Annotated in this window: 223 protein-coding genes, 2 tRNA genes and 3 pseudogenes (1 of these 228 only partly in view); 126 read left to right on the top strand and 102 right to left on the bottom strand. The window is 69.9% G+C overall.

Translation table 11 applies throughout. The features are described 5' to 3' along the window. On the bottom strand, positions 1-879 hold the 5' portion of the coding sequence (locus tag KOI35_RS05855; protein ID WP_215785011.1) for a magnesium transporter MgtE N-terminal domain-containing protein. The gene continues 405 nt to the left of window position 1, outside the view; the window shows 879 of its 1,284 coding nt (coding positions 1-879); the start codon lies at positions 877-879; its stop codon lies beyond the left edge, outside the window. Between the two features lie 27 nt (positions 880-906). Here KOI35_RS05855 and KOI35_RS05850 point away from each other — a divergent pair, with 27 nt between their 5' ends. Continuing rightward, entirely contained in the window at positions 907-1,779 is an 873-nt protein-coding gene (locus KOI35_RS05850; protein ID WP_215785010.1) for a PhzF family phenazine biosynthesis protein, read from the top strand. On the opposite strand, the gene KOI35_RS05845 is transcribed toward KOI35_RS05850, so the two are convergent. Together KOI35_RS05845 and KOI35_RS05840 are read right to left on the bottom strand one after the other, a co-directional pair. After that, positions 1,780-2,283 (bottom strand): hypothetical protein, encoded by a 504-nt coding sequence (locus tag KOI35_RS05845; RefSeq protein WP_215785009.1) that lies wholly within the window; start codon positions 2,281-2,283, stop codon positions 1,780-1,782. Positions 2,284-2,291: 8 nt separating this feature from the next. Further along, positions 2,292-3,005, bottom strand: a complete 714-nt coding sequence (locus KOI35_RS05840; protein WP_215785008.1) for an HAD family hydrolase — start codon at positions 3,003-3,005, stop codon at positions 2,292-2,294. 166 nt (positions 3,006-3,171) lie between these two features. On the opposite strand from KOI35_RS05840, the gene KOI35_RS05835 reads away from it, so the two are divergent. The 3 genes from KOI35_RS05835 (at position 3,172) to KOI35_RS05825 (ending at position 6,068) form a co-directional block, all read left to right on the top strand. Beyond that, positions 3,172-4,029 (top strand): DMT family transporter, encoded by an 858-nt coding sequence (locus tag KOI35_RS05835; protein WP_246612618.1) that lies wholly within the window; start codon positions 3,172-3,174, stop codon positions 4,027-4,029. A 93-nt stretch (positions 4,030-4,122) separates the two neighbouring features. Further along, positions 4,123-4,773: a hypothetical protein gene (locus tag KOI35_RS05830; RefSeq protein WP_215785006.1), complete on the top strand. Its 651-nt coding sequence runs from the start codon at positions 4,123-4,125 to the stop codon at positions 4,771-4,773. Between the two features lie 503 nt (positions 4,774-5,276). Next, positions 5,277-6,068, top strand: coding sequence for an SDR family NAD(P)-dependent oxidoreductase (locus tag KOI35_RS05825; protein WP_215785005.1), 792 nt, complete (start codon positions 5,277-5,279; stop codon positions 6,066-6,068). 746 nt (positions 6,069-6,814) lie between these two features. On the opposite strand, the gene KOI35_RS48260 is transcribed toward KOI35_RS05825, so the two are convergent. The 4 genes from KOI35_RS48260 to trxA all read right to left on the bottom strand — a co-directional run bounded on the left by KOI35_RS48260 (position 6,815) and on the right by trxA (position 10,582). Further along, on the bottom strand, positions 6,815-7,351 hold the full coding sequence (locus KOI35_RS48260; protein WP_215785004.1) for a DUF4190 domain-containing protein: 537 nt from the start codon (positions 7,349-7,351) through the stop codon (positions 6,815-6,817). Positions 7,352-7,482: 131 nt separating this feature from the next. After that, a complete protein-coding gene (locus KOI35_RS05815; protein WP_215785003.1) occupies positions 7,483-7,890 on the bottom strand; it encodes a CoA-binding protein in 408 nt (135 codons plus the stop codon). Between the two features lie 179 nt (positions 7,891-8,069). After that, entirely contained in the window at positions 8,070-10,067 is a 1,998-nt protein-coding gene (locus KOI35_RS05810; RefSeq protein WP_215785002.1) for an intein-containing Rv2578c family radical SAM protein, read from the bottom strand. 152 nt (positions 10,068-10,219) lie between these two features. After that, positions 10,220-10,582 carry a thioredoxin gene (trxA, locus tag KOI35_RS05805; RefSeq protein ID WP_215785001.1) on the bottom strand — a complete coding sequence of 121 codons (363 nt, stop codon included), beginning with the start codon at positions 10,580-10,582 and terminating at the stop codon, positions 10,220-10,222. Positions 10,583-11,028: 446 nt separating this feature from the next. Between trxA and KOI35_RS05800 the strand changes: the two genes are divergently transcribed. Continuing rightward, positions 11,029-11,661: a TrmH family RNA methyltransferase gene (locus KOI35_RS05800; RefSeq protein WP_215785000.1), complete on the top strand. Its 633-nt coding sequence runs from the start codon at positions 11,029-11,031 to the stop codon at positions 11,659-11,661. 70 nt (positions 11,662-11,731) lie between these two features. After that, positions 11,732-12,406: a DUF6758 family protein gene (locus KOI35_RS05795; RefSeq protein ID WP_308120803.1), complete on the top strand. Its 675-nt coding sequence runs from the start codon at positions 11,732-11,734 to the stop codon at positions 12,404-12,406. Here the strand turns inward: KOI35_RS05795 and KOI35_RS05790 are convergent. After that, the gene (locus KOI35_RS05790; protein WP_215785570.1) at positions 12,403-12,681 is read right to left on the bottom strand and encodes a hypothetical protein; all 279 of its coding nucleotides are present in this window, start codon (positions 12,679-12,681) and stop codon (positions 12,403-12,405) included. The genes KOI35_RS05795 and KOI35_RS05790 overlap by 4 nt on opposite strands. Positions 12,682-12,706: 25 nt before the next feature. Between KOI35_RS05790 and KOI35_RS05785 the strand changes: the two genes are divergently transcribed. The 4 genes from KOI35_RS05785 (at position 12,707) to KOI35_RS05770 (ending at position 16,063) form a co-directional block, all read left to right on the top strand. Then, positions 12,707-13,594: a PH domain-containing protein gene (locus KOI35_RS05785; RefSeq protein ID WP_215784999.1), complete on the top strand. Its 888-nt coding sequence runs from the start codon at positions 12,707-12,709 to the stop codon at positions 13,592-13,594. 23 nt (positions 13,595-13,617) lie between these two features. Further along, complete coding sequence (locus tag KOI35_RS05780) at positions 13,618-14,472, top strand: PHP domain-containing protein (RefSeq protein ID WP_215784998.1); 855 nt, start codon at positions 13,618-13,620, stop codon at positions 14,470-14,472. 51 nt (positions 14,473-14,523) lie between these two features. Further along, complete coding sequence (locus KOI35_RS05775; RefSeq protein ID WP_215784997.1) at positions 14,524-15,144, top strand: MarC family protein; 621 nt, start codon at positions 14,524-14,526, stop codon at positions 15,142-15,144. Positions 15,145-15,238: 94 nt separating this feature from the next. Then, complete coding sequence (locus KOI35_RS05770; protein ID WP_215785505.1) at positions 15,239-16,063, top strand: RecB family exonuclease; 825 nt, start codon at positions 15,239-15,241, stop codon at positions 16,061-16,063. Positions 16,064-16,223: 160 nt separating this feature from the next. Here the strand turns inward: KOI35_RS05770 and KOI35_RS05765 are convergent, their stop codons facing one another. Beyond that, positions 16,224-17,081, bottom strand: coding sequence for an oxygenase MpaB family protein (locus KOI35_RS05765; protein ID WP_215784996.1), 858 nt, complete (start codon positions 17,079-17,081; stop codon positions 16,224-16,226). A gap of 74 nt (positions 17,082-17,155) precedes the next feature. Beyond that, positions 17,156-17,587: a Fur family transcriptional regulator gene (locus KOI35_RS05760; protein WP_215784995.1), complete on the bottom strand. Its 432-nt coding sequence runs from the start codon at positions 17,585-17,587 to the stop codon at positions 17,156-17,158. Between the two features lie 148 nt (positions 17,588-17,735). Here KOI35_RS05760 and KOI35_RS05755 point away from each other — a divergent pair, with 148 nt between their 5' ends. Continuing rightward, complete coding sequence (locus KOI35_RS05755) at positions 17,736-18,212, top strand: DUF2231 domain-containing protein (RefSeq protein ID WP_215784994.1); 477 nt, start codon at positions 17,736-17,738, stop codon at positions 18,210-18,212. A gap of 73 nt (positions 18,213-18,285) precedes the next feature. On the opposite strand, the gene KOI35_RS05750 is transcribed toward KOI35_RS05755, so the two are convergent. After that, a complete protein-coding gene (locus KOI35_RS05750; RefSeq protein WP_246612617.1) occupies positions 18,286-18,612 on the bottom strand; it encodes a translation initiation factor 2 in 327 nt (108 codons plus the stop codon). A 64-nt stretch (positions 18,613-18,676) separates the two neighbouring features. On the opposite strand from KOI35_RS05750, the gene KOI35_RS05745 reads away from it, so the two are divergent. Next, positions 18,677-18,853, top strand: coding sequence for a hypothetical protein (locus tag KOI35_RS05745; protein WP_215784992.1), 177 nt, complete (start codon positions 18,677-18,679; stop codon positions 18,851-18,853). Positions 18,854-18,967: 114 nt separating this feature from the next. On the opposite strand, the gene KOI35_RS05740 is transcribed toward KOI35_RS05745, so the two are convergent. The 3 genes from KOI35_RS05740 to KOI35_RS05730 all read right to left on the bottom strand — a co-directional run bounded on the left by KOI35_RS05740 (position 18,968) and on the right by KOI35_RS05730 (position 20,928). Continuing rightward, a complete protein-coding gene (locus KOI35_RS05740; RefSeq protein ID WP_308120801.1) occupies positions 18,968-19,495 on the bottom strand; it encodes a hypothetical protein in 528 nt (175 codons plus the stop codon). Positions 19,496-19,851: 356 nt separating this feature from the next. Continuing rightward, a complete protein-coding gene (locus KOI35_RS05735; protein ID WP_215784991.1) occupies positions 19,852-20,223 on the bottom strand; it encodes an FmdB family zinc ribbon protein in 372 nt (123 codons plus the stop codon). 99 nt (positions 20,224-20,322) lie between these two features. After that, complete coding sequence (locus tag KOI35_RS05730; RefSeq protein ID WP_215784990.1) at positions 20,323-20,928, bottom strand: 5-formyltetrahydrofolate cyclo-ligase; 606 nt, start codon at positions 20,926-20,928, stop codon at positions 20,323-20,325. A 117-nt stretch (positions 20,929-21,045) separates the two neighbouring features. Between KOI35_RS05730 and KOI35_RS05725 the strand changes: the two genes are divergently transcribed. The 8 genes from KOI35_RS05725 (at position 21,046) to KOI35_RS05690 (ending at position 28,052) form a co-directional block, all read left to right on the top strand. Then, the gene (locus tag KOI35_RS05725) at positions 21,046-23,022 is read left to right on the top strand and encodes a diguanylate cyclase (protein ID WP_215784989.1); all 1,977 of its coding nucleotides are present in this window, start codon (positions 21,046-21,048) and stop codon (positions 23,020-23,022) included. Between the two features lie 49 nt (positions 23,023-23,071). Continuing rightward, the gene (locus KOI35_RS05720) at positions 23,072-23,986 is read left to right on the top strand and encodes a UTP--glucose-1-phosphate uridylyltransferase (RefSeq protein WP_215784988.1); all 915 of its coding nucleotides are present in this window, start codon (positions 23,072-23,074) and stop codon (positions 23,984-23,986) included. Beyond that, a complete protein-coding gene (locus KOI35_RS05715; protein ID WP_215784987.1) occupies positions 23,983-25,293 on the top strand; it encodes a molybdopterin molybdotransferase MoeA in 1,311 nt (436 codons plus the stop codon). Before KOI35_RS05720 ends, KOI35_RS05715 begins: the two co-directional genes overlap by 4 nt. Continuing rightward, positions 25,294-25,926, top strand: a complete 633-nt coding sequence (locus KOI35_RS05710) for a GNAT family N-acetyltransferase (RefSeq protein ID WP_215784986.1) — start codon at positions 25,294-25,296, stop codon at positions 25,924-25,926. Positions 25,927-26,083: 157 nt separating this feature from the next. Continuing rightward, positions 26,084-26,818, top strand: a complete 735-nt coding sequence (sepX, locus tag KOI35_RS05705) for a divisome protein SepX/GlpR (protein ID WP_215784985.1) — start codon at positions 26,084-26,086, stop codon at positions 26,816-26,818. A gap of 77 nt (positions 26,819-26,895) precedes the next feature. After that, positions 26,896-26,969: transfer RNA gene (locus tag KOI35_RS05700), tRNA-Ala, on the top strand. A 409-nt stretch (positions 26,970-27,378) separates the two neighbouring features. Then, positions 27,379-27,666: an ArsR/SmtB family transcription factor gene (locus KOI35_RS05695; RefSeq protein WP_215784984.1), complete on the top strand. Its 288-nt coding sequence runs from the start codon at positions 27,379-27,381 to the stop codon at positions 27,664-27,666. Then, entirely contained in the window at positions 27,663-28,052 is a 390-nt protein-coding gene (locus tag KOI35_RS05690; RefSeq protein WP_215784983.1) for a VOC family protein, read from the top strand. Before KOI35_RS05695 ends, KOI35_RS05690 begins: the two co-directional genes overlap by 4 nt. Here the strand turns inward: KOI35_RS05690 and KOI35_RS05685 are convergent. Both KOI35_RS05685 and KOI35_RS05680 read right to left on the bottom strand, forming a co-directional pair. Then, a complete protein-coding gene (locus KOI35_RS05685) occupies positions 28,039-28,608 on the bottom strand; it encodes a DUF642 domain-containing protein (RefSeq protein ID WP_215784982.1) in 570 nt (189 codons plus the stop codon). The genes KOI35_RS05690 and KOI35_RS05685 overlap by 14 nt on opposite strands. A 112-nt stretch (positions 28,609-28,720) precedes the next feature. Next, on the bottom strand, positions 28,721-31,339 hold the full coding sequence (locus tag KOI35_RS05680; RefSeq protein WP_215784981.1) for a hypothetical protein: 2,619 nt from the start codon (positions 31,337-31,339) through the stop codon (positions 28,721-28,723). Between the two features lie 197 nt (positions 31,340-31,536). Here KOI35_RS05680 and KOI35_RS05675 point away from each other — a divergent pair, with 197 nt between their 5' ends. Next, the gene (locus KOI35_RS05675; protein ID WP_215784980.1) at positions 31,537-32,781 is read left to right on the top strand and encodes a GAF domain-containing sensor histidine kinase; all 1,245 of its coding nucleotides are present in this window, start codon (positions 31,537-31,539) and stop codon (positions 32,779-32,781) included. Between the two features lie 57 nt (positions 32,782-32,838). Here the strand turns inward: KOI35_RS05675 and KOI35_RS05670 are convergent, their stop codons facing one another. The 3 genes from KOI35_RS05670 to KOI35_RS05660 all read right to left on the bottom strand — a co-directional run bounded on the left by KOI35_RS05670 (position 32,839) and on the right by KOI35_RS05660 (position 38,255). Continuing rightward, a complete protein-coding gene (locus KOI35_RS05670) occupies positions 32,839-35,232 on the bottom strand; it encodes a bifunctional polysaccharide deacetylase/glycosyltransferase family 2 protein (RefSeq protein WP_215785503.1) in 2,394 nt (797 codons plus the stop codon). Between the two features lie 50 nt (positions 35,233-35,282). Further along, a complete protein-coding gene (locus KOI35_RS05665) occupies positions 35,283-36,206 on the bottom strand; it encodes a hypothetical protein (RefSeq protein ID WP_215784979.1) in 924 nt (307 codons plus the stop codon). Between the two features lie 480 nt (positions 36,207-36,686). Beyond that, complete coding sequence (locus tag KOI35_RS05660) at positions 36,687-38,255, bottom strand: dolichyl-phosphate-mannose--protein mannosyltransferase (protein ID WP_215784978.1); 1,569 nt, start codon at positions 38,253-38,255, stop codon at positions 36,687-36,689. 67 nt (positions 38,256-38,322) lie between these two features. Between KOI35_RS05660 and rsmI the strand changes: the two genes are divergently transcribed. Further along, complete coding sequence (gene rsmI / locus KOI35_RS05655) at positions 38,323-39,213, top strand: 16S rRNA (cytidine(1402)-2'-O)-methyltransferase (protein ID WP_215784977.1); 891 nt, start codon at positions 38,323-38,325, stop codon at positions 39,211-39,213. Here the strand turns inward: rsmI and KOI35_RS05650 are convergent. Next, entirely contained in the window at positions 39,158-40,492 is a 1,335-nt protein-coding gene (locus KOI35_RS05650) for a hypothetical protein (RefSeq protein WP_215784976.1), read from the bottom strand. The genes rsmI and KOI35_RS05650 overlap by 56 nt on opposite strands. 132 nt (positions 40,493-40,624) lie before the next feature. On the opposite strand from KOI35_RS05650, the gene metG reads away from it, so the two are divergent. Both metG and KOI35_RS05640 read left to right on the top strand, forming a co-directional pair. Continuing rightward, on the top strand, positions 40,625-42,421 hold the full coding sequence (gene metG / locus KOI35_RS05645) for a methionine--tRNA ligase (RefSeq protein ID WP_215784975.1): 1,797 nt from the start codon (positions 40,625-40,627) through the stop codon (positions 42,419-42,421). 207 nt (positions 42,422-42,628) lie between these two features. Next, complete coding sequence (locus KOI35_RS05640; RefSeq protein WP_215784974.1) at positions 42,629-43,873, top strand: PKD domain-containing protein; 1,245 nt, start codon at positions 42,629-42,631, stop codon at positions 43,871-43,873. Positions 43,874-43,939: 66 nt separating this feature from the next. Here KOI35_RS05640 and KOI35_RS05635 read toward each other — a convergent pair whose 3' ends face one another. Then, positions 43,940-44,974 (bottom strand): hypothetical protein, encoded by a 1,035-nt coding sequence (locus KOI35_RS05635; RefSeq protein WP_215784973.1) that lies wholly within the window; start codon positions 44,972-44,974, stop codon positions 43,940-43,942. 88 nt (positions 44,975-45,062) lie between these two features. On the opposite strand from KOI35_RS05635, the gene KOI35_RS05630 reads away from it, so the two are divergent. From KOI35_RS05630 to KOI35_RS05605, 6 genes are all read left to right on the top strand, one after another. Beyond that, positions 45,063-45,962, top strand: coding sequence for a TatD family hydrolase (locus tag KOI35_RS05630; RefSeq protein WP_215784972.1), 900 nt, complete (start codon positions 45,063-45,065; stop codon positions 45,960-45,962). A 30-nt stretch (positions 45,963-45,992) separates the two neighbouring features. Then, positions 45,993-46,880 carry a 16S rRNA (adenine(1518)-N(6)/adenine(1519)-N(6))-dimethyltransferase RsmA gene (gene rsmA / locus KOI35_RS05625; RefSeq protein ID WP_215784971.1) on the top strand — a complete coding sequence of 296 codons (888 nt, stop codon included), beginning with the start codon at positions 45,993-45,995 and terminating at the stop codon, positions 46,878-46,880. Continuing rightward, positions 46,877-47,452 carry a Uma2 family endonuclease gene (locus tag KOI35_RS05620; RefSeq protein ID WP_215784970.1) on the top strand — a complete coding sequence of 192 codons (576 nt, stop codon included), beginning with the start codon at positions 46,877-46,879 and terminating at the stop codon, positions 47,450-47,452. The genes rsmA and KOI35_RS05620 overlap by 4 nt, the downstream gene beginning before the upstream one ends. After that, positions 47,449-48,396 (top strand): 4-(cytidine 5'-diphospho)-2-C-methyl-D-erythritol kinase, encoded by a 948-nt coding sequence (locus KOI35_RS05615; RefSeq protein WP_215784969.1) that lies wholly within the window; start codon positions 47,449-47,451, stop codon positions 48,394-48,396. Before KOI35_RS05620 ends, KOI35_RS05615 begins: the two co-directional genes overlap by 4 nt. Positions 48,397-48,403: 7 nt before the next feature. Continuing rightward, entirely contained in the window at positions 48,404-50,200 is a 1,797-nt protein-coding gene (locus KOI35_RS05610; protein ID WP_215784968.1) for an ABC-F family ATP-binding cassette domain-containing protein, read from the top strand. A gap of 79 nt (positions 50,201-50,279) precedes the next feature. Further along, a complete protein-coding gene (locus KOI35_RS05605; RefSeq protein WP_215784967.1) occupies positions 50,280-50,741 on the top strand; it encodes a DUF4383 domain-containing protein in 462 nt (153 codons plus the stop codon). A 26-nt stretch (positions 50,742-50,767) separates the two neighbouring features. Here KOI35_RS05605 and KOI35_RS05600 read toward each other — a convergent pair whose 3' ends face one another. Further along, positions 50,768-51,436 carry a TetR family transcriptional regulator gene (locus KOI35_RS05600; RefSeq protein ID WP_215784966.1) on the bottom strand — a complete coding sequence of 223 codons (669 nt, stop codon included), beginning with the start codon at positions 51,434-51,436 and terminating at the stop codon, positions 50,768-50,770. Positions 51,437-51,562: 126 nt separating this feature from the next. Between KOI35_RS05600 and KOI35_RS05595 the strand changes: the two genes are divergently transcribed. The 10 genes from KOI35_RS05595 (at position 51,563) to cysN (ending at position 62,090) form a co-directional block, all read left to right on the top strand. After that, on the top strand, positions 51,563-52,435 hold the full coding sequence (locus KOI35_RS05595) for a helix-turn-helix domain-containing protein (protein ID WP_215784965.1): 873 nt from the start codon (positions 51,563-51,565) through the stop codon (positions 52,433-52,435). Positions 52,436-52,483: 48 nt separating this feature from the next. Further along, positions 52,484-52,555 (top strand) — tRNA-Gln (locus tag KOI35_RS05590). Positions 52,556-52,622: 67 nt separating this feature from the next. Then, positions 52,623-54,068 carry a bifunctional UDP-N-acetylglucosamine diphosphorylase/glucosamine-1-phosphate N-acetyltransferase GlmU gene (glmU, locus tag KOI35_RS05585; RefSeq protein WP_215784964.1) on the top strand — a complete coding sequence of 482 codons (1,446 nt, stop codon included), beginning with the start codon at positions 52,623-52,625 and terminating at the stop codon, positions 54,066-54,068. A gap of 213 nt (positions 54,069-54,281) precedes the next feature. Then, a complete protein-coding gene (locus tag KOI35_RS05580) occupies positions 54,282-55,262 on the top strand; it encodes a ribose-phosphate diphosphokinase (protein WP_215784963.1) in 981 nt (326 codons plus the stop codon). Between the two features lie 326 nt (positions 55,263-55,588). Next, on the top strand, positions 55,589-56,218 hold the full coding sequence (locus KOI35_RS05575) for a 50S ribosomal protein L25/general stress protein Ctc (RefSeq protein ID WP_215784962.1): 630 nt from the start codon (positions 55,589-55,591) through the stop codon (positions 56,216-56,218). Between the two features lie 86 nt (positions 56,219-56,304). After that, positions 56,305-56,892 carry an aminoacyl-tRNA hydrolase gene (gene pth / locus KOI35_RS05570; protein ID WP_215784961.1) on the top strand — a complete coding sequence of 196 codons (588 nt, stop codon included), beginning with the start codon at positions 56,305-56,307 and terminating at the stop codon, positions 56,890-56,892. A 140-nt stretch (positions 56,893-57,032) separates the two neighbouring features. Next, a complete protein-coding gene (locus tag KOI35_RS05565; protein WP_215784960.1) occupies positions 57,033-58,913 on the top strand; it encodes a sugar transferase in 1,881 nt (626 codons plus the stop codon). A gap of 19 nt (positions 58,914-58,932) precedes the next feature. Further along, entirely contained in the window at positions 58,933-59,823 is an 891-nt protein-coding gene (locus KOI35_RS05560; protein WP_215784959.1) for a 3'(2'),5'-bisphosphate nucleotidase CysQ, read from the top strand. Between the two features lie 57 nt (positions 59,824-59,880). Further along, positions 59,881-60,792: a sulfate adenylyltransferase subunit CysD gene (gene cysD, locus KOI35_RS05555; RefSeq protein ID WP_215784958.1), complete on the top strand. Its 912-nt coding sequence runs from the start codon at positions 59,881-59,883 to the stop codon at positions 60,790-60,792. Beyond that, on the top strand, positions 60,792-62,090 hold the full coding sequence (gene cysN / locus KOI35_RS05550; RefSeq protein ID WP_215784957.1) for a sulfate adenylyltransferase subunit CysN: 1,299 nt from the start codon (positions 60,792-60,794) through the stop codon (positions 62,088-62,090). Before cysD ends, cysN begins: the two co-directional genes overlap by 1 nt. Here the strand turns inward: cysN and KOI35_RS05545 are convergent. After that, positions 62,074-62,946: an ATP-binding protein gene (locus KOI35_RS05545; RefSeq protein ID WP_215784956.1), complete on the bottom strand. Its 873-nt coding sequence runs from the start codon at positions 62,944-62,946 to the stop codon at positions 62,074-62,076. The two genes, cysN and KOI35_RS05545, sit on opposite strands and share 17 nt — an antisense overlap. A gap of 96 nt (positions 62,947-63,042) precedes the next feature. On the opposite strand from KOI35_RS05545, the gene KOI35_RS05540 reads away from it, so the two are divergent. After that, positions 63,043-64,068 carry a LacI family DNA-binding transcriptional regulator gene (locus KOI35_RS05540; protein WP_215784955.1) on the top strand — a complete coding sequence of 342 codons (1,026 nt, stop codon included), beginning with the start codon at positions 63,043-63,045 and terminating at the stop codon, positions 64,066-64,068. Here KOI35_RS05540 and KOI35_RS05535 read toward each other — a convergent pair. Further along, positions 64,052-65,197, bottom strand: a complete 1,146-nt coding sequence (locus tag KOI35_RS05535; RefSeq protein ID WP_215784954.1) for a PAS domain-containing protein — start codon at positions 65,195-65,197, stop codon at positions 64,052-64,054. The genes KOI35_RS05540 and KOI35_RS05535 overlap by 17 nt on opposite strands. 146 nt (positions 65,198-65,343) lie before the next feature. Here KOI35_RS05535 and arfA point away from each other — a divergent pair, with 146 nt between their 5' ends. The 6 genes from arfA to KOI35_RS05505 all read left to right on the top strand — a co-directional run bounded on the left by arfA (position 65,344) and on the right by KOI35_RS05505 (position 72,666). Continuing rightward, positions 65,344-66,786 carry an arabinosylfuranosidase ArfA gene (arfA, locus tag KOI35_RS05530; RefSeq protein ID WP_215784953.1) on the top strand — a complete coding sequence of 481 codons (1,443 nt, stop codon included), beginning with the start codon at positions 65,344-65,346 and terminating at the stop codon, positions 66,784-66,786. Then, complete coding sequence (locus KOI35_RS05525; RefSeq protein ID WP_308120799.1) at positions 66,786-68,102, top strand: ABC transporter substrate-binding protein; 1,317 nt, start codon at positions 66,786-66,788, stop codon at positions 68,100-68,102. Before arfA ends, KOI35_RS05525 begins: the two co-directional genes overlap by 1 nt. Beyond that, positions 68,092-69,000 carry a carbohydrate ABC transporter permease gene (locus KOI35_RS05520; protein ID WP_215784952.1) on the top strand — a complete coding sequence of 303 codons (909 nt, stop codon included), beginning with the start codon at positions 68,092-68,094 and terminating at the stop codon, positions 68,998-69,000. The genes KOI35_RS05525 and KOI35_RS05520 overlap by 11 nt, the downstream gene beginning before the upstream one ends. Beyond that, positions 68,997-69,821: a carbohydrate ABC transporter permease gene (locus KOI35_RS05515; RefSeq protein WP_215784951.1), complete on the top strand. Its 825-nt coding sequence runs from the start codon at positions 68,997-68,999 to the stop codon at positions 69,819-69,821. The genes KOI35_RS05520 and KOI35_RS05515 overlap by 4 nt, the downstream gene beginning before the upstream one ends. After that, positions 69,818-71,530: a glycoside hydrolase family 43 protein gene (locus KOI35_RS05510; RefSeq protein ID WP_246612613.1), complete on the top strand. Its 1,713-nt coding sequence runs from the start codon at positions 69,818-69,820 to the stop codon at positions 71,528-71,530. Before KOI35_RS05515 ends, KOI35_RS05510 begins: the two co-directional genes overlap by 4 nt. 224 nt (positions 71,531-71,754) lie before the next feature. After that, entirely contained in the window at positions 71,755-72,666 is a 912-nt protein-coding gene (locus KOI35_RS05505) for a glycoside hydrolase family 43 protein (protein ID WP_246612612.1), read from the top strand. Positions 72,667-72,692: 26 nt separating this feature from the next. Here KOI35_RS05505 and galK read toward each other — a convergent pair whose 3' ends face one another. Both galK and galE read right to left on the bottom strand, forming a co-directional pair. Further along, positions 72,693-73,826: a galactokinase gene (galK, locus tag KOI35_RS05500; RefSeq protein ID WP_215784949.1), complete on the bottom strand. Its 1,134-nt coding sequence runs from the start codon at positions 73,824-73,826 to the stop codon at positions 72,693-72,695. Continuing rightward, on the bottom strand, positions 73,823-74,797 hold the full coding sequence (galE, locus tag KOI35_RS05495) for a UDP-glucose 4-epimerase GalE (RefSeq protein WP_215784948.1): 975 nt from the start codon (positions 74,795-74,797) through the stop codon (positions 73,823-73,825). Before galE ends, galK begins: the two co-directional genes overlap by 4 nt. 131 nt (positions 74,798-74,928) lie before the next feature. Between galE and trpS the strand changes: the two genes are divergently transcribed. From trpS to KOI35_RS05440, 11 genes are all read left to right on the top strand, one after another. Next, positions 74,929-75,951 carry a tryptophan--tRNA ligase gene (trpS, locus tag KOI35_RS05490; RefSeq protein ID WP_215784947.1) on the top strand — a complete coding sequence of 341 codons (1,023 nt, stop codon included), beginning with the start codon at positions 74,929-74,931 and terminating at the stop codon, positions 75,949-75,951. A gap of 7 nt (positions 75,952-75,958) precedes the next feature. After that, on the top strand, positions 75,959-76,507 hold the full coding sequence (locus tag KOI35_RS05485) for a 2'-5' RNA ligase family protein (protein WP_215784946.1): 549 nt from the start codon (positions 75,959-75,961) through the stop codon (positions 76,505-76,507). A 35-nt stretch (positions 76,508-76,542) separates the two neighbouring features. After that, positions 76,543-77,454 carry a YihY/virulence factor BrkB family protein gene (locus KOI35_RS05480; RefSeq protein WP_215784945.1) on the top strand — a complete coding sequence of 304 codons (912 nt, stop codon included), beginning with the start codon at positions 76,543-76,545 and terminating at the stop codon, positions 77,452-77,454. A 7-nt stretch (positions 77,455-77,461) separates the two neighbouring features. Continuing rightward, positions 77,462-77,848: a hypothetical protein gene (locus KOI35_RS05475; RefSeq protein ID WP_215784944.1), complete on the top strand. Its 387-nt coding sequence runs from the start codon at positions 77,462-77,464 to the stop codon at positions 77,846-77,848. A gap of 232 nt (positions 77,849-78,080) precedes the next feature. Then, the gene (locus KOI35_RS05470) at positions 78,081-79,178 is read left to right on the top strand and encodes a BMP family lipoprotein (protein WP_215784943.1); all 1,098 of its coding nucleotides are present in this window, start codon (positions 78,081-78,083) and stop codon (positions 79,176-79,178) included. Between the two features lie 142 nt (positions 79,179-79,320). Continuing rightward, positions 79,321-80,805, top strand: coding sequence for an ABC transporter ATP-binding protein (locus KOI35_RS05465; protein WP_308120798.1), 1,485 nt, complete (start codon positions 79,321-79,323; stop codon positions 80,803-80,805). Next, entirely contained in the window at positions 80,802-82,073 is a 1,272-nt protein-coding gene (locus KOI35_RS05460; RefSeq protein ID WP_215784942.1) for an ABC transporter permease, read from the top strand. The genes KOI35_RS05465 and KOI35_RS05460 overlap by 4 nt, the downstream gene beginning before the upstream one ends. Before the next feature lie 5 nt (positions 82,074-82,078). Continuing rightward, positions 82,079-83,347, top strand: coding sequence for an ABC transporter permease (locus tag KOI35_RS05455; RefSeq protein ID WP_215784941.1), 1,269 nt, complete (start codon positions 82,079-82,081; stop codon positions 83,345-83,347). 5 nt (positions 83,348-83,352) lie between these two features. Continuing rightward, positions 83,353-84,066, top strand: a complete 714-nt coding sequence (locus KOI35_RS05450; protein WP_215784940.1) for a cytidine deaminase — start codon at positions 83,353-83,355, stop codon at positions 84,064-84,066. After that, positions 84,059-85,336, top strand: a complete 1,278-nt coding sequence (locus tag KOI35_RS05445) for a thymidine phosphorylase (protein ID WP_215784939.1) — start codon at positions 84,059-84,061, stop codon at positions 85,334-85,336. Before KOI35_RS05450 ends, KOI35_RS05445 begins: the two co-directional genes overlap by 8 nt. A 6-nt stretch (positions 85,337-85,342) precedes the next feature. After that, on the top strand, positions 85,343-86,023 hold the full coding sequence (locus tag KOI35_RS05440; protein ID WP_215784938.1) for a DUF4272 domain-containing protein: 681 nt from the start codon (positions 85,343-85,345) through the stop codon (positions 86,021-86,023). A 103-nt stretch (positions 86,024-86,126) separates the two neighbouring features. Here the strand turns inward: KOI35_RS05440 and KOI35_RS05435 are convergent, their stop codons facing one another. After that, positions 86,127-86,945: a putative RNA methyltransferase gene (locus KOI35_RS05435; protein ID WP_215784937.1), complete on the bottom strand. Its 819-nt coding sequence runs from the start codon at positions 86,943-86,945 to the stop codon at positions 86,127-86,129. Positions 86,946-86,971: 26 nt separating this feature from the next. On the opposite strand from KOI35_RS05435, the gene KOI35_RS05430 reads away from it, so the two are divergent. From KOI35_RS05430 to KOI35_RS05405, 6 genes and pseudogenes are all read left to right on the top strand, one after another. Next, entirely contained in the window at positions 86,972-88,057 is a 1,086-nt protein-coding gene (locus tag KOI35_RS05430; RefSeq protein WP_215784936.1) for an adenosine deaminase, read from the top strand. A 433-nt stretch (positions 88,058-88,490) separates the two neighbouring features. Continuing rightward, complete coding sequence (locus KOI35_RS05425; protein ID WP_215784935.1) at positions 88,491-92,096, top strand: sensor histidine kinase; 3,606 nt, start codon at positions 88,491-88,493, stop codon at positions 92,094-92,096. Further along, positions 92,093-92,498 (top strand): annotated as a pseudogene (locus KOI35_RS05420) (roadblock/LC7 domain-containing protein). The gene KOI35_RS05425 and the pseudogene KOI35_RS05420 overlap by 4 nt, the downstream one beginning before the upstream one ends. Positions 92,499-92,589: 91 nt before the next feature. Beyond that, complete coding sequence (locus tag KOI35_RS05415) at positions 92,590-92,967, top strand: DUF742 domain-containing protein (RefSeq protein WP_215785499.1); 378 nt, start codon at positions 92,590-92,592, stop codon at positions 92,965-92,967. Between the two features lies 1 nt (position 92,968). Then, positions 92,969-93,556 carry a GTP-binding protein gene (locus KOI35_RS05410; protein WP_133874399.1) on the top strand — a complete coding sequence of 196 codons (588 nt, stop codon included), beginning with the start codon at positions 92,969-92,971 and terminating at the stop codon, positions 93,554-93,556. A 94-nt stretch (positions 93,557-93,650) separates the two neighbouring features. Next, a complete protein-coding gene (locus tag KOI35_RS05405) occupies positions 93,651-94,595 on the top strand; it encodes a phosphotransferase family protein (RefSeq protein WP_215784933.1) in 945 nt (314 codons plus the stop codon). On the opposite strand, the gene KOI35_RS05400 is transcribed toward KOI35_RS05405, so the two are convergent. Beyond that, positions 94,584-95,042 carry a DUF2000 domain-containing protein gene (locus tag KOI35_RS05400; protein WP_215784932.1) on the bottom strand — a complete coding sequence of 153 codons (459 nt, stop codon included), beginning with the start codon at positions 95,040-95,042 and terminating at the stop codon, positions 94,584-94,586. The genes KOI35_RS05405 and KOI35_RS05400 overlap by 12 nt on opposite strands. A gap of 102 nt (positions 95,043-95,144) precedes the next feature. On the opposite strand from KOI35_RS05400, the gene KOI35_RS05395 reads away from it, so the two are divergent. Further along, a complete protein-coding gene (locus tag KOI35_RS05395; protein WP_246612609.1) occupies positions 95,145-95,609 on the top strand; it encodes an Lrp/AsnC family transcriptional regulator in 465 nt (154 codons plus the stop codon). Positions 95,610-95,616: 7 nt separating this feature from the next. Then, positions 95,617-96,276, top strand: a complete 660-nt coding sequence (locus tag KOI35_RS05390) for a 4a-hydroxytetrahydrobiopterin dehydratase (protein WP_215784931.1) — start codon at positions 95,617-95,619, stop codon at positions 96,274-96,276. Here the strand turns inward: KOI35_RS05390 and KOI35_RS05385 are convergent. The 6 genes from KOI35_RS05385 to deoC all read right to left on the bottom strand — a co-directional run bounded on the left by KOI35_RS05385 (position 96,259) and on the right by deoC (position 103,931). Further along, positions 96,259-97,245 (bottom strand): glycosyltransferase, encoded by a 987-nt coding sequence (locus KOI35_RS05385; RefSeq protein WP_215784930.1) that lies wholly within the window; start codon positions 97,243-97,245, stop codon positions 96,259-96,261. The two genes, KOI35_RS05390 and KOI35_RS05385, sit on opposite strands and share 18 nt — an antisense overlap. Before the next feature lie 107 nt (positions 97,246-97,352). Continuing rightward, entirely contained in the window at positions 97,353-99,641 is a 2,289-nt protein-coding gene (locus KOI35_RS05380; RefSeq protein WP_308120797.1) for a transposase, read from the bottom strand. A 64-nt stretch (positions 99,642-99,705) separates the two neighbouring features. Continuing rightward, positions 99,706-100,614, bottom strand: coding sequence for a SatS C-terminal domain-containing protein (locus KOI35_RS05375; RefSeq protein ID WP_215784929.1), 909 nt, complete (start codon positions 100,612-100,614; stop codon positions 99,706-99,708). A gap of 119 nt (positions 100,615-100,733) precedes the next feature. After that, positions 100,734-101,558, bottom strand: a complete 825-nt coding sequence (locus tag KOI35_RS05370; protein ID WP_215784928.1) for an aldehyde dehydrogenase family protein — start codon at positions 101,556-101,558, stop codon at positions 100,734-100,736. After that, positions 101,551-102,975, bottom strand: coding sequence for an aldehyde dehydrogenase family protein (locus tag KOI35_RS05365; protein WP_215784927.1), 1,425 nt, complete (start codon positions 102,973-102,975; stop codon positions 101,551-101,553). Before KOI35_RS05365 ends, KOI35_RS05370 begins: the two co-directional genes overlap by 8 nt. Before the next feature lie 5 nt (positions 102,976-102,980). Continuing rightward, positions 102,981-103,931 carry a deoxyribose-phosphate aldolase gene (gene deoC, locus KOI35_RS05360; protein WP_215784926.1) on the bottom strand — a complete coding sequence of 317 codons (951 nt, stop codon included), beginning with the start codon at positions 103,929-103,931 and terminating at the stop codon, positions 102,981-102,983. Positions 103,932-103,990: 59 nt separating this feature from the next. Between deoC and upp the strand changes: the two genes are divergently transcribed. Then, a complete protein-coding gene (upp, locus tag KOI35_RS05355; protein ID WP_215784925.1) occupies positions 103,991-104,623 on the top strand; it encodes a uracil phosphoribosyltransferase in 633 nt (210 codons plus the stop codon). Here the strand turns inward: upp and KOI35_RS05350 are convergent. Next, a complete protein-coding gene (locus KOI35_RS05350; RefSeq protein WP_308120795.1) occupies positions 104,620-105,105 on the bottom strand; it encodes an NUDIX hydrolase in 486 nt (161 codons plus the stop codon). The genes upp and KOI35_RS05350 overlap by 4 nt on opposite strands. An 88-nt stretch (positions 105,106-105,193) precedes the next feature. Here KOI35_RS05350 and KOI35_RS05345 point away from each other — a divergent pair, with 88 nt between their 5' ends. After that, complete coding sequence (locus KOI35_RS05345; protein ID WP_215784923.1) at positions 105,194-105,877, top strand: GOLPH3/VPS74 family protein; 684 nt, start codon at positions 105,194-105,196, stop codon at positions 105,875-105,877. On the opposite strand, the gene KOI35_RS05340 is transcribed toward KOI35_RS05345, so the two are convergent. Together KOI35_RS05340 and KOI35_RS05335 are read right to left on the bottom strand one after the other, a co-directional pair. Next, positions 105,878-107,518 carry a phospho-sugar mutase gene (locus KOI35_RS05340; RefSeq protein ID WP_215784922.1) on the bottom strand — a complete coding sequence of 547 codons (1,641 nt, stop codon included), beginning with the start codon at positions 107,516-107,518 and terminating at the stop codon, positions 105,878-105,880. Between the two features lie 27 nt (positions 107,519-107,545). Continuing rightward, entirely contained in the window at positions 107,546-109,447 is a 1,902-nt protein-coding gene (locus KOI35_RS05335) for a serine/threonine-protein kinase (protein WP_215784921.1), read from the bottom strand. Between the two features lie 206 nt (positions 109,448-109,653). On the opposite strand from KOI35_RS05335, the gene KOI35_RS05330 reads away from it, so the two are divergent. Together KOI35_RS05330 and KOI35_RS05325 are read left to right on the top strand one after the other, a co-directional pair. Next, positions 109,654-111,219: an acyl-CoA mutase large subunit family protein gene (locus KOI35_RS05330; protein ID WP_215784920.1), complete on the top strand. Its 1,566-nt coding sequence runs from the start codon at positions 109,654-109,656 to the stop codon at positions 111,217-111,219. Positions 111,220-111,406: 187 nt separating this feature from the next. Then, positions 111,407-112,663, top strand: coding sequence for an amidohydrolase (locus KOI35_RS05325; protein ID WP_215784919.1), 1,257 nt, complete (start codon positions 111,407-111,409; stop codon positions 112,661-112,663). A gap of 152 nt (positions 112,664-112,815) precedes the next feature. Here the strand turns inward: KOI35_RS05325 and KOI35_RS05320 are convergent, their stop codons facing one another. Further along, positions 112,816-113,802, bottom strand: a complete 987-nt coding sequence (locus KOI35_RS05320; RefSeq protein WP_215784918.1) for a DUF4349 domain-containing protein — start codon at positions 113,800-113,802, stop codon at positions 112,816-112,818. A 107-nt stretch (positions 113,803-113,909) separates the two neighbouring features. Here KOI35_RS05320 and KOI35_RS05315 point away from each other — a divergent pair, with 107 nt between their 5' ends. The 4 genes from KOI35_RS05315 (at position 113,910) to KOI35_RS48785 (ending at position 117,248) form a co-directional block, all read left to right on the top strand. Then, positions 113,910-114,545: an MBL fold metallo-hydrolase gene (locus tag KOI35_RS05315; protein ID WP_215784917.1), complete on the top strand. Its 636-nt coding sequence runs from the start codon at positions 113,910-113,912 to the stop codon at positions 114,543-114,545. 1 nt (position 114,546) lies between these two features. Next, complete coding sequence (locus tag KOI35_RS05310; RefSeq protein ID WP_215784916.1) at positions 114,547-115,461, top strand: hypothetical protein; 915 nt, start codon at positions 114,547-114,549, stop codon at positions 115,459-115,461. Positions 115,462-115,528: 67 nt separating this feature from the next. Further along, the gene (locus KOI35_RS05305; RefSeq protein WP_215784915.1) at positions 115,529-116,266 is read left to right on the top strand and encodes an SCO6745 family protein; all 738 of its coding nucleotides are present in this window, start codon (positions 115,529-115,531) and stop codon (positions 116,264-116,266) included. Between the two features lie 40 nt (positions 116,267-116,306). After that, the gene (locus tag KOI35_RS48785; RefSeq protein WP_215784914.1) at positions 116,307-117,248 is read left to right on the top strand and encodes a GNAT family N-acetyltransferase; all 942 of its coding nucleotides are present in this window, start codon (positions 116,307-116,309) and stop codon (positions 117,246-117,248) included. Here KOI35_RS48785 and KOI35_RS05295 read toward each other — a convergent pair. Further along, entirely contained in the window at positions 117,245-117,706 is a 462-nt protein-coding gene (locus KOI35_RS05295) for a gamma-glutamylcyclotransferase family protein (RefSeq protein WP_215784913.1), read from the bottom strand. The genes KOI35_RS48785 and KOI35_RS05295 overlap by 4 nt on opposite strands. A gap of 89 nt (positions 117,707-117,795) precedes the next feature. On the opposite strand from KOI35_RS05295, the gene KOI35_RS05290 reads away from it, so the two are divergent. After that, a complete protein-coding gene (locus KOI35_RS05290) occupies positions 117,796-119,196 on the top strand; it encodes an NAD(P)H-quinone dehydrogenase (RefSeq protein ID WP_215784912.1) in 1,401 nt (466 codons plus the stop codon). Here the strand turns inward: KOI35_RS05290 and KOI35_RS05285 are convergent. Next, positions 119,126-119,869, bottom strand: coding sequence for a DedA family protein (locus KOI35_RS05285; RefSeq protein ID WP_215784911.1), 744 nt, complete (start codon positions 119,867-119,869; stop codon positions 119,126-119,128). The two genes, KOI35_RS05290 and KOI35_RS05285, sit on opposite strands and share 71 nt — an antisense overlap. Positions 119,870-120,242: 373 nt before the next feature. On the opposite strand from KOI35_RS05285, the gene KOI35_RS05280 reads away from it, so the two are divergent. From KOI35_RS05280 to KOI35_RS05265, 4 genes are read left to right on the top strand one after another with little or no spacing between them, the layout of a single operon-like run. Beyond that, entirely contained in the window at positions 120,243-121,820 is a 1,578-nt protein-coding gene (locus tag KOI35_RS05280) for a circularly permuted type 2 ATP-grasp protein (RefSeq protein WP_215784910.1), read from the top strand. After that, positions 121,814-122,752 (top strand): alpha-E domain-containing protein, encoded by a 939-nt coding sequence (locus tag KOI35_RS05275; RefSeq protein WP_215784909.1) that lies wholly within the window; start codon positions 121,814-121,816, stop codon positions 122,750-122,752. The genes KOI35_RS05280 and KOI35_RS05275 overlap by 7 nt, the downstream gene beginning before the upstream one ends. 2 nt (positions 122,753-122,754) lie before the next feature. Next, positions 122,755-123,600: a transglutaminase family protein gene (locus tag KOI35_RS05270; RefSeq protein WP_215784908.1), complete on the top strand. Its 846-nt coding sequence runs from the start codon at positions 122,755-122,757 to the stop codon at positions 123,598-123,600. Positions 123,601-123,604: 4 nt separating this feature from the next. Next, the gene (locus KOI35_RS05265; RefSeq protein WP_215784907.1) at positions 123,605-124,147 is read left to right on the top strand and encodes a GNAT family N-acetyltransferase; all 543 of its coding nucleotides are present in this window, start codon (positions 123,605-123,607) and stop codon (positions 124,145-124,147) included. A gap of 108 nt (positions 124,148-124,255) precedes the next feature. Here the strand turns inward: KOI35_RS05265 and KOI35_RS05260 are convergent, their stop codons facing one another. Continuing rightward, positions 124,256-124,795 carry a TetR/AcrR family transcriptional regulator gene (locus KOI35_RS05260; protein WP_215784906.1) on the bottom strand — a complete coding sequence of 180 codons (540 nt, stop codon included), beginning with the start codon at positions 124,793-124,795 and terminating at the stop codon, positions 124,256-124,258. Between the two features lie 76 nt (positions 124,796-124,871). Between KOI35_RS05260 and KOI35_RS05255 the strand changes: the two genes are divergently transcribed. Continuing rightward, on the top strand, positions 124,872-125,300 hold the full coding sequence (locus tag KOI35_RS05255) for a DoxX family protein (protein WP_215785496.1): 429 nt from the start codon (positions 124,872-124,874) through the stop codon (positions 125,298-125,300). Between the two features lie 111 nt (positions 125,301-125,411). Here the strand turns inward: KOI35_RS05255 and KOI35_RS05250 are convergent, their stop codons facing one another. Then, positions 125,412-127,157 (bottom strand): acetyl/propionyl/methylcrotonyl-CoA carboxylase subunit alpha, encoded by a 1,746-nt coding sequence (locus KOI35_RS05250; protein WP_215784905.1) that lies wholly within the window; start codon positions 127,155-127,157, stop codon positions 125,412-125,414. Positions 127,158-127,179: 22 nt separating this feature from the next. On the opposite strand from KOI35_RS05250, the gene KOI35_RS05245 reads away from it, so the two are divergent. Genes KOI35_RS05245 through KOI35_RS05235 form a run of 3 tightly spaced genes read left to right on the top strand, consistent with a single transcriptional unit; the run spans position 127,180 to position 129,483 of the window. After that, positions 127,180-127,737: a PadR family transcriptional regulator gene (locus KOI35_RS05245; protein ID WP_308120794.1), complete on the top strand. Its 558-nt coding sequence runs from the start codon at positions 127,180-127,182 to the stop codon at positions 127,735-127,737. A 42-nt stretch (positions 127,738-127,779) separates the two neighbouring features. Continuing rightward, positions 127,780-128,724, top strand: a complete 945-nt coding sequence (locus KOI35_RS05240; RefSeq protein ID WP_215784904.1) for an ATP-binding cassette domain-containing protein — start codon at positions 127,780-127,782, stop codon at positions 128,722-128,724. Between the two features lie 3 nt (positions 128,725-128,727). Further along, positions 128,728-129,483 carry an ABC transporter permease gene (locus KOI35_RS05235; RefSeq protein ID WP_215784903.1) on the top strand — a complete coding sequence of 252 codons (756 nt, stop codon included), beginning with the start codon at positions 128,728-128,730 and terminating at the stop codon, positions 129,481-129,483. A gap of 1 nt (position 129,484) precedes the next feature. Here the strand turns inward: KOI35_RS05235 and KOI35_RS05230 are convergent, their stop codons facing one another. The 5 genes from KOI35_RS05230 to KOI35_RS05210 all read right to left on the bottom strand — a co-directional run bounded on the left by KOI35_RS05230 (position 129,485) and on the right by KOI35_RS05210 (position 133,507). After that, entirely contained in the window at positions 129,485-130,102 is a 618-nt protein-coding gene (locus tag KOI35_RS05230; protein WP_215784902.1) for a Maf family protein, read from the bottom strand. A gap of 104 nt (positions 130,103-130,206) precedes the next feature. After that, positions 130,207-131,367, bottom strand: a complete 1,161-nt coding sequence (locus KOI35_RS49225; RefSeq protein WP_369076846.1) for a S8 family serine peptidase — start codon at positions 131,365-131,367, stop codon at positions 130,207-130,209. A gap of 1 nt (position 131,368) precedes the next feature. After that, complete coding sequence (locus tag KOI35_RS05220; RefSeq protein ID WP_215784900.1) at positions 131,369-132,754, bottom strand: hypothetical protein; 1,386 nt, start codon at positions 132,752-132,754, stop codon at positions 131,369-131,371. Next, on the bottom strand, positions 132,754-133,200 hold the full coding sequence (locus tag KOI35_RS05215) for a hypothetical protein (protein WP_215784899.1): 447 nt from the start codon (positions 133,198-133,200) through the stop codon (positions 132,754-132,756). The genes KOI35_RS05220 and KOI35_RS05215 overlap by 1 nt, the downstream gene beginning before the upstream one ends. Positions 133,201-133,309: 109 nt before the next feature. After that, positions 133,310-133,507, bottom strand: a complete 198-nt coding sequence (locus KOI35_RS05210; protein WP_215784898.1) for an acyl-CoA carboxylase epsilon subunit — start codon at positions 133,505-133,507, stop codon at positions 133,310-133,312. Between the two features lie 101 nt (positions 133,508-133,608). Between KOI35_RS05210 and KOI35_RS05205 the strand changes: the two are divergent. The 5 genes and pseudogenes from KOI35_RS05205 to KOI35_RS05190 all read left to right on the top strand — a co-directional run. Next, positions 133,609-134,817: pseudogene (locus KOI35_RS05205) on the top strand (serine/threonine-protein kinase); the annotation flags it as partial. A gap of 1,626 nt (positions 134,818-136,443) precedes the next feature. Continuing rightward, complete coding sequence (locus tag KOI35_RS49405; RefSeq protein WP_498371304.1) at positions 136,444-137,217, top strand: serine/threonine kinase C-terminal domain-containing protein; 774 nt, start codon at positions 136,444-136,446, stop codon at positions 137,215-137,217. A 63-nt stretch (positions 137,218-137,280) separates the two neighbouring features. Continuing rightward, entirely contained in the window at positions 137,281-137,484 is a 204-nt protein-coding gene (locus KOI35_RS05200; protein ID WP_215784897.1) for a hypothetical protein, read from the top strand. A 41-nt stretch (positions 137,485-137,525) separates the two neighbouring features. Then, positions 137,526-138,257, top strand: a complete 732-nt coding sequence (locus KOI35_RS05195; protein WP_308120862.1) for a M50 family metallopeptidase — start codon at positions 137,526-137,528, stop codon at positions 138,255-138,257. A 91-nt stretch (positions 138,258-138,348) separates the two neighbouring features. Then, positions 138,349-138,999 (top strand): M50 family metallopeptidase, encoded by a 651-nt coding sequence (locus KOI35_RS05190; RefSeq protein WP_215784895.1) that lies wholly within the window; start codon positions 138,349-138,351, stop codon positions 138,997-138,999. A 188-nt stretch (positions 139,000-139,187) separates the two neighbouring features. Here the strand turns inward: KOI35_RS05190 and KOI35_RS05185 are convergent, their stop codons facing one another. After that, positions 139,188-140,777 (bottom strand): acyl-CoA carboxylase subunit beta, encoded by a 1,590-nt coding sequence (locus KOI35_RS05185; protein ID WP_215784894.1) that lies wholly within the window; start codon positions 140,775-140,777, stop codon positions 139,188-139,190. Positions 140,778-140,940: 163 nt separating this feature from the next. Here KOI35_RS05185 and KOI35_RS05180 point away from each other — a divergent pair, with 163 nt between their 5' ends. Beyond that, a complete protein-coding gene (locus KOI35_RS05180; RefSeq protein WP_215784893.1) occupies positions 140,941-143,922 on the top strand; it encodes a hypothetical protein in 2,982 nt (993 codons plus the stop codon). A 314-nt stretch (positions 143,923-144,236) separates the two neighbouring features. Here KOI35_RS05180 and KOI35_RS05175 read toward each other — a convergent pair whose 3' ends face one another. After that, on the bottom strand, positions 144,237-144,968 hold the full coding sequence (locus tag KOI35_RS05175) for a dienelactone hydrolase family protein (RefSeq protein ID WP_215784892.1): 732 nt from the start codon (positions 144,966-144,968) through the stop codon (positions 144,237-144,239). Between the two features lie 152 nt (positions 144,969-145,120). On the opposite strand from KOI35_RS05175, the gene KOI35_RS05170 reads away from it, so the two are divergent. Together KOI35_RS05170 and KOI35_RS05165 are read left to right on the top strand one after the other, a co-directional pair. Beyond that, on the top strand, positions 145,121-145,972 hold the full coding sequence (locus tag KOI35_RS05170) for a biotin--[acetyl-CoA-carboxylase] ligase (RefSeq protein WP_215784891.1): 852 nt from the start codon (positions 145,121-145,123) through the stop codon (positions 145,970-145,972). Between the two features lie 4 nt (positions 145,973-145,976). Then, on the top strand, positions 145,977-146,621 hold the full coding sequence (locus KOI35_RS05165; protein WP_215784890.1) for a PH domain-containing protein: 645 nt from the start codon (positions 145,977-145,979) through the stop codon (positions 146,619-146,621). Here KOI35_RS05165 and KOI35_RS05160 read toward each other — a convergent pair. The 4 genes from KOI35_RS05160 to KOI35_RS05145 all read right to left on the bottom strand — a co-directional run bounded on the left by KOI35_RS05160 (position 146,614) and on the right by KOI35_RS05145 (position 149,240). Then, complete coding sequence (locus KOI35_RS05160) at positions 146,614-147,267, bottom strand: double zinc ribbon domain-containing protein (protein ID WP_215784889.1); 654 nt, start codon at positions 147,265-147,267, stop codon at positions 146,614-146,616. The genes KOI35_RS05165 and KOI35_RS05160 overlap by 8 nt on opposite strands. 92 nt (positions 147,268-147,359) lie before the next feature. Next, the gene (locus KOI35_RS05155; protein ID WP_215784888.1) at positions 147,360-147,881 is read right to left on the bottom strand and encodes a GtrA family protein; all 522 of its coding nucleotides are present in this window, start codon (positions 147,879-147,881) and stop codon (positions 147,360-147,362) included. A 26-nt stretch (positions 147,882-147,907) separates the two neighbouring features. Next, the gene (locus tag KOI35_RS05150) at positions 147,908-148,507 is read right to left on the bottom strand and encodes a GtrA family protein (RefSeq protein WP_215784887.1); all 600 of its coding nucleotides are present in this window, start codon (positions 148,505-148,507) and stop codon (positions 147,908-147,910) included. Then, positions 148,488-149,240: a sigma-70 family RNA polymerase sigma factor gene (locus KOI35_RS05145; protein ID WP_215784886.1), complete on the bottom strand. Its 753-nt coding sequence runs from the start codon at positions 149,238-149,240 to the stop codon at positions 148,488-148,490. The genes KOI35_RS05150 and KOI35_RS05145 overlap by 20 nt, the downstream gene beginning before the upstream one ends. A 248-nt stretch (positions 149,241-149,488) precedes the next feature. On the opposite strand from KOI35_RS05145, the gene KOI35_RS05140 reads away from it, so the two are divergent. After that, positions 149,489-151,318 (top strand): phosphoenolpyruvate carboxykinase (GTP), encoded by a 1,830-nt coding sequence (locus KOI35_RS05140; RefSeq protein WP_215784885.1) that lies wholly within the window; start codon positions 149,489-149,491, stop codon positions 151,316-151,318. Between the two features lie 80 nt (positions 151,319-151,398). On the opposite strand, the gene KOI35_RS05135 is transcribed toward KOI35_RS05140, so the two are convergent. Beyond that, complete coding sequence (locus tag KOI35_RS05135) at positions 151,399-152,985, bottom strand: hypothetical protein (RefSeq protein WP_215784884.1); 1,587 nt, start codon at positions 152,983-152,985, stop codon at positions 151,399-151,401. 95 nt (positions 152,986-153,080) lie between these two features. Here KOI35_RS05135 and KOI35_RS05130 point away from each other — a divergent pair, with 95 nt between their 5' ends. Both KOI35_RS05130 and KOI35_RS05125 read left to right on the top strand, forming a co-directional pair. Next, positions 153,081-154,187 (top strand): geranylgeranyl reductase family protein, encoded by a 1,107-nt coding sequence (locus tag KOI35_RS05130; RefSeq protein WP_215785494.1) that lies wholly within the window; start codon positions 153,081-153,083, stop codon positions 154,185-154,187. A 32-nt stretch (positions 154,188-154,219) separates the two neighbouring features. Continuing rightward, on the top strand, positions 154,220-155,002 hold the full coding sequence (locus KOI35_RS05125; protein WP_215784883.1) for an isoprenyl transferase: 783 nt from the start codon (positions 154,220-154,222) through the stop codon (positions 155,000-155,002). On the opposite strand, the gene otsB is transcribed toward KOI35_RS05125, so the two are convergent. Beyond that, complete coding sequence (gene otsB, locus KOI35_RS05120) at positions 154,999-155,805, bottom strand: trehalose-phosphatase (protein WP_215784882.1); 807 nt, start codon at positions 155,803-155,805, stop codon at positions 154,999-155,001. The genes KOI35_RS05125 and otsB overlap by 4 nt on opposite strands. A 269-nt stretch (positions 155,806-156,074) precedes the next feature. On the opposite strand from otsB, the gene phoH2 reads away from it, so the two are divergent. From phoH2 to KOI35_RS05105, 3 genes are all read left to right on the top strand, one after another. Beyond that, the gene (gene phoH2, locus KOI35_RS05115) at positions 156,075-157,487 is read left to right on the top strand and encodes an RNA 5'-3' helicase PhoH2 (RefSeq protein ID WP_215784881.1); all 1,413 of its coding nucleotides are present in this window, start codon (positions 156,075-156,077) and stop codon (positions 157,485-157,487) included. Between the two features lie 301 nt (positions 157,488-157,788). Next, complete coding sequence (locus KOI35_RS05110; RefSeq protein WP_215784880.1) at positions 157,789-158,526, top strand: aggregation-promoting factor C-terminal-like domain-containing protein; 738 nt, start codon at positions 157,789-157,791, stop codon at positions 158,524-158,526. A gap of 63 nt (positions 158,527-158,589) precedes the next feature. Beyond that, positions 158,590-159,372, top strand: a complete 783-nt coding sequence (locus KOI35_RS05105) for a serine protease (protein ID WP_215784879.1) — start codon at positions 158,590-158,592, stop codon at positions 159,370-159,372. Here the strand turns inward: KOI35_RS05105 and KOI35_RS05100 are convergent. Next, complete coding sequence (locus KOI35_RS05100; protein WP_215784878.1) at positions 159,369-160,022, bottom strand: rhomboid family intramembrane serine protease; 654 nt, start codon at positions 160,020-160,022, stop codon at positions 159,369-159,371. The two genes, KOI35_RS05105 and KOI35_RS05100, sit on opposite strands and share 4 nt — an antisense overlap. 62 nt (positions 160,023-160,084) lie before the next feature. After that, positions 160,085-161,128 (bottom strand): class II fructose-bisphosphatase, encoded by a 1,044-nt coding sequence (glpX, locus tag KOI35_RS05095; protein WP_215784877.1) that lies wholly within the window; start codon positions 161,126-161,128, stop codon positions 160,085-160,087. A gap of 100 nt (positions 161,129-161,228) precedes the next feature. On the opposite strand from glpX, the gene KOI35_RS05090 reads away from it, so the two are divergent. Continuing rightward, positions 161,229-161,783 carry a DUF4245 domain-containing protein gene (locus KOI35_RS05090; protein WP_308120790.1) on the top strand — a complete coding sequence of 185 codons (555 nt, stop codon included), beginning with the start codon at positions 161,229-161,231 and terminating at the stop codon, positions 161,781-161,783. A gap of 13 nt (positions 161,784-161,796) precedes the next feature. On the opposite strand, the gene KOI35_RS05085 is transcribed toward KOI35_RS05090, so the two are convergent. Genes KOI35_RS05085 through KOI35_RS05070 form a run of 4 tightly spaced genes read right to left on the bottom strand, consistent with a single transcriptional unit; the run spans position 161,797 to position 164,403 of the window. Then, a complete protein-coding gene (locus KOI35_RS05085) occupies positions 161,797-162,000 on the bottom strand; it encodes an exodeoxyribonuclease VII small subunit (protein WP_215784876.1) in 204 nt (67 codons plus the stop codon). After that, on the bottom strand, positions 161,997-163,235 hold the full coding sequence (xseA, locus tag KOI35_RS05080; protein ID WP_215784875.1) for an exodeoxyribonuclease VII large subunit: 1,239 nt from the start codon (positions 163,233-163,235) through the stop codon (positions 161,997-161,999). Before xseA ends, KOI35_RS05085 begins: the two co-directional genes overlap by 4 nt. Before the next feature lie 9 nt (positions 163,236-163,244). Beyond that, a complete protein-coding gene (locus KOI35_RS05075) occupies positions 163,245-163,829 on the bottom strand; it encodes a hypothetical protein (RefSeq protein WP_215784874.1) in 585 nt (194 codons plus the stop codon). Between the two features lie 46 nt (positions 163,830-163,875). Next, positions 163,876-164,403: a hypothetical protein gene (locus KOI35_RS05070; RefSeq protein WP_215784873.1), complete on the bottom strand. Its 528-nt coding sequence runs from the start codon at positions 164,401-164,403 to the stop codon at positions 163,876-163,878. A 52-nt stretch (positions 164,404-164,455) separates the two neighbouring features. Here KOI35_RS05070 and KOI35_RS05065 point away from each other — a divergent pair, with 52 nt between their 5' ends. Continuing rightward, positions 164,456-165,469: a 4-hydroxy-3-methylbut-2-enyl diphosphate reductase gene (locus tag KOI35_RS05065; RefSeq protein ID WP_215785492.1), complete on the top strand. Its 1,014-nt coding sequence runs from the start codon at positions 164,456-164,458 to the stop codon at positions 165,467-165,469. A gap of 149 nt (positions 165,470-165,618) precedes the next feature. On the opposite strand, the gene KOI35_RS05060 is transcribed toward KOI35_RS05065, so the two are convergent. Then, positions 165,619-166,776, bottom strand: coding sequence for a DNA recombination protein RmuC (locus KOI35_RS05060; protein WP_215784872.1), 1,158 nt, complete (start codon positions 166,774-166,776; stop codon positions 165,619-165,621). Positions 166,777-166,830: 54 nt separating this feature from the next. Here KOI35_RS05060 and KOI35_RS05055 point away from each other — a divergent pair, with 54 nt between their 5' ends. Beyond that, positions 166,831-167,595, top strand: a complete 765-nt coding sequence (locus KOI35_RS05055) for a hypothetical protein (RefSeq protein ID WP_215784871.1) — start codon at positions 166,831-166,833, stop codon at positions 167,593-167,595. A 304-nt stretch (positions 167,596-167,899) separates the two neighbouring features. Here KOI35_RS05055 and KOI35_RS05050 read toward each other — a convergent pair whose 3' ends face one another. The 4 genes from KOI35_RS05050 to KOI35_RS05035 form a co-directional block, all read right to left on the bottom strand. Next, positions 167,900-168,460 carry a hypothetical protein gene (locus KOI35_RS05050; protein WP_215784870.1) on the bottom strand — a complete coding sequence of 187 codons (561 nt, stop codon included), beginning with the start codon at positions 168,458-168,460 and terminating at the stop codon, positions 167,900-167,902. Between the two features lie 146 nt (positions 168,461-168,606). Next, on the bottom strand, positions 168,607-171,144 hold the full coding sequence (valS, locus tag KOI35_RS05045) for a valine--tRNA ligase (protein WP_215784869.1): 2,538 nt from the start codon (positions 171,142-171,144) through the stop codon (positions 168,607-168,609). 39 nt (positions 171,145-171,183) lie between these two features. After that, on the bottom strand, positions 171,184-171,684 hold the full coding sequence (locus KOI35_RS05040; RefSeq protein ID WP_215784868.1) for a methylated-DNA--[protein]-cysteine S-methyltransferase: 501 nt from the start codon (positions 171,682-171,684) through the stop codon (positions 171,184-171,186). A gap of 74 nt (positions 171,685-171,758) precedes the next feature. Further along, positions 171,759-173,177 carry a DNA-3-methyladenine glycosylase 2 family protein gene (locus tag KOI35_RS05035; RefSeq protein ID WP_215784867.1) on the bottom strand — a complete coding sequence of 473 codons (1,419 nt, stop codon included), beginning with the start codon at positions 173,175-173,177 and terminating at the stop codon, positions 171,759-171,761. Positions 173,178-173,285: 108 nt separating this feature from the next. Here KOI35_RS05035 and KOI35_RS05030 point away from each other — a divergent pair, with 108 nt between their 5' ends. Beyond that, on the top strand, positions 173,286-174,104 hold the full coding sequence (locus KOI35_RS05030) for an alpha/beta fold hydrolase (protein ID WP_215784866.1): 819 nt from the start codon (positions 173,286-173,288) through the stop codon (positions 174,102-174,104). A gap of 22 nt (positions 174,105-174,126) precedes the next feature. Continuing rightward, on the top strand, positions 174,127-175,212 hold the full coding sequence (ychF, locus tag KOI35_RS05025; protein WP_215784865.1) for a redox-regulated ATPase YchF: 1,086 nt from the start codon (positions 174,127-174,129) through the stop codon (positions 175,210-175,212). Between the two features lie 20 nt (positions 175,213-175,232). On the opposite strand, the gene KOI35_RS05020 is transcribed toward ychF, so the two are convergent. From KOI35_RS05020 to KOI35_RS05010, 3 genes are all read right to left on the bottom strand, one after another. Continuing rightward, positions 175,233-175,601, bottom strand: a complete 369-nt coding sequence (locus tag KOI35_RS05020; RefSeq protein ID WP_215784864.1) for a tyrosine-type recombinase/integrase — start codon at positions 175,599-175,601, stop codon at positions 175,233-175,235. A 123-nt stretch (positions 175,602-175,724) separates the two neighbouring features. After that, positions 175,725-176,363, bottom strand: a complete 639-nt coding sequence (locus tag KOI35_RS05015) for a site-specific integrase (protein ID WP_215784863.1) — start codon at positions 176,361-176,363, stop codon at positions 175,725-175,727. Beyond that, positions 176,350-176,538, bottom strand: coding sequence for a hypothetical protein (locus KOI35_RS05010; protein ID WP_215784862.1), 189 nt, complete (start codon positions 176,536-176,538; stop codon positions 176,350-176,352). Before KOI35_RS05010 ends, KOI35_RS05015 begins: the two co-directional genes overlap by 14 nt. A gap of 4 nt (positions 176,539-176,542) precedes the next feature. Here KOI35_RS05010 and KOI35_RS05005 point away from each other — a divergent pair, with 4 nt between their 5' ends. The 5 genes from KOI35_RS05005 to KOI35_RS04985 all read left to right on the top strand — a co-directional run bounded on the left by KOI35_RS05005 (position 176,543) and on the right by KOI35_RS04985 (position 179,947). Further along, positions 176,543-177,097, top strand: coding sequence for a hypothetical protein (locus KOI35_RS05005; RefSeq protein ID WP_215784861.1), 555 nt, complete (start codon positions 176,543-176,545; stop codon positions 177,095-177,097). 88 nt (positions 177,098-177,185) lie between these two features. After that, complete coding sequence (locus KOI35_RS05000; RefSeq protein ID WP_215784860.1) at positions 177,186-178,409, top strand: helix-turn-helix domain-containing protein; 1,224 nt, start codon at positions 177,186-177,188, stop codon at positions 178,407-178,409. 241 nt (positions 178,410-178,650) lie between these two features. Next, positions 178,651-178,866: a hypothetical protein gene (locus KOI35_RS04995; protein WP_215784859.1), complete on the top strand. Its 216-nt coding sequence runs from the start codon at positions 178,651-178,653 to the stop codon at positions 178,864-178,866. A 10-nt stretch (positions 178,867-178,876) separates the two neighbouring features. Beyond that, positions 178,877-179,101, top strand: coding sequence for a helix-turn-helix transcriptional regulator (locus tag KOI35_RS04990; RefSeq protein WP_215784858.1), 225 nt, complete (start codon positions 178,877-178,879; stop codon positions 179,099-179,101). Between the two features lie 267 nt (positions 179,102-179,368). Further along, the gene (locus KOI35_RS04985) at positions 179,369-179,947 is read left to right on the top strand and encodes a hypothetical protein (RefSeq protein WP_215784857.1); all 579 of its coding nucleotides are present in this window, start codon (positions 179,369-179,371) and stop codon (positions 179,945-179,947) included. Positions 179,948-180,076: 129 nt separating this feature from the next. Here KOI35_RS04985 and KOI35_RS04980 read toward each other — a convergent pair whose 3' ends face one another. After that, positions 180,077-180,610, bottom strand: a complete 534-nt coding sequence (locus KOI35_RS04980; RefSeq protein WP_215784856.1) for a hypothetical protein — start codon at positions 180,608-180,610, stop codon at positions 180,077-180,079. Between the two features lie 50 nt (positions 180,611-180,660). Beyond that, complete coding sequence (locus KOI35_RS04975) at positions 180,661-181,128, bottom strand: hypothetical protein (RefSeq protein WP_215784855.1); 468 nt, start codon at positions 181,126-181,128, stop codon at positions 180,661-180,663. A 361-nt stretch (positions 181,129-181,489) separates the two neighbouring features. Here KOI35_RS04975 and KOI35_RS04970 point away from each other — a divergent pair, with 361 nt between their 5' ends. The 3 genes from KOI35_RS04970 to KOI35_RS04960 are packed head-to-tail and all read left to right on the top strand — an operon-like array spanning position 181,490 to position 182,570. Further along, entirely contained in the window at positions 181,490-181,729 is a 240-nt protein-coding gene (locus KOI35_RS04970; RefSeq protein ID WP_215784854.1) for a hypothetical protein, read from the top strand. After that, the gene (locus tag KOI35_RS04965; RefSeq protein WP_215784853.1) at positions 181,726-182,121 is read left to right on the top strand and encodes a PIN domain-containing protein; all 396 of its coding nucleotides are present in this window, start codon (positions 181,726-181,728) and stop codon (positions 182,119-182,121) included. Before KOI35_RS04970 ends, KOI35_RS04965 begins: the two co-directional genes overlap by 4 nt. Next, positions 182,118-182,570: a nucleoside 2-deoxyribosyltransferase domain-containing protein gene (locus KOI35_RS04960; protein ID WP_215784852.1), complete on the top strand. Its 453-nt coding sequence runs from the start codon at positions 182,118-182,120 to the stop codon at positions 182,568-182,570. Before KOI35_RS04965 ends, KOI35_RS04960 begins: the two co-directional genes overlap by 4 nt. Here KOI35_RS04960 and KOI35_RS04955 read toward each other — a convergent pair. Genes KOI35_RS04955 through KOI35_RS04940 form a run of 4 tightly spaced genes read right to left on the bottom strand, consistent with a single transcriptional unit; the run spans position 182,567 to position 186,271 of the window. Next, entirely contained in the window at positions 182,567-183,154 is a 588-nt protein-coding gene (locus tag KOI35_RS04955) for a Uma2 family endonuclease (RefSeq protein ID WP_215784851.1), read from the bottom strand. The two genes, KOI35_RS04960 and KOI35_RS04955, sit on opposite strands and share 4 nt — an antisense overlap. A gap of 5 nt (positions 183,155-183,159) precedes the next feature. After that, on the bottom strand, positions 183,160-184,251 hold the full coding sequence (locus KOI35_RS04950) for an alcohol dehydrogenase catalytic domain-containing protein (RefSeq protein ID WP_215784850.1): 1,092 nt from the start codon (positions 184,249-184,251) through the stop codon (positions 183,160-183,162). Continuing rightward, positions 184,248-185,645, bottom strand: coding sequence for an aldehyde dehydrogenase family protein (locus KOI35_RS04945; RefSeq protein WP_215784849.1), 1,398 nt, complete (start codon positions 185,643-185,645; stop codon positions 184,248-184,250). The genes KOI35_RS04950 and KOI35_RS04945 overlap by 4 nt, the downstream gene beginning before the upstream one ends. Next, on the bottom strand, positions 185,645-186,271 hold the full coding sequence (locus tag KOI35_RS04940; protein ID WP_215784848.1) for a TetR/AcrR family transcriptional regulator C-terminal domain-containing protein: 627 nt from the start codon (positions 186,269-186,271) through the stop codon (positions 185,645-185,647). Before KOI35_RS04940 ends, KOI35_RS04945 begins: the two co-directional genes overlap by 1 nt. Before the next feature lie 117 nt (positions 186,272-186,388). Here KOI35_RS04940 and KOI35_RS04935 point away from each other — a divergent pair, with 117 nt between their 5' ends. Next, positions 186,389-187,561 carry an acyl-CoA dehydrogenase family protein gene (locus KOI35_RS04935; RefSeq protein ID WP_215784847.1) on the top strand — a complete coding sequence of 391 codons (1,173 nt, stop codon included), beginning with the start codon at positions 186,389-186,391 and terminating at the stop codon, positions 187,559-187,561. Beyond that, a complete protein-coding gene (locus tag KOI35_RS04930; RefSeq protein ID WP_215784846.1) occupies positions 187,558-189,090 on the top strand; it encodes a long-chain-fatty-acid--CoA ligase in 1,533 nt (510 codons plus the stop codon). Before KOI35_RS04935 ends, KOI35_RS04930 begins: the two co-directional genes overlap by 4 nt. On the opposite strand, the gene KOI35_RS04925 is transcribed toward KOI35_RS04930, so the two are convergent. After that, positions 189,070-189,492, bottom strand: coding sequence for a (deoxy)nucleoside triphosphate pyrophosphohydrolase (locus KOI35_RS04925; RefSeq protein WP_215784845.1), 423 nt, complete (start codon positions 189,490-189,492; stop codon positions 189,070-189,072). The genes KOI35_RS04930 and KOI35_RS04925 overlap by 21 nt on opposite strands. A gap of 182 nt (positions 189,493-189,674) precedes the next feature. Between KOI35_RS04925 and KOI35_RS04920 the strand changes: the two genes are divergently transcribed. After that, positions 189,675-189,992, top strand: coding sequence for a 4a-hydroxytetrahydrobiopterin dehydratase (locus tag KOI35_RS04920; RefSeq protein WP_215784844.1), 318 nt, complete (start codon positions 189,675-189,677; stop codon positions 189,990-189,992). A 16-nt stretch (positions 189,993-190,008) separates the two neighbouring features. Beyond that, entirely contained in the window at positions 190,009-190,371 is a 363-nt protein-coding gene (locus KOI35_RS04915; protein WP_215784843.1) for a PH domain-containing protein, read from the top strand. Here KOI35_RS04915 and KOI35_RS04910 read toward each other — a convergent pair. The 5 genes from KOI35_RS04910 to KOI35_RS04890 form a co-directional block, all read right to left on the bottom strand. Beyond that, positions 190,366-191,094, bottom strand: a complete 729-nt coding sequence (locus KOI35_RS04910) for a Type 1 glutamine amidotransferase-like domain-containing protein (protein WP_215784842.1) — start codon at positions 191,092-191,094, stop codon at positions 190,366-190,368. The two genes, KOI35_RS04915 and KOI35_RS04910, sit on opposite strands and share 6 nt — an antisense overlap. Beyond that, positions 191,091-191,924 carry a nucleotidyltransferase domain-containing protein gene (locus KOI35_RS04905; protein ID WP_215784841.1) on the bottom strand — a complete coding sequence of 278 codons (834 nt, stop codon included), beginning with the start codon at positions 191,922-191,924 and terminating at the stop codon, positions 191,091-191,093. Before KOI35_RS04905 ends, KOI35_RS04910 begins: the two co-directional genes overlap by 4 nt. Next, positions 191,921-192,076 carry a hypothetical protein gene (locus KOI35_RS04900; RefSeq protein WP_215784840.1) on the bottom strand — a complete coding sequence of 52 codons (156 nt, stop codon included), beginning with the start codon at positions 192,074-192,076 and terminating at the stop codon, positions 191,921-191,923. The genes KOI35_RS04905 and KOI35_RS04900 overlap by 4 nt, the downstream gene beginning before the upstream one ends. A gap of 19 nt (positions 192,077-192,095) precedes the next feature. Then, positions 192,096-192,962 (bottom strand): G5 domain-containing protein, encoded by an 867-nt coding sequence (locus KOI35_RS04895; protein ID WP_215784839.1) that lies wholly within the window; start codon positions 192,960-192,962, stop codon positions 192,096-192,098. Between the two features lie 148 nt (positions 192,963-193,110). Then, positions 193,111-193,674, bottom strand: coding sequence for an NADPH-dependent FMN reductase (locus KOI35_RS04890; protein WP_215784838.1), 564 nt, complete (start codon positions 193,672-193,674; stop codon positions 193,111-193,113). A 142-nt stretch (positions 193,675-193,816) separates the two neighbouring features. Here KOI35_RS04890 and KOI35_RS04885 point away from each other — a divergent pair, with 142 nt between their 5' ends. The 3 genes and pseudogenes from KOI35_RS04885 to KOI35_RS04875 all read left to right on the top strand — a co-directional run bounded on the left by KOI35_RS04885 (position 193,817) and on the right by KOI35_RS04875 (position 195,335). Then, positions 193,817-194,305 (top strand): MarR family winged helix-turn-helix transcriptional regulator, encoded by a 489-nt coding sequence (locus KOI35_RS04885; protein ID WP_215784837.1) that lies wholly within the window; start codon positions 193,817-193,819, stop codon positions 194,303-194,305. 15 nt (positions 194,306-194,320) lie between these two features. Beyond that, positions 194,321-194,539, top strand: a pseudogene (locus KOI35_RS04880) (GNAT family N-acetyltransferase); the annotation flags it as partial. Positions 194,540-194,792: 253 nt separating this feature from the next. Then, a complete protein-coding gene (locus KOI35_RS04875; RefSeq protein ID WP_215784836.1) occupies positions 194,793-195,335 on the top strand; it encodes a DUF6886 family protein in 543 nt (180 codons plus the stop codon). Here KOI35_RS04875 and KOI35_RS04870 read toward each other — a convergent pair. From KOI35_RS04870 to KOI35_RS04815, 12 genes are all read right to left on the bottom strand, one after another. After that, on the bottom strand, positions 195,310-195,897 hold the full coding sequence (locus tag KOI35_RS04870; RefSeq protein ID WP_215784835.1) for a TetR/AcrR family transcriptional regulator: 588 nt from the start codon (positions 195,895-195,897) through the stop codon (positions 195,310-195,312). The genes KOI35_RS04875 and KOI35_RS04870 overlap by 26 nt on opposite strands. Beyond that, positions 195,894-197,096 carry an acyl-CoA dehydrogenase family protein gene (locus KOI35_RS04865; protein WP_215784834.1) on the bottom strand — a complete coding sequence of 401 codons (1,203 nt, stop codon included), beginning with the start codon at positions 197,094-197,096 and terminating at the stop codon, positions 195,894-195,896. The genes KOI35_RS04870 and KOI35_RS04865 overlap by 4 nt, the downstream gene beginning before the upstream one ends. After that, complete coding sequence (locus KOI35_RS04860) at positions 197,096-198,088, bottom strand: phosphotransferase family protein (RefSeq protein WP_215784833.1); 993 nt, start codon at positions 198,086-198,088, stop codon at positions 197,096-197,098. Before KOI35_RS04860 ends, KOI35_RS04865 begins: the two co-directional genes overlap by 1 nt. Further along, a complete protein-coding gene (locus tag KOI35_RS04855; RefSeq protein WP_215784832.1) occupies positions 198,085-198,864 on the bottom strand; it encodes an SDR family NAD(P)-dependent oxidoreductase in 780 nt (259 codons plus the stop codon). Before KOI35_RS04855 ends, KOI35_RS04860 begins: the two co-directional genes overlap by 4 nt. Beyond that, entirely contained in the window at positions 198,861-199,604 is a 744-nt protein-coding gene (locus KOI35_RS04850; protein ID WP_215784831.1) for an SDR family oxidoreductase, read from the bottom strand. The genes KOI35_RS04855 and KOI35_RS04850 overlap by 4 nt, the downstream gene beginning before the upstream one ends. Positions 199,605-199,649: 45 nt before the next feature. Beyond that, positions 199,650-200,915 (bottom strand): ABC transporter substrate-binding protein, encoded by a 1,266-nt coding sequence (locus KOI35_RS04845; protein WP_215785491.1) that lies wholly within the window; start codon positions 200,913-200,915, stop codon positions 199,650-199,652. Positions 200,916-201,405: 490 nt separating this feature from the next. Beyond that, positions 201,406-202,428, bottom strand: coding sequence for a branched-chain amino acid ABC transporter permease (locus tag KOI35_RS04840; protein ID WP_215784830.1), 1,023 nt, complete (start codon positions 202,426-202,428; stop codon positions 201,406-201,408). A 355-nt stretch (positions 202,429-202,783) separates the two neighbouring features. Further along, on the bottom strand, positions 202,784-203,662 hold the full coding sequence (locus tag KOI35_RS04835; RefSeq protein ID WP_215784829.1) for a branched-chain amino acid ABC transporter permease: 879 nt from the start codon (positions 203,660-203,662) through the stop codon (positions 202,784-202,786). A gap of 1 nt (position 203,663) precedes the next feature. Then, entirely contained in the window at positions 203,664-204,368 is a 705-nt protein-coding gene (locus tag KOI35_RS04830; RefSeq protein ID WP_215784828.1) for an ABC transporter ATP-binding protein, read from the bottom strand. Continuing rightward, positions 204,365-205,066, bottom strand: coding sequence for an ABC transporter ATP-binding protein (locus KOI35_RS04825; protein ID WP_215784827.1), 702 nt, complete (start codon positions 205,064-205,066; stop codon positions 204,365-204,367). The genes KOI35_RS04830 and KOI35_RS04825 overlap by 4 nt, the downstream gene beginning before the upstream one ends. A gap of 674 nt (positions 205,067-205,740) precedes the next feature. After that, entirely contained in the window at positions 205,741-206,361 is a 621-nt protein-coding gene (locus tag KOI35_RS04820) for an alpha-ketoglutarate-dependent dioxygenase AlkB (protein WP_215784826.1), read from the bottom strand. A 28-nt stretch (positions 206,362-206,389) separates the two neighbouring features. Beyond that, positions 206,390-207,439 (bottom strand): aldo/keto reductase, encoded by a 1,050-nt coding sequence (locus tag KOI35_RS04815; RefSeq protein WP_215784825.1) that lies wholly within the window; start codon positions 207,437-207,439, stop codon positions 206,390-206,392. Between the two features lie 76 nt (positions 207,440-207,515). Here KOI35_RS04815 and KOI35_RS04810 point away from each other — a divergent pair, with 76 nt between their 5' ends. Beyond that, on the top strand, positions 207,516-208,046 hold the full coding sequence (locus tag KOI35_RS04810; RefSeq protein ID WP_215784824.1) for a TetR/AcrR family transcriptional regulator: 531 nt from the start codon (positions 207,516-207,518) through the stop codon (positions 208,044-208,046). On the opposite strand, the gene KOI35_RS04805 is transcribed toward KOI35_RS04810, so the two are convergent. Next, positions 208,043-209,653 (bottom strand): MFS transporter, encoded by a 1,611-nt coding sequence (locus KOI35_RS04805; protein ID WP_215784823.1) that lies wholly within the window; start codon positions 209,651-209,653, stop codon positions 208,043-208,045. The two genes, KOI35_RS04810 and KOI35_RS04805, sit on opposite strands and share 4 nt — an antisense overlap. 86 nt (positions 209,654-209,739) lie before the next feature. Between KOI35_RS04805 and KOI35_RS04800 the strand changes: the two genes are divergently transcribed. Further along, a complete protein-coding gene (locus KOI35_RS04800) occupies positions 209,740-210,477 on the top strand; it encodes a TetR/AcrR family transcriptional regulator C-terminal domain-containing protein (RefSeq protein WP_215784822.1) in 738 nt (245 codons plus the stop codon). A 3-nt stretch (positions 210,478-210,480) separates the two neighbouring features. On the opposite strand, the gene KOI35_RS04795 is transcribed toward KOI35_RS04800, so the two are convergent. From KOI35_RS04795 to KOI35_RS04765, 7 genes are all read right to left on the bottom strand, one after another. Then, a complete protein-coding gene (locus KOI35_RS04795) occupies positions 210,481-211,443 on the bottom strand; it encodes a succinate dehydrogenase/fumarate reductase iron-sulfur subunit (RefSeq protein ID WP_215784821.1) in 963 nt (320 codons plus the stop codon). Continuing rightward, the gene (locus KOI35_RS04790; RefSeq protein WP_215784820.1) at positions 211,443-213,365 is read right to left on the bottom strand and encodes a fumarate reductase/succinate dehydrogenase flavoprotein subunit; all 1,923 of its coding nucleotides are present in this window, start codon (positions 213,363-213,365) and stop codon (positions 211,443-211,445) included. The genes KOI35_RS04795 and KOI35_RS04790 overlap by 1 nt, the downstream gene beginning before the upstream one ends. Before the next feature lie 14 nt (positions 213,366-213,379). Further along, a complete protein-coding gene (sdhC, locus tag KOI35_RS04785; protein WP_215784819.1) occupies positions 213,380-214,204 on the bottom strand; it encodes a succinate dehydrogenase subunit SdhC in 825 nt (274 codons plus the stop codon). A gap of 250 nt (positions 214,205-214,454) precedes the next feature. Continuing rightward, positions 214,455-215,372, bottom strand: coding sequence for a hypothetical protein (locus tag KOI35_RS04780; RefSeq protein WP_215784818.1), 918 nt, complete (start codon positions 215,370-215,372; stop codon positions 214,455-214,457). Positions 215,373-215,525: 153 nt separating this feature from the next. Continuing rightward, positions 215,526-216,989, bottom strand: a complete 1,464-nt coding sequence (locus tag KOI35_RS04775; protein ID WP_215784817.1) for a TldD/PmbA family protein — start codon at positions 216,987-216,989, stop codon at positions 215,526-215,528. Then, complete coding sequence (locus KOI35_RS04770; RefSeq protein ID WP_215784816.1) at positions 216,986-218,422, bottom strand: TldD/PmbA family protein; 1,437 nt, start codon at positions 218,420-218,422, stop codon at positions 216,986-216,988. Before KOI35_RS04770 ends, KOI35_RS04775 begins: the two co-directional genes overlap by 4 nt. Positions 218,423-218,593: 171 nt before the next feature. Then, on the bottom strand, positions 218,594-220,399 hold the full coding sequence (locus tag KOI35_RS04765; protein WP_438870588.1) for a prolyl oligopeptidase family serine peptidase: 1,806 nt from the start codon (positions 220,397-220,399) through the stop codon (positions 218,594-218,596). 81 nt (positions 220,400-220,480) lie between these two features. Here KOI35_RS04765 and mshB point away from each other — a divergent pair, with 81 nt between their 5' ends. From mshB to KOI35_RS04745, 4 genes are read left to right on the top strand one after another with little or no spacing between them, the layout of a single operon-like run. Then, entirely contained in the window at positions 220,481-221,383 is a 903-nt protein-coding gene (gene mshB, locus KOI35_RS04760) for an N-acetyl-1-D-myo-inositol-2-amino-2-deoxy-alpha-D-glucopyranoside deacetylase (protein WP_215784814.1), read from the top strand. Beyond that, positions 221,380-221,973, top strand: a complete 594-nt coding sequence (locus KOI35_RS04755) for a hypothetical protein (protein ID WP_246612602.1) — start codon at positions 221,380-221,382, stop codon at positions 221,971-221,973. The genes mshB and KOI35_RS04755 overlap by 4 nt, the downstream gene beginning before the upstream one ends. A gap of 20 nt (positions 221,974-221,993) precedes the next feature. Further along, positions 221,994-223,886 carry a VanW family protein gene (locus tag KOI35_RS48780; protein WP_215784813.1) on the top strand — a complete coding sequence of 631 codons (1,893 nt, stop codon included), beginning with the start codon at positions 221,994-221,996 and terminating at the stop codon, positions 223,884-223,886. A gap of 31 nt (positions 223,887-223,917) precedes the next feature. Next, positions 223,918-224,388, top strand: coding sequence for a hypothetical protein (locus tag KOI35_RS04745; protein WP_215784812.1), 471 nt, complete (start codon positions 223,918-223,920; stop codon positions 224,386-224,388). On the opposite strand, the gene KOI35_RS04740 is transcribed toward KOI35_RS04745, so the two are convergent. Beyond that, positions 224,385-225,341 carry a GNAT family N-acetyltransferase gene (locus tag KOI35_RS04740; protein ID WP_215784811.1) on the bottom strand — a complete coding sequence of 319 codons (957 nt, stop codon included), beginning with the start codon at positions 225,339-225,341 and terminating at the stop codon, positions 224,385-224,387. The two genes, KOI35_RS04745 and KOI35_RS04740, sit on opposite strands and share 4 nt — an antisense overlap. Before the next feature lie 82 nt (positions 225,342-225,423). On the opposite strand from KOI35_RS04740, the gene fdxA reads away from it, so the two are divergent. The 3 genes from fdxA to KOI35_RS04725 all read left to right on the top strand — a co-directional run bounded on the left by fdxA (position 225,424) and on the right by KOI35_RS04725 (position 227,641). Beyond that, positions 225,424-225,744 carry a ferredoxin gene (gene fdxA, locus KOI35_RS04735; RefSeq protein WP_215784810.1) on the top strand — a complete coding sequence of 107 codons (321 nt, stop codon included), beginning with the start codon at positions 225,424-225,426 and terminating at the stop codon, positions 225,742-225,744. Beyond that, on the top strand, positions 225,741-226,829 hold the full coding sequence (gene dapC, locus KOI35_RS04730) for a succinyldiaminopimelate transaminase (RefSeq protein ID WP_215784809.1): 1,089 nt from the start codon (positions 225,741-225,743) through the stop codon (positions 226,827-226,829). The genes fdxA and dapC overlap by 4 nt, the downstream gene beginning before the upstream one ends. A gap of 362 nt (positions 226,830-227,191) precedes the next feature. Continuing rightward, complete coding sequence (locus KOI35_RS04725; RefSeq protein WP_215784808.1) at positions 227,192-227,641, top strand: hypothetical protein; 450 nt, start codon at positions 227,192-227,194, stop codon at positions 227,639-227,641. Positions 227,642-227,916: the final 275 nt, after the last annotated feature.

The raw sequence follows: 227,916 nt of genomic DNA, 5'->3' as shown, positions 1-227,916 counted from the left end.
CACCGGTTCCGAGGTCATCACGCTGCCCGCCGTGCCCGGACGGTAGTTGAGCAGCTGACGGACCGGGTCGGCCTCCTCGGGCTCCATCAGGTCGAGCAGCACCGCCTGCTCGGCCTGGGGCAGCTCGCCGAGCAGGTCGGCCGCGTCGTCCGGGTCCATCCGCTCGAGCACGTCGGCGGCGCGCTCGCGATCGAGGCGTACGAGAATCTCGACCTGATCGTGCTCGGGCAGCTCCTCGAGCACGTCGGCCAGCGTGCGGTCGCTCAGCGCTGCCGCCACCTCGTTACGGCGGGCGTCGGGCAGGTCCTGCAGGGCGTTCGCCATGTCGGCCGGCTTCATCTGCTCGAGCAGGGCCAGCAGGTTCGACGTGCCCTGGGTGTCGGTCGGGCCGATCAGCCCGCGGACCCGGTCGTACTCGGCCTGATAGATGTGCCCGCGACGGGCCAGCCGGCCGGTGTGCTCGCGGACGGCGACCCGGGTCACCAGGTATTCGTTGTTGCGGTTGAGCTCCATGCCGATGTCGACCACGGCGCCGGTCGTGCCCGGGCCGTCGCCGTCGTCCGGCAGGATCGTCACCCGTCGGTCGAGCAGGTCTTCGACCAGCAGCAGCTCGTTGGGCCGCTTCTCGAACCGGCGCAGGTTGAGCGAGCCGCTGGCCAGCACGACCCCCTCGGCGTCCATCGACGTCACCCGCCCGATCGGCAGGAAGATGCGCCGGCGCAGCGCCATCTCGGCCACCAGCCCGACCACCTGAGGCGGCCGGTTCGTGGTGCGCAGGCGCACGACCGCGTCGCGGACCCGGCCGACCCGGTCGGCGTTGGGATCGAAGACAGGCAGGCCGGCCAGCCGAGCCAGATAAACCCTCGTCCCCATGGTCACGACTCCACACTAGGTTAGGGTCCGGACATGTCAGGAGTGGCGTACGAGATCGTCGACGTCTTCACAGATCGCCCGTTCGCCGGCAACCCGCTCGCGGTGGTCTACGGCGCCGAAGATCTCGCGACCGACCAGATGCATACCCTCGCTCGTGAATTCAACCTGGCCGAGACCGTTTTCGTGCTCCCGCCGACCGATTCGTCGGCGACCTATCGGGCCCGGATCTTCACGCCCGAGGGCGAGATCCCGTTCGCCGGTCATCCCAGTGTGGGCGCCGCGGTCACCTCGATGCGCCGAGACCTGTTTCCTCCTTCCGAGGTGGTGCAGGAATGCGGCGCGGGGCTGCTGCCGATCACCGTGCGCGCCTCGGGCTCGGCCACCCTGACCAGCGGAACCCCGCAGCTGGGCCCACCACTGGATCCGGCGCCGCTGCTAGGCGTGGTCGGGCTCACTCAGGACGACTTCGCCGGCCTGCCTCCGCGCTTGGCCGGCGGTGGTCTCGACTGGATCTTTCTTCCCGTACGCCGTGACGCGCTCGCCCGCATCGAAGTCGACACGGCCGCGGCGCGACGGGCGGGCGTCACCGACCTGAGCGTGTTCTCCTGGTCGCCCGAGACGTCCGAGGCCCACGCCCGGGTATTCATCCCCGGGACGGCGGTGCCCGAAGATCCCGCCACCGGTTCGGCCGCGCTGGGCCTGGGCCTGTGGCTGGTGGCTGCGGGGTTGCTCCCACCCGACGGCACGTCGTCCTACCGGGTCCACCAGGGCATCGAGATGAAGCGCCCGTCCCTGCTCGACTGCACAGTCACCGCCGTGGACGGGGTAGCCACCCTCGCCACCGTGACCGGTCACGTGGTCCCGATAGCCCGAGGCGAGATCACCGTCCCGCCGTTCATCGGCTGACTAGCGCCGCTTGACGCGGTGCAGGCGGAACGGGCGGCGCGTCTCGACCCGGGCCGGTGTCTCCCGCGGCTCGGCGGCGCCGGAGTCGGACGGCAGGTTCGGCCGCTCGACCGCCTGCTCGTCGACCGGTGTCAGGCGGACGACCGCGCAGTTCGTGGTGACCCAGCGCGCGATCACGTCGTCGGCCGCGCCCGAGGCGTTCAGGCGCTTGGCCGCCAGCTGGGGCGCGACCTCGTCCCAGACGTCGCTGCCGGGCAGCAACCGGGTCACGGCCGCCTCGGTGACCACGATCAGGCCGCCGTTGTCGCCGCGTAGCCGCACGGTGACCTGCGCGGCCTCGGCCAGCCCGGGCGCGAATTGCTCGCCCGGGCCGCTGAGCACGATCAGCGTGCCGTCGAGCGGCAGCACCCACAGGGCCAGGGCCGGGCCGTCGCCGACCGAGATCCAGGCCAGGGCGGCCTTCTTGAGCGCCTCGTCGAGCACCGCGGAAGTCACAACCGTCATCGTACGGACTAAGCGGCTGCCTCGGCGCCGGCCAGGCGGGCGTGGTCGACGAGACCCACCACCTCGGTGAGCGACCGGACCGTACGGCCGGCGAAATTGGTGTCGGCGTCGAACACCAGGTGGTTGGCCAGGTCGGGGGCGGCCAGCCGGACCGGTGTCATGCCCACGGCGGCGGCGCCGGTCAGCTCGTGGCTGCCCCCGTCGCCCACGTACAGGCATTCGGTGGGATGCACGTCGAGCTGCTCACACGCGGCCAGATAGATCCGTGGGTCGGGTTTGCAGACGCCGAGGCGTACGGAATAAATGGTTGTGTCGAGCAGCGGGGCGACCGGCAGGCTGGGCAGGAACGCGGGCAGCTCGTGCGTGCAGTCGCTGATCAGGGCCGTGGCCAGACCGCGCCGCTTGATCGCGGCGAGCACGCTGACCGCATCGGCCCGCAACCGCGTGTCGGCCTTGAGCGCGTCCACCCGGGCCGGCACCCCGGCCCGCACCTGATCGCTGCGGGGGTGGCCCCCGGCCTGCTCGATCACCCACCGTAGGGTGGCCTCGGCCGATCCGTAACGGCCCTTGGCCCGGGCCCGGAACGTGCGGTCCAGCACCCCGCGGACCGCCTCCGGATCGGCGCCCAAGGCTCGGGCGATCTCGGCGTGCTGGGGTCCCCGTTGAACGGATCGGGTCAGCGTGCCGAAAAAATCGAACACGACCGCACGGTATGCGGGCACGGCGAAACGCCTCCCAGGGCATCGACAGGGTTAAAAGGGTCAGCAAACGTCGGTGACTGTAGCGACACCATCACTTTCCGTTCAATAGGGGTCGGCAAACTGTGGCGCAGAAGTCCGCAAGAAGCGACGGCCGGGGATGAATGAGCGCTCATCGCACCAACGCGCCATGCTCGCGGTGGCCGTCGCCGTCGTCGCGGTCTCGTCGTCAGCACCGCTGATCGCCTTCGCGGCCGCGCCCGCGCTGGCCATCGCGTTCTGGCGCAACGCCCTGGCCACCGTGGCTTTGACCCCTTTCGCGTACGGGTCCAGTCGCTCCTCATCCCGTACGAGACTCTTCGCCGTTCTGGCCGGCCTGGCGCTCGCGGCCCACTTCTCCACGTGGATGCCGAGCGTCCAGCTCGGCTCGGTGGCCACCTCGGCCGCCCTGGTCGCGACCCAGCCCGTGTGGCAGGGCGTGATCGCGGCGTTCCAGGGTCGTCGTCCACCGCCGGCCGGCTGGATCGGCATCGGTCTGGCCGTGGCCGGCGCCGCCTGGGCCACCGGTGCCGACGTCGGGGTCTCCGGGCAGGCCGTACTGGCCGACGTCCTGGCGCTGTCGGGCGGCATGTTCGCCGCGGTCTATACCGCCCTCGGTGAGCGGGCCCGCACCGAGATGAGCACGGTCGCGTACACCTGGATCTGCTACGGCACGTGTGCCGTCCTGCTGGCCGGGGTCTGTCTGCTGGCCGGACTGCCCCTCGGCGGCTACGACAACCGCACCTGGCTGGCGATCCTGGCCCTCGTCGTCGGGGCCCAGCTGCTGGGCCATTCGATGTTCAGCTATGCCCTGCACCGCATCTCGGCCACCACGGTCAGCGTCGTCGCCCTGATCGAAGTGCCCGGCGCCGCGTTGCTGGCCTGGGTGTGGCTCGGCCAGCAGCCGCGACCGGCCGCGCTGCCCGGCGTTGCCCTGCTGCTGGCCGGTGTCGCCGTCTTCCTGCTCGGCGGCCGTCGTGCCAGTCGGCCAAGGGACTTGCGCGCTTAGCGGCTTTCGTTCGTTGAGCCCTGGCGGGGCGCTCGCTCCGGCCGGTCTTCGCTTGGCGGTTCACGCCGCGGCGGGGTAGATAGGGGGAATGCGATGTACGGTGCTCGATTCCGAATCGGCTGTCTCCTGGTACTCGCGGCGGTGCTCGTGATCGGCGGCTGCGCCGAGTCGGCCGACTCGTCCGACCAGCCGGCGGCCGACGCCCCGGGCCTGACCGGCGGCTGGAGCACGGCCGGCTGCGAGTTCCTGCGCCTGCCCGAGCACATGGCCGTCGCCGGCGTACCCATGCCGGTGACCCCAGCCGATCTGCAGGGCGCAATGGACCGCATCGAAAAGGCCGGCCAGACCGAGTTCGCGGGCAGCTTCGCCGGTCTCGAGGTCGACCAGGAGAACGCGCGGGCCATCGTGCACCGCGTGCCCTCGGCCGAGTTCGACAACTTCATCCGCCGTGCCGCCGAAGACACCTGCATCGTCGTCCGCGACGCCGCCCACACCGCCACCGACCTGGCCGTCTGGCATGACCGGGTGCTGGCCGACCTCGACTTCTGGACCCACTCCGGCGTCCGGATCGTCTCGGTCGGAGCGCGCCACGACGGCGCCGGGGTCGAGATCGGCACCCAGGATCTCGACCGGGCGCGCACCGAGTTGCCGGCCCGGTACGGGCCGGAGGCTCCGCTGCTGTTCGTCCAGGAGGCGCCGGTGCGTCCCCTGGCCAATCCGACCGCCACTCCGCGCCTGAACTGATCGCCTTTCTTCCGTCTGGCTCTCGTGCCGGCTGGGTGCGCTCGGGTGGATTGAGTCTCGGGTTCTTCGGGTCGGCCTCGGTCGGCTGCGGTCAGGCCGAGTTCGGCTCGGCCTTGCCGGCTTTGGTCGGCCTCGGCTCGGCCCTGCCGGCTTTTGGTCGGCTGGCCGCGGCTTCGTTCGGTGGGATGCCGCTTGGCTCGGCAGGCTGTGACTTGCCCGGCGGCGACTTGCCCGGCGGCGGTTTGGCGGGCTGCGGCTTGCCTGGCCGCGGCTTGGCCGGCTGCGACCTGCCCAGTCTCCGCTCGGCACGCTCCGGTTCGGGTGGGGTCGGCTCGGGCGGCGTGGCTCGGGTGGGGTCGGCTCATCGGGCGAGAAAGTGCCGGTGAAGGGTGGAATGGGCGACCTCCGGGCTCGGGACTGGAACCGGGTTGAGAGGATGTGCCCCGGGATGCGCGACGTGGCTGCCGTGCCAGGCCGCATCACCCGAGCCGGAGGGGGTCGAGGTGGAGGCTGCGGAGCCGCAGGAAGCACCGGTCACGTTGCGACTGGACGGGAAGGTCGCCCTGGTCACCGGGGCGGGAAGCCCCGACGGCATCGGATATGCGACGGCCCGCCGGTTGCGCGACCTGGGAGCGCGGGTGGCGATCGTGTCGACCACGCGGCGCATCCACGAACGGGCCGCCGAGCTGGGAGTCACCGGTTTCGTCGCCGACCTCACCGACGAGTCGGAGGTGGGCGCGCTCGCCGACGCCGTCACCGACCACCTGGGTGACGTCGAGGTGCTGGTCAACAACGCGGGTCTGACGAGCCGGGCCAACCCGGAGATTCTGCGGCCGGTCGCCCAGCTCACCTATGACGAGTGGAAGTCCGAGATCGACCGCAACCTCAGCACGGCGTTCCTGTGCAGCCGCGCCTTCCAGGGCGGCATGGCCGAGCGCGGCTGGGGCCGGATCGTCAACCTGTCGGCCACCGCGGGCCCGGTGAACGCCCTGCCGACCGAGGCGGCCTACGCGGCGGCCAAGGCGGGCGTGGTCGGCCTGACCCGGGCGCTGGCGATGGAGTTGGTGGCCGACGGCGTGAACGTCAACTGCGTGGCGCCCGGCACGATCTACACGGCCGCTTCTACGGTCACCGAGATCAAGCAGGGCCTGGGCACACCGATCGGCCGCCCCGGCACCCCCGACGAGGTCGCCGCCGCGATCGCTTTCCTCTGCTCCCCGGCCGCGTCCTACATCACCGGCCAGATGCTGGTGGTGGACGGCGGCAACAGCGTCCGCGAGGCCGAGTTCCGCTGACAAGGTAAGTGAGTACTCACAACCCATCGCCGCGAGCGGCGGGCTGCCACCCGCGTTGAGTGAGTGCTTACTTCCCTGCTTGTGAGCGGCCTGCGCCGGCACCAGCTTTGGTGAGTGAGTACTCACAACCCATCGCCGCGAGCGGCGGGCTGCCACCCGCGTTGAGTGAGTGCTTACTTCCCTGCTTGTGAGCGGCCTGCGCCGGCACCATTTTTGGTGAGTGAGTACTCACAACCCATCGCCGCGAGCGGCGGGCTGCCACCCGCGTTGAGTGAGTGCTTACTTCCCTGCTTGTGAGCGGCCTGCGTCGGCACCAGCTTTGGTGAGTGAGTACTCACAAACTCAACGCCGCGGGCGGCCGGCTAGTGGCCGTGTATTGAGTGAGTGCTTATCTCCGCACTGTCAGCGGCCTGCGCGGGCTCCGGCTGTGTTGAGTGAGTACTCACAAACCAGCGCCACGGAGCTGGCTGGTGGTCGTGTTGAGTGAGGACTCACAAACCAGCGCCACAGAGCTGGCTGGCGGCTGTTTTGAGTGAGTACTCACAAGCCATCGCCACGGAGCTGGCTGGCGGTCGTGTTGAGTGAGTACTCACTACCCGACGTCGCGTGGGACCGGCTGACGGCCGTGGCGGAGCGCGCCGCGTCTCAGGGGCGGCTGCGCGTGCTGAGGGTGGGCCTTGTGTGCGCTGCGGGCGGGCCGGTCGGTTTCCCGACCGGCCGGCGCGCGCGGTGCGGCTTGGCAGTGCTTACGGGCTGGTGCTGGCGCTGCCGACGGCGACGATTGCGATGATCACGTAGAAGGCGCAGATCAGCGCGTAGATGCTGGTGAAGATGTAGCTCACCCACAGGCCGGCCGTGGCCAGGCCCTCGCCCTGCTCGCCGGTCTGCCGGATCTGCTTGCGGGCGACGTGGCCCATCACGATGCCGGCCGGCGCGAAGACGAACGCGAACACGAGCGACAGGATCGCCATCGTGTTGGTGGTCGCCGCGTAAGGCTGGCCGTAGCCGGGCTGCTGACCGTACGACTGCTTGTACGGGTCCTGCCCGTACGCCGCCGCCGGCTGCCCGTAGGGCTGGCCGCTGGCCGGCGCCCCGTACGGCTGACCGCTGGAGGGCTGAGCCCCGTACGGCTGACCGTAAGGCTGGCCGCTCGACGGCTGGGAGCCGTAGGGCTGCCCGCTCGACGGCTCGGCCGAATACGGCGTGGTGGGGTCGTACGGCTGCTGCCCGTACGGCTGCTGCGGCTGATATGGATCCGGTGTTCCACCGGGTGGATAGGTCATCAGGTCCTCCTCGTTCCCCGGCACGGTACTAGCCGGGCCACAGGAGAGGACACCACAGGTGGACGTGTCCGCAGGTTGCGACGGCTATCGGACTGATCTTGCCCGATCTTGCGTCACCGGGGAACCGGGTTTCAGTGCAGCTTGGTCAGTTGGCCGACCGCGCGTTCGACGGCGAGGCAGCGGTCTTCCACGTAGTCGATGCCGGCTTCCTCGGCGATCCGGCGCGCCTCGGCCGACACGATGCCGCTCTGCAGCCAGACCGCTGGTGCCCTGATCGCGACCGCCTGCCGCACCACCTCGACCGCGTCGTGCGCGGGCCGGAAGATGTCGACCAGGTCGACCGGTTCGTCGAGGTCGGCCAGCGTCGGCACCGTCTTGACCCCGAACACCTCGTCGACGAACGGGTTGACCGGGATGATCCGCCAGCCGTGCCGGAGCATCTGGAGCGGCACCGAGTGGGACGGCTTGTACGGATCCCGAGACGCCCCGACCACGGCGATCACGTTCGCCTCGGCCAGGATCTGCTGTGCACTCCTCATGCCATCGACTGTAGTCAGGCGATCGGAAAATCGACCGTCGTGCCGCGAGTGAGCCGCCACAATCAGACCGGTCTGTCTGGCTGTCGGTCACCGACGCCACGCCAGCCGCCCGATAGACCGACCCGACGACATCAGCCCGCTTCCTGAGGGCCGCCGCCGCAGTGGCCACCTGCGGCCGGTCAGAGCAAGGTCAGCTGGCGATCCTCCCGGGGCTCGTCGGTGGGCGTCACGCGGCGGGCCTCGACCGGGCCGGGGCGGTGCAGGCCGTGCCGGCGGGCCGCCATGCGTACGCGTGCGGTGATCTCGCGCTGGTAGGTCTGTGGGGCGTAGGAGCCGTTGCCGTAGAGCTCGCGGTAGCGCGGCGCCAGGTCGGGGTGGGTGCGGGTCAGCCAGGCGGCATACCACTCGCGGGCGCCGGGGCGCAGGTGCAACGGGAGCGGGGTGACGCTGGTGGCCCCGGCCGCGGCGATCGCGGCGACGGTCTGGTCGATCGACTCGTCGGTGTCGGTGAGGCCGGGCAGGATCGGGGCCATCAGCACGCCGATCTCGAAGCCGGCGTCGGTGAGGCGGCGGACCGCGTCGAGCCGGCGGCGCGGGCTGGGTGTGCCCGACTCGACCGCCCGCCAGACCCGCTCGTCGATGAACCCGACCGAGAACGACAGGCCGACCCGGGTCACCTCGGCCGCCTGGGTGAGCAGCTCGAGGTCGCGCAGGATCAGCGTGCCCTTGGTGAGGATCGAGAACGGGTTGGCGTGGTCGCGCAGGGCGGCCAGGATCTCGGGCATCAACCGGTAGCGGCCCTCGGCGCGCTGGTAGACGTCGACGTTGGTGCCCATCGCGACGGGTGCGCCCGACCACCGCGGGGCGGCCAGCTCACGCCGGATCAAGTCACCCGCGTTGACCTTGACGACGATCTTGGAGTCGAAGTCGTGGCCGGTGTCGAGGTCGAGGTAGCTGTGCGTGTGGCGGGCGAAGCAGTTGTGGCTGACCACGCCGTCGGCGATGAAGTCGCCCGTGCCGGTGGAGATGTCGTAGAGCGGGAGAGTCAGGCCCAGGTCTTCGATGTCGACCACGGCGAGCTGACGCCCCGCCCGCACCCCGGCGCCGGACGCGTCGAGCGGGGCGCCGTCGATGCCGGTGAGATGCCGGAAGCGCAGCGCCGCCCAGAGGTCGCGATCGAGCTCGACCGTGCCCGCAGCGCCGCCGCGGGGGCGCACCGGGGTGCGGCTGGGCAGGCCCAGGTGGGTGAGCGCCTCGATGACCCGGGACAGGAACAGCCGGTCGCCGGTGGTGAAGCTGATCGCCAGCCGGTCGGCCCGGCCCACCGCGCCGAAGGCCCCGGCCAGGAAACCCCGATACCACCCCGTGGTGGGCAGGTCGGGCCAGCGCAGCGCCTCGTGCAGGGGGACGTCTTCGAGATAGCCGTCGGCCCGGATCCAGGCGTCACCCTCGCGGGCCGGGACGCCCCCGTGGTCGCCCCGGCCCGACTCCGGCCGCCGGGCGAAGGTGCGGTCGGGCTCGTAGCGGCCGGGATCGCCACGACCGGCGTCCCCGCGGATCAGGCCGCAGAGGAAACCCGACTGGTAGTCGGGCGACTCCTTGGGCGGCTCGGCGAAGTGGCCGACCCCGAACATCAGGTCGCCGACGGCGAGCGCGGGCTGGTGGGACTCGGCCGGGCTGACGTGGCGCCACCCGCGATCGGTCAGGAAGCGGTGGTCGCCGCTCGCCACCAGACGGGTGCCGTCGGCCAGCGTGACCCGGAAGGCGGCCTTGGTGGTCGACCAGTGGTCGTGCACGGTGGTCGGCACGTAGCGCCGGGTGGCGCCGGCGCCCATCGTGCCCATGATGGCGTCGCCCGGTCGCAGGTCGGCCAGCCGCCGCGTGCTGCCGTCGGCCATCAGGATCGGGGTGTCGCCGGAAAGGCAGTAGGCGCAGGCGTGGGAGCAACCGCGATAGGGATTGACGGTCCACTCGAACGGCACCCGGGATGCGCCGGGCACCCGGTTGATCAGGCTCTTCGCCCGGATCTCGTAGAACGTCATGCCGGCGAAGCCGGGGGTGTCGAACGTGCGGACAGCGGCGCCGGGCAGCGCCAACGGCAGGGGTGGAGCCGCCGGCGCTGCCCTGTCCAGGAGCGAGCCGCCGTCGGAAGGGGCCGACAGGTTGGACCATCGCATGGCGGAGATTCGAACACATGTTCGATCCGCTTGTCCAGTCCGCCGTGGGCGTGTCGCCCGGACGGGCCGGCAACACGCCAAGGGCCCGCGAACCGAACCGGTCCACGGGCCCTGAGCAGCAAAAACTAGCTGCGAAAGCTAGTTGTGAAACCTTAGTGGCTGTGCGCAGCCAGCTGCTGGCGTACCTCGTCCATGTCGAGCTTCTCGACCTGCTCGATCAGGTTCTCGAGGGCCGACTCGGGGAGAGCGCCCGGCTGCGAGAAGACGATGACGCCGTCGCGGACGGCCATGATCGTCGGGATCGAGCGGATGTCGAACTTCGCGGCGAGCGCCTGCTCGGCCTCGGTGTCGACCTTGCCGAAGGTGATGTTGGTGTGCTTCTCGGACGACCGCTCGTAGGTGGGAGCGAAGCGGACGCACGGCCCGCACCAGCTCGCCCAGAAGTCGACCAGAACGATGCCGTCCTTGCCGGTGACCTCGTCGAAGTTCTCAGCGGTCAGCGCAACCGTCGCCATGTTGTCTCCGTCCACGGGAAATTGGCTTTCGTGCGGTGAAACCCATAGTTCACACCAGCAATTCCCTCTGCAAGGCCGGACGACACGTGGTCTGGAGCACCTGATCGGGACACCGTGTGGGGTTGGGGCAACCCATCGTAACGATAAGTGAGGAGAGCGCTCTCGTTTACCGAGCAAGTTGTAACGTCCGTTTTGCGCCGAGGAATCCGGACATGGCTGCTGCGGTCGGACGGAACTGCCGGTGAGCTGGGGCGACGTCCTCGCCGACAGTAATAGGCAACTTTGTTAAATGTGACCCGGGTCACACTCGAATTTCCTTCACGTGGATACGCAGGGTAAGGCAAACTCATATCCATCAAAGCGTGGGCGGCGGGTGCCGGGGAGGGCCCCGCCGCTCATTGCGTCTCCTGATGGAGCGCAAGAGCGGGGCGCTAGCGTAACCACTCATGATTGCCGCAGACGACGAGTCCACCGAGGTCGGCGTCGGACCCTGGACCGGTACGCGGCCCGACGACCCACGGTACGACCCCGAGTTGCTGGCCGAGGGTGATCGCCGCAACGTCGTCGACCGTTACCGCTACTGGCGTCGCGAAGCGGTCGTGGCCGATCTGGACAGCCGGCGGCACGACTTCCACGTCGCCATCGAGAACTGGCAGCACGACTTCAACATCGGCACCGTGGTGCGCAACGCCAACGCCTTTCTCGCCGCCGAGGTCCACATCGTCGGGCTGCGGCGCTGGAACCGGCGCGGCGCCATGGTGACCGACCGCTATCAGCACGTGCGGCACCACCCGACGATCGAGGAGTTCGTCGCCTGGGCCGCCGAAGGTGACCTGCCGGTGATCGGGATCGACAACCTGCCCGGCTCGCGGCCGATGGAGACGGTCACGCTGCCGCGGCGGTGTGTCCTGCTGTTCGGCCAGGAGGGTCCCGGGCTCTCCGAGCCGGCCCGGGCCGCGTGCTCCGAACTCTTCTCGATCGCCCAGTACGGCTCCACCCGCTCGATCAACGCGGGCGTGGCCAGCGGAATCGCGATGCACGCATGGATACGCGCGCACGCGGGACCCCCGCCCGGGTGAATCTCGCTGATAAGCCCGGGTTCTGCGGATCCGCTTGACGCGGCCTCCCCGGGGCCGCACGGTAAAGGGCGTGGGTGTCACAGTGAGTTGCCCCAGATGTGGTGCACAGGTGCGCAAGCCCGACCTGATGCACAGCGACTGGCGCTGTGACAACTGTGGCGGGGTGCCGCCGTTCCATGTCGCCGAGCACATCAACGCCGACATCGTCGACAGCATGCTGCACAACCGGACCACCGCGTCCGAGCAGACGCCGTTCTGGTGCCCGTGGCCGCTTCCGACCGGCTGGATGGTCACCGGGGTCGGGTGGGCGGGCGACGAGCGTACGGGCGCACGGGCCACCGCGGTGGCGTGCAGCGGCCCCGAGCCGCTCGGTGGCGGGCCGGCCGACGTCGTGCTGATCGCCGAGCAGCCGGGTGTCGGGCTCGGCACCAGGTTCGCCGGGATCCCCGGTCTCGACCCGGGGCACCTGATCGCCGAGGCCCTGGCCGACGGGCAAGGTCATCCGGGTCCACATGCCAAGATCAAGGCAGCCGGTCACCCCACTCCATTGTGGTGCGTCAAGTCCCCGGAAGATCGAAGCGCGTACGTGAGTGAGGCGAAGGGAATGTGGCTCTATGCGATAGCCTGGCCGGCAAGCGCGGGTTACTTCCTGGCGGAGCACGTCGTCCTGCACGACCTCTCCGACGGGGTGCCACCCGAGCTCGTGTACGGAGCGCCGTCTCCCTACCTGCAGGGCAAGGCCTAGGCAAGTTGGCCCCTGACCTGCGGGTTTGGAATCGGCTTTTCGGCCACATTGTTCACACCGAGCGACGAAGCTGATACCGTCAGTACTGCCGCGGCGCTGACCGTCACCCGCACCCACAGGAGAAGGCCCGCCATGATCAAGAAGGTTCTGACCTGGCTTGGTATCGCATTCTTGATCTTTTTCATCGCCTTCAACCCGAACTCGGCGGCGTCGGTGTTCTCCTCACTCGGAGGCACTATCGCCGACATTGCCCGAGGCTTCGGCACCTTCTTCACGAACCTCGTCGCTTAGCATCACCACATGGGTGGTCCAGCTGAGCCGCACGAGCCTCGAGGCGAGGGCGCCGGGCGCCCTCGGGACGACGACGAGAACTTCGGGTACAACGACCCGGCGTTCGATGAGGACCCCGACCGTACGCGTCGGCGCCGGCCCTACTCGGACGGTCCCGGCTTCAATCCGGACGCAGGTTTCTCCCCCGACGCCGGCTACTCCGAGGATGCCGGTTACGCGCGCAGCTCCTCCTATCGCGACGGCGGCTACGACGACGGCGGCGACGAGTACGAGCCTCCTATTTTCACCGAGGAGGAGCTCGAGGGGCTCGGCCCCGAGGGTGGCGGCGGCGGTCCACGCCGGGTGCTCCCGCTCGAGGACGAACCGACCACTCTGGTCGCCCGCTATCTCTTCCCGACCGAGCGCTATCGCGGCGAGTGGAAGCGGCACTGGATCCACCTCACGACGCCACTGAGCATCGGTGCGGGTGCCACCCTCCTGCTCGGCTACCTGGCCGGATTCCTCACCCGGCAGAACATCAACGGCCTGGTCACCGTGGCCGTGCTGATCTGGCTCGGCGTGATCAGCTGGGTCGCCTGGAAGGTCTTCGACTGGTATTTCGACCGCTTCATCCTCACCAACAAACGAGTGATGGTGGTCAACGGCATCATCACGCGCAAGGTCGCCATGATGCCGTTGCTGCGGGTCACCGACATGAAGTACGAGCAGACCGCGCTCGGTCGCATGCTGAGCTACGGCACGTTCGTGCTCGAGTCGGCCGGTCAGGACCAGGCGCTCCGCGAGGTCAAGCACCTGCCCAACCCCAACGAGCTCTATCTGCGTGTGGTCGAGGAGATGTACGAGCCGCAGGCGGTCGAGGCGCGTCTCGGCAAGGACAGCGACGGCGACGACGCTTGATCCGCACAAGGTAGCGTTTTGCGGTGACCCGAATCGACCTGCACTGCCACTCCACCGCCAGCGACGGCACGCTCACCCCGGCCGAGCTGGTCCGGGCGGGTGCCGCGGCCGGGCTCGACGTCATGGCGATCACCGACCACGACACCACCGGCGGCTGGCAGGCGGCGGCCGAGGCCCGGCCGGACGGGTTGCGACTGGTGCGCGGGGCCGAGCTGTCCTGCCGCTGGCACGGTGCCGACGAGTGGCCGATCGCTCTGCACATGCTGGCCTATCTGTTCGACCCGGCCGAGCCGCGGCTGGCCAACGACCTGGCCCGGCTGCGCAACGACCGCGAGCAGCGGGCCGAGAAGATCGTGAACCGGCTCAGTGCCGACGGTGTGCCGATCACGTGGAACGAGGTGCACGAATATGCGCAGGGCGGTTCGGTCGGACGGCCGCACATCGCCCAGGCGCTGATCCGGGCGGGACTCGTGCGCACCACGAACGAGGCGTTCGCGTCGCGGTGGCTGGGCGCGCGTTACTTCGTACCGAAAGCGGATCTTGATGTTTTCGAGGCCGTTCGAGCCGTCCGGGCGGCCGGCGGGGTAGCTGTGTTTGCGCACCCCCGAGCCACCGTACGGGGAAGGGTCGTGCCTGATCGGTTGATCGTCGAACTGGCCGACGCCGGACTGTTCGGGCTGGAGGCCGACCACGAGGACCACTCGCCGGTCGAGCGGGAACACGTGCGCGCGCTCGCTGACGACCTCGGACTCGTGGTCACCGGGTCGTCCGACTTCCACGGCACGCACAAGACCGTGCAGCTGGGTGATTTCACGACCGACCCGGAGGCGTACGAGAAAATCGTCTCGGCCGCCACCGGTGTCGGCGTGCTGGGGTGACTCCGGACGCACTGGACTGCGCTCGGGCGGCCTGGCCCCTACCTTGATCGGGTGAATCTGAAGCTGCTCGGCGAGGTCTTCGTGACCCTGCTGGTGATCGTGGACCCGCCCGGCATGGTGCCGGTCTTTCTCGCACTGACCGGGACGATGGACGGCCGGGCCCGGATGAAGGCGGGCACCCAGGCCGTGCTGCTCGCGCTCGGCGTGATCGTCGGGTTCGCGGTGGCCGGGCAGACGCTGCTCGACTATCTGCACGTGGAGCTGCCCGCGCTGCAGGGCGCGGGTGGGCTGCTGCTCATCCTGGTCGCGTTGCAGCTGCTCACCGGCAAGGCCGACGAGCCCTCGACGCAGGGTGGCGGCACCACCAACGTCGCCCTGGTGCCGATCGGGACGCCGCTGCTGGCCGGACCGGGCGCGATCGTGGCGACGATGCTCTTTGTGCAGCGGGCCGACGGCGCCGGCGAGTACTCGGTCATCGGCATCGGGATCCTGCTCGTAATGGTCACCGTGTGGCTCGTGCTGCGGTTCTCCGGAGTGATCGTGAAACTGCTGCGGCCGGCCGGGATCGAGGTGCTCACCCGGATCGCCGGCCTGCTGCTGGCGGCCATCGCGGTGCAGCTGATCGCGGACGCTGTCGACGCTTTTGTGCAGCTTTACATCGCGGCGCCCTGACGAGGTTTTTGTCGTACCCGGCTGGCAGGATTGGATTGTGCCCCCCACCAAGAACAGCAGCAGCGCGATCCCCGAGCAGCTCGGCTTCGACGGCATGCCGGAGAGGCTTTTCGTGTGTACGCCGAGCAAGCTCGGGGCCTACGAGGACTGTCCGAGGCGCTACCGCTATTCCTACGTCGACCGGCCGACCCCGCCCAAGGGGCCGCCGTGGGCGCACAACTCGCTGGGCGCGAGCGTCCACACCGCACTGAAGAACTGGTATGCCGTGTCCGCCGACCGTCGCGAACCGGAGGCGCTGCCCGGGCTGCTCAAGGCGACCTGGGTGCGTGAGGGTTACCGCGACGTCGACCAGGAGCGGGTGGGTTATCGGGCGGCGCTGCGCTGGCTCGAGACGTACGTGCGCGGGCTCGACCCGCACGACGAGCCGCTCGGGGTGGAGCGGGTGGTGGCGACCAAGACGTCGGTGCTGGCGTTCAACGGGCGCGCCGACCGGATCGACGCGCGCCAGGGTCCCGACGGGCCCGAGGCGGTGATCGTCGACTACAAGACCGGCCGCACCGGGCTCGACGCCGACGATGCGCGGGGGTCGCGGGCGTTGGCCCTTTACGCGTACGCGGCCCAGCGCGTCTTCCGTCGTCCGAGCTACCGGGTCGAGCTGCATCACCTGCCCTCGGGCACAGTGGCCGCCCACGAGCACACCGAGGAGTCGCTGGCCCGTCAGGTGCGGCGGGCCGAGGATGCGGCGCGCGACATCATGGCGGCCGAGCGGGCGGTGAAGGCGGGGGCCGATCCGGATGGCGAGTTCCCGACCAATCCGGGGGCGCTCTGTTCGTGGTGCGATTTCCGCAAGACGTGCCCGGCGGGGCAGGAGGTCGTGGCCAAGGAGCCGTGGGCCGCCGTGGAGCACCTGACGGTTTAGGCCTGTTTCATAACTGGGGTGGGAGCGAGGCGGGGTCCAGATTTCGTCTGGTGGTGGCCCGTGAAGGCCCGGCTCCCGGTGTTGGAACCGGGTCTTTGCGGGACGCCGCCAGGCGAAATCTGGACCCCTCCGCAGCCCCATTTCAGTTATGAAACAGGCCTCAGTCCTCGGCTATGCCGGCTCGGGCCAGGGCGGCTTTGCGGATCGGTGGGACCCGGTATTTGCGGGGCAGTGAGTTGATCACGGTGGACAGGAGGAGGCGCAGACCGCGGGCCGAGAGGTTGGCCGTGACGTCGGTGGTGGGCCAGCCCAGCCCGCCGTAGAGGCGCCGTGCCCATGGCGGCAGCAGGGCGACGGCCGTGCTGGCGACGCCGAGGTAGGCCCAGCGCGTCGGACCCAGGCTCAGGCCCAGGCGCAGCGCGCGCGGACCCCAGTCGGGTGCGGGCGGGACGGTCAGGAAGAACGCGGTCTCGGCGCTGTCCCTGGTCAGGGAGAGTCCGGGGCGCATCGACCCGTAGTACTCGTTCACCTCGGCCGCCGTGCCGGGGACGGTCGCCGGGTCGAGGCCGACCAACTCGGCCGACTTGAGTTGCTCGGTGTAGTAGCGGTCGATCTCGTCGGGCGTCAACGTGACCCCGGCCCGGACGGCGGTGGTCAGGAACGACTCGACCTCGGCCACATGCACCCAGCGGAGCAGGTCGGGTTCGTCGATGCGGAACCTTTCGCCCGTACGGGGATCGGTGGCGCTCATCCGGGCATGCATCCGGCGCACACGGCTCGCGGCCAGCTCGACCTCGTCGGTGGTGCCGTAGACGACCGTGGCCACGTATTCGGACGTGCGGTTGAGACGGCCCCACGGGTCGGCGCGATAGCCGGAATTTTGCACCACGCCGGCCACCGCCCGCGGGTGCAGCGCCTGGAGATACAGCGAGCGCAGGCCGCCGAGGAGCAGGATCGGGTCGCGGTGGAGCTTCCAGGTGACCGAATCCGGCCCGAACAGCCCGACGTCGACGCTCATGGTTTCCAGACTGCCACGCGCGTACGGGGAAATTGAACTTGTTCAGGTTTGAATCGGCTCTTTGGCGCCGCTTTTCATGCTGCGTCGGCGGCCCGTCGGGACTGGCAGGCCGGGCAGAGGCCCCAGAAAGTCACCTCGGCCTCATCCAGTTCGAAGCCGTGCGTGCCGTTCGGGATCAGGCACGGGCGCTCGCCGACGGCGCAGTCGACATCGGCGATCTCGCCGCAGCCCCGGCAGACGATGTGATGGTGGTTGTCGCCGGCGCGGGCCTCGTAGCGGGCGGGACTGCCGGCCGGCTCCAGACGACGGGCCAGGCCGGCCCGGGACAGCGCGCCGAGCACGTCGTAGATCGCCTGGGTGGAGACCGAGTCGAGCCGGGTGCGGGCGCGGCGGGCGATGTCCTCGACCTCGAGGTGACCGCCCTCGGCCAGAATGTCGAGCACGGCGAGGCGCGGCTTGGTGACCCGCAGGCCGTGCTCGCGCAGCAGTTCCGCACCGGTGGACATCGGTCCATGACAACACGGAACCGGCCGATCCCCAACTACTGGATCATTGAACCGGGGCACGTTCGCAGGCGTATGCGGATAGGCAAGATGCTTGCGTCGTCAGATATCTCTAGGCTGGCGACCCCGAACCTGTTCCTGAGGAGGCGTCGTGTTCGACCAGATCAACGGCCTGCCGGTGCACGTGCTCGTGCTGCACGCCGCGGTCGTTTTCGTCCCGTTGCTGGCGGTGGGGGCGGTGGTCTACGCGCTGGTGCCCCGATGGCGGCCCCGGATGGCCTGGGCGCTGGGCTTGCTCGCGATCGCCGCGCCGGCGGCCACGCTGGTGGCGAAACTCTCCGGGACGCAGCTCTACAACCGCCTGCTCGGCCAGGGCATGAGCGGGCCGGGCAAAGAGATCCTGGACGACCACATGGGGTTCGGGACGATGACGTTCTGGTTCACCCTCGCGCTCGGCGTGGTCAGCCTGGTGATGGTCGTGCTGACCTGGCGCCGGGAGGGGAACCGGCTGCCGATGATCGGCGAGGTCGGGGGTGCGGTGGCGCTGATCGTGCTGGCTGCGGTGTCGGGCTACTACGTCTACAAGACGGGTGACTCGGGGGCTACCGCGGTGTGGGGTTCCTACTAAGTCGCGTGCTGTGTTGATCGCCCCGGTGCTGGTGCCGGGGCGATCGTTGTTTCCGTCCCGATCGTTGCTTCGGTCAGAAGATCATGCGGGCGCAGAGCAGGCACAACAGGATGAGCGCGATCGCGCCGGCGACCAGACCCACGCCGTAGGTGACCGTGCGGGCCGAGCCCTCCGCCTCGTCCAGGGCGTCCATGTTCTGCGGCGGCAGGCTGCGCGGCGGCGGGGGATGGGCGATCGTGGGCGGGCGCCAGTTCGCCGACGGCCGGCCGGTGCGCGGCGGACCCTGATATTCGGGCTCGGGTGTGGGTCGAGGCGCCTCCGGCTCCGGGGCCGGCCGGGCGGAATCAGGATCCGGTCGTTGCCAGTACGCGTCGTCCGGGACGCCGGTGGGGGAACTCACGTTCACCGACGGTACAGCCGGAGGGGGAAGACTTCCGCAGCGGAGCGGGCCTACCCTCGTAGGCGTGGACATCCTGGAAGAGCCCGAGCGCGACAACGACGCCGAGCGTGAGGTCGATTTCGACTCGGAAGAGGCGGCCGTCCTTCCCGACCAGACCCGGGACGACACCGAGCGGGGCTGGGGCGAGCGGTCCTACGACAACGACGACCGCCTGATGGAGGATCGTCCGCCGCACTGGTGATCGACGCCCGGGCCGGTCTCCGCTTAGCGTGGCTGGCCGGTCTTCGCTTGCCGTGGCCGGCCCGTCTCAGCTTGGCGTTGCCGGCTGGTCTCTGCTTGGCGTTGCCGGCCGGTCTCAGCTTGGGCGGATCAGGACGGCGAAGCTCTGACCGGGGCCGGCCACCGCTCGCTCGGCCTCGTCGGGCGTCAGAGCGAGCAGTAGGCCGCCTGATGTGGGGTCGTCGGACCCGCTGACCTGCAGCACCAGTGCCGCGTCGGCCACCTGGGTGCTGCTGCCGCCCTCCAGCCGAAGCAGGTCGACCCGGTTGCCCGCCTCGACCAGCGCAAGCGCCGCCGGATCGGCCAGCCGGACCGGGACGCCGACGTTGCCGGGCGGCACGACCTGGTTCGTCGCCGGGGCGGACGCACTCGGGGAGTTCGCGGCCGGCACGGTGTAGGTGGGTGACTCGCAGCTCGGCGGCGGCGACCACGACACCAGAGCGGCGGTGCCCAACAGGATCGCGACCACTGCGAGGCGTAGCAGCGTGCCGCGAGCCGGTCGGCGCCAGCGCACAGGATCGAGGCGGCCGTCGCCGCGGGATGATCCCTGCGCCTTGGGGAGGGCGTCACCCAACCGTGAACTGCCGGATCTGCCCATGGCCATGCCCCTCCCGCTCGCTCTGGCGTCGCGGTGTGGCGGCGCCGGGCTCGAACGTTAGGCGGGCGGGGCTGTTGGCGCCTGGGGCCCTGTGGATAACTCGGGATTGTGGATAACCGGCTTCGGCGCGCGGCGGCGGAGTAGTTTCACAAAGCCCCCCGGGTGGGTGGTCCGGGTGGGGGGCAGCTCTCCAGCAGAGGCGTGACCTGCTGCAGATCGGACCGGGCCTGCGGCGAAGGCGGGGACCTGCGGCGGAGGCGGGACCTGCGGCGGGGCGGGGCGGGGACCTGCGCAGGGCTGACCCCGGGACGGGCACGACAAAAGACCGCGCCGGGCGGGCCGGCGCGGTCTGAGAGTGCGGGTCAGGACGCGGCGGGCGTCTTCGTGCTGCTGGACGACGAGGACGACGACGAGGACGTCGTGGACGACGAGCTGGTCGATGGCGTCGACGGGGTCGAAGAAGACGAGGACGACGACTCGCTCGAGGATGAGGTTGTCGACGTACTTTCCTTCTTGGCGGACTCGTTGGCGCCGGACTTCTCTGCGCTGACGTTGCCGGAGCGGGAGTCGTTGCGGTAGAAGCCGGAGCCCTTGAAGACGATGCCGACCGAGTTGAAGACCTTGCGGAGCTTGCCCTGGCAGTTCGGGCACTCGGTCAGGGCGGCGTCGGAGAACGACTGCACGGCCTCGAGCTGGTGTCCGCACTCGGTGCAGGCGTACTGGTAGGTGGGCACGGCTCCTCCGGATCTGGTCGGCTGCTGGCACTCGCCAACTCCGAGTGCCAATGTTGCGCCATCGGAGGTCATTTCGTCCACTCGACGGGGTGGCTGAGATCAGTTGGCGAAAACGGTCAGGCCGCCGCCGGGGGTGATCGCGGCGTGGACCGGGCGGTCGTGCGGCTCGGCGGGGACGTGGTCGATCAGCTCGCCGTCGTGGAGCAGGGCCACCACCAGCGGGCCGGAAACGAGCGGCAGGCGGGACAACGCTCGGTCGTAGGAGCCGCCGCCGCGACCCATCCGCATGCCCCGGCGATCCACCGCGAGGGCGGGCACGAAGACGATCCTGGCCTGCGCGACGGCGGAGACACCGAGGCGGGGACCAGTCGGCTCCACGAGGCCGTACCGGCCCGGACGGGTGGTGCCGGGATACGCGGCCCAGTCGAGGTCGTTGTCCGGAAGGAGGACGGGCAACAGGACCCGCACGTGGGCCGCGAGCGCCGCCACCAGGTCGGGACCGCCGGGCTCACGGCCGATCGGGACGTACGCGGCTGCGGTTGCGGGCTGCTCACGGCGTACGAGGGAAAGGGTTTGATCTTGAATGGCGGCGGCCGCCGAAGCTAGTGCAGTGGATGTCATCGCGCGACGTGACGTGAGCAGCCGATCGCGGAGTGCGATCTTGTCGGCGCGTGATCGTTCCGCGTCACCGGTTAAATCGGGCACGCAACACCCCCTTTTGAAAAGCGGCAAACGGTGCACACTATGTCAGCATCGCTCCAAAGACGGCCGCAGCTGTAGAGAAGGCCACAGATCTCGAGCCGGGCACCGCCGGGAGGATGCGTGACTTTGCGTGGCCGTCTCACCACCGCGTTTCTGGTGGTCGTGCTCGGTCCGGTCCTGCTCGGGTCGATCTTCGTCGCGCTGACGGTGGCCACGGTGAGCCGGGATCGGACGGCCGAGCGACTCGATCATGCCGCGACCACCGTACGCACCTCGATGGCGGCGGCCTGCCGGCAGCTTCAGGCGGCGGCCGACGCGGTGGCGGTGGTGGCCCCGGGTGATCGACCGGCGGTGGCCGACCAGCTGATCGCTCGCGGTCTGGCCACGGACATCCGGATCGGCGCTCCGCTTGCACGTTCAAGCAAAAGCAGAAGCGAGAGCACGACCGAGGTCGGCGGCTGGCAGGACTGCGCCGCCCCGGCCGGCGGACCGGCCACCGCGATCGCGGCCCGGGCCGTCGCGGGCGGGGTCGACATCACCGCCGCGCAGGCCGTCGACCAGGAATTCTTCGAGCGGCTGGCCGCGGCCGGGGGCACCGACGTGGCGCTCACGGCGGGCAGCGCCGCGGTCGGGGAGTTCCGCCTGGTGCGGGCCGAGGCCGGACAGCCGCTGGGCCTCACGCTGACCGTGCCGCCGAGCCGGCCCACCTTCCTGTACGCCGCACTCCCGGTCGTGGTCCTCGTCGCCGCCCTGGCCGCGGTGCTGGTGGCGCGCTGGCTGGCCTACTCGACCACCCGTCCGCTGGGCGACCTGGCCTGGGCCGCCGACCGCGTCGCCGACGGAGACCTGGACACCCGCGTGCCGATCCTGCGGCCCGACGAGCTCGGCCGGCTGGCCGCGACCTTCAACCGGATGACGCGGGAGTTGCAGGCCTACGTGCAGGCGCTGACCGCGAGCCGGGACCAGCTGCGCGGGCACCTGGCGATCCTCGGCGAGACGCTATCGAGCACGCACGACCTGCACCGCATACTTCAGGTGATCCTGCGCACGGCGCTGGCCGCGACCGGCGCCCGGGCCGGGCTGGTGCTGTTGATCGACCCGGCCGCCGGGCAGCTGGTGCCGCGGTGCGGGGTCGGCCTGTCCGGCAACTGGGACGTCCCCGACACCGACCTGCCCAAACGGCGGCTTCCGGTGGGCGAGGGGGTGCTCGGTGCGGTCGCCGCGACCGGCGAGCCGCGGCGCGGGCAGGGTTCGCCGACCGGGGCCGAGCCGGCCTGCCTCACCTACGTCGCCGTGCCGATCTGCGCGCCGATGGTCGCCGAGGAACCGGGTGAGCCGCCGGCGACGACCGAGACGCTGGGAGTGCTGGCCCTCTACGACCGGGTCGGTGGAGGACCGTTCGACGACGCCGACCTGCACACGCTGCGGACATTCGCCGGGCAGGCCGGGGTGGCGGTGCACAACGTACGCATGCACGAGGAGGCGCAGCGGCTGTCGCTGACCGACCCGTTGACCGGGCTGTGGAACTACCGCTACCTGCGGGAATCGCTGCGCCGGGAGGTGGAGCGGGCGAGCCGGTTCGGGCGCATGCTGGCGGTGCTGGTGCTCGATCTCGACCATTTCAAAGACGTCAACGACACGTACGGGCATGCGGCCGGAGACGCCGTCCTGAGCGAGTTCGCGCGGCGTATCCGGGTCGGGTTGCGCGAGGTCGACGTGGCGTTCCGGCAGGGCGGCGAGGAGTTCGTGGTGCTGCTGCCCGAGACCGACGCGTACGGGGGTGCGATCGTCGCCGAGCGGCTGGGTGCGGCCGTACGGGGTCGTCCGGTGATCGTCGAGGGCGAGTCGATCCCGATCAGCGTCTCGATCGGAGTGGCGGTCTATCCCGAGCACGGTGAGAATTCACCCCAGGTGCTCAGCTCGGCCGACCGTGCGCTGTACGCGGCCAAGAACGCCGGCCGTGACACGTATCGGCTGGCCGAACCCGTCGATGTGACGAAGTCTTCGGTTTCTTCCAGCGATCATGAAGGAAACTTTGATCAGGCGACGACGGTGCCGGGCGGGTTACGGCCGCAGCAGCACAGGCGTGGCCGATAGTCTCGCGGGCATACCACGGGCACGACTGAGCGAAGGTGCGGTGACCTGAATGACCACGAACGCGCACGCGTCCGGCCGACGGGCGGTGAAGGCCGTCATCCCGGCCGCCGGGATGGCGACCCGCTTCCTGCCGGCCACCAAGGCCGTGCCGAAGGAGCTTCTCCCGGTGGTCGATCGTCCCGTGCTGCAGTACATCGTGGAGGAGGCGGCCGCCGCGGGCATCACCGATGTCCTGCTCGTCACCGGCCGCGGCAAGACCTCGATGGTCGACCACTTCGATCGCCGGCCCGACGTCGAGGCCCGGCTCGAGGAGAAGGGCGATCAGAAAAGGCTTGCGGAGGTACGCCGTACGAGTGAGCTCGCTGACATCTACACGGTGCGTCAGGGCGAGCCCCTCGGTCTCGGTCACGCGGTCGGCACGGCTGCCTCGCACGTCGGCGACAACGCGTTCGCCGTCCTGCTCGGTGACGAGTTCGTCGAGGAGGACAAGCCGCTCCTGCCCGCGATGCTCGACCTCCAGGCCCGTACGGGGGGAATCGTTCTCGCCCTGGGTGAGGTCAAGCCGGAGGAGACGTCCCGCTACGGCATCGCGTCGGTGAACCAGTCCTCCGAAGGCACCGACATCGTCGAGGTCACTGGTCTCGTCGAGAAGCCCGCGCCCGAAGAGGCGCCGAGCAACCTGGCCGTGCTGGGCCGCTACATCCTGCCCGCGTCGATCTTCGAGGCGATCGACAACACCAAGCCCGGCAGCGGCGGCGAGATCCAGCTGACCGACGCCATGGCGCAGCTGCTCGCCGACGGGGTGCCGGTGCACGGCATCATCTACCGCGGACACCGGTACGACACCGGCATGCCGCTCGGCTACCTGCAGACCGTCGTCATGCTGGCGTCCAAGCGCGACGATCTGGGCGAGGAGTTCCGGAGCTGGCTGGCCGAGTTCGTCGCCGGCGGTGCGAAGGGATGACAGCCACGGCCGATGCCGAGGCGGCCGCCAACGAGCTGATGCCTCTCGCCGAATACCTGGGCAGCGTGCTGCGCAGGTTGCGAGCGCTGCCTCCGCTCGACCTCGACCTGACCCAGGCCCACGGCAACGTGCTGGCCAACGACGTGCTGGCGCCGCACCCGTTCCCGGCTTTCGACCAGGCCGCGATCGACGGGTTCGCGGCCCGCTGGGAAGACCTGTCCGGGGCGGGGCGGGTCGGATCCCATCCCGCCTTCGGGCGGATGGAGGGCGGGCCGCGGCCGGTCCGGCTCAACGTCGTGGGCGATCTCGGGGCGGCGAGCTGGCGTCCCGTACGCCTGAGCCCCGGCACCTGCTTCTCGGTGGCCGCCGGGGCACCACTGCCGATCGGGTCCGACGTCGTCGTGCCGGTGCACTGGACCGACCAGGGCATGGCCGCCGTCGAGATCCTGCACGCGCCCAAGCGGGGCTCGGGTGTGCGGCGGGCCGGGGACGAGATCCAGGCCGGGCAGGTCCTCGCACCGGCCGGGGCCTACGTGACCCCGGCGATGGTGGCGACGTTCGCCGCATCCGGCATCGGCCACGTCGTGGTGCGGCCCAGCCCACGCGTGGTGGTCGTGGCGACCGGTGACGAACTGGTCGACGTGGGCCGGCCCAGCCAGCCCGGCCAGGTCGTCGACGCCAACTCGCACGCGTTGACGGCGGCCGCGGTCGAGGCGGGCGCCCTCGCGTACCGGATCGGCATCTGCGACGACGACCCGGAAGGGCTGCGCGGGCTGCTCGAAGACCAGACCCTGCGGGCCGACCTGATCATCACGACCGGCGGCACCGGCACCGGACCGGGCGACATGCTGCGGCGGGTGCTCTCCCGGCCCATCCCCGGCCGGGGCGCGGTCGAGTTCACCGACGTCGCGCTCTGTCCGGGCGCGACCCTCGGCTTCGGCACTGTCGGCGGCGAGGAGGTGCCGGTGGTGTGCCTGCCCGGCGAGCCCGGCGCCGCCCTGATCGGCTTCGAGGTGCTGGCCCGCCCGGTCGTCCAGCTGCTGGCCGGGGCCGAACCGGTGTTCCGGCCCAGTGTGAAGGCACACCTGCTCGAGACGGTGTCGTCGCCCGGCGGGCTGCGCGAATTCCGTCCCGCGCACGTGGCCGAACGGCGCGGCGGCGGACATACGGTGCAACCGCTGGCCGGTGGGCCGTACACTCTCTCCGGCCTGGCCGAGGCCAACGGACTGTTGGTGCTCGGCGAGCGGGTCACCACGGCGGCCGCCGGCTCGACCGTGGACGTGCTGCTCCTCGACCGGAGGCGATAGATGCTGGGGTCCACACCCGGGTGGCCCGCCACGTTGGCGGACGGTCCGGTGCTGCTGCGACCCTACAAACGCGGCGACGGCAAAGCCTGGTCCGAAGTGCGGATCGAGAACCAGAAGTGGCTCGCCCCCTGGGAATCGGCGCCGCCCGGACCGTGGTCCGAGATGAACTCGACCCGCGCCTTCAGCTACGTCTACGCCGACATGAAACGGGCCGGCCGCCGCGGCGACAGCATGCCGTTCGCGGTCTGCCTGCGCGAATCCGACGGCCAGGAACGGCTCGTCGGCCACCTCAACCTCGGCAACATCGTGCGGCGAGCCTTCAGTTCCGCGTACGCGGGCTACTGGGTCGACCATCGTGTCGCCGGCCAGGGCGTGATCCCGACCGCCCTCGCGCTCGCCGTCGACCACGCCTTCGGCCCCGGCGGACTGCACCGCATCGAGGTCAACATCCGCCCCGAAAATCGGCCGTCCCGCCGGGTCGTCGAGAAGCTGGGGTTCCGCGAAGAGGCGTACCACCAGCGCTACATGCACATCGACGGCGGCTGGCGTGACCACCTCGGATATGCGCTGACCAGCGAGGAGATCGCCGCCGAGGGCGGCCTGATGGCCCGGTGGCGGCGCGTCCGGGCCTGAACCCGGTGTGCCTTATTGATCCGCACAGCTCGACACGCCCGGCGCGTCGAGCGCATTTCCGCAGCTCGCGGCCGTAGCCTCGGGGAGATTGGGTCTTGCGGTCCGCTCTGTTCTCCACTCCGAGGCGGGCCGTTCGAAGCTGGCGGAAGGGGAGAGGGTGCCGACCTCGGTGCTCCTCGCCGTCCTCGCCGCGGCCGGACTGCTCGCCCTCGCGCCTGCGCTCGTGCGCCGGTACGACGCCACCGAGCGCCTGGCCGCGGAGCGGGCGTCGTCGACGGCGAGGGTGCTGCAGCGCCACCGCCGTCGTCGAACCGTGCCCGGACGACGCCCGATCAACCCCGGCCGGCTCGTTTCGGTTACGGTCCCGGCGCCGGCTGTTACCTCTTCGCCGCCCCGCCGCCTGCGGCTGGTCAAGACCGGCCGGCGCCCGGCCCGGCGCCCACCGGCCCGGCGGCACACCCCCGCGGTCGTACGGCGTCGACGCGTCTTCGCGGCCCTGCTGCTGCTCAACATCATCGAGCTGGTGGGCGTGGCCGCAGTCGGTCCCGGCTTCTGGATCGGCTTCGCGGTGACCGGGGCGCTGCTCGCGGTCGACCTGGTGCACCTGCGCAACCGCGCCCTGGCCGACCGCCGGCGCCGTCGCATCGAGGCCCGCGAGGCCGCCTGGCTGGCCGCCCAGCAGGCCATGGTGCGCCGTGAACAGGCCCGGCGGGCCCGCGACCGGCGCGAGAAGCAGAAGCAGCTGGCGGCCCAGCGCGAGGCGGCCCGCCGAACGGCGATGGGCCTGGACCGCGACGAGCCACCGGCGACGGCGCCCTCGGTCTACTACCGCCGGGCCGGCGGCCTGCGCGGCCGAGCCTACGAGGCAGGCGGCCGACACCACACCGCATAGGTGGGGCCGGTTCGCGACTCGGACGCCTGACCTGTTAATGTTGCGTCGGTTCCACGGACTTCGGTCCGCGGGCTGTAGGGGCTGTGGCGCAGTCTGGTAGCGCACCTCGTTCGCATCGAGGGGGTCTGGGGTTCAAATCCCCACAGCTCCACGTGCTTGGGCGCCCTGTGTCCGCGTGACTACACGCGGACCGGGGCGCGCGTCATATCTGCCGGGGGGCCGAGCCCCCCGAACCCCCCACGTTACGGATTCTTGCGCTCTGAGCGTGGTTGCGGTGGGGTCGGTTCCCGCGTTGCGGGCCCCGCGTTGCGTGCCCCGCGTTGTGGATTCTTGCTCTGTGAGTCTGGGCCGGGCGATCTTGTGTTGGCGCTGCGCTGGTGCCTCGCGATGCTCAGTGTCGGGAGCGGCGACGGCGTCCACGAGGCTCGCGGGCTGGCGTCGCGGATAACCGTCGCCCAGATCCTCGAAGCCGGCCGTCTCGCCGGAGCCGAAACTCTCGCTCTCTGGTGACGGTGCCTTGTGCGTTGACAGGCAAGTGGGGGCTTGCCTATGGTTGGGGTGTGGCGGACGTGTATAAGGCGTTGGCCGATCCGACTCGGCGGCTCATCATGGATGAGCTGCGGGAACGCGGGGAGCAGACGCTGTTCGAGCTGTGCGGGCGACTGGTCATGAAGCATGGGGTCAGCTCGTCCCGGCAAGCGGTGTCTCAGCATCTCGACGTGCTCGAAGACGTGGGGTTGGTGAGGTCCCGGCGCGAGGGGCGCTACAAGTTTCACAGCCTCGACACGACGCCTCTGCGGGCCATCGCCGAACGGTGGCCGACCGACGACGTGGGGCAGGCACCGTGAAGATCTATATCACCAGCGTGTTCGTGGACGACCAGGCCAAGGCGGAGAAGTTCTACACCGAGGTTCTCGGATTCCGGGTGAAGGACGACATTCCGCTGGGGCCGGATGCCCGGTGGCTGACCGTCGTGTCGCCCGAGCAGCCGGACGGGCCCGAGCTGCTGCTCGAGCCGAGCGGGCATCCGGTTGTCGGGCCGTACAAGGAGGGGCTGGTGGCCGACGGCATTCCGGTCACCTCGTTCGCGGTCGACGACGTGCCCGCCGAGTACGAGCGGCTGCAGGAGCTGGGCGTGAAGTTCACCCAGGGGCCGCTCGACATGGGACCGGTGGTGACCGCCGTGCTCGACGACACCTGCGGAAACCTGATTCAGATCGTCATGCGCCGCTGAGCAGGGCGGAACACAGGACGGCCACACACTTGTCGACCCGGACGTCGTCGATCAGCGGGCCGTAGCCCGACGGTGTCGTCGTGCTGGCGAACTCGATCCGCATCGAGGTTCCCTTGGCCAGCACGTACGCGGTGTGGCGGGTGTAGCCCATGTTGTCGCGGGACTTGCCGGTCGTGTCGAAGGACAGCTTCTGCGCGACCTGGCCGTTGACGCGCAGCTCGCCGGTCTTGACGGCCGGCCCGCCGACGTAGTTGCCGCCCAGCGCGTACGAGATGCGGTAGGTCAGCAGCGGTGTGGTGGTGATCGTGCGGGCCACCGCGCCCGCCCGGTCGCCGTCGAGGTCGAGGTTCTGCCGGCCCTGGGCGGTGGACCACAGGTGGGTGGTGCTGAGGTCGACGTTGCCGGCGGTCACCGTCCACGGGCCGAGCTGTGCTCCCGTCGCATAGCGGGTGAAGCCCTGGGCGACGACCGGGGTCTCGAACCCGTCGGTGAAGACGGGCGCCGGGGCCGCAGCGGCGAGAAGTGCTGCGCCGGCCAGCAGGCGTCGTGCTCGCAAGGGGACCTCCGTCCGTCGGTGGGGAGATCACGGTACCCAGGAACGGACGAAAAGGGGCAAAGCGGGAAGCGTGTTGCCGGGCCACCTGGCGGGGCGACCCGGCAACACGCGCTCAGGCGGCCGGGACCGGAGTCAGCTTCACCGTGTACGGCCCGTAGTCATGGATGCCGGCGGAGGCTCCGTCGTCGACCAGGGTGTAGGTGCCGGCGGCAGGGAACGTGCACCTCCCGTTGGGGACGCGCCCGGCCGACTCGCAGGGCGAGACACCGGTCGTGTCGTAGATGGCGATCGTGCGGGTGTCGCCGCCGGTGCCGAGCGCGGCGACGTCGTACGTGCCCGCGGCGGGCACGGTCAGCGAGCGGCAACGGACGTCACTCGGCTGATCGGTGCCACCGACCGTGACCGTCGGGCAGCCGACGGCGGGCGTGAGCGAGCGGATCTGGATCTCGTCGCTCGTGCCCTCGGACGGGGCGAGGGTCGACACCGTGTACGGGCCCTCGCCGGTCAGCACGCACGGCGGGTTGTGACGCCACGGGTTTCCGCAGACCCCGTTGCCGTTGGCGTCGATCACGCCGAAGGTGCCCGACTCGGAGAACCGGAGGATCTTCTCGCCCGCCGTGCCGTCGAACGTGACGCAGTGCGCCTCGAGCGGGTCGCCCTGCGGAAGCCGTACGGGCTCCGCGTCCCACGCCGTGCTGATCTTCGTGGTGCAGCGGGACTCGTCCTGCAGGATCGCGGCCGCCCGATAGCTGACCGGCTCGGTGCCCCAGTTGTTCATCACCTCGAGGGTGTAGACGCCCGGCTCTCGGACGAGGCAGTTCCAGTAGATGCCGGCCTGCTTCATGCAGGTGCGGCTGCCCTGCGCGTTCTGCAGGTAGGTCGTGGCCCCGTTCATGGCGGTGCCGCGGACCTGGATGTAGTGCCAGCCGGCCGACAGCGTGATCTTGTGGCAGCCGACCTCACCCACCGGCACGGTAGCCGTGCCGATCTGGTCGGCGGCGAGCAACCCGTAGTTGCCCTCGGTCAGCGGCGCGCAGCTGGTCGGGGTCGGCAGGGGACCGGGCGTCGGGTCGGGGCCGGGATCCGGCCCGGGCGGCGTCGCGTATTCGCGGGTGATCCGGTAGGACGCGGCGGCCGGGTCGGCCGTGAGCAGCAGCCGGGTCGTGTTGCTGACGTAGACCTCGCAGGTGAACGCGGCCTGGTCGCCGCCGTCGCAGGGCGCTCCGGCGGACGGCTTCACGGTGGCGTGCATGGTGCCCGAGCCGGTCAGCCGCTCCACTGCGATCTTGAGGTCGGTGCTCGTCTCGGGCACGAACTCGAAGCACTCGGTGAACCTGCCCGGGCGGAAGGTCGCCGTCACCGACTCGTTCCACGGCTTGCAGTTCTGCAGCGAAGAGCGGTCCTGCAGGGCCAGGATGTAGTCGCCGGTCGGCGCCGCGGACGGTGCGGTCAGCAGCATCCGGTAGGTCGCCGGGCCGGGCAGGTCACACTCCGAGGTGGAGCAGACGAGGTTGCTGTTGCTGTCGAAGATCCGGGTGAACGGCACACCGGCCCCGGACGCGTTCGGCGGCAGCACGATGCCGGTCTCGACGCCGTAGGGAACCGTGAACTCCGCGCAGTCGACCTGGCCGATCGCGCGGAACGAGCCGCGGATGTTGCCCCCGGTGACACCCTGAACGGTGGTGGGACGGCAGCCTGGCCCGTCCATCGCGGTGATCGTCGTGGTGAAGGACTTGCGCACCACGCGGTTGCTCAGGGTGTCGGCGATGACCAGGTAGCGACCGGCGGCCGGGAACGCGCAGACGTCCTGCTGCAGCACCGGGAGCGGGCCGGTGGTGCAGATGTGCTTGCCCGTCGGGTCGAAGACGCCGGTGAGCTGGCCGGAGTTTTGCAGGGTCCGGGACTGGACGAAATAGGTGCCGGCGGCCGGCACCTCGAGCACACGGCAGCGCACATCGCTGAATCTGTTGTGCGAGCCGAACGCCTTAGGCGCGTGGGTCGGGCAGCCGACCGGCTTGGTGACCGAGCGGACCTCGATCTCGTTGCTGGTGACGCCGGGCGGTGTGGCGGTCATGGCCAGGAAGGTGCCGTCACCGGTGAGCCGGCACGGCGCGTTGTACTGCGTCGGGAGCGCGCAGACGAGCGATCCGTCGAGCTTGCGGACGTTGCTGGCGCCGCGCGGGTTGAAGACGTAGACCTTCTCGGCGTCGGATCCGGTGAAGCGCACGCAGGTCGCCTCGATGCCGGTGCTCGGCACGGGCGTGGTGGTCGCGTTCCACCGGGTGCTGACCCGGGTGGTGCAGTGCGCCGTGTCCTGCAGGATCGCGGCCACCCGATAGCTGATCGCCTGCGCGTAGTGGTTGGGCACCTCGACGGTGTAGACCCCGGTGGCCGGGATGTCGCACTGCATCGAGTTGTCGCCGCCGGTGCAGATCTCGTCGCCGGCCGCGTTACGGACGGTGATGCGCAGCCCGGTCTGGATGGTGGTGCGGACCTGGATGTAGTGCGGCCCGGCGGTGAGGGTGACCTGGTGGCAGCCGGTCGCGCCGGACGGCACCTCGGCCGAGCCGGCCTGATCGGCGGCGAGCGGGCCGAAGTTGCCCTCGCGCAGTGGTGCGCAAGCAGTAGGTGTGGCGGCTGGTGCGGGTGCGGACGGCGCGGCGCCGGCCACGCCGCTGAGACTCAGAGCCAGCATCAGGCCGCACGCGAGCGCGGCACCCCAACGTTTCAAGACGTTCCCCCGTGATGTCGTCGATGGCGTCCTCAGTGGATACCACGGCGGGGATCGATCGCTCTACCCCGCGCGCGACATATGCGTACGGGGAACGCTTATTTCTTGAAAGATCGATCGGCGTGAACCGGAGAGTCCGAAACATGAGGATTGCTACTTTTGTGTGGTACCTCTTGAGGCAGCCTCGGAGGTGACCCATGAAAGCTCCCCTGCCCGACAACGAGACCGACCGGCTCGCCGCGCTCTACTCGCTCGACATCCTCGATACGCAGCCCGAGCAGGACTTCGACGACATCGTGGCGCTGGCCTCGAACGTCTGCGGAACACCGATGTCTCTGGTCACTCTGCTCGACACCGATCGTCAGTGGTTCAAGGCGCGGATCGGCATGGAGGACACCGAGACCGACCGGGACGTGTCGTTCTGCGCGCACGCCGTGCTGGGCAAGGACCTGATGGTGGTGCCGGACGCGACCAAGGACCGCCGGTTCGCCGACAACCCGCACGTCACCGGGCCCGACGGCATTCGCTTCTACGCCGGAGCTCCGCTGGTCACGACCGACGGGTTCGCGCTGGGCACCCTGTGCGTGGTCGACAACGTGCCCCGGCGGCTCGACATCGAGCAGCTGCAGGCCCTGCGCGCGCTGGCCCGCCAGGTCACATCACAGATGGAGCTGCGCCGGCACGCGGTCGCGCTGGCCAACACCACGGCCCGGCTGCAGGAGCTCGAGCGCCGCAAGGACGACCTGGCCGGGCTGATCGGCGGGGACCTGCGGGCACCGTTGCGCCTGATCGGGTCGTACCTGGAAAAGCTCGGCCAGACCGGCCACCACGACGCCGAGACGGCCGACCTGATCGGGCGCGCCACCGCCGGGCACATCCGCAGCTTCCTCGATCTGCTGCACCACCTGACCGAGATGGCCGAGGCCGGGTTCGGCACCGAGAGCCTGCACATGCGCCAGATCGACCTCACCCGCATCACCCAGCGCGCGGTCGAGGCCGTGCGCCCGATCGCGGCGACCAAGCAGATCTGGATCCTCAACCAGGCCGGCGGTCCGGCTCTGCCGATCATTGCCGATCCCGTACGCCTCGAGCAGGTGCTCACCCATCTGCTGTTCGCGGCGGTGAAGTACACGCCGTCGGGCGGCCGGGTGCGGGTCGGCACCGAGATCGAGTCGGGTCCGGCCGTACGCCTCGACGACATGGACCTGCCCGACGGCATGCGGCCCGAACTGTTCCCGCATCTGTACTACGGCGCGATCGCCAACCCGGCGACCGTGCCGGGGCCGGACCGGGGGCTCGCCGTGGCCAAGAAGATCCTGGACGCGCACCACGCCACGGTGGCGCTCTCGGACCGGCCGGGCGACGGCACCTCGCTGCACGTGGTGTTCCCGTCGGCCGCACCCACCCCGTCGACCCTGCTCGACGACCTGATCGCCGCCTGATCAGCACATCGGTCCGCGCCCGCTCGGCTGCAGTTCGAGCGGGCGCGGACCGACGTCTCACCCGGTGTAGACCGGGCCGGAACCGCCACCCGGGGGCGAGCCGGCTGACGGAAGATCCTCGGGTCCGAGCTCGTCGCGGACCGGTTGGGCCGGCACGACCGGCCGGGCCAGGGCCCGGCCCGCCGCGGGATGCCCGTCGTCGCGGGCCTGACCCAGCGTCGACGGCCAAGTGTCCACAATCGGCGCAACCTCACGGGCGAGCGGCGGCGCCGGGGGCATCTCGGCGGCGCGCTGGCCCAGACCGGCCCGGTGCAGCTTGTGCCAGCGCAACCGGCCGCCGGTCAGGGCGGTGGTCGCCGACTGCATGAGCACCAGATACATCAGCTGCCGGTAGGCGAACTGCTGCAGCGGCAACCGCCACAGCGGTTTGAGCGACTCGCGGTCGAAGCGGAACGCCACCGCCGCCGTGAACAGCTGCAGGGCCAGCATGCCGAGCCAGGCGATCACGGTCTCCTGCAGCTCCCAGAAGACCAGGCCGTAGAGCAGCATGATGTCGACCACCGGGGCGAGCATCGGCAACGCCACCCCGAACAGCGCCAGGAACGGCAGTCCGACCCGCCCGAACCGGCCCGACGGTCCCTTGTCGAACAGGGCCCGGCGGTGCTTCCACATCGCCTGCATGGTGCCGTAGCTCCACCGGTAACGCTGCCGGTACAGCTGCTCCAGCGTGGCCGGGGCCTCGGTCCAGGCCTTGGCGTCCTCGGCGTAGACGACCCGCCAGCCGGCCCGCAGCATCGCCATCGTGACGTCGGTGTCCTCGGCCAGCGTCTCGTCGCTGATCCCGCCCACCTGGGCCAGGGCCTTGCGGCGGAACGCGCCGATCGCGCCGGGCACGGTCGGCATGATGCCGAGCACCTCGTACAGCCGGCGGTCCAGGTTGAAGCCGATCACGTATTCGATGTGCTGCCAGGCCGCGACCATCTTCTCCCGGTTGCCGACCTTGACGTTGCCCGCGATCGCGCCGACCGTCGGGTCGGCGAACGGCTGGACCAGCGTCCGGATCGAGTCCGGTTCGAAGATCGTGTCGCCGTCGACGGTGACGATCAGCTCGTGCCGGGCGAGGGCGATCCCGGTGTTGAGGGCGTTCGACTTGCCGCCGTTGGGCACCCGGACGACCCGTACGTTGGGCAGCCGCATCTGCTCGACCAGGGCCGCCGTGCCGTCGGTGGAACCGTCGTCGACGACCACCACCTCGATGTGCGGATAGTCGCCGCCGGCCAGGGAGCGTACGGCCGCCTCGATGCCCTCCTTCTCGTTGTAGGCGGGCACGATGACCGACACCGGTTCGAGCACCGGCGGACCCCAGCTCCAGCTCTTCTTACGGCGCTGCCGGGCGTGACGGGTGGCCAGGAGCAGCAGCAACGCCGTACGCCCGATGGTCAGCGCCCCGACCACGAGGAACAGGATCGCGATGAACCAGACGAGCCCGTCGGCCAGCCGTACGGTCCAGATCACCGCCGTGCCGCGCCACACGTCGGTGCCGGGCGCCGCCGGGTTCTCGGCCAGTTCCGGAACGTTCGCCTTGCTCTGCTCGATGGTGCCGTTGAGCCCCTCGGTGACCGTCGTGAACGTGTAGCCGCGGGCCTGCATGGCCGGGATGAACTGGCGCAACGCCTCGACCGACTGGGCCCGGTCGCCGCCGGCGTCGTGGAACAGGATGACGGCCGAGGCGCCGCCGGCCGGGGTGGCGTTCCGGATGATCTGCGGTACGCCGGGGCGCTGCCAGTCCTCGCTGTCCAGGTCGTTGACCACGACCAGGTACCCCTGCCGGCCGGCGTCCTGGATGATCTTCCAGTTGACGTCGTCGATCGCGGCGTTCTTGGACGAGTAGGGGAACCGGGCCAGGTTGGTGTGCACGCCGGTGGCCCGGGCGATCGCGACCTGCGTCTGGGAGAGCTCCAGGGTGCGCCGCCACGGGGCGATGCGCTGCAGGTTCGGGTGCGTGAAGGTGTGCAGGCCGAGCTCGTGCCCGTCGTCGGTGATCCGCTTGGTGAGCGCCGGGTGCCGCGACACCTCGGACCCGATGACGAAGAACGTGCCGTGCGCGCCGTACTCGTTCAGGACGTCCAGGACCTTCGGTGTCCACGTCGGATCGGGACCGTCGTCGAAGGTCAGCGCGATCGTCTTGGGGGGCATCCGGCTGGTGCTGGCCTGCCCGCCGGTGGTGTTGATGACCGGGCCGCCGTCGAGGATCGCGGCCGGGACCGGGTCCTGGTCGCCGACCTCGGAGTCGAGGTGGTCGCTCTTGAACTCGGCGTTGATGTAGGCCTGCACGACCAGGATGCCGACGAAGACCAGCACCAGCAGCGAGCCGAGCAGGATGCGGGGCCGCGGCAGGAGGCGGCGCCGGACCGGCCCGCGGCCGCGGGTGCGGGCCTTCCGCGGTGGCATCGGGGGTGGGGTGTTGGGGGGTGGGGCCTGATGGGCCGGGGTGTGGGGGGTCACTGAAGCACCTTGCTCGTGAGGGATATCGAGTCGGTGAGCACCAGGTCGGTGGCCTGCACAGCGGTTATCTCGGGGGTCTTGGCCGGGACGTCGGCGCTCGCGGCCGCGAGCTGGGGTTGGGTCGTGGTCGCGGGCTTGGTCTGGCTGCTGCCGGGGCCCTCCGCGCCCCCGGAACCGCTCGGCTCACTCCCGCTGCTGCCGCCGGCGCCACCGGAGGCGGACGAGCCCGAGCCGGGCTGGCTCGGGCTCGCAGGGCTGTCGACGACTGGTGCGCCCCCTGATCCGCCGCCGGCTCCGCCGCTTCCGCCGGCTCCGGCCGTCCCGCCGGTCACCGCGGGCGGGGCCGGCGGTGCCGGCACGACCGGATCGACCTGCGGCGGCGGGGTGGTGGTGGGCGGGGTCGCGCTCGGCGTCGTGGGCGGGGTCGTGGTCGGCTTGACCGGCTTGGTGGGGACCGACTCGGTGATCGGCGTCGACTTCGACGGCTTCGGCGTCACCGTCGGGGTCGGCGTCCGGGTCGCGGGCGCCCGGGTCGATTCGAGGCGTGGGGCCGGCGGGCGGGTGGTCCGGCGCGGCTGGGCTTCGGCAATGGTGAACGCCCGGGCCGCCTGGGTCGTCGGGGTGGGCGCCGGAGTCGGGTTCGGCGGCTTGGGGGCCGGCGTCGCCTTCTTCTCGGGCTCGAGACCGGGCAGCGGCAGCACGGCGCTGGAGCGCACCGGGCCGCCGGCCAGGCTGACGCTGATCAGGCCGCCGTACAGCATGACGAGCGCGCCGAAGCCGTACGCGATACGCCGCAGGAACCGGCTGCGGCGCCCGGTGCTGTCCACGAACACCGGTGCGGGTGTCTCGACCGAGATCACTTCGGTCTCGGGATAGTCGGATGCGACGGAATGCGGGTTTTCTTGCTCCTGCGAAGTCACGCGGCGAGCTTAAAAACATAAACGCCGATCTTGAAAACGCTCACTCTTACGCATGACGGATGATCGTTTCCCGGAAATCAACCGAAATGATGAGCGTTTACGTTTGACCAGATAGCGTCGCATATGTGCCATGGTCAACAATGCGTCGCTGAGCTGCGGCGAATAGCGCAACGGGACGAGGTTACGCGGTTTCGCCAAATGTTTTCCTGTCGCATCGCCGACAGTGAAAGAGGCAAAAGGCCGAAGCTTATTCGCGCGGCGTTATATTACTTACGCAAAGAATATACGGCTATGTCCGTATTGTCGAATACGCTTGATCGAAATTTGAAAGTTCCCCCGGCGCCCCGTTGTGCCTGCCATCGGAGGTCGTTAAGCTTCGAGGTGCGCGCCCCTATCGCCCGCTTCCCCCGTGGCAGGCGATCGGGGCGCGCCCTATTTCCAGCGCAAAGATGACTCAGCCGCGCGTGACGCTCAACCGCGCTAGATCCAGCGCCCGCCCAGCCACATCCGGCCGGACCAGCTCTCGTACGGGATCAGATGCCCGACGAAGATCGGGTAGAAGTACGCGAAGCACACCGCGACCAGCACCAGGTAGGCGCCCGCAACGACGGTGCCGATGAGCTGCCGGTCGGTTCGAGACTTGCCCTGGGCTATCCCGTCGGGTGGCGTCATGATCGCGCCGAGGACGTAGACGACGGCCAGGATCAGGAACGGCAGCGCGGGCAGGACGTAGAACGAGAACATCGTGCGGCCGTCCTTGACCGCGTAGTAGAACCACGGCAGCAGGCCGGCCACGGTGGGCACCAGGATCGCCCAGGCCCGCCAGTCCCGCCGGGCCAGGCCGAACCAGATCAGCCCGGCCAGCGCGGGCAGGAACGACCACCACAGGATCGGCGTGCCCAGCAGCAGGATCTCGCGGGCGCAGCTGGGCGCCCCGCAGTCGCCGGAGTTGTTCCAGTAGAACGCGACCGGCCGGCCGAGCAGCAGCCACTGCCACGGCCAGGACTGATAGACGTGCCGCTCGGTCAGGCCACTGTGGAACCGGTAGGCCTCCTGGTGGTAGTGCCACAGGTTGAGCAGGGCGCCGATCACCGGCGGCTCGCTCATGCCGTTGGCCTCGCGGTAGTGCCGGAAGTAGCCGGTGTCGGTGACGAACCAGCCGGTCCAGGTGGCCAGATAGATGACGAAGGTGAGGCCGAAGCTGAGCAGCAGCCAGCCGAGGTCGCCGAGGATGCCGGCCAGGAACGGCCCGCGCACCCCGGCCGAGCGGCGGGCCTGCACCCGCCACAGGATCACCAGGGCGGCGAGGAACGGGGCGAAGAACAGCGCGCTCCACTTCACCCCGCACGCCATCCCGAAGGTGACCCCAGCGACGAGCAGCCACCACGGCACGATCCGGGGCACGGTCGGCGTCTGGGCCGGGTCGTAGCCGTTCTCCAGCGCCCGCACCCACTGCCGCCGGTAGTGGTCGCGGTCGAGCACCAGTGCGGCGAACGTGGCCAGGATGAACGTGCCCAGGAAGATGTCGAGCAGCGACGTGCGCGAGAGCACCAGCTGGAAGCCGTCGAGGGCCATCAGCATCCCGGCCAGGCCGGCCAGCAGCACCGAGTGGAACAGCCGGTAGGTGACCCGGATCAGGATCAGGATCATCACGGTGCCGGCGATCGCGGCCGGGAAACGCCAGCCCAGCTCGTTGTTGCCGAAGATCATCTCGCCGAGCGCGATGAGCCACTTGCCGAGCGGTGGATGCACCACGTAGGCCGGGCCGTTGGTCTTCTCGTCCCACTCGACGCCGTGCTGCAGCATGTCCCAGGCGTCGGTCGGGTAGTAGACCTCGTCGAAGATGTAGCCCTTCGGGTTGCTGATCCCGTTCAGCCGCAGGATCGCCGCGATCGTCACGACCACCGCGGTGACCAGCCACGAGTGCGGGTTGAGCCAGTTGTCGAGGGTGGCCAGGCGCCGCCGCACGATCTGCGGGACGCCGCGGGGCTGGTCCGCCTCCGGCGGGTCCGGGGTGGGCTCTGTCTCCGTGGTCGCCGCCGTAGTCACCCCGCGATCGTAGGGCGTTGACCTGTCCCACTGCGCTCGCCGTGGCCCCGTGTGGTGGACTTTTGCCGTGGTTTCCAATGAACAGGGACGGGTCGTGCTGGTCGGCGCGCCGCTGGGCAACGTCGGGGACGCCTCGGCCCGGCTGCGGGAAGTGCTGTCCACGGCCGATGTGATCGCGGCCGAGGACACCCGCCGTCTGGCCCGGCTGGCCCGTGACCTGGATGTGACGGTCGGCGGGCGGGTCGTCTCCTACTTCGAGGGCAACGACGAGCGGCGTACGCCGGAACTCGTCGACGCCCTGGCCGCCGGCTCGGTCGTCGCCGTGGTCACCGACGGGGGCATGCCGAGCGTCTCCGACCCGGGATATCGCCTGGTGCGGGCGGCTCTGGACGCCGGTTTCCCGGTCACCGCCGCCCCCGGCCCGAGCGCCGTCACCACCGCTCTCGCGCTCTCCGGCCTGCCGAGTGACCGGTTCGTCTTCGAGGGCTTTCTTCCCCGTACGGGATCACACCGCCGCGCGCGTCTGCGGGAGCTCGCGGCCGAGCCCCGCACCCTCGTCTTCTTCGAGGCCCCGCACCGGATCGCGGGCATGCTGGACGATCTCGCGGCCACGTTCGGCGACGAGCGGCCCGCCGCGGTCTGCCGCGAGCTGACCAAGACGTACGAGGAGATCCGGCGCGACACCGCGGTCGAGCTGGCCGCCTGGGCCCGGCGCGCGGAGCCCCGGGGCGAGATCACCGTGGTGGTCGGCGGGGCCCCGCCGCGCCCGGCCGAGCGACCCACCGACGACGATCTGCTGGCCGCGGTGGCCGCCCGTGAGGCGGCCGGGTTGTCGCGGCGCGACGCCGTGCAGGCGGTCGCCGACGAGTACGGCCTGAAGAAGCGCGAGGTGTACGCGCTGGCTAATACGCCGCAGCCAGGAAACCGGCCAGCAGGGCCAGCGGGCCGGCCAGGCTGAGCAGGACGGCGCCGCGCCGGGCCCGGGCCGTCTCGAGCCGCCGCGCCCGGGTCACGCCCGAGATGGCGTAGCCGCACAGCAGCACCAGCACGAACCCGAGCAGCCAGCGCAGCTGGAGCAGGACTCCGGTGCCGCCGATGTACGCCTGCCGGCTGTCCGGGCTGACCATCCGGGCCGGGGTGACCGCCCCGGGGATGCGGGCCTGTCCCTCGACGCCGAGCAGCCGGACCCGGGTGATCGTGTAGGTGCCGTCGGCCGCCGCGAAGCGCCCGGCGCAGCGCTGGGTCACGCCGTCGCCGACGCAGGTGGTCGTGGTGGCGTACCCCTGGTCGCCGTGCCCGACGGCCAGCCAGAACGGCTCGGCGCTGACCCAGGCGAAGAACGCCGCGACCAGGCCGAGGGCGACCAGCGAGACCTGGGCCGAGAGCGGCCGGCCGGACGCCGCCGGGGTCTTGCGGGCCCGGCCGGTGCCGCGGTGCCGGGCCCGGGTGAGCACCGGGGGCGGTTCCTCGCCGGGCGCGACCTCGATCGTGTCGTCGACCGGGTCGCGCCAGAACGCGGAGTTCTCGAGTCGTTCCAGGCGGGCATCGGTGGCCGGGCTGCCGGTGGGCAGGGGCAGCGGCACGGTCGGGCGTACGGTCGCGTCGCCCGCCTGCCGGGGCCGGGCCGGCATGGGCTGCTCCAGCGGCACGGTCGGCCGGTGGTGCAGGCTGGGCTCGGGCAGCACCATCACGTCGTCCGGCGGGGGAGTGACGGTGGCCTTGGCCCGGGCGGTGTGCCCGGCGTCGGTCTTGGTGTTCTGCCCGGCTCTCGCGGTGGGCTCAGCGTCGGCTGTCGCGGTGGGCCCGGCTTCGGCTTTCGCCGTGTGCCCGGCGTCGGCTTTCGCGGTGTGCCCGGCCGGCGGCCGCAGCGGGGTGTAACGGTGCGGGTCGGGCCGGTCGTGGTCGCGTTCCACCGCGGCGGGCGGTTTGACGGCCGGCCGGACGAGCGGCACGACCGCGTCCAGGGGCCGCTCGGCCCGCGACTTCGGGGCCAGCTGCTCGGCCACGTCCTGGGCGCCGGAGGCGTGCGCCGCGGCCGCCTCGCCGGTGCGTGGCACAGCGGCCGGGGGCAGCAGCACCCCGGTGCCGGCGGCCGGTTCGGCGCCCGGCCGCCGCGGGCGGTCGTCGGCCGAGCGGTCGGTCTCGCCGCGCCACCAGGCCGCGTCGGGATCGGGCAGCGACCACGGGTCGCCCTCGCCGCGCGGCGTTTCCCCTGGTTGTGGCGTGTCTCCGAGCACGGCTCCATTGGACTACGCGGCCGCGCGATGACCGCGTTCCGAAACGGGCGTGTCGTGATAAATGAGTATCTCGCGGGTGGCGGAACGAATCCGTTCGCGAGGCGGCCGGGCCGCTCACTACGCTTGTACCCCATGAGTCACGTTCTCGCCGCGGTCGCCTGGCCCTATGCCAACGGCCCGCGCCACATCGGTCATGTCTCCGGCTTCGGGGTGCCCTCCGACGTTTTCAGCCGGTACATGCGCATGGCCGGCCACGACGTGCTCATGGTGTCGGGCACCGACGAGCACGGCACGCCGATCCAGGTGCAGGCCGACGCCGAGGGTGTGACCCCGCGCGAGCTCGCCGACCGCTACAACCGCGTCATCGTCGAAGACCTGCACGGCCTCGGCCTGTCCTACGACCTGTTCACCCGCACCACCACGCGCAACCACTACGCGGTGGTGCAGGAGCTGTTCACCGCCCTCGAGCGCAACGGCTACATCGTCAAGCGCACGACGCTGGGGGCGCGCTCGCCGTCGACCGGGCGCACCCTGCCCGACCGCTACATCGAGGGCACCTGCCCGATCTGCGGCTACGACGGCGCCCGCGGCGACCAGTGCGACAACTGCGGCAACCAGCTCGACCCCGAGCAGCTGATCAACCCGCGTTCCAAGATCAACGGGGAGACCCCGGAGTTCGTCGAGACCGAGCACTTCTTCCTCGACCTGCCCGCGTTCGCCGAGTCCATCGGCAACTGGCTCGACCAGCGGGAGAACTGGCGCCCCAACGTCCTGAAGTTCAGCCGCAACCTGCTCGACGACCTGCAGCCGCGGGCCATCACCCGTGACCTCGAGTGGGGTGTGCCGATCCCGCTCGACGGCTGGCGCGACCGTTCCGACAAGCGCATCTACGTGTGGTTCGACGCGGTCATCGGCTACCTGTCGGCCTCGATCGAGTGGGCCCGCCGCTCCGGCGACCCCGAGGCGTGGCGGCAGTGGTGGTCGGCCGACGCCCAGGGCAAGGACGCGTCCGGCTACTACTTCATGGGCAAGGACAACATCGTCTTCCACTCGGTGATCTGGCCGGCGCTGCTGCTCGGCTACTCCGGCGAGGGCGACAAGGGCGGCGAGCCGGGCGAGCTGGGCCGGCTCAACCTGCCGACCGAGGTGGTCTCGAGCGAGTTCCTGACCATGGAGGGCAGGAAGTTCTCCTCGTCGCGGCGGGTGGTCATCTACGTCCGCGACTTCCTCGAGCGCTACGACGCCGACGCGCTGCGCTACTTCATCGCCGTGGCCGGGCCGGAGTCCAACGACACCGACTTCACCTGGGCCGAGTTCGTCCGGCGCAACAACGACGAGCTGGTGGCGGGCTGGGGCAACCTGGTCAACCGGTGCGTGTCGATGGCCGCGAAGAACTTCGGGACGATCCCCGAGCTGGGCGAACTCACGCCGGAGGACGAGGCCCTGCTCGCGTACGCGAAAGCCGGTTTCGCGACCGTCGGCGAGCTGATCGGCAAGCACCGTCAGAAGGCGGCGATCGGCGAGGCGATGAAGGTGGTCGCCGAGGCCAACAAATATCTGTCCGAGCAGGCCCCGTGGAAGCTCAAGACCGAGGCGGAGAAGCCGCGCCAGGGCACCGTCCTCGCGGTCGCGCTGCAGGTCGTCAGCGACGCCAACACGCTGCTGACCCCGTTCCTGCCGCACTCGGCGCAGAAGGTCTTCGAGCTGCTCGGCGGTCAGGGCGTGCACGCGCCGATGCCGCGGATCGAGGAGGTCGACGACCTCGACGGTGGCCCGTCCTACCCGGTGCTCACGGGCGACTACACGGTCGGCGCCCGCTGGGCGTCAGTGCCGTTGGTCACAGGGACGCCGCTGGCCGCGCCGAAACCGGTCTTCCGCAAGCTCGAACCGTCGGTCATCGATGAGGAGCTGGCGCGTCTAGCAGGCTGAACTGGTCTTATCGACGAGGCTCGTTGGCACGAAAGGTGCGAACGAGCCTCGTCCGTTTATGGGATTGATCGATCCTCCGTTGATCCGATAGCGTTCGCGCTCCACGGGGGAACACTAGCGTTACATCGAAACGGCTCCGTCGCGACGACGGGCCGGTTCGACCATGTCCCCTTCGTGAGGTTTGATCCCCCTCGAAGGAGCATTTCCTTGAACACTCGCCTCTCGCGCCCGCTGCTCGCAGCCGTCGTCAGCGGTGCGTTCCTCGCCGGTGCGGGCATGTTCGCCGCGCCCGCGCTCGCCGAGCCGCCGCCTCTGCCCGACGCGACCGAGACGACGACTGCGCCCGCCACCACGCCGCCGGCCACGACGGCGCCGCCCGCGACGACCGAGCCGCCGTCGACCACGCCTGGCCCGACGACGCCTCCGCCGGTCACGACGGAGCCCGAGACGACTCCGCCGACCACCACCGCGCCGCCGACCACGACGGCGCCGCCCACCACGACGCCGCCGCCGGCGGCCGACAAGACCCCGCCCAAGGGTGGGATCACCGCTCTGAACCGCTGGTCGATCTTCACCGGTCAGACGGTCACCGTGACCGTTGCGGCCGCGTCCGACAACGTGAGCGCGCCGCAGAACATCAAGCGCGTGCTCACCTGGGGTGACGGCTCCTCGCAGGAGCTGCACTGGACCGCCAAGAACATCACCCACACGTACAAGTCGTCGGGCAAGAAGCCGATCACGCTGACGGTGACCGACGAGGCCGGCAACAAGGCGGTCTCCAAGTCGTCCGGCCCGACCGTCTCCGTCCCGGCGCTCAAGTACAAGCTGAGCACCACGTCGGTCTGGCACGGTCAGAAGTTCGTCTGGGAGATGACCCAGGTGCCGGCCGGTGCCACCAAGGTCACCGTGAACTGGGGTGACAACCGCGCGACGGCGATGTCCGCCAAGAAGCAGAAGGTCACGCGGTACTACTACAACAACCCGTCGAACGGCGCGATCATCACGCCGGGCGCCAAGACCCTGAAGGCGACCGTCTACAACAAGTACGGCGCCGCCACCGCGATCTCGGTCGGCACGGTCACGCTGAAGCGGGACAGCTGGCGTCCGGTCGTCAAGCTGACCAAGCCGTCGAACCCGAGCCGGGCGTCGTCCTGGAAGGCGCTCAAGGGCACGGTGACCGACAAGGGATCCGGCATCAAGGAGATGTACATCCTGGCCATGGTCGGCAAGAGCAACGGCTCGGTCGTCTGCTACACGGCCAAGAAGAAGTGGATCACGATCACCAACAACACCAACATCATGAACTGCGTGGTGCCGGTGAAGGCCTCCAAGGGCAAGTACTCGATCTCCCTGGTCGGTACGCCCAAGGGCCGGTTCATCACCGACGTGATCGCGTACGACTGGGCCGACAACGACAGCCCGTCGGTCGAGTACCAGCGGACGCTCAGCTGATCGCCGCCTGATACGTCGAAGCCGGCGTCACCCCGCGAGGGGTGGCGCCGGCTTTTTCGTGTTCCCCTACAGCGCGTACGGGATGTCGGCGATGTGGTGGTCGAGGAGCTCGCCCACCGGCGCCCACGACTCGTAGACGCCACGCTCGTAGCAGCGCGCCCCGGTGGCCGACAGCGAGTCGTTGTCGGGGCGCACCAGCCGCAACCGGGCCCAGGCCTCGTCGCGCTGCAGCACCCAGCACGGGATCCCGCGCCACAGGGCCTGCTCGGCCCGCCGGCTCAGCGTCGACACCGGGTATCGGGCGGCCCGGGTCAGGGCGCGGACCCGGAACTCCTCGGGCGGGTCGGCGACCGCCTCGTACTCCTTGCCCTTGATCTGCCCGACCAGCTTGGCCGACCCGGTCGTCGTGCACGGCACGTACTCCCGGTCGGGGCTCACCCCGGGCAGGTTGTCGAGCAGGCCCCGCCAGCGCGGGCCGGCCAGCCGCAGCCAGCCGTTCTGCTCGGGCTGGTAGCTGTAGAGGAGCACCTCCTCACCGCCCGGCACATGCGCGATGATCTGCGAGTTGGCCGGGATCGGCAGGTCGGCGAAACCGGCCGTGACGAACTCGGGGATGAGATCGTCGGTGCTCGGCGAGAAGCCGGTGCCGAGGATCATCGCCCCGATCCGCTGGTGGGCCTGGATCAGCGCGAGCTCGGGCTGGGCCGGGCCGCCGGGGACCTCGTAGTCGAGCGGGTCGACGGCCCGCCAGCGCAACGCGTAGGCGACCTCGGACTCGGTCACGCCGTCGGTGCCGAGCAGGTTGAGGTCGCGCGGGTCGGTCAGGTGGGCCAGGTCGCAGGCGCGGTAACAGAATCCGTACGGGAGCCAGCCGCCGAGATGGCCGGAGACCTGGGCCGGCGAGAGCACCTTGGTCATCCGGGTGCCCCGGTGGACCGACGCGGTGGCGCGGATCTGGCGCAGCACGGGATCGTCCCGGTAGCCGGCCGACTGGCTCATCCGCTGCACCTCGGCCCAGCCGAGGTCGCGTCGCAGCGGGGCGGAGAGCGGGGGCTCGAGCGGATCGGTGTCGATCACGCTGTCCTCACCGGTCACGGTCACGGTCGGTCCTCGACTGTCACGGTCGGAAACTAGACAACAGCGGTGGACATGAGGTGAACAAACAGTGGCCGAAAGGGGGAAGTGCAGAATGTCTCACATGTCATCAGCGCCATCTGAATCCCGCCGGGAGAAGGCACGCCGGAGGGCGGGCGAGTTCCCCGCCGCCCCCGAGCCGCTCGCCGTTCCGGTCTTCGACAGCCACACCCACCTGGACATCACCGTGCAGGAGGCCGGCGTGCCCGGCGGGACGGACGCCGACCCGGTGGAAGCCCTGCTCACGGCCGCGGCCAAGGCCGGCGTCGACCGGATCGTGCAGGTCGGGGTGGACGAGGCGTCGTCGCGGTGGGGCGCCGAACTGGCCGCCCGGCACCCGTCGGTGCTGGCCGCCGTCGCCCTGCACCCCAACGAGGCGCCGCGGCTGTCCGATCTGGACGAGTCGCTGCGGGTGATCGAGTCGCTGGCCACCGAGCCCCGGGTGCGCGGGATCGGCGAGACCGGGCTGGACACGTTCCGTACGGGAGAAGAAGGCCGCGCGGCGCAGGAGGCCAGCTTCCGGGCGCACATCGCGATCGCCAAGCGCCACGGCAAGGCGCTGATCATCCACGACCGGGACGCCCACGAGGACGTGCTGCGGGTGCTCGACGAGGAGGGCGCGCCCGAAACGGTGGTGATGCACTGTTTCTCCGGTGATGCGGCGTTCGCGGCTGAGTGCGTACGGCGAAACTTCTTCCTCAGTTACGCCGGCACCGTGACCTTCGGCAGTGCCGCGAACCTGCGCGAGGCGGCCGTCCTGACCCCGCCCGGGCAGATCATGGTGGAGACCGACGCGCCCTACCTGACGCCCATGCCGCACCGCGGCCGGCCCAACGCGTCCTACCTGATCCCGCTGACCGTGCGCTTCCTGGCCGAGACCCGCGGCGACGATGTCGACGAACTGTGCGCCGCGATCTCGGCCAACGGTGAGCGGGTCTTCGGCCCGTGGCAGTAGGCGACGGCGGCCCGACTAGGCTGGGAAATCATGGCTGACGCACTGCTCGGCCCGGCGGAGATCCGGGAACTGGCGACCCGCCTCGGCGTGGCCCCGACCAAGAAGCTCGGCCAGAACTTCCTCCACGACCCCAACACGATCCGCCGCATCGTCGCCGCGGCCGGCCTGCGGCCCGACGACGTCGCGCTCGAGGTCGGCCCGGGGCTCGGTTCGCTCACCCTCGGCCTGGTCGGCGCGGTACGGCACGTACACGCGGTCGAGATCGACCCCCGGCTGGCCGCCGCCCTGCCCGAGACGGTCACGGCGGCCCACCTGAGCGTGCACCGGGCCGACGCCATGCACGTCCGGGGCGCCGACCTCGACCCCGCGCCCACGATGCTGGTGGCCAACCTGCCCTACAACGTGGCCGTGCCCGTGGTGCTGCACCTGCTGGCCGAACTGCCCTCGCTGCGCGGCGGCCTGGTGATGGTGCAGAAAGAGGTGGCCGACCGGCTCGTCGCGGGGCCGGGCTCCAAGGTCTACGGCGTCCCGTCGGTGAAACTGGCCTGGTATGCGGAGGCCCGCTCGGCCGGCAAGGTGCCCCCGGCCGTGTTCTGGCCGGTGCCCAATGTGGACTCGGGGCTGGTCGCCTTCACCCGCCGTACCCCTCCGGGTGATATTGATCGATCGGCCGTCTTCGCTGTCGTCGACGCCGCCTTCGCCCAGCGCCGCAAGACCCTGCGGGCGGCGCTCGCCGGGTGGGCCGGTGGCGCCGACCGGGCCGAGAAGGTGCTGGTCGCGGCCGGGGTCAGCCCGCAGGCGCGCGGGGAGTCACTGACCGTGGAGCAGTTCGTGGCGATCGCGGGCGCGGCCACAGTGTCGCCCCCCGGCGGTAAGCTCACCCCGTCCGACGCGCAGCCCGAGGAGGTGGACTCATGACCGCGGAAGCAACTGGTCATGTCATGTGGTCGCCCGACCCGATCCGGCAACGCCTCGCCGTGCACACCCTCGAGGACGTCCTCGCCCTCCCCGACGACGCTCCCCGCGTCGAGCTTCGCGACGGAGTCATGATCGTGGTTCCCTCCCCCACCTACGACCATCAGGACATTGCGGGCCTGCTCTGGTACTGGCTACGACGGCACGCGCCCGAGGGGCTTCGCGCCAGCATGGCGACCGGTGTCGCGCTGTCACTCGACACCACCTTCGAACCGGACGTGCTGCTGGTCGACGCCGCACTCGAGGGCAACCGCCACTACGCCCTGGCCAGAAGCGTCGTTCTCGCTGTCGAAGTGGTGTCGCCGGGCACCCGGAAGCGCGACCGCCTGGAGAAACCGGCCGAATACGCCGCGGCCGGCATCCGGCACTATTGGCGTGTCGAGCAGAACCCTCTGCACGTGTACGCGTACGACCTCGTCGACGGCCGCTATGAGCTGGTCGCCGACTCGGCCGAGCAACTGGTTCTCTCGGCGCCGTTCCCGCTCGAGCTCCCGATCCGGGACATCACTCCGTGACCGAAGCCTGGGGACCGGACGACGACGAGCCGCGCCGGCATCACGGACCGGTCAAGGTGCGGGTGCCCGCCAAGATCAACCTGCATCTCGGGGTGGGTCCGCTGCGGTCCGACGGATTTCACGAGCTGAACACCGTCTATCACGCGATCAGCCTGTTCGACGAGCTCACCGCCCGGCCCGGTGACACCCTCACGCTGACCATGGAGGGCGAGGGCACCGGCTCGCTCGCCCTCGACGAGACCAACCTGATCATGCGGGCGGCCAAGGCGCTCGCGGCCCGTGCCCGCGTGCCCGCCTACGCCCGGCTCCACCTGCGCAAGACCGTCCCACTGGCGGCCGGCCTGGCCGGGGGCAGCGCCGACGCCGCGGCCACCCTGGTCGCCTGCGACCTGCTCTGGGGCACCGGCATGACCCGCGAGGAACTGGCCGAGATCGGCGCCGGGCTCGGCTCCGACGTGCCGTTCCTGCTGCACGGCGGCACCGCCCTGGGCACCGGCCACGGCGAGGCGATCAGCCCCATCCTGGCCCGCCCCACCACCTGGCACTGGGTGGTCGCGGTGGCCGAGGGCGGCCTGTCCACCCCCGAGGTCTACCGCAAACTCGACGAGCTGCGCGCCGGCGCCGAACCGCCCAAGGCCCTGGGCGACCCCGACGAGCTGATGGCCGCCCTGCGCCAGCGCAACCCCGAGGTGCTCGGGGCCGCGCTCGGCAACGACCTGCAGCCCGCCGCCCTGGCCCTGCGGCCCGAGCTGGCCGACGTGCTCAAGGCCGGCAACGAGGCGGGCGCGGTCACCGGGCTCGTCTCCGGCTCCGGGCCCACCTGTGTGTTCCTGGCCACCGACGCCGCCCACGCGGGCCGGGTCGCGGCCGAGCTCAACGCGGCCGGGGTGTGCCGCGAGGCGGTCACCGCGCGGGGCCCGATGCCCGGCGCGCGGGTAACCTAGAGCCATCGTGGCGAACATCATCAACCTGGACCGGGTGAGCAAGGGCTACGGCGCCGCCGGCCAGCTGCTCACCGACGTTTCTCTCGGGCTCGACGACGATGCCCGGCTCGGCATCGTCGGCCTCAACGGGGCCGGCAAATCGACCCTGCTGCGGCTGCTCGCCAAGAGCGAGGAGCCCGACTCCGGCCGGGTCACCCACCGCCGTGACCTGCGCGTCGCCACCCTGCCGCAGACGCTCGACCTGGCCGCCGAGGCGACCGTGCGCGACGTCGTGCTCGGCACCGCCTGGCTGGCCCAGAGCATGGGCGCCGAGCACGAATGGGCCGGCGACGCCGGGGTGCGCGCCATCCTCGACGGCCTCGGCATGGGCTATCTCGGCCTCGAGACGCCCGTCGGACCGATGTCCGGGGGCGAGCGCCGCCGGGTCGCGCTGGCCGCCCTGCTCGTCCGCGAGAGCGACCTGCTGATCCTCGACGAGCCCACCAACCACCTCGACGTGGCCGGTGTCGACTGGCTGGCCCGCCACCTGCTCACCCGCCGCGGCGCCCTCGCCGTCGTCACCCACGACCGCTGGTTCCTCGACGCCGTCTGCACGGCGACCTGGGAGGTCGTCGACGAGCAGGTGCACACCTACGAGGGCGGCTACGCGGCCTGGATCCTCAGCCGGGCCGAACGCCAGCGGGTCGCCGCCGTCGTCGAGGCCCGCCGGCAGAATCTGCTCCGCAAAGAGATCGCCTGGCTGCGCCGCGGCCCGCCCGCCCGCACCTCCAAGCCCCAGTTCCGCATCGACGCCGCCAACGCGCTGATCGCCGACGTCCCACCCGCCCGCGACCAGGTCAGCCTGCAGCGGCTGGCCACCTCGCGTCTGGGCAAGCAGGTCTACGACCTGGAAAACGTCACGCTCAAGGCCGGGCCCAAGACCATCCTCGACGGGCTCACCTGGCAGGTCGGGCCGGGCGACCGGTTCGCCATCCTGGGCGCCAACGGGGCCGGCAAGACCACCCTGCTGCGCCTGCTGGCCGGCGTCACCACCAGCCCCGACGGCGGCCGCCTGGTGACCGGCTCGACCGTCCGGGCCGCGTTCCTCAGCCAGGAACTCAAGGAGCTGCCCGGCGACCTGCGCCTGCTCGAGGCCGTGGAAGAGGTCGCCAAGCGGGTCAAGCTGGGCGACCGGGAACTCTCCGCGGGCCAGCTGGCCGAGGTTTTCGGCTTCACCGACAAGCGCATCTGGACCCCGGTCAGCGATCTCTCCGGAGGCGAGCGGCGCCGGCTGCAGCTGCTGCGCCTGCTCGCCGGCGAGCCCAATGTGCTGCTGCTCGACGAGCCCACCAACGACCTCGACACCGACACCCTGGCCGCCCTGGAAGACCTGCTCGACTCCTGGCCGGGCACCATGATCGTCGCCAGCCACGACCGCTACCTGGTCGAACGGGTCACCGACACGGCCTACGGCATGTTCGGCGACGGCCGCCTCGTGCACCTGCCCGGCGGCGTCGACGAATACCTCGCCCGCACCGCGTCGCGCACGATGCCCGGCGTTTCCGCGCCTGACGGCGTACGGGAAACCGCGGTTGGTCTTTCCGCCGGAGATCTGCGGCAGGCCAAGAAAGACCTGGCCCGGCTCGAACGGCAACTGGCCAAGCTCGAAGAGCGCATCGTCAAGATCAACGAGAAGCTGGCCGACCACGGCAGCGACTACGACAAGATCATGGAACTGGACGCACAGCTCAAAGCCACCCAGAACGAACGCGCCGAAGTCGAAGAAGCCTGGCTCGAACTGGCCGAACAGGTGCCCGGAAACTGATCCGGGGGGTGTGCCTGCGCCGCTTGACCGGGATACGCGAGAATCGGCGAGTACAGCAACCGACCTTGGAGACGGACACATGGCGCACACGCCGGTCAACCACCCGCTGCGGCCTCTCTACCGCGCGCTCAGCTTCGTCGCCGGCGCCTACCTGGTCGTCTTCGGCATCGTCGGCCTGATCCAGACCTCCGGCGAAAGCTTCACCGGTATCACCGGCGTCCGGGTGCTCGGCCAGGAGACCAACCTGCTCTGGTCGATCATCGCCCTCGCCGTCGGCGTGATCGTGCTCGCCACCAGCGCCATGGGCCGCAACCTCGACACCGAAGCCGACAAATACCTCGGCTGGGCCCTGCTCGTGGCCGGCAGCTACGAACTCGCCACCAACCGCACCGACGCCAACCTGTTCGGCTTCAGCATGTCCACCGTCGTGGTCACCTACCTCGTCGGCCTCATCCTGATCACCGCCAGCCTCTACCTCAAGACCGCCCCCACCGGGCAGGCCGGCGCCCCGCGCCAGGTGCGCGAAGGCCGCCCCGCCTGATCGCTGGGCACACCCCGCCGGCGCCGCTACCGGATCTTCCGGGTCAGCAGCGCCGGCTTCGCCTCCAGATGTGACAGGCCGTTCCACGCCAGATTCACCAGATGGGCGGCCACCATCTCCTTCTTCGGCTTCCGCGCCTCCCGCCACCACTGGCCCACCAGCGCGACCATGCCCACCAGAGCCTGCGAATAGAGCTCGGCGAACTTCGGATCCAGCCCCCGCGACTTGAACTCGGCCCCCAGAATGTGCTCCACCTGGTGCGCCACGTCGTTCATGACACTCGAAAAGGTGCCGGCCGGAGACAACACCGGAGACTCCCGCGCCAGCACCCGGAAACCGTGCGGCTCCTCCTCGATGTAATCCAGCAGAGCCAGAGCCGCCTGCTCGAGCAGCTCCCGCGGATGACCCGCCGTCAGAGCCGCCGCGATCCGGTCCAGCAGAGCCCGCACCTCCCGGTCGACCACGACCGCGTACAGGCCCTCCTTGCCGCCGAAATGCTCGTAGACGACCGGCTTGGACACCTTGGCCCGGGCCGCCACCTCTTCCACGCTGGTGGCGTCGTAGCCCCGCTCGGCGAACAACTGACGGCCGATCGCGATCAGCTGCTCGCGGCGCTGAGCGGCCGACATCCGCACCCTCGTGGTGGGCGGGCGGGAACGCCGCTGCTTGCCGTCGGTGTCGCCAGAATCGGTCACCGGACAATCCTGCCAGGTCCGTCCGGAAGCCAGCAGCCCGCGATGAATGCCGGAAATCGGCGGTGTGGCGGCATCTGCGCATCTACATATCTACCGGACGTCATCAGGTCGTCCTAATGTAGGTACATGACAACAAGCGAGAACGTAGAGGATCCGCGGCGTGCGGAGGCGCGGCGGCTCCGTATCGATCCAGGTCTGTCCAGGTCGCAGCTCATGCAGCGGTTCGGGGTAGGCAACGGCACGCTCAGCGAGTGGCTCAGCGGCATCAATCCGCCGGAGTGGACGCGCCGGCCCAACGCCAAAGACGACCTCAAGGAGAGGGCGATCGAGCTCCGGCTCGAGGGTGCCACGGTTCCGGCGATTGCCTTGGAGGTCGGCGTCTCGAAGTCCACTGCCTACCAGTGGACCAAACATCTGCCGTTGGACCAGACGCCTGAGCAGGCGGCGGAGCGAGAGCGGCGACGGGTCGCACGGATGGACGAGGTGCGATGGGAGCCTCATCGGAAGGAACGCGATGCGGCGCGGGCGGCGACTGGCGAGCGGCTCGAGGCCTGGGTGGGTGACCTGACCGACCGCGAGCTGATCCTGACCGGCGCCGTCGCGTATTGGTGCGAGGGAGCGAAGGAGAAGCCGTGGGGTAAGACCTCGAAGGGCCTGCAGTACATCAACAGTGATCCCGGCCTGATTCTGCTCTTCCTGAGATATGTCGAGCTGCTCGGCGTGGAGCGCGGGAAGTTGACGTATCGATTGAGCATTCACGAGACCGCGGACATCCCGGCTGCTACTCGTTGGTGGGCCGACGTTGTGGGCGTGCCGGTCGAAGACTTTCGCCGGGCAACCCTCAAGAAGCACAACCCATCCACCGTCCGATTGAACGTCGGTGACTCCTATCGGGGTTGCCTGATGGTCTACGTGCCCAAATCCAGCAGGCTCTACTGGGAGGTCGAGGCAGTCATGGGTGGGATCGTGGCCGGGGCAAGCCGACGTCGGCTGGGATAGTAGATTCTGGCCGTGGCCGGCAGGCGCTAGTCTGGCCATCGAGCACAATCGGCTGTGGTGTAATTGGCAACACCGGGAACTTTGACTTCTCTATTTCAGGTTCGAGTCCTGACAGCCGAGCAATCTTGTGGTATGGGCGAGCGGTTGGGTTGGCGCCGCGTCGGCACTGCTAGCAATGGAGTTGCGCGTGAGTCAGGCCCCTCTTCGTACCGTTGTCGTTCTTGCCGCCGGGGAGGGCAAGCGGATGAAGTCCGCTACGCCCAAGGTGCTGCACCCGCTGCTCGGCCGCACCCTGCTCGGTCACGTGCTGACCGCGTCGTCGGCCGCCGGGGCCGGGCAGACGATCGTGGTCGTGGGGCACAAGGCCGACCTGGTCGAGGCGCACCTGTCCGAGGTCGCGCCTGGTGTCACTCCGGTTCTGCAGGCGCAGCAGAACGGCACCGGTCACGCCGTGCGGATCGCTCTCGAGGCGGCTCCGGAGGCGACCGGCACTGTCGTGGTGCTGAACGGTGATGTGCCGTTGTTGCGGGCCGAGACGGTGGCGAGCCTGATCGAGGCGCACGAGTCGGGCGCGCGTGGGGCGACCGTGCTGGCGGCCGAGGTCGGCGACCCGACCGGCCTGGGCCGGATCGTGCGGGACGCGTCCGGTGGGCTGGAGCGGATCGTCGAGGAGCGGGACGCGTCGGCTGAGGTGCGGGCGATCCGGGAGATCAACGCCGGCATCTACGCGTTCGACCTGGCGTCGTTGCGGGAGGCCCTGTCGAAGTTGTCGACCGACAACGACCAGGGCGAGGAGTATCTGACCGACGTTTTCGGGATCATGGCTTCGGTCGGGCACCCGGTCGGTGTCTTTGTCGCGCCGGATGCCGACGAGACGCTGGGCTGCAATGACCGGGCCGAGCTGGCGAGTCTGCGGGCGTTGCTGCGTGACCGGGTGAATCAGGCGTGGATGCGGTCGGGTGTCTCGATCCTCGATCCGGCCACCACCTGGATCGATGTGACCGTCGCGTTGGAGCCGGATGTCGAGATCGACCAGAATTCGCAGTTGCTGGGGGCGACGTCGGTGGCCGCGGGCGCGATCATCGGGCCGGACTCGACGCTGATCGACACCACGGTGGGTGCGGGCGCGGTGGTTCTGCGCACGCATTCGATCGGGGCCGAGGTCGGGCCGGAGGCGACGGTGGGGCCGTTCTCGTTCCTGCGGCCGGGCACCCGGCTGGGCCGTAAGGCGAAGGTCGGCGGTTTCGTCGAGACGAAGAACGCCGAGCTGGGTGACGGCGCGAAGGTGCCGCATCTGTCGTACGTGGGTGATGCCACGATCGGCGCGAAGGCCAACATCGGGGCGGGCACGATTTTCGCCAACTACGACGGGGTGAACAAGAGTCACACGACCGTGGGTGAGGCCGCGTTCGTGGGTTCCGACACCGTCTTGATCGCGCCGGTCGAGATCGAGCCGGGTGCATATGTGGCGGCCGGCAGCGCCATTCAGAAGGGCGTGCCGGCGGGCAGCCTGGGGGTGACGCGGGCGCCGCAGCGCAATGTCGAGGGCTGGGTGGCACGGAAGCGGCCGGGCACGGTGTCGGCCGCGGCGGCCGAGCGGGCGCTGGCCGAGAAGGATGCTGCCGCCGAGTGACGCGGGAAGTGGTTAGCTGGAGGTTGCGGTAGGGCTACTGCCGGGTATCCGACAGCTTTGCCGTTGTGTTCCTGATGGTGTCTGAGCTGGCGGGTCTTGGTGGGGTGAGGCATGCCACCCGGGGCCGTCGGAACGTGGCGGCGGAGTGGCCGCGGGGGATACTTCACTCCGGTCACATCCCCACCCCCTCGATCCAACGGGAGTAGCGAGCCGATGGGCAGCATCGTCGCGGAGAACCGCAAGTCTCTGATGCTTTTCTCCGGGCGGGGTTTCCCCGAGCTGGCGGAGGAGATCGGCCAGGTGCTCGGTGTGGCACCGACCCCGGCGGATTCATACGAGTTCGCCAACGGTGAGATTTTTGTCCGGTTCAAGGATTCGGTTCGTGGGTCCGACGCTTTCGTCGTGCAGTCGATGACTGAGGGCGTGAACCGGTGGGTCATGGAGACCCTGATCATGATCGACGCGTTGAAGCGGGGTTCGGCCAAGCGGATCACCGTGGTCCTGCCGTTCTATCCGTACGCACGGCAGGACAAGAAGCACCGGGGTCGTGAGCCGATCTCGGCGCGGCTGGTGGCCGACCTGTTGAAGACCGCGGGTGCGAACCGGATTTTGACGGTCGACCTGCACACCGCCCAGATCCAGGGTTTCTTCGACGGCCCGGTCGATCACCTGTTCGCGATGGACATCCTGGCCGAGCACGTGCAGAAGAAGTACGCGGGCCGGCCGATGACCGTGGTGGCGCCGGATTCGGGCCGGGTGCGGGTGGCCGAGCGGTGGACCGACCGGCTGGGTGGCTGCCCGCTGGCGTTCATCCACAAGACCCGTGACCCGTTGAAGCCGAATCAGGTGGTGGCCAACCGGGTGGTCGGTGAGGTCGAGGGCCGGGTGTGCCTGATCGTCGACGACATGATCGACACGGGCGGGACGATCACGAAGGCGGCCGACATCCTGTGGGATGAGGGCGCGGCTGATGTGATCGTGGCGTCGACGCACGCGTTGTTGTCCGATCCGGCGACCGAGCGGTTGAAGAACAGCCGGATCAGCGAACTGGTGGTGACGAACACGTTGCCGCTGCCGCCCGAGAAGCGGCTCGACAAGATCACGGTGTTGTCGATCGCGCCGCTGCTGGCGCGGGCGATCCGTGAGGTCTTCGACGACGGTTCGGTGACGACCCTGTTCGGCGGTTTGAGTTAAAAGCAGAGCCTGCAACTTGCATCCGACCGGGTGAAGTTTGCGCAGACTGCCTGAGCGGGGCGGACCCGCTGAGGCGTGCGTGCACGTAGCAGGTAAGCTAGTGCGGTTGCCACGGCGAGGGTGCCCCGCGGTCTGCTGAGGTTCGCAGCCATTTCGGGGGCACCGTGATCGACGCGGTGCTCCGGGCCTGTGCCCAGCGCGCCCCCTTGCCCGGCAGCGCCGACGACGGCCTCCAGCACCGACGGCGGCCGTTTGCGTTACCCACACTGCCGGACCAGTTCGCCGACCACGTCGCAGCCCGATCCAAGAGTTTCAGGAGTTTCCCCGTGTCCGAGGTAAAGATCAGCGCCGAGCCCCGCACCGAGTTCGGCAAGGGTGGTGCCCGCCGCACGCGCCGGGCCGGTTTGGTGCCCGCCGTGCTTTACGGCCACGGCGAGAAGCCGGTGCACATCGCGCTGCCGGCCCGTGAGTTCGCGGCCGCGATCCGGCACGGTGGGATCAACACCGTGTTCACCATCGACATCGCTGGTGCCTCGGGCGCCACGCTGGCCCTGCCCAAGGCGATCCAGCGTGACCCGATCAAGGACACCTACGAGCACATCGACCTGATCATCGTCAAGCGTGGCGAGAAGGTCCAGGTCGACGTCCCGGTGACGCTGACCGGTGAGGCCGCCCGCAACACCCTGGTCGTCAACGAGTCGACCACCCTGGCCGTGGTTGCCGAGGCCATGCACCTGCCGTCCGGTTTCGAGGTGTCCATCGAGGGCCTCGAGGCGGGTTCGCAGGTCACCGCGGCCGACGTGACGCTGCCGAACGGTGTCGACCTGGCCGTCGAGCCCGAGTTCGTGCTGGCGATCATCTCGCAGGCGCAGACCGCCGAGCAGCTCGAGGGTGACAGCGGCGAGGCCGCCGAGGCGACCGAGGGCGAGTCGCAAGAGGCTCCCGCCGCGGAGTAAGGCCGTAGGACGCCGGGTCGGCGTACGAGCAGTGACTGGGGAAAGTGCCGGACGGCACTTTCCCCAGACGCATGTAAGGAGTTGTTGTGGTCGACGATTCGACGTGGCTGGTGGTCGGGCTCGGCAATCCGGGCCGGGAGTACGCCGGGAACCGGCACAACGTGGGGTTCATGGTGGCCGACCTGCTGGCGTCGCGGGTGGGCGCGAAGTTCGGCCGGTCGAAGCGTGCGCACGCCGAGGTGGCCGAGGGCAGGCTTGGCTTCGGTGGGCCGAAGCTGGTGCTGATCAAGCCGCTGACCTTCATGAACCTGTCCGGCGCGCCTGTGGTGTCGCTCGCACAGTTCTTCAAAGTGCCGGTGGCGAACGTGATTGCCGTGCACGATGAGTTGGATGTGCCGTACGGGCAGGTGCGGGCCAAGCGTGGCGGTGGTGAGGGTGGCCACAACGGGTTGCGGTCCATGTCGAAGTCGTTGGCGAGCAAGGAGTACGCGCGGGTGCGGTTCGGGATCGGCCGTCCGCCGGGCCGGCAGGATCCGGCCGACTACGTGCTTTCCGACTTCTCCGGTGCGGAGCGCAAGGAGCTGGAGTTTCTCGTCGACCGGGCGGCTGATGTGGTCGAGGCGGTCGTGCTCGAGGGCGTGGAGTGGGCGCAGAACAAATACCACGGCGGTTGATCTCACGAGGTCGAAACCGATAGATCGTTTGGGCGGTTTTGTCCGCCTAACGGCCCCGTGTCGCCTTCGACCGTCCGACCGTTGGTCACACGTATGCACCGGTTCGGTGCGAATTGACCGGCGGGTGGGGGAGGTTCGGGATGCGGCGGGATCTGTCCTCCACGGAGGCGGTGCTCTCGCAGCCGACAGTGTTGCTGCCGGCGGTGCGACCCGTGCGCACGGTGCGTACGCACGACAGCGAGGAGTCGGGGACGCGGACGGTGTGCCCGCCGGAGGGCTACGGCTGGGCCAATCACCCGCCGGCCAACTTCGGCCCGCTGCGCACCCGGATCCCGGCCCCCAACGTTCCGCAGAGCCCGCCGCCGGCGGGAGCGGCGACGACCCGGCCGCTGAACCCGCCGCTGAACCCGCCGCCGGCGGGTGCGACGGCCCGGCCGCGTCCGAAGAGCGCCGGCAAGCCGGACAACGCCCCGCCCCGGGCGGCCCAGGGTGGACCGGCCCGTAACAAGGCGATCGACCGGCACTGGTCGGACCGTCCCAGCAAGTCGGCCGCAGCCCGGCCCCTGACCCGCCCATTCGTCCGGGTCAGGGGCCGGCATGCGGCCATGTCGCGCCGGCAGCGCTGGGAGCGCAGCTATGTGCGGTCGCTGGTGCTGTGCGACCTGACCGCGGCGACGGCCTCCGGCGCGGTCACCTTCGGGCTGCGATTCGGCGACGAGGTGACCAGCTACAACCTCGCGTACATGATTCTTTCGGCGTTGTTGCCGGTGCTCATGCTGGCCGTCCTCGCGGTCTCCCGGGCGTACGAGCGAAGGTATTTGTTCGTCGGCACCGACGAGTATCAGCGGGTGCTGCGCGGCGGGGTAGGCCTGATCGCGGGCGTGGCGCTGGTCTCGTACGGGCTCGGTCTGGATCTGGCCCGGGGTTATGTGCTGGCCGCGCTGCCGGCCGCGATCGTCTCGTCCGTGGTGCTGCGGTTCGCGCTGCGCAAGCGGCTGCATCTGACGCGGGCCCGGGGCGAGAGCATGCGCCGGGTCATCCTGGTCGGGCACGAGCTGTCGGTCATCGGCATGAGCCGGCAGCTGAAGCGGGAGCGCTATCACGGGCTCGAGGTGGTCGGCGCGTGTCTGCCGCCGGGCCACGACGGGGTGGGTGTGGGCGGGCCGCAGGGTCTGACCGTGTACGGCACGTTCGACGATGTCGCCGGTGCGGTCGAGCAGGCCGACGCCGACACCGTGGTGGTGCTCAGCTGTCCGGAACTCGACGGCGCGGCCGTGCGGCGGCTGGCCTGGCGGCTCGAGCGCGACGAGGTCGACCTGGTGGTGGCGAGTGCGCTGGTCGATGTGGCCGGTGCCCGGACGACGATCCGGCCGTTCGACGGATTGCCGATGCTGCACGTCGAGCACCCGCGTCTGCACGGCGGATCGAGGCTGGTCAAGGAGGCGTTCGACCGGCTCGGGGCGGTCGCCCTTCTGCTGATCTTCGGGCCGCTGCTGCTGACCGTCGCACTGGGGGTGCGATGCACGTCACGGGGGCCGGTACTCTTTCGTCAGGTGCGGGTCGGTCGGGACGGCCGATTGTTTCGCATCTTCAAGTTCCGCAGCATGTATGTGGATGCCGAGGCGCGGCTCGCCGAGCTGAGGCATCTCAACGAGCACGACGGTGTGCTCTTCAAGATGCGTGACGATCCGCGGGTGACCCGGATCGGGCGATATCTGCGCCGTTTCTCGGTGGACGAGCTGCCGCAGCTTCTGAACGTGTTGCTGGGGCAGATGTCGCTGGTCGGGCCGCGGCCGCCGTTGCCTTCCGAGGTGGCGGCGTACGCCGACGACGTGCGGCGCCGGCTCGCCGTCAAGCCGGGCATGACCGGGCTGTGGCAGGTATCTGGACGTTCCGACCTACCGTGGGAGGAAGCGGTCCGGTTGGACCTGCGCTATGTGGAGAACTGGACCCTCAGTTTGGATCTGGTCATCCTGTTGCGCACCATGACCGCAGTGGTGCGGTCGTCGGGAGCGTACTGAACTTGGGGAGACGAACAGCATGGGCGAGCGGACAGAGACGTCGGCGCGCGTAACCTCCCAGCGGGAGAGCAGTGACGGCGGTGTCCCGCCGGTGAACGACGCGGCCTTCGCCCGATGGCTGGCCGACCGCGCCGGGCAGATCCTGCTGCAGGTGCGGGACGAGACGGGCTTCGCCGACGGCAAGGCTCTCAAGGCCGCGGGCGACAAGGCGGCGCACCACCTGATGCGGGCCGAGCTGGCCCGCTGGCGCCCGGCCGACGCGGTGCTCTCCGAGGAAGACGATCACGCCCGCGACGCGTGGCGTGAGGGCGAGCATTCCACCGTACGGCCCGAGCGTCTGGGCGCCTCCCGGGTGTGGATCATCGATCCGCTCGACGGCACCCGCGAGTTCTCCGAGGAGGGCCGCTCCGACTGGGCCGTGCACGTCGCCCTGTGGACGGCCGACTGTTCGAGCCCGGCCTGCCTGTCCGCGGGCGCGGTCGCGATGCCGGCCCAGCACCGGACGATCGCCACCGATCACGCTCCGGCGTACCCGCCGCTGCCGTTGAACGCCGCCACCGGCGGCCCGATCCGGATCGCGGCCAGCCGGACCCGCCCGCCGGCCTTCGTCACCGCCCTGGCCGAGGAGATCGGGGCCGAGCTGGTGCCGATGGGGTCGGCCGGGGTGAAGATCGCCGCGGTGATCAACGGGGACGCCGACGCCTACGTCCACGCGGGCGGGCAGTACGAGTGGGACTCGGCCGCGCCGGTCGCTGTGGCGTTGGCCACGGGCCTGCACGCTAGCCGAATCGACGGTTCTGAGCTGAAATACAACGAGGCCGACCCTAAGTTGCCGGACCTGGTGGTGTGCCGTAAGGATCTCGCTCCTCGGTTGCTTGCAGCGTTGCAGCGTCACCTTCCGTCAGAATGACGGTTCCCCCTATATGCAACACGGCCGCAAACCCCCGGAGAGGTCTGGAACCCACCGATGAGCCAGACGAAGCCCTACCGCGCCTCGCACCTTGATGCTCTCGAAGCCGAGAGTATCTTCGTCATGCGGGAGGTGATGGCCGAGTTCGAGCGTCCCGTCCTGCTCTTCTCGGGCGGCAAGGACTCGATCGTGATGCTGCGGCTCGCCGAGAAGGCGTTCGCCCCGGCCCGCATCCCGTTCCCGGTCATGCACGTCGACACCGGCCACAACTTCCCCGAGGTCCTCGACTACCGCGATCAGCGGGTCGCCGGCCTGGGGCTCAACCTGGTGGTCGCCAGCGTGCAGGAGGCGATCGACTCGGGCCACGTGCGGGAGTTGCCCGACGGCACCCGCAACCGGATCCAGACCCCGGTGCTGCTGGCCGCCGTCGAGAAGTACCGCTTCGACGCCCTGTTCGGCGGCGCCCGGCGCGACGAGGAGAAGGCGCGCGCCAAGGAGCGCATGTTCAGCTTCCGCGACGAGTTCGGCCAGTGGGACCCGAAGAACCAGCGGCCCGAACTGTGGGCGCTCTACAACGGCCGGCACCACCCGGGCGAGTCGATCCGGGTGTTCCCGCTGTCCAACTGGACCGAGCTCGACGTCTGGCACTACATCGCCAAGGAGCGCATCCCGCTGCCGAGCATCTATTACGCGCACGACCGTGAGGTCGTCGAGCGCGACGGGATGTTCTACGCGGTCAACGAGTTCATCCGGCTGCGTGACGGCGAGACCTCCGAGGTCCGCCGGGTCCGCTACCGCACGGTGGGCGACGCCTCCCAGACCGCGGCGGTGCTCTCCGAGGCCGACACGGTCGAGAAGGTGATCGACGAGGTCGCCGCCACCCGGATCACCGAGCGCGGCGCGACCCGCGGCGACGACAAGGTCAGCGAGGCCGCGATGGAAGACCGCAAGCGAGAGGGTTACTTCTGATGAGTCAGGCCGTCCTGGAGAACGAGGCGGCGCCGTCCGCGCGCATGGACCTGCTGCGGTTCGCCACCGCGGGGAGCGTCGACGACGGCAAGTCGACCCTGATCGGCCGGCTTCTGTACGACACGAAGACGATCTTCGAAGACCAGCTCGAAGCGGTCGAGACGGCCAGCGCGTCGCGCGGCGACGAGTACACGAACCTGGCGCTGCTCACCGACGGCCTGCGGGCCGAGCGCGAGCAGGGCATCACGATCGACGTGGCCTACCGCTACTTCGCGACGCCCAAGCGCAAGTTCATCATCGCCGACACCCCGGGGCACATCCAGTACACCCGGAACATGGTCACCGGGGCGTCGACCGCCGACCTGGCGCTGATCCTGGTCGACGCGCGCAAGGGCCTGGTCGAGCAGTCCCGCCGGCACGCGTTCCTGACGTCGCTGCTGCGGGTGCCGCACCTGGTGCTGTGCATCAACAAGATGGACCTGGTCGACTGGGACAAATCGGTCTACGACAAGATCGCCGACGAGTTCACCTCGTTCGCGGCCAAGCTCGAGATCGGCGACCTGACGATCATCCCGGTGTCCGCGCTCAACGGCGACAACATCGCGTCGCGCAGCGAGAACAGCCCGTGGTACGAGGGCCCGTCGCTGCTGCACCACCTCGAGCACGTGCACATCGCCAGCGACCGCAACCTGGTCGACGTGCGGTTCCCGGTGCAATACGTGATCCGTCCCCAGTCGACCACCGTCACCGACTACCGCGGCTACGCCGGCCAGGTCGCCTCGGGCGTGCTCAAGCCGGGTGACGAGGTGATGGTGCTGCCGTCCGGCATGACCAGCACGATCGCGAGCATCGACACCGCCGACGGTCCGGTCGACGAGGCGTTCCCGCCGATGTCGGTCACGGTGCGGCTCAACGACGAGATCGACATCTCGCGGGGCGACATGATCTGCCGTCCGCACAACGCCCCGGCCGTCGCCCAGGACATCGAGGCGATGGTCTGCTGGATGGACGAGACGGCCCCGCTGCGGGTCGGCGCCAAGTACGCCATCAAGCACACCACCCGCTCGGCCCGCACGGTGGTCCGCGGTCTGCAGTACCGGCTCGACGTCAACACCCTGCACCGCGACGACAAGGCGGGCGAGCTGCAGCTCAACGAGATCGGCCGGGTGCGGCTGCGCACGACCGTGCCGCTGCTGGCCGACGAGTACCGCCGCAACCGCACGACCGGCGGCTTCATCCTGATCGACGAGAGCACCAACCGGACGGTCGGTGCCGGCATGATCATCGAGGCCCAGTAGGCCCCTCGTTACGGACGGTCGACGGCAGCCGCGGAGCTCTGTTCCGCGGCTGCTTCGGTGCCGGGGCGAGAGGTGGTTGCAGGGTCGCCCAGACCACCTTTCCCGTACGGGTGGGAAGCGATCCCCAGGCCACGGCGAGCGCACTGACCACCTGCAGTCCACGACCGCGCTCGTCGAGCGGCTGATCCCGGCGGACCCGGCTCAGTTTGATCACCCGGGGCGGCGCGGCGACGCCGTCGGCCACGCTCAGATGCAGGCCCGCCCCGCGCAGGCTGACCACGACCGTCATCTCGGTGCCCGCGTGCTCGATCGCGTTGTTGACCAGCTCGCTCATCACCGACCGGCTCGGATGCAGCAGCTCGACCCGATCCCAGGCCAGGCAGGCGTCGCTGACCAGATTGCGGGCCAGGCTGGGCGACTCCGGGCCGGCGCCCAGCGTCAGCACGGCCCGTTCGGTCATCGGCAGCCGGCTGGCGATCGCCACCCGGGCCTGCCGCACCTTGGCATAGATCGGCAGGTAGCGCCGGGCGCCGAGACGCTGCATGCGGTCGGCCAGCGGCAGGTCGGGCGGGATGCACAGGGCCAGCTGCACGGACGGCGCCAATGCGGCGGCGTTGCGCTGCGCCGTCATCCAGGTGGTCGCGCTGGCGCCGGCCGGATCGTCGAGCCCGGTGAGGTCGACGATGAGCGCCTCGGGATGCTCGGCCAGGCATTTGGTGAGCCGCTCGGTGGTGCGTTGCCACAGCGCCCGATCCCACCGCCCGCTCACCGTCAGCAGAACGACGGACGCGTCGACATCGCACTCGAGGTGCACCGCGGACTCCTTCAAAGGCAGACACGCTGCGCTCAGAGACATGCGGCCACGGTAATCGCGGTTACAGATCGTTTAGCGCACCCTTAGCTCACGCGGGTGATCGGATTAAAGTACTGCAACGTTGTATAGTCCTTCTCCGTGCCGCCGGGCCTGAAGGATGTCGCCGCGCGGGCCGGTGTCTCCATCAAGACGGTATCCAACGTCGTGAACGGATATGTGCACGTGGCCCCCGCGACACGCGCCCGGGTGCAGGCGGCCATCGACGCACTGGGCTACGTGCCAAACCTCGCCGCCCGGCAGTTGCGCAGCGGCCGGTCCGGGGTGATCGCGCTGGCCGTCCCCGAGCTCCAGTCGCCCTACTTCGCCGAGATCGCCGGGCTGATCGTGCAGGCCGCCGAGCGCCGCTCGTGGACCGTGCTGATCGACCAGACCGACGGCCAGGCCGAACGCGAACGCAACCTGGTCGCGGGCCTGCGCCGGCACGCCATCGACGGCCTGATCTTCAGCCCGCTGGCCCTGGCCGGGGAGGAACTGACCCAGCGCGACGGCACCCCGATGGTGCTGCTCGGCGAGCGGGTCTGGCACGGACCGGCCGACCACGTGGCCATCGACAACACCGCGGCCGCGTCCGACGCCACCCGGCACCTGACCTCGCTCGGCCGGCGCCGGATCGCCGCGATCGGGGTGCAGGACAGGGCGTCGGCGGTGACCGCCCACCAGCGTCTGGCCGGCTATCGCGCCGCCGTGGCGTCGGCCGGCCTGCGGACCGACCCGGCGCTCGAGATGCCGGTCGAGGGCTTCCACCGGGCCGACGGCGCCGCGGCGATGGCCCGGCTGCTCGACGCGGCCGAACCGCCGGACGCGGTGTTCTGCTTCAACGATCTGCTCGCCCTGGGTGCGCTGCGCACGCTGCTGTCGCGCGGGGTGCGGGTGCCGGAGGACGTCGCGGTGATCGGCTTCGACGACATCGAGGACGGGCGGTTCTCGACGCCGACGCTGAGCACGGTGGCGCCGGACGCACCACGCATCGCCCAGCTCGCCGTCGACCTGCTGGCCGAGCGCCTGGGCGACGGGCCGGCCGCGGCGGGCGCGCCGCGCGAGCTACGCGTGGATCACCGGCTGATCGTGCGGGAGAGCACGACGGGAGCTACACCGCGACCTTGAGCTGCTGTTCCAGCCGCACCTGGGCGGTGACGTCATAGGCATACTTGATCACCTTCACCGGGCGCCCGGAGAGGTCCAGGATCGGGTTGTAGCTGGACTGGATCCACACGTCCCGGCCGTCCTTGCCGAGCCGGTGGAAGCGGCCGGAGCGGAACTCGCCGTTGCGTAGATCCGCCCAGAGATCCCGATACTCCTCGGACCGGGCGTACTCGTCGGTGCAGAACATCGAATGATGCCGGCCGACGATCTCGTCCAGCGTGTATCCGACCGTGTTGAGGAAGTTCTCGTTGGCCGTACGGATCCGGCCGTCCAGATCGAACTCGATCACCGCCTGCGAGCGGTCGATCGCGGCCAGCCGCCCGGCGAACTCGACATTGCGCAGCTTCTCGGCCGTCACGTCGTTGGCGAACTTGACCACCTTGATCGGCTTTCCGTCGGGGTCGAGGATCGGGTTGTACGTCGCCCTGATCCACACGTCCCGGCCGTCCTTGGCGATGCGCCGGTACTCGGCGGAGTGGAACTCGCCCCGGCCGAGCTTCTCCCAGAAGGCCCGGTATTCCGGCCGGGCGGCCTCGTCGGCGTCGACGAAGATCCGGTGGTGCCGGCCGCGGATCTCGTCCAGGCGGTAGCCCATCAGGTCGAGGAAGTTGTCGTTCGCGTCCAGGACGTGGCCCTCGAGGTCGAACTCGATCACCGCCTGGGACCGGGAGATCGCCTGGATCTTGCCGGCCGCGTCGGCCGCGGCCCGTTTGCCCGCGGTCACGTCGAGGGCGTGCTCGATCACCTTGACCACCGCACCGGCGCGGTTCTTCACCGGCACCCAGCTGGAGCGGATCCACCGGTCGCGGCCGCCCTGCCAGAGCAGCCGGAACTCACCAGTGAGGTTGCTGCCGGCCCGCAACTGCTCCCACAGTTCGGTGTACTCGGCCGACCCGGCCACCTCGGGGGAGACGAAGGAACGGTGGTCGGTGCCGGCGATCGCGGCCGGATCGACGCCCACCAGCTCGGCGAAGGCGTCGTTGGCCCGCAGGAGCCGGCCCTCGGGGTCGTACTCGGCCGTGGCCGACCCTCGCTCGTACGCCTCGACCTGGCTCTTGAGCTCGGCCAGGAGATCTTCGGTGCTCGACAAGGCTGTGTCCTCCCGCTCGCACGAACCGTCTCTGGTGCTGATCGGTTGCGGGGCGGGGAACCTGAGACCCACTCATTTCGGCGATGTTTCGAGAACCTGACGGTGATCTCTTTACAACGTTGAATCCAACGTTGTAAAAACTTGGCATGGCAGTGGCGCACCTCACTCTCGACCCGGCCTTCGTGGTCGGTCCCGTCGACCGGCGGCTCTTCGGCTCGTTCGTCGAGCACATGGGCCGCTGTGTCTACACCGGCATCTTCGAACCGGGTCACCCGTCCGCCGACGACGACGGCCTGCGGCAGGACGTGCTCGAGCTCGTCCGCGAGCTGGGCGTCAGCACGGTCCGCTACCCGGGCGGCAACTTCGTCTCCAACTACCGCTGGGAGGACGGGGTCGGCCCGCGCGGCGACCGCCCCCGCCGGCTCGACCTGGCCTGGCGCAGCCTGGAGAGCAACGCGTTCGGGCTCAACGAGTTCATGCGCTGGTCGTCGCTGGCCGGGGTCGAGCCGATGATGGCGGTCAACCTCGGCACCCGGGGCATCGAAGCCGCGGCCGAGCTGGTCGAGTACTGCAACCTGGCCGACGGCACCGCGGCGGCCGACCTGCGCCGCAAGCACGGCGTCGCGCAGCCCCACGACGTACGGCTGTGGTGCCTGGGCAACGAGATGGACGGCCCGTGGCAGATCGGCAGCCTGACCGCCGACGAGTACGGGCGGCTGGCGGCCCGCGCCGGCCAGGCCATGCGCCGCGTCGACCCGAGCATCGAACTGGTCGCCTGCGGCAGCTCCAACTCGGACATGCCGACCTTCGCGGCGTGGGAGGCCACCGTCCTGGAGCACGCGTACGACCAGGTCGACTACATCTCGCTGCACACCTACTACGACCCCGAGAAACACGACGAGGCCAGTTTCCGGGCGTCGGCGGTCGACCTCGACGGGTTCATCGACGACGTGGTGGCCACGGCTGACCACGTACGGGCGAAACTGCGCCGGACCAAGCGGATCAAGCTCTCGCTCGACGAGTGGAACGTCTGGTACCAGTCCCGGTTCACCGAGCCCGAGGACCGGCCGATCGAGGACACCCCGGCCCTGATCGAGGACGACTACAACGACACCGACGCGATGGTGGTCGGCAACCTGTTGATCAGCATGCTGCGGCACGCCGACCGGCTCACCGTCGGCTGCCAGGCCCAGCTGGTCAACGTGATCGCGCCGATCCGCACCGAGGCCGGCGGGCGGGCCTGGCGGCAGACCATCTTCCACCCGTTCGCGCACACCGCCCGGTTGGCCCGCGGCACCGTGCTGCGGCCCGCGCTGACCGGCCCCGCGATGACCACCGGCCGGTTCGGCGACGTGCCCGCGGTCGACGCCGTCGCCACCCACGACGAGGAGTCGGGAGCGCTCACCGTCTTCGTCGTCAACCGCGGCACCGAGCCGGTGCCGCTCACCGTCGACCTGCGGGCCTTCCCGCGGCACCGGATCCGGCAGCACCTGACGCTCGGCTCGGAGCAGCCGGCGGCAAACGGAAACGAGATCGTCCTCCCGCCCGTCTCCTGGCACGCCCTGTGCCTGCATCCCGAGGAGTCATAGTGAACCTGACACGACGAGGTCTGATAGGCGCCGGCGGCGTCATGCTCCTGGCCGCGTGCAGCGACGGCGGCCCCAACGAGAAGGTCACCGGCGGTGGCCAGAACGCCGCGCCGGCCGCCACCGAATACACCGGCCCGAACGTCGCGCTCGCCTTCTGGAACGGCTTCACCGGCGGCGACGGCCCGTTCATGAAGAAGCTGGTCGACCAGTTCAACACCGAGCACCCGAACATCAAGGTGTCGATGAACACCTATCAGTGGGCCGACTACTACCAGAAGGTGCCGGCCGCGGTGGCCACCGGTAACGGCCCCGACGTCGGCATCATGCACGTCGACCACGTCGCCACCAACGCCGCCCGCGGCGTCATCCTGCCGCTGGAGGACCTGTCCAAGGCGCTCAACCTGACCGCCGACGACTTCTCGCCGCCGGTGTGGAACGCGGGCATCTACAACAACACCCGCTACGCGATCCCGCTCGACGTGCACCCGCTCGGCTTCTTCTACAACAAGGCCGTGATGGAGAAGGCCGGGCTCGATCCGGACAAGCCGCCGACGAACAACGACGAGTACCAGGCGGCGCTCGAGGCGATGAAGGGCAAGGGGATCCAGGGCGACTGGGTCACCCCGTTCGAGTTCACCGGCAGCATGCAGTTCCAGTCGCTGCTCTGGCAGTTCGGCGGCCAGTTGTTCGACGACGGCGCGACCAAGGCGATGTTCGCCGAGCAGGCCGGCGTGCAGGCCCTGACCTGGATGACCGACCACGTCAAGAACGGTTACAGCCCCAAGAACGTGGCCCAGGACGCCGACATCATCGCGCTGCGCAACGGCAAGAACGCGTTCAACTGGAACGGCATCTGGACCATCAACACGCTCAAGGAGGACAAGAACCTCCAATGGGGAGTGTCCGCACTGCCCCAGATCGGCACCCAGAAGGCGGCCTGGGCCGGCTCGCACAACTTCGTGCAGTTCAAGCAGAAGACCAAGGACGACAACAAGCTGACCGCGGGCAAGGTCTTCATCAACTGGATCAGTCAGCACTCGATCGAATGGGCCCGCGGTGGTCAGGTGCCGGCCCGCAAGGAGATCCGCGACAGCGCCGACTTCAAGGCCCTGCCGGAGCAGTCGGCCATCGGCACGCAGATCGACTACCTGCACTTCCTGCCGCCCAAGCCCGGCATCGCCGACGTCATGGCGACCGTCGTGACCTCGATCAACGAGGCCGTCCTGGGACGCAAGGACCCGGCCAAGGCGCTCAGCGACGGCGCCGCCAAGGCCGATCAGCTCCTGGAGCAGAACGCCAAGAAATATGGCAGCTGAGACCGCCACCAGGGTGCGCCGTCACGGGCCGCTCACTCCCTATCTTTTCCTTCTCCCGTACGCGGTGGTCTTCGCCACGTTCGTGATCGCGCCCGCCGCGTACGGGATCTGGATCAGCCTGCACGATTGGGACTACCTGCTGCCCGGCAAGCCGTTCGTGGGGCTGGACAACTATTCGGCCCTCTTCGACTCGAACTCGGCGGTCTACAGCTTCTTCTGGGAGAGCATGTCGGCGACCGGCATCTTCACGGTGCTCAGCGTGCCGTTGCTGCTGACCGTCCCGCTCGCCCTGGCGTTGCTGCTCAACCGCCGGTTCCGGGGACGCACCCTGTTCCGCGCGATCTACTTCGCCCCGTACGTGCTCGGGGTCGCGGTGATCGGCGTGCTCTGGCGTTTCCTGCTCGACCCCAACCTGGGCGTGGTCAACGCGATCCTGGGCGCGGTCGGGCTGCCCGGCGACACCCCGTGGACGACCGCGCTGCCGTGGGGCTGGGTCACGCTGGTCGGCGTCACCGTGTGGTGGACGCTCGGCTTCAACGCGGTGATCTACCTGGCCGGGCTGCAGGACATCCCGCGCGAGCTGTACGAAGCGGCGCGCATCGACGGCGCCGGGCGGTGGGCCGAGTTCCGGCACGTGACCCTGCCCGGTCTGCGACCGGTGCTGCTGTTCGTCACCGTCAACACGATCCTGGTGTCGGCCAACATGTTCGGCCAGTCCTACCTGATCACGCAGGGCGCGCCGGGCACCGAGACCCGGACGGCGATCATGTACATCGCCCAGACCGGCCTGGCCGACTTCAAGATGGGCAGCGCCGCCGCCATGAGCTACCTGCTCACGGCCGGCCTGCTGGTGATCAGCCTGCTCGTGTTCCGCCTGTTCCGGGAGAAGGACGCATGAGCCGTGTCAAGCCCGTCGCCTGGTACACCGTCCTGATCGGACTCAGCCTGATCTTCATCGCGCCGCTGGTGTGGATGCTGCTGACCGCGTTCAAGACCCCCGGCGAGGCGACCCGGGTGCCGCCCACGGTGTTCCCGCAAGAGCCGACCGCGGGCGCCTTCGACACCCTGCTCGGCAACTCGCAGACGCCGGTGCTGCGCTGGTTCCTCAACAGCGTGCTGGCCGCCACCGGCCAGGCGATCCTGGTGCTGGCGGTCGCCTCGATGGCCGCGTACGCCCTGGCCCGCCTCGAGTTCCGCGGCAAACGCGTCATCTTCGCGATGATCATCGGCACGCTGTTCATCCCCGGCTTCGTGCTGATCATCCCGAACTTCCTGATCGTCGACCGGTTCGGCATGCTCGACACGCTGTGGGCGCTGATCATCCCCGGGGCGGCCGGCGCGTTCGGCGTGTTCTTCCTGCGGCAGTTCTTCCTGAGCCTGCCGCGCGAACTGGAAGAGGCGGCCGTGCTCGAGGGCGCCAACGCCTGGCAGATCTTCACCCGGGTCGTGCTGCCGCTGTCCAAGCCGGCCCTGGCCACCCTGGCCGTGATCAGCTTCCTGACCAACTGGAACGACTTCATCTGGCCGGTCTACGTGCTGTTCAGCCCGTCCCAGTTCACCCTGCCGCCGGGCCTGGCCATCCTGCAGGGCGCCTACACGATCAACTACCCGGTCATCATGGCCGGCGCGCTGGTCGCCAGCATCCCGGTGCTGATCCTGTTCATGGTCGCCCAGCGTTACGTGATCGAGGGCGTCTCCCGATCCGGCCTGAAGGGATGACCATGCGACGGACCTCGGTGACGATGCTCAGGCGTTCGGCCGCCGTGTTTGCCGCGGCAATCACCACCATCGGCTGGAGCATGGCACCGGCCACGGCTGGGATTACGGCTTCGCGTAACCCGGTCTCGGCCGGGTTTGCCGACACGTTCGCCGACCCGGTCATCGTCCGCGGCGACGACGGGCTCTATTACGCGTACGGCACGTCCGACCCGCTGCGCGAGGGCGAGAAGGTCACGCACCGCATCCCGATGGCCCGCTCGTCCGACCTCCAGCGCTGGACCTATGTGGGAGATGCGTTCAAGACCCTTCCCCCGTACGCGTCCACGAGCGCGTCGCTGTGGGCCCCGGACGTCCGGCGGATCGGCAGCCGATGGGTTCTCTACGCGACGGTGACCGAGACGTCGGCCGGGGCGGGCGCGTCGGCGATCGGCGTGGCGACCGCGCCCACCCCGACCGGGCCGTGGACCTGGGCGCCCGAGCCGGCCGTGCCCCCGCGTGCGGCGCCGGGCGGGGGCTGGTGGTGGACGTTCGACCCGGCCCAGCTGACCACCCCGGACGGGCGCAAGTACCTCTACTACGGCAGCTACTTCGGCGGCATCTGGGTCAGCGAGCTCACCGCCGACGGTCTGCGCGTCACCGGGCCGGCCACGCGGGTCGCGATCGACAACAAGTTCGAGGGCGCGTACGTCGTACGGCGGGAAGGGTTTTATTACCTCTTCGCGTCGTCGGCCAACTGTTGTGCCGGTCCGACGACCGGATACTCCGTGTCGGTGGGGCGGTCGCGCAGTCCGCTCGGCCCGTTCACCGACCGTGACGGGTTGCGGCTCGACGTGTCGCGGGCCGGGGGTACGCCGGTGATCGCGCCGAACGGGAACCGCTGGGTCGGCACCGGCCACAACGGACTGGTCACCGATCGCCGTGGCCAGGACTGGTTCGTCTACCACGCGATCGACCGCGACGATCCGTTCCTGGACGAGCCGTACGGGATCAACGAGCGCCCGATGCTGATCGACCGCCTCGACTGGCTCAACGGCTGGCCGACGGTGAACGGGGGAGCGTGGGCTTCCGACGGGCATGATCGGCCGCCGCCCACGCCGGTTCCGGGCCGGCTGCTCGTGTCGGACGAATTCGCTGATCTCGGTCCGACATGGGAGTTCGTAAGGCCGGACCCGGCGGTGACCGTCAGTGGGGGAGCGCTGCGGTGGCCGGTGCAGGGCGCCGACCTCACCGGCAGCGGGAACGACGCCGGTGTGCTGCTGCGGAAGCCGCCGGAGGGGAGCTGGATCGCCGAGACCAGGGTGGCGTTGCCGCTCGGCGAGGACACCGTGCGCAACTACCAGCAGGCCGGGCTGATCGCCTACGCCGATGACGATCTCTTCGCGCGGCTCAGTGCGGTGGCGATCTGGAACACGCGGCAGGTCGAGTTCGGCAAGGAGATGCCGTACGCCGGGAAACTGTCGTACGGCGGCACTATCGTCGGCGCACCTGGGGAAACGGTGACGTGGCTGCGGCTGGCCCATCACGTCGACCCGGTCAACGGGGAGCACGAATATCGGCCGGGGGTGAGCCGCGACGGCAAGCACTGGACCTGGGGTGGAGTGTGGACACTCCCCGCCGGCACGAGCCCGCGCATCGGCCTGATCGCCCACGGCGGCGCCTCGCCCGCAGTGACCGCGTCGTTCGACTACCTGCGGTTCTACAAGTGGTGAGGCGGGCTGGTCACGCGGCGCGTCCGACAGCGCCGCGAGCCGGCGGCGAAGCTCGTCCCGCGGTGACACAAGGCGGTCACGCGGCGCGGCGGGTGGGGGCTCGGTTGCTGCTGGTCGGCGCGCTGTTGGTTGGCGGGTGCAGTGGTGACGGCGGTTCCGCGCCCATCGGCGGTGACGGCTCACCCGATGTCGGCAAATCGGAAATGTCGGAAGCGGGAGAGGCAATGACGTTCACCAATCCGGTTCACTACGAGAACTTCCCCGATCCGGGGGCGCTCCGCGTCGGCGAGACCTGGTACGCGTACGGGACGAACGGTCCGAGTGGCAACGTGCCCGTGCTGACCTCGCCCGACCTCGTGACGTGGACGCCTGCCGCCGACGCCCTGCCGCAGGTCGGGAAGTGGGCCACGCCCGGCAACACCTGGGCGCCCGAGGTGATCGCCGGCCCGGGCGGCACCTACCTGCTCTATTACACAGCCCGCTCGACCGTCACCGACCGCCAGTGCATCGGGGTCGCCGTCGCGAAGGAGCCCGGTGGTCCCTTCGTCGACGACTGGGACGATCCGCTCATGTGCCAGGCCGCCGAGGGTGGCTCGATCGACGCCAGCCCGTTCACCGACGAGAACGGCGACCGCTATCTCTATTGGAAGAACGACGGCAACGCGATCGGGCAGCCGACCTATTTGTACGGTTCGCGGCTGAGCGACGACGGGCAGAAGATGAGCGGGGAGCCGAAGCAGCTGCTGGTCAACGACGCCGCGTGGGAGGCGCACGTCATCGAGGCGCCGCAGATGGTGCGCCACGACGGCAAGCTCTATCTGTTCTATTCGGCCAACGCGTTCGACCGTGAGGAGTACGCGCTGGGCTACGCCACCTGCGAGGGGCCGCTCGGCCCGTGCACCAAGGCGGCCGAAAATCCGATCCTGCACACGTCACCGGCAGCGGCCGGGCCCGGGCACGGGTTCCTGGTCACCACGCCCGGCGGCCAGTCGTGGTTGCTCTACCACGCGTGGCCGCCGGAATCGATCGGCAGCGTCACCCCGGGCCGGCAGCTGTGGCTCGACCACGTCGACTGGGTCGACGGCCGTCCCGTCGTGAACGGTCCGACCGCGGACCCGCAGGAGGCGCCCCGCTGACCGCCGGACACCCGAGCCGCCAGCGGTTAAAGCTTCGTGGCCCCCGGACCCGCCGTGACGGTCCAGGCGGTCGGGGCGGTGAAGCCCTTTTCCGCGTACGCCTCCTCGACCGCCGCCGTGACCACGTCCGCCTTGTCCGCGTCGATCAGCGCGAGCACGCAGCCCCCGAAGCCGCCCCCGGTCATCCGGGCCCCGTAGGCACCCACCGCCAGGGCGGTTTCGACGGCGATGTCCACCTGCGGCACCGTGATCTCGAAGTCGTCGCGCATCGAGGCGTGCGAGGCGGTCAGCAGCGGCCCGATCTCGCGGACCTGACCCGCCTTGAGCAGCGTGACCGTCTCGAGCACCCGGTCGTCCTCGGTGACGATGTGCCGCACCCGGCGGCGCATGACGTCGTCGTCGAGGCGGGCCAGGGCGTCGTCGAGCTCGGCCCCGGAGATGTCGCGCAGAGCCGGCACACCGAGGATGCGGGCCGCCTCTTCGCACGACTTGCGGCGGGCGCCGTACTCCCCGTCGACGTGCTGGTGGGGGGCGTTGCTGTTGATCACCAGGATGGCCAGGCCCTGGCCGGCCAGGTCGAACGGGATCTGCTCGACCTCGTAGGACCGGCAGTCGAGGAACAGCGCGTGGCCCTCGCGGCAGCGGATCGAGGCCGACTGGTCGAGGATGCCGGTGGGGGCGCCGACATAGACGTTCTCGGCCCGCTGGGCGATCACCGGGCGCTGCTCGACCGGCACGTCGAGGCCGCCCAGGTCGATCAGCGCGGTCAGCACCGACGACTCCAGCGCGGCCGACGACGACAGGCCCGAGCCGAGCGGCACCTCGGAGTCGATCGCGATGCGTACGGCCGGCACCTCGAAGCCTTTGTCGCGCAGCGACCAGACGATCCCGGCCACGTACGCGGCCCAGCCCGTGACCTCGCCCGGCTGCGTATCGAAGCCGAAGGTGACCTTGTCCGTCTCGAACGTCGAGCAGACCGTGAACGAATCGTCCGGGGCCGGACCCACCGCGGCCACGGTGCGCTGCGGCAGCGCGAAGGGCAGCACGAACCCGTCGTTGTAGTCGGTGTGCTCGCCGATCAGGTTGACCCGGCCCGGCGCGGCCCACAGTCCGGCCGGCTCGACGCCGTACTCCTTGACGAAGGCCTCGTGGGCGTTCATGCGACGTGCGCGCGGTAGAAGGTCCACGCGTCGCCGATCATCGCCTGGAGCGTGTTCTTCTCCGGCACCCAGCCCAGCTCGTCGCGGGCCTTGTCGGACGACGCGACCAGCGTGGCCGGGTCGCCCTCGCGGCGCGGCGCGATCTCGACCGGCAGCTCGACGCCGGTGACCTCGCGGGCCACTTCGACGACCTGCTTGTTGGAGAAGCCGTTGCCGTTGCCGAGGTTGTAGATGCGGTGCTCGCCGGGCGTGGCCGCCTCGAGCGCGAGCAGGTGGGCCCGGGCCAGGTCGTGCACGTGGATGTAGTCGCGCACGCAGGTGCCGTCGGCCGTGGGGTAGTCGTCGCCGAAGATCTGCAGCTTCTCCCGCTTGCCCGCGGCCACCTGCAGGGTGATCGGGATGAGGTGGGTCTCGGGGTCGTGCCGCTCGCCGATCTCGTGCCCGCCGGCGATGTAGGCTCCCGCGACGTTGAAGTAGCGCAGCGAGACGGCGGCCAGATTGTGCGCGAAGGTCTCCGACGTGAGCGCGTGGTCGAAGGTCAGCTTGGTGGCGCCGTAGGTGTTGGTGGGCGCCTTGACCGCGCTCTCGGTGATCGGCAGCTCGACCGGGTTGCCGTAGACGGCGGCGGTGGAGGAGAAGATGAGGCGCGGCACTCCGGCGGCGCGTACCGCGTCGAGCAGGGCGAGCGACTTCACCACGTTGTCGTGCCAGTACAGCTCGGGCTTGACCATCGACTCGCCGGCCGCGATCAGTCCGGCGAAGTGCAGCACCGCGTCGAACCCGGAGCCCGGGGTCAGCACCTGGGCCGCGTCGGCGATGTCGGCCTCGACGAAGGTGGCGTCGGGCGCGACCGCCGACCGGAAGCCGGTGGCCAGGTTGTCGAGGACGGTGACGTCGTGTCCGGCGTCCAGCAGCAGTCGGCTGGTGACGCTGCCGACGTAGCCGGCACCCCCGGTGACGAGCAGTTTCACGGCGCGCTACCCCTTCGCTGAAGTTCCCTGGCAACAAGCGTACGTTCCACCATCTTCAATCAAAAGTCAACACTTTCGAACACTGATCCCGGGCGAGTGCGCTCTTCGCGGCGCCTGACACAATGGTCGGCATGTCCGATGTCGCCCGCCGCCCCCGCGTGCTTTCCGGCATTCAGCCGACCGCCGACTCGTTCCACCTCGGCAACTATCTCGGCGCCGTGCGCAACTGGGTGGCGATGCAGGAGACCCACGACGCGTACTACTGCGTGGTCGACCTGCACGCGATCACCATGGGGCACGACCCGGCCGCCCTGCGCCAGCGCACCCGCATCTCGGCCGCCCAGCTGCTGGCCCTCGGCCTCGACCCCGAGCGGTGCACGCTGTTCGTCCAGTCTCACGTGCCCGAGCACGCCCAGCTGGGCTGGGTGATGAGCTGCATCACCGGGTTCGGCGAGGCCGGCCGCATGGTCCAGTTCAAGGACAAGTCGGCCAAGGCCGCCGACACCACCACGGTGGGCCTGTTCACCTATCCGATCCTCCAGGCCGCCGACATCCTGCTCTACCAGGCCGACCAGGTGCCGGTCGGGGAAGACCAGCGGCAGCACCTCGAGCTCACCCGCGACCTGGCGCAGCGGTTCAACACCCGTTACGGGCGCACGTTCACGATCCCCGCGCCGTTCATCCTCAAGGACACTGCCAAGATCACCGACCTGCAGGACCCGACGTCCAAGATGTCGAAGTCCGCGTCGTCGCCCAACGGCATCATCGAGCTGCTCGAAGACCCGGCCCGCTCGGCCAAGAAGATCAAGTCGGCGGTCACCGACACCGGTCGCGAGATCCTCTACGACGAGGAGAACAAGCCCGGCGTGAGCAACCTGCTCACCATCTATGCCGCGCTCACCATGCGGACCATAGACGAGCTGCTCGAGCAGTACGAGGGCCGCGGCTACGGCGACCTCAAGAAAGACCTGGCCGAGATCGTCGTCGAGTTCGTGCGGCCGGTGCAGGAACGCACCCGGGAATATCTCGAGGATCCCGGCCACCTCGACAAGGTGCTGGCCATCGGTGCCGAGAAGGCCCGCGCGGTCGCCTCGGTGACGCTCGCCGAGGCGTACCAGAACATCGGTTTCCTCAGCCCCGTCCGCGGGGCCTGAGTCCCCGGTGAGTGAAACCCCTATCGATACGACCCGGATCGGCGTCGCGATCGATCTGCCCGAGCCCTGGGGCGAGCAGCTGACCCAGCGCCGGGCCGCGGCCGGTGACCCGCAGGCGGCCTACACCCCGGCCCATGTGACGCTGCTCGGCCCGACCGAGGTGCGCACCGACGCGCTGCCCCGCATCGAGAAACACCTCGAGGCGGTGGCCGCGGCCCAGGTGCCGTTCACCATCCACCTGCGTGGCACCGGCACGTTCCGGCCGGTCACCGAGGTGGTCTTCGTGACCCTGGCGGTCGGCATCAGCGAGTGCGAGCTGCTGGCCGAGGCGATCGTGAGCTCGGACGACATCGTCCGCGGCTCCCGCTTCCCCTACCACCCGCACGTGACGATCGCGCAGGACGTGCCGGCCGCGGCGCTGGACGCGGCCTTCGACGACCTGGCCGGCTTCTCGGCCAAGTTCCACGTGCCCGCGTTCACCCTGTTCTCGCACGGTGGTGAGGGCCCGTGGCGGCCACGCCGGGACTATCAGCTGGGCGTCGAACCGGGAGTCTGAACGCTGCCCGGCGTGACGTCGGTTACGGTCTGCGCGTGAATCCGATCGATCGGGCCTACGACGCGGCCGAGGCCCAGATCATGCGGCTGCGCCACTGGTCGCCGTATTTCGATCACCTGTGCCGGGCCGTCGTGCGCTACATCGACGTCCAGGGTGGGCGGCTCGCCGCGGCGATCGCCTACTACGGGTTCTTCGCCGTCTTCGCCCTGCTGCTGATCGGCTACTCGATCTTCGGGATCCTGCTCGACAGCAACCAGGACCTGTTCGACATCGTCCGCGACTTCCTGCGGCAGAATCTGCCCTTCCTCGACGTGCAGGCCATCCTGTCCAGCGGCCGGACGGTCGGCATCGTCGGCATCGTCGGCCTGACCTTCACCGGCATCGCCTGGGTCGAGGCGATCCGCTCCTCGCAGCGGCTCATCTGGCAGCTCAACGAGCAGCCCGGTTACATCGGCGTCCGGCAGGCGCTCGACCTGCTGGTGCTGCTCGGCGTGCTGGCCCTGCTCGCGCTGTCCCAGCTCGCCGTCTACGGGCTCGAGCTGCTGCTCGACTGGATGGCCGACGGCTTCATCCAGTCCGCGGTCGAGGTCCTGCTCCGGGTCGCGGTCAACGTGCTGCTGGCCGCGGCCCTGCTGGCCGCCGTCCCGAGGCTGCGGATGACCGTGCGGCGGATGGCCCCGCCGGTGCTTCAGGTCGGCATCGGGCTGATGCTGCTCAACACGGTCGGCAAGTCCTTCGTCGACCTGGTGCAGCGCAATCCCGCGTACGGGCTGGTCGGCTCGGCCGTCGGTGTGCTGGTCTACCTGTACGTTTTCAATCAGCTGCTGCTGTTCGGAGCGGCCTGGGCGGCGACCAGCCCGCACGGTCGCGTGGTGGACCTGTCAGCTGACGATAAAAATGCCCCCGTGGGGCAAAACACCTGGATTCGGCACACCGGCCCGGAATGATGGCCCCGTGGGCACTCTCGTGACGCTGGATCTGCCGGTCGGTTCGCCGGTGGCCGACCTTCCTTGGGTCATCACGATCGGTTCGCTCGGCGACGAGGAGGACTGGGAACCCGTGGTCTGCGGACCCTACGAACGGGCCCACGCCCTCGCACTGGCGCAGGCCGTGGTGGCCGACGAGCAATTGATGGCGGTCGTCGAGCCGCTGCTGCCCCGCCCCGACGCCGAAGCCATCCGCGACGAGATCGAACTGGCCCGCGCCGCGGTCGAGGCGCCCGACGACGATTTCACCGAGGAGCACGAGACCCGGCGCGTCCGGCCCGGCCGTCCGCCGACCGAGGCCGAGGTGCGCGAGGGCTGGTCCCGGATAGCGGCCCGCCTGACCGCCGCGGTGTAAAAGCGCGGCCCGGCGCCGGACCCGGCCGGAAGGTTTCTGGCGCGTTACCACGCAGGCCGATGATTTGCCGCAGTAACGGATAGAAGCCACGAGCCGGGGGCTCCCCTATTGCGCGCAGATAACGGTGCGCCAACAGTCCGGTCCAAAGTGCCGCCCGCACCCTGGCCTGCGGCTACGCTCCCGCACTGAAGACTCACCGACAAGTGTCGGTGTGCGTTGGAAGGAGGGCGTCTTGCGCCCAGTACGTGGGAACCGGATCGTGGCGATTCTCGCGACGGCAGGGCTGACGCTCGCCGCCGCGGCTTGCAGCGACGCTCCGGACGAGACCCCTAGCGCCGGTGGTTCGAGTGCCGCCGCGGCTGCATACAAGGCCTGCATGGTCACCGACACCGGTGGCATCGACGACAAGTCCTTCAACGCCTCCGCGTGGGCCGGCATCCAGGCCGCGAAGACCGAGGCCCCCGGCGTCGACCCGAAGTACGTGGCGTCGAGTGCCGAGACCGACTACGAGCCCAACCTGCGCGGCTTCGTGACCCAGAAGTGCAACTTCATCCTGTCGGTCGGTGGCCTGATGGGCGACTCGACCAAGGCGGTCGCGGCGCAGAACACCAGCCAGCAGTTCGGCATCGTGGACAGCTCGATCGCGGGCGCCTCGAACGTCTACCCGATGCAGTTCGCGACCCACCAGGCCTCGTTCCTGGCCGGCTACCTGGCCGCGGGCTACTCGAAGTCGGGCAAGGTGGCGACCTTCGGCGGTCTCAAGATCCCGCCGGTCACCATCTTCATGGACGGCTTCGCCGACGGCGTCGCGCAGTACAACAAGGCCAAGGGCAAGAACGTCCAGGTGCTCGGCTGGGACAAGGCCAAGCAGAACGGCAGCTTCGCCGAAGACTTCGCCAGCTCGGCCAAGGGCAAGGCGCTGGCCAGCACGTTCGTCGCCCAGGGGGCCGACGTGATCATGCCGGTGGCCGGTGGCACCGGGCTCGGCGCGGCCGAGGTCGCCAAGAGCTCGGGCGGCAAGGTCTCGATCATCTGGGTCGACCAGGACGGCTGCAAGAGCGCGTCGCAGGACTGTGACGTCTTCCTGACCACCGTGGTCAAGAACATCACCGACGCGGTGGAGAAGGCGGTCGTCGCCGGCGCCACCGGTCAGCCGCTGACCGCGTCCCCGGGCTACCTGGGCACGCTGGAGAACAACGGTGTCTCGCTGGCGCCGTACAACCAGTTCGACAGCAAGGTCCCGGCCGAGCTCAAGGCCGAGGTCGAGAAGCTGAAGGCGGACATCATCGCGGGCACGATCAAGGTCGAGTCGGCCGCCGCTCCGGCCTGAGGGTTCGCTAGGTAACATCGCCGCCGCGCGGTCGTGAGTTCTGCTCGCGACCGGGCGGCGGTTCCCCCTTGTATGACGTCGAAGTCTGGAGATTCCGCTGAGACTCGAACTGCGCGGCATCACCAAGCGCTTCGGCGACCTGGTGGCCAACGACCACATCGACATCACCGTCGAGCCCGGCGAGGTGCACGCCCTGCTGGGCGAGAACGGCGCGGGCAAGTCGACCCTGATGAACCAGCTCTACGGCCTGCTGCAGCCGGACGAGGGCGAGATCCTGGTGGACGGCGAGGCCAAGGTCTTCCGCAGTCCCCGCGACGCCATCTCGGCCGGCATCGGCATGGTCCACCAGCACTTCATGCTCGTCCCGGTGTTCACCGTGGCGGAAAACATCGCCCTCGGCGCCGAGGAGACCCGCGGCGGCCCGCTCGGCTGGCTCGACCGGCGGCGCAACCGCCGCGACGTGCTCGAGACCTCGAAGCGCTACGGCCTGCCGGTCGACCCCGACGCCCTGGTGGAAAACCTGCCGGTCGGCGCGCAGCAGCGGGTCGAGATCGTCAAGGCGCTGACCCGCGACGTCGACCTGCTGATCCTCGACGAGCCGACCGCGGTGCTCACCCCGCAGGAGACCGACGAGCTGCTGTCGGTCATGCGCTCGCTGGCCGAGACCGGCAAGTCGATCGTCTTCATCACCCACAAGCTGCGCGAGGTCAAGGCCATCGCCGACCGGATCACGGTGATCCGGCGCGGCCGCACCGTGGGCACCGCCACCCCCGACACCTCCGAGGACGAGCTGGCCGCCCTCATGGTCGGCCGCGACGTCAGCCTCGAGGTGACCAAGACCCCGGCCGACCCGGGCCGTGAGGTGCTCAAGGTGTCCGGCCTGGTGGTCGACGACGACCGGGGCGTCCGCGTGGTCGACGGCGTCGACCTGGTGGTGCGCTCGGGCGAGGTGCTGGGCATCGCGGGCGTGCAGGGCAACGGCCAGACCGAACTGGTCGAGGCCATCATGGGTCTGCGCCTGGCCCGCGCCGGCAAGGTCGAGCTCGAAGACGCCGACCTGGCCGGCCGCAGCACGAAGCAGGTGCTGGGGGCCGGGGTCGGCTACATCCCCGAGGACCGCAGCCTCGACGGCGTGGTCAAAGACTTCACCGTCGCCGAAAATCTCGTGCTCGACCTGTACGACCGCGAGCCGTTCGGCAGCGGCCTGAAGCTGAACCTCAAGGCGATCGCCGACTCGGCGGCCGAGCGGGTGAGTCAGTTCGACATCCGTACGCCGTCACCGCAGTCGACGGTCGGCACGCTGTCCGGCGGCAACCAGCAGAAGGTCGTCGTCGCCCGCGAGATGTCCCGCCCGCTCAAGCTGCTGATCGCGTCGCAGCCGACCCGCGGCGTGGACGTGGGCTCGATCGAGTTCATCCACAACCAGATCATCCACGAGCGCGACGTCGGCACCGCCGTGCTGGTCGTGTCGAGCGAGCTCGACGAAGTGGTCGGCCTGGCCGACCGCATCGCGGTGATGTACCGCGGGCGCATCCTGGCCACGGTCTCGCCCGACATGCCCCGCGAGGAGATCGGCCTGCTGATGGCGGGTATCACGGGCGACACGCAGGAAGAGGACAGCGAGTGACCACCGAAGCCCCCGCCGCGCCTCCGGAGAAAGAGAAGGCGAAGGAGGAGAAGGAGGAGTCCTTCCTCGGGCTCTTCCTGCACAACCTGTGGTCGGCCAACACCGTCACGGTGACGATCCTGTCGATCTTCCTGGCCCTGGTCATCGGCGCGGTGCTGATCGTCGTCTCCGACTCGGCCGTGCTGTCGACCTTCTCCTACTTCACCGCCCGCCCCAGCGACGCCCTGACCGGCAGCTGGGATCTGATCAGCCGGGCCTACGCCGACCTGTTCAAGGGCGCGATCTTCGACCCGGCCGCGATCCAGGCCCTGTTCAACGGCACCGGCGACTGGAAGACCGCGCTCAACCCGCTGTCCGAGACGCTGACCTACGCCGCCCCGCTGGTCTTCACCGGCCTGTCGGTGGCCCTCGCCTTCCGCGGCGGCCTGTTCAACATCGGCGGTCAGGGCCAGGCGGTCATCGGCTGCATCACGGCCGGCGTGGCCGGGTTCGCCATCGGGCTGCCGGCCGGGCTGCACCTGGTCGTCGCGCTGGCCGCCGGCCTGATCGGCGGCGCGCTCTGGGGTTTCCTGCCCGGCCTGCTCAAGGCCCGCACGGGCGCCCACGAGGTGATCACCACGATCATGCTCAACTACACGGCCACGCTGTTCCTGGGCTGGCTGATCCTGCAGAACGGCATCCGTGACCCGGAGCGTACCGACGCGATCAGCAAGACGGTCGACTCGAGCGCGATCCTGCCCGCCATGCCCGCGCCGCTGCGGGTGCACCTGGGCATCGTGCTCGCCGTGATCGTCACCGCCGGGGTGGCCTGGCTGATCAACCGGTCGTCGTTCGGCTTCGAGCTGCGGGCCGTGGGCGTCAACCAGAACGCCGCCAAGACCGCGGGCATGAGCGTCGCCAAGACGTACACGATGCTCATGGTCGTGGCCGGTGGCCTGGCCGGCCTGGGCGGCGCGGTGCAGGTGCTCGGCACGGCCGACAAGCTGACCGGTCAGGTGGCCGGCAACATCGGCTTCGACGGCCTGCTGGTCGCCCTGCTCGGCCGGAACAAGCCCTGGGGCACGCTGTTCGCCGCGATCCTCTACGGCGCCCTGCGGGCCGGCGGCAACCTGATGCAGGTCGACGTGGGCATCTCGCTCGAGCTGGTCACCGTCCTGCAGGCCCTGATCGTCATCTTCATCGCCGCCCCGGCTCTGGTAAAGGCGATCTTCCAGCTGCGCGATGCCCGCTCGGCACGGCTCGGCACGTCCATGGCGAAGGGTTGGTGAGCGGCGTGTCGACCGCGACGGCGGAGGATCTCTCCGAGGCGACCGCCCCGGACCGGTTCTGGAGCAGGCAGCGCCGCCTCGGCGCCGCCCTCGTGATCATCGGACTGATCGCGGCCGTGATCTTCGGCTCGCTGGCCGAGTCGGCCACGGCCCGCTTCACGCTCAGCGAGGACGCCGAGGGCGCCGCGCTGTCGATCAACGGCCAGTTCGGCGCCATCCTGTTCGGCGTGATCGCCGTGGCCGCCGGTGGCGCGCTGCTGGCCGGAGTGGCCAAGCGCTGGCAGACGCTGCTGCTCTGCCTGGGCATCGTGGCCTTCGTCTTCTCGTTCCTGTGCTGGCAGGTGGCGGGCAAGTTCCTGCCGCTGGTCGACACGGCCAGCGGCTCGCTCGAACTGGCGCTGCCGCTCATCCTGGGTGCCCTGGCCGGCGTGCTCTGCGAGCGCTCCGGTGTGGTCAACGTGGCCATCGAGGGCCAGTTCCTGATGGGCGCGTTCGGCGCCGCCCTGGTCGGCACCCTGGCCACCAGCGTGTGGGCCGGTGTGGTCAGCGCGATCGTGGGCGGCGTGATCATCGCGTCGCTGCTGGCCGTCCTGGCCATCCGGTTCCTGGTCGACCAGGTCGTCGTCGGCATCGTGCTCAACCTGTTCGCGCTCGGCGTCACCGGCTTCCTGTACGAGCGCCTGATGCAGCCCGACGCCCTGAAGTACAACTCGCCGCCCCGGCTCCCCGAGTGGCGGATCCCGGGGCTGGCCGACATCCCGGTCGTCGGACCGGTGCTGTTCGAGACCAACCTGCTGGTCTGGCTCGCGCTGATCCTCGTCGTGGTGATCCACCTCGGACTCACCCGCACCCGCTGGGGCCTGCGCACCCGCGCGGTCGGCGAGCACCCGACGGCGGCCGACACGGTGGGCATCCGGGTGCGCGGCCTGCGCTACATGAACGTGCTGCTCGGCGGCGTGGTCGCGGGGGCCGGAGGCGCCTACTTCACGCTCGTGTCGACCAGCGCGTTCAACAAGAACATGACCGCCGGCGCCGGCTTCATCGCGCTGGCCGCCCTGATCTTCGGCCGGTGGACGCCGTTCGGCGCACTCGGCGCGGCCCTGTTCTTCGGCTTCGCCCAGAAGCTGGCCAACTACCTGAGCGCGGTCGGCAGCCCGGTGCCCAACCAGTTCCTCAACATGCTGCCCTACATCGCGACCATCGTCGCCGTGGCCGGTCTGGTCGGCCGGGTCCGCGCGCCCGCCGCCGACGGTGTGCCCTACGTGAAAAGCTGAGAACCATGGAGATCGACTGGGCCGGGCTGCGGGCCGCGGCCATCGAGGCGATGCGGCACGCCTACGCCCCCTACTCCGACTTCCCGGTCGGGGCGGCCGCGCTGGTCAACGACGGCCGGGTGGTGGTCGGCTGCAACGTCGAGAACGCGTCCTACGGCGTCGGCCTGTGCGCCGAGTGCGGGCTGGTCAGTCAGCTGCACATGACCGGCGGCGGGCGCTTGGTGGCGTTCTCGTGCGTCGACGCCACCGGCAACCCGCTGATGCCGTGCGGCCGCTGCCGCCAGCTGCTGTGGGAGAACGGCGGTCCCGAGATGCTGGTTGAGTGGCACACCGGGCCGCTGCGGATGGCCGAGCTGCTGCCGCACGCGTTCGGCTTCGAAGACCTGGAGCGCGTCAGCGGGGCTCTGAAGACGCCGGAGGTGCCCACCGAGCTGGCCAAGTGGCGCGGCCGCGGCACCGTCTTCGTGCACCCCGACCTGTCCGGCGGCGAAACTATCTGGACGGGCTACTGGGAGCGGTCCGGCGGCAGCGCCGACGCCGAGAAGGGCGTACTCGAGGAGGGCCCGAACTTCGCCACCGTGGCCGAGGCGGTGGCCTGGGGACGCGTACGGACGCCGCGGATCGTGGTCGTGGACGCCGAGGGTGCCCTCGCGTGGGCCGGCGAGGGACCGGCCCCCGACGGCATCCCGGCGACGTGGAAGGAGGACGGCGATGAGTGAGTTCGCCGCAGTTGACGTGATCCGAGCCAAGCGGGACGGCGCCGTGCTGAGCGACGCCCAGATCGACTGGGTGGTCGACGCGTACACCCGCGGGGTGGTGGCCGACGAGCAGATGTCGGCCCTGGCCATGGCGATCCTGCTGCGCGGGATGACCCCGGCCGAGATCGCCCGCTGGACCGCCGCCATGATCGCCAGCGGGGAACGCCTGGACCTGAGTTCGGTCACCCGGCCCACCGCCGACAAGCACTCCACCGGCGGCGTCGGCGACAAGATCACGCTGCCGCTCACCCCGCTGGTCGCCGCCTGCGGGGCCGCCGTGCCGCAGCTCTCCGGCCGCGGGCTCGGCCACACCGGCGGCACGCTCGACAAGCTCGAGTCGATCCCGGGCTGGCGCGCCTCGATCAGCAACGACGAGTTCAAGCGGCAGCTCCAGGACGTCGGCGCGGTCATCTGCGCGGCCGGAGACGGGCTGGCCCCGGCCGACCGCAAGCTCTACGCCCTGCGCGACGTGACCGGCACCGTCGAGGCCATCCCGCTGATCGCCAGTTCGATCATGAGCAAGAAGATCGCCGAGGGCACCGGCGCGCTGGTCCTGGACGTCAAGGTCGGTTCCGGCGCGTTCATGAAAGATCTGGCGACCGCGCGCGAGCTGGCGAGCACGATGGTGCGGCTGGGTCAGGACAGCGGGGTCAACACGATCGCGCTCCTCACCGACATGAACACCCCGCTCGGCCTCGCCGTCGGCAACGCGCTCGAGGTCACCGAGTCGGTCGAGGTGCTCGCCGGGGGCGGGCCGGCCGATGTGGTCGAGCTCACTCTGGCCCTGGCCCGCGAGATGCTGGCCGCGGCCGGGATCGAGGCCGACCCGGCCAAGGTGCTCGAGTCGGGCGCGGCCATGGACACGTGGCGCGCGATGATCCGGGCCCAGGGCGGCGATCCGGACGCGACGCTGCCGGTCGCGCGCGAGACCGAGGTGCTGCGGGCGGAAGCCGACGGGATCGTCGGGGCGGTGGACGCGTACGGGATCGGGGTGGCCGCCTGGCGTCTCGGTGCCGGCCGGGCCCGTAAGGAGGACCCGGTCAGCTTTGGCGCCGGCGTGCTGCTCAAGGTCAAGCCGGGCGACGCCGTACGCGCCGGCGACGTGCTGCTCGAGCTGCGGGCCGACGATCCGGCCCGGATCCCCGCGGCCCGCGCGACCGCGGCCGAGGCGGTCGTCATCGGTTCCACGCAACCCAGTTCTACAAATTTGGTGCTCGACCGCATAGCCTGACGCACCATGCAGAAGGCCGCACCCGACCCGCGCGCCGTTCGCGAGGCGAGCCTCGACGAACTGGACCGGCTCGGGCTGCCGCTGCCGCCGCCCGGTTTCCCGCTCATCTGGGAACCGGGCGACAGCATCGAACTGCGTCCCACGGCCGAGATCGAGGCGCGCGCCGCCGTGCTGCACGTGGTGGTGGCGCGCTGCTTCGGGATGCCGACCGAGCTCGCCATGAGCTGGCTGCTCGGATCACACCTGGTCGACCTGGTCACCCCGCCCGAGTGGCAGTTCGTGATCGGTGCCAAGGGTGATCACCGCTCGTTCGTGCTGCATCACGACGCCGTCTTCGCGCTGGCCTGGGTGCTCGGCCTGAGCCGCCACCTCGACCCGACGGCGCCGCCCGAAGACAGGTTGATGTCACAGATGCCGGATCTGCCGGCCGAGGAGACGTACGGGCACTGGCGGTCGCGCTCGCTGATGTCGCCCCGCGACCCGATCGAGGCCGCCGTCCTGTTGGACCTCTACTACTGCCTCGACTGGGCGTTCCAGGAGGCTGAGCAGGCCGGTTCTCCTCTACCGGGAGAGATCGACGGGAACGCGATCGGCCAGCGTAGGTGGGCCTTGGAGTGGGCGATCGTCCTGATTGGGCCGTACCACGACAAACCCGCCGAATGGGAAGAAGTTGATCTCTCCATTTAAGACAGATCAAGAGCTTCATGTCCCGGCTGGGTGGTGGGTGACAGACCGTCGCTCCCGCGGGGACCCGGGCGATCCGAGCTGGCCGCTGGCGCGTCCAGAGCGCTCAGAGCACCCGGGCGACGTGCGTGAGTGGCAAACCCCGGTAGGTCGTCAGCCGCACCGACGCCGTCACCCGGCCCGGGGTGGCCGCGAGATCCGAGACGTGGCGGGCACTCGGGGTCATGCCGATCAGGGTGGCGGTCTCGGTCGCGGTCAGGTCCAGCTCGCGGCGCAGGCTCACCGACGTCTCGGCCTCGAAATGAGTGCCCAGGGCGTCCTCCACGCGGGCCGCCTTGTCGGGATCGACCTGGATCAGGCCGTGGGCGGCGATCAGTTCGTGCAGGTGGTCGGGGGCCGGCGTCACCACCAGCAGGCGGCCGCCGGGGCGCAGCACCCGGTGGAACTCCGGGCCGTTGCGCGGGGCGAACACGTTGAGGATCACCTCGGCCGTCCCATCGCCCAGCGGCAGCGGGCCCCACAGGTCGGCCAGCACCGCCGCCGCGCGGTCGTGCGCCCGGGCTGCCCGCCGCAGGGCCGGCTTGGAGACGTCGAGGGCCAGCCCGGTCGCGGCGGGCGCCGAGTCGAGCACCCGGGCCAGGTAGTGCCCGGTGCCGGCCCCGGCGTCGACGATCAAGCCGTCCAGCTGAACTCTCAGGGCGTCCGCGATGAAGTCGTAGTGGCCGGCGGACAGGAAGCCGGCCCGGTCGGCCACCATCTCGGCCGTGTCGCCGACATGCGGCATCCGGCCCGCGGTCAGGTCGGCGTACCCCTGTTTCGCCATGTCGAAGCTGTGACCGGTGGGACAGCGCAGCGACCGCTCGACGCGCTCGAGGCCCCGCCGGCAAACCGGGCATCGCAGGTACGGCAATGCTCCGTCGATCATTGGTCCCCTGCCTCTAGGCTCTGCTGATGGCCGCCATCGCATTCTCCGACATCGTCCCGGCGCCGAAGGTGCTGCTGCACGACCACCTCGACGGCGGACTCCGCCCCGCCACGATCATCGAGCTCGCCGCCCGGGTCGGGCACGAGCTGCCCGCCACCGAGCCGGAGGCGCTGGCCGAGTGGTTCGTCGCGGCGGCCGACTCCGGCTCGCTGGAACGCTATCTGGAGACGTTCGCGCACACCGTCGCGGTCATGCAGACCGCCGAGGGGTTGCACCGGGTGGCCAAGGAGTGCGCGCTCGACCTCGCCGCCGACGGTGTCGTCTACGCCGAGGTGCGTTACGCGCCCGAGCAGCACCTCGAGACCGGCCTCAGCCTCGACGAGGTGGTCGAGGCGGTCAACGCCGGCTTCACCGAGGGCATGGCCGAGGCGGCCGCGCACGGCACCCCGATCCGGATCGGGGTGCTGCTGACCGCGATGCGGCACGCCGCCCGCTCGCAGGAGATCGCCGAGCTGTCCGTCCGCTATCGGGACGCCGGGGTGGTCGGGTTCGACATCGCCGGCGCCGAGGCCGGTTTTCCGCCCACCCGGCACCTCGACGCCTTCGAATATCTCCAGCGTGAGAATTTCCACTTCACCATCCACGCCGGCGAGGCCTTCGGGCTGCCGTCGATCTGGCAGGCGCTGCAGTGGTGCGGGGCCGACCGGCTCGGTCACGGTGTGCGACTGGTCGACGACATCACCGGCACCCCGGCCGGCGGCGACGTGGTGCTCGGCCGGCTCTCCGCCTATGTGCGGGACAAGCGCATCCCGCTCGAGCTGTGCCCGTCGTCCAACGTGCAGACCGGGGCGGCCGCGTCGATCGCCGAGCACCCCATCGGGCTGCTGCACGATCTGCGCTTCCGGGTGACCGTCAACACGGACAACCGGCTGATGAGCGGCACCTCGATGTCGCGCGAGATGGCCCTGCTGTCCGAGGCCTTCGGCTGGGGCTGGAGTGAGCTCCAGTGGCTGACGATCAACGCGATGAAGTCGGCCTTCATCCCGTACGACGAGCGACTGGCGATCATCAATGATGTGATCAAGCCGGGGTACGCCAAACTGATCGGCTGACGACACAGACTTGTTACAACCAGCGCCAGTGCATGCGACATTGGCGGTTCGGCGGCACTGATCATCCGTTCGGCCACAATGGTCCCTACAAACACTGCGAAATCCGGCATCTCACCTTGCCGATAGTTCGCAACCGCGCGATCGTTCCTCCTGCCGCGATCCTCTACGATCGGGCCGGTTGGTCGACGTAACCCCCGCGTCGATCCGGCTGAACAAGTGACGCTGAGGAAATGGCGCATACACAACCCGTGATATCGACCGGCGACGTCCCCGCTTCGGCGGAGCAACATCGCGTCACACAACCGGTCCGTGTCCGGCGGCCCTTTCTCTTTGACACTCGTCGTGATGGAATCTCGGGGGCTCGACGCGGCAGTCGGCCGTGTGCGGCGCCCGGCGAGCCGAGTGCCGGGGCCCGAAACAGGAGGACGGTGACGTGAGCAAGCGCCCCAAGACGGCGACCGGCGTCATGTCGCGTCTCCGTCGCCCGGCCGATCGGCTGCGAGATCTGCCGATCTGGTCGAAGCTTGGCCTCATCATGCTGGTTCCCACCCTGGCGACGATCATCGTCGGCGTCAGCGGCCTGGTCGACCACATCGACGAAGCCAACAACGCGGAGCGCGCCCGCACCCTTTCGGTGCTGTCGGAGGCGGCCGGTGGTCTGGTCGACCACCTGCAGAACGAACGCACCTTCGGCTTGATGATCACGACGTTGGACAACGGCAGCGCCGCGCAGAAGAAGGCGCAGGAGTCCTACCAGGCCGAGACCACCAAGGTCGACGCGGCCAAGGTCCCCTACGCCCAGCAGAAGGCCGCGCTGGACGACGTCCCCGACAACGTCAGCACCCTGCTCCTGCGCCTCGACCGCAACCTCGAGGACCTGCCCGCCAAGCGCAGCCAGATCGCCAAGGACCGGGCCGGCTCCGAGCCCGAAGAGACCTACACCAAGCTGATCGACGACCTGCTCGCCGTGCGCGACGCGGCCGCTCAGCTGGCCAGCGACACCGCGCTGAGCGACCACCTCCGCTCGGTCGCCGCGGTCGCCCGGGCCAAGGAATACATCGCCCGCGAGCGTGACGTCGGCCACAAGATCATCGCGGCCGGCGATCTCACCAACACCCTGCGCGGCGAGTTCCTCGAGGCTCAGCTCGGCTACACGCTGGCCGGCAACTCGCTGCAGTCGGTCGGCTCGGCCGCCGACGTCGCCGCCTTCAACAACATCGACAACACCGAGGCCGGCCGCGCCGCGACGAACTTCACCCGGCCGCTGCCCAGTGCCCAGGGCCCGAACACCCGCCGGATCCTGTTCACCACCGACTCGTGGGACACCGCGCTCTCCGGCTACGGCCAGGAGTTCCGCTCGGTCGAGGTCAAGATGGACTCCGAGATCGTCGACCAGGCCACCGGCCTGCGTAACGACGTGAACCGGCGGGTCTTCATCGAGACCAGCGTGCTGCTCGCCATGCTGCTGCTCGCGATCCTGTTCGCCTGGCTGGTCGCCCGGTCGATGGCCCGCTCGCTGCGCGAGCTGCGCCAGGGTGCCCTCTCGGTCGCCCAGTTCGGTCTGCCCCACGCGGTCAGCCGGCTGCGTGACCCGCAGCTGTCCACCTCGCTCACCCCGGCTCAGTTGGCCGACCAGATCGCCGAGCCCCTTCCGGTCCGCAGCCGCGACGAGTTCGGTCAGGTGACCGAGGCGTTCAACGCGGTTCACCTCGAAGCGGTGCGCACCGCGGCCGAGCAGGCCGCCCTGCGGGCCTCGGTCGCGACGATGTTCGTCAACCTCGCCCGCCGTTCCCAGATCCTGGTCGACCGGCTCATCGGTCACCTCGACCGGCTGGAGCGCGGCGAGGAAGACCCGGACCGCCTGGCCGAGCTGTTCCAGCTCGACCACCTGGCCACCCGGATGCGCCGGAACGACGAAAACCTCCTGGTTCTCGCCGGCGCCGACTCGACCCGCGTGCAGCGCGAGCCCGCCGCCCTGATCGACGTGCTCCGCGCCGCCCAGTCCGAGGTCGAGCACTACACACGCATCGAGTTCGGCATGATCGACCGGGACATCGAGGTGGCGGCGCACGCCGTCAACGACATGGTCCACCTGGTCGCCGAGCTCTTCGACAACGCGACCGCCTTCTCGCCGCCCAACTCGACGGTCATCGTCGAGGCCCGCAAGCTGGGCGACGGATCGCTGCTCACGGTGGAGGACCGCGGCATCGGCATCAGCCGCGAGCAGCTCCGCGAACTCAACGACCGGCTGGCCAACCCGCCGATGGTGGACGTCGCCGTCTCCCGCATGATGGGCCTGGTCGTGGTCGCCCGGCTGGCCAACCGCCACGCGGTCAAGGTCGAGCTGCGGCCGGCCGACACCGAGCGCGGCACGGTGGCCGAGGTCGGCCTGCCGCTGTCGGTGCTCACGCCGGGCCAGGGCCAGACCGCTCTGGGCCAGGGCCGCATGCAGGTCGGCGCCGGCTACGACGAGCAGGGCCGTCCGGGCATGCCCGAGCCGCTCGCGCTCGAGAGCGGTGGCCGCGGTGGCTACCCGACCGGCCGCCCGTTCGACCCGAACCCGCCGATGAACTCCGGTGGCATGCTCGGCACGAACGGCCGCTCGGTTCCGGCCTGGTCCGACCTCACCGGCGCCCCGTCCAACGGCTTCGGCGGCTCGAACGGTTCGCTGAACGGGCTCAACGGCGGCAGCAACGGGAGTAACGGCAGCAACGGCTTCTACGGCCCGCGCAGCAACGAGCCGATCCCGCCGCTGCCCTCCGGCCCGATGGGTCAGCCGTCGTCGCCGCAGGGCTACGCCGGTCCCGACGGGCTGCCGCAGCGCCGCAACGGCGACCGCCCCGACGGCGACACCAACGGCTTCGGCGCGACCATCCCGCGTCAGCTCCCGGCCAATCCCGAGACCCAGGGCCGCACCCCGTTCGTCCCGCCCGTCTCGGCCCCGCCGGTTCCGCCGATCTCGGCTCCTCCGGTGCCGTCCGGCCCGCCCTACGGCGGTCACCCGATCTCGGCCCCGCCCGGATCGGAGCCGCCGGTCTCCGGCCCGCCGACCAACACCCCGGTGTCGTCGCCGTCCGGCTCGATCGCCCCGCCGGCCTGGCCGCCGGTCGCGCCCGAGCGGGACAGCCAGCCGCCGCACGTGCCCGAGAGCCTCGCCGCCGCGCTCGACATGACGGCCGAGCTCCCGCGCTACCGCCCGGCCGACCAGCGCACCGACCCGCACGTCGAGCGCCCGACCAACCCGCAGACCGCGCCGATCCCGGCCTCCGCGCCGCCGGCCAGTCCGGTGTCGTCGGCGCCCACCTCGGGTGTGCCGAGCGGTGAGGCCCAGCGGGCCGCCGCCGCGGCCCGGGCCGCTCACGAGGCCGCGACCGCGCAGGCCGCCGAGGCTCAGGCCACCGCGGCCGCGCAGATCGCCGCGGCCCAGGCCGCCGCGCGTCAGCGGGACAGCCAGCAGGGCCAGTTCGCCGACGAGACGATGGAGCTGCCGATCTTCCGCGAGCTCGAGTCGGCCTGGTTCACCACGGCCCGTCCGGCCGAGACCAAGCCCTCGTCGGGCCCGCTCGACGAGCCGGTCAGCTCGCAGCGGATCCCGACCGGTGAGCCGTCCCGCACGGTTGGTGTGCCGCAGCAGGCCGTCTCGCCCGAGTCGCGCGACCGTGACCCGGCTACTGTTGGTGCCGGTGCCGTCAACGGCGCCGCCTCGAACGGCAGCAGCTCCAACGGCAGCGTCGCCGGCAACCCCTGGCAGACGGCCGCCGATGAGGGCTGGACGGCTGCTCAGGCGGCGGCGGAGGCGCACGTCGACACCACGACCACGGCGGGTCTGCCCAAGCGCACCCCCATGGCGCAGCTCGTTCCAGGTGGCGTCGACCGCGGCGACAAGTCCGTTCAGCGTCGCACTCCCGAAGGTGTCCGCGGTCTCCTCTCGGCTTACCACCGAGGTGTGCAGCGCGGGCGCACCAAAGAATCGACCAACCCGGAGGAGACTCCGGGAGGGCAGCAGTCCTCGCAGGCTGGCAAGGAGCATGAGGCATGACATCTACGCAGGATCTCGGTTGGCTCCTGGCCAACTTCGCCGACCGCGTTCCCGGCGTCGCACATGCGATCGCGGTCTCCGCTGACGGTCTGCTCCTGGCGGCCTCACGGGACCTTCCCCGGGACCGCGCCGATCAGCTGGCAGCCATCGCCTCGGGCCTGGTGAGCCTCACTCAGGGCGCCGCTCGGTGCTTCGAGGGTGGCGCCGTGCTCCAGACGGTTGTCGAGATGGACAACGGTTTCCTCTTCCTGATGTCCATCTCGGACGGTTCGTCGTTCGCGGTGCTCGCGGCTCGCAGCTGCGACGTCGGACAGGTCGGCTACGAGATGGCCCTCCTGGTCGACCGCGTCGGCGAGGCCCTGACCCCCCGCACCGCGCTCGGCCGCCGGGGTCCTCGGCTGAACGGGCAGCCGGCCGAAGTATTCGGCCGCTGTTCAAAAAGTTGAAAACTAGAGACACTTCTAAGGGTTCGAGGAAGGGGTGAGCGGTGACGATGCCCGAACGCGATGAGCCGACCGGCGCGCTGGTCAGGCCGTATGCCGTAACCCGCGGTCGGACCCGACCGAAGCTTGAGATAGCGCTGGAAGCGCTGGTCGAGACAACCGTTCGCGGGCGAACTGGGATCCGTGGCGGGCAGGGTGGAAGCGAGCATCAGTACATCGCGGCGATGTGCGACGGCGGCCGAGTTCAGTCGCTGGCCGAGATCGCCGCACGCATGCAACTGCCGCTCGGTGTGGCTCGTGTGATCGTTGCCGACATGGCCCACGATGGCTTGGTCGCGGTATATGAGCCCACCTCGCTGGACGACGAGACCGACGCGGTAGGCACGGAACTGCTGGAAAGGGTGCTGAGTGGACTTCGCAGGCTCTGACATGTCGCACCGTCCCGCTGCGGGGCGCGTGACGTCGGCGAAGATTGTGATCGCCGGCGGGTTCGGCGTCGGTAAAACGACGCTGGTCGGTTCGGTCTCGGAGATCACCCCGCTGACCACCGAGGCCATCATGACCTCGGCCGGTGTGGGTGTCGACGACAACCGGCAGGTACCGGGGAAGATGACGACCACCGTCGCCATGGACTTCGGCCGCATCAGTATCGACCGCGACCTGATCCTCTACCTGTTCGGAACCCCGGGCCAGACGCGTTTCTGGTTCATGTGGGACGAGCTGGTGCGGGGCGCGATCGGTGCCGTCGTCATGGTGGACACTCGGCGTCTCGCCGACTGTTTCGCCGCGATCGACTTCTTCGAGCACCGCCGCCTGCCCTACCTGGTGGCGATCAACTGCTTCGACGGCATGCAGTATCACAACGCTCAGGACGTTCGGGACGCTCTCGCGATCTCGAGTGACGTCCCGGTGGTGAGCTGCGACGCCCGTAACCGTGAGTCGACCAAGAACGTCCTCATCTCGCTGGTCGAGTATGTGCTGACGATGCGTCGGACACGCGCGGTGGCGCCCGCCTGACAGACGGTTTCAGCCCCGCTCCGGATGCCGGAGCGGGGCTTTGCCGTGCCTATATGAGTTGTGCCGAGCCGGTTCGCCGTCTAGAAACCGTGCAATGCGCGCTTTCCTGACGATCGATGACGTGTCCCCGATCCTGGCCGGCCGATGGGCGGACGCCGAGCGCGTCACCTCGCTCGACCGGCTCACCGGCGGCACCAAGAAGGGCGTCTACCGGCTCGGGCTCGACGACGGGCGCTCGGTGATCCTCTATCTGTGGGCGGACGCCGAGAACTACTGGCCGCCGTCCGAGACCGTGCCCGACGACCCGTTCACCGGTGCGTCCGGGGCCGAACTCTTCGTCAGCGGCCAGGCGGCCCTGGCCGGGGCGGGCGTCCGCGTACCGGAAGTCCTGCTGGCCGGGCCCGATCTGGTGCTGGCCGAGGACGCCGGCACCGAGACGCTCGAGGCGCTGATGGAGCGTGACCCGGTGGCCGCGGCCCGGCCGGTGGCCGAGCTGGGGGCGGCGCTACGCCGGATGCAGGCAGTTCGGGGCGAGGACTGGGGACTGCCCGCCGAGCGGCGGGTGCAGACCCGGCCGCCGGAGGAGATGGTGCTCGGGCGGGCGCTGAGTCACCTGCGGGCGGTGGCGGCCCAGGACGAGCGGCTGGCCGCGGCGCACGGGCGGATCGAGGGGCATCTGCGCGGGTTGCGAGCCGAGGTGAGGCCGCGCCGGGAGTACGCGCTCGTGCACGGTGAGCTGGGCGCCGACCACGTGATGATGAGCCCCGGAGGCGAGCCGGTGGTGATCGACATCGAGGGCGTGACCTATTTCGACGCCGAATGGGAGCACGCGTTCGTCCAGTTGCGCTTTCAGGAGGCGTACGGGGAACTCGGCTCTTTCGATCTTGATCCGGCGCGGCTCGAGTTCTATCGGTTCGCGCAGGTCATCGGTCTGATCGAGGGCCCGCTGCGGATCGCCACGACCGACTTCCCGAATCGGCGGTGGATGCTCGACCTGGCCGAACTGAACATCCGGAAGGCGCTCGCCTCAGGGCAGTAGCGGCAGCTTGCCGACCAGCTTGTCGACCGGGTTTCGCGGCCCGACGACGCTGACCGCGTAGTACTCGATCTTGTCGGCGCCGGTCTCGGCCACCGACGCGAGGTATTCGCTGTAGACCCGGGTGTGCTGGGCGGCCGCGGGCATGTCGGCGACGAAGAAGTCGGGGCGGGCCGAGGCCTTGGCCCGGATCGTCCGGAGCGTCTCGGTGTCGGCCGCGAGCACCGTGCACCCGGCCCACGGAAGACCCGGGTGGGTGTGGCCGTCGGCGTCCACCGCGTCGTCGCCGAGCAGGCCGCCCACCGTGCGGGCAGTGGCGGCGGCGACGCAGATCGTGGCGTTGGCGGCCCGCCCGGCCGGCAGGTCGGCGTCGACCACGACCACCCACTTCAGGCGGGCGGCCCGGGTCGGCGCGTTCGGGTCGATCTCGGCCGGGTCAAATCCGATCATCGCTGGCTTCCTCCGTGCTTCATTCAGTGTTCGGAGGAAATGCTAGGCAGGTGTTAGGTTCGGCGGCAATGATTCCGTACTTGTATCGGAGGAGCGCCCGAATTGGCTGACCTGGACGAACTTGATAAGGCGATCCTGCGGGAACTGCAGTCGGATGCACGGCGGACCAACCGGGAGGTGGCGGCGGCCGTGGGCGTCTCGCCGACCACGGCCCTCGACCGCACCCGGGCCTTGCGGCAGCGCGGGGTCATCCGCGGGGCGATCCTCGACGTCGACCTCAAAGCCGTCGGGCGTCCGGTGCAGGCGCTGATCGCGATCCGGATCCGGCCGCCGTCGCGCCGCAACATCGAGGCCTTCCGCGAGTGGGTGAGCACCCGGCCCGACACCCTCGGGCTCTACGTGACGACCGGCACCGACGACTTCATCGTGCACGTGGCCGTCCCCGACAACGACAGCCTCTACGAGTTCGTGATCGACCGGCTCACCCAGCGACCCGAGGTGGCCGACGTACGCACGTCGATCGTCTACGAGCACATCCGCAACAACCGGATCGCTCCGGCGCGATGATGAGGGCATGACGAAGCTCGATGTGAAGCAGATCGCGGACGAGAACCTCGACGGGTGGGTCCTGGTGCCCGCCGGGCTGCAGACCAGGATCGAGACCGGAGACTTCGGCACGGGGGTCGCGCTGGTGAACGCCGTCGCCGAGGTGGCCGAGCAGCACCATCACCACCCCGACGTCACCCTGCGCTACCCGGCCGTCGACATCCGTCTGACCAGCCATGACGTGGGCGGCGTGACCGACCGCGACGTGCGGATGGCCCGGGCGATCTCGGTGGTGGCGGACGGACTGGGTCTGCGGCTGTCGGTGGCCGGTGTGTCCCGGATCGAGTGGGCCCTCGACACTCCGGCCCAGGCCACGGTGTCGCCGTTCTGGGCCGCGGTGCTGGCCATGGAGGACTCCGGCGACAACGACGTGGTCGACCCGTCCGACCGGCTCCCCACGGTGTGGTTCCAGGAGTCCGGCGACGAGGAGCCGCGGCAGCGCTGGCACCCCGACCTCTGGCTCGACCCGGCCCACGTGCAGGCGCGCATCGACGCCGCCATCGCCGCCGGGGGCACACTGGTCAGCGACGCCGAGGCGCCGGCCTTCTGGGTGCTGGCCGACCCCGAGGGCAACCGCGTGTGCCTGTGCACCTGGCAGAGCCGGGGCGGGTCAGCCGACAGCGACTAGCCGTCCCATCAAGCTGCGGAGCTCGGTCAGGGCGCGCGGGTCGAGGCGCCGGCCGCCGGTGTCCACCACCTCGCGGATGCCCTCGAGCAGCCGGACGGCGTGGCCGACCTCGCCCAGCTGGACCAGGGCCTGCGCGGCCAGCCAGTCGCAGTAGGGCCGGGTCGCGCCCGCCGCCCGCATCTGCTCGACCAGCACCAGGCAGACGTCGTCGCAGCCGGCGGCCAGCACGAGCCGGGCCAGGAAGTCGGTGCCCTGCAGCCATTCCGGGGTGCCCGGGAACAGCTCGCGCAGCGTCTCCAGGGTGTTCGCGGCCTCCTGCCGGCGGCCCGCGCCGATCAGGCTCCGGCCGAGGTCGAGCAGCGCGCGGGCGACCAAAACGCGGTCGGTGCCCGCGTCGCTGAGGGCCTGCCGGGCCAGCGCGGCATTGCGGAGGGCTTTGCCCGTACGGGTCGTCGGGTCGGCGTAACCGTGATGCCGCAGCACGATCGCCTCACGCGGGGCGGCGACGACGTGGGGCGTACGACCGTCGCCGGTCACCAGACGCTCGTGCACCCGGCCCGTCCATCGGGCGGCCGTCTTGCGATGCAGGTGGACAGCGGTGTTCGTGTACGGCAGTTCGTCGTGGGCGTTGTCCACGACGACCTCGATCACGTCGGCCGTCGTGCGGTCCAGGAACTCCCGCAGCCGGCGCGGGTTCCCGATGTAGCGCTGGTCGGCGTCGACGGTCAGCACCCAGAGAGCGCTCCACCCCGCCAGCGCCTCGTTGCGGGCCGAACCGAAGTCATCGGTCCACTGCCCCCGGGTAACCGTCGCGCCGAGCTCAGCGGCGATCTGAGGCGTTCGATCGGTCGAGCCGGTGTCGTGCACGTGTATCTCGTCGACCACCCCGTCGAGCGAGGCCAGACAGCCCGCCAGTTCGGTTTCTTCGTCGCGCACGATGAGGCTGGCTGCCAGCGGGGGAGTGGTCACCGATCCATCGTCGGCGTCTTTCCTGTTTGAAACTGGCAAAACGGGGAAACGCCGCGGCCCGGCCGTCCGCTTACGCGGGGCCGGGCCGTAACGGTCTGGTCGTGGGCCTAGCGCGAGCTGGACCCCGCGTTGTTGCGGAAGTCGTCGGCGCCCTCGCGGTCACGGGTGAAGTCCCAGCCGCCGGCCGCCTCGCGACCCGGACGGCCGCCCATGGCGAAGCCGCCGATCTCCTGACCTCGCCGCCAGCCCCGGAAGTAGCCCGTGGTGTGAGCCGCGATGCTGGCCGCGTCGCGGACGATGCGCAGCGGGCGCTCGTCGCGCAGCGGGGAGCCCGGCACCAGGTTGGCCTGGGGAACCCGCTTGGGCAGACCGGCCGCGGTCTCGGCCGCCACCTCGGGGATGGACGCCTTTTCGGCGGCGCGCCAGCCCGAGTCGTTGGGGTTGGTCCAGTCCATCTTGTCGGACTGCTCGTTGTGGCCGGTGAACCAGGCCGAGCGGGCCGCCGCGAAGATCAGCAGGTCGGTGTCGTTGCTGTCGGCCGGCACCGGTGGGTTGATGCTGCGGTCGAGCGCGGTCAGCTTGCTGCTCGTGGTCGACGGCGACGACATCGGGCGACGGACTCCGTTGCGACCCTCGACCAGCCGTAGCGACGGCGGGTCGGAGATCGACGGGCGGTCGGCGACCGGGGCGTTGAGGCCGTTGGCCAGCTGCGACTCGACCAGGCGCAGGGCCGGCGGCTCCTTCGGCATGTCCTGCCACGGCGGCCGCACCCGGCCGTCGGCGGGCGGGGCACTGGCCGAGGCGGCCGGGGTGGCGAGGTCGTCGTTCCCACCGGTGTTCATCAGCGGCCAGTTGGCCCGCGAGCCGGGCTCGGGAGCCTCCTGCCCGCCCGGACGCTGGGCCGGCATGGGCAGCGAGTAGTCGGTGGCCTCGCCGGTCGGGGCCCCGGGGCGGGTCGTCGGGCGCGGCGGGATGACCGTGCGCTGACGCTCGGCGCGGGCGTTGTTGATGGCCGCGTTGGTCAGGGTCGCCCGGAACGGCTGGCCGGTGTCGGCCGGCGACGTGCCACCGGGCCCGCCCGAAGTGGGCACGCCCGAGGTGGGCACGCCGGACGACGGCATGGTGCCCGGCGAGACCGAGGCGGCCGGGAACACCGTGCCGGTCGGGCTGCCCGTCGGCGGGCGCGAGACCGGACGGGAACCGGGCGTGATCGGCGTCATGCCGGGCGGCAACGGCGGCTGCGAGATCGGCCGGTTGCCGGGCACGGGACCACGGTTGGGGAACAGGGACGCGGCGGCGGCCGCGGGAGCCGCGGGCGGCGGCGTGACCGGGCGGGGCGCCAGCGGCGGCGGCATGACCGGGTCGGGCGCGACCGGCGGCGTGGTGAGCGGCCGCGGGATGACCGGGCCGGTGCCGGTCGAGGCGGGCTCGGGGCGCAGCCGGCGACCGAAGCGCGAGCCCTCGTCGGGCACGGACTGCAGCGCGGCGGGCTGCTCGGTGGTGCGGCGGGTGCGCCGGTTGGCCGGGGCACTGCGGGCGGCGATGGTGCCGATCAGGGAGGAGCAGGCGGCGTCGCAGGCGCGCACCGAGGCGACTGCCTGGCGGACCGTCTCGCCCGCGGCCGGGGCCAGCGACTTGTTGACCCCGCCGCGGCGGGGCGACTCGCTGATCGCGACCTGGAGCGCGGTGACGGCGGCGATGATCTCGTCTTCGGTGCCCGCGCCGGCCCGGGTGAGCTCGACCGCGACCTGCTCGGCGACGCGCTGGGGCTCGCCCAGGGCGGTGAGCCGCCCCGGCTCGGGCAGCGCGTCGAGCACGGCGAGGGCGAGCGGGTGGGCCGGGTCGGGGTAGGCCCGCAGCGCGGCCGGGTAGAGCTCGCGGAGCACCTCGCGCAGGGCGATGGCGGCCGCGTGCCGACCGGTGAGCAGCGCGACGTGCGCCGCCAGCACCGGCTTGTAGCTGACCAGGTCGCGCGGCACCGGCAGGCTGCCGGCGGCGAGCGCCCCGGCCTGCAGCGCGCGGGCCAGGCCGACGGCCCGGCGGGCGGCCGGCGGCGCCTGCATCTCGTCGACAGAGTCGTCGTCGGCGAACCGCTCGGCGAAGTCGTCGGTGGTGTCGTCGTCGGCCACCACCAGCGGCCGGCCGGCCGCGGTGAGCAGTGAGGTGACCAGGTGGTCGTCGCTGTCGGCGGCGACCGCGGCGTCGGTGAATCCACTCGTCCGTTCCACGAGCAGCGCGCCGAGCTCGGCGTAACCGCCGGGATCGTCGCTGATCTCGTGAACGCCGAGCAGTCGTCCTGCGTCATCCACGACGGCGATGGTCAGGTGTGCGGCCGAAGCCCCACGCACCGAGTCATCGGCCGACGCCAGACCGCAGTACACGCGCACGAGCGCCACGGCGTCGTCTCCTCCCCTGGGACAGCTGTCGGTGGACCAAGGATTGATGGTCCCTGGTGAGGGGTCAGTCGCGCCAGTCCACAGCTGCAGAGATCTTGCCGATTACCGAGCGCCAGCCGAGACTTGCCTGTTGTGCCCCGATTTTCTTCAGTCGCCGTCGACCGAAGAAACCACCCATGCCACCGTTTTCCGCGGCACGGAGGGACTCGTCGAGGTCGTCGAGCGGCGAACCGGGCGACAGTGCCAGGATCACCGGCTTGAGCCGGAGAGCGTGACCGAGGTCACGCGCCACCTCGCCCGCGGCGATGAGCAGCGGCAGGTCCCACGTGTCGTGCCCGCCGCGCAGGTTTTCCACCACGAGGTCGAGCTCGTAGCGGTTCTCCGGCAGCGGGTCGATGTCGGTCGACTGTACCCGGTCGGCCAGGGTGCCCCAGGAGTCGATTTGTGCGAGATCGTGCGGTGCACCCGAACGAATGAAGGAGACCAGCGACTCGGGCGTCTTGAAGGCGATCAACCGGCCCTTGTGGCTGAGGAATGCGGGTACTTCCTCGTCCTCCGCCTCGGCGGCGGCCTCGTCCTCTTCGTCGTCGAAGTCGGCCGGGTCGGGCTCGTCGGCCGCCTTCGCGTCCTTGCCGTCCTCGTCCTTCTCGCCCTCGGCCAGCAGCGCCTGGAACTCCTCGTCGACGATGACCTCTTCCTCGTCATCGTCGTCCGGCTCCGACTGGGCGCGGCGCTTACGAGCCTCGAAGGGGTCGTCCTCGTCGACCTCGACCTCGGTCGGGGTCAGCGTGGAGGCCTGACGGTAGGCGCGCAGGGTGAGCGCGACGCCGCCGGGCAGCGCGATCTCGACCGGCTCGACGCCGACGGAGTCCCAGAGCTCACGCCCGGAGAGCCCGTCGTCAGACTTCGCCGGCGCAGTGGACTGCGCGGCCACGGGCGCGGACGCCTCGGGCTCGTCGGACTGGCTGGTCACGGTGACCTCCGGGATCTCTGCTGTCTGCGGGACGGGTGATTCTGCCGACACACCCTAATGGGCGTGCCTGGGCGTGGGCTGACCGTCCCCCGCACTTCCCCTTTGACCGGTGCGAACGATCAGAAACCCTTCGGGTGCCAGACCGTCTTGATCTCGAGGAGGGCGGTCATCGCACCCGTGCCCGGGTCTTCCGAGTAGTCAACGCCCGAAACGGGTCGGACGACCCGCTTCAGGGTGCCGGCGGCCGCTCTTTCGAGTTCGGTGGCCAGCTCGGAGTCGCCGACGCCGGACAGGTCGAGCGCGTTCACGTCGTCGTGCGAGGCGAGCCAGGGCGCGATCTCGGCGGCCCGCCCGGTCAGCACGTTGACCACCCCGCCGGGCACGTCGGAGGTGGCCAGCACCTCGGCCAGGGTGATCGCCGCCTGCGGGTTGGAGGCGACCACGACCACCGTGTTGCCGGTGACGACAGCCGGGGCGATCACGCTGACCAGACCGAGGAGCGTCTCGGGGGCGATCACGCCGACCACGCCGGTCGGCTCGGGGGCCGAGATGTTGAAGAACGGGCCGGCCACCGGGTTGGCCCCGCCCGCGATCTGGGCGATCTTGTCGGACCAGCCCGCGTACCAGACCCAGCGGTCGACCGCGGCGTCGACCTCGGAGCCGGCGACGCCCAGCGCCTTGAACTCGCCCCGGCGGGCCTCGAGCATCTCGGCGATGCGATAGAGGACCTGGCCGCGGTTGTACGCCGTGGCGCCGGCCCACTTGGGCTGGGCCGCGCGGGCGGCGACCACGGCGTCGCGGGCGTCCTTGCGGGAGGCGAGGGCCACGTTGTCGCCGTCCACCAGATAGGTCCGTCCTGACTCGCTGCGCGGGAACTTCCCGGCGACGTACAGCTTGTAGGTCTTGCGTACCGCGAGGCGGGACGACGTCGAAGACTTAGGCAAGGTACGCCTCCAGACCGTGCCGGCCGCCTTCACGGCCGTAACCGGACTCCTTGTAGCCGCCGAACGGCGACGTCGGGTCGAACTTGTTGAACGTGTTGGCCCAGACCACACCGGCGCGCAGCTGGTCGGCCACGGCCAGGATCCGCGAGCCCTTGTCGGACCAGATGCCGGCCGAGAGTCCGTACGGCGTGTTGTTGGCCTTCTCGACCGCCTCGGCCGGCGTGCGGAACGTCAGCACGGACAGCACCGGGCCGAAGATCTCTTCGCGGGCGATCCGGTGGGCCTGGGTGACCCCGGTGAAGATGGTCGGCGCGAACCAGAAGCCGCGGTCGGGCAGCTCGCACGGCGGCGACCAGCGTTCCGCGCCCTCGTCCGAGCCGACCCCGGCCAGCTCGGTGATCCGATCGAGCTGGGCCTTCGAGTTGATCGCCCCGATGTCGGTGTTCTTGTCGAGCGGGTCACCCACACGCAGGGTGCTCATCCGCCGCTTCAAGGCCTCGAGGAGAGGAGAAGCGATCGACTCCTGTACGAGCAGCCGCGAGCCCGCGCAGCAGACGTGCCCCTGGTTGAAGAAGATGCCGTTGACGATGCCCTCGACGGCCTGGTCGATCGGGGCGTCGTCGAAGACGATGTTGGCCGCCTTGCCGCCCAGTTCGAGGGTGAGCTTCTTGCCGGTGCCGGCCACCGAGCGGGCGATCTGGCGGCCCACCTCGGTCGAGCCGGTGAAGGCGACCTTGTTGACGTCGGGGTGCTCGACCAGATAACGGCCGGTGTCGCCGGCGCCGGTGACGATGTTGACCACGCCCGGCGGCAGGTCGGCCTGGCGGCACACGTCGGCGAAGAACAGCGCGCTCAGCGGGGTGGTCTCGGCCGGCTTGAGCACCACCGTGTTGCCGGTGGCCAGCGCGGGCGCGATCTTCCAGGCCAGCATGAGCAGCGGGAAGTTCCACGGGATGACCTGACCGGCCACGCCGAGCGGGCGCGGGTCGGGACCCAGGCCGGCGTATTTCAGCTTGTCGGCCCAGCCCGCGTAGTAGAAGAAGTGCGCGGCGACCAGCGGCAGGTCGACGTCGCGCGACTCCTTGATCGGCTTGCCGTTGTCGAGCGACTCGAGCACGGCGAACTCGCGCGCCCGCTCCTGCAGGATGCGGGCGATCCGGAACAGGTATTTCGCGCGCTCCGAACCGGGCAATGCCGACCAGCTCTCGAAGGCTCGGCGGGCGGCGGCCACGGCGCGGTCGACGTCTTCCGGAGCGGCCAGCGCGACCTCGGCCAGCACCTCCTCGTCGGCCGGGTTGATCGTTTTGAAGGTGCCCTTGGCCTCGGTGAACTCGCCGTCGATGAACAGCCCGTAGGACGGGGCGAGGGAGACGATCGAGCGGGACTCGGGGGCGGGAGCGTAATCGAAGAGCGGCATCGGCCTCAGTCCAGCGTGAAGTAGTCAGGGCCGGCGTAGTGGCCGGTGGTGAGCTTGGTGCGCTGCATCAGCAGATCGTTGAGCAGCGACGAGGCGCCGAACCGGAACCAGTCGGGGCTGAGCCAGTCGTCGCCGCACGTCTCGTTGATCATCACCAGATATTTGATGGCGTCTTTCGTCGTGCGGATGCCGCCGGCCGGCTTGACCCCGACCTGGCGTCCGTAACGCTCGCGGAAGTCGCGTACCGCCTCGAGCATGAGCAGCGTGACCGGCGGCGTGGCGTTGACGCCGACCTTGCCGGTCGAGGTCTTGATGAAGTCGGCCCCGGCCAGCATGGCCAGCCAGGAGGCGCGGCGGACGTTGTCGTAGGTGGCCAGCTCACCGGTCTCGAGGATGACCTTGAGGTGGGCCGGACCGGCCGCCTCCTTGACCGCGACGATCTCGTCGAAGACCTTGGCGTAGTCGCCGGCCAGGAACGCGCCGCGGCTGATCACCATGTCGATCTCGTCGGCACCGCCGGCCACCGCGTCGCGGGTGTCGGCCAGCTTGACCTCGAGCGGGGCCTGGCCGGACGGGAAGGCGGTGGCCACGCTGGCCAGGTGGACCCCGGAGCCGGCGAGCACGGCGGCCGCCGTCGGGACCATGGCCGGATAGACACAGACCGCGGCGACCGGCGGGCAGGTGGGGTCGGCCGGGTCGGGCCGCAGGGCCTTGGCCGAGAGCGCGCGCACCTTGCCGGGGGTGTCGGCGCCCTCGAGGGTGGTGAGGTCGACCATCCGGATGGCCAGGTCGATCGCCTGCGCCTTGCTGGTCGTCTTCACCGATCGGGTGCCGAGCGCCGCCGCCCTGGCCTCGATGCCCACCTTGTCGACCCCGGGCAGACCGTGCAGGAAGGTCCGGAGATCGGCGGGGGAGTCGGCCAGGTGGGACAGCCTCGACGTCGCTGTCGCAGTCATGAATCGGATTCTACGCAGCCCCCCGACAGTTGATCTTGATTGACCGGTAGGTTGTCGACGTGGACGTACTCGTCGTAGATCACCCGCTGGCTCAGACCCGCCTCACTGCGATGCGGAAGACGGACACCGATTCCGGCGTCTTCCGGGCGTCCCTGCACGAGTTGACCACGATGGTGGTCTACGAGGCGGCCCGCCTGTTCGCCACCGAGACCTACCCGATCACCACGCCGGTGGCCCCGACCGAGGGCATCCGGCTGGCCAATCCGCCGCTGATCGTGCCGGTGCTGCGGGCCGGTCTGGGCATGGCCGACTCGGCGCTGGCCCTGCTGCCCGAGTCGTCGATGGGCTTCGTCGGCCTGGCCCGCGACGAGCACACGTTCGAACCCCGCGCCTACATGGAGTCGCTGCCCGGCGACCTCGCGGGTCAGCCGGTGCTGGTGCTCGACCCGATGCTGGCCACCGGCGGCTCGCTGCTGCACTGCTGCCAACTGCTGGTCGACCGCGGCTGCACCGACGTGATCATCTGCTGTGTGCTGGCCGCGCCCGAGGGCATCCGCCGGCTCGAGGAGTCCGGGCTGCCGTTGCGCCTGGTCACCGCCTCGATCGACCAGGGCCTGAACGACAAGATGTACATCGTGCCCGGCCTCGGCGACGCCGGCGACCGCCAGTTCGGCGGAATGAGAAGGTTTTAAGAGACAAAGCTCCAGCTCAGGGCCTTGCCGTCGGCGAACGGCATGACCCCGTGAAAGACCTGTGGGGAGTCGGCGAAGACCAGGGGCAGGAAGTGCCGGTCGGACTCCCACATCGGCACGTTGCCGGCCAGCACGTCCTTGACCGGCACCCAGTGCAGGCTGCCCTCGTCGTTGCCGGCCGGTGGGGTGCCGGTCCACGACGGGATCCGGAACACGAAGCCGAACCAGTTCGCCCCGCCGCGGCCGAAGCCGGGCCACGAGATCGTGCCCGCCAGCTCGACCGTCGTGCAGTCGAGGCCGGCCTCCTCGTGGATCTCGCGACGCAGGCCGCTGACCACGTCCTCATCCGGCTCGAGCTTGCCGCCCAACCCGTTGTACTTGCCGAAATGAAGATCATCCGGACGGGTGTCCCGCCGCACCATCAACACCTCGTGCCGATCGGGGGACAACACGTAACCGAGAGTCGCGATGATCGCCTGCACGGCTGCGACTTTAAGCCAACCACTACAACCTGGATATAACCGACCTGGCGATCTGATTGCGTGACTGGGGACACTATCGTTTCGATCCATGACCTCCATGCCTCTCGCCGAGGAACTGCTCCTCCTCGCGTACGACGACCAGACCGGCAAGGCGACCGGATCCCGGATCGGCCTCGACCTCGGGATGGCCGCCGCCGTGCTGGTCGACCTCGCGCTGGCGGGGCGCATCGCGTACGTCGACGGTTTCCTCAAGGTGCTCGACGCCACCCCGACCGGTGAGCCGATCGCCGACCTCGTGCTCGAAAAGGCCGCCGAGGCCGAGCCGCACACGCCCGCCCAGTGGCTGCAGCGCATGCGGCACCGGCTGCGCACCCGCGTGCTCGAAGACCTGGTCGCCCGGGGCATCGTGCAGGACGTGGACGAGACCCAGATGGGCGTCATCCACGTGCACCGCTACCCGACCACCGACCCGGCCTTCGAGGCCGAGATCCGCAAGCGGCTGGCCGACGCGCTGACCACCGGCGCGATCTGCGACGAGCGCACCGCCGCACTGGCCACCCTGCTGTTCTCCTGCCGCATGGAGCCCGCGCTGCGCCTGCCTCAGGAGGAGACGGCCCGGGCCCACGACCGGCTCGAGCAGATCGCCTCAGGTGCCGGGTTCATGGCCGGCGGCAACATGGAGGACTCGATCGTCCGGCCGAGCGTGGCGCTGGTCGTGGCCACGCTCAGCAAGGCGATCCAGGCGGCCCTGGGCACGCCCAAGCCGGCCTGATCAGACACCCAGAGCTGCGGCGATCTCGCGCCGCAGCTCTACCAGGCCGTCGCCGGCCCTCGCGCGGGCGGCGGCCAGGTCACCCGAGGCGACAGGTTCGACCACTTCCAGGTACGCCTTCAGCTTGGGCTCTGTGCCCGACGGCCGGATGACCGCCCGCACCGACGAGGTGCGGAAGGTGAGCACATTGTTGGCGGCGTCATCGGTCGTGCCGGCCGCCAGCCCGAGCAGCGTCGCCGGCGGTGCCTGCCGGGCCCGGGTCATCGCCGCCCCGATCTCGGCCAGGTCGTCGACCCGCACCGAGAGCTGGTCGGTTGCGTGCACCCCGAACTCGACGGCCAGCTCGTCGAGCCGGTCGGCCAGGGTGCGCCCGGATGCCTTGAGCCCGGCCGCCAGCTCGGCCACGGTCAGCGCCGCCGTGATGCCGTCCTTGTCCCGTACGAGGCCGGGCGCCACGCAGTAGCCGAGCGCCTCTTCGTAGCCGTACGCGAGCTCCTCGGCCGCCCGCACGATCCATTTGAACCCGGTCAGCGTCTCGGCGTAGGGCACGCCCCGGGCCGCGCACAGCCGCCCCAGCAGTTGCGACGAGACGATCGTGGTCGCGTACGTCCCCCCGCTGCCCCGCCGGATCAGGTGGTCACCGAGCAGCACGCCCAGCTCGTCCCCGCGCAGCGCCCGCCACCCGCCGCCGGCCGTCGGGACGGCCACCGCGCACCGGTCGGCGTCCGGGTCGTTGGCGATGGCCAGGTCGGCCCCGGTCGAGGCGGCCAGTGCGAGCAGCCGGTCCATCGCGCCCGGCTCCTCCGGGTTGGGGAACGCGACCGTCGGGAACTCCGGGTCGGGCTCGGCCTGCGCCGCCACCACGGCCGGAGCCGGGAAGCCGGCCGCGGCGAACGCGGCCACCAGCGTCGACCCGCCGACGCCGTGCATCGGCGTGTAGGCCACGGCGAGGTCGCGGGGGCCGTCCTCGGCCAGCACCGTGGCGGCGCTCTGGGCGTACCGGGAAAGGATCTTGTCGTCGATCAGCGTGCCCGGCGCGCCCAGCGGGATGCCGGCGATCGGCCCGACGGCGCGGATGGCCGCCTCGATGCCTGCGTCGGCCGGCGGCACGATCTGGGCGCCGTCACCACCGGGGCCGCCCAGCGCGCGGCCCAGATAGACCTTGTAGCCGTTGTCCTGCGGCGGGTTGTGGCTGGCGGTGACCATGACCCCGGCCACCGCGTCGAAGGCCCGCACCGCGTACGCCAGCACGGGCGTCGGCAGCAGCGCGGGCATGACCAGGGCCTCGCGCCCGGCGCCGGTGGCGACCCGGGCGGTCTGCTCGGCGAACTCGCGGGATCCGTGCCGGGCGTCGTAGCCGATCACCAGCGGGCCCTCGCCGCCCTGGGCGGCCAGCCAGGTGACCAGCCCGGCGGCGGCGCGGGTGACGACCGCGAGGTTCATCCCGTTCGGGCCCGCGCGCAGCCGGCCCCGCAGCCCGGCGGTGCCGAAGGTGAGCGGGCCGGCGAACCGGTCGCGCAGTTCGGCCTCGGTGCCGGGCAGCCCGGCGATCAGCCGGTCCAGCTCGGTCCGGGTCGCCGGGTCGGGGTCGTCGGCCAACCACGCATCGGCCAGGGCACGTACATCGTCGTCAGGCGCCATCAGGGATTGATAGCACGACCGGGCGGGTCAGGAGGCCAGGGCGTACGACTTGATCATTTGATCGAAGATCGGCTTGCTCGTGCCGAACTGGGCCTCGCTGGTGGTCAGGTAGAACGAATAGGCCTTGCCGCCCGAGATGATCGCGCCCCAGAGCCCGTGCCGGGCCGTGTCGCCGGTTCCGCACGTGTATTCGAGGACGGCGCCGTCCCGGCCGGAGATCTTGGCGTCGGTCACGCCGACCCGCGCGTACGGGTCGACGCAGCTCGCCGAGCGGGTCTTCAGCGTGTTCTCGGCGACGCCCAGGAACGACTGGGGAGTCGCCTTGGACGAGGCCGGCTCGACCAGGATGCGGACCTTGCGCTTGGCGTCGGCCGGATCCACGTAGTCGACCCAGTTGCCGCCGGCCTTGCGGGCCCACGCCTTGGGCACCAGCACGGTGATCCCGCGGTCGTTGTACTGCTGGGTGGGCAGTGCGGCCGGCTGGGCCGCGGCGCTGCCCGGCGGACCGGCGACCGGGGCGCCGGTGTCGTCCTTGCCGCTGCCGACCAGCGAGAACACCACGATCAGCAGGACCACCACGGCCAGTGCACCGCCACCGGCGATCAGCTGCTTGTTCCGCGGCCAGCCCTGCACCGTCTCGACGGCGCGGCCGGTGGTGTCCTTCGTCGTGGCCACGGCCTTGGCCAGCATGGCCTTGTGCTTGGCGGCCGAGCTGCCCGAGACGGTGCCGGCCGCCTGCGCGCCGTTCCAGGCCTCGCGCGGCGGCAGCATGCTCGTGGTGTCACCGGACGACGGCACACCGGTGGCCGGCATCATGCCGGTCGGCGTCGACTGCGCCGCCCGCCGCCGGGCCGTGCCCGGGGTGTGCGTGTTGCCCTGCTGCACCCGGTTGAAGTGGTCGGTGAGCGAGTCGCCCGGCGCGAGCATGGCCCGGCCGCCGATCTGCCCGTTCGTGCTGGGCGGGATCGGCTGGGTCTCGGCGGGCGCGGCCGGCGGGCGCTGAGCGGGCACGACCGAGTAGGGGTCGGTCATCATGTGCGGCGGCTTGGTGCTGGCCAGCGGGCCGGCCAGCTGCTGGCGCAGGATGGTGCGGGCGGTCCCGACGTCCATCCGCCGGTCGGGGTCCTTCTCCAGCAGACCCATCAGCACCGGGGTGAGCGAACCGGCACGGACGGCCGGGGCGGGCGGATCCTCGACCACGGCATGCATGGTCTCGATCGGGTCGCCCTTGTCGAACGGGGGCCGGCCCTCGACCGCGGTGTAGAGCGTGACGCCCAGTGAGAACAGGTCGCTCGGCGGGCCGAACGAGCTGCCCATGGCGCGCTCGGGCGAGATGAAGTGGGGCGACCCGAGCACCATGCCCGGGGTGGTCAGCTGCACGTCGGTGGGCATGCGGGCGACACCGAAGTCGGTCAGCACGCAGCGGCCGTCGTTGCAGATCAGCACGTTGGCCGGCTTGACGTCGCGGTGCAGCACGCCATGGGCGTGGGCGACCTCGAGCGCGCCCAGCAGCGCGATGCCGATCTTGGCGACCACGCGGGCCGAGACCGGCCCGTCCTCGATCACCATGTCGGCCAGGCTGCGCGCGTCGAGCAGCTCCATCACGATCCACGGCCGGCCGTTCTCGTGGACGACGTCGTAGACCTGCACGACCGCGGGGTGCTGCAGGGCGGCCGCGGCGCGGGCCTCGCGCATGGTCCGTTCGTACATCGCGTCGCGGTCGCTCGGGGCGAGGCCGGGCGGGAGGATGACCTCCTTGATCGCCACGTCACGGCGGAGCAGGGTGTCGGCTGCGCGCCACACCGTGCCCATGCCACCGTGGCCGACCGCGGCGCGAAGGGTGTACCGCCCGCCGATGAGCGTGCCCGGGGCTGCGCGTCCGCTGGTCGGAGCGTTGTTGCCACCGCTCCACGTCGGAATCTGAGTCACTGAGTCTGCCACCGAGGGGTGTAGGGGCCGTCGAGGAGAACCCCGCTATCTTGCCGTGCCCCCACCCGGATTTGAAAGTCGCGGGCACCGTGTTCCGGAGAACTCGACAGTAGGTGACCGCGAAATCGCATTGTGTGGACAGTTTCGGACGCAGAGTGCAAAAGTCCTCACTCTTCCCTAGCTTTCCTGCGCTTAAGATCCGGGGTGTGGACGCGGAATCGGGTTTCGAGATCAAGCCGGTCTACCGGACGGAAGACGTCCCGCCGGACGCGCCGATCGGGGAGCCGGGCGAGTTCCCCTACACCCGTGGCGTGTACCCGACGATGTACACCAAGCGCCCGTGGACCATGCGGCAGTACGCGGGCTTCGGCACCGCGGCCGAGTCCAACGCCCGCTACCACCAGCTGCTGGCGGCGGGCACGATGGGCCTGTCGGTCGCGTTCGACCTGCCGACCCAGATGGGCTACGACTCGGACGACTCGATCGCGCACGGCGAGGTCGGCAAGGTCGGGGTCGCGATCGACTCGATCGACGACATGCGCACCCTGTTCGCGGGCATCCCGCTCGACCAGGTGTCCACCTCGATGACGATCAACGCGCCCGGCTCGGTGCTGCTGCTGCTCTATCAGCTGGTGGCCGAGGAGCAGGGGCTGCCCGGTTCGGCCCTGCAGGGCACGATCCAGAACGACATCCTCAAGGAATACATCGCCCGGGGCACCTACATCTTCCCGCCGAAGCCGTCGTTGCGCCTGGTCGCCGACACCTTCGCGTACTGCCGGACCGAGATCCCGAAATGGAACACGATCTCGATCTCGGGCTATCACATGGCCGAGGCCGGCGCGTCGCCCGCTCAGGAGATCGCCTTCACCCTGGCCAACGGCATCGAATACGTACGCGCGGCGCTCGCCGCGGGCCTGGCCGTGGACGATTTCGCCCCCCGCCTCTCGTTCTTCTTCGTGGCCCGCACCACGCTGCTGGAAGAGATCGCCAAGTTCCGCGCGGCCCGGCGCATGTGGGCCCGGATCATGCGCGACGAGTTCGGCGCCCGCGACCCGAAGTCGTTGATGCTGCGCTTCCACACCCAGACCGCGGGCGTGCAGCTCACCGCCCAGCAGCCCGAGGTCAACCTGGTCCGGGTGGCGATCCAGGCGCTGGGCGCGGTGGCCGGCGGCACCCAGTCACTGCACACCAACGCCTACGACGAGGCGATCGCGCTGCCCACCGAGAAGTCGGCCCGCCTGGCCCTGCGCACCCAGCAGGTGCTGGCCTACGAGTCGGGCCTGACCGGCACGGTCGACCCGTTCGCCGGGTCGTACGCCATCGAGGCGATGACCGACGAGGTGGAGCGGCAGGCCACCGAGCTGATCGAGCGCGTCTTCTCCTACGGCTCGTCGGTCGAGGCGATCGAGCAGGGCTTCCAGAAACAGGAGATCGAGGCCTCGGCCTACCGGATCGCCAACGAGATCGACAGCGGCGAGCGGGTCGTGGTCGGGGTCAACCGGTTCGCGGCCGACGCCGAGGAGCGCTACGAGCCGCTGCGCGTCGACCCGGCGATCGAGGCCGCCCAGGTCGCCCGGCTGGCCACCCTGCGGGCCGAACGGGACAACGACGCGGTCGAGGCGGCGCTGGCGGATTTGGCGAAGGGCGCCGGGGGAACCGAGAACGTCTTACCGTTGATGAAAGAGGCGTTGCGTCTTCGTGCCACTGTGGGCGAGGTATGCCACACCTTGCGCGGTGTATGGGGCGTTTACCACCCGGTGGAACGCTTCTAGAACACACGCGGCGTGCCCATCACTCGCATGCCGTGTCACTGTTGACCAAGTGTCCCCATCAGGGATTTCGTCACCGTGAGCGATAAAGCGCGTACGGGAATGGCGTTGCACAGCGTCACCGAAAACGGTCTAAGCTGTCGCGCATCGCGAAAACCCGACAAACATCTAGAGCGATACGGAAGCCGACGTGACTACTACTCTGACGGAGCCCGCAGCGGCCCAGAAGGAGTGGCCCGGGCCGTTGCCCGGTGCCGAGCCCCTGCCCGGCCAGCTCGACCGCTGGCTCGCCTCGCACGGCCAGGAGCTCGTAGCCATTCGACGGCACCTGCACTCGCACCCCGAACCGTCCTACCACGAGTTCGAGACGGCGGCCCTGGTCGCCCGGGAGCTCGCCGTGGCCGGCCTGGCGCCGCGCCTGCTGCCCGAGGGCAACGGCGTGATCTGCGACATCGGCGAGGGCGACCGGGTGATCGCCTTCCGGGCCGACCTCGACGCGCTGCCGCTGCAGGACCTCAAGGACGTGCCCTACAAGTCGACGGTGCCCAACGTGGCCCACGCCTGCGGGCACGACGTGCACACCACCGTGATGCTCGGCCTCGGCCTGGCCCTCCAGCAGCTCCACCGCGAGGGCCGGCTGCCCGGCCGGATCCGCCTGATCTTCCAGTGCGCCGAAGAGAGCGTCCCCTCCGGAGCGCCCAGGCTGATCGCGGCCGGCGCGCTCAAGGGCGTCTCCGCCATCTACGCGCTGCACTGCTATCCGCAGCTGCCCGCGGGCCTGGTCGGGGTGCGCTCGGGCCCGTTCACCGCGGCCGCCGACACCGTCGACGTGACGCTGACCGGCCCCGGCGGGCACACCGCCCGGCCGCATCTGACCGCCGACCTGGTGTACGCGCTGGGCAAGGTCATCGTCGACACGCCCGCCCTGCTCGGCCGCCGGGTCGACGCGCGGGCCGGCCTGTCCATGGTGTGGGGCGCGGTGCACTCGGGCGAGGCGTTCAACGCGATCCCGGGTGAGGGCCACGCCCGCGGCACCGTACGGATCCTGAGCCGCGAGGCCTGGCGCACCGCCCCCGAACTGGTCACCCAGCTGATCAAGGACGTGGTCGCGCCGACCGGGGCGCACGTCGAGGTGTCCTACCAGCGCGGTGTCCCGCCGGTGATCAACGACCGGATGGCGGCCGCCGTCATCGCCGGGGCGGCCGGTGCCGCGCTCGGCCCCGAGCGGGTCGTCGAGGCCGAGATCAGCATGGGCGGGGAAGACTTCGCGTTCTACCTCGACCAGGTGCCGGGCGCGATGATCCGGCTGGGCACTGGGGTGCCCGGGTCGGATGAGAAGCACGACCTGCACCAGGGCGACTTCGATGTGGACGAGAGCTGCATCGGCTACGGCGTGCGGGTCATGGTCCACACCGCTCTCGCCGCCCTGGCGACGGCCGCTTTCTAAGGTCGGGCCAGGGGGTGCGGGTGATGGTCCGCACCGCCCTGGCCGTCTGAGTCGCTGAGGGCGACGGCCGCTGTCTGAGGTCGGCCTAGGCGGTGCGGGTCATGGTCCACACCGCCTAGGCCGTCTGAGTCGCTGAGGGCGACGGCCGCGTTCTAAGGCTGCTGCTGCGGCGGCGCGGGCGGACCGGACGCCGGCGGGCCCGAGACGGGCGGGTGCTGCGGCAGCGGCCCGGCGGGCGTGGCGTAGACCGCGGCCCCGGGACGGCGGGAGCGGTTGAACCGGCGTACGAGATAGATGATCGCCCAGATCGGCAGGCCGAACGCGATCAGCCACGGCAGCAGCGCGCCCAGCACGGTCAGCAGCACCTTGAGCGAGGCCAGCAGAGCATCCCAGCCCGCGCCGAAGCCGCTGAGGAATCCGGGCGGACCGTCGTCGGTGACCACCTCGGCCTGCGGGTCGAGCAGCGTGACGGTGATCGTCGAGAGGGCGGTCAGGTCGGCCAGGTGCCGCTTCTTGGCCTGCAGTGACGCCAGGTCGGACTCGCGGGTGGCCACCTCGCGCTCGAGCATGACCAGGTCGTTCAGCGACTTGGCCTGGGCCAGCAGCTTGCGGCCGCTGTCGACCCGGGCCTGCTGCACGGTGATCCGCGCGTCCAGGTCGACGGTCTGGTCGGTGACGTCCTCGGTGTTGATCTGACGCTGCTCCTCGGTGCCCAGCTTGGACAGCTGGTCGACCACGGCCGCGAACTTGTCGGCCGGGATCCGCAGCTCCATCGTCGCGGTGTCGGCGCCGGAGCCGCTGCTCCGGTTGTCCCCGCTGACGAAGCCGCCGGCCGTCTTGGCGATGCCGGTGGCCTGCCCGGCGGCGGCGTTGACGTTGTCGACCCGCACGGTGGTGTTGCCCCGATAGATGATCGAGCGCTGGTCGACCTGCAGGTCAGGGGCCTGGGCCGGGGCGTCCTTGCCGGCGGCCTGGTCGGCGGCCTCGTTGGGGGCCGGTGCGGCCTCGCCGACCGCGGGTGCACCGCCGGACGTGGACGAGGCGTTGTCGGTGGCCCCGTCCCCGCATCCGGCCAGCAGAACTCCGGCGAGTAGAACTGTTCCCAGCAGATATGTCGATCGCGTACGAATCGCGCGCATGTTTCTCCCATCCCCGTTTCGGTGTGCTCCTGGGACGTGCGGCATTGGTATTCCGGTTCCGGCAGACTGCGTGTTGAGCGATTACGAATCGGCGGCGGAGGGGTCCCGTGCAGATCACGAAGTTCACCCATTCCTGCGTACGGGTCGAGGGCGCGGGCGTCCTCGTCATCGATCCGGGCGCGTTCAGTGAGCGAGAGGCGCTGGACGGAGCCGACGCGGTGCTGATCACGCACGAGCACATCGACCACCTCGACCCGGATGCGCTCACCGAGGCACTCGGGAAGAGGCCGGAGCTTCGCCTGTACGCCCACACGGACGTGCTGGCCCAGCACCCGCGCTTCGCCGACGTGTCGACCGCGGTCGAGCCGGGCGACGAGCTCGATGTCGCCGGCTATCAGGTGCGGGTGCACGGCGGTCAGCACGCGGTGATCCACCCGGACATCCCCCGCATCGCCAACGTGGGCTATCTGGTCTCCGACGGGGCGGCCAATCTCTACCACCCGGGAGACTCGTTCACCGTGCCGGAGGACACGTCGGTGGACACGCTGTTCGCGCCGTTGAATGCTCCGTGGATGAAGCTTTCCGAGTCGATCGACTTCGTCCGTGCGGTGAAACCCGGGCGGGCCTTCGCGCTGCACGACTTTCTGCTGACGCCGATCGGGGCGGGTGTGTCGGACGGTCATCTCGAGCGGCTCGGCGGCACGAAATACGCCCACGTCGCGCCCGGCACGATCATCGCCTGACGTGCCCAGCGCCACCGATGATCTGATCCAGCGGCTCTACGAGGCGCCGCCGGAGGGCTTCGTCGCGAGCCGCAGCGCCGCGATCGAGGATGCCCGTAAGGCGGGGGACCGGGCGACCGCCAAGCGCCTGGCCGCGCTCAAGAAGCCGACCGTGGCGGCCTGGGTGGTCAATCTGCTCGCGCTGCGCAGGCCGGAGCTGATCGAGGAACTGGTCGAGCTGTCCACCGCGCTGCGCGAGGCTCAGCGGGGGCTGGACGGGGCCGCCCTGCGCGAGCTCACCAACCAGCGCCGCCAGGTGGTGTCGGCGCTGGTGTCGGCGGCGGGCATGCTGGCCCGGGCCGAGGAGCCGTCGATCAAGCTGCCGCTCGGCGAGGTGGAGGCGACGCTGACCGCCGCGCTGGCCGAACCGGAGATCGCGGCCCAGGTGCGTACGGGAAGGTTGATCCGGGCCGCCACCTACGCCGGCTTCGGTGAGGTGCCCCGCCCGCGTCTCCGCCTGGTCACCGACGAGGCCGGCACCCACGCCGAGGACGATGACGAAGGCGACGAGGGTGGCGAGGTCGTCGAGTTCCCCCGAGAGAAAGACGCCGATCGGGCCGCCGAACGCCGCCGCCGCGAGTACGAGCAGCGTCATCGGGAGCTGCGGCGGGAACTGTCCAACGCGCAGGCGGCCGAGAAACGGGCCGACGAGCAACTGGAACGCGCCGAGGCGGCCGAACGTGACGCTGGTCACCTCGTCGAGGACCTGGACGCCGAGCTGGCCGAACTGGAACGCCGCCGTACCGAGGCCCAGGCCGACGTCGCCCGCCGCAAGCAGGCGCGCCGCCTCGCGGAACGGGAGACCGCGGCGGCCCGGCGGCAGGTCGGCGACGTGCAGGCCGCCCTGGAGGATCTTGAATCGGACGAGCCGGAATGATCCGATTCGCCGGTGTGGACGGGAAGAATATTTTCCAGAACGGGCACGGGAGAGCAGAATCGGGCGGGTGACCCCCGAACAGGCAGCCGCCAACGCCAAGACGGGGCTAGCGACGATCGTGGGTGCCTTTGCCGAGTCACCCCAGACACTGCGCCGTGCGCGCCTGCTGGGTCTCTCCGGCTGGGCTTATCACGTCTCCGCGCGCGCCGGTGCGCTCGGCGACGTGCGCCCGGAGACCGTCGCCGCCTCGATCGGCCTCATCGCGCCCGAGGCCGTCATCGACGGCTGGGAGGCGACCGCCAAGACCTCGGCCCCGATGGAGGTGGCCACCTGGCACCTGCACGAGCTCTGCACGTGGGGTGTCGAGCAGCTCGGCGGCTTTCCCCGGCTGGCCCGGCTGCACGAGCTGGTCCGCCGGGTGGTGATCGCCATCGACTACGCCGGTCTGCCGCTGTTCGCCGCGTGGCGGGCGATGCCGGTGCCCGACCAGGCGCCCGGGGCCCAGGCCGCGGTGCTGCTCCACCTGCTGCACGAGCACCGGCTCGGCGTCCAGCTGGTGGCCGTGCGGGCGAGCGGGCTGACCCCGCTGCAGGCGATCATCGCCGGTCCCGAGGGCGAGACCGGCGCGGTGGCGTTCGGGTGGCAGCCGCCCTATCCGCCGGCCGGCCCGATCGTGCGCCGGCTGATGTGGGCCGAGTCGGTGGCCGACGCCCTGGCCGGTCAGGCCTACGCCGCGCTCGATCTGGGCGAACGGGTCGAGCTGATCGGCCTGCTGGAGTCGCTGCGCCACCGTCTGAAGCGATAAGGGCTCGCCACATCGGCGGTTGTCGTGATCCGATGCCGGGGTGACTGAGCTTCCCGACGGCTGGAGCGTGCGCCGGCCCACCCTCGACGACCAGCCCGCGCTCCTCGAGCTCGTGCACGCCAGTGACATCGCCGCGGTCGGCTATCCCGACTACAGCGCGGAGGACCTGCACGAGGCGCTGACCGAGGCCAACACCGACCTGGCCCGCGACTGCTGGGTGGCGCTCGAACCGGACGGCCGGATCGTCGGATGGGCCTATCCGAGCAACGCGACCGGCTCCGGTCGCGACTTCATCGAGGTCTACACCTGGCCTGAGCGGGGCCGACCGGCGATCCGGCCGTTGCTCGAGCTGATCTTGGCCCGGGCGGCCGAGCGGGGGACCGAGTTCGGTCATTCCCCGTACGAGGTACGCGCCGGCGCCGTTCCCAGCGAGACGGCCTACATCGAGGAGCTGACCGCGGCCGGGTTCGGCTTCCTCAAACAGCACGCGCGCATGCAGATCTCACTCGACGGCGTCTCCCCGACCCCGCCCGAGCCGCCGGAGGGCGTCACGATCCGTAACGTCCGGGTGGACGACGAGGACGAGATGCGCGCCTTCCACGGCGTGATCGAGCAGGCCTTCCTCGACTCCGATCACCGGGCCGCGGCCTACGACGCGTGGCGCAAGCAGGCCAGCGCCTTCGACGAGTGGTTCGTGGCCGAGGTGGACGGTGTGGTGGCCGGGGCGCTCGAGTCCTCGTACGACAGTGACACGGCCAACGACGAGGGCTGGGTGAAACGGCTGGGCGTGCTGGCGGCGTACCGGAAAAGGGGTTTGGGGGAAGCTCTTCTGCGCCGGGCCTTCGCCGCCTATGCCGGTCAGGGGCGCGCGAAGGCCGGGCTGGGCGTGGACATGGCCAACCCGACCAAGGCGGCCCGGCTCTACCTCGCCGTCGGCATGAAGCCGCTCTACGAGGCCAACATCTACCAGAAGATCGTCTAGTTCTCGGGGCCGGCCGTGCCGGTGGGGCGGCGGCGCAGCTCCTCGACGTAGTCGTCGGGGGCGCCCGCCTTCTCCGCCGCGTTCGCGATCTCGCTCAGATACCAGGCGGTGGGCAGGCCGCCCTCGTAGCCGGCGAACACGTAGACCCAGGCGCTGAACTCGCCCTCGAGCGTGGAGACACGCACGGTGACCTTCTGGTAGGCCTCGGCCGTCACGCCCTCGACCTCGTCGAGTTGCGCCGCGTCCCAGGGGTGCACGTCGTAGAGCGACACGAAGACCCGGTCACCCGGTGACTCCACGATCGTGGTGACCGCGCCCTCCCAGCCCAATTCCCCCTCACCGGCAAAGGTCAGGCGCCAGCCTTCTATCCACCCCACGCCGACCATGGGCGAGTGCGGACAGTAGGCCCGCATGCGGGCCGGATCGAGGTTTGAGCCATACGCGGCGTAATGACGCACGGCGATGACGATAGCCGGATCCGGCGGTGGTGGAGAATACAAGGAGTGCGTGTCGGCACATCTGCCATGCGGGAAGAGGTTGAAGCGTCGTGAGTCGGATCGTGATCATCGGTGGGGGACCGGGCGGGTACGAGGCAGCGCTGGTCGCCGCCCAGCTCGACGCGGACGTCACCCTCGTCGAAGCGGACGGGCCGGGCGGGGCCTGCGTCCTGACCGACTGCGTGCCTTCCAAGACGTTCATCGCCAGCTCCGAGGTGATGACCGGCTACCGGCACAACGACCGCTTCGGCATCCGCTCGTCAGGGCTCGAGGGCGTGACGGTCGACGCGGTCGCGGTCAACGAGCGGGTCAAGAAGCTGGCGCTGGCCCAGTCCAGCGACATCCAGGCCAAGCTGGTCAAGGCCGGGGTCGACGTGGTGCACGGCCGGGCGCGTCTGGGTGAGGACACGCTGGGCCACACCCACCAGGTGCTGATCACGCCGCACGAGGGTGCTTCCTATTCAGTGGAGGCCACGACTGTGCTGCTGGCCACCGGGGCGACCCCGAGGGTGCTGGCCACCGCGCGGCCCGACGGCGAGCGCATCCTCGACTGGCGTCAGCTCTACGACCTCACCGAGCTGCCGTCGCACCTGATCGTGATCGGTTCCGGTGTGACCGGCGCCGAGTTCGCCAGCGCCTACCTGGCCATGGGGGTCAAGGTCACGCTGGTCTCGAGCCGCGAGCGGGTCATGCCGCACGAGGACGCCGACGCCGCGATGGCGATCGAGCGGGTGTTCCGCGAGCGGGGCATGACGATCCTCAGCCAGTCCCGCGGCAAAAGCGTGGAGAACACCGGTTCCGGCGTACGGGTGACACTGGGCGACGACCGCATCATCGAAGGCTCGCACGCCCTGATCGCGGTCGGCGCGATCCCGAACACGGCCGAGCTGGGCCTGGCCGAGTACGGCGTGCAGGTCGGCGACGGCGGCTACGTGACCGTCGACCGGGTGTCGCGCACCAACGTGCCCGGCATCTACGCCGCCGGCGACTGCACGGGCGTGCTCCCGCTGGCCAGCGTGGCCGCCATGCAGGGCCGGATCGCGATCTGGCACGCCATGGGCGAGGCGGTGGCCCCGCTGCGGCTGCGTACCGTCTCGGCCAACGTCTTCACCGACCCCGAGCTGGCCACCGTCGGTGTCTCGCAGAACGACGTGGACGCGGGCCGGATCCCCGCCCGCCAGGTGATGCTGCCGCTGACCGGTAACGCCCGGGCCAAGATGGCCGACCTGCACGACGGTTTCGTCAAGCTCTTCTGCCGGCCCGCGACGGGTCAGATCGTCGGCGGCGTGGTGGTGGCGCCCAAGGCGAGCGAGCTGATCCTGCCGATCACGATGGCGATCGAGAACAACCTGACCGTGGACCAGTTGGCCCACACGATCACTATCTACCCGTCGTTGTCGGGGTCGATCGCGGAAGCGGCGCGTCAGCTGATGCAGCACGAGCTGCAGTGACGTCTTTGTAGCCGGCCGCCGCGGCGGCCTGCAGTTCCTCGTCCTTGCGGCCGCCGAAGAGGGCCAGGATCCAGCCGGCCGTGCCGAAGACGACGGCGGCGGTGGCGGCGATCGCGAACAGCCGCCAGGCCGACTGGGTGATCGCCGTGCCGCCGACGTGGCCGACCAGGCCGCCGTAGGAACCCCAGGCGAGCGCGGCCAGGCCGTCGTAGAGCACGAAGAGCTTGATCGGATAGCGGCGGCGGCCGGCGTAGAAGCCGGCCGCCATCCGTCCGCCCGGTACGAACCGGCAGAGCAACAGCACCAGCGGTCCCGGTCGGCGCAGTCCGCGGGTGAAGCGGGCGGCAGCCTGTTTGGTGCGGGAGATCTCGCGGGCGTCGTCGTCATCGTGCTTGGGGCCGTACTTGGCGCGTAACGCGGCCAGCCGGCCCGCGCCCCGGTCGCCCGACGACCGGCCCAGCACGAAGGCGATGGTGTCGCCGGTGAACATGCCGAGCGCCCCGACCGCGATCACCAGCGCGAGGTCGAGATTGCCGTAGACAGTCAGAGCCCCGGATGTGATCATGATCGCCTGGATCGGCACGACCGGAATCATCGCGTCGACGGCGAGGAAGCCGAAAAGAGCAAGGTACGCCCATGCCGGTGTTGCCATCATGGTCAACAGTTCGGTCATCGGTCGTGCCACCTCGCGGCGTTCGGGGACCCCGCCATTGTTGAGCAGGGCACCTGAGAATGGGCTGTGTTCAGCATGCTCCCTGATCAGACCCGGTCGTGGGTGATGCCTGACACGGTAGTGTCTCGATCTCCCGGCCGCCGCCCATTTTCGGGTCGCTCCCGTCTCGTAAGGGCGAGATGAACCCATTCGTCCAGCTGGTTTTTCGTCCGGGCGCAGCGGGCGTACCGTGAGATTGCCGGAACGCCGGGTCCCCCGTTCTCGGTGAGCCGGCAGGTGGGCCGTCCGTAGGTCCCGTACGGGCGGCCCGCCCCTGCCACCAGCGCGTTTCGTTTGTTACACCAGTGAAATGGCCCGTGCGTAGATTCACCGCATGGCGGATCTCTTCGAGGACTACCGCCTCGGCCCCGGCTGGGACGAGATGTTCGGCGCACCCGGCATGCCCCGGGAGAGCTACGAGGCGCTGAACGCCACTCTGCAGCCGCTGTCGAGCGCGGAACTGGGCATACGGGCCGAAGTGCTGGCCCGGGCATTCCTCGATCAGGGCATCACGTTTGCCCTCAAAGGGGTCGAACGACCGTTCCCGCTGGACATCGTGCCGAGGATCATCGCCGCGGCCGAATGGCGCTCGGTCGAGCTCGGTGTGGCCCAGCGGATCCGGGCCCTCGAGGCGTTCCTGGCCGACGTCTACGGCGCCGGGCAGGTGCTGGCCGACGGGATCGTGCCGCGGCGCATCATCGCGACCAGCGCGCACTTCCTGCGGGCGGCGGCCGGCATCAACCCGCCCAACGGCGTCCGCATCCACGTCGCCGGCGTCGACCTGATCCGCGACGAGCAGGGCACGTTCCGGGTGCTCGAAGACAACGTACGGATCCCGTCCGGGGTCAGCTACGTGATGGAGAACCGGCGGGCGATGGCCCAGGTGCTGCCCGAGGTGTTCGCGGCCACCCGCATCCTGCCGGTCGAGTCCTACCCGGCGATGCTGCTGCGCGCGCTGCGGGCGGCCGCGCCGAGCGGGGTGCCCGAACCGACCGTCGTGGTGCTCAGCCCGGGCGTCTACAACTCGGCCTACTTCGAGCACGCGCTGATCGCCCGCGAGATGGGCGTCGAGCTGGTCGAGGGCCGCGACCTGGTCTGCGTGGGCAACGACGTGCTGATGCGGACGACGGCCGGGGAGCAGCGCGTCGACGTCATCTACCGGCGTATCGACGACGACTTCCTCGATCCCGTGCACTTCCGGGCCGACTCGGTGATCGGCGTGGCCGGACTGCTCAACGCGGCCCGGGCCGGGCGGGTGACGATCGCCAACGCGGTCGGCAACGGGGTGGCCGACGACAAGCTGCTCTACACCTATGTGCCCGACCTGATCCGCTACTACCTGAACGAGGAGCCGCTGCTCCCCAACGTCGACACCTACCGGCTCGACGACCCGGGAGTGCTCGACATCGTGCTGCCGCAGCTCGACCAGCTCGTGGTCAAACCGGTCGACGGCGCGGGCGGAGCCGGCATCGTGATCGGGTCCCAGGCCACGGCGGCCGAGCTGTCCGACGTACGGGAAAAGGTCTTGGAAAATCCCCGCGGCTGGATCGCGCAACGTGAGGTGAAGCTGTCGATGGTGCCGACCCTGATCGGCAACCGGCTGCGGCCGCGGCACGTCGACCTGCGGCCGTTCGCGGTCAACGACGGCGACAAGATCTGGGTGCTGCCCGGCGGTCTGACCCGGGTCGCGCTGCCCGAAGGGGCGCTGGTGGTCAATTCCAGCCAGGGTGGCGGCTCGAAAGACACGTGGGTGCTGGCCGCGGACGACGACGTGGTGCCGTTCGAGGTGCCGCACCTGCCGGCCGATCCGGCGCCGCTGACGCCCGCCGCCAGTCCCGATCTCGGGCCCGGCGCGCTGGTCGTCGAGGAGCAACAGCAACAACAACAGCAGCAGGGGGTGTCCCGATGCTGAGCCGCATCGCCGAGTCGCTCTACTGGATCGGTCGCTACGTCGAACGGGCCGAGGACACCGCCCGCATCCTCGACGTGCACCTGCAGCGGATGGCGGCCGACCCGTGGACGCAGGAGGACATGGCCTGCCGGGCGCTGCTCGCGGTGATGGGTACCGACCCCGGCGAGGGCCCGGTGACCTCGGCCCGGGTGATGGACCTGCTCGGCCTGGACGACCGCCACCCGAGCTCGGTGGTGGGTGCGCTGGCGGCGGCCCGCGAAAATGCTCGCGGCTGTCGTGAGACGGTCTCGTCGGAGATGTGGGAGTGCCTGAACTCGACGTGGCACGGTCTGCCGAACGCCCGCCGGCGCGTCGAGCAGCAGGGCGTGCACTCGTTCTTCCGCTGGGTGCGCGAGCGCTGCGCGGTGATGGCCGGGCTCACCGAGGCGACCATGAGCCGCGACGAGGGCTGGATGTTCCTGGTGCTCGGCCGCAACATCGAGCGGGTCGACATGACGGCCCGGCTGCTGCGCACCCACGAGCGGGCCGGCGGCAGCATCCCGTCGTGGCTGACCCTGCTGCGTTCGTCCGGGGCCTGGGAGACCTTCCTCCGTACGTATCGAGGCTCGCTCGACGATCGGCACGCGGCCGAGTTCCTGCTGCTCGACCGGCTGTTCCCGCGGTCGGTGTTCGCGGCGCTGTCGACGGCCGAGGGCTGTCTGGCCGACCTGGAACCCGACCCCGGGCGCGCCGGTGTGGCGACCGACGCCCAGCGGATCGTCGGGCGGGCGCGCACCAACCTGGAGTTCCGCGGCGCCGACGAGCTGATCGGTGACCTGCCCGCGGTACTCAGCCGGCTGGAGAAGACGTGTTCGCAGGTCAACGACGCGGTGTCGCGGCGCTACTTCCGTCAGACGACGGCGGTCAACTGGGTGCGAGGGGCGGTGGCCTAGGCGTGGTCGACAGTTGGCGGCTGAAGATTCAGCACAAGACCGGGTACGACTACGCGGGACCGGTGTCGTCGTCCTACAACGAGGCCCGGATGTGGCCGCGGAACGGATCCCGGCAGGCCGTGCTCGACGCCCGGGTGGAGGTGTGGCCCCCGGCGCGCACCTACCGCTACGAGGACTACTGGGGGACGGTGGTGACCGCCTTCGACGTGCACGCGCAGCACGAGTCGTTGACCGTCACCGCGACCTCTACTGTGGAGACGCTGCCTCCGGGCGACCTCGATCCGCTCTCCGAGACGTCGTGGACTTCGTCTCCTTCCGACAATTGGTATGAATTTACGCTTCCCACTCAGCGCACTCGCTTGAACGAGGAACTGGTCGAGATCTCGGCCGACCTACGTGACAAATCGGGCAGTCCGCATGAGGCGGCGCTCGCGGTCTGTGACTTCGTGCGGTCATCGGTCACCTATCAGCCCGGCGCGACCGGCGTGCAGAGCGACGCCTTGCACGCCTGGGAGCAGCGCAAAGGCGTCTGCCAGGACATCAGCCACCTGACCGTCGGCCTGCTGCGCGAAATGGGCCTGCCCGCGCGCTACGTCTCGGGCTATCTGCACCCATCGCCCAACGCCGAGATCGGTGAGAGCGTCATCGGTCAGAGTCACGCCTGGGTCGAGTGGTGGGTCGGCCGGTGGACGGCGTTCGACCCGACCAACGGCGTCCCCGTCGGCGAACGGCATGTGGTGGTCGGGCGGGGCCGCGAATACGGGGACGTGCCGCCGCTCAAGGGCGTCTACGCCGGACCGGCCAGCACCGGCCAGGGCGTCGAGGTGACGATCACTCGCCTACGCTGAGCGGGTGCCTTCGCTCGTCGCGCCCACCGTCGACGTCCACGCCTCGTTCCTCGCCGCCATGGCCGAATACCTGGCCGACGGACGGGGCGGGTTCGACGACTTCAGCAACATCGGCAACGACCTTCGCGCGTACGGATCCACCTGGGGCTCACCGGCCGGATTCGCCCGCTTCGTCGACTACCTGGTGGCGCAACGCCTCGAAGAGACGCCCCGCCCGCCCGGCTTCGTCCCGACGACGGTGCTGTGGTGGCTCGACGGCCCCGAATACCTGGGCCGGCTCAACATCCGCCACCGGCTGGCGCCCGGCCAGGCCGGCGAGCGCAACGGTCACATCGGCTACGACGTGCGGCCGCTGGCCCGGCGGCGCGGTCACGCAACCGCGATGCTGGCCGCGGCTCGGCCGTTGGCGGCGGCGCTGGGCCTGCCGAAGGTGCTGGTGACCTGCGACTGGGACAACGAGGCGTCGAGGCGCGCGATCGAGCGCAATGGCGGCGTACGCGCCGATCGCCGGGACGAGAAGCTGCGCTACTGGATTTTGACTGACTGATTTTTTACCCTCCCCCAACCCGGACCCCCCGCCCTGGGGGAGTGCCCACGACCCTATTTCGCGCCGCGCGACCCGAGCCGGTTATCCACAATCGCCAGTTATCCACAGTCAGCCGGCGGCCCCGGTGTCGTTGGTGGCATCCTGGCCGAGCTGCGCGAACAGGGACCGCGCAACCACCATCGGATCCTGATCTCGGCCGGGAAACGCGCCCGAGATCCAGAGCGTGGCGAACCCGTGCGCGATCGACCAGGCGGCCTGCCCCTTACTGCGCTCGCCCGCTCCCGTGTAGAGCGCGGCGCCCGACCTCGTCCGCGCGGCCACCAGTTCCGGGTCGTCGGCGCGATAGAGGTCGGGCCGGAACATGACCTCGAACTGGGCCCGCCGCGACAACGCGAACCGCACGTAGGCGACCCCCATCTCGAGGAAGCTGTCGGTCACCAGTGCCGCCGCCAACTGCTCGTACCCCTCGGTGGCGAACGCCGTGAGCAGCCCCGCCTTGTCGCCGAAGTGATGGGTCGGCGCCGCGTGCGACACCCCGGCCCGGCGGGCGAGGTCGCGCATGCTCAGCGCCGCGACGCCGTGCTCGTCGATCGCCTCGGCCGTCGCCTCGAGTAGTGCCCGCCGCAGGTCGCCATGGTGGTAGGCCATGCTGCCGACTCTAACTTGTCATTGACAAGATGGCGGCACTAGGTGCATCTTGGCAGTGACAAGATTGGAGTACGAGATGGCACCCCTGATCGCCTTGATCGCTGGCAGCGTGCTCGCCCGGCTCGTCGGACTTCTCGGCGTCGACGCCCTCGACGGCTGGTGGCCCGCCCTGCGGGTGGGTCTGGCGTTGATGTTCGTGCTGACCGGGCTGGCGCATTTCGGCCTCGGCCGTCGCGAAGGCCTGATCGCGATGGTCCCGCCGTCGCTGCCCAACCCGGCGTTGCTGGTCACCGTCACCGGCGTGCTCGAACTGGCCGGCGCCGCGGGTCTGTTGCTGCCCGCGACGGCCCGGCTGGCGGCGGCATGTCTGGCCCTGCTGATGCTGCTGATGTTCCCGGCCAACGTCTCCGCGGCCCGCCGTCACCTGCCGGTGACGCCGCTGAGCGCGCGCATCCCCATGCAGGTCCTCTTCATCGGCGCCGCCGTCGCCGTCATGATCGGCTAGCCGGCGCAAGCAGGGCCCACCCACCACCGGGGGTGCCACCCTCGGCGAGTCTAGTGAGAATTGTCGATCTTCGAAGCGGGCCTGTGGACAACGCGGAACTGTGGATAACCGCTACTCGATGCTGCAGACCACGGAACCCGAGGTCACGGTCTCGCCGACCTTGACCGACAGGCCCGAGACCGTGCCGTCCTTGTGGGCCTGCAGCGGCTGCTCCATCTTCATCGCCTCGACCACCACGATGACGTCGCCCTCCGAGACCGAGTCGCCGTCGGCCACCGCGACCTTGACGATCGTGCCCTGCATCGGTGCCGTCAAAGCGGCGCCGCCCGCCTGCCCCTGGGTCGCGCCACCGGTACGCCGGGCCGGCGTCCGCCGAGCCGGGCCGCTTCCGCCGCCCTGCAGCAACTTGGCCGGCAACCGCACCTCGAGCCGTTTCCCGCCGACTTCGACGACCACGGTCTCGCGCTCGTCCTCGCCCGCGTCGGCCGCACCGGCACCCGCGAACGGCGGCACCCCGCCCGCCCACTCGGTCTCGATCCATCGCGTGTGGACGGTGAACGGTTCCGACGTGAAGGCCTCGTCCCGCACCACCGCCCGGTGGAACGGCAACACGGTCGCGATCCCCGTGACAACCGTTTCGTCGAGCACCCGACGGCTGCGTTCGAGGGCTTCTTCCCGCGTACGGCCGGAAACAATGATCTTGGCCAGGAGGGAATCGAAGTTGCCTCCGATGACGCTGCCCGCCTCGACGCCCGCGTCGACCCGGACGCCCGGGCCGAATGGCCACACCAGCGTCTCGACCGTGCCGGGCGCGGGCAGGAAGTTGCGGCCGGGGTCTTCGCCGTTGATGCGGAACTCGATCGAATGGCCGCGCGGCTCCGGATCCGACGTGAGCTCGAGCGTTTCACCGGCGGCGATGCGGAATTGTTCCCGTACGAGGTCGAGTCCCGCCGTCTCCTCACTCACCGGGTGTTCGACCTGGAGACGCGTGTTGACCTCGAGGAACGAGATGGTGCCGTCCTGGCCGACCAGGTATTCGACCGTGCCCGCGCCGTGATAGCCGGCCTCGCGGCAGATGGCCTTGGCGCTGTCGTGGATCGAGGCCCGCTGCTCGGCCGTCAGGAACGGGGCCGGCGCCTCCTCGACCAGCTTCTGGTGGCGGCGCTGGAGTGAGCAGTCGCGGGTGCCGACCACGATCACGTTGCCGTGCGTGTCGGCCAGCACCTGGGCCTCGACGTGCCTGGGGCGGTCGAGATAGCGCTCGACGAAACACTCGCCCCGGCCGAACGCGGCCACCGCCTCGCGGGTCGCGCTCTCGAACAGGGACGGGATCTCCTCGAGCGTACGGGCAACTTTCAGCCCGCGCCCGCCCCCGCCGAACGCGGCCTTGATCGCCACCGGCAGGCCGTGCTCCTCGGCGAACGCCACGATCTCGGACGCGTCGGCCACCGGCTCGGCCGTGCCCGGCACCAGCGGTGCACCGGCGCGCTGGGCGATGTGCCGCGCCGTGACCTTGTCACCGAGGTCGCGGATGGCCTGCGGGGTCGGGCCGATCCAGGTCAGCCCCGCGTCGAGCACCGCCTGCGCGAACTCGGCGTTCTCGGAGAGGAACCCGTAGCCGGGATGCACCGCGTCGGCCCCACTGCGCGCGGCGACGTCGAGCAGCTTGTCGATGCGCAGATAGGTCTCGGCGGCCGTTTCACCCCCGAGCGCGTACGCCTCCCCGGCGAGCCGGGCGTGCGGCGCGTCGCGATCGCTGTCGGCGTAGACGGCGACGCTGGTCAGTCCGGCGTCCTGGCAGGCCCGGATGACCCGGACGGCGATCTCGCCACGGTTGGCGATCAATACCTTGCGCACGGCCTGAGCTTACGCTGAACGGGTGTCAGCGACGCGCATGATGATCCTTGGACTGGTCGGCTGGATGGAACCGGTGCACGGCTACGACGTACGGCGTGAGCTTCTGAGCTGGAGCGCCGACAAGTGGGCCAACGTGCAGCCGGGTTCGATCTACCATGCTCTGCGCAAGCTCACCGACGAGGGGCTGTTGCACGAGGTCTCCACCGAGCAGGTCGGGGCGCGCCCAGCCCGTACGACGTACGGGATCACGGAAAAAGGTAAAGCCGAGTTCGAATCGCTGCTCCGGCACGGGTGGTGGACGCTGGCGCCCGGGCCCGACCCGTTCATGGCCGCGTTCTCGTTCCTGCCCGGTCTGCCGTCCGAGGAGACCGCGGCCGCGCTGCGTAACCGGGCGACCCAGTTGCGGGCCGGCGTTCAGCAGCTCGAGTCCATGTCGGCAGCGGATTGGTCGGACGGCAAGCCGATCTACGTGAAGTGGATGTGGGAGCGCAACATCGCGATGGCCGAGGCCGAGATCGCCTGGTGCGAGAAGACGGCGACGCGGATTTCCTCGCACGAGGGCGACTGGTTCTCGGAATAGTCAACTTTGACTAATCAACGTTTAGGGTCGTAGTCTGCCCGCATGATAGAGACTCGCGGGTTGCGCAAGTCGTTCATCTCGCGCCAGGGGCGCGAAAAGAAAACCGTCGAGGCCGTACGCGGTGTCGACCTCAACGTGGCCGAAGGCGAGATCTTTGGCTTCCTCGGCCCGAACGGTGCCGGCAAGACCACCACTCTCCGCATGCTCGCGACGCTGATCGAGCCCGACGACGGCACCGCCACCATCGCGGGCGCCGACCTCCGCGCCGACCCCGGTGAGGTGCGCCGACGCATCGGCTACGTCGCCCAGGGCGGCAGCACCTGGGACGATTCGACCGCCCGGGAAGAACTCGTTCTCCAGGCCCGGCTGTACGGCGCGTCCAAGGCCGAGGCCCTCTCGCGGTCGGCCCACGTTCTCGAGTCGTTCCAGCTCAGCGAGTACGCCGACCGCAAGTGCAAGACCTACTCGGGCGGCCAGCGACGGCGCGTCGACATCGCGCTCGGCATCATCCATGAGCCGCGGGTCGTCTTCCTCGACGAGCCGACCACCGGCCTCGACCCGCAGAGCCGGGCCCACATGTGGGACGAGGTGCGACGGCTGCGTGCGGAGGGCATGACCGTCTTCATCACGACCCACTACCTCGACGAGGCCGACGCGCTCTGCGACCGGATCTCCATCATGGACAACGGCGAGATCGTCGCCTCCGGCACGCCGGCCGACCTCAAGCGCGAGATCTCGGGCGACGTCGTCCGGGTCGGGCTGCCGGTCTCGGCCGTGTCCGCGGCGGCTTCGGCGTTGGAGGCCTACAAGCTCGAGACGTACGAGGACAACGTGCGCCTCTACGTCGACGACGGTGCCGTGGCGATCCCGCAGATCCTGCGCGCCCTCGACGCGGCCGGGGTCCCGCTCGGCACGATCGAGCTGCACCGCCCCAGCCTCGACGACGTGTTCCTCACCAAGACCGGCCGATCGCTGCGGGAGAGCTGACGCATGAAACTGTTCCGCGACATCTCACTGATCTTCAACCGGCAGATGCAGCTCCTGCTCCGCAATCCGGTGTGGATCGTCGTCGGCGTCTTCCAGCCCGTGATGTACCTGCTGTTGTTCGCCCCGCTACTCAAGCCGGCCCTCGGGGTGCGGACCAACGCCGAGGCGTACGAGATCTTCGTGCCCGGCCTGCTCGTTCTGCTGGCCATCTTCGGCGGCCTGTTCCAGGGCTTCGGCCTGATCGCCGAACTACGCGCCGGCGTGATCGAACGCTCCCGCGTGACCCCGGTCAGCCGGGTCGCGCTGCTGCTGGGCCGCTCGCTGCGCGACACGGTGTCCCTGATCGCCCAGGCAGTGATCATCACGCTGCTGGCGCTGGCCTTCGACCTGCGCGTGTTCCTGGGCAACCTGCTCCTGGCCTACCTGATGCTGGCCCTGATCTCCCTGATGACCTCGGCCGTCAGCTACGGCGTGGCCCTGGTCGTGAAGAGCGAGGACGCACTGGCCCCGCTGATGAACACGGTCGCCCAGCCGTTGCTGCTGCTGAGTGGCATCTTGCTTCCCATGACGTACGCCCCCGGCTGGCTCCAGGGGGTCGCCGACTGGAACCCGTTCTCGTGGGCGGTCAACGGAACGAGGGCCCTGTTCCGGGGCGACCTGGGCGCCCCCGACGTCTGGCAGGGCCTGCTCATCATGGCCGTCCTGGCGGTGCTGGCCGTAGCCTGGGCGGCGCGGCTGTTCGCCAAAAGCGTCCGCTGACCTACTTTTTGTTCCACAGGGCGATATACGGAACGCCCATCTCGGCCAGCAGGTTGCGCAGCAGCGGAAGCGACAGCCCGATCACATTGCCGGGGTCGCCTTCGATCCGATCGACGAAGGCGGCCCCGCGCCCATCCAGCGTGAACGAACCGGCCACGTGCAACGGCTCCCCGCTGGCCACGTACGCGGTGATCTCCTCATCGCTGACATCGGCGAAGTGCACGGTGGTGAGCCCGACGGCCTCGGCCTGCTTGCCGGTAACCAGGCTGGTCACGTGATGTCCCGTGTGCAGCACGCCGGACCGCCCGCGCATCCGGGACCAGCGCTGAGTGGCTTCTTCGGCGTTGGCCGGCTTGCCGAAGATCTCGCCCTCGAACGCCAGCACGGAATCGCACCCGAGCACCACAACCCCCGGATCGGCGTCCAGTTGGGCGGCGATGGCGCGCGCTTTCATCCGGGCCAGGGCCAGACAGAGCGTGGCCGCATCCTCAGCCACCACCGTCGACTCATCCACGCCGCTGACCATCACTTCAGCCTCAATACCGGCGGCGTCAAGCAGCCCCCGCCGCGCAGGACTGGCCGAGGCAAGAATCAACCGGTACGCGATGTCCTTCTCCACAAAGCGAGGCTACAAGGCTGTTTCGCATTCGAGGTGCACACACATCGGCGTTTCAGCCCCAAACTTGGGCGCACCCCCTGATACCCACCGATAGCTCGCCGGTATCAGCGCGCCCCACGCCCCCGACGCCGCAACAGAAGCGCAAGCACAACAGCACCGGCCGCCACGACTCCAGCAAGCCCACCAAAGAGCAGCACACTGCTGTTGCCAGCAGGCTCACTCGCGGCCGCGGTAGGAGCAGGCGACGCAAACTCAGGCCGCCGAGCCACAGGCGCCGACGAGACCCCATCACCGACCGGCGGCCCATCGCTAGCGCTGGGCCCCGAGGCGGCCCCGCCTTCTAAGGGCGGAACGTTCGCGGTCAACGCCTTAACAATGTTGAGCCGCCCAAACCCACACTCGTCATCGCGCCCGGCGGGCCCAATATCGTCGGCCGTGGAGGTCAGTCGATTGATTACTTCTTTGGTTGTGAGGTTGGGAAACTTGGCCCTCACGAGCGCGGCCGCGCCAGCGGCAATCGCCGTTGCTGGCGAGGTTCCCCCGACGTCGGCGTATCTATTTTCGGGTTCCGCAGTGGTTATATCCACGCCGGGTGCGCAGATCTGCACCTTTGGCGTCCTAAATGAAGAGGGTGAGTACTTCCCGTTTCTGCCATTGGCTCCGACTGCAAGTACGCCGTCCATCGCCGCCGGGTATCCGACTACTGCCGAGCTTGATCTATTTCCGACGGATGCAACCACCAGCACATCTGCGGCGATTGCCTTTCGAACCGCATCTTGTACCTCAAAGGAGGGGCCAATGGCGGCTGATATATTGATTACGTCGGCCTTCTCCGACACTGCCCAATCGATGCCCTTTGCCATCTCCGAAGCGGGGGCCGCTGTTGTGTTGGTAATTTTTACGGGAAGAATTTTGGCTGCGGGAGATATTCCGAGAACGCCGCGACTTCCGCGTCCGTGTGCGGCGATTAGAGCTGCCATTTCGGTCCCGTGGCCCACTCGATCGTTCTGCCCTTTTCCGGATTCTCCCGAAACTAAGCTAATGCCGGAAAGAAGATTTTTCTGAATGTCGGGATGAGGGTATGTGCCACTGTCAATGACCGCGACGGTGATCCCTGATCCAAGACTCAAGGACTGAGCTTGGGCGACCTTGAGAGATTTTAGGTGCCACTGATCGTCGCGAAAACTGTCAGCTCGCGCTGTGCCGGCGGGAAGTCCAATCGCCGGTACGGTTACAAGTATCAAGAGCCCAAAGAAGCGCCGCATGTTAAAGGCCGATCGCTGGCCCGGGGTCAATGCGCTTTTCGCGAGGGGGTAGGACCACGGGAGCCACTCCTTCGGCCGTCTCCCACGGATTGTCTGGATCCCAGTTCGTCGACTCAGATTCCGATCCGTTTGACCCTCTCCGTCCGCCGACGTGCCCGAGGGGTGTGGTTCCACTGAGATGTCCTGACAACGCATTCGAGTGCGTGCTGGACCGAGTCTGTGGCTCGCTGCCGCCGATCATGCCGCCGACAGGGTTAACTCGGTTGATTGCCGACCTCGTCGAACCTGGCTGCGCGATTCCGCCACCCGGAACAGTGCCGATTAAACCACCAGGTGGCATTGCGTGCAGCCCGCCGCCCGAAATTGCGTTTCCGGGGCGAATAAATCCCTCTCGAGGTCCGTTAACGCTGCGGCCAAGATTGGATACTGGAGGAACGGCAGACGGGTTAGCCGGAGGAAGGTAGCCGTTGCCAGGCGGCAGCATGCCGGTATTCCCAATGAGGCCAGGTGCGCCGCCACTAGGCGATGGTGACGGAACCCCGTTGATGCCGGGCGGCGTAAGCGACGGCGCCAGCGGCACCTGGTTGGCTCCGCCTAGGACGAGACCCGGTTGCGCACCACTTGTCACTGGCGGTGCTGTCGCTGCCGGCGGCAGAGTATTTGTGGGGAACGTTGTTGAGGGGCGCTGAGTTGAGGGTGCGCTCGCGCTCCCGCCTGGATAAACGGGCGTGATTGGCGGGATTGGCGGAGCGGTATACGGTTGGCCTTCGTTAATGTGCTTGGTGTCGTCGGTCAGAATTTGCCGGTACGGCGTGGGGGTTCGGATGCTGACCTGAGCCTGCGCCAAATCTCCGCTCACTCCGCTCAGCAAGACGACTGCCTGCTGGTGGAGCTCCTCTTGACGGCCCGGCGCGAAAGGTGGCTGCTCGCCGCTTGGGCTGGGAGAAGGCTGGGGCTGACCGCTCGTGTTTGCCTTTTTTGCGTTGAAGTCGGCCAGCGCCTGCTCGTTGCCCAGGTATTCGCGGGCGATCTCGTCCATCTTCTTCTGGGCGAGACTGATCGACAGCGTTGCTGAGGCGAAGGCGTCGTGGTTGGCGATCGCGGCCTCGTAAGTTTCCTCAAGGTTGGCGATCAGCTCGTTCAGGCGGCTGATGTAGGCCTCGGAAGCCTTGTTCGTCGCCGGCGGCCAGGCTGCCGCCAGGTTGTCGCGGTAGTTCTGGACCTGCCAGCGGTGCTCGTTGATCAGGTCGGCCGAGCGCTTCCAGCCCGTCAGCAACTCGTAGTGCTTGTCGGTGTCGGGGTTTTGGATGTTGGCCTGCATCTGCTGCATGGTCATCATGCCCCAGGGCGTGCCACCGGCCCCGCCGCCGCCTGCTGCGACCAGCATCAGAGGTCTCCCTCGTTGGTCCTGGGCACCGAGTAGGTGCCCTGCGCCGGGATGCCCACGTCGTCGAGGGCCTTGTTCACGTCCGAGACCCGGGCGTGGGAGAAGGCGTCAGTGCCGCTGTACTGCTTGCTGACCTCGGACGCGGCCGTGGCGAAGCTCTGGGTGCCGTTCGCGTAGTTGTAGACGTTCTGATGAGTGACGTCCTGCGCCATGTTGTGCGCGGTCAGGAACGACGTCAGCTCGACGAACTCGCCGGGCGGGTGGGGCAGTTCGGCGCCCATCGACTCGGAGATGCTGGCCATGTGGGGCGCGTAGCTGTCCTGGACGTTGGCGGCCAGCTGGGCCGCGAACTTCTCCATCGCCTGGATGTCGGCCTCGATGGCGCCGAAGTCGGTCGTGCCGTAGTCACGCAGCCACGCGGGGCCCAGGTCTTCTTGCGGAATCATCCGCGTCACCCCCGAATCCGAAAACCCATCACAAGTACGCGAAGCGTCTGTGAGAGTAGTCGGTCACTGCCAGCGCCGGGGGACCCTGTGGACAGTGACGAATGATGATCTAGCGGGGCCGGGCCGAGGCTTTCCATGAGCGCGGACCCATCGAGGGCCGTGATGATCTCGACCACGTCGAGGACGCCGGTGGAGGCGCGGCGTCATCAACTTTGCTGGATGCGGCGGCCAGCACGGTGACCAAGGCGGCCAGCTCAGCCGGGGTCGGTTCGCCTCGCACGACGCTGACCAGCGGTTCCTCATCCATAGACAGAGCGTACGACGTTCGCACCCACCGGCGGTGACACGCATCCCACACTCGGCTGATCGATTCGCTGTGGCTCGACATGACCGGGTATTTTCTCCGTGATGTCTTCCTCTCCCCCGCTTGTAGTCGCTGACCGTTACCGGCTCGTCGCGCCGCTCGGTCAGGGCGGGATGGGTCGTGTCTGGCGGGCGACCGATGTCGTCCTGCACCGTGAGGTCGCCATCAAGGAGCTGGTGCCGCCGCCCGGTCTGACCGCGGGTGAGCGCCAGGAGATGCGCGAGCGGTCGCTGCGTGAGGCGCGTGCGATCGCCCGGCTCAACAACATCAACGTGGTCCGCGTGTTCGACGTGCTGCGCACCGACGCCGACCCGTGGATCGTCATGGAATACGTTCCGTCCCGGTCACTGCAGGACACGCTGGCCGCCGATGGACCGTTCAGCCCGGTCCGTACGGCGGAAATGGGTCTCGGTGTTCTCAACGCCCTCCGCGCCGCGCATCGGGCCGGGGTCGTGCACCGCGACGTCAAACCGGGCAACGTGCTGATCGGTGCCGACGGTCGTGTCGTGCTGACCGACTTCGGCCTGGCCACGGTGCCGGGCGACCCCAACGTCACCCGTACGGGACTCGTGCTCGGCTCCCCGGCCTACATCGCGCCCGAGCGGGCCCGCGACGGTTCGGCCGGCCCCGCCGCCGACCTGTGGTCGCTGGGCGCCACGCTCTACGCCGCGGTCGAGGGTGCCTCGCCGTTCGCGCGTCCCTCCGCGATCGCCACGCTGGCCGCGCTCGCCACCGAAAATCCGCCGCCCGCGCGCAATGCCGGCCCGCTGAAGCCGGTGCTCAACGGCCTTCTGCGCAAGGACCCGACGCACCGGATCAACGCCGAAGAGGCCGAGCGCCTGCTGCTGCGCGCGGCCGGCCGGCGTTCCAAGCTGAGCTTCCCGATGAGCCCGACCATGCGCCGTCCCGGTGTCGGCCGCGACCGCACGGCGCTCACCGGAGGCACTGTCGGTACGCCTGTCGTGCCTGGTCCGCGGCCTCCGGTCGCCCGTCCGTCGGGTCCGCCGGTCAACCCTGGTCCGGCCGGTGCCGGTGACGGCCGGCCGCCGATCTTCGCGCCGGGCAAGGCGCCGGTGGGTCGTCCCACGCCCGAGCCGCCCGCTCGTCGCCGTCCCGCTGCCGAACCTCCGACGCGCAACCGTCCGGCCGCCGAGACGCCCACCCGGGTCGACGGCCCCAAGATCGATGCCCCGCGCATGGATGCCACCCGCGTCGACGGCCCCCGAGTCGATGCCACGCGCGTCGATGGTCCGCCGGTTCAAGACGACAAAACCACCGTTTTCGGTACGCAGTCTTCACCCGCCCCACATTCCACCGGAGGCCTTTCCCGTACGTCTCGTGGAGCGCAACCCGGGTTCACGGCCGCCGACGTCGCGGCCAACCGGCGTAAGAAGGCCGCCCCCGAGCACGAGAAGTCCCTGTCCGACGCGACCGGCCTGATCCCGCGCGTCAAGGACGAGCCACCGGCCGATCCGACCACCCGGATCGCGTTCCCGCTGAAGAACCGTCCGTCCGAGTCGACGCCGCAGGCGAAGTCCGCACCGGGCCGGGCGCCCGACGCCGACAAGACGACGAAGATCTCCGAGCCGGTCGACCAGACCACCAAGATCACGGAACCGGCGCGGAAGCCCGGCGCCGCTCCGGAAGCCAAGCCCGCGAGCGCCGGACGGACGGACGCGACCCAGGTCGTGAGCCCCGGCAAGACCAGGCCCGCCAAGTCGGCGCCGGCCAAGCCCACGCCCACGAAGTCCACATCGGCCAAGTCCACGGCCGAGAAGTCGACACCGGCCGCCGGCGACACCGACGCCGGCCGAGCGACCGGGTCTGACGGCGGCGTGGGCGCAGGCCCCTCGGTAGCCACGAGTGGTGTGTCCGACCGTGTCGGCGCGAGCGATCGACCGGCGGCGTCCGACGGCAAGACCTCGCATGACGAGGCGGCTCCGGGCGTAACAGCGCTGTCCGGTTCGCCGGTCACGGATGACGCGGACGACCAGCCTGATGCGACGGGCCCGTCGGCCGGGCACGAGCGAGAGACCGGTTCGAGCGATCCGGCGATATCGGTCGAGACCAGTCCGACCGCGCCCTCGGGCGTCTCGGCCGGCTCCGACCGGTCGAATGCCGAGCACGCGATCACCGACGAAACCGCGGTCGACGCCGGCGCGAGCGACATTAAGGCAAGCGGCGCGAACACGAGCGGCGCGGCCGACAAGGCGGCCTCGGATGTCGCGACGGATGGATCCGGCGCGACTGGTGCGTCGAGCCGGGCGTCGTCGGGTGCTGTGACGGACGAGTCCGGCGCGAGCGGCGCGGCCAACGCGAGCGGCGCGGCCAACGCGAGCGGCGCGGCCAACGCGAGCGGCGTGGCGACCGACGGACCCGGCGCGGCGAATCAGACAACTCTGGGTACCGCGACGGACGGACCCGGCGCGGGCGGCACGGCGAACCAGACTGCCTCAAGTGCCGCGTCGAATCCACCCGGCAGCAGCGAGGTCGCCAGCCGGTCGGACGCTGGCGGGCCGGGCGCGGGTGTCGGCGCGAGCGACGCCAGTGAGTTCGGCGTGGACATCGACGATGCTGCCGGAGCGGATGCCGGCTCGGGTGGCACCGCCCCCGCGGACGAGAGCGCAGACGACGCCACCCCGGCCGAAACGAGCCGTGGGAGTGAGTCTTCGGCCGGTGCGGCGACGCGCGACGACGCGACCACCAAGCACCCGAAGCGGCCCGCCGGCACCACGGCCCCGGCCCAGCGGAGCAAGGCGAAGACCGAAGCGCCGAAGCCGGACGAGGTCGAAGCCACCACCACCCTCGCGGCCGCCGCGCTGGCCGACCGGACGACCAAGATCGCGGCGCCGGTTGATACGCCGGACGACGATGACGCGATGGCGCCGCTTCCGGCGTTCAACCGGCCGAGCCGGCCCGCCTGGGTGCCCATGCCGGTGGGTCAGACGCCCGGCATCACGGTCTTCGGCACCCGGCTCACCTATGGCCAGGCCGCGATCGGCGGCGGTGTCATCCTGCTGATCATCGTGCTGGTGGCCGTGATCATCGCGCGCGGTGCGGGTGACAGCGGCAGCGATCAGGGCCAGGCCAACGCCGTGGTCCCGACCGCCTCGGCCGGTGCTGCGGCTCCCAGCGGCGGCGCCTCTCAGACGCCTTCGAAGACGGCCACGACCGCCCCGTCGTCGGCCGCCCCGACGACCCCGGCCGGGCTGACTCTCCCCAGCACCTGGCGTATGTACACCGACAGCAGCGGTTTCAAGATGCCGCTGCCCAAGAGCGCGTCGATCTCGCGGTCCGATACCGAGACTCAGATCCGGTGGAACAACCGCTACCTGCTGATCGACCAGACCGACAAGCCGAAGCCGGACGCTCTCGAGGACTGGAAGCAGCAGGAACGCGACCGGGCCGGCAGCTCGTACCGGAACTATCAGAAGGTCAAGCTGGTCGCGGTCGACAACTACTTCGAGCAGGCGGCCGACTGGGAGTTCTACTACACGACCAGCACCGGCAATCGGCAGCACGCCGTCAAGCGCAACATCATCGTGAGCGACAGCCAGGCGTACTCGATCTCCTGGTATGTCTCGCCCGAAGACTGGGGACCTTCCCAGAACGATCTCAAGCTGATCTACCAGGGTTTCCAGCCCAAGAAGTAACTCCCGTGAGTGACAACGGACATGAATGGGTAGTTCATGTCCTGTCACGGACGGAGGTGCGACATGAGCTGCCGACGACACGGCAGGAAGTCCACGCTGGCCCTGTGGATGCTGGTGGCCGTTGCTGACCTGGCCATCCTCACGGCGGCCACGGGAGCACTGGTCATGCTCACGATCGTTGCGCTGCTGGCGGTGTTCGCCGGCGGGGTGATGGCGGCCCGGCAGCTCACTAAGCGCCCAGACGAAGTAGCCCGACGCCGGGCGTAACAGGCCGCACATAGCCGGATCGGATAAAGTTCCGCGCTGTGATCGACGGTGTGACTGACCTCTGGGACAAGCTGCTCGGCGCCCAGCCCGACCCGCCTGGCCTGCTCGTGCTGCTCACCGCCCTGGCGGGGCTGGTCGCGGTGGCGTTTCGTCCGGTCTGGCGGGTCGCCCGCAACGCCGTCACGATCGCCCACGAGGGTGGCCACGCGCTGTTCGCCCTGCTCACGGGTCGTCGGCTGCGGGGCATCAGGCTGGAGTTCGACACGTCCGGCCTGACCCTGTCGTCGGGTCGTCCGACCGGTCCGGGCATGATGCTGACCCTGCTCGGCGGCTACATCGCGCCGTCCCTGGTCGGCCTGCTCGGCGCCTGGCTGCTCGGCGGCAACCGGATCACGCTGCTGCTCTGGCTGGCCGTGGTGCTGCTGCTCCTCATGCTGATCAACATTCGGAACCTGTTCGGCGTCCTGTCGCTGGTGATCACCGGCGCGATCGTCCTGGCCGTCTCGTGGTACGCATCTCCACAGGTGCAGGCGATTTTCGCGTACGCGGGAGTCTGGTTCCTGCTCTTCGGCGGTGTGCGACCGGTCTTCGAGTTGCAGAGCCTGCGCCGCCGCGGCCGGATGCCCGAGTCGGACGCCGATCAGCTCGCCCACATCACGCACGTGCCGGCGCTGTTCTGGGTCGGCGTCTTCCTGATCGTCAACCTGGTGGCCCTGGTGATCGGCGCGTTCCTGCTGGCCGGCCAGTGGCTTCCCGAGGTGTCCGCCGGCTAGCCGGTAACCGGATCGGTAGCGGCCGATCGGGCACTACGCGCAGGCAATCCACCGATACCTTCCGTGATGGGGTTCGGCCTACCGTCACGCCATGGAACCCCTGGGCCTGGCCTGGACAACCGCCCTGGTGGCGTGGGTCGCGGCCGTGCCGTTGGGGCGCTTCACGATGCACACGATCACGGTCACGCACGAGGGCGGCCACACCCTGCTCGGCGTGCTCACCGGCGTCAAGGTCGGCCGCATCAAGGTCAACGGCGATGGTGGCGGCGAGACCGGGTTCCCGCCGAAGATCCCTTGGCTCGCCGACGTTCTCATCACGCTGGCCGGCTATCTGGCGCCGTCCGCGGTCGGGCTGGGCGGAGTGTTCCTGCTGCTCCACGACCGAGCCGAGTGGGTGCTCTGGATCAGCGTGGTCATGCTCGGGCTGCTGGTGTTCAAGATGGGCAATCCGCTGGGATTCGTCGCCGCCATCGGCACCGGCGTGGTGCTTTGGTACGTCGCCACGCACTGGTCCGACCAGGCACAATTGGCTTTCACGTACGCCTGGGTCTGGTTCCTGCTGATCGGCGGCGCTCGCACGATCACCGGCTTGTTCTGGGGCGTCCGCAATGGCGACAAGGGCTCGGACGCGGCCGTCATGCAGCGCCTCACCCTGCTCGGCGACGTCGTCTGGCTGGCCTTCTTCTGGCTGGCCGCGATGGCCGCCCTGATCTACGGTGGCGTCAAACTGCTGCACCTCTGACAGCGCGAGACTGGCTGTCGCCTGAAAGCGGCGCGAGGCTGGCTGCCGCTTGAAAGCGGCGCGAGGCTGTCGCTTGAAAGCGGCGCGAGGTTGACTGTCGTTTAAAAACGGCGCGAGACTGCCGCTTGAAAACGGCGCACGGCTGGCGGCGCTGGAAAACGGCGGGCCGTCCCGACCCGGCCGAAGCGTCAGAGCGGAATGTTGCCGTGCTTCTTCGGCGGCAGGGTCTCGCGCTTGGTCCGCAGGGTCCGCAGCGCCCGCGTGATCTGCGCCCTAGTCTCCGACGGCATGATCACCGCGTCCACATAGCCCCGTTCGGCCGCGATGTACGGGTTGGCCAGCGTGTCCTCGTACTCCTGGATCAGCTCGGCCCGCCGCGCGGCGGGGTCGTCGGCTGCGGCCAGCTCGCCGCGATACAGGATGTTGACCGCGCCCTGCGCTCCCATCACCGCGATCTGGGCGGTCGGCCAGGCGAAGTTCAGATCGGCGCCGAGGTGCTTCGACCCCATGACGTCATAGGCTCCGCCGTACGCCTTACGCGTGATCACCGTGACCTTGGGGACCGTGGCCTCGGCGTACGCGTAAATAAGCTTGGCTCCCCGCCGGATGATGCCGTCCCACTCCTGCGACGTGCCGGGCAGGAATCCGGGCACATCGACGAAGGTCACGACGGGAATGTTGAAGGCGTCGCACGTACGGACGAAACGGGCTGCTTTTTCCGAGGCGGCGATGTCGAGCGTGCCCGCGAAATGCATGGGCTGATTGGCGACCACTCCGACCGGGCGGCCCTCGACCCGGCCGAAACCGACCACGATGTTCTGCGCGTAGAGCGGCTGCACCTCGAGGAATTCGTCGACGACCGTCTCGACGACCTTCTTGATGTCGTACGGCTGATTGGCCGAGTCCGGGATCAGCGAATCGAGTGCGCGGTCCTCGTCCGAGGGCGCGAGATCGGCCGGCATCTCGAACACGGTCGGGTCGTCGAGGTTGTTCGACGGCAGATAGGAGAGCAACGCGCGCACGTAGTCGATCGCATCGTCCTCGTCGGACGCCAGGTAGTGCGCGTTTCCGCTGCGCGTGTTGTGCGTCCGCGCACCGCCCAGCTCCTCCATGCCGACCTCTTCGCCGGTCACCGTCTTGATCACGTCGGGGCCGGTGATGAACATGTGGGACGTCTGGTCGACCATCACGGTGAAGTCGGTGATCGCGGGGGAGTAGACCGCGCCGCCCGCGCACGGACCCATGATCAGCGAGATCTGCGGGATGACGCCGCTGGCCCGGACGTTGCGGAAGAAGATGTCGGCGTACAGCCCGAGCGCGACCACCCCCTCCTGGATGCGCGCGCCGCCGGAGTCGTTGATCCCGATGATCGGGCAGCCGATCTTCATGGCCAGGTCGAGCACCTTGACGATCTTTTCGCCGAACACCTCGCCCAGCGAACCGCCGAACACCGTGAAGTCCTGCGAGAACACGCAGACCTGCCGGCCGTCGACGGTTCCGTAGCCGGTGACCACGCCATCGCCGTACGGGCGGTTCTTCTCCAGCCCGAAATTGGTCGACCGGTGCCGGGCCAGCTCGTCGAGTTCGACGAACGAGCCCTCGTCGAGCAGCATCTCGATGCGTTCGCGGGCCGTCTTCTTGCCCCGGGCGTGCTGTTTCTCGACCGCGCGGGCCGATCCGGCATGCACGGCCTCGTCGTCGCGCCGGGCGAGGTCGGCGAGCTTGCCGGCGGTGGTGTGGATGTCGGCCTGGACCGCGTCGTCCTGGTGGGTGGTCACGCTCGTTCCTCACGCTTCGCCGGGCTTCTACTCGTCAGTAGTTGATCGTAGTGCGCCCGGAGCCTGTGCTGCCGATCCCGCGCGATCGGGCCGTCCGGCGCTAGCAGACCCGATGGCGGGACGTGCGCGTTTCGCACGCAATGCCCCATTCGTTACCTGTGTCGTGACCAACTGGATGACCGCGGCCGGCATCGCCCTCATCGCCGGGGGGCTCGCCACACTGGTCTGTTTCCGCTCCGTGCTTTTCGGTGGCGGCCGGCGATCCCGGACAAAGACCACCGAACCGCCCGCCGATATCCAGCCCCCGTCATCCCGGTCCCGATCGGGTCGCCGCCGGGGCCACGCGGCCGAGATCTCGCCGGCCGAGGACGGTGGCGGCTTGGCGCTGATCGGCCTGGCCGACGAGGACGAGCGTCAAGAGCTTTCCCCGTACGAGGACGGCTATCTCGCCCCCGACGAGCAACAGGCGGACGGCCACGAGCTGAGCGGTTCTGCGGCCGGTGAGCACGCGCCAACCGATCGCGCGTTTGGTGATCGTGCGGTGGACGATCGCGCGTTTGACGACCGCGAGTTGGACGATGCTGCGGTTGGTGACCGTGTGTTGGCCGGCCGCGCGTTTGATGACCGCGAGTTGGACGATGTTGCGTTTGGTGATCGTGCGTTGGCCGATCGCGCGTTGAGCGACCGCGCGTTTGATGACCGCGAGTTGGACGATGTTGCGTTTGGTGATCGTGCGTTGAGCGGCCGCGCGTTTGATGACCGCGAGTTGGACGATGTTGCGTTTGGTGATCGTGCGTTGAGCGGCCGCGCGTTTGATGACCGCGAGTTGGACGATGTTGCGTTTGGTGATCGTGCGTTGAGCGACCGCGCGTTTGATGACCGCGAGTTGGACGATGTTGCGTTTGGTGATCGTGCGTTGGCCGACCGCGCGTTTGATGACCGCGAGTTGGACGATCCTGCGTTTGCTGAGCGCTCGCTGGACGGGCTTGTGGCGGACGAGCAGGCACTCGAAGGTCACGGGTTGGATGAGCGCCGGTTGGACGTTCGAACGCTGGATGAGCGCGGGCCGACCGACGGCGTGGTCGACGAGCATGCGTGGGGGCCGGCGCTCGACGCCCGTGAGCCGGTGATCGGCGGCTTGGCGTCGGATGAGCGCGCGATGGACGGTTCTGCTTTCGGTCATCGATCGACGGCCCGGCGTGCGGTCCGGCAGCGTTCGTCGGATGGACGTTCGGGCGGCGGGCGTGGACGAGGCCGGCGCGGAGCGAATGCCGGTGCGCCCAGTACCCGCGGGTTTGACGGTGGTGCGTTCAACGGAGGCGCGATCGAGGACGGCGCTACGGAGAGGCCTGTAGCCGGCGCCGCGCAGAGGTTTGTAGCCGACGCTGCGGAGAGGCCTTTAGTCGGCGCCGCGGAGGAGTCGGCCGCCGGTGCGCGTCCGGTCATGAAACGCGCACCCGGTGAACGCGGTGTCGACCGGCGTTTCCTCGATGCGCGCATGGCCAACGTGCGGGTGCGCGGACCGCGTGGAGCGAACACGACTCCGGCCGTCGACCGTGGGGCCGGAGCCGGAGCCGGAGCCGGAGCCGGAGCCGGGGGCGGGGGCGGGGGCGGGGTTCGTGGTGTGGGCGATGGACCGTTCGATGACCGCGACCGGCTCGGCGATCGCGCGTTCGCCGAGGGGGCGGCCGGTGTCGAAGGCTTGAACGAGCTCATTTCTGACGATGTGTTTGACGATCGCGCATTCGCCGGCGAAATGTCCCGCGGTGGCGGTCCGCGCGAGCGCTTTCCTGACGGTGGCGGGTTTGCGAATCGCGCGTTTGCCGGCGAAATGTCCCGTGGCGGCCCGCACGAGCGTTCATCCGACGAGGGCGATTTCGTCCGCGGCGAGCATGGCGAACGAGCGTTCGCCGACGGTGTTTTCGGCGAGCCGGCCGTTGGTGAACCGCTCGCCGGTGCGCGTTCGGCCGGTGGTCGCCCCGGTGGAAAGCGAGCCCCCAAACGCCGTTCGTTCGACGCTCGACTGGTCGGTTCGCAGCTGACCGGTGTGACCAGCGCCGACGTCGGCGACCGGGTCTTCGAGGGACGCCGGTTCGACCGTTCGCGCCACGACGATCCGTCCGACGGCCGTGCGTTTGGTAACGACGGCGCAGACGGTGACGCCTATGTCGGTGGTCGCTCGTTGGGCGACGGCGGCGTCGATGGTCGCGCGTTTGGTGCCGGCGGCGTGGAAAAGCGAGCGGTGGACGACGGTCGCGCGTTTGGTGCCGGCGGCGTGGAAGACCGAGCGGTGGACAACGGTCGCGCGTTTGGTGGCGACGGCACCGAGACCATGGCTGACGGTGGCTATGTGCACGTCGAAGGTGCACTGAACGAACGCGCCCGCCGTGAACGTGGTCATGCGCGCACGGCGGGTGCGTCCGGCGCACCGATGCCGGGTGAGCTTGCGTTCGAAGACCGCGAGACGAGCGTCGGCTATGTGCGCGATGAGCGTTCGTTCGATGAGTACGCACTCGACGGACGTTCGTTCGCTCAGCGGCCGGCGGCGCGCAACGACACCCAACAGCCGGGGCACCCGGAGGAGCGTTACGGCCATCGGATCGCGGGCTGGGTGCGCCCCGAGTATCAGCACGTTCCCGAGGAGCCGCCGTCCGGCGAATACTGGACGCCGATTCCGGTCGAGCTGGACGCTGATCCCGAGCCGTCGGCCAAGGGATACGGCTGGCCGATGCCGGTCGAACGGTTGCCGTCCGTTCCCGACTACGAGCCGTCCACGGGTTTTGACCTGGCGCCGGTCGAGCACGAACCGACCGAGGTTGTCACCGCGTTGCCGACCGGGCGGGCCCGGCGAGGTCGCGGAGATCGGGGCAATCGGGTGCGGCTGCCTCGGAGCTGGTCCGATCGGGACGAGAAGCACGACGGCTACGGTGACGAGCCACCCGCCCGTGAGTGGCGGGTCGAGAACGAATCCACCCAGGGCCGGCGCCGCGGCGATTCCACTCAACTGTTCGCCGCCGTACCCGACGATCCGCCCCCGGCCGACCGGCGGCGCCCCCGTCCGCGGCCGCGTGCTTCCGCCGAGCCGACGGACCGCACCACGACGATGTACGTCAGCCGCCATGCGGCCGAGCCCCCGCCGAGCTGAACACGGGACCGCCGCCCCGCCGCAAAAGCGAGGCGCACGGGACCGCCGCCGCGTCGCAAAGGCGAGGCGCATGGGACCGCGGCCCCGCCACAAGGCGAGGTGACGGGACCGCGGCCCTGCCACAAGGCGAGGTGACGGGACCGCCGCCGCGCCGCAAGGCGAGGCGCACAGGACCGCGGCTCCGCCACAAGGGCGAGGTGCACGCGACCGCGGCCGCGCCACAAGGGCGAGGCGCACGCGACCGCGGCCGCGCCACAAGGGCGAGGCGCACGCGACCGCCGCCCCGCCGCGAAGGGCGAGGCGGCGGAACGGTGTCAGCCCAGGTGTCGCTGGAAGAACCGGTTTCCGGAGTCCGCCTCGAACGCCGGCACCCCGGTGTGCCCGCCCATGTTGGCGTGCAACGTCTTCTCCTTGGACCCGAACGCGTCGAACAGGTCCAGGGCCAGCTGCCGGTCGTTGCCCTCGTCGTCCCACTGCAGCAGGACGTGCAGTGGGATCGTCACCTGCCGCGCCTCGGCGAACATCACCCGGGGCACGTAACTGCCGGCGAACAGGACGGCCGCCGCGACGCGGGGTTCGACCAGCGCCATCCGTACGCCGATGGCGAGCACCCCGCCCGCGAAGCCGACCGGTCCGTCGGCGATCTCGGGCTGCTGTTGGACCGCGTCCAGGGTGATCCGCCACTCCGGCACCGCCTGGTCGACCAGTGGGAGGACCAGGCGTTCGACGATCTCGTCGTGGACCGGTTCGCCTGCTCGGACCGCCCGTTGCAGGTCGGCGCGGGCCTCGTCGACGGCGGGCAGCCGGGGCCGATCGCCGGCTCCGGGGAGTTCGATGGTGATGCCGGCGAACCCCTGGGCCGCGGAGTGCCGGGCCCGGGCCGCCAGCCGGGAGTGCATCCGGTCGAGACCGCCGGGGTGACCGATCAGGATGAGTGGCGCGGGGGCGGCGACCGGCGGCGTCCACAGGATGCCGTTGATGTCGCCGAGAGTGAATTGGCGCTCGAGAACACCGTCGTCGAAGCGCTGCTCAGAATGGAATTGCATGGCCAGGCCTTTCGAAAGCGATTCAGGCGCTCCCGGACGACCTATCGCCCGACCGTGACCCCTGAGGGGAGCACCCACGTCGAAATGTTCACGGGTACCACCTCCTCGGTCTGTTACACGGCCCCGAAAAGGTAGCACGCTACGCTCGGTGAATGGTCTCGCCGTTCACCGATCTCGACCGACCTCCGCTGTCGCCGCGCTCGCTCGAGCGCGCGTTGGTCACCCCGGGCAGCCTGTGGTCGCGCATCGACGTGCGCGCCGAGACCGCCTCGACGAACGCCGACGTCACCGCGGCCGCAGTGCGCGGGGAGCCCGAGGGTCTTGTCGTCGTCGCCGAGCAGCAGACCGCCGGACGGGGGCGTCGTGACCGTCAGTGGACCTCGCCGGCCCGGGCCGGGCTCACGCTGAGTGTGCTGCTGCGCCCGGGGCTGGCCGACCGGGAGCGGGACTGGCCCGCCCTGGCGCCCGCGTCGTTCGCCTGGCTGCCGCTGCTGGCCGGGGTGGCCCTGCTCGAGGCGGTCGAGCGGGTGGCCGAGGTCGAGGCGGGCCTGAAGTGGCCCAACGACCTGCTCGTGAACGACGGCAAGTGCGCCGGCATCCTGGCCGAGGTGTCCGGCGACGCCGTCGTGGTCGGCCTCGGCCTCAACGTGACGACCCGGGCCGAAGAGTTGCCCGAGACCACGGGCCTGCCCGCAACGTCACTGCGGGTGGCGGGCGCCGCCGTCACCGATCGCGACCCACTGTTGCGGGCTCTGCTGCGAAACTTCGCTTCCTGGTACGCGGGCTGGCGTGAGGCGGCCGGCGACGCGGAGATGTCCGGGCTGCTCGCCGCCTACCGACGCGGGTGCGCGACGATCGGGCAGCAGGTCCGGGTGCTGCTGCCCGCGGGACAGACCCTCACCGGCGAGGCGACCGAGGTGGATCGGGACGGTCAGTTGGTCGTCCGGACGGCGGACGGCGCCACCCATCGCGTCTCGGCGGGTGACGTGTTGCACGTACGCTGACCGCGTGGCGTTCCCGGACGAAGTGCTGGTCGACGAGGAAGAACTCGTCCTGCACCTGCATCCCCATTGGAAGGCGGCCCTGCGGCCGGGCCTGCTCGTGCTGCTCGCGGTCGTCGTCACCGCAGTGGCCTGGGTGATGCTGCCCAGCGACGGCTGGATCGCGTTCCTCGTGGTCGCCGCGATCATGGCCTATCAGGGCATCCGGTACGGGGTGGTGCCGCTGGTCGTCTGGCGGTGCACCCACTACGTGCTGACCGACGAGCGGATCCTGTTGCAGGACGGGGTGATCGCGCGGGAGCGGCGGGATCTGCCGCTCAACCGCATCAACGACCACGTGGTGACGCAGAGCGTGCTCGACCGCCTGTTCGGATCGGGCACCCTCAAGGTCGACTCGATCGGCGAGCAGGCCGCGATTCTGGCCGCGGTGCCGAAGGCCCAGCAGGTGCAGAACCTGCTTTACGAGCTGATCGAGCAGGATCGAGTGCGCCACCCCGAGGACGATGAGGACGAGGACGAGCCCGAGGTCCCCGTACAGCGAAAGGGTCTTTTCCGAAGGAGGCCGGCGCCCGGAGGAAGGCCGGCGCCCGGAGGAAGGCCAGCGCCCGGAGGAAGGCCAGCGCCGGAAGGAAGAAGGCCGACCCCTAGGTAGTGGGCGAACCGCAACCGGTGCAGAACATCGCGTTCGCGGCGACCTGGGTGCCGCACTGGCCGCAGAAGCGCTTGGCCTCGGACGCGGCCGCCAGCGGAGTTCCACAGTGCTGGCAGTACTTGCCGCCGCCGGTCTCGCCGGAGCAACTGGGGCATCGGCCGACCGCGGGCTGCCCATAGACCGTGCCCTGGGTCCAGTCGGTCTGCCGGATCCGGTCGTTGAGCTGGTCGACCTGGGCCCGCGCCTGGAGGCCGACGATCTCCTGGTCGAGTTTCGGGGCGCAGGTCACGCAGACCCCGCGCTCGGCGTTCCAGCAGACCGGGCCGCAGATCCACTCACCGCAGCGGTGGCACTGGTGGAAGTGCGGGCGGATCTCCTCGACCGCTTCCTGCAGCGCCTTGTCGCGGGCCGGGCCGCGGCTGTCGTTCAACCACGTGGCGTTGTAGCCGAGGTCGGAGGCTTTCCGGCCCCACTCGCCGCCGATCAGGTCGCCGCCCATGCGCAGCAGCTTGCCGCCGAAGTTCGTCACCGAGCGCTTGTACGACGACGAGTAGCCGTTCCCGCAGCGCTCGCAGAAGAACTCGAACTGGTAGCCCTCTTGCGTCGAGTGGTCGGAATAGTTGTCGGTGAACCCGAACATCCCCATGTCGCATCCCTCTCGAAAACCCTCCGAGACGCTACGGCAAGAGGTCTGACTTTTCGAGGAGAACGAGCCTGTTTACATAAACATCGAATCTGTCAGCGGGAGGGCTGGGGATCCTCGGCGCTCAGCTCGGCCAGGCCGGCCACCGCGTCCAGTTCGGCGAGGTCGGCCTCGTGCCCGTCGACCGGCGGCTTGAGGAAGACGAACGTGCGGTAGGCCCAGAAGCGGAACACCGTCGCGACCACGATGCCGGCCGCCGTGACGGCCATGAAGGCGTGCGCGTCGTTGGCCTCGGTCAGGCCGAAGCCGTACTTACCGATGGCGATCGACCCGGACTGGATGACCATGCCGACCAGATTGAAGCCGAAGAACAGGGTGTACTCCCGCCGCAGCGCCGTCCGGCTGTGGTTGCGGTAGGTCCAGTACCGGTTCGCGATGTAGGCCAATGTGGTCGTCACCACGGTGGCGATGACGCTGGCCTTGACGGCGCCGATCGGCAGGGCGACCCACGTGATCACCATGTAGAGCAGCGTGTTTCCGGCACCGATGACGCCGAACGCCAGGACTTCCGGAGCGAGACGGCGCAAGTGTTCCGTCAGCGCACGAGCTGAAGGCATTGGACAACCTTACGGGAGAGTGGCGGTTACGCCGAGTCACGAATGGGGGAAGGTGGCGGCGTCACACCCGCCGCTCGGTGTTCCTGTCGTGGTGGCGCATCCGGTGGGGTCGGGGCCGGAAAGACGAACCGGCGGTACGACCAGAAGCGGAACAGCGAGCCGGCGGCGGTGCCGACCAGTTGCCCCGAGATGTTGTCCGCGAGCTTGGTCTGGAAGATCGGGGAGAGCTGGCCGAGACCGTAGTGACTGATCGCCAGGCAGGCGAGCCCGATGCCCAGGCCGACCGCGTTGAGCACGAAGAACATCGTGTATTGCCGGGCCATGTGGGTGTGGGCGGCGTTGCGCCACGTCCAGAACCGGTTGCCGGCGAAGGCGAACGTGGTCGCGATCACCGTCGAGATGGTCTTGGCGATCAGGGTCTCGTAGTCGGCCTGCAGCAGCACGTTGAAGATCGCGACGTCGATCGTGAACGAGATGCCGCCGACGATGCCGAACTTGCCGAGCTCACGGACGAGCGCCCTCAATCGGGAACGCAAGCGCGAGGATTCGGGCACGGTCCCGAGAGTACCGGGGGCAATCACTACCCGCTGTTTTCGTTGGCGAGTCTTAACCCCCCGATCCCGCATGGTGACGTTGCCGGTACGGAGGGTGGATCTCACTGATCTCGGCAATCTCCGCCACTCTCTCGCGGCATTCACCGCACCACCTCAGATGTATGCGCATCCGGTTGCTGTCCCGCGGGGCGAGCCGCCCGCGCAGGTGGACGCCGAGCCGGTCGGCGGCCCAGCGACACTCCGGATGCTTGGCTGTTGCGACGTGTTGTTGCAGGTAGAGGCTGCGTAGCCCCTCCCGGGCGCGGTGCGCCAGCACGGCTACCGCGTTGGGTGTCATGCCCAGCATTCCGGCGACTTCGGCCGGACTGTTCCCTTCAACGGCGGTCTGCCACAACACGTCACGCCAGCGCTCGGGGAGCTGGCGGAACGCGGCCGCCGCGTACGTCCGCTCCAACCGGTCGAGCGCGGGGTCGGTGTAGGGCTGCCCCGCGTCGTACCGGGAAAGATCGTCGGTGAATTCGAGACGCCGGTCACGTCGGGCCCGGTGATAGCAGACATGTCGCATGGTCGTGTGCAGATAGGCGCGGAACGCGACGAGCGGGCCGCGGCCCGCTCGCAGCGAGGCGAAGACCTTGGCGAACGTCTCGGCGACCAGGTCGTCGACGTCGGCCGGGTCGCTGACCAGCCCGTACGCGAGCTGGCGGGCCGCAACCCGGTGGCGCTCGTAGAGCGTCCCGTACGCCGCGGTGTCACCGGCCCGGACGGCACTCAGCAGATCCGTGTCCGGTGGCTCCGGGATCGTCATTCCTGCCTCCTGCGGCGGGAGTAAGAGGAAAGCCCGATACCACCCAGCTTACGGCGCTTAATCCGTTTTGTGAAAGTCGAGGGTATGACCGCTCGATAACGATGTTGCGCGGAACTGCACCCTTCGGCGAAGGATCGATCGTCTATGCGCACCGAGGCCGAGGATTGTGCGGTTATCCACAGCAACGGCCGATGAACTGACAGTGTTCGGCCCCTAAGCTGAGCGAACTCACCGGCCCTCGTGGCCATTTGGTCAGTGCCGACCGAAGGAGATCCGCCTTGACGCAGCCCTCCGAGCACCCCCGCCTTCTCGCCTGGATCGACGAGGTGGCCGCCCTGACCACCCCCGACCGCATCGTGTGGTGCGACGGGTCGCAGGACGAGTGGACCGTCATCACCGACGCCCTGGTCGAGTCGGGCGCGCTGGTGCGCCTCGACCCCGAGAAGAAGCCGAACTCGTTCTGGGCCCGCACCGACCCGAACGACGTGGCCCGGGTCGAGGAGCGCACGTTCATCTGCTCGGTCGACCAGGCCGACGCCGGTCCGACCAACAACTGGATGGACCCGGCCGAGATGCGGTCGACCATGACCGAGCTGTACCGGGGCTGCATGCGCGGCCGGACGATGTACGTGGTGCCGTTCTGCATGGGCCCGCTCGACGCGCCGCAACCCATGTTCGGCGTCGAGCTCACCGACAGCCCGTACGTGGTGGCCAGCATGCGGATCATGACGCGCATGGGTACGGCGGTGCTCGAGGCGATGGGGACCGACGCCGAGTTCGTTCCGGCCCTGCACTCGGTGGGGGCGCCGCTCGAGCCCGGTCAGGCCGACGTCGCCTGGCCGTGCAACGAGACCAAGTACATCTCGCACTTCCCGGAGAACCGCGAGATCTGGTCGTACGGGTCCGGCTACGGCGGCAATTCGCTGCTCGGCAAGAAGTGCTACGCGCTGCGGATCGCCAGCGTGGCCGCCCGCGACGAGGGCTGGCTGGCCGAGCACATGCTGATCATGAAGCTGACCTCACCCGAGGGGCAGGTCCGCTACATCGCGGGCGCGTTCCCGTCGGCCTGCGGCAAGACCAACCTGGCCATGCTCGAGCCGACCCTGCCCGGCTGGAAGGTCGAGACGGTCGGCGACGACATCGCGTGGATGCGCTTCGGTTCCGACGGCCGGCTCTGGGCCACCAACCCCGAGTTCGGGCTGTTCGGGGTCGCGCCCGGCACCGACTTCCACACCAACCCGAACGCGATGCGGACGCTCGCCCGGGGCAACTCGGTCTTCACCAACGTGGCCCTGACCGACGACGGCGACATCTGGTGGGAGGGCATGGGAACGCCGCCGGCCCACCTGGTCGACTGGCGCGGGAACGACTGGACTCCCGACAGCGAAAAAACCTCGAGCCACCCCAACAGCCGTTTCTGTACGCCGATCGAACAGTGCCCGATCCTGGCCGACGAGTACCACGACCCGCGCGGCGTCCCGATCGACGCGATCCTGTTCGGCGGCCGCCGCAAGACGACGATCCCGCTGGTCGCCGAGGCCCGCGACTGGGTGCACGGCGTATACATGGGTGCCACCCTGTCGTCCGAGACCACCGCGGCCGCCGTCGGCCAGGTCGGCGTGGTGCGGCGCGACCCGATGGCGATGCTGCCGTTCATCGGCTACCACGCCGGCGACTACTTCCAGCACTGGATCGACATGGCCAAGGGTGCGCCGGGCGACGCGGGCAAGCTGCCGAAGATCTTCTACGTCAACTGGTTCCGCCGCGACGACGAGGGCGGCTTCCTGTGGCCCGGCTTCGGCGAGAACAGCCGCGTTCTCAAGTGGATCGTCGAGCGCCTGGACGGCCGGGGCGAGGCGGTCGAGACGCCGATCGGCCTGGTGCCCACGGTCGCGGCCATCGACCGTACGGGATCCGACATCTCGGACGAGGCCCTGGAGGCGGTGCTGCGCGTCGACCGGGACGAGTGGCTGGCCGAGATCCCACAGGTCACCGAGTGGTTCGAGAAGTTCGGCGACAAGTTGCCGGCCGTCCTGTGGTCCGAACTGGACGCGCTGCGCGCACGCTTGCAGGACTGATCAGCGGGGTAATCCGCTGAGGTGACAACGATCGAGGTGGGGCGGCCGCGTGTGCTGCACGCGCTGGCCGCCCCTCCTGATCAGCCGATTCCGTACGCCCGGAAGACGGTGGCTTCCGTGTACGCGCCCGTGGTCATCGTGGCGCGAACCTTGAGGGCTACGAAGCTGCTCTTCGAGTTGGGGACGAGGGCGTACCAGGTGGCCCCGATCTTCTGAACCGGCACCGTTCGCCACGTGTTACCGCTGTCCGGCGACATCTGCGCGGTCAGCTTGCTCAGCTTCGGGTTGGTGCCGAGGTTGGCGTCCGGGTCGAACGTGCCGCGGAGCATCGTGATCGCGACCTTGGTGGTGCTGCTCGGCGCGGCCCGGTTGGTCATGCTGAGGCCGGTCGGGAACATCTGTACCGAGTAGACCCCGGCCAGTTCGCTGGCGCCCGGCTTGGCCAGGAACCGGTAGGTCGCCCGGGTGGTCGTGGACATCATCGACGACGGGAAGGTGATCTCGGGGTAGTAGCGGGTGGCGGTGTTGGTCAGCGTGTACCAGCCGGCCTTCTTGACCGTGTAGTACAGGTCGGTCGACTCCGGCTCCCAGCCCTTGTCCTGCTTGGTGGTCACCGTCTTCCCCTCGAACTGCACGGTCGTCAGGGCCTTGTCGCCGCCCTCGACCGAGCCGTCGCGGGGGAACGACGGATCGGTGAACCCCTCGTTCAGGTTGTACTGGATCCGGCCGTTGATCGTCTGCGGCAGCCGCGCGCTGGGGCCCCAGGCGGAGTTGAAGAAGCTCAGGTTGTACGACTTGCCGGAGGCGACCGTGCGCTTGGCGAAGTAGCTGCCGATGTTCCAGGTCTCGCCGGTCTTGGTCGGGGCCGACGAGCTGACCCGGACGTCCCACGTGCCGGGCGAGGCGTAGACGGTGGTGATGGTCGGCTTGTCGGTGCCGCCGAGCCCGGCGTACAGGTCGTTGCCGCATCCGCTGGTGAGCGGCTGCATCGCCAGGTCGGAGTAGATCGAACCGGACGGGCCACGCTTCTGGACCACGCGGATCTTGGCCAGGTCCTTCTGGGCGAAGGTGCGGCCCAGGCCGCCGGGCACGCCCGTGGTCTGGTGCATCACCGAGTAGGCGGCCGGGCCGCCGTTGTGGTCGCTCCACGAGCCGAGCGCGGCGAAGCCGAGGTAGGCCGACGAGTGCGGGATGACGTAGAGCTTCGTGGGCGGCGTGGCCGAGATCTCGACGTCCTCGCTCGCGCTGGTCCGGGTGCAGACGCGCATGCTGAGCTGATAATCCAGACCCTTGGGGACCGGGCTGAGGCCGAGCCCGACCGACTTGCCCTGGCGGGCGTCGACCGTCAGTTTGGTCGAGCCCGACACCTTCACCGCCTTGCCCGACAGCGTGACCGTGTCGCCGGTGGTGATCGAGGTCAGGACGGCGTACGTGCCGGCGGGCAGCTTCCGGGCCGTGCCGGAGCGCACCGAGTAGAGCTGGCTGCTCCGCACGTCGACGACCTTGACGCCCGCGCTGACCTTGGCGCCGTTCCGGTTGATCACGGTGACGGTGAGGGTGCTGGTGGCAGCGGCGGCGACGCCGACCCCCGCGCCCAGCAGCAGCACGGGAATCCCGGCCAGCGTCAGCCCGCGGACCAGGCGAGATCGTTTGAACAGAGAGAACATGATGAATCCCCCGCGGCGAAAAGGAGAGGTGCGCGCGCGATCATGCCATAGACGACGGTACGGTGTCGTCCCCTTCTGGTTAGGCTCAGAATGTGCTGGATTTCGACGTCGCCGTCATCGGTGCCGGGCCCGCGGGGTCGGCGGCGGCGATCGCGGCCTGTCGTGCGGGGGCGAGGGTTCTGTTGCTCGACCGCGCCGGCTTCCCGCGCGACAAACCGTGCGGCGACGGTATCGCGGCCGAGGCGGTGACCGTCCTGGAAGGACTCGGCGTGCACGGGGTCACCGACGGCTATCCGGCGATCGGGCGCCTCCGGCTGGTCGGGCCGGGTGGGTCGGCGGTGGCGCGGGAGCTGCCGCGGGTGGCGCACACGGTGCCGAGGCGGGTGTTCGACGAGCGGCTCGTGCGAGCGGCCGTCGCGGCCGGGGCCGAGTTGCGCCGGCACACCGTGCGCTCGATCCGGGACGACGGTGACGTGGTGACGGTCGACGACCGATTCCGGGCCGGAACGGTCATCGGGGCCGACGGGGCCGGCTCGGTGGTGCGGCGGGCGCTGGGTCATCCGGTCAACCCGCCGGGGCACCTGGCCGTCGCGATTCGCGGATACGCACCCACGACCAACACCGACGAGCAGGTCATCGTCACGACGCGGCAGCGCTGGCCGGCGTACGCGTGGGAATTCCCGCTCGGCGACGGCACCGCCAACGTCGGCTACGGGGAGGTGTTGCGCGGCGAGCCGCTGACCCGGGCGTACCTGCTGGAACGCCTTTCGGTCCTGATCCCCGGGGCGGTCCCCGACGGCGTACGGGGGCATCATCTTCCGCTCTCGACCTGGCGACCGCCGGCCTCGCGGGGGCGGGTGCTGCTGGCCGGTGACGCACTCTCGTTGATCAACCCGTTCACCGGCGAGGGCATCTTCTACGCGGTTCTCTCCGGATCGCTGGCCGGGCAGGCCGCCGCCGGCGGCACCGCATATAGAACAGCCCTGCGCGATCGGCTCGGCCGTCACCTGCGGCACTCGAGGTTCGCGGCCTGGATCAGCCGTCAGCCGCGTGTGGTCGACGCTGCGGTGGCCGCCGCCGACTCGGACGGTGCGGTCTTCGACCGGATGGTGGAGCTGGGCCTCGGTGACGGGGTTTTCGACCTTCGCACGATCGGACGCATCGTCTCCCGGTTAGGCCACCGTCACCCGGCCACCCCTTGAGTCGCCACCCGTGAGGGCTAGGGTTTGAGGCGATGAGTCTGAAGTCCCTGATCGTCACCCCGTTCTACCGCGTGTATGAGCGGCGGCTGGCCGGCAAGCTGGCCGGCAAGCCCGTGCCTCAACACGTCGGTGTCATGTGCGACGGCAATCGCCGCTGGGCCCGCGAGATGGGCTTCGTCGACCCCAACGACGGCCACCGCGTCGGCGCGGCCCGGGTCAAAGAGCTGCTCACCTGGTGCGACCAGGCCGGCATCAAGCACGTCACGCTTTATCTGCTGGCCACCGACAACCTGCGCCGCCCGGCGGCCGAGCTCGATCCGCTGGTAAAGATCATCGAAGATCTCGCCACCGAGCTGGCCGAGGACGGCAACCCCTGGCGGCTGCGCATGGTCGGTGCGCTCGACATCTTGCCCGCGGCCACCGCCGCGACGCTCAAGGCCGCACAGGAGAAGACCCGCGACCGTACGGTCGGGGTCGAGGTCAACATGGCGGTCGGCTACGGCGGACGCCGCGAGATCGCCGACGCCGTGCGGTCACTGCTGCACGAGCAGGCCGCGGCCGGCCGCACGATCGAAGAGATGGCCGAGATCCTCGACGTCGAGCACATCGCCGAGCACCTTTACACCCGTGGGCAGCCCGACCCCGATCTGGTCATCCGCACCAGCGGCGAGCAGCGGTTGTCGGGCTTCCTGCTGTGGCAGTCGGCGCACTCGGAGTTCTATTTCCACGACGCCAACTGGCCCGACTTCCGCCGCATCGACTTCCTGCGGGCGCTGCGGTCCTACGGCAACCGCCAGCGCCGTTACGGCGCCTAGAACCTTTCCAGGCCGCGGCTGAGGAAAGAGGCCACCTCGTCGGGCGACTCGAGGGTGAGGTCGGCCGCGCTGGACACCTCGGCGCCGGTCTCGGGGTTGGCCACCGCGACCGCGACCCCGAAGAACGCCGGATCGACGGCCTCGCGGGCGCGCAGCGCGTCGAACGCCTTGATGTCGGACATGTCGTCACCGAAATACCAGGCGCAGCCCGCGTTGCGGACGCCCTCGGTGATGACCATGCCCTTGTCCTGGTCGACCGGCGGCTTGAGCTCGACCACCATGCGGCCGGCCTGGATGCGCAGCCCGAGCCGCTCGGCCTGCTCGTGCCCCCAGCGCTCGACCGTGGACGCCTCGCCCGGGGCCGTGCGGTAGTGCAGCGCCACCGACAGGCGCTTGTATTCGATCAGGATCGAGGACGGCAGCTCGGCCCGGGCCCGCTCGGCCAGTTCGGCCATGGCGGGCACCCAGGGCTCGGCGGCGGGCTCAGTGACGACCTGGCCCTCGTGCCACACCTCGAGGCCGTAGAGGCCGTAGAGGTCGACGCGCTCGAGCGAGGCGAACCGGGACCGCAGGAAGCTGACCGGCCGGGCCGAGACGATCGCGACCCGCTGCACGGACTCGGCGAGCCGCTCGAGGACGCCGGGCACGGCGGAGACGGGCTGGGAGGCGTCCGGGTCGTCGGTGACCGGGGAGAGGACGCCGTCGAAGTCGAAGAAGAAGGTGGTCGACGACGCATGATCGGCGGTGAACGCCCAAGCCTCGTCGATGCTCAGCGGATGGGTCGGACGCGGAGTCTGTGCCACGTCGTCAGATTACCCGCCCCACGTCGGGTTTCATGCCGGAGAAATTCGCCGAGAGTTGAGCGTCACCCGTTTTTGCGTACTACCGCGTAGGGCAGTTGACCGCTAGCGTTTGAGTCATGGCACGGGGTCATCCCGAGCCAGCCGGCCGGCCCGGACCTGCGACAAGTGCGCCACGGGGCCCCGCAATCCGACCCCGTGCATGGAAACGGGCGCCGGAGGTGGCGGACCGCGGGCGTACCGGGTTGCACGCCCGCCGCTGGAGCAGGCCTGTGACATCTCGCCGATCTGACGCCGACGTCGCTTCCCTCGACACGGCCGTCGAAGTCTCCACGAGTCGAGCCCGTACGGGACGGCAGTCCCGGGACAGGCACGCTGATGCGGAACCGGCCCCGACGGGCCGTGTTTTCGTTCTGGACACTTCGGTCCTGCTGTCCGACCCGGCGGCGTTCCGCCGGTTCACCGACCACGAGGTGATCATTCCCCTGGTGGTCATCTCCGAGTTGGAGGGCAAGCGGCACCATCCCGAGCTGGGCTGGTTCGCGCGGCAGTCGCTGCGCTTCCTCGACGAGTTGCGGATCAAGTACGGCCGGCTCGATCAGCCGGTGCTCTGCAACGACGAGGGCGGCACGCTGCGGGTCGAGCTCAACCACGCCGACCAGAGTGTGCTTCCGCAGGGCTTCCGCAACGACTCGAACGACACCCGGATCCTCTCGGTGGCCCTCGGGCTCGCCGCTGAGGGGCGGGAGGTCACCCTGGTCAGCAAGGACATGCCCCTGCGGGTGAAGGCGGCGTCGGTCGGTCTGACGGCGGACGAGTACCGGCACGGCCAGGCCAGCGACCCGACCTGGACGGGTATGGCCGACCTGAAGCTCGGCGAGGATCAGGTCAATTCCCTGTACGCCGGTGACGAGCTCGAACTCGAGGAGGTCGAGAACCTGCCGTGCCACACCGGTCTGGTGATCCACTCGACCCGCGGTTCCGCGCTGGGCCGGGTGACCCCCGACAAGTCCGTACGGCTGGTGCGAGGTGACCGGGAGGCGTTCGGTCTGCGTGGCCGTTCGGCCGAGCAGCGGGTCGCCCTCGACATCCTGATGGACGAGTCGATCGGCATCGTCTCGCTCGGCGGCCGGGCCGGCACCGGCAAGTCGGCGCTGGCGCTGTGCGCGGGTCTCGAGGCCACCATGGAGCGCAACCGCCACAAGAAGGTCATCGTCTTCCGTCCGCTCTACGCGGTGGGCGGCCAGGAGCTGGGTTACCTGCCCGGTTCCGAGAACGAGAAGATGTCGCCCTGGGCGCAGGCCGTGTTCGACACCCTGGGCGCCGTCGCGCACGCCAACGTCGTCGAAGAGGTGATGGCCCGGGGCATGCTCGAGGTGCTGCCGCTGACCCACATCCGCGGCCGCAGCCTGCACGACGCGTTCGTGATCGTCGACGAGGCCCAGTCGCTCGAACGCAACGTGCTGCTGACCGTGCTGTCCCGCATCGGCCAGGGCTCGCGGGTCGTTCTCACCCACGACGTGGCCCAGCGCGACAACCTGCGGGTCGGCCGGCACGACGGCGTCACGGCGGTGATCGAGGCTCTCAAGGGACACCCGATCTTCGCCCACGTCACGCTGACCCGTTCCGAGCGGTCCCCGATCGCCGAGGTGGTCACCGACCTGCTCGAGGAAATCCCACTCTGAGTGATAAGGGGAATCCGTGCGGTGAGCACGGGTTCCCCGTCGGAGTGACCCGATTCTTGGGTTTTTTCACCCGGTTTGAGCGTGAAATTCGTGTGAGCAAGTTCACAACACGGTCTCGTCATTTCACATCCACTTCACGGTGAGCCATGGTGTCTGACGAGCGCCATGCGTGGTCATCGTCGTCGTAGATCGACTTCGCAACCTCTGCCGGCCCTGGTTGGGGTCGCGGTGCTCGCGGCAGTTTCACCGCCGATTTCTCGGTGGAGCGGCCGCGTCATTGCCCCCGACGAAGGGATACTTCGTGAATCGGCTCTGGAGCCGGGTCGGAGTACGAGTCACCTCGGTCGGCCTGCTGGTAGCGGGTGCGACCGGCGGTATCTACCTCGGACAGGACCGGGAAGTCCAGCAGCAGAGCTCCGAAGCGAGCGCCGTCGCGCAGGTCGCGGTCGACGACTCCCAGCTGCTGAAACAACGTCAGACCGAGCACGCCGCGGCCCGCGCGTTCCAGCGTCAGGCCGAGGGCAACGCCGCCGAGAAGGCGGCCACCGCGGCCAAGGCTGCGGCGGGCAAGGCCCACGCGGCCGAGCAGAAGGTGATCGCCGACAAGAAGAAGGCCGCCGAGGAAGCCGCCGCCAAGAAGAAGGCGGAAGAAGCCGCCGCCAAGGACTCGGGCTCCGGTTCGGGCTCGGGCAGCTCGGGTGGCTACACCGGCGACATTCCGGCCTCCTGCGCCGAATACAGCGGCACCCGGGAGACCGGCTGCGCGATGATGCTCGACGCGGGCTTCGGGATCTCCCAGTTCCCCTGCCTCGAGAAGCTGTGGAAGAAGGAGAGTGGCTGGAACCCCAAGGCCACCAACCGCAGCTCCGGCGCGTACGGCATCCCGCAGGCTCTGCCGGGCAGCAAGATGGCCTCGGCCGGCTCGGACTGGAAGACCAACGCGGCGACGCAGATCAAGTGGGGCCTCGGTTACATCGAGGGCCGCTACGACACCCCGTGCGGGGCGTGGGGCCACTCGCAGGACGTGGGCTGGTACTGAGTCTCAAGTAGACGGGCCGCGCGGCTAACCGCGCGGCCCGTTTTGCTGTGGTCAAATGTGGCTATGGTCCGAAATGCCGCTTCGCTGGTCCTGGCCGTGCTGGTGGCTGCCACGCTGGCGTTCGGTGATCAGCCCGCCGCTCGGGCCGGCCTGCAGGCCCAGCCGGTCGTGGGTGGACTGGTGGCACCGCAGGGCAAGTTCCCGTGGGCGGTGCGACTGTCGATGGGCTGCGGCGGCGCGCTGACCGAACCCCGGATCGTGCTCACCGCCGGCCACTGCGTCGAGGGCACCGGAAAGAACGACCACATCGAGGTCACCGCCGGGGTGTCCGACCTCAAGTCCAGCAGCGCCCAGACGGCCCGGTCCGAGCGGGTGATCCGGGCCGAGGGCTTCATCGACGAGACGCGCGGCGACGACTGGGCGTTGATCCGGCTCGACCGGCCGCTCCGCCTGCCGACCCTGCCGCTGGCCGAGGACGCGGTGGGCACCGGCCGGTACGTGGTGATGGGCTGGGGGCAGACCCGCGAGGATTCGATCCAGCAGGAACAACAGCTGCACTACGCGACTGTGCCCACCGTGCCGGATGCGAAGTGCGCTGCGGCGTACCAGAAAGCGGGTGTGAAGCTCGTGCCGGACGAGATGATGTGCGCCGGGTCGCCCGGTGTCGACACCTGCCAGGGCGACAGCGGCGGACCGATGATCGGCCACGGCCGGCACGGGGAATGGGTGCAGGTCGGCATCGTGAGTTGGGGGCTGGGCTGCGCCCGCGACGGTTACCCGGGTGTCTATACGCAGCTCTCGACGTTTCGCCCGGCCATCAAGGCGGCGCTCCGCCGGCTGCGCTAGAAGTTCAGCGTGGTGTCGAGCTTGGCCGGGCGGGGACGCTTGCGGCGGAACAGGACCGCCGCGATGACGCCGCCCAGCAGGCCGAGCAGGTGGCCCTGCCACGAGACCGGCTGATCGGTCGGCAGGATGTTGTAGAGCTGATACCAGTACAGCAGGCCGATGAACGCGGCCACGCCGAAGTTCCACCACGAGCGCTCGACCAGGCCGCGGGTGACCAGCAGGCCCAGATAGCCGAAGATGACGCCGCTGGCCCCGACGACCACGCTGTTGGGGTCGCCCACGAACCACACGCCCAGACCGCTGACCAGCATGATGACCGCGGTCGACCAGATGAACCGCTTGGTGCCCCCGGCCAGCGCGAACGTGCCGACCAGGATCAGCGGTACGGCGTTGCCGTAGAGGTGATCCCACCCGGCGTGCAGGAACGGGCTGAACAGCACGCCGTCGAGCCCGTCGATCCGGTGCGGGATGATGCCGCCGGCCACGTCGAGCTGACCGGCGCCGATGCCGACGTCGATCGCCTCGATCAGGAAGAGCACCGGGATCACGGCGCACATCGTCACGAAGGCCCGGCCCAGCGACGCGTAGAACGCGTCGGTGCCGAACTTGGCCGCTGCCTCGGCTCGCGCTGCGTCTGCCCCGTAACTCATCTTTCGATAGTTCCAGGCAACGGCAAGGCCCGCCAAACCGGCGGGCCTGCCACAGCAGATTCTCAGATAACGGGCTCGCTGTCGCCCAGCGACATCGTCGGCAGGTGACCGTCGAAGTCGACGGCCGAGTACATGGCCAGCTTCTCGAGCCGGTGGTACGAGTCGATCACCCGGATCGTCCCGCTCTTGGACCGCATCACGATCGACTGGGTGTGTGCGCCGCCGGATCGGTAGCGCACGCCCTTGAGCAGGTCGCCCGACGTCACGCCGGTCGCCACGAAGAAGCAGTTGTCGCCGGTGACCAGGTCGTCGGTGGTGAGCACCCGGTCGAGGTCGTGCCCGGCGGCCAGCGCCTTGTCACGCTCGGCGTCGTCCTGCGGCCACAGCTTGGCCTGGATCATGCCGCCCAGGCACTTGATCGCGCAGGCCGCGGTGATGCCCTCGGGCGTGCCACCGATGCCCATCAGCACGTCCACGTCGGACTCGCCCCGGGCCGCCGCGATCGCACCCGCGATGTCGCCGTCGGAGATGAACCTGATGTTCGCGCCGGCCTGCCGCACCTCTTCCACCAGCGCGGCGTGCCGCGGCCGGTCGAGGATGCAGACTGTCACGTCCGAGATGCTCGAGCGCTTGGCCTTCGCGATGCGCTTGAGGTTCTCGGTGGTGCCGGCGTTGATGTCGATGACGTCGGCGCAGTCCGGGCCGACGGCGATCTTCTCCATGTAGAAGACGGCGCTCGGGTCGAACATGGCACCGCGCTCGGCCACGGCCAGCACCGCCACCGCGCCCGGCATGCCCTTGCTCATCAGCGTGGTGCCGTCGATCGGGTCCACCGCCACGTCGACCTCGGGGCCGGTGCCGTCACCCACCTGCTCCCCGTTGAAGAGCATGGGCGCCTCGTCCTTCTCGCCCTCCCCGATCACCACGACACCGCGCATCTGAATCGAGTTGATCAGCTTGCGCATGGCGTCGACGGCGGCGCCGTCCCCGCCGTTCTTGTCGCCGCGCCCGACCCAGCGTCCGGCCGCCATCGCGGCGGCCTCGGTGACACGAACCAGATCGAGAGCGATGTTGCGGTCGAGATCTTGCGGGACCCGTGCTGGCATGGGCGCCTCCTCGCGACGATGCGGGGCTGGTAGATGAACCGATCCTCACATGCGCGGATGCGTTAAGTCCCGCGTCAGCGACATGGTTAACAATGGGTGGGTGGAACCAGCTGCGCCCGCGCCCGAAGCTCCCGCCCGACTCACCCGGGGCCAGGAGCGCTCGCCCAAGGACATGGCGATGTCGCTCGCCGTCCTGCTCATCCCGATCGCGCTGCTGCTGACCTTTTATCGGCTGGTGCTCGACGGTGACAAGCCGGTCTCGGTCGACACCGCCCCGGCCATCCAGGAGGCGCAGCGGGCCGGCCTGTTCCCGGTGCTGGCTCCGCAGGGCCTGGGCGACGACTGGCACGCGACCAGCTCGACCTTCCGCCGGGCCGAGAACGGCGCGACCCTGCGGATCGGCTACGTCGACCCCGACAAAGACCCCATCCAGCTGGTCGAGAGCAACATCCCGAGCGACACGCTGCTGCCGACCGAGCTGACCAAGGACGCCAAGCCGGCCGGCAACTTCCGCTCGCCGGCCGGGGTGTGGCGCTGGTACAGCGCCCGGCCGGGGGAGAAGGCGCTGGTGCTGGCCGACCAGACCCGCACGGTCGTGATCGTCGGCAAGACCGACGTCAGCAACCTGGAAGCACTGGCCGGCGCACTGCGTTAGGCGTCAGTCCTCGCTATTCCTCGCTGCGGGCGGCCCGGGCGGCGTCGATCCGCTCGCGGGCGCCGTCGAGCCAGCGCTGGCAGACGTCGGCCAGCTTCTCGCCGCGCTCCCACAGGGCCAGCGATTCCTCGAGCGAGCTGCCGCCCTGCTCGAGGCGCTCGACCACCCCGGCCAGCTCGGTGCGGGCCTGCTCGTAACTCAGCTTGTCGTCGCTCATTCCTTCTCCCGTACGCCTGCTCGCAGCTCGCCCTCGGCCAGCCGCACCCGCACCACATCGTCGATCTCGACCTCGCCCGCCGCCCGCACCACGTGCCCGTCGGCCCGCTGCACGATCGCGTAACCCCGCTGCAGCGTCGCCGCCGGGGACAGTGCCCGCAGCCGGGCCACCGTGTGCCGCAGCTCGTCGTCGGCCCGGCGCAGGCGATGCTCGAGGCTGCGCACGGCCCGGTCACGCAGCGCCGTCACGTCGGCCGCGCGCTGGTCGACCAGCAGCTCGGGCCGGGCCAGCGCGGGCCGGGAGCGCCACGACTCGAGGCGGTTGCTCTCCCGGTCGAGCAGGGTCAGCACCGCACGGTCGAGCCGGCGCCGGGCCACCTCGATGAGCTGCGACTCCTCGCCCAGATCGGGCACCAGGCGCTTGGCCGCGTCGGTCGGGGTCGAGGCCCGGACGTCGGCCACGTAGTCGAGCAGCGGTGCGTCCGTCTCGTGGCCGATCGCGCTGACCACCGGGGTGCGGGCGCCGAACACAGCCCGGCAGAGCGCCTCGTCGCTGAACGGCAGCAGGTCTTCCACACTGCCGCCGCCGCGGGCGATCACGATGACGTCGACCGTGTCGTCGTTGTCGAGCACCTTGAGCGCGTCGATGATCTGGGGCACCGCGGTCGGGCCCTGGACCGGCGCGTTGATCACCCGGAAGTCGACCGAGGGCCAGCGGCGGCGCGTGTTCATCAGCACGTCGCGCTCGGCCGCGCTGGCCCGCCCGGTGATCAGGCCGATGCGCTGGGGCAGGAACGGCAGCCGGCGCTTGCGCTCGCGGGCGAACAACCCCTCGGCGCCCAGCAGCTTTTTCAGCCGTTCGAGGCGGGCCAGCAGCTCACCCAGCCCGACCTGGCGGATCTCGTCGGCCCGCAGGCTCAGCGTGCCCCGGGCCGGATAGAACTCGGGCTTGGCGTGCAGGGTGACCCGGGCGCCCTCGGACAGCCCGGGGGCGCCGCTGTCGAGCACGTCGCGATGGGCGGTGACGGTGAGGCTGAGGTCGGCCGACGGGTCGCGCAGGGTCAGGAAGACCACCGTGGAGCCGGGACGGCGGCTGATCTGGGCGACCTGCCCGTCGACCCAGACCCAGCCGAGCTTGGCGATCCAGGCCCCGACCTTCTGGCTGACGACGCGCACCGGCCAGGGCTCGTCGGCCGAACTCTTCGGCGCCGCCGCTGCGGTCTCGGGCTCACTCACCCGGCCAGACTACGGAAGGCCACCGACATTCTCGTCGTCCGCCGTCCGGGCCTCGCGGGCGTGCCGACCGACGTTGCGACCTTCCGAGTGCCCGGGAGTGCGCCACGGCGACTCGACCGGCCGCCGGCCCGCGGGCTTGTCCGGTGCCGGTCGCACCTGGCCCACGACGACCGTGACGATGAAGCCGGCACAGATCCAGAAGACCAGGTCGGCCACCGTACGGGCGAGGTCGAACCGCCACCCGCCGGGATCGCGGGCGAGCATCGTGAAGGGGAAACCGTGCCGGATCCCGTACGCGCCGGAACAGCACTCCACGGCCAGCCGGGGAATCGCCGTGCCGACCAGCCCGAGCACCCCGGCCGCCCCGCCCGCGGCGTGGGCCACGACGGACGGCCGGCGCCGCAGACGACCCGTCGCCAGCAGCAGCAGACCGGTGACGATCAGCACCACGTGGAACACGACGTAGGACGCCGAGACCAGACCCATGGCGAGGTTGAGCACGCCGAGCGCGAAACAGGCCCAGCCCACGATCAGGCGGAGCGTCGCGATCAGCGAGGCGAGGGGGCCGGGATCGACCTCGGCGGCCGGAGGCATGCGTCCGAGTATCTCGGCAATTTCGGCGCGTGACCGCCGATTCGCCCTACTTTGCCCCGCTCGGGCGGCGGATCAGCACGACGACCACGACGATCAGCAGGCCCACGTACGCGAAGATCAGCAGGTTGGCCGCCATCGAGAGCAGGTCGATGGTTCGCGAGGCCGACCGGGCCACGGTGTGGGCGGTCTCGGTGTCGACCGCCACGGCCCCGCGCTGCACCCAGTGGAACGGAAAACCGCGGTCGATGACGTACGTGTTCGGGCCGTACGCCTGGGAACGCTCCACCAGCAACCCGGCCGCCGTGCCGGCCAGCGCGAACCCGGCCGTCACGACGCCGGTCACGACGCGTGGCAGGCGGATGCGGTGGGGCATGAGCAGCACCAGGCCGCCGGCCGCGAGCACCACACCCACCGCAAGGTCGAGCACCGCGGTCGCGGCGTGCAGGTTCAGCAGGATCCAGAGCAGCCCGCCGACCAGTGACAGCGCGCCCAGCAGGAACCGCAGCGCCCGGCCGGCCGCGGCCCACCATGGGGCCTTTTCGATGGTTTCGTCCCGTCGATCCTCAGCAAGCACCCGACGAGTATGGCGATGAACGCCGATCCGGTCGACCACCCATGTGGCGCTGATCGCAGCCCGGTGCGGGTTCACCAGGTCCACGTACCATGGCCGGGTGAGCGAACCCCGGAAGCGTGTGTTGCTGGCCAAGCCGCGCGGCTACTGCGCGGGCGTCGACCGTGCCGTGCAGACCGTCGAGGAGGCGCTGAAGCTCTACGGCGCCCCGGTCTACGTGCGCAAACAGATCGTGCACAACAAACACGTGGTCAGCACGCTCGAGGGGCTCGGCGCGATCTTCGTGGAAGAGAACGAAGAGGTCCCCGAGGGTTCGACCGTGGTCTTCTCGGCCCACGGCGTCGCGCCCGAGGTGCACGAGCAGGCCAAGCAGCGCAACCTCAAGGCGATCGACGCGACCTGCCCGCTGGTGACCAAGGTCCACCACGAGGCCAAGCGCTTCGCCAAGGACGACTACGACATCCTGCTGATCGGTCACGAGGGCCACGAAGAGGTCATCGGCACCTCCGGCGAGGCCCCGGCACACATCCAGCTGGTCGACGGTCCCGACTCGGTCGACCAGGTGGTCGTGCGTGACCCGTCCAAGGTCGTCTGGCTGTCGCAGACCACGCTCTCGGTCGACGAGACGATGGAGACGGTGGCCCGGCTCAAGACCCGGCTGCCGCTGCTGCAGTCGCCGCCCAGCGACGACATCTGCTACGCCACGTCGAACCGGCAGCACGTGGTGAAGGAGATCGCCCCCGAGTGCGACGTGGTGATCGTCGTGGGGTCGACCAATTCCTCCAATTCCGTACGCCTCGTCGAGGTCGCCCTCAACGCCGGGGCGCGGGCCGGTCACCTGGTCGACTACGCCTCCGAGATCCAGGACGAGTGGCTCGAGGGCGCGACCACGGTCGGCGTCTCGTCCGGCGCGAGCGTGCCCGAAGACCTGGTCATGGAGGTGCTGGGCCATCTCGCGACCCGCGGCTTCGGCGAGGTCACCGAGTTCACCACCACCGAAGAACGCCTGACGTTCTCCTTGCCGCAGGAGCTGCGCCGCGACATGAAGGCGGCAGCGGCCAAGGCCTGAGAGCGTGCCACCTCGATCATGGCCACGCCGCAAGTCAGGGCCCGCCCTCCCAAAGGGGGCGGCCCCCACAGCCATTATCCAAGAAAAAGCGACGGAGCTGACGGGCCGTCGCCCAGCCCTGTGGATAACTCGGGACTGTGGAAACGCGGTCAGCGGTTCGGCGACTGTGGTAGCTCGTCGAACTCGGGAGCCTGGGGCTGGCGGGGCGCGACCTCGAGCTGGATCGGTGTCGGGATCTCGTCGTCCGAGACGCCCATGTCGGCCAGCTTGCGGGCACTGACCAGCACGCGGGATTCCAAAGACCCAACGGCCCGGTTGTACGCCGTCACGGCCCCGCCCAGTGCGCTGCCGAGCTTGCCGACGTGGTCGCCGAGCGTGGCCAGCCGGGCGTGCAGCTCGCGGGCCAGCGTGTGCACCTCGACGGCGTTGCGGGCCAGCTCTTCCTGCCGCCACGTGAAGGCGATCGTGCGCAGCAGGGCGATCAGCGTGGCCGGCGTGGCCAGCACGACGTTCCGTCGGAACGAGTGCTCCATGATCGTCGGGTCGTGGCGCAGAGCGGCGTCGAGGAACGGGTCGGCCGGCACGAAGAGCACCACGAAATCGGGCGACGAGTCGAACGCCGTCCAGTACTCCTTGGCCGCCAGCGCGTCGACGTGCGCGCGCAGGTGCCGGGCGTGCTGGTCGAGGAAGCCGTCGCGGCTGCGCTCGTCGCGGGCCTCCAGCGCCGACAGATAGCCCTCCAGGGGCGCCTTGGCGTCGACCACCACGGTCCGGCCGCCGTGCAAGCGGATGACGAGATCGGGGCGTACGCCGGAATTGTCGGTTGCCGCCGTGACCTGCTCAGCAAAGTCACAGTGTTCCAGCAGGCCGGCCGCTTCGACGATGCGGCGCAGCTGGTGCTCGCCCCACCGCCCCCGCGTCTGCGGTGTCCGCAGGGCCGACACCAGCTGCCGGGTCTCGGTGCGCAGCTCGCCCGAGACCGCGCTCATCGTGCGCACCTGCTCGCGCAGTTCGGCGTACGCGTCGACCCGCTCCCGCTCCAGGTCAGCGACCTTTTCCTCATAGCGGCGCAGGGTTTCGTGCAGCGGCGCGACGGCCCGCGCGACGGCTTCCTGCGACTGCGCCGTGGATTCGTAGGACAGCGCGCGCAGCGATTGTTCGAGCCGCTCCTCGCCGTCGGCCCGGGCCTGCACCGTGGCCTCGAGCCGCGCGATGTCGGCGGCCGCCCGCAGCCGCGCGGCCAGCCATCCGAGGGCTGCGCCGACGACCAAGCAGACAAGCACTACGAGCAGCGTCGAAACAGTCACATAGCGGAGCCTGCCAGACGGGCTCGACGTGATCGGCGAGGGTACCGTTGGAACATGAGCGTGTTGCTGATTATCGGCATCGTCCTGGTCGTCCTTCTGGTGATCGTCGCGGTTCAGCGCGGCGGCGCCGCCTCACAGAAGACCCGGCTCGAGGATGCACGGGCCGAGGCTCAGCGGTGGTACGAGCGCCTCGGCGGCCAGCTGATGAACCTGCACGGCGACGACGCGGCCGCCCGGCAGGCGCTGTCCGACGCGGGTGAGCGCTACAACGCCGCCGGCGGTCAGTTGCAGCAGGCCAAGACCGAGAAGCAGTTCGCCCTGGCCCGCGAGTCGGCGCTGGAGGGCCTGCAATACGTGCGGGCGGCCCGGGTCGCGATGGGCATCGACCCCGGCCCCGAGCTGCCGGCCCTCGCCTCGGCTCAGGGCACCGGCCAGATCACCAAGGAGCGCGAGGTCAACGTGCAGGGCCACGCCTATAAGGCCGGTCCGCAGCCGGGCCCCGACACCCCCTACTACTACCCCGGCGGCCGCGTGCAGGGGCGCCCGGTGCCCTCGGGCTGGTATTCGACGCCGGTCTGGAAGACGGCCCTCGGCGCGGGCGCGGGTGTGCTCGGCGGCATGCTGATCTTCGACGCGCTGCTCTCGCCCGGCTTCGGCGACATGGGCTACGGCGACGGCTTCTCCGACGGTTACGCCGACGCGGCGCAAGACTTCGGCGGCGACGGTGGCGACATGGGCGGTGACTCGGCCGGCGACTTCGGCGGCGGCGACTGGGGCGGCGGCGGAGACTTCGGCGGCGATTTCGGCGGCGACTTCTGATCCAGATTCGCCCGGGCGGCGGGCTCGCTCGGGCCGCGGATCGCCGTTGGAGCGGGTTCGCCCCGGGCGACGGCTCGACAGCGCGGCGTTAGCTCGGGCGACGGCTCGACCGCGTGGCGTTAGCTCGGGCGACGGCTCGACCGCGCGGCGTTAGCTCGGGCGGGGGTTCGCCTGAGCGTCGCAGCGTGCCGGTCGGCGGGCGCCAGCAGCACCCGGGCCACCCGGGTGGGCACGTCGGCTCCGCTGAAGTCGGCGCGGCGGGAGATCTCATCGCGCAGCCGGCTCACCACCGAACCGAGGCCGGCTAGCTCGCGGCTGTTCCGTCAGCCGGCAAATATTTGGCCAGTTCGCGGCGCAGGCGTCGCGGGCTGGGCCACACCTCGCTGAGGTCGGCGGTGAAGGACTGCCCGTCCGGCGTTTCGGCCAGGGCGGGCGGCCCGGCCTCCTCGCCCTGCACCGGGTGCACCGTGTCCATGTCGATCGGGGTCACCTCGAGCAGGTTCTTGAAGCCCTCCCGGCGTACGGTCACGTGCTTGATGTCGGCCCAGTCGAGCAGGATCGGGTCGCTCTCCTGGGAGGCGAGTTCGAGCCCGCCCGCCGAGACGCGCACCCAGGTGCGCAGCGAGCCGCGGGTCGAATAGGCGTAGGCGCCGGCCGCGAGCGCCGCCACCACGACGGCCTGCAGCGCCGTCTGCCACCACCGGTTGCCCGCCCCGCCCTCGCCGAGGAGCGCGACGATCGGCGACACCAGGGCGAACGACATCATCAGCAACAAGAAGAGGGCGACGAACGTCCGCACGGGCGACGACTTGAACAGCACGGCATCGCGGGCGGGCGCCTCGACCTGCTCGGGCGCGATCGGCATGCCCTCATGCTGCCCTGTCGAGGCCCCCGGCTCCGGCCGTTTGGCCAGAGCCGGGACCCCTGTTCAGCACTGAGCCGCCCGCCGGCAAAACCAGAGCCGCCCCGCCGGCAGAGCTGAGCCGCCCCGCCGGCAGAAACGGCGTCGGGTCAGAACGCGCTGGCGATGACCAACTCGGTCGTGCGGCCGGGCAGCATGTCGAGCTTTGCTATCCGGCCGGCCGATCGGACGTCGCCCTCGACCAGCGCCAGCCGTTCCAGCAACTCGGCCGGCCCGAGCGCCTCGGCCAGGGGAACGTCCGCCTTCATCGACAGCTTCCGGTCCGACTTGGCCCGGCGGACCTGCCGCAGCGCCTCCCCGGCCAGGTCGAGCAGCTCGGCGTCACCCTCGCCGGCGACCCGGGTCAGTTCGTACGGCGTGGGCCAGGTCGCCTGGTGCACCGACCCGTAACGCCACCACGACCAGACCTCTTCGGTCACGTAGGGCAGGAAGGGGGCGAACAGCCGCAGCAGCACCGACAGCCCGGCCGCCAGCGCCGCCCGCGCCGAGTCGGCCGCCGGACCGGTCGCGTAGGCCCGCTCCTTGACCAGCTCGATGTAGTCGTCGCAGAACGTCCAGAAGAACGTCTCGGTCGCCTGCAGCGCGTCGGTCTGGTCGTAGCGGTCGAACGCCTCGGTCGCCGTGGTCACCACCGTGGCCAGCCGGGCCAGCATCGCCCGGTCGAGCGGCTCGGTCACCGGCTGCCGCAGTGCCTCGGCCGCGCCCAGGCCGAGCGCGAACTTCGACGCGTTGAGCAGCTTGGTCGCCAGCCGCCGCCCGACCTTGATCTGGGCCGGGTCGAACGCCAGGTCGGCGCCGGGCCGTCCGTTGGCCGCCCAGTAGCGGACCGCGTCGGACCCGTTCTGCTCGAGCAGGGCCACCGGGGTGACGACGTTGCCCTTGGTCTTGGCCATCTTCTTGCGGTCGGGGTCGAGGATCCATCCCGACAGGACGGCCGAGCGCCACGGCAGCACGCCGTTTTCCAGGTCGGCCCGCAGGACCGTGGAGAACAGCCAGGTACGGATGATCTCGTGGGCCTGGGGGCGGTGGTCCATCGGGAAGACCCGGCGGAACAGGTCTTCGTCGTCGTGCCAGCCACCCACGATCTGCGGTGTCAGCGACGACGTGGCCCAGGTGTCCATGACGTCGGGGTCGGCCGTGAAGCCGCCCGGGACGTCGCGCTGCGACTCGTCGAAGCCGGGCGGACACTCCGAGGACGGGTCAACCGGCAGTGATGATTCATCCGGTATGAGAAACTTGTCGTAATCCGGCTCGCCAGCGTTGTCGAGCCGGTACCAGATGGGGATCGGCACGCCGAAGAACCGCTGCCGGCTGACCAGCCAGTCGCCGGTCAGGCCGTTGACCCAGTGCTCGTAGCGGTGCCGCATGTGCTCGGGGAACCAGCGCAGCTCACGCCCGCGGGCGATCATCTCCTCCCGGATGCGTGGCTCGCGCCCGCCGTTGCGGAAGAACCACTGCCGGCTGGTGACGATCTCGAGCGGCGAGTCGCCCTTCTCGTAGAACTTGACCGGATGCGTGATCGGCCGGGGCTCGCCCAGCAGGTCACCGGTCTCGGTGAGGATCCGGACGATCTCGCGCCGGGCCCCGTTGACGGTCAGCCCGGCGAAGTCGCGATAGGCCGCGTCGGAGACCCCGGCCGGGCGGTCGGGCAGGAACCGGCCGTCGCGCCCGAGCACGACCCGCGTCTCCAGCTGCAGGTCACGCCACCACGTGACGTCGGTGACGTCGCCGAACGTGCAGACCATGGCGATGCCGGTGCCCTTGTCCTTCGCGGCCATCGGATGGGCCAGGACGGGGACCTCGACGTCGAAGTACGGCGTGCGGACCGTGGTTAGGTCCTCGTAGCGCTCGTCGCCCGGATGGTAGACCAGCGCGACACAGGCCGGCAGCAGCTCGGGCCGGGTCGTCTCGATCTCGACCGGGCCGTCGGGGCCGTGGAAGCGCAGCCGGTGGTAGGCGCCGGGGCGTTCCCGGTCTTCCAGCTCGGCCTGCGCCACCGCCGTACGGAATCCGACGTCCCACAATGTCGGGGCCTCGGCCGTGTACGCCTCACCGCGCGCCAGGTTGTTGAGGAAGGCACGCTGCGAGACGGACTGCGCCCGCCGCCCGATCGTCGTGTAGGTCAGGCCCCAGTCGACCGACAGGCCGAGCCGCCGCCACAGTGCCTCGAAGGCCTTCTCGTCCTCGGCGGTCAGCCGCCCGCACAGCTCGACGAAGTTGCGCCGCGAGATCGCGATCGCCTGCTTCGGCGGACTGGCCGGCGGCTGCCAGTCGGGGTCATAAGGGAGAGCGGGGTCGCAGCGGACGCCGTAGACGACCTGGACCCGCCGCTCGGTCGGCAGGCCGTTGTCGTCCCAGCCCATCGGATAGAAGACGGCCTTGCCGCGCATGCGCTGGAACCGCGCGACCGTGTCGGTGTGCGTGTAGGAGAAGACATGCCCCATGTGCAGCTCGCCCGATACGGTCGGCGGAGGCGTGTCGATCGCGTATACGTCCGCCCGCTCCTTCGAGCGGTCGAACGCATACGTGCCCTCCTCCTGCCAGGTCCGCGCCCACTTGTCCTCGAGGCCGTCGAGCGACGGCCGCTCGGGGAGACCGGCGCGTCCGGTCGTTCCCGTATCAGTCATGGCTGAATGTTAGGTCCACCCGCCGATTTCGACCTGTGATTAAGCCTTCGCCTCTTCGAAGTCGAGCAGGAACCGCTTCACCGCCAGGCCCCAGCGGTAGCCGCCGAGCGACCCGTCGGAACGCAGCACCCGGTGGCACGGCGTGATCAGCGCGACCGGGTTGCGCGCGCAGGCCGAGGCCGCACCCCGCACGGCGGCCGGGCGGCCACTGAGCCGGGCGAACTCGGTGTAGGTGACCGGGGCGCCCGGCTTGATGTCCCGCATGACCTTCCAGGCCTGGCGCATGAACTCGCCGCCGCTGTGCTGCTCGACCACGATCGAGTCGAGGGCCGTGCGGTCACCGTCGAAATAGGACCGGATGTGCCCGGCCGCCGGTCCCACGTCGTCGGCCTGTTCGGCCGGGGCCTGCAACTCGGGATGGATGAGGTCGAGCAGTTCGCCCACGTTTTCGGTGAAGCCGGCGGCGCGTACGGCGCCCGTCGGGGCGATGACCAGAGTGAACGCGCCGGCGTTGGTGTCGAGGGTGCGGTACTTCAACATGATGTCCTCCAGGGAGTTTGGTTGCGGCACAGCTTGGCCCGTTCGCGCCGGGCGTGGGGACGGCCTGTGGATAACTACGCCGCTTTCCACAGGCGGATGAGGGCGTACGACCGCCACGGGCGCCACCTCTCGGCGTACGCGGAAAGGGTCTTGGGGTCGTCGGGCAGCCCGAGAGCCTTGGCGCCCCGGCGAACCGCCAGGTCGGTGGGCAGGAAGACGTCCGGATCGCCGATCGCCCGCATGGCCACGTAACCCGCGGTCCAGGCGCCGATGCCGGGCAGTTCGGTGAGGCGGGCGACCGTTTCGTCGCGATCCGCACCCGGGTCGAGGTCGATCTTGCCGTCGGCGACCGCGCCGGCCAGCGCCCGGATCGTGTCGCGGCGGGCCACCGGCATCCCGAACGCGTCGTCCGGCAGTTCGGCGATCTCGGCCGCGGCCGGGAACCCGATCAGCTCGCCCGGCTTCTTGAACGACCGGATCATCCGGCCCAGCGTGGTGCGTGCGCCGGCCACGCTGACCTGCTGCCCGACGATCGCCCGGACGGCGATCTCGAAGCCGTCGACCGAACGCGGCACGCGGACGCCGGGCTCGTTCCGCACCATCTCGGCGAACGCCGGATCGGCGCCCAGCGTCGCGTCGACCGCCTCGGGGTCGGCGTCCAGATCGAACAGTCGCCGGGCGCGGGCCACGGCCGGCGCCAGGTCACGCACGTCGCTGAGCCGCAGCGTGGCCGAGACCCAGCGGTCGGCCGGGCTGAGCGAGACGGTCGCGCTTCCGTGCGGCAGAGACAGACCTCTCCGGTACGTGTTCCCGACGCGCTCCTCCACACCCGGGAGTGCCCGCGTCTCGAGAAAATCGAGCAGCGACGCGGCGTGCAACGGCGACCGGTAGGCGAGCCGGAGATTGATCGTCCCGGCCTCGTTCGGCGTGACCTTGCGGCGCTCGCGCAGCCCGCTCGGCGCCTGCGCGTACACCTCGAGAATCGTGTCGTTGAACTGGCGGACGCTGCCGAACCCGGCCGCGAACGCGATCTCGGCCAGGCCCAGGTCGGTGGTCTCGATGAGGATGCGGGCGGTCTGCGCGCGCTGGGCCCGGGCCAGGGCCAGCGGACCGGCCCCGAGTTCGGCCGTGAGCAGCCGGTTGAGGTGCCGCTCGGTGTAGCCGAGGCGACCGGCCAGGCCGGGCACGCCCTCGCGGTCGACCACGCCGTCGCCGATCAGCCGCATCGCGCGTCCGACCAGATCCGCCCGTACGTCCCACTCGGGCGACCCGGGTGCCGCGTCGGGACGGCAGCGCTTGCAGGCGCGGAACCCGGCCCGCTGGGCGGCGGCCGCGCTCGGATAGAAGCGGACGTTCGCCCGCTTCGGGGTCATCGCCGGGCAGGACGGCCGGCAGTAGATGCCGGTGCTGGTCACCGCGGTGCAGAACCAGCCGTCGAAGCGCTGGTCCCGGCTGTCCACGGCGCGGTAGCACCGTTCGAAGTCCAGTTCCATGCCCTGAATTCTGCTGCGTTTCCGTTCGCGTGGCTGGCGGGATTCGGACATGGCCATGGCGTGTCAACTTTGGTTGACGGGTCGCTCGATGTCAACTACGGTTGACGCATGGAGACTTCGGCGAAGCTCGACATCCGGTACCGGACCTTCGGGGGCGGCGGGCCCAAGATCGTGCTGCTGCACGGCGGGCTGCAGACGTCCCGCAACTTCCGACGGCTCGCGCAAGCACTGGCCAGTTCCTTCACCGTGTACGTCCCGGACCGTCGCGGGCGTGGCCTGAGTGGCCCGGTGTTCGCCGGCTACGGCCTGGACGGCGAGGTCGACGATCTGCGGGCGGTGCTCGACGAGACCGGGGCCGGATACATCTTCGGGCTCAGTTCGGGCGCCGTGATCGCGCTGCAGGCCGCGCTCGAGCTGCCGCAGATCCGGCGCCTGGCCCTGTACGAGCCGCCGATCTGGCACGACACCACCAACCCGGTGGCGTGGCGTCCCCGCTTCGAGAAAGAACTGGCGGCCGGGCGTACGGCGTCCGCCTTCGTCACCACGGTGAAGGGGGCGGGCGGGCTGCGCGGGGTGCCGCGGGCCGCGATCACGCCCCTGGTGCGCCTGGGGATCCGGCTCGACGGGCGCAGCAACCGGCCCGCCGACTACACGTCGCTGGGGCGGCTCGTGCCCACGATGAGTCAGGACGCCACCGTGGTCGAAGAGGCGGCCGGGCCGTTGACCCGTTTCGCCGGCGTCGGCGCGGAGACGTTGCTGCTCGGCGGGGACCGCTCACCGGCGTACCTGAAACGGGTCTTGACCGGCCTGGAAGGGGTTTTGCCGCAGGTGCGTCGCGTGACCCTGCACGGTGTCGGCCACCTCGCGGCGGACGATCGGGGCAAGCCGGAACTGGTCGCGGCGGAACTGCGGAAGTTCTTCGGGTGAGGCTTGCGTAGACTGGCGTTCCGTGAGCCTCACCATCGGAATCGTCGGCCTGCCCAACGTCGGCAAGAGCACCCTCTTCAACGCCCTGACCAAGAACGACGTGCTCGCCGCGAACTACCCGTTCGCGACGATCGAGCCCAACGTCGGCGTGGTCGGGCTGCCCGACGAGCGGCTCCCGCGCCTGGCCTCGCTCTACAGCAGCGAAAAGATCATTCCGGCTCCGGTGAGCTTCGTCGACATCGCCGGCCTGGTCCGCGGCGCGTCGAAGGGGCAGGGCCGCGGCAACGCGTTCCTGGCCAACATCCGCGACGCGTCGGCGATCTGCCAGGTCGTGCGCGCCTTCAGCGACCCGAACGTGCTGCACGTCGACGGCAAGGTGTCCCCGTCCGACGACATCGAGACGATCAACACCGAGCTGATCCTGGCCGACCTGCAGACAGTCGAGAAGGCGCTGCCCCGCCTGCAGAAGGAAGCGAAGCTCAAGAAGGACCGGGCGCCGGTCGTGGCCGCCGCCGAGGCCGCGTTCAAGTTGCTCAACGACGGCGTGACGCTGCACGCGGGGGCCGCCGCGGCCGACATCGACGTGTCCCTGCTGGGCGAACTCCACCTGCTGACCACGAAGCCGTTCCTGTACGTCTTCAACGTCGACGAGGCCGAACTCAACAACGCCGAGTTCCTCGACGAACTGCGCGCCCTGGTCGCTCCGGCCGAGGCCGTCTTCATGGACGCCAAGATCGAGTCCGAGCTGATCGACCTCCCGGCGGACGAGGCCCAGGAACTGCTCGAGTCCACCGGCCAGACCGAGCCCGGCCTCGACCAGCTGATCCGGATCGGCTTCAACACGCTGGGCCTCCAGACCTACCTGACGGCCGGCCCGAAGGAGGCGCGGGCCTGGGTGATCCCGGTCGGCGCGACCGCCCCCGAGGCGGCGGGCGTCATCCACTCGGACTTCCAGCGAGGCTTCATCAAGGCCGAGATCGTCTCGTTCGACGACCTGATGGCGGCAGGCACGATGGCGGCGGCCAAGGCCGCCGGCAAGGTCCGCATGGAGGGCAAGGACTACATCATGAAAGACGGCGACGTGGTGGAGTTCCGCTTCAACGTGTAGTTCAGGCATTCCATCGCAGGTCAGCCCACCTTCACCGGAGCGGCGGTCCGCGAGGAGTCCGCAAGCGCCGCGGCGGCCACCGCCACGGTCACCTCGGCGATCAGCTCGTCTGCGGCCTTGCGGGTGCGGTCCTCGGTCATCGGCCAGAGGTGCGCGTACGTGTTGAGCGTCGTGGTCGCCTTCACGTGGCCGAGCGCCTTCTGGACGGTCACCACGTCGCACCCTGCGGCGATCAGGCCCGAGGCGTAGAAGTGCCGGAGGTCGTGCAGGGTCACGCCCTCGACGCCGGCCAGCTTGCACGTCTTGCGCCACCAGTAGCCGATCGTGTTCTGGTGCGGCGGGTTCTCGCCCTCGCCGAGGAACAGCCACCCGGGCGTGCTCGCGGCCATGCTGCCGACGTGGACGGACAGGCGCTTCGACGAGCCCGGTCGCGAGGAACACTGTGCGCTCGCTGCCGTACTTCGGCGGCGTGATCTCGATCGTGCCACCGTCGCCGCGCTGAACCTGCCGGGTCACCCGCAGCGTGCGGCGCAGGAAGTCGATGTCGCGCACCTGAACGGCGGCGGCTCGCCCAGGCGCAGGCCGGCGAACGCGGCCAGCGCGATGAACACGCGGAACCAGGCGGGCGCCGCCTCGAGGATCGCGCGCACCAGGTCGGGCGTCGGGATCTCCATCGCCGCCTCGGCCCGGCGCTGGCGGGGCAGCTTCACGCCGTCGCTCGGGTTGCTGGCGATCAGCCGGTCACGGACCGCCGCGCGAAGCACCGTGCGGACGTTCTGCACGCGGGTCTTGATCGTGCCCGGTGCCAGGCCGCGGGCCTCCATCGCCTTGACCCAGGCCTCGACGTGCGACCTGTGCAGTGCCTTCAGCGGCACGTCGGGGAACGTCACGCACCCCGCAGCCAGCCGCATCGCTCGGCCGGTGCCCGTCGCCCACACCTGCCGTTCCGACCACTCGGCGAAGTAGCGAGCGAACGTCATCAGCCCGGCCTTCGGGTCGACGTACGTCCCGGTGACGGTGGCCGCGGTGACCTCGTCGAGCCAGCGCTGGGCGTCGACCTTGCGCGCGAAGTGGCGCGCGTGCTCCTTGCCAGCCTCGTCGCGGTACCGGGCTCGCCACTTGCCGTCAGGGCGCTTCTTAACGCTTGCCACGGTCTGCCGCCTTCTCGTCGAGGCCAAGGCCTTCGGCGATTGCGATCTGGTTCTCGGCGTACGCGCGGATGTCCTGGTCGGCGGAGAGATCCCAGTCGGTGACTTCCTTGATGGCGCGCTGGGTCTCGGGGTGCTCTTTCAGGTGAGCGCCCAGTTTGGCGGCGGCGTGGCGCAAGGTCGTGCAGCTGATCAAGGGCACCGGCCCGCTGTCCGGCAGCTTCGGAAACGGGTACAGGCCGGGCGACCCGAAATGGCACGGGAGCGGCAGGGCCGTCGACTGGATGGGCTACAACCAGGACGCCCTCGCATCGTTCCTCGCCAGCAAGCGCCCTCTCGAGCTGATCCACCGCACCAGCCGACGTGACTACGCCTACACCCGCGGCGTCAACAAGGGCAGTTTCAACGAGGCCCTGATGAACGCGCACCGCAACCACATCCACATCGCCATGCAGAACGGCGGCGTCATCCGCGAGCCGGTGCTGGGCATCGGCGCGAGCGGACGCAGCTACAGCTTCGGCGATGGCTACCGGCCGGAGCGGGTCGTCCCGATGGGCGCGGGCCCGGGTGCCGGGTCCGGCGGCGGAAGCGTCTACAACATCCGGATCGAGCCGAAGATCCCCGTCGGCTCGCACCCGGTCGAGGTCGGGGCTGCTATCGCGAGAGCACTGGAACCGTACTTCAGGGCTGGCGGATCCATCGTCGGCAGGGACGGCGTGGAAATCAGGACTACCTAGTAGTTCATCGTCTCGGAGTACCGTCGATGTCTGGCGGCCGGTTGTAGCGGCCGGCCGCCCACCCTGACCGCTACCAGGGGAGCACGACATGTCCGAACCGGAACTGTCCGAGCTGGCATTCGGCGCACGCCTGCGCGCCCTACGCGAACGGTCGGGGAAGAGCAGACCTGTCCTCGGCGGCCTCGTCGGCCGGTCGAGCGACTGGGTGAAAGCGCTGGAGAACGGCCGGCTGCTCACACCCCGCATGCCGATGCTGGTCCGGCTCGCCGAGGCGCTCGACGTGCAGGACCTCTCCCAGCTCACCGGGAGCCACCGCATCCCGCTCGGCAGCATCACGAAGGCCCCGGTGCCCGGGATGGACGCGGTCACGCAGGCGCTGCTCAAGCCGACCACGGCCACGCACCCGATCGTCGTGGACGAGCTCGTCGGCCGCGTCGACATGGCGTGGGGTGTGTGGCACGGATCCACCACCGAGCGCACCGCGATCGCCGCCGTGCTGCCCGACCTCGTCGGGACCGCCCGCGCCACCACCCAGGCGACCGAAGGCCTCGACCGGCGCCGCGCCCGCGCCGAGCTGGCCCGCGTGTACCACCTCGTCCAGCTCGTCAACGCCTACCAGCCCGCCGAGCAGCTGTCCTGGTTGTCCGCGGACCGGGCGTACACCGCGGCGCAGGAGGCCGACGACCCGGACGCTCAGGCCATCGCCGCCTGGTACTACGCGCACCTCTACCGGTCGGCCGGCCAGGCGGACATGGCCGTCGACATGCTGACCGAGGCACTCGGCCGCCTGGCGCCCGGCGACGACCCCGCCTCCCGCTCCGTTCTGGGGATCGTGCACCTCGGCCTCGCCCTGGCGCACGCCAAGGCCGGCCGTGCCGGCGCCGCTCTGGGCCACTGGGACACCGCCTCCGATGTGGCGCGTCGTCTCCCGGCCGGCTACACCCATCCGTGGCTGCTGTTCGGCGTCGCGGCCGTGGACGTCTACCGGATCACCGTCGAGGCCGACCTGTGCCGGTTCGGTGAGGCCGAGCAGGTGGCCAGGAACGCCGACTACCGGGCGCTGCCGTCGCACACCCGACGGGCTTTCTTCCTGATTGAGCAGGCCCGCCGGTGCCGGGGCAAGCAGGACGACGTGGGCGTCGTGTACTTCCTCGGCAAGGCGCTGCGGGAGTCGCTCGACACGACCCGCCATCACCCGATCGCCCGGGCCGCGGTCGTCGAGCTCGTCGGCCGGCCCGGTGTGGTCGGCGAAGACGCCCGAGAACTCGCCCTCGTGATCGGCCTCGAGGGAGATCGGGGATACGTCGGCTAGGGGGAGAAACTGTCCCCGCCGTGTCCCTGTGGCCGTCCTAGCTTTCTGTGTAACGGCGGCGGCTACTGAGACAGCGGGTACTCGTTTCCCCCGTGGACGCACGGTGGCCGCCGCCGCCCAACTGGTCCGTTTGGACCAGTCGCGATCACGGCGGCGGCTCTTTTGTCGGGGAGGACGGGGGCCGTCGCCGCCCACGGTCCCGACCTGCTGATCGGAGCCGTGCGACCTGGGGAGGCGGACCGTGACGACACCCGAAGAGCGGCACCAGGGCGCAGTCGAGGCTGCCCGGGAGTGGTGCGAGGACGAGCGGCGGAGCTACGTCGACGTCGACGAGGAGACCGCCGAGCGGCGCACCTTCGTCCGCCAGATCCTCGAAGCGACCCCGGACCTGGTCCAACTCGGTGACGGCGTCTGGTACGCCGAGAAGGACCCCGAGCACCGCATCTTCTGGGCCTAGGCTGCCCGGTATGGCAGCACCCGAGGTCATGGGTCGCGCCGAGATCGCTATGCGTCTCGGCCTCGACCGGCGCACCGACTACTACAAGGTCTACCGGCTCACCCTCCGGCCGGGTTTCCCGGCGCCATGGAAGCTCAAGGGCGGCTACGTGTGGGCTACCGCCGACGTCGAGGCCTGGATCGCCGAGCACCGACCCGACCGCGGCGACGGCGACGGCGACGGCGACGGCGACTAAATCCTGCCAGCCGCTGGCGGAATTCGGCCACGTCATGGCCGAATCCGTGCGCCGCTCACGGGTTTCAGATTGCGCAGGCGCGTGCGCAATCCCGCCACGTGGTTGGCGGAATCCTGGAGGCCGAACGGCTGAGTCAACCCCGGACGGCTTGAGGCCATCGGTCGGGGTTCGCCGCCGATCATCCAATTAGCTCTCCGAGGCGTGCGCACGGTGGCACGCAGCCCTCACCCTGTGGTCCCAACCCTCCACCGCCCCTGGGATCCCCGCATGACCGAGTTCCGAGCACCGTCCGTACGACGCCCGATCTGGCCCTGGCTGCTCGCCCTGGTCGCCGCCCTCGGCGTCGGTGCCGCCGGCGGCTGGGCGGCCGCCTCGAGCCGCTCAGAGGCGGTCCCCGCCGCTCAGGTCGTCACCGCCCCCTCGTCACCGTCGGCCGCGAGCTCGGCCGCCTCACCGTCGCCGACTACGCCGCCGGCAACGAAGGCGCTGAAGCTTGGCCAGACCCACAGCTTCACCGACAGCGAGGGATACGTCGCGGCCGTCACGGCGCTCGCGCATCGCCGTGCCGATGACGTCGAGGGTGTGCAGGTGCGGACCTGCAACCGCGGCAAGATCCCGTTCACGGCTTCGGAGCGGCCGTGGCTGCTGTCGTACGACGACGGCGAGCAGCTCGTCGACGTGACCGTCATCGGTGGCGGCCTGCCCTCGCCCGCGTTCGTCGAGCGGTCCCTGGCTGAGGGCAAGTGCGCCAAGGGCTGGATCGCCTTCGAGGCGCCGGCCACTGGCTCGCCCGACGGCATCGAGTACCGCATCGAGGGGACCACCAGCGCTCGCTGGGTGTGGTGACTCGGGCTGCAGAAATCGCGCAGGCGCTTGCGCAATTCGGCAACCGCATGCCGAATCGTGCCGCACAAGAATGCGGCCCGCCCCCCTGCTGGGGAGCGGGCCGCAAATGCGAACGGGCGGTGACGGACTTCAGCCCGTCCGGCGGATCGGTCGGGTGCGTGCGTCGCGGGCCGACCTCTCGTCGGCTCGGCCCTCGTCCGCCGACGCGTCGTCGCCGCGGCGAATCAGTCGCGGCCGCCGGGACTCGGCCGGGATCCGCTCGGTGCGGATCACCCGCGTCCGACCGTCCGGCAAGGATTCGACGTCCGGCAAGGGTTCGACCTGTCGTGCAAGATCACGCTGGCCCTCGCTGATCGGCTCCCGCCATGGGTGATCCAGAGCGGGTACGGCGGCAGCCCTCGGCAACATGCGCGTGCGGCGTTCCGGCGGTCCGAACTCCCCGGATCGCGTCCGGTGGCTCAGGTCAGCGGCCAGGTGCAGCACGGGCACGTCCTGCGGCTCGATCCCCACGACCAGGTCGGCCATGCCGTCCAGCACCATCCTCAGAGCGTCGAGGTGCTGCTCCGGGTCGATGATCGCCGACACCGTCCAGCCGTACGCGGCGATGCTGTCGAGCGCCGCGGCCAGGCGACCTTCCGGCGCTGAGCCGTCGCGACTGGTCACCAGTACCACCCGCGAGCCCCGCCCGGGCAGGTCTTGCGGGCGCCGGCCGCTCATCGGTCGGCCCCGTCCAGGTAGCCGAAGCCGTCGAGGATCGTGCGGGCCAGCTCGGCTGCCTGCTCCCACGTCGTCAGCTCCAGCTCGATGCGGACGTACAGGTTCGGCACGCCCACCGTGCCCTCGTCACGGTTGTCGGTGCGGGTCACGCGCAGGTCGAGGTTGGTGCCGCCGCCGGGGTGGAGGTCGAGCATTTTGCGGACGTGGCTGTCGGTGTGGTCGCCGCCCATGTGCAGGACCAGGCCGTTGAACGGGTCGCTCGGGTCGTCGGTGCCGTGGTCCTCGATGCACCAGTCGGGGCAGCTCTCGGGGCGGCCACTGACGCCGGGGCACGGGCCGTTCGGGAGGCCGGTCGCGGGGGCGAAGGTCGTGCGGTGCGGCTCGTGCGGCTCGGTCACGGCGCAGCGGACGGGTGGCCTGCTGTCGTTGATCCGGTCGCCGTTGTATTCGGGCATGATGCTCATGGGTCGCCTCCTGGGGCGATTCATGAGCCCGGCCGGTGTTGCGATCACCGCGTCCGGGCTCGCCTGGTTTGGGGTCTGTGAGGGGGTGGCACGCCGACCGGGGTGGTCCGCGGCAGTCCGCATGTGGTCCGCAGAGTGCTCGAAGACGGTCAACGTTGCTCAACGCAACCAAACGTAGTAAGCGCAGCTCAGGTAGGGCGTCGGTGAGAATGGCCAGGCCAGGGAATCGGTACGCGACGTTCCGCTTCAACGTCTGAGTTGTGAATCAACGTCGCCGACTGCAACTCGACGGCCGTAGTCCGAGTTCCGGCGGCGGTATGCGTGGCCTTGGACGGCGGTAATACCGTGGTATGGTCGACTTGTGGCTAGGACCAAGAAGGTGACGATCACGTTGCCGGTGGAGCTGCTGGAAAGCATGAAGTCGCACACCGACAACGTCTCCGGCTATCTCACCGAGCTGGCTGAGCGGGCCGAGCGTCGCCGGGCTCTGCGCGAAGAGCTTGACCTCTACCAGAGTGAGTTCGGGGCGTTCAGCGACGAAGAGATGGCTGAGGCTCGGGCGCTCCTGCACGGCGTCGAGGAGACCGGGCGCGCGGCGTGAGTCTCGAGTCACTGGTGCTCGACTCGCAGGGCTTGTCGTCGTGGATCGATCGCGACCGCAAGGTGATGCGGCTGCTGGAGCAGGCGGAGCGGGACGGGGCTGACTTTGCTGTCTCGGCCGCAACGATCATCGAGGTTTCCCACTCCGGTGTGGACATGGCCCGACTGAATTGGCTGCTGTCCCAGATCCGGGTCGAGGCGGTGACGAAGGAAAGTGCCCGGCGCAGTGCGGGGCTCCTGAAAGCGGCAGGACTGCACGGCCACAAATACGCCATCGATGCCATGGTCGCCGAGGTGGCGCTACGTTTGCCCGGGCCGGTGGTGATGCTGACCTCTGACGTCGATGACATGGCCAAACTATGCGGTGCTCGCGTTCGGCTGGTGGCGGTGTGATCGAGGTGGTGGCGCCGGAGCGACCGGCCTCACCGCTCGGGCCGGGGATTTTTCTGGCCGGGGGCATCAGTGGTGTCCGTGACTGGCAGCGGGACGCGATCGAGTGGCTGAAACCGGTCTGGCCTGTTGTCTACAACCCGCGTCGTGCTGATTTTCCGATGGGGGATGACGACGCGGGCGCTCGGCAGATCCGGTGGGAGTTCGAGCAGCTCGCGGTGGCCGATGCCGTGCTGTTCTGGTTCTCGTTCGAGACGATCCAACCCATTGTTCTGTACGAGTTGGGGCGCTGGGCGGCCTCGGACAAGCCGCTCGCCGTTGGAGCTGATCCGGGCTACGAGCGGCGGTTCGACGTGGTCGAGCAGCTCGGACTGGCCCGTCCGGAGCTGACGGTGCACGCCGATCTGGAGTCGACCTGCACCGCCGCCAACGAGCTGGTTGGCCGCTCCTAGCCTCGGTCGCGGCGAGCGGGCAACAGCCGGTCCAATTCAAGCTCGATCGTGAATGGCTTCGCGGCGTGCAGTTCGTTGCGATGGATTCCTGTCGGCGCGTAGAGGCGAGTAGGCCCGTCGAGCCCGTAGGCGTGAACTACCGGCTCTCCCTCCTCATCCTCAACCCGCCAATAGTTGGGGATGCCCGCCTCGGCGTATTTGCGAAGCTTGACGGTCCGGTCGCGGTGCGCCGACTCGGGAGAGACCACTTCTACGACGAGCAGCACCTGATCGGGTGTGAAGAAGGTCCGGTCAGGCTCGTACGGCGCCGTCGTGGCCAGGAGGTCTGCTTCGGGGCGATTTCGTGAGTCGAGTCGGATCGTCATCTCACGCTCGACTTCAATGCCCGGGGGTGCCTGTTCGGCCAGAGCGAGCGTCAAGGCAGTGACGAGCCGACCGTGCCAGTTCCGCTGGGGGGACATCATGAAGACGAGGGCTCCGTCGATCAATTCGGTATGACGGGGTGCTTCGGGGAGGTGGTCGAGGTCGTCGGCGAACCAGCCCTCGGGGCGGGGCGGGCGCATCCACTCGGGCACCGCGGTCATGGCTGTCACGGTAGCAACGCCACCGAGCGGGCGCCCTCGCCTCGGGACATGCGGTCGAACGCGTCGGGCACCTCGGCCAGCGTGATGCGGTCGGTGATCAGGTGGTCCAGGGACAGGCGGCCGGACAGCACGTCGTCGGCCAGGCGGGGGATCTCCAGGTCGGGGTCGGCTGAGCCGTAGACCGAGGAGCGCAGGGTGCGGGCCGACGAGAAGATGTCGAGCGCGGAGAGCGACACCTGGTCGTCGTTCGAGCCCATGCCGACCACGGTGACCTTGCCGCCTCGGCGGGTGGCTCGCCATGCGGCGCGGATGGTGGTGGAGCGGCCGACGCATTCGAAGGCGTGGTCGGCGCCCCGGCCCGCGGTGCGGGTGCGGATCTCTTTGGACAGAGTGTCGGACGAGACGACGAAGTCGGTGGCGCCGGCCGACTCGGCCAGGGCCTTCTTCGCCTCGCTGACGTCCACGGCGATCACCGAGGCGGCGCCGACGGCGCGGGCCGCCGCCACGACCGAGAGGCCCACGCCGCCCAGGCCGATCACCACCACCGACTCGCCGGGCTGCACCTGGGCCGTGTTGCGGACCGCGCCCGCGCCGGTCAGCACGCCGCAGCTCAGCAGGGCGGCCAGCTCGAGCGACAGGGCCGTCGGCACCCGGATGACCGCATTTTCCGGAGCCACCACCTGCTCGGCGAAGGCGCCCAGGCCGAGGGCCACGTGCACCGGCGCGCCGTCCAGGGTCATGCCGTTCTCCAGGGAGGCGACGCCCGACGAGGTCGAGCACAGCCACGGTTCGCCGTTCGCGCAGAACCAGCAGGTGCGGCAGGCCGGCTGCCAGTTGAGCACCACGTGGTCACCGACGGCGGCGCGGGTAACGTTCGCACCGACCTCGACCACTTCGCCGGCCGCCTCGTGCCCCAGCACCAAGGGAAACGAGGGGCGAATGGTTCCGTTGACCATGGACAGGTCGGAGTGGCAGACGCCGGCCGCACGGACCCGTACGCGAACCTGGCCGGGACCCACCTCGGGCCGATGCAGCTCGGTCACCTCGGGACGCGCGCCCGAGTCGCGCAGCACCAGGCCGTTGAAGAAAGCAGTCATCGCTGGATCGCCTTTACCTGCTGGAACTCGGCGAGGCCGTGCTCGCCCAGCTCACGTCCGACACCTGACTGCTTGTAACCACCGAACGGTGCCCGCGGGTTGAACGCGCCGCCGTTGATATCGACCTGGCCCGTACGCATCCGCCGCGCCACCGACAGCGCGCGTTCCTCGGAGCCCCAGACACCGCCGGCCAGTCCGTATTTCGAGTTGTTGGCGATCGCGACCGCCTCGTCGTCGTCGCCGAACGGGATGATCGACAGCACCGGCCCGAAGATCTCTTCCTGGGCGAGTTCGCTGTCCGGGTCGACGTCGGCGAACACGGTCGGAGCGACGAAATGTCCCTTTGGTGGCAACGGGACGTCAAGGCCGCCGGCGACCAGCCGCGCGGACGCCCGCTCGATGAAGCCGCGCACGCGAGAAAGCTGGGCGCCCGAGACCAGCGGCCCGAGACGCGTCGACTCGTCGAACGGATCACCGACGGTGTAGCCGCCCGCGGTCTTGGCCGCCAGGGCCACCGCCTCGTCGTAGAGACTGCGGTGCACCAGCATGCGGGTCCACGCCGTGCAGGTCTGGCCGGAGTTGAGGAACGCATTACCGACCCCCACCTTCACGGCTCGGGTCACGTCGGCGTCGGACAGGATGATGTTGGCCGACTTGCCGCCGAGCTCGAGCGCCACCTTGGCGATCCGGTCGGCCGCGGCGTGTGTGATCGCCCGCCCGGTAGCCGTCGAGCCGGTGAACGAGACCATGTCGACGTCGGGATGCCCGGCGATCGCGGCGCCGACGACCGGCCCGGTGCCGGTCACGACGTTGAGCACCCCGGCCGGAACCCCGGCCTCGGCGGCCGCGTCGACCAGCAGGAACGCGACGAGCGGGGTGAGCTCGCTCGGCTTGAGCACGACCGTGCAGCCGGCCGCCATCGCCGCGGCGACCTTGGCCACGACCTGGTGCAGCGGATAGTTCCACGGGGTGATCGCGCCGACCACGCCGATGGGCTCTCGGACGACCGTGGAGTTGCCGATCGTTTCCGGACCGGGCAGGGCGAGATCGGCGTACGAGCGAAGGACCGTGAGCGGAAGTCCGGCCTGGACCGCCTTGGCGACCTTGAGTGGCGTGCCCAGCTCGAGCCCGACGACCCGGGCGATCTCGGCCGCTCGTGCGCTCAAAGAGGAATGGAGCCGGTCGAGGACGGCAGCCCGCTCGGAGGAAACAGCCCACGCCGGGAAGGCGGCCCGGGCGGCGGCGACCGCTCGATCGACGTCGGCCTCCGTGCCCTCGGGCACGTGGGCCAGCACCTCCTCGGTGGCGGGATTTTCCACCGCGATCGTGGCGGGGGAGGAGGACGAGACCCACTCCCCGCCGATGTAGAGGTGTGGTCGGTCGAGCGATGTCATCAGCGGGTCCCCATCTCGTATCGGGCCGTGAGGCCGGTGATCAGCAGGTCCAGTCCGAGTTCGAAGGCGCCCTCGTCCACGGCTTCATGATGCTCCGCGAGCCGGGGCGCGTGGCCGAGGTGTGGATAACGTTCGTAGAGCTGTGGATCGGCGGCGAACCCGAGCGCGAACGACCCCAGCGCCGAGCCCGTGACCAGGTAACGCATGAGGGCACCGATGTGGGTGGCGCGGGCGTAGGACCATCCGGCGTCGACCAGGGCGCCGTACACGGCCTCGGCCATGGCCAGACCGCCCGGCCGGCGCCCGGGCCCCTGGGCCAGCACGGGCACGATGTTCGGGTGGGCGACGAGCACCGCGTGGTAGGAGCGCGCCCAGCGTCGCAGCGCCTCCGGCCACTCACAAAGCCCGAACGCCGACACGTCGACGTCGGCGATCACGGCGTCGGCAACCGCGTCCACTATGTCGGATTTAGTGGCGAAGTGGTTGTAGAGAGACGGTCCCTGCACGCCCAGTTCGGTGGCGAGCCGTCGGGTGGACAGCGCGTCCAACCCCTCGGCATCGACCAGAGACGCGGCTGCCTCGACGATCCGCTCCCGGGTGAGAAGGGCTTGTCGGGGGCGGGCCATGCGGGTCTCCTCGGGGTCGCAGTCGATCTTGGCTAGGCGGACTGAGCGAAAAGCGAGGCGGACTGAGCGAAAACTAGCACTGGACGTGTAAAAACTTACACCGCTAGTTTACGAGACATGGACTTCGAGCTCACCGACGAGGAACGCGCGATTCGCGACACCGCCCGCCAGTTCATCACCCGCGAGGTCATGCCGCTGGAGCAGGAGGCGCTGCTCCGCGAGCGCCGGCACGAGCCCGGCCTCGACCACAGCGAACTGCGCGAGCTGCAGCAAAAGGCCAAGAAGTTCGGCTTCTGGGGCCTGTCCACACCGGAGGAGTACGGCGGCATGAACCTGCCCGCCGTACTGCAATCGCTGATCTGGACCGAGGTGGGCCGCACGTTCGTGCAGTTCAAGTTTGGCGGCGAGGCCGACAACATCCTCTATTACGCCAATGACCAGCAGAAGGCGGAGTTCCTGATCCCCACGATCGAGGGCGACCGGATCTCCTGCTTCGCGATCACCGAGCCCGGCGCCGGCTCGGACGCGGCCAATATCAAGCTCAGCGCACGCCCGGACGGCGACGACTGGATCCTCAACGGCGAGAAGACGTTCATCACGAACGGCAACGACGCCGACTTCGTCATCGTGGTCGCGGTGACCGATCGCGAGAAGGGCGTACGCGGCGGCGGCACGACGGCGTTCCTGGTCGACCGGGCCATGGGCTGGCGCTCCGAGTTCATCCAGACCATGGGGGAGGGCGGGCCGGCGTCGCTGATCTTCGAGGACGTCCGCGTCCCCGCGCGCAACATCCTCGGCGAGATCGGTCAGGGCTTCGAGCTGGGCATGAAGTGGATCGGCAAGGGTCGCTACCTGATCCCGTCGAACGCGCTGGGCATCGCCGAGCGGGCCCTGGGCATGGCCGTCGACTATGCCAACACGCGCGAGACGTTCGGCCGCAAGATCGGCGAGAATCAGGCCATCCAGTGGATGATCGCCGACTCCGAGGTCGAGATCGAGGCCGCCCGCTGGCTCATCCTGCGCGCCGCGTGGACGGTTGACCAGGGCTGGGACCCGCGGCACTCGTCGTCGATGGCCAAGCTGTTCGGCGCGCGGATGGTCAACGACGTGGTCGACCGGGTCATGCAGATCCACGGCGGCATGGGGTACACCCGCGAGCTTCCGATCGAACGGTGGTACCGCCAGGTGCGACTTATGCGTATCTATGAGGGTACGGATGAGATGCAGCGTCTGATCATCTCCCGCGACCTGCTCCGCGGGTACACCAAGATCGGAGGGCACTTGGCATGACCCAGTTGTCGCTCGCCACCGTCCTGGCGGAGTCGGCCCGGAAGTATCCCGACAAACTTGCCGTGATCGACTCGGCCACCACCGAACGAGTCACCTATAAAGACCTTTGGCGACAGACCCTCGCGTACGCGGGAAGCCTGCGCGACAAAGGCATCCAGCCCGGTGACGTGGTTGCCGTCCAGATCCCCAACCTGGCCGACTTCCCCCGGGTCTACTACGCCGTGCTGGCGGCCGGCGGCACGATCGTCCCGATGCACCTGCTCCTGACGCCCGAGGAGAACGCGTACGTCCTGAAGGACAGCGGCGCGAAACTGCTGGTGGCCCACGCCAGCCAGCTGGAGGGGGCCACCGCGGCCGCCAAGATCGCCGGCATCCCGGTCGTCTCGGTCGGCCCCGAGGTGCCGGGAGTGGAACCGCTGCGGGGCGGGACGCCGCTCAAGACCTATGTGAGCCGCGAGGCCGAAGACGTCGCGGTCGTCTTCTATACGAGCGGCACCACCGGAAAACCCAAGGGCGCCCTGCTCACCCACCTCAACCTGGTGATGAACACGATCGTCAACGTGTTCGACGTCCATGAGCTGTACGACGACGACGTGGTGATGGGCTGCCTGCCGCTGTTCCACACATTCGGCCAGACCGTGGGCATGAACGGCACGTTCCGGCTCGGCGGCACGATCGTGCTGATGGCCCGGTTCAGCGGCGAGGCCGCGATCCCGCTGATGGTCAAGGAGAACGTGACCATCTTCCACGGCGTACCGACCATGTACATCGGCCTGCTCGAGGCCGCGGCCAAGGCGGACGCCCTGCCCGATCTGCGGATCTGCGTCTCCGGTGGGGCGTCGTTGCCGGTCGCGGTGCTGGAGAAGTTCACCGAGACGTTCCACGCGACGATCTACGAGGGCTACGGGCTGTCCGAGACCTCGCCGACCGCGACCACCAACCAGCCCGCGTTCGGCGCGAAGCCGGGCAGCGTCGGGCACCCGATCTGGGGCGTGGACGTGGAGATCGCGCGGGCCGAGATCGACGAGCGGATCGAGCTGCTGGACGACGGCGAGCTGGGCGAGATCGTGATCCGGGGGCACAACGTGTTCGCCGGCTATCTCAACAACCCGGACGCGACCGCCGAGGCTGTCGTCGACGGCTGGTTCCGTACGGGAGACCTCGGCATCAAGGACGCGGACGGCTTCATCTCGATCGTCGACCGCAAGAAGGACCTGGTGATCCGGGGCGGCTTCAACGTCTATCCGCGCGAGGTCGAGGAGGCGCTGGCCCGGCACCCGGCGGTGCAGCAGGTGGCGGTGATCGGCGTGCCCGACCCGGTGCACGGCGAGGAGATCTGCGCGGTGGTCGTGCCCGACGCCGGCGGCGTGACGGCCGAGGAGCTCATCGAGTGGTCGCGCGAGAAGCTGGGCAAGCATAAATATCCGCGCCAGATCCGGTTCGCCGAGACGCTGCCGCTGGGGCCGAGCTTCAAGGTGCTCAAGCGGGAGTTGCGGAAGACGTACGGATCAGATCAGCAGACCGGGTAGCTCGGCGACGATCGGCTTGTCCGCGGGCAGCCAGTGCACGCTGTCCAGCTCGTCCTTGGCGAGCCAGCGCATGGACGTGTGCTCCAGCGCCCGCGGCACGTCGCCCTCCAGAAGGCGTACGGCGAAGACGCGCAGCACGGCCCGGCCGTGCGCGAGGGGGACGTCGGGGCCGACCCGGTCACCGACCTCGACGCGGACGCCCAGCTCTTCGGAGCATTCGCGGGCCAGTGCCTCTTGATCGGTTTCGCCCGGTTCGACCTTGCCGCCCGGAAACTCCCACCGGCCGGCCACCTCGGGCGGGGCCGAGCGCTCGCAGGCCAGAACCCGTCCATCGGCGATGATCACCGCGGCCACGATTACCTTGCGTGACCTCTGTGCCTTGACGTGCTGTTTTGGCGGCATGATTCACAAGCTTCCCACAAAAGTTTACCGTTCATGGTGCCCGAGGCGTCCCGATCGTCACGCAAACACGGATATGTGGGCGTGGACATGTTTGTCATGGAAGGCAAGACTGTGGGCACCGACCATGACGACACGGCGACAGTTTGGCCACAAGCCGGCAACGACGCCTAGGGGGTGCGGCGATGCGGGTCAGAAAACAGCGGGGAAACCGCTCCGATTACCTCAGCGACGCGCTGACGCTGCTGAGCGGCTGGGAACGCGACGGCGTCCAGCTCAAGCGTGAGCTGGCGTGCGACGACAGTCAGCATGCCGCATTGACGGAACGGATCAAGGTGGCGGCGGACACACTGCGCATACGCCCCAGCATCCGGCGAACCGACGGTCACACTCAGATCTGTCTGGGTGACCGCGACGGCGACGCCCTCACGGACGGTGAGGTCACCCTGGCCGCCCGGATCGAGGATTTCTACCGCACGGTGACAAGTCCGCATAGCCCTTGATCGCTACCCTCGGGCCATGAGCGAAGTGGTTTACGACAACAAGGGCCAGCTCCAGCAGATCGAGAGCGGCCTGCTCGAGGGTGAGCAGATCATCGCGGTCTACGACGCGATCGGCGCCGGCACCGGCTTCATCGGGCTCACCAACCGGCGCGTCATCATCCAGGACAAGTCGTTCGTCGGGAAGCGGTTCGCGATCACCAGCATCCCGTACTCCAAGGTGAGCAGCGTCAGCGTGGTCAGCAACAAGAGCTGGGCCGGTCAGTTCTTCTCGACCGGCACCATCGCGATCACGGTCGGCACCCACACGTACGAGGTGGAGTTCCGCGGGTCGGAGAAGACCCACCACGTCCACAACGTGATCCTGCATTACGCGTCATAGAACACGGGTCGGCAGCGGCGTCTCGATCACCGAGCCGTCCGCCGAGCGCGTCAGCGCGTAGCCCAGCGGCCCGGGCCGGTCGGCCACCACCTCGGCCAGGGTGGTGCCGTGATAGACCAGCCCGGCACCGTCGTCGGTCGCGTAACCGTCGCCCAGCGTGCCGTCGCCGATCAGCTCGTGCATCTTGGGCCGGCGCTGCTCCTCGGCGTCGTAGTGCACGCCGTTCGAATAGGGCAGCCAGCCCAGCCCGTCGGTGAAGCCGCGCAGCTCGGGCCCGAAGCTGTCCGTGCTGCCGCCCTGGTGCCAGCAGATCGAACCGGCCGAGACCCCGCCGAGCACGACGCCGGACTGCCACGCCTCGTGCAGGATCCGGTCGACGCCGTGCACCCGCCACACCGCGCACAGGTTGGCCACGCTGCCGCCGTGCACCCAGATGATGTCCTGTCCGAGCAGGTGGGCGCGGATGTCGGCGACGTTCGGCATCGGGAAGAGCTGCAGGTGGGACGCGACGAACTCGGTGCCCGCGAAGGCCCGGTAGTGCGCACCGATCACCTCTTCCGGGTCGCCGGTGGCCTGGGTCAGCACGCAGATCCGCGGCCGCTCGGCGTGAGCCAGCTCGGCCGCGAGCCGATGGATCCGGCCGGGCCGCCAGTCGTGGCCGCCGAACCGGCCGACCTCGAAGAACGCGCTGGTGGCCAGGATCGTGGGCTGGTCGGCGGTCACCGGACCATCATCATGCACGCGTCCGCGGTGTCGAGCACGAGGTCGGCCGCGATGTCGATGGCCAGGCGCAATCGCAGCGGATCGCCCTCGAGCGCGCCGAACGCCTGGTCGACCCGTTCGGCGAACCGCTCCGGCGCACCCGGCAGTCGGTCGGTCGCGGCCACCGCACCCTTCTCGTTGATCAGCCACTGGCCGGCCGCGCCGTGCAGCGCGTGCGCACACACCCCGATCAGCCGGAACAGGCAGCCCGCGACATAGAGGGTGTCGCCGCGGCTCACCCCCTTACGCGCATTGGCGACCAGGAAGTCGGCCTCCCACAGCCCGGCGACCAGGGCCTGGGCCAGCGCCGGGGGATAGACCCGGAGCCGGCTCCGCAGTTTCGAGACCTCCCCGGTCGGGTCGCTCAGAACACGGCAAAGACCAAGTTCCCCCGCGTACGCGTGTGAGCCGAACCCGAGAGGATGCCCCGCCTGCTCGTGGAACGCGTAACGGCCCTGCTCGACGTCGGCCACCACCCCGCGTACGCGGTCGAGGTCGCGATAGATGAAATCCACCGCGCCGCCGTCCACCTCGAGCCACCCGCCCCCGTCGACCCACGGCCCCCAGCCACCGGGCCCGGTGACCTGAGCCGATTCGCCCGCGAAGGAGCGCGCCACCTCGCCCAGCCGGCCGATGTCGAGCGGCTGGCGGTAGTAGAGGCCGAGGTCGGTGTCGGAGTCGGGCGTGTGCGTGCCCCGGGCCCGGCTGCCGCCCAGCACCACGGCGACCACGCCGGGCACCCGCGCCACCTCGGCCGCGATCTCACCCAGCCGGGCGTCGCTCAGGCTCACGTGCGCGCCCCGAGGGAGCGGGCCTCGATCAGAACCCGGGTGGCGTGCGAGACGGACATGCCCTCCACGGTGATCCGGTCGTGCACCGCGCGCAACTGTTCCCGATATTTCCCGGCCGTGAAGCCGGGGACCGGGCCGAAGTCGGTCGTCACCCGCGCAGTCTGCGATCGGTCAGCGCCGGCCGCAATTCATTTGTGGCAGCTCACCCACCGAGCCGCCGTTGAGCAGCTGGACGTCCTGGTCGAGCACGTTGATCGAGCCGCTCTCGGGTGAGCAGGCCTGGCGACCGAGCGGCACGCAGAGGTCGAGGCCCTTGTCGTCACACCGGCCGTCGAAGCCACGCCGTCCCCCGAACGCGATCACCCGGTGTTGCGGTTGCCGGGTCACCACGATGTCCATCAGCTTGCGGCTGGTCTCCTGGCCGTCGGTCAGGGTTACCAGATAGCGCAGCGTTTCCTCGCCGGCCACACCCTCGGCCTGCACCTTCCGAGTCCCGCGGGGAAGAGAGGGATCCCGTACGAACCGGGTCTGGAACGGAACCTCGCGCGTCTCGACATCCGTCCGCGTGGTGACCTGAGGTCCCGGGGGGATGGCGGCGGTCGGCGCCTCCGAGCCCGGCCGGCCCGGCGACCCGGCCTGCGATGCCTTCGCCGGAGGCCGGGGCGCGCGCGTTCCCGTGCGGTCCGCCTTGTCCGACGTGCGGGGGGTCGTCCCGGCCGGGGTGGTCGTCCCGGCGGCCCGATGCGCAGGCCCGGCGGCTCCGGCCACCGCACCCGCGGGCACGGGAACCGATCCGGCCGAGTCGGCCCCCAGGCCCATCGATCCCGGTGGACGCGTCTCGTAGCTGGCCTGCGGGTCGACCGGCGGCGCCCCGCCCGCCTGGCCGATCGCCGTCACGATCCGTGGCGCGGCCGGGTCGTCGCCGGTGAGCATGCCGACACCCACAGCGACGCCGCCGATCGCGATGAGCAGCGCGCTGGTCCCGGCCGTCATCCGGACGCCGAACGGCAGACGGGCCCACCAAGACTTTCGTGGCATTTCGAGCAATTGCTGAAGAGAGTCACTAGTTGTCGTGGTTTGCACCCAAGCATTGTGCGCCGCGGCCCCCGGGATGCAAGCACCTCCGGGGGCCGTTTGTGCATTACGCCCTTTTCGGACGGTCTTGCGTTACTTCTTGGCCGATGCCTCAGGCGGCCTTGCGGACGGTCTCGAGGGCCTTGCTCCACGACACCGTCTGGTCGAGCACGGTGGCCAGGGCCTGCTCCTGACGCTCGCTCGGCAGGAACGTGCTGTAGTTCTCGAAGTCGGTCGCCAGCGACAGCAGGACCTGGGCCCGCACGTCGGCCAGCATGAGCTCGCCGGCGATCAGGCGCAGGTGCTCGACCGCGCGGGCGCCACCGATCGAGCCGTACCCGACGAAGCCGACCGCCTTGTTGTTCCACTCCTTGAAGAGGAAGTCGATCGCGTTCTTCAGGGCGCCCGAGGTGGAGTGGTTGTACTCCGGGGTGACGAAGACGAAGCCGTCGAACGAGTCGATCTTCTTGGCCCACTCGATGGTGTGCGGCTGGGAGTACTGGCCCATCGACGGCGGGATCGCCTCGTCGAGGTGGGGCAGGTTGTAGTCGAGGAGGTCGACCAGCTCGAACTCGGCGTCGGTGCGCTTGGCGGCGACGTCGTAGACCCACTTGGCCACCGCCTCGCCGTTGCGGCCCGGGCGGGTGCTGCCGAGGATGATTCCGATCTTGGTCATGTCAGTTCCTTGCCTGTGGGGGGTAGCCGCGGCCTGTGGTGTGCTTCCGCAACTCGGGTGTGTCCGTGCTCGGGTGTGTCCGTGCTCGCTAACTTGCTTCGTCAAGCAACTATTCCGGCACAGGCAGCCTACGATCAACGTCATGTCCGCCACATCACCCGATCCGGCCCTCCCGCCGGGTCTCACCGCGCTCTCCGGCTCCGAGGAGGCGGTCATGCGAGCGTTCGGCCGGATATTGATGGTGCTGCCCCGCGCCATGAACGCCGACCTCGAGGTCGAGCAGCGCATGTCGCTGAGCGAGTACAGCGTGCTGCGTCACCTGTCCGAGTCGCCGCACCGGCGGATGCGGATGAGCGAACTGGCCCAGGCCTGCGACATGTCGCTGAGTGGCATGACCCGGCTGGCCGCGAAACTGGAGTCGCTCGGCTACGTCGAGCGCGTCAAGTGCGACGAGGACGCCCGCGGCTGGAACGCGGTGCTGACCGATCCCGGCCTGGCCCGCCTGCGCGAGGCCTGGCCGACCCACCTGGCGAGCGTGCGGCGGCACATCTTCGACCACCTGGGCGGCCTCGACCTCGGCGACCTGGCCACCGTGCTCAACAAGATCGCCGGCGACGCGGAGTCGCGATGACGACCATCGAGGATCCCGGCGGCACGGGGCAGCGGCGTCGCCACCGCCGTGCTGCGGGCCCTCGAGCAGGCCGCTGTGACCCGCGGCTGGACCACGCTGCGCCTGGAGACCGGCACCGCCCAGCCCGACGCGATGCGCTTCTACGAGCGGGAGGGTTACCGCCCGATCCCCCTCTTCGGCGCGTACGCCGGGTCCGACCTCTCGGTCTGCTACGAGCGCGCCCTGGTGGGCTGAATCGGGACTGACGATCGTCTATGTCGAGCGCTATCATCCCTGTGGTCGACACGCCGCGTACGGGAAACCGGACTCTGAGTGCGACCTCTGCCGACTCTTCCCGTTCGAGGATGGGGTCGGACGTGGGGGAGGGGCGAGCATGGTCGATTGGATGCTGGTGGCCGCCGTGATGGTCCTGGCCGCGGTCCTGTTCTGGTGCGGCGAGCGGATCATCGGGCCGGACGGGCGCGAGAACATCGAGCAGATGTGAGCGATGCGTCCCCGCGACGGTGAGGTGCTGCATTTCAGCGAAGACCCGACCATCGCCCGTTTCGTGCCGCACGTCGCGCCGACGTCGAGCGAGGCCGGGGCGTACGTCTGGGCCGTAGGTCCCGATCGGGCACCGGACTACTGGTTTCCCCGGCAGTGCCCGCGCGCGATGGCCTGGGTGGTCGACGGCACGTCCGACAGAGACCGTGACCGCATCGTCGGGGCCGGGTGCGGGGTGCGGGTGCACGCGGTCGAATACGCGTGGCTCGACCGGATCCGGTCGACCCGGCTCTACGCCTATCGATTGCCGGCCGCGCCGTTCCAACCGATCGGAGCCGAGTCGCAGGCGCTGGTCGCGACCGAACCGGTCGAGCCACTGGGCCCGCCCGATCCGGTCGGCGACCTGTTCGCGCATCACGCCGAGGCCGGCATTCAGCTGCGCGTGCTCGACAACCTGTGGCCGTTCTGGGATCAGGTCGTCGGCAGCACGCTCGGCTTCAGCGGCATCCGCCTGCGCAACGCTAAGCGCCGGCCAGCAGCGCCGTGATCGTCCGCTGCAGCGTGGCCCGGGCCGCGTTCACCGGCAGATCCATGTTTTCCCGCCACGTCGCCCAGGTCGGCCACATGCTGACCGCGGTCAGGGCGTCCAGCAGCTCGTCGTTGCCCTTCACCTCGGCCGCGAACAGCACCGACAGTTCGTCGCGCACGCGTTTGACGTGCATGCGGCGATAGCGGCGCAGCGTCTCGGAGAACGGCTCCTTGATCGCGGCTGCCTTGGCCGTCGGGCCGATCTGTTCCAGCAGGCGGGCCCGCTGCCGGCAGTAGGCGTCGATGCGCTCGGCCAGCGGCAGCTCGACCGGAATCGGCCGGTGGGCGGCGTCGCGCACCTCGAGCACGCGTTTGCCGCTCGCGGTGAAGAGCGCTTCCATGTCGGCGAAGTGGCTCCACAGCGCGCGCAGCGACACCCCGGCCGTCCTGGCGATGCGGTCGGCCGTCGGGCGCAGGTCACCCTCGCCGATCAGCTGCAGGTGGGCGTCGACGATCGCGGTGCGGGTGCGTTCGGATCGGGCCGTACGGCCGTCGACCCGCGGCTGGCCAGATGAGGTCACGAGGCTGCGCTCCGGTAGCGGTTCAACTCCCGCCGGGCCAGCGAACGTTTGTGTACCTCGTCCGGGCCGTCGGCGAGTCGCAGCGTACGCGCTCCGGCCCACAGCGCCGCGAGCGGAGTGTCCTGGCCGACGCCGGCCGCGCCGTGGGTCTGGATCGCCTTGTCCAGGATCCACTCGACCGTCTGCGGCACGAGGATCTTGATGGCTTGGATCTCGGTGTGCGCGCCCTTGTTGCCGACCGTGTCCATCAGCCAGGCCGCCTTGAGTACGAGCAGCCGGGCCTGCTCGATCCGCACCCGCGAGTCGGCGATCCACTCCTGCACCACGCCCTGCTCGGCCAGCGGTTTGCCGAACGGGGTGCGGGCCAGCGCGCGCGTGCACATCAGTTCGAGGGCCCGTTCGGCCATGCCGATCAGTCGCATGCAGTGGTGGATGCGGCCCGGTCCCAGTCGCGCCTGCGAGATGGCGAAGCCGCCACCTTCCACGCCGATCAGGTTCGACCGGTTTACCCGTACGGAATCAAACAGCACCTCGGCGTGCCCACCGTGATCGCCGTCGGTGTATCCGAACACCGTCATGCCGCGCTTGACCGTCACCCCGGGAGTGTCGCGGGGGACGAGCACCATGCTCTGCTGCACGTGCCGGGCGGCATCGGGGTCCGTCTTGCCCATCACGATGAAGATCTTGCAGTTCGGGTTCATGGCGCCGGTGATGTAGAACTTGCGCCCGGTGATCACGTAGTCGTCGCCGTCGCGCTCGATCCGGGTGCCGATGTTGGTGGCGTCGGACGAGGCGACCTGCGGCTCGGTCATCGCGAAGGCCGACCGGATCTCGCCGTCGAGCAGCGGTTGCAGCCACTGCGCCTTCTGCTCGTCGCTGCCGAACTCGGCCAGCACCTCCATGTTGCCGGTGTCGGGCGCGGCGCAGTTGAGGGCGGCGGGCGCGATCGCCGGACTGCGCCCGGTGATCTCGGCCAGCGGGGCGTACTGCAGGTTGGTCAGGCCCGCGCCGTGCTCGCCGGGCAGGAACAGGTTCCACAGCCCGGCCTTTCTGGCGGCGGCTTTGAGATCCTCGAGCACGGGCGGGGGAGACCACGAATCGCTGTGAAAGCCGGCCTCGGCCGGATAGATGTGCTCGTCCATGAAGGCGAGCAACCGCTTACGGAGATCCTCGGTGGTGGAGTCGAAGGCGAAGTCCATCAGTGTCCCTCCAGCGCCTCGTGGCCGCGCATGACCAGTGGGCCGACCATCTGGCCGATCGACTCGAAACCCCCACCCACGGTCTGGCCCTGAACGTATCGGTAATGCACGCCTTCGAGAATCACGGCGAGCTTGAAGGCGGCGAATCCCACGTACCAATGCAGATCGCTGACGTCGCGCCGGCTGCGCTCGGCGTACCGGGCGCCCAGCTCGGTCAGGCTGGGATGCCCGGGCACCCGCAGCGGAGCGGTCGGACGGCCACCGGCCCCCACGTTGAGCGGCAGGTCGGCGTAGACGAACATCAGCGCGACGTCGCTCAACGGGTCGCCCAGCGTCGACATCTCCCAGTCGAGCACGGCGTTGACCTGCAGCTCGTCGCCGATCAGCACGTTGTCGAGGCGGAAGTCGCCGTGCACCACGGTGCCCGGTCCGCCGGCCGGGATGTCGACGGCCAGCCGGGCGTGCAGCTCGTCGATGCCGGCCACGTCGCGGCTGCGGGACGCGTCGAGCTGCTTCTTCCACCGGCTGACCTGCCGCTGGTTGAAGCCCTCGGGGCGGCCGAAGTCGGCCAGCCCGATCGCCGCCGGGTCGAGCGCGTGCAGGTCGGCCAGCGTGTCCACAAGCGACAGGGTGAGCGTGCGCATCGCGTCCGGGCCGAGCGCCTCCAGTGCCGCGACGTCGCGGTAGATCGTGCCGTCGACGTGCTCCATCAGATAGAACGGGGCGCCGATCACGTCGGGATCGGTGCACATCAGCACCGGGCGCGGTGCCGGGAAGCCGGCCTTGGACAGGGCCTCCAGCACGCGGTGTTCGCGCGCCATGTCGTGGGCCGTCGGCAGCACATGGCCCAGCGGGGGACGGCGGAGCACCCAGCGCTGGTCGCCATCGGTTATGGCGTACGTCAAATTGGATCTTCCGCCGGCGAACATCCGCCCGGTGAGCTCGCCGCTCTTCAGATAGGCCTGCAGGCGGGCGAGGTCGAGGCCCTTCATCGCGGGCCACCCTCGAACGCCCGCTGCATCTTGTTCATGCCGCCCAGCCAGCGGTCCGGGTCGGTCGCCCGCAACTGATAGAAGTCGGCCACCTCGGCGTGCGGCAGGATCAGGAAGCTGTCGCCCTCGAGCGCCTCGCCCACCTTGGCCGCGACCTCGTCCGGCTCGAGAGCACCGTCGGCCAGCAGGGCCGCGCTGGCACTGCCGCGCTCGCTGCCCCGGGTCAGCATGTCGGTGCGGACGCCCTGCGGGCACAACGCCTGCACGGTGATCCCGCGGTGGTGATAGGTGGCGCGCAGCCATTCCGCGTACGAGAGGGCGGCATGCTTGGTGACCGCGTAGGGCGCGCTGCCCAGCAGAGTGAGCAGCCCGGCCGCGCTGACCGTCATGACCAGGCGCTTCGGCCCGTCGCCCTTGTCCAGCCAGCGGGGCAGCAGCGCGCGGGTGACGTAGACGTGCGACATCACGTTGACGTTCCAGTCGCGTGTCCACACCTCGTCCGGGGTGCTCTCGTCGCCGGCGGTCAGCACGCCCGCGTTGGCGCAGAACAGGTCGATGCCGCCCAGCTCGTTCCAGGCCGTGTCGATCAGGCGCTGGGTGTCCTGTTCGTTCGCCGCGTCTCCGGGCACCGGCAGGCCGCCGATCTCGCTGGCCACCGCCTCGGCCGCCGACGGGTCGACGTCGTTGACGATGACCTCGGCGCCCTGGGCCGCGAACCGGCGGGCGAGGGCCGCGCCGATCCCGCCGCCGGCACCGGTGACCACGACCCGCTTCACTGCATCTTCCCGGTCAACGTGACGCCACCGTCGATGACGAGGGTCTGCCCGGTGATCCAGGCGGCGTCGGGCGAGCTGAGGAACGCGACCGCGCCCGCGACGTCTTCCGGGACGCCGAGCCGGGCCAGCGGATAGCCCGCCGACACCTTCTCCTCGCGGCCCTCGAACAGCGCACTGGCGAACTTCGTCTTCACCACGGCCGGGGCGACCGCGTTGACCCGCACCTTGGGGGCCAGCTCGACGGCCAGCTCCTCGGTGAGGTGGATCAACGCGGCCTTGGTGACCCCGTAGAAGCCGATGCCGGGCGCGGGCCGCACGCCCGAGACCGACGAGATGTTGACGATCGAGCCGCCCTCGGACAGCCCGCCGCGCAGCCCCTCCTGCACCCAGCCGAGCGTGCCGACGACGTTGACCTCGAAGATCTTGCGGGCCGCGGCCAGGTCGAGCTCGGCCAGCGGCCCGTAGACCGGGTTGATGCCGATGTTGTTGACCAGCGCGGTGACCGGGCCGAACTGGCCGAGCACGGTGTCGATGACGGCGGCCCGGTGATCGGGGTCGTCGCCCTTGCCGGCCACCCCGATCGCCACCTCGGCGCCGCCCAGATCCTTGGCCGCCGAGTCGAGCGCCGCCGCGTCGCGGCCGGTGATGCAGACCTTGTATCCGTCGGCCACGAAGCGTTGCGCGATGGCGAACCCGATCCCCCTGCTGGCCCCGGTCACGATCGCCACTTGGTCCGCCATCGACGCTCCCTCGAGTCGGTTACTGATCAGTTAACTTCTTACACCCTAAGCAGCGGGGATGCCGTTTGCAGGCGGGGCCACGGCCGCCGCCTCGTAGGCCTCGACCGCGCCGTCACCGTCGTCGGTGCGGTACGGCTTGCCGAAATACTTGGCGACGCCCTTCTCGATGGTCGTCAGCTGCTCGCCGGCGTACCCGGAATGGTCGGTCGCCGAGTAGCGGACGGGCACCAGACCCGGTCCGGTGAAGCCACCCTTGGCCACCGCAGCGGTGATGCCGTCGCGGGTCAGATCCTTGCCGGCCGCCTGCAGAGCCTGGACGAACAGATAGGCGACGGACATGCCGTACACGACGTTGTTGTCCATCTCGGCGCCGGCGTTGTACTGCGTGTTGACCTTGGTGTAGAGCTGGATCCACGGGTTCTGAGTGTCGTTGGCCAGCGGCAGATAGTTCGCGGCGACGACCCCCTCGAGCAGCGGAGCCGCGTCACCCAGCGTCTTGGCCAGCGTGGTCGGGTCGGAACCGACGTTGCTCACCACGAACTGCGGCTTGAACCCGATCTTGGCCGCGGTGCCGATCGACAGCGCGGTGAAACCGGGCACCGTGGCCAGCACGACGACCTGGCACGCGGCCGCCTTGAGCGCACCGATCTGCGGGCCGACGTTCGGGTTGCTGGTCACATAGGTCTGCTTCGCCGCGACCGCCCCGAGCACCTTCTCGACGCCGGCCAGGCTGTCCCGTCCGAAATCGTCGTCCTGGCCGAGGAAACAGACCTTCTTTCCGGCGTACGCCTCCTTGATGTGCGTCGCCAGGATCTTGCCCTCGACCGTGTAGTCCGGGTTGAACCCGAACGTGCCCGGATATTTGTCGGGCTGGTTCCAGCTGCGGCTGCCGCTGGCCACGAACAGGTCGGGCACCCGGTTGGTCTTGAGGAAGTCGAGCACGCCGCTGTGGGTCGGGGTGCCGAGGCCGTTGAGGATCGCGAACACCTTGTCCTGCAACACCAGCTGCCGTACGACCTGCTGCGTGTTCGCCGGGTTGTACCCGTCATCCATGATCTTGTAGGTGATCTTGCGGCCGTGCACGCCGCCGTTCGCGTTGACGTAATCGAAGTAGGCCTTGGTGGCCGGCGCGATCTTCGAGTAGCCGGCCGCGGCCGGACCGGTGAGCGGCATGTGCGTGCCGACCACGATCTCGGTGTCGGTCACGCCCGGGGTGTCGGCGCTGCTGCTGCCGCCACTGCTGCCGCCCGAGTTGCTGCAGCCGGCCGCGGCCAGCAGCACGGCGGTGAGGATGGTCGCGGTGCGTTTCATCATCGGCCTTTCTGCGCGGTGTCTATCCGGGATGCCGACCTGTTCGATCGGGACTGTTGGAACATTTCGGGCCGCCTGGGGGTGGCGGGGTGGGTGCGTCGCTCGCGCGATTCGGCGCTGGCGACGGCGGTTGGTGCGCGTATGGGGGGCGGTTGGCTTGTGACCCGGGTGTGTGAGACGGCCGACTCGCGGTGCGGGTGTGTGAGACGGCCGACTCGCGGTGCGGGCGGTTGGCTTGTGATCTGGGTATGTGTGGGGACGGCCGGGTTTCGGTGTCGAGTGCCCTGGACGGTCGGATGGTGGTCGGGAGGCCGGGTCGGGCTTTGCGCGGCGGGCCCACGGGGCTTACGTCGGCAATCGCAGTAAGGGCTTCGGCAGGTGCCGCGCGGGCTTATGGAGGTGGATGCTGCGCGGGCTTGCGGGGCTGGATGCCGCGCGGGCTTATGGAGGTGGATGCCGCGCGGCTTACGGGGGTGGATGCTGCGCGGGCTTACGGCGGCGGTTCCACGCGTTTGCGACGGGTGGGGAGTCGCAAGGAGGCGAGCCCGCCGGGGGCGGCGAGCATGACGACGACCAGGACGACGCCGAAGAACGTGAGTGCGAGGTTGCCCTCGAGGCGCTGCGAGCCGGCCGCCACGCCGATCTCGTGGGCGACCGCGGGTAGCGCGACCAGCAGCACCGCGCCGAGCAGGGCGCCGGTGAGCCGGCCGAGCCCGCCGATGACGATTGCCATCAGCAGGAACAGCGACAGGGTGAGCGGGAAGGCGCCGGGAGAGACGCTCTGGGCGATGATCGCGAACAGGGCGCCCGCGAGACCGGCGCAGGCAGCGGAGATGACAAAGGCGGTTACTTGCGTACGGGCGACGCTGATACCCGCAAGACGAGCCGCGGTTTCGTCGTCGCGTACGGCCCGCATGTCCCGCCCGAAACGACCGCGCGTCAGCAGCGCCAGGGCCAGCACCGTGATCAGGGCGCCGCCCCAGCACACCCAGGCCTGCCACTGCTCGACGGTCATCGAGTCGGGCGGCGGATTGAGGATGACCGACAGGCCCTGGTCGCTGTTGAACGTCTCGTCGAACGTGCTGGTGATGCTGGGGACGACGACCGCGACGGCCAGCGTCAGACCGGCCAGATAGGGCCCCCGGAGTCGCGCCGCGGCCAGCCCGATCACTGCCCCGACGGCCGTGGTGACCAGGATCGCGACCAGGATGCCGGGGAGCAGCAGGTTGAACTTGTTCTGCCAGAGCGCCAGCGTGTATGCCCCGGTCGCCATCAGCGCGCCGTGGCCCAGCGAGAGTTGCCCGTTGAGTCCGGTGAGGACGGTCAGCCCCGCCGTCACACAGAGGTAGGCGCCGACGGTCGCCAGCTGATAGGTGCGGAACGGCGGCAACGTGTAGGTCAGCGCCACCACGATCACCGCCCCGACCACCACGACGATGAACGGGCTGAGCCGGCTCCTCCGCGGCGCGGCCGTTCTGGTGGCTCGGGCGACCCGATCTCCGATCACAGTCACGCGGTCCTCGCTTCCGATCGGGCGGTCGGGCTCGTGCTGTTCTCGTCCTGGGCCGGGCGCCGGCCGCGGAAAGCGTTTGTGCTGTTCTCGCCCCGGATGGCGCGTCGGCCGCGGAAAGCGTTTGTGTAGTTCTCGCTCTGGATCGGGCGTCGGCCGTGGAATGCACTCGTGCTGTTCACGCCCCGGATCGCGCGTCGGTCGTGGGATGCACTTGTGCTGCTCTCGCCCTGGATCGGGCGCCGGCCCGTGAAGGCGTTGGCCCGGATCGGGCGTTGGACCGTGAAGGCGCTGGCCCGGATCGGGCGCCGGCTCGTGGAGGCGCCGGCCCGGATCGGGCGCTGGGCTGCGGAGGCGCTCATGCTGTTCTCGCTTTCGAGCGGGCGAACAAGCCGTCGGGGCGGCTCAGCAGCACGATCACGAGCAGGGCCAGCACGGCCATCGGGGCGACCGTCGCGCCCAGGTAGCCGCTGATGTAGGAGAGCAGCAACCCGACCAGCAGGCCGCCGAGCACCGAACCGATCGGGCTGTCGAGACCGCCGAGCACGGCCGCGGTGAAGGCCGAGATGAAGACGACGTCCATCGCGGTGGGGTGCAGGCCCAACTCGGTCGGGAGGACGAGCATGCCCGCCAGCGAGCCCACGGCGGCGGCCAAGGCCCAGCCGAGCGTGAGCATGCCGCCGACCGAGACGCCGAGCAGCCTTGACACGTCGGGCGCGAACGCCGCCGCTCGCATGCGCAGACCTGTGGGCGTACGGGTGAAAAGAAGCGTGAGCAACACGACCACCGCACCCACAGCGGCGAACACGAAGAGGTCGTAGCGGGACAGCAGCGCGACCCCGCCGATCTCGAACGCGTCGCGGCTGAACGGGGCCGCGGCCGGGCGGAACTCGTTGCCGTAGAGCATGCCCAGCACGCCCTGGATGATCAGCACGAGCCCGAGCGCGACGACCACGCCGTTGAGCGGGGACGAATGGTCGACGAAGCGCATCACCACCCGCTCGACCCCGGCGCCCAGCAGCAGGCCGGCCACGATCGCGACGACGAACCCGAGCCAGTACGAGCCGGTCGCGTCGGCCACCGAATAGCCCACGTAGGCGGTGGCGACGGCCATGGCGCCCTGCGCGAAGTTGACGATCCGGGCGGCCCGCCAGATCAGCACCAGGGCCAGCGCGAACGCGGCGTAGACAGCACCCCGGCTGAGGCCGTCGAACGTCAGGAAGACGAATCTGTCCATGTCAGAACCCCAGGTAGGCGTGCCGGAGGTCGGCGTCGTCGACCAGCGTCGCGGCGTCGTGGCGGGTGACGATGCGGCCCAGCGACAGCACGATGCCCTCGTCGGCGATCGACAAGGCGCTGCGGACGTTCTGCTCGACCAGCAGCACGGCCAGGCCGGTACGGTCGCGCAGGTCTCGCAGCAGCGCCATGATCTGCGCCGTGATCTTGGGGGCCAGGCCGAGGGACGGCTCGTCGAGCAGCAGCAGCTTCGGCTGGGCGACCAGGGCACGACCGAGCGCGAGCATCTGCCGTTCGCCGCCGGAGAGCTGGTGGCCCTCGTTGTGGCGGCGCTCGGCCAGGCGGGGGAACAGCTCGTAGATCGGTTCCAGGGAGGGCTGCGGTTTGCGCCAGAGGCCGCCGAGCCGCAGATTTTCCTCGACGGTGAGTTCGGTGACGACGCCCCGGCCCTCGGGGACGTGCGCGATGCCGTGGCGTACGAGATGCTCGACCTTGATCTTCGTCAGGTCTTGACCCTCGAGCGCGATTCGTCCTTTCTGCGCGCGAAGGAGGCCGGACAGCGTACGGAGAAGGGTGGATTTGCCCGCGCCATTGGCCCCCAGCACGGCCACAATCTGTCCAGGCTGGACGGTGAGGCTGACATCGTGCAGCACCGGGGCGGCTCCGTAACCGGCGGTCAGCCCCTCGACCTCGAGCAGCGCGCTCATGCGGCCGTTCCCAGGTAAGCCTCGGCGACCCGGTCGTTGCTCCGGATCTCGCCCGGGGTGCCGAGCGCGATCGGTTTGCCGAAGTCGAGCACGAGGATCTCGTCGCAGACCGACATGACCAGTTCCATGTGGTGCTCGACCAGCAGGACCGTGCTCTCGGTGTCGCGGATGAGGTCGGCCAGCCAGCGGATCTCGTCGGTGTCGAGGCCGCCCGCCGGTTCGTCCAGCATCAGGATCCGCGGCCGCGCGGCGAGAGCGCGGGCCAGTTCGACTCGCTTCCTTTTCGCGTACGGGAGTTCGCCCGGTCTCCGATGCGCATGCTCGGCGACCTCGCACCGTTCCAGCGCGGCCCAGGCGTCGTCGTCCCGGCGGCGCGCGCCGACCTGCACGTTCTCGAGCACGGTCATGCCGTTGAACTGGCCGACGCCCTGCAGGGTGCGGGTGATGCCGCGGCCGCTGAGCTGGTGCGGCCGGGGCCGGAACGGGCGCCCGTCGAGCGTGAGCGCCCCTGACTGCGGCGTGACGAAGCCGCAGATGACGTTGAAGAGCGTGGTCTTGCCGGCGCCGTTGGGCCCGATGATGCCGACGACCCGGCCGGGCGGTACGCGGAGCGAGACGTCGTCGAGGGCCAGCAGCCCGCCGAATCGGACGGTGATGTGGTGCAGGGCCAATCCAGGATCGGCGGATTCCGTTGACATGGTCACCTCGGGGCTCGGGGTGGCGTCCTCTGTGGAGCGTGAAGGTCAACTATTTACACTGGCAGTGTAACTTTCTCCGCGCAGGCGTCAACCGGCTGTTTCCAAGTTGTTTCCTTGCGTGTTCAGCACATGGCGAAGGAGCCCCTGGCCAGCCCGAACAGCCGGCACTGCGGGACCGCGGCCCGCCCGGCTCGGCGCCGTCGGGTCGAGCGTCCCGGCTTTGCGGTGTGCGGCTCGAGCGGCTTGACGCTGTCGAGTCGAGCGTCTCGGGTGCGCGGCCCGACCGGCGCGGCGCTGTCGGGTGGAGCGTCTCGGGTGCGCGGGTCGAGCGGCTTGGCGCTGTCGGGTGGAGCGTCTCGGGTGCGCGGGTCGAGCGGCTTGGCGCTGTCGGGTGGAGCGTCTCGGGTGCGCGGGTCGAGCGTCTCGGCTTTGCGGGGTGCGCGGATCGAGCGGCTCGGTGGCGGCGGGTCGAGCGGCTCAATGCCGGCTCGGTGGCGGCTCGGTGGCGGCGGGCCGAGCGGCTCGTTGTTTCCCGAGATGCGCGGCGCGGCTCGAAGCGGGCGGAGCTGGACAGCTGAAACGGACCGGCGCCGGGTGCGGGCGGCGGGCGCGGGCGGCGGCTCCCCGGCGTACGGGGAAACGGTTTTGTGCTCTGGGGTTTTCGCGTTGACGGGTCAGGCGACGTTGATCGGGCGGAACTGGACGCTGATGCGCGGGCCGACCGGCTTGGCCGTCTTGAGGATCGCGTGCTCCCACGTGCGCTGGCAGGAGCCGCCCATGACGATCAGGTCGCCGTGGCCGAGAGGAAAGCGCAGCGTGTCGTGACCGCCGGCGCGCGGGCGCAGCGACAGGAAGCGCGGGGAGCCGAGCGAGACGATCGCGACCATGGTGTCGTGGCGGGCCGAGCGGCCGATCGTGTCGCCGTGCCAGGCCACGCTGTCTTTGCCGTCGCGATAGAGGCACATGCCGGCGGTGACGAACTCTTCGCCCAACTCGTCGGCGTAGTGCGCGTTGAGTGCGAGCTTGGCGGCGGTCAGTGCGGGATGGGGCAGTTCTTCGTCGCCGTCATACCAGCGGAGGAGGCGGGGAACGTCGACCACGGCGTCGTACATCTGGCGGCGGTCGGCCCGCCAGTCGATGCCCAGCAGCGCCTCGAAGACGGCGTCGGAGCCGTGCAGCCAGCCGGGCAGCACGTCGACCCAGGCGCCGGCGGTGAGCCGATGGCGCGTGACGCGACCACCGAGCTCACCGACCCCGGCGGCGACGGTGTCGAACATCGACGGCTGATAACTCATGCCGCCATCTTAGTACGCCTGTTCGATCTCAGGCGTTGGCGTAGCCCGGGATGCTGTCGCGGATCTTCTGCATCTCGGCCTCGTCGGAGACGCCCTGGAAGTCGTGGCGGGGCGTGTACGGGCGCTCGAGCTGGGCCAGCTCGTCGGTGGTGAGCTCGATCTCGAGCGAGGCGACGGCGTCGTCGATCTGGGCCGTTGTGTTGGCGCCGACCAGGGGAGCGGTGACAACCGGCTTGCTGTGCAGCCAGGCCAGGGCGATCTGGGCCCGGGTGACGCCACGCCCGGCCGCGATCTTGCCGACGGCGTCGATGATCGCGCGGTTGGCCGCCTCTTCGGCCGGACTGTAGAGCATGTCGGCGAACGCGCCGTCGGTCTCGGCCCGGGCGGTCGTCTTGGCCTCGTCGTAGGCGCGGGCCAGCCGGCCGCGGGCGAGCGGGCTCCAGATGATCGTGCCCACACCCTCGTCCAGGCAGAGCGGGATCATCTCGCGCTCCTCCTCGCGGGCGAGCAGGTTGTAGTGGTCCTGCATCGTCGCGAAGCGGGCCCAGCCGTGCTGCTTCTGCAGGTGCAGGGCCTTGGCGAACTCCCACGCGTGCATCGACGACGCGCCCAGATAGCGGACCTTGCCCGCCTTGACCAGGTCGTGCAACGCCTCGAGGGTCTCCTCCCACGGCGTCTCGTGGTCGTTGCGGTGGATCTGGTAGAGGTCGATGTAGTCGGTGCCGAGCCGGCGCAGGCTGTGCTCGACCTCGGTCATGATCGCCTTACGCGACAGCCCCCGCCCGTTCGGCCCCGGGCGCATCGGGTGGCGCAGCTTGGTGGCGACGACCACGTCGTCCCGGTCGGCGAAGTCCTTCAGGGCGCGGCCGAGGATCTCTTCGCTGGAGCCGTACGAGTACATGTTCGCGGTGTCGAAGAAGTTGATCCCGGCGTCGAGCGCGTGCTTGATCAGCGGGCGGCTCGTCTCCTCGTCGAGCGACCAGACCGGGTGGCCGCGCTGCGGATCGCCGTAGGTCATGGCGCCGATGGCGATGGGCGAGACGTCGAGGCCGGTGGTTCCGAGCTTGATGTAGCGCACAGTTGTCCCCTATCGTGTTCTGGAGAGGTCTCCGATTACGTTAACGGAGACCTCTCCAGATCGCAAGGAGACGACATTGGTCCGCGCCGACGCCCGCGAGAACAGGGCCCGCATCCTGGCCGCCGCCCGGGAAGCGTTCGCCGAGGACGGCGACACGTCGATGAACCAGATCGCGCAGCGGGCCGGGGTCGGGCCGGGCACGCTCTATCGCAACTACCCGAACCGCGACGCGCTCGTCCTGGCCATCAACCAGGAGGAGATCGAGCGGCTCACCGGCTCGGTCGACCAGTTGCTGGCCGCGTCGCCCCCGGTCGAGGCGCTGCGGCTCTGGACGATCGACCTGGTGGCCGCCATGCGTGCCAAGAACGGCCTGGGCGACGCGCTCAGCCCGGCCGCGCACAAGGCGATCACCGAGCAGAGCTACGGCCCGGTGATCGAGGCCATCACGTCTCTGCTCGACGCGGGCAAGCGCGACGGAGTCATTCGTTCCGACGCCGAGCCGGGCGACTTTCTGCAGTTGACGGGCGCTTTGTGGCGGGCTGCTCCGGAGCGTACGGAGTCCATCCTGGCCCTGATCCTCGACGGGTTGAGCGTGCGGCCGCGCTAGCGGTTATCCACAAATCCGGTTGCGTCGCCCGTTTCGTGTGCGCCATCGTCTCCCGTCCCAGGGCGGGCGGGGGAGGCGGTGGCTGCTCCGACGATCTTGGAATTTTCGGTATCCGGCGAAGGCGGCGTCTCGGCGGCGGCAGCCGGCACGTCGGCCTGCCGCTTCGGGCGCAGCACGGCCACGGCGACCACGGCCGCCGCGATCCCGCCGAACACGCCGATCAGCGAGGTCGACGCGATCGCCGACACGAACGACTCCTGGGCGACCCGGGCCAGGGCCGCGTCGCCCGTCGCGGCTGCGATCGCGAGGGCGTCGCCGATGGACTCGCGAGCCTGGGCGGCGACGTCGGCCGGCATCGCGGCCCGATAGGTCGCCGTCAGCACGCTGCCCAGCACGGCGACACTCAGCGCCGTCCCGACCTGCTGCACCGTGTCGTTGACGGCCGAGCCCACGCCCACCCGGTCGGGCGGCAGCGCGGACATCAGCGTGCCGTAGGCCGCCGGTCCGGTGGTGCCGCTGCCCATGCCGATGACGACCAGCGCGATCGCCAGCTTGAGGTAGCCGTCGCCGGGGGCCAGTGAGGCCAGGATCCCGAATCCGGCCGCCATCAGGAGCAGGCCCGCGGCCAACGCCGTACGGGTGCCGAACCTCTTGTCGACCACCACCCCGACGCCGTTGAAGACCATGGCGGTGACCAGCATGGGGATGAACGCCGTGCCGGCCTTGAGGGGCGTGTAGCCGAGCACGAACTGCAGGTATTGGGTCAGCGCGAGCAGGACGCCGCCGGCTGAGAAGGACAGCAGGACGATCGACAGGCTGGCGCCGGCGAAGTTGCGGTCGCGGAAGAGTTGCATCGGCAGCATGGGCTCGGCAACCCGGCGTTCCCACAGGACGAAGGCCGTCAGGGCCACCGCCGCGACCGCGAATCCGGCCACCGAGCTTGCGCCGTCGTGGGTCGACGAGATCACGCCCCACACCAGGGCGGCCATGCCGATCGTGGACAGCAGCGCGCCCACGTAGTCGGGGCGGCTGGCCGTGCCGCGCGACTCGGGGATGATGGCCAGCGCGGCCACGATGCCGAGGGCGGCGATCGGCACGTTGAGCAGGAAGATCGAGCCCCACCAGAAGTGCTCGAGCAGCAGTCCGCCGAGGCTGGGGCCGCCGAGCGCGCCGAGCATCAGCACCGAGCTCCAGATGGCGATCGCCTTCTTGCGCTCGTCTTCGGCGAAGACGGTGGTGAGGATCGAGAGCGTGCCGGGCATCAGGAACGCCGCGCCGACGCCCATCAGACCGCGGACGGCGATCAGCTGCTCAGGGGTCTGACAGAGCGTCGCCAGCACCGAGGCGCCGCCGAAGACGACCAGCCCGATGACCAGGCCGCGGCGTCGTCCGTGCCGGTCGGAGAGGCTGCCCGCGGTGAGCAGCAGCCCGGCGAAGACCAGGATGTACGCGTCGATGATCCACTGGATCTCGGCCGTGCTGGCGCCGAGGTCGCGGATCAGGGACGGGATCGCGATGTTGAGCACCATGTTGTCGACGACGACCACCAGCAGGCTCAGGCAGAGCACCCCGAGAATCAGCCAGCGCCGCGGATTCCGCTCGGTCATGACGACCTCTCTCGTACAGTGTGCGATTGGCTCGAACACCGTACCATTGATCTCGAACACTGTACGAGAGCAGATAAGATCGCTGGATGGACTCGTTCACCAGTTCGGTGTGGTTGAAGCCGCCGCGTACCCAGAGCGGTGCTCAGCCCTCACTGAGCCGTGAGCAGATCGTCCGCGCGGCGATGGAGATCCTGGACTCCGAAGGCCTGGCCGGGCTCAGCATGCGGCGGCTCGGCACCAGGCTCGGAGCGGGCGCGACCTCGCTCTACTGGCACGTCGCGCACAAGGACGAGTTGCTCGAACTGGTTGTCGACGAGGTGCTGGGCGAGGTCTACGTGCCCGAACCGGGCGACGCGAGCTGGCGTACGGGAGCCTCGATCGTTGCCGCCGGGATGCACACCGCCTTCATGCGGCATTCGTGGGTGCTCGGCCTGCTCGGGCGGCATCCGACGCTGGGGCCGAACGCCATGCGCCTGAGCGAGCGGTGCGTCGCCCTCTTCACGGCGGCCGGCTTCGAGGGCATGGCGGTGTCCCACGCCAGCGCTGTGCTGTTCTCCCACGCCATCGGCTCGGCGACCTCCAACGCGGCGATCCGGTCGGCGCTCACCCGCAGCGGCAAGACTCCGGCCGAGGTCGCCGTCGAGATCGAGCCGCACCTCGAGCAGCTGTCGCCGGACAACCCGAACTATGCGAAGTGGCGGCAGGAGACCAGCGCGACCCGGCGAGACCCGGAAAAGCTGATCGACGAGACGTACGCCTTCGGCCTGGAACGCATCCTCGATGGGCTCGAGTCATGGCTCGAGACCCATCGAGGCGCGCCGTGAGAATCAGTCCTGCGGCTCGGGCTTGTGATAGCTGAGCCGGTCGGCCGGCATCGGGAACTCCTGGTCACCGAACGGGGACGGCCCGCCCTGGGTGTCCAGCGTGATCTCGGTGACGTTCATCTTGCCGTCCTCGCGGATGTCCGGGAGTTCGGCCCGCCGCGCACTGGAGAACGGCGCCGCCGCTCCGGCCGGGGTCGGGACCTCCTGTTCGAGCTCGTCCCGGCGGAAGATCTTGCGACCGAGCCAGACCAGCGGGTCGTACCGCTTGTCGACCACGCGCTCCTTCATCGGGATGATCGCGTTGTCGGTGATCTTGATGTGCTCGGGGCAGACCTCGGTGCAGCACTTAGTGATGTTGCAGAAGCCGAGACCCTGGTTGGCCTGCGCGTACTGCTTGCGGTCGTCGCGGTCGTCCAGCGGGTGCATGTCGAGCTCGGCCGCGCGGATGAAGTAGCGCGGACCGGAGAAGGCTTCCTTGTTCTCCTCGTGGTCGCGTACGACGTGGCACGTGTTCTGGCAGAGGAAGCATTCGATGCACTTGCGGAACTCCTGGCTCCGCTCGACGTCGACCTGCTGCATCCGGTATTCGCCGGGGGCCACGCCCGGCGGCGGCGCGAAGGCCGGCGTCTCCCGCGCCTTCTCGTAGTTGAAGGACACGTCGGTGACCAGGTCGCGGATCACCGGGAAGGTGCGCAGCGGCGTGATCGTGACCGTCTCGTCCTCTTCGAAGGTGGACATCCGGGTCATGCAACCCAGCCGCGGCTTGCCGTTGATCTCGACCGAGCACGAACCGCACTTGCCCGCCTTGCAGTTCCACCGGCAGGCCAGGTCGGGCGTCTGCGTCGCCTGCAGCCGGTGGATGATGTCGAGGACGACCTCACCCTCGTTGACCTCGACGTCGTAGTCCTGGATGTCGCCGCCCGACTCGTCGCCCCGCCAGACGCGGAAGTGGCGCTTGGTGCCCATTACTTCGCCTCCGTGCTCTCGGCGTTCGCGTCGAACCGCGACATCTCGTCCTCGGTCAGATACTTCGACAGTTCGGTGCGGTCGAACAGCTGGATCAGTTCGTCGCGCATCGTGGGCAGCGGCTTGCGTTCGAGGTGCACGTCGCCGCCGTCGTCGAGCGAGCAGACCAGGTTGACCAGGCGCCACTGCGGGCTCATGGCCGGGAAGTCCTCGCGGGTGTGGCCGCCGCGCGACTCCTCCCGTTCGAGGGCCGCCTTGGCCGTGCACTCCGACACGATCATCATGTTGCGCAGGTCGAGCGCGAGGTGCCAGCCCGGGTTGTATCGCCGCCCGCCGGTCGCGCCGACGTTGGCCACCCGTAGCTTGAGTTCCTGGATCCGCTTGAGCGCGTCGGTCAGCTCGCCCTCGCGCCGGATGATGCCGACCAGGTCACCCATCACGGCCTGAAGATCCTGCTGCAGCCCGTACGGATTCTCGCCGCTCTGCCGCTGCAGAGGAGCCAAAGCGGTGGTGACCGCGGCCTCGAGATCCTTCGTGCTCACCTTGGGGCGCTTCGAGAGCGTTTCCCCGTACGCCGCCGCGTGCTCGCCGGCCCGCTTGCCGAAGACCAGCAGGTCGGACAGCGAGTTACCGCCGAGCCGGTTGGACCCGTGCATGCCGCCGGACACCTCGCCCGCCGCGAACAGGCCCTGCACCGTGCCCATGGCCGCCGCCGTGTCCGGTTCGACCTCGACCCCGCCCATCACGTAGTGGCAGGTGGGCCCGACCTCCATCGGCTCCTTGGTGATGTCGACGTCGGCCAGCTCCTTGAACTGGTGGTGCATCGACGGGAGCCGCTTGATGATGGTCTCGGCCGGCATCCGGGTCGACACGTCGAGCAGCACGCCGCCCGCCTTGGTGCCGCGACCGGCCTTGACCTCGGAGTTGATCGCGCGGGCGACCTCGTCGCGGGGCAGCAGCTCGGGCGGGCGGCGGTTGTTGTCGGGATCGGTGTACCAGCGGTCGGCTTCCTCCTCCGTGTCCGCGTACTGCTTGCGGAACACGTCGGGGACGTAGTCGAACATGAAGCGCTTGCCCTCGCTGTTGCGCAGGACGCCGCCGTCACCACGGACCGACTCGGTGACCAGGATGCCCTTGACGCTGGGCGGCCAGACCATGCCGGTCGGGTGGAACTGGAGGAACTCCATGTTGATCAGCGTCGCGCCCGCCCGCAGGGCCAGGGCGTGACCGTCGCCGGTGTATTCCCAGCTGTTCGAGGTGACCTTGTAGCTGCGGCCGACGCCACCGGTCGCCAGGATCACGGCCGGCGCCTCGAGCAGCAGGAACTCGCCCGACTCGCGGTAGTAGCCGAACGCGCCGGCCACCCGGTCACCGTCGAGCAGCAGCTCGGTGATCGTGGTCTCGGAGAAGACCCGGATGCGCGACTCGTAGCTGCCGGTCTCGGCGAAGTCTTCCTGCTGCAGCGAGACGATCTTCTGCTGCAGGGTGCGGATCAGCTCGAGGCCGGTGCGGTCGCCGACGTGCGCGAGCCGCGGATATTCGTGCCCGCCGAAGTTCCGCTGCGAGATCTTTCCGTCTTTCGTACGGTCGAAAAGCGCCCCGTACGTCTCCAGTTCCCAGATGCGTTCCGGAGCTTCCTTGGCGTGCAGCTCGGCCATCCGGAAGTTGTTGAGGAACTTGCCACCCCGCATGGTGTCGCGGAAGTGGACCATCCAGTTGTCCTTGGAGTTCACGTTGCCCATGGCGGCCGCGGCGCCGCCCTCGGCCATCACCGTGTGGGCCTTGCCGAACAGCGACTTCGAGATGATCGCCGTACGCTTGCCGGCCAGCCGGGCCTCGATCGCCGCGCGCAGACCGGCGCCGCCGGCCCCGATCACGACGACGTCGTACAGGTGCCGTTCGATTCGTGCAGTCGTGCTCATCGTGTGTGCGCCCCTTATCCGATGAATCGCAGATCGGAGAACCAGCCGGCCGACAGCGCCATGACGTAGAAGTCGGTCAGCGCGAGGGTGCCGAGCGTGATCCAGGCCAGTTGCATGTGGCGCACGTTGAGCTTCGACACGAAGGTCCAGACGCGGTAGCGCACCGGGTGTTTCGAGAAGTGCTTGAGCCGCCCGCCGGTGATGTGGCGGCACGAGTGGCAGGACAACGTGTAGGCCCACAGCATGACCACGTTGCCGACCAGGATGACGTTGCCGAGCCCGAAGCCGAAGCCACCGTCGCCGCTGCGGAACGCGATGATCGCGTCCCACGTGTTGATCAGCGAGATGATCATCGCGGCGTAGAACGCGTACCGGTGGGCGTTCTGGAAGATCAGCGGGAAGCGGGTCTCACCGGAGTAGCTCTTGTGGCCGTCGGGCACCGCACAGGCCGGCGGCGACAGCCAGAAGGCCCGGTAGTACGCCTTGCGGTAGTAGTAGCACGTCAGCCGGAACAGCAGCAGGAACGGCAGCGTGAAGGCGGCCTCGGGAATCAGCCAGAAGCTGGGCAGAGGCGTGCCGAACAGCGACGAACCCTCGACGCAGCGGTCGGTGAGGCACGGCGAGTAGAACGGCGTGAGGTAGTGGAACTCCTCGACGAAATACCACTTGTGCATGAAGACCCGGACGGTCGCGTAGGTGACCCACGCCCCGAGCCCCAGAAAGGTGATCAGCGGGGGGAGCCACCACCGGTCGGTGCGCAACGTCTTGGCGGTGATCGCCGCGCGTGATCGTCGCGGACCGGAGGGCCCCACGCCCGGCCTCGTTGCCGTCGTCGTCATTCGATCTCCTGACGTGCCTGTCTCAAGTGACCCGGCCGGCGAGCGAAGGGGGAGCCCGGCAGCCGCCATGTTTCCGTGATGTGGGGCACACGTTACGCCGGAGGTCTAGCAGTTTCGCGCTCAGGGATGGGGTATGGATCACAAATTTCGACCCCCATCACATCGATAGGCCGACAAGCGCTAATGGATCTTGGTCGCGCTGATCCGAAACGGACACCCGGGCAGCAGGTGGACGCGCAGGTCGGGGGCCTCAGAGATCCGGGGCGGCCATTCGGCGGATCGGGCCGGCGCAGGCGGCGGGCGACCAGTCCGCGAGCACCTCGGCCAGCGGGCGGCCGGTGTCGTCCTTGGGGTAGAGGTAGAAGGCTGTCGAGGGGGCGCCCAGCCGCTCGAGCAGGTCGCCGTAGACGGTGCGGGCGTCGATGATCCGGCGCCACGCGTCCTGGATGCGCTCGTCACGGACGTCGTTCAGATAGACGCGTACGGCCGCGTTCTCGTCGCGGATCGCCGTCGCCCGAGCCTTGGGGGTGGTGGTCGCGCCGGGCGGAACCAGTTGGTTGAGGCGGCGTTCGAGGTCGAGGCAGTTCTGGTCGCGCAGGGCCCGGGCCTCGCGGGCATCGTCGGCGCGGTCGCGGATCCCGCTGACCGCGCTGATGATCGAGAGCCCGCCCACGCAGAGCGCGATGACGACGACGGCCGCCCCGATCGAGATCCCCGCGACCCACCACCGCCGGCGGCGGCGTTGCTGGTCCTCCGGGGTCTTGGGCGAGTCGCCGACGCTCAGCAGCCGACGCTTCGCCGGGGCTTGCTCTTGATCCGGGACGTCGCGGGGCTGCGGGCTGTCGCCGGCCTGCGGGTCGCTGGGCCGCGTGGTGGCGCTCGCCGGCGGGCTGTCGTTCGGCTCCGCTTCGTTGCTCGCGGACGATGCCGCCCAGCCGGTGTCGTTCGGCTCTGAGTCGTTGCTCGCGGATGACGCCGCCCAGCCGGTGTCGCTCGGCTCTGAGTCGTTGCTCGCGGACGATGCCGCCCAGCCGGTGTCGTTCGGCTCTGAGTCGTTGCTCGCCGACGACGCCGCCCAGCCGGTGTCGCGTGGCCGGGGCGAACCGGTCGGCGGGCCGGCGCTCGTCGTGGAGGAGTCGTGGTCAGCGTCGCGCGGCGTGTCGCTCACGGGCCAAGTGAAACACGCCGGTCAATGCGCCGCCGCTCGCAAGATCCGGCTTGGTGATCATCTCGGGAGCAACCGCCACATACCCCCGCCCGCCCGGGGCCGCGGGCGAGCCTACGACACAGCCCGCAAGATCGTTGGCGGCCTGTGGATAACTCAGCCGGAGGCGTTTCCGGTCAGGTTCCACGACGCCAGGTGCAGGGCCGGGGCCGCGTAGCGCGTGCCTGTCCAGCGGTCGGGCAGCAGCACCGACTCGCTGCCGATGCCCAGCACCTGGCCGGGGCCGAGGGCCTGTGCGTAGGACTGGGTGAAGCGCATGTTGCCCACCGCCGCGGTCACCTCGCCGTCTTCCACCAGCCAGACGCCGTTGCGGGTCAGGCCGGTGATGACCAGCGTCTTCGGGTCGAGCACCCGGGTGTACCAGAAGTCGGTGATCAGCAGGCCGCGCTCCATCCGGGCCACCAGCGGGCGCGCCGACTCGGCGGTCGGGCTCGACGGGCCGGCCGGCGGCAGGGTGGGCTCGGTCGCCGCGGGTGACGCCTCCAGCCGCATGTGCGTCGGATAGGGGCCCCAGCTGCGCGAGGCCGGCGACGCGTGACCGGTGGAGGTGGCTCCGGCCTCGGCGGCCGATGTGCGGTCGTGGGTGACCGCCCTGGTCACGCCGTCGCGCACCAGCACCAGCGACTCACGCGGGGTGCCCTCGTCGTCGAACGGCAGGCCGGGCGCGGGCTCGGCCCGGCTGCCGAGCGGCTCGTCGACCAGCGTCACCGACGGGTCGAACTGGTCGGCGCCGAGCTCGGCGAACGACTGCTTCTGCGCGTACGCCTTCCCGTTGAACCCGAACAGCGCCAGGTTGTCGAGCACGTCGGCCACCGCCTCGGGCTCGAGCACCACCTCGTAGCGCCCGGGCGCCAGCTCGATCGGGCTCTGGCCGGCCCGGGCCTTGGCCGCCGCGCGGGCGCCGAGCGCCGCGCCGTCGAGGTCGGTGATCCGCCCGGACGCCCGGCGGGCCACGCCGTCGGAGCCGTTGACCCGGGCGATGCCGTCCATCGCGGCCTCGGCCGTGCGGCCCTCGACGGCCTGGCCGGCGCTGTTGGCGAAGGCGGCCGAGCAGTACGTGGTGCGGCAGTATCCGGCGGTTTCCAGTCCTTCGGCGGCGCGCACGAAATCGCGTACGCGGGAAGCTCTCTCGGCCGGAGTCGCACGCGCGGTCGCCTCGTCGAAGCCGAAGTCGAGCCCGGACTGCGGGCCCGAGCCGTGATAGCCGGCCGAGTGGTGCAGCGGGGTCGGCGGGGTCAGGCCGGTCCACGTCGCGTCGGGCGGGCTGAGCCGGACCGCGGCGACCGTACGCTCGACCAGGCCGCGCAGCCCGTCGGCGCCGACGACCGTGGTCGACCCCGACGCCGTACGGCCGTCGAGGTGCAGCCGCAGCCGTACGGTCGTGACCGCGTCGGCCACGTTCTGGTGGATCATCGAGTTGGCGAAGCGGGTCAGCGCCTCGGCGTCGTGCTGCACCATGACCTCGGCCTCGGCCGACGGCCCGGCGACCGACCGCACCAGCTCGACGACCCGGGCCGCGAGTTCGAGCTCGGCCCCCGTCCGGACGATGTCGAGACTCATCCCCGCACCCCCACGCGCACGTTGGTGAACCGGGCCGGCGCCGCCGGATGACCGGTGTGCCCGACCTGGCCGGGCTGGCCCTTGCCGCAGTTGGGTGTGCCCCAGGCGACGCTCTCGGACGACAGCATGTCCATCGACTGCCAGAACTTCGGACCGATCCCGGTGTAGGTCGGGTTGCGCAGCATCCGGCCGAGCTTGCCGTTCTTGATCTCGTAGCCGATCTCGCACCCGAACTGGAAGTTGAGCCGCCGGTCGTCGATCGACCAGGAGCGGTTGATGTCCATGAACACGCCGTCCTCGGTGTTCGCGATGATCTCGTCGAGCGTGTGCGGGCCGGGCTCGAGGCCCACATTGGTCATCCGGACCATCGGCAGCCGGGCCCAGCCGTCGGAACGCACGCTGCCCGCGTAGTCGAGACCGGCCACGGCGGCCGAATCGCGACCGGCCAGCACACCGACCCAGATGCCGTCCCGTACGGCGTCACGTCTGGTCGCCGGGGTGCCCTCGTCGTCGTAACCGAAGCTGCCCAGCGCGCCCGGCAGGCCCGGGTCGATGGTGATGTTCATCAGCTCGGAGCCGTAGCGCAGCGAACCCAGTTTTTCCAGGTCGAGCCAGCTGGTGCCGGCGAACGCGGCCTCCCACCCGAGGATGCGGTCGAGCTCGATGGCGTGGCCGACCGACTCGTGGATCTGCAGCGCGAGCTGCTCGCCGCCGAGCACCAGGGTGGTCTCGCCGCTGGGGCAGAGCGGGGCGGTGAGCAGGGCCCGCGCCTCCTCGGCCATGCGCGGCGCGTTGGCGATCAGGTCGAGGCTGTCGACCAGTTCCCAGCCGCTCGTGCCGTATTGCCCCCGATGCGACGGCCACGACCGCCGCTGGATCTCGCCGTCGCCGTACGCGCTGGCCGTGAGACCGGCGCCGCACTCGCGGGTGTGCTGGTCGATGCGGTGGCCGTCGCTCGAGACGAACCACTTGCGGGTGTCCCAGATCTGGTAGATGCCCTCGGCCAGGTCGGCGCCCGCCGCCTTGGCCGCGGCGGTGGCCCCGACCAGCAGGTCGCCCTTGGTCGACAGCGAGACGCTCAGCGGGTCGACCTCGCAGGCGCTGGCCCAGCTGGCCTCGCCCGCACCGGTCGGCACGAGGTCGATCGGCGGCCCCGGCACGGTGGCGCTGGCCTGCGCGATCTGGGCGGCCCGGCGCCCGGCCGCCCGTGCGGCCGAGTCGGACAGATCGGGCACGGCGTAGAAGCCCCACGACGACCCGACCAGAGCGCGGACGCCGAGACCGGCGCTCTCGCCCGACCCGAGCTCTTCGACGTCACCGTCGCGGGCGGTCATCGACTCGGTGCGGCGCACCATGATGCGGCAGTCGGCATAACGCGCCCCGGCGTCGAGAGCGGCCTGCACCGCCGAGTACGCCTCATCGAAGTGGCTCATGCACCGACCCTAGGGGACCGGTACGACAGAACTTCGACCGCGTGATCAATCCCGCCGCGGCAACAGTGTGCCGGGGTCGAGATCTATGGCAACAGGTTCGCTGAGCCGGAGGAACTCACCGGCCCTGGTGGTCGAGTGCCCATGGTGGGCGTGAGTCAACTGGCCTGTCGACTAGCTGGCGCGGAGGAAGGCTAGCTCCTCGACAAGGTTTGCGGTGGTGACCGAGGGCAGGCCGGGGACCGTCGCGCCGACCAGCAGGACGGCGTCGGTCGGGTCGGCTTCGGCCAGGTTGTGGTGGGCATAGACGTCGGCCGAGTCGCGGCGATCGCCCAGGTAACGCTCGGCCAACGGCGCCGGCTCGTCGAACCAGTCGACGATCGGAGAGCGGGCCACCGCCCGATGAAACACGTCCGGCCGGCGCAACACAGCCATGGCGGCCAGCCAACCCCCAAGACCTTTTCCCCGTACGGCCACCGCGCCCAGATCCAGGTCGGGGTGCTTGCCGAGCAGGGCTTTCAACGCATCCGCCTGATCGGTCAGCGACACGTCGACCAGACGCCGGTGCACCACCTTCTCGAAGCTCGGCGCCACCCCGGGCGTCCCCCGCCCGTCGATGCTCACCACGGCGAACCCGTTGTCGGCCCACCACTGCCGTTCCTGCCACGCCGCCGGATCGGTCACCACCTGCTGGCGGCCGGGCCCGTCGCCCAGGCTGACCAGCACCGGGATCTTGGTGCCGCCGACGAACCCGGTCGGATAGAGCACCGCCGCCGGCAGTCGCCGGTCGGTGACCCGCTCGAGCATCGGTTGCGGGGCGTAGGGGAGTGGTGCGGCCAGGTTGCCCAGCGCCGCCACCCGGGCCTCGCCGCGCCACACGACGTCGTCCACGACCAGCACGTCGCCGCCGGTCTCGGCCCGGTGCCAGCCGGGTGTCCCGGTCACCTTGCGCGCCTCGGCCCCGCCGCCGCCGAGCGATGTGCGGACCCGGAAGACCGACTGCACCGCCGGGTCGCCGTCGGTGCCCTCGACGATCAGGTCGGGGGCCGGGTTGCCGGGCCGCGGCACCGTGCCGACGACGCGTCGTACATAGAGGGTGGGCGGGGTGAGCAGGCTGCCGTCGGCGAACAGGCAGCGCGCGTCGAAACCGTCGTGCGCGAGTTCGCCGCCGACCAGCACGCGCCCGTCCGGCAGGTGCCGCGGCGTGCCGGCCACCGGTTCGACCCAGCGCGCGTCGGCCAGTTCGGCGTGGACCTGCGTTTCTCCCGTACGGGGATCGACCGCCAGCACCAGACCGTGTTGTTGCATCCGGCGCAGCACGGTGATCAACGGTCCGCCGCCGTCGGCCCAGCGCACGCTGACCACGTACGGATAAGTCTCTCGGTCCCAATGCACGTCGACCCAGCCGAAGTCGAGGTCGAGCAGGTGCAGGCTGGTCGAGGCGGCGGTGCGCGCGGCCAGGATCTGGGTGCCGTCGGGCGACCACCACCAGCCGCGGTCCCGGCCGAAGCGGCGCGCGGCCTCGTCGGCCACGCCCCAGCCGATGGTGCCGCCGTGCTCGCGCCACGCGTTGCCGGACTCGCCCGCGAGCAGCCGGTCGCCGTCCGGCCCGACCACCCGCAGCGACGGCGAGCCGGCGGCCCGGCTGACATACGCGATGCGGGTGCCGAGCGGGTCGGGTCGCGGATCTTCGGCCGGCTCGCCGGTCGGCACCTCGGTCACCGTGCCCCGGGCCAGGTCGGCCCGGAACAGACGGCCCTCGCGGGTGAACGCGGCCACGGTGGCGTCGCGGTCGGTGGCGTACGCGCGCAGAGGTCCCGCCGCCACCAGGGACTCGGTCGCGGTGGACACGTTGAGCACCCACAGCGACGACGCCGGATCTTCGGGACCGGTGGAACGCAGGAACGCGACGCGCCGACCGTCCCCGCCGACCGTCACCGAATGCGGCGCGCCGTAGCGGAAGTGGCCGGTGCGCTCCACGAGCCGAGGGAAGTCCACCCGGACAGCATCGCTGATCAAGGCGTGTTCGCGCGCCCCAAACGCGCGCGTAGAGTTGCGCGCGTGACTGACGCCCTGCCCGCGCGCCGCCTGCTGCTGGTGCACGCCCACCCCGACGACGAGGTCACCGGCACCGGCGCGACGATGGCGCACTACGCCGCCACCGGCGCCCACGTGACGCTGGTGACCTGCACGCTCGGCGAAGAGGGCGAGATCCACGTCCCCGAGCTGGCCCAGCTCGAGGCGGCTCAGGCCGATCAGCTCGGCGGCTACCGTCTCGTCGAGCTGTCCCGCGCGTGCGCCGAGCTCGGCGTCACCGACCACCGGTTTCTCGGCGGCGCCGGCCGCTATCGCGACTCCGGCATGATGGGTCTGCCGACCAACGACCACGAGCGGGCGTTCTGGCGGGCCGACCTCGACGAGGCCGCGGCCCACCTGGTCGAGATCATCCGCGAGATCAAACCCCAGGTCATGATCACGTACGACCCCAACGGGTTCTACGGTCATCCCGACCACATCCAGGCCCACCGGGTGGCCATGCGCGCGGCCGAGCTGGCCGGCGCCGACGCCCCGCAGAAGATCTATTGGACGGCGATGCCGCTGAGTGTGCTGCGCGACGGCATGGACGCGTTCCGCGAGCTCTCCGACAACCCGTTCGCCGGTGTCGAGAACGTCGAGGATCTGCCGTTCGGTCACGCCGACGACGAGATCGCCGCGCGGATGGACGGCACCGACTACTACCAGCAGAAGATGGCGGCCATGCGGGCCCACGCCACCCAGATCCCCGACAACTCGTGGCTCTACGGGATCGCGGGCGACTTCGGCGGCGAGTTCATGGGCGTCGAATACTTCACCATCGCCAAGGGCGAGCGCGGCCCGGGCGAGGGCCCGCACAACTGGGAGAGCGACCTGTTCGGCGGCCTCGGCCTCGAGCAGCCGGCGGGCGCCGACGAAGCATCCCGATGAGCACGGACGAGGCCACGGTGAGCAACCCGCCAACGGACGAGCTTCCGGCGCCCGGCGAAAGGGTGCCCGGCGACAGGGTGCCCGGTGAGAAGGCGCCCGGTGAGAAGGCGCCTGACGAGAAGGCGCCCGACGACGGAATGGCGCCCGAGGCGAAACCGCCATGGGCCGGCTGGGACCCGATCATCCGTACGGGCGGGGTCGTGGTCTCGATCCTGGCCGCCCTGGTCAGCGGCTTCCTCGAGATCAACCTGAGCACCCTGCGCGCCGGTGACCTCGTGACGATCTGGCGGGGCGACGCGATCGGCTCCGGCGGCGGCCCGCTGCTCGGCCTGTCGATCCTGCTGGCCCTGGTGCTCAACTACGCGATCGCCTGGTTCGCCGTCGCCACCACCCGTCGCCGCTGGTCGCTCGGCCCGCCGTGGGCCTTGTGGACGCTGCTCATGCTGTTCGCGGCGGGCGTGCGTACCGACGAGGGTGACTACCTGCTCGGCGGCGAAAACTGGATCGCACTCGTGATGATCCTGGTCGGCAGCCTCGCGTACGCTGTCTATTCCTATCGGCTGATCTTGAAAGGCCGGTTGCCGCAGTAACGCCACGGTGAGGTGAGCTCGTGACGTCCGGGTCCGATTGGTTCGGCAAGCCGTCCCCTCAGGGGCCGAGACCGGACGACACCGTCATCCTCAACGAGTTGTCCGACGGCAGCGTCGCGGTTCCGGATGAGGCCGACGCCACAGTGATCCTGCCGGCCAGTTCACACACGATGATCATGCCGCCGGTACCGCGCGAGGTGCCGGCTCTCGAGCGCATTCCCGCCGCGGAACCGGAACCCCCGGCTCCCGAGCCCCGGAAGCGCGGCAAGTGGCTGGTCGCGGCCGGTGTGGCCAGCCTGCTCGTGGTCGCCGCGGGTGGCTCGGCCGCCTATGCGACAGCCGGGGACATTCCGCGCGGCACCGAGGTGCTCGGACTCGATCTCGGCGCGCTGACCCGGGACGAGGCCGAGAAGGCGCTCGGCGATCACGTGGCGACCCGGTCGACCCAGCCGGCCCGCGTCCGTCTCGACGGCAAGGATGTGGCCGTCCAACCCGACGCGATCGGTCTCGCCTTCGACGTGGCGGCCACGGTCGAAGCCGCGGCGGCGAGCGGTCTGCGTCTCTTCGGGACCAGGCAGATCCTTCCCGCCGTACGCCTGGACGCCGCCAAACTCGAGTCCGAGCTGCGCAAACAGGTGGCCCCCGAGCGGATCACCATGGTCCGCCCGGCGATCGCCTTCCAGGGCACCGAGCCCGTGACCCGGTACGGGAAACCCGGTCTTGATCTTGATCGTGGTCTGGCCGCGGATCGGGTGAAGGGTGCGTGGCCGACCGGCGACGTGGCCGACGTGCCGCTGACCACGCGCACCCCCGAGATGACCGACGCCCAGGTCGACACGCTGGTGGCCGATGTCGCGAAGCCTGCCGTGGCCGCACCGGTGGCCGTGACCGTCGGCGCGAAGACGCTGCAGCTGACCCCGGCCGCCCTCGCGAAGGGCCTGGTCTTCCGCCCGGACGCGGCGGGCAAGCTGGCCCCGGCGATCGACGCCACCCGGTTGCGCACGGCCGCGGCCACCGCGTTGCGGCCGGTCGAGACGGCGGCCAAACCGGCTTCCGTACGCCTGGTCAGTGGCCGGCCGCAGGTCGTGGCGGGCGCTCCGGGGCGTCTGGTCGACCTGGCCAAGCTCGGCCCCGAGTTGCTCGCCGTGCTGGGTCAGCCGGCCCCGCGCGCGGTCACCGGCGTGCTCGCGACCACCGACTCCGAGGTCGACGAGGCGGCCGTGACCAAGCTCGGCATCAAGGAGCGGGTCTCCACCTTCACCACCTACTTCACCGGCGGCCGCAGCTCACCGCGCAGCCAGAACATCATCACGGTGGCCAAGGCGGTCGACGGGGCGATCGTGCAGCCGGGCGCCACTTTCTCGCTGAACGGGCACACCGGCGAACGGACGTACGCGAAGGGCTACAAGGACGCTCCGGTGATCGTCGGCGGCGTGCTCGAGCCGGGCGTCGGGGGCGGTGCCTCGCAGTTCACCACGACGCTGTTCAACGCCGCCTACTACGCGGGTCTCGAGGACGTCGAGCACAAGCCGCACTCGTTCTACTTCTCCCGCTACCCGTCGGTCATCGAGTCGACGATCTTCTATCCGACCCTCGATCTCAAGTTCAAGAACACCACGCCGTACGGGATCCTGATCGACACCGCCACGACCGGGCGCTCGGTGACCGTGTCGATGTGGAGCACCAAGGTCTACGACAGCGTGAAGACCGTCTACGGCCCCCGTCGCAACGTCACCAGCCCGCCCACGGTCAACCGCGAGGCCGGGCCCCGATGCATCGCTACCAGCGGACTCCCAGGCTTCACCCAGGACGCATGGCGCGTCATCCGCAAGGATGGCCAGGAGGTCGAGCGCGAGAAGTTCACTTGGCGTTACGATCCCGAGCCACGATTCGTCTGCGGCGGCCAGGACTGACCGGCCGCCGGGCAGGTTCCCGGGAGGGCATATGAGGCAGCAGCGCTGGTTCCCGATCGCGGCGCTGGCGGTCGGGCTGTTCGCGATCAACGTGGTGGCCCGCCTGGTCACCCGGTTCGCCTTCGCCGACAACGACGCGGCCGAGACGCGTACCACGGTCATCATGTTCGCCCTGATCGGCGTCGTGCTGGCCGGCTACGCCTTCTGGGCCTCGCACCACCGTCCGGCGTCGCAGTGGCTGGCCCCCGACTGGGTCACCGGGGTGGCCGCCGCGATGATCCTGACGCTCCTGGTCGGACCGTTCGTCAGCGGCGACCAGCCGTTCTCGGGCGGGTCCGACCACTTCTTCGCCCAGATCGCGCTGTACGCCGCCTTCGCCGGCGCCGGCACGCTGATCGGTTACTGGGTCTCGGTCGCGATGGGCCGTGACTACCGGTCGCGGTCGCTCAAGGCCTACACCCAGACCCGCCAGGCCAAGCCGCGCAAGGTCGTCCGCCGCTAGCTGTTAGGCGCTTCCCGCGTCAGATAGGTGTGGTGGGTCGTGAAGCCGGCCCGGCCGTAGAGCGCGACCGCGCCCGTGTTGCGCTCCTCGACCTGCAGGTAGGCGCGGGCGCTGCCGTGCTGGGCGCCCCACAGCGCGAGCGCGTGCAGCACGTGCCGGGCCAGGCCCTGCCGACGGGCGTGCGGAGCGGTCTGCAGCAGGCTGACCCCGAGCCAGCGGTCGGGGCCGGTGACCGTGCCGCGGCCGATCGCGATCAGCTCGCCCCCGGCGTCGTGGACCTGGGCGAAGACGACCTCGGCGGGCGCGGTCAGGATGCGGGCGGCGGCGGGCGGCAGCGTGCCCTTGTGCTCGGCCACCATGGCGTACCAGTCGTCGCTCGGGGAGTCGGCCAGCTCGACCGGCGGCAGATCGCTCTTGCTGCCGCCGATGCCGGTCAGGGGCGCGGTCTGCAGCAGGGTGAGCGGGCGGGCGCCCCAGCCGCGGGCGTCGAGGGTGGCATTGACCGGGGCGGCCAGCGGCATCGGCGCATTGATCAGCGGACGCTGGCCGTGTGCCGAATACCACTCGATCACGGCGTCGATGGCCGCCTCGAGCGGACGGTCGGGGTCGCCGACCGCGAGAGCCGAGTTGGCGCGGCCGGTCCAGTTCTCCGCGGCCCGCAGGATCCAGCTGCCCAGACGGGCCTCGATCGGGGCCGGCCAGGCCTCGTTGGCGGCCAGTTCGAGCGCGACGACCTGGGCCGCGGGCGGGCGCCGGGCGGCCGGAACCCGCTTGGCCCGGTGCACCTCACGCAGCGGGACACGCAGCGTGCCCTTCTCGGTCGCGATGGTGAGATCGGTCTCCGTGAGGTCGACCAGCTCACCCAGGGCATCCGTGAAGAGCGTCCGGTCGTGAGAAACGCCTACAATTCGGCGTACGACAACCCGATGTCCCACATCCTGCCGACGGAGCACGTGTCACCTCCTCCGACGGGGATACTAGGCTCTGCAACTGTCGCCGGCGGTCCCCGCGGCGTGGCTTTGGAGGGAAAGACCCGTGACCTACATCATCGCTGAGCCATGCGTCGATGTGCTCGACAAGGCATGCATCGAAGAATGCCCGGTCGACTGCATCTACGAGGGCAACCGGATGCTCTACATCCACCCCGATGAGTGCGTCGACTGCGGGGCCTGTGAGCCGGTCTGCCCGGTCGAGGCGATCTTCTACGAAGATGACGTCCCCGACCAGTGGAAGGACTACACGACCGCGAACTACGAGTTCTTCGAAGATCTCGGTTCGCCCGGTGGCGCCGCCAAGGTCGGCAAGATCGACAAGGACACCCCGTTCATCACCGGCCTCCCGCCGAAGGCCGAATGAGCCGTCTTTCGGCCGCTCTGCCCGACTTCCCGTGGGATCTGCTGGAGCCGGCCAAGGCCCGAGCCGCGGAGCACCCCGACGGGATCGTCGACCTCTCGGTCGGCACCCCGGTCGACCCGGTGCCGCCGCTGATCCGGCGTGCCCTCGCCGACGCGTCGGATTCGCCCGGCTACCCGCTCACCGCGGGCACGCCGGCCCTGCGTACTGCTCTGTCCGAGTGGTTCGCCCGCGAGTGCGGCGCGTCGGGACGGCTCGGCGTGCTCCCGACGATCGGCTCCAAAGAGCTGGTCGCCTGGCTGCCCACGCTGCTCGGACTCGGCCCGGCCGACACCGTGGTGATCCCGTCGATCGGCTACCCGACCTATGAGGTCGGTGTGCGGCTGGCCGGCGCCCGGGTGGTCCGGTCCGACTCGCTGACGTCGGTCGGGCCCGATTCCTCCGTACGCCTCGTCTGGCTCAACTCGCCGTCCAACCCGACCGGCAAGGTGCTGCCCGTCGAGCACCTGCGCAAGGTGGTCGCGTGGGCCCGCGAGCGGGGTGCCGTGGTGGTCAGCGACGAGTGCTACCTGTCGCTGGGCTGGGAGACGCAGCCGGTCTCGGTGCTCTCCCCGGAGGTCACCGGCGACGACTACACCGGTGTGCTGGCCGTGCACTCGCTGTCCAAGCGGTCCAACCTGGCCGGTTACCGGGCGGGCTTCGTCGGCGGTGACCCGGCGCTGATCGCCGAGCTGCTGGCCGTACGCAAGCACGCCGGAATGATCGTGCCCGCACCGGTGCAGGCCGCCATGATCGCCGCGCTGGGCGACGAGGAGCACGTGGTTGCGCAGCGGGCGCTCTATGCGGCCCGGCGTGACCAACTGCGAGCGGCGCTGACCCGGACCGGGTTCGAGATCAGCCACTCCGAGGCCGGTCTCTACCTGTGGTCGTCGCGCGGCGAAGACTGCTGGAAGACCGTCGAGTGGCTGGCCGAGCGGGGCATCCTGGCCGCTCCGGGCGCCTTCTACGGCCCGGCCGCCGAGCAGCACGTGCGGATCGCGCTGACCGCCACCGACGAGAGGGTCGCCGCCGCGGTCTCCCGCCTCTGATCGCCGGACGCGGGCGGGGACTGCTCGGGGTCGCGCCGCGCAGCACGGTCATGCCGATCCGGCTGGTCAACGACGATCTGCTCATCTCCAACGGCCGCCCTGACCACGCCGCGCGTCGTCGCCGCCGCGCAAAAAGCGACAACGTCCACCGACGACAGTGGCGTGCCCTCGTTGCTGATCGTGATCGGCGGGGTGCTCGTGCTGGTGGCCGGGCTGTCCGGGCTGATGGTGCTTCGGGTACGCCGAAGTTCCTGATCAGTGGCGAGTCGATCCCCCGACTCGGGCATTCGCCGCACCGAATGTGTGAGCTACGCTCGGTGGCACCGGAGATCGGGGGAGCGCCGGTGAATGCCAATCTTCACATGAGGATCAGCGGTCTCGACCGCACGGGCACGGCCTTTGCGGTCGTCGACCCGGTCGGCCGTTTCATCGACATCGGGCTGCGTCCCGGCTGGTGGCCGGCGCTGGGCCCGGCCCGCGTCGCGGCGGGCCTGATCGAGGCGCTCGAGGCGGCCCGCATGCAGGCGGCCCTGGTGCCGCTGGTCGCGCGGGGCGACGTCCACGAGACCGCGCGCGGACGCATCGCCGAGGCCTACCGCCTGATCGACGAGGGCCGCGAGCAGCCCGCCATCCAGGTCGTCATCGGCTCGCGGGGCCTGTTCCGCCTGCATGTCCGCGGCGGCCGCATCGACGGCGCCGAGACCGGCCCGCTCACCCACACCGACGCCGAGCCGCTGCTGGCCGACGCCCGCGAGGTGCTGACCGAGCTGGGCCGCCGCCCGTCCGACGCCCGCCTGGCCGGCGCCGGCTAGAAGTGCCGCGCCGCGCCTAGCCAGCGCTGACTGGAAAGTGCCGCGCCCGGCCCGTGCCGCGCCGCGCCTGGCCAGCGCTGACTGGAAAGTGCCGCGCCTGGCCCGCGTCGCGCTTGGCCCGTGCCGCGTCGCGCTTGGCCCGTGCCGTGCCTGGCCAGCGCTGACTGGAAAGTGCCGCGCCTGGCCCGCGTCGCGCTTGGCCCGTGCCGCGTCGCGCTTGGCCCGTGCCGTGCCTGGCCAGCGCTGACTGGAAAGTGCCGCGCCTGGCCCGCGTC

Source organism: Paractinoplanes bogorensis, from assembly GCF_018829635.1.
Taxonomy (GTDB): Bacteria; Actinomycetota; Actinomycetes; order Mycobacteriales; family Micromonosporaceae; genus Actinoplanes; species Actinoplanes bogorensis.
The sequence above is the reverse complement of the archived record's forward strand: the minus strand, read 5'-3'. Positions and strand labels throughout refer to the sequence as shown.

Coding starts and splice junctions, on each gene's coding strand:
- KOI35_RS05505 (WP_246612612.1), top strand. CDS start 71,755: ATGACGTTCACCAATCCGGTTCACTACGAGAACTTCCCCGATCCGGGG.
- KOI35_RS05020 (WP_215784864.1), bottom strand. CDS start 175,601: ATGGCCGCGAGCACGCCCGGGTGGCTGTTCCTCGGCGAGGGCGAGAAC.
- KOI35_RS05630 (WP_215784972.1), top strand. CDS start 45,063: ATGTCTCACATGTCATCAGCGCCATCTGAATCCCGCCGGGAGAAGGCA.
- KOI35_RS05220 (WP_215784900.1), bottom strand. CDS start 132,754: ATGCTGGTCGCAGCAGGCGGCGGCGGGGCCGGTGGCACGCCCTGGGGC.
- KOI35_RS05720 (WP_215784988.1), top strand. CDS start 23,072: ATGACCACGAACGCGCACGCGTCCGGCCGACGGGCGGTGAAGGCCGTC.
- KOI35_RS05715 (WP_215784987.1), top strand. CDS start 23,983: ATGACAGCCACGGCCGATGCCGAGGCGGCCGCCAACGAGCTGATGCCT.
- KOI35_RS04825 (WP_215784827.1), bottom strand. CDS start 205,066: ATGTCAACGGAATCCGCCGATCCTGGATTGGCCCTGCACCACATCACC.
- KOI35_RS04895 (WP_215784839.1), bottom strand. CDS start 192,962: ATGCCACGAAAGTCTTGGTGGGCCCGTCTGCCGTTCGGCGTCCGGATG.
- cysD (WP_215784958.1), top strand. CDS start 59,881: ATGAGCCAGACGAAGCCCTACCGCGCCTCGCACCTTGATGCTCTCGAA.
- KOI35_RS04975 (WP_215784855.1), bottom strand. CDS start 181,128: ATGAGCATCATGCCCGAATACAACGGCGACCGGATCAACGACAGCAGG.
- KOI35_RS04950 (WP_215784850.1), bottom strand. CDS start 184,251: ATGACTGCTTTCTTCAACGGCCTGGTGCTGCGCGACTCGGGCGCGCGT.
- valS (WP_215784869.1), bottom strand. CDS start 171,144: ATGACTGATACGGGAACGACCGGACGCGCCGGTCTCCCCGAGCGGCCG.
- KOI35_RS05565 (WP_215784960.1), top strand. CDS start 57,033: ATGCGGCGGGATCTGTCCTCCACGGAGGCGGTGCTCTCGCAGCCGACA.
- KOI35_RS04945 (WP_215784849.1), bottom strand. CDS start 185,645: ATGACATCGCTCGACCGACCACACCTCTACATCGGCGGGGAGTGGGTC.
- KOI35_RS04745 (WP_215784812.1), top strand. CDS start 223,918: ATGAGGCAGCAGCGCTGGTTCCCGATCGCGGCGCTGGCGGTCGGGCTG.
- KOI35_RS05520 (WP_215784952.1), top strand. CDS start 68,092: ATGGCAGCTGAGACCGCCACCAGGGTGCGCCGTCACGGGCCGCTCACT.
- KOI35_RS05440 (WP_215784938.1), top strand. CDS start 85,343: ATGCAGAAGGCCGCACCCGACCCGCGCGCCGTTCGCGAGGCGAGCCTC.
- KOI35_RS05430 (WP_215784936.1), top strand. CDS start 86,972: ATGGCCGCCATCGCATTCTCCGACATCGTCCCGGCGCCGAAGGTGCTG.
- KOI35_RS05260 (WP_215784906.1), bottom strand. CDS start 124,795: ATGGCCTACCACCATGGCGACCTGCGGCGGGCACTACTCGAGGCGACG.
- KOI35_RS04795 (WP_215784821.1), bottom strand. CDS start 211,443: ATGGGCACCAAGCGCCACTTCCGCGTCTGGCGGGGCGACGAGTCGGGC.
- KOI35_RS05085 (WP_215784876.1), bottom strand. CDS start 162,000: ATGAGCGACGACAAGCTGAGTTACGAGCAGGCCCGCACCGAGCTGGCC.
- KOI35_RS05410 (WP_133874399.1), top strand. CDS start 92,969: ATGTCGCACCGTCCCGCTGCGGGGCGCGTGACGTCGGCGAAGATTGTG.
- KOI35_RS05435 (WP_215784937.1), bottom strand. CDS start 86,945: ATGATCGACGGAGCATTGCCGTACCTGCGATGCCCGGTTTGCCGGCGG.
- KOI35_RS05135 (WP_215784884.1), bottom strand. CDS start 152,985: ATGTTCTCTCTGTTCAAACGATCTCGCCTGGTCCGCGGGCTGACGCTG.
- KOI35_RS05545 (WP_215784956.1), bottom strand. CDS start 62,946: ATGTCTCTGAGCGCAGCGTGTCTGCCTTTGAAGGAGTCCGCGGTGCAC.
- KOI35_RS04830 (WP_215784828.1), bottom strand. CDS start 204,368: ATGAGCGCGCTGCTCGAGGTCGAGGGGCTGACCGCCGGTTACGGAGCC.
- metG (WP_215784975.1), top strand. CDS start 40,625: ATGAGTCACGTTCTCGCCGCGGTCGCCTGGCCCTATGCCAACGGCCCG.
- KOI35_RS04990 (WP_215784858.1), top strand. CDS start 178,877: ATGGCAGCACCCGAGGTCATGGGTCGCGCCGAGATCGCTATGCGTCTC.
- KOI35_RS05405 (WP_215784933.1), top strand. CDS start 93,651: ATGCGCGCTTTCCTGACGATCGATGACGTGTCCCCGATCCTGGCCGGC.
- KOI35_RS05210 (WP_215784898.1), bottom strand. CDS start 133,507: ATGGATGAGGAACCGCTGGTCAGCGTCGTGCGAGGCGAACCGACCCCG.
- KOI35_RS05200 (WP_215784897.1), top strand. CDS start 137,281: ATGAGCTGCCGACGACACGGCAGGAAGTCCACGCTGGCCCTGTGGATG.
- KOI35_RS49225 (WP_369076846.1), bottom strand. CDS start 131,367: ATGCGGCGCTTCTTTGGGCTCTTGATACTTGTAACCGTACCGGCGATT.
- KOI35_RS05040 (WP_215784868.1), bottom strand. CDS start 171,684: ATGTTGAAGTACCGCACCCTCGACACCAACGCCGGCGCGTTCACTCTG.
- KOI35_RS05450 (WP_215784940.1), top strand. CDS start 83,353: ATGGAGATCGACTGGGCCGGGCTGCGGGCCGCGGCCATCGAGGCGATG.
- KOI35_RS05320 (WP_215784918.1), bottom strand. CDS start 113,802: ATGCGCGCGATTCGTACGCGATCGACATATCTGCTGGGAACAGTTCTA.
- KOI35_RS05365 (WP_215784927.1), bottom strand. CDS start 102,975: ATGCCGCTCTTCGATTACGCTCCCGCCCCCGAGTCCCGCTCGATCGTC.
- KOI35_RS05845 (WP_215785009.1), bottom strand. CDS start 2,283: ATGACGGTTGTGACTTCCGCGGTGCTCGACGAGGCGCTCAAGAAGGCC.
- KOI35_RS05000 (WP_215784860.1), top strand. CDS start 177,186: ATGTCCGAACCGGAACTGTCCGAGCTGGCATTCGGCGCACGCCTGCGC.
- KOI35_RS04860 (WP_215784833.1), bottom strand. CDS start 198,088: ATGAAGGGCCTCGACCTCGCCCGCCTGCAGGCCTATCTGAAGAGCGGC.
- KOI35_RS05445 (WP_215784939.1), top strand. CDS start 84,059: ATGAGTGAGTTCGCCGCAGTTGACGTGATCCGAGCCAAGCGGGACGGC.
- KOI35_RS05580 (WP_215784963.1), top strand. CDS start 54,282: ATGGGCAGCATCGTCGCGGAGAACCGCAAGTCTCTGATGCTTTTCTCC.
- KOI35_RS05760 (WP_215784995.1), bottom strand. CDS start 17,587: ATGTCCACCGGTGCGGAACTGCTGCGCGAGCACGGCCTGCGGGTCACC.
- KOI35_RS04835 (WP_215784829.1), bottom strand. CDS start 203,662: ATGGACAGATTCGTCTTCCTGACGTTCGACGGCCTCAGCCGGGGTGCT.
- KOI35_RS04805 (WP_215784823.1), bottom strand. CDS start 209,653: ATGACCGAGCGGAATCCGCGGCGCTGGCTGATTCTCGGGGTGCTCTGC.
- KOI35_RS04775 (WP_215784817.1), bottom strand. CDS start 216,989: ATGAGTCTCGACATCGTCCGGACGGGGGCCGAGCTCGAACTCGCGGCC.
- sdhC (WP_215784819.1), bottom strand. CDS start 214,204: ATGACGACGACGGCAACGAGGCCGGGCGTGGGGCCCTCCGGTCCGCGA.
- KOI35_RS04935 (WP_215784847.1), top strand. CDS start 186,389: ATGGACTTCGAGCTCACCGACGAGGAACGCGCGATTCGCGACACCGCC.
- KOI35_RS05415 (WP_215785499.1), top strand. CDS start 92,590: ATGCCCGAACGCGATGAGCCGACCGGCGCGCTGGTCAGGCCGTATGCC.
- KOI35_RS05100 (WP_215784878.1), bottom strand. CDS start 160,022: ATGAGTTACGGGGCAGACGCAGCGCGAGCCGAGGCAGCGGCCAAGTTC.
- dapC (WP_215784809.1), top strand. CDS start 225,741: ATGAGCCGTCTTTCGGCCGCTCTGCCCGACTTCCCGTGGGATCTGCTG.
- KOI35_RS04865 (WP_215784834.1), bottom strand. CDS start 197,096: ATGGACTTCGCCTTCGACTCCACCACCGAGGATCTCCGTAAGCGGTTG.
- trxA (WP_215785001.1), bottom strand. CDS start 10,582: ATGGCGACGGTTGCGCTGACCGCTGAGAACTTCGACGAGGTCACCGGC.
- KOI35_RS49405 (WP_498371304.1), top strand. CDS start 136,444: ATGGCGCCGCTTCCGGCGTTCAACCGGCCGAGCCGGCCCGCCTGGGTG.
- KOI35_RS05075 (WP_215784874.1), bottom strand. CDS start 163,829: ATGCCTCCGGCCGCCGAGGTCGATCCCGGCCCCCTCGCCTCGCTGATC.
- KOI35_RS04845 (WP_215785491.1), bottom strand. CDS start 200,915: ATGAAACGCACCGCGACCATCCTCACCGCCGTGCTGCTGGCCGCGGCC.
- KOI35_RS04755 (WP_246612602.1), top strand. CDS start 221,380: ATGAGCACGGACGAGGCCACGGTGAGCAACCCGCCAACGGACGAGCTT.
- KOI35_RS05390 (WP_215784931.1), top strand. CDS start 95,617: ATGACGAAGCTCGATGTGAAGCAGATCGCGGACGAGAACCTCGACGGG.
- KOI35_RS05175 (WP_215784892.1), bottom strand. CDS start 144,968: ATGCAATTCCATTCTGAGCAGCGCTTCGACGACGGTGTTCTCGAGCGC.
- KOI35_RS05670 (WP_215785503.1), bottom strand. CDS start 35,232: ATGCCACCGCGGAAGGCCCGCACCCGCGGCCGCGGGCCGGTCCGGCGC.
- KOI35_RS05160 (WP_215784889.1), bottom strand. CDS start 147,267: ATGGGGATGTTCGGGTTCACCGACAACTATTCCGACCACTCGACGCAA.
- KOI35_RS05815 (WP_215785003.1), bottom strand. CDS start 7,890: ATGAGGAGTGCACAGCAGATCCTGGCCGAGGCGAACGTGATCGCCGTG.
- cysN (WP_215784957.1), top strand. CDS start 60,792: ATGAGTCAGGCCGTCCTGGAGAACGAGGCGGCGCCGTCCGCGCGCATG.
- KOI35_RS05770 (WP_215785505.1), top strand. CDS start 15,239: ATGCCGGAGAGGCTTTTCGTGTGTACGCCGAGCAAGCTCGGGGCCTAC.
- KOI35_RS05255 (WP_215785496.1), top strand. CDS start 124,872: ATGGCACCCCTGATCGCCTTGATCGCTGGCAGCGTGCTCGCCCGGCTC.
- KOI35_RS48260 (WP_215785004.1), bottom strand. CDS start 7,351: ATGACCTATCCACCCGGTGGAACACCGGATCCATATCAGCCGCAGCAG.
- KOI35_RS05145 (WP_215784886.1), bottom strand. CDS start 149,240: ATGACGATCCCGGAGCCACCGGACACGGATCTGCTGAGTGCCGTCCGG.
- trpS (WP_215784947.1), top strand. CDS start 74,929: ATGTCCGATGTCGCCCGCCGCCCCCGCGTGCTTTCCGGCATTCAGCCG.
- KOI35_RS05035 (WP_215784867.1), bottom strand. CDS start 173,177: ATGGAACTGGACTTCGAACGGTGCTACCGCGCCGTGGACAGCCGGGAC.
- KOI35_RS05285 (WP_215784911.1), bottom strand. CDS start 119,869: ATGACCGAACTGTTGACCATGATGGCAACACCGGCATGGGCGTACCTT.
- arfA (WP_215784953.1), top strand. CDS start 65,344: ATGGCAGTGGCGCACCTCACTCTCGACCCGGCCTTCGTGGTCGGTCCC.
- KOI35_RS05280 (WP_215784910.1), top strand. CDS start 120,243: ATGGCGGATCTCTTCGAGGACTACCGCCTCGGCCCCGGCTGGGACGAG.
- KOI35_RS05560 (WP_215784959.1), top strand. CDS start 58,933: ATGGGCGAGCGGACAGAGACGTCGGCGCGCGTAACCTCCCAGCGGGAG.
- glpX (WP_215784877.1), bottom strand. CDS start 161,128: ATGCCAGCACGGGTCCCGCAAGATCTCGACCGCAACATCGCTCTCGAT.
- KOI35_RS05620 (WP_215784970.1), top strand. CDS start 46,877: ATGACCGCGGAAGCAACTGGTCATGTCATGTGGTCGCCCGACCCGATC.
- KOI35_RS05850 (WP_215785010.1), top strand. CDS start 907: ATGTCAGGAGTGGCGTACGAGATCGTCGACGTCTTCACAGATCGCCCG.
- KOI35_RS04915 (WP_215784843.1), top strand. CDS start 190,009: ATGAGCGAAGTGGTTTACGACAACAAGGGCCAGCTCCAGCAGATCGAG.
- rsmA (WP_215784971.1), top strand. CDS start 45,993: ATGGCTGACGCACTGCTCGGCCCGGCGGAGATCCGGGAACTGGCGACC.
- KOI35_RS04925 (WP_215784845.1), bottom strand. CDS start 189,492: ATGCCGCCAAAACAGCACGTCAAGGCACAGAGGTCACGCAAGGTAATC.
- KOI35_RS05785 (WP_215784999.1), top strand. CDS start 12,707: ATGGGTGGTCCAGCTGAGCCGCACGAGCCTCGAGGCGAGGGCGCCGGG.
- KOI35_RS05810 (WP_215785002.1), bottom strand. CDS start 10,067: ATGCGATGGTCCAACCTGTCGGCCCCTTCCGACGGCGGCTCGCTCCTG.
- KOI35_RS04940 (WP_215784848.1), bottom strand. CDS start 186,271: ATGGCCCGCCCCCGACAAGCCCTTCTCACCCGGGAGCGGATCGTCGAG.
- KOI35_RS05150 (WP_215784887.1), bottom strand. CDS start 148,507: ATGCGGGATCGGGGGGTTAAGACTCGCCAACGAAAACAGCGGGTAGTG.
- KOI35_RS05340 (WP_215784922.1), bottom strand. CDS start 107,518: ATGGCGCCTGACGACGATGTACGTGCCCTGGCCGATGCGTGGTTGGCC.
- deoC (WP_215784926.1), bottom strand. CDS start 103,931: ATGACTGCGACAGCGACGTCGAGGCTGTCCCACCTGGCCGACTCCCCC.
- KOI35_RS05830 (WP_215785006.1), top strand. CDS start 4,123: ATGTACGGTGCTCGATTCCGAATCGGCTGTCTCCTGGTACTCGCGGCG.
- KOI35_RS05105 (WP_215784879.1), top strand. CDS start 158,590: ATGGTCCGAAATGCCGCTTCGCTGGTCCTGGCCGTGCTGGTGGCTGCC.
- KOI35_RS05155 (WP_215784888.1), bottom strand. CDS start 147,881: ATGCCTTCAGCTCGTGCGCTGACGGAACACTTGCGCCGTCTCGCTCCG.
- KOI35_RS04800 (WP_215784822.1), top strand. CDS start 209,740: ATGGACTCGTTCACCAGTTCGGTGTGGTTGAAGCCGCCGCGTACCCAG.
- KOI35_RS05055 (WP_215784871.1), top strand. CDS start 166,831: ATGAGCGTGTTGCTGATTATCGGCATCGTCCTGGTCGTCCTTCTGGTG.
- KOI35_RS04930 (WP_215784846.1), top strand. CDS start 187,558: ATGACCCAGTTGTCGCTCGCCACCGTCCTGGCGGAGTCGGCCCGGAAG.
- KOI35_RS04955 (WP_215784851.1), bottom strand. CDS start 183,154: ATGACCGCGGTGCCCGAGTGGATGCGCCCGCCCCGCCCCGAGGGCTGG.
- galK (WP_215784949.1), bottom strand. CDS start 73,826: ATGAACGCCCACGAGGCCTTCGTCAAGGAGTACGGCGTCGAGCCGGCC.
- KOI35_RS04850 (WP_215784831.1), bottom strand. CDS start 199,604: ATGGCGGACCAAGTGGCGATCGTGACCGGGGCCAGCAGGGGGATCGGG.
- KOI35_RS05605 (WP_215784967.1), top strand. CDS start 50,280: ATGGCGCACACGCCGGTCAACCACCCGCTGCGGCCTCTCTACCGCGCG.
- KOI35_RS05740 (WP_308120801.1), bottom strand. CDS start 19,495: ATGGCCATGGGCAGATCCGGCAGTTCACGGTTGGGTGACGCCCTCCCC.
- KOI35_RS05235 (WP_215784903.1), top strand. CDS start 128,728: ATGAAACTGTTCCGCGACATCTCACTGATCTTCAACCGGCAGATGCAG.
- KOI35_RS05515 (WP_215784951.1), top strand. CDS start 68,997: ATGAGCCGTGTCAAGCCCGTCGCCTGGTACACCGTCCTGATCGGACTC.
- KOI35_RS05215 (WP_215784899.1), bottom strand. CDS start 133,200: ATGATTCCGCAAGAAGACCTGGGCCCCGCGTGGCTGCGTGACTACGGC.
- KOI35_RS05240 (WP_215784904.1), top strand. CDS start 127,780: ATGATAGAGACTCGCGGGTTGCGCAAGTCGTTCATCTCGCGCCAGGGG.
- KOI35_RS04725 (WP_215784808.1), top strand. CDS start 227,192: ATGAGGATCAGCGGTCTCGACCGCACGGGCACGGCCTTTGCGGTCGTC.
- KOI35_RS04985 (WP_215784857.1), top strand. CDS start 179,369: ATGACCGAGTTCCGAGCACCGTCCGTACGACGCCCGATCTGGCCCTGG.
- KOI35_RS05675 (WP_215784980.1), top strand. CDS start 31,537: ATGAAAGCTCCCCTGCCCGACAACGAGACCGACCGGCTCGCCGCGCTC.
- KOI35_RS05595 (WP_215784965.1), top strand. CDS start 51,563: ATGACAACAAGCGAGAACGTAGAGGATCCGCGGCGTGCGGAGGCGCGG.
- KOI35_RS05125 (WP_215784883.1), top strand. CDS start 154,220: ATGAGTCTGAAGTCCCTGATCGTCACCCCGTTCTACCGCGTGTATGAG.
- KOI35_RS04770 (WP_215784816.1), bottom strand. CDS start 218,422: ATGAGCCACTTCGATGAGGCGTACTCGGCGGTGCAGGCCGCTCTCGAC.
- KOI35_RS05710 (WP_215784986.1), top strand. CDS start 25,294: ATGCTGGGGTCCACACCCGGGTGGCCCGCCACGTTGGCGGACGGTCCG.
- KOI35_RS05400 (WP_215784932.1), bottom strand. CDS start 95,042: ATGATCGGATTTGACCCGGCCGAGATCGACCCGAACGCGCCGACCCGG.
- KOI35_RS05510 (WP_246612613.1), top strand. CDS start 69,818: ATGACCATGCGACGGACCTCGGTGACGATGCTCAGGCGTTCGGCCGCC.
- KOI35_RS04875 (WP_215784836.1), top strand. CDS start 194,793: ATGCGTCCCCGCGACGGTGAGGTGCTGCATTTCAGCGAAGACCCGACC.
- KOI35_RS04820 (WP_215784826.1), bottom strand. CDS start 206,361: ATGAGTTATCAGCCGTCGATGTTCGACACCGTCGCCGCCGGGGTCGGT.
- KOI35_RS04790 (WP_215784820.1), bottom strand. CDS start 213,365: ATGAGCACGACTGCACGAATCGAACGGCACCTGTACGACGTCGTCGTG.
- KOI35_RS05800 (WP_215785000.1), top strand. CDS start 11,029: ATGATTGCCGCAGACGACGAGTCCACCGAGGTCGGCGTCGGACCCTGG.
- KOI35_RS05050 (WP_215784870.1), bottom strand. CDS start 168,460: ATGCCGATCGCGCCCGAGCAGGTCGAGGCGCCCGCCCGCGATGCCGTG.
- KOI35_RS04885 (WP_215784837.1), top strand. CDS start 193,817: ATGTCCGCCACATCACCCGATCCGGCCCTCCCGCCGGGTCTCACCGCG.
- KOI35_RS05190 (WP_215784895.1), top strand. CDS start 138,349: ATGGAACCCCTGGGCCTGGCCTGGACAACCGCCCTGGTGGCGTGGGTC.
- KOI35_RS05345 (WP_215784923.1), top strand. CDS start 105,194: ATGACCTCCATGCCTCTCGCCGAGGAACTGCTCCTCCTCGCGTACGAC.
- KOI35_RS05275 (WP_215784909.1), top strand. CDS start 121,814: ATGCTGAGCCGCATCGCCGAGTCGCTCTACTGGATCGGTCGCTACGTC.
- KOI35_RS04890 (WP_215784838.1), bottom strand. CDS start 193,674: ATGACCAAGATCGGAATCATCCTCGGCAGCACCCGCCCGGGCCGCAAC.
- KOI35_RS05030 (WP_215784866.1), top strand. CDS start 173,286: ATGGAGACTTCGGCGAAGCTCGACATCCGGTACCGGACCTTCGGGGGC.
- KOI35_RS05765 (WP_215784996.1), bottom strand. CDS start 17,081: ATGAGCGTCGACGTCGGGCTGTTCGGGCCGGATTCGGTCACCTGGAAG.
- KOI35_RS04920 (WP_215784844.1), top strand. CDS start 189,675: ATGCGGGTCAGAAAACAGCGGGGAAACCGCTCCGATTACCTCAGCGAC.
- KOI35_RS05170 (WP_215784891.1), top strand. CDS start 145,121: ATGGTCTCGCCGTTCACCGATCTCGACCGACCTCCGCTGTCGCCGCGC.
- KOI35_RS05835 (WP_246612618.1), top strand. CDS start 3,172: ATGCTCGCGGTGGCCGTCGCCGTCGTCGCGGTCTCGTCGTCAGCACCG.